At 70.1% G+C, this 230,686-nt stretch carries 200 protein-coding genes and 7 pseudogenes (1 of these 207 cut by a window edge); 128 read left to right on the top strand and 79 right to left on the bottom strand.

Annotated elements, in window-relative coordinates:
* The 3 genes from B0675_RS26715 to B0675_RS26705 form a co-directional block, all read right to left on the bottom strand.
* A protein-coding gene (locus B0675_RS26715; protein WP_081222174.1) for a hypothetical protein crosses the window boundary here: on the bottom strand, nt 1–283 show its 5' portion. It extends 194 nt beyond the left edge of the window; the window shows 283 of its 477 coding nt (coding positions 1–283); it begins with the start codon at nt 281–283; the stop codon falls past the left edge of the window.
* A 225-nt stretch (nt 284–508) separates the two neighbouring features.
* The gene (locus tag B0675_RS26710; RefSeq protein ID WP_081222173.1) at nt 509–949 is read right to left on the bottom strand and encodes a hypothetical protein; all 441 of its coding nucleotides are present in this window, start codon (nt 947–949) and stop codon (nt 509–511) included.
* Nucleotides 950–1,393: 444 nt separating this feature from the next.
* Entirely contained in the window at nt 1,394–1,831 is a 438-nt protein-coding gene (locus B0675_RS26705) for a VOC family protein (RefSeq protein ID WP_241540006.1), read from the bottom strand.
* 405 nt (nt 1,832–2,236) lie between these two features.
* Here B0675_RS26705 and B0675_RS26700 point away from each other — a divergent pair, with 405 nt between their 5' ends.
* Nucleotides 2,237–2,734 carry a hypothetical protein gene (locus B0675_RS26700; protein ID WP_081222172.1) on the top strand — a complete coding sequence of 166 codons (498 nt, stop codon included), beginning with the start codon at nt 2,237–2,239 and terminating at the stop codon, nt 2,732–2,734.
* A gap of 284 nt (nt 2,735–3,018) precedes the next feature.
* On the opposite strand, the gene B0675_RS26695 is transcribed toward B0675_RS26700, so the two are convergent.
* The gene (locus B0675_RS26695; RefSeq protein ID WP_081222171.1) at nt 3,019–3,306 is read right to left on the bottom strand and encodes a helix-turn-helix domain-containing protein; all 288 of its coding nucleotides are present in this window, start codon (nt 3,304–3,306) and stop codon (nt 3,019–3,021) included.
* 144 nt (nt 3,307–3,450) lie between these two features.
* Here B0675_RS26695 and B0675_RS26690 point away from each other — a divergent pair, with 144 nt between their 5' ends.
* The 4 genes from B0675_RS26690 (at nt 3,451) to B0675_RS26675 (ending at nt 6,900) form a co-directional block, all read left to right on the top strand.
* Complete coding sequence (locus tag B0675_RS26690) at nt 3,451–3,954, top strand: ATP-binding protein (RefSeq protein ID WP_241540005.1); 504 nt, start codon at nt 3,451–3,453, stop codon at nt 3,952–3,954.
* Nucleotides 3,955–4,830: 876 nt separating this feature from the next.
* The gene (locus tag B0675_RS26685; protein WP_081222169.1) at nt 4,831–5,166 is read left to right on the top strand and encodes a MerR family transcriptional regulator; all 336 of its coding nucleotides are present in this window, start codon (nt 4,831–4,833) and stop codon (nt 5,164–5,166) included.
* Between the two features lie 218 nt (nt 5,167–5,384).
* Entirely contained in the window at nt 5,385–5,912 is a 528-nt protein-coding gene (locus B0675_RS26680) for a MarR family transcriptional regulator (protein ID WP_081222168.1), read from the top strand.
* A 508-nt stretch (nt 5,913–6,420) separates the two neighbouring features.
* Nucleotides 6,421–6,900, top strand: coding sequence for a lamin tail domain-containing protein (locus tag B0675_RS26675; RefSeq protein ID WP_241540096.1), 480 nt, complete (start codon nt 6,421–6,423; stop codon nt 6,898–6,900).
* Here the strand turns inward: B0675_RS26675 and B0675_RS26670 are convergent.
* The 3 genes from B0675_RS26670 to B0675_RS26660 all read right to left on the bottom strand — a co-directional run bounded on the left by B0675_RS26670 (nt 6,862) and on the right by B0675_RS26660 (nt 10,039).
* Nucleotides 6,862–7,371, bottom strand: a complete 510-nt coding sequence (locus B0675_RS26670; RefSeq protein ID WP_241540004.1) for a GAF and ANTAR domain-containing protein — start codon at nt 7,369–7,371, stop codon at nt 6,862–6,864. The two genes, B0675_RS26675 and B0675_RS26670, sit on opposite strands and share 39 nt — an antisense overlap.
* Before the next feature lie 866 nt (nt 7,372–8,237).
* Complete coding sequence (locus B0675_RS26665; RefSeq protein WP_081222167.1) at nt 8,238–9,089, bottom strand: IS5 family transposase; 852 nt, start codon at nt 9,087–9,089, stop codon at nt 8,238–8,240.
* 476 nt (nt 9,090–9,565) lie between these two features.
* Complete coding sequence (locus B0675_RS26660) at nt 9,566–10,039, bottom strand: hemerythrin domain-containing protein (RefSeq protein ID WP_081222166.1); 474 nt, start codon at nt 10,037–10,039, stop codon at nt 9,566–9,568.
* A gap of 239 nt (nt 10,040–10,278) precedes the next feature.
* On the opposite strand from B0675_RS26660, the gene B0675_RS26655 reads away from it, so the two are divergent.
* Together B0675_RS26655 and B0675_RS26650 are read left to right on the top strand one after the other, a co-directional pair.
* On the top strand, nt 10,279–10,548 hold the full coding sequence (locus tag B0675_RS26655) for a GlsB/YeaQ/YmgE family stress response membrane protein (protein WP_081222165.1): 270 nt from the start codon (nt 10,279–10,281) through the stop codon (nt 10,546–10,548).
* A gap of 269 nt (nt 10,549–10,817) precedes the next feature.
* Nucleotides 10,818–11,459, top strand: coding sequence for a hypothetical protein (locus B0675_RS26650; RefSeq protein WP_206602740.1), 642 nt, complete (start codon nt 10,818–10,820; stop codon nt 11,457–11,459).
* 248 nt (nt 11,460–11,707) lie between these two features.
* Here the strand turns inward: B0675_RS26650 and B0675_RS26645 are convergent, their stop codons facing one another.
* Nucleotides 11,708–11,959, bottom strand: coding sequence for a hypothetical protein (locus tag B0675_RS26645; protein WP_347110931.1), 252 nt, complete (start codon nt 11,957–11,959; stop codon nt 11,708–11,710).
* Here B0675_RS26645 and B0675_RS42600 point away from each other — a divergent pair.
* Both B0675_RS42600 and B0675_RS26640 read left to right on the top strand, forming a co-directional pair.
* The gene (locus tag B0675_RS42600) at nt 11,843–12,091 is read left to right on the top strand and encodes a hypothetical protein (protein ID WP_347110988.1); all 249 of its coding nucleotides are present in this window, start codon (nt 11,843–11,845) and stop codon (nt 12,089–12,091) included. The two genes, B0675_RS26645 and B0675_RS42600, sit on opposite strands and share 117 nt — an antisense overlap.
* Before the next feature lie 422 nt (nt 12,092–12,513).
* Complete coding sequence (locus B0675_RS26640) at nt 12,514–12,822, top strand: hypothetical protein (protein ID WP_081222163.1); 309 nt, start codon at nt 12,514–12,516, stop codon at nt 12,820–12,822.
* Between the two features lie 63 nt (nt 12,823–12,885).
* Here B0675_RS26640 and B0675_RS26635 read toward each other — a convergent pair whose 3' ends face one another.
* Nucleotides 12,886–13,353 (bottom strand): ATP-binding protein, encoded by a 468-nt coding sequence (locus B0675_RS26635; protein ID WP_081222162.1) that lies wholly within the window; start codon nt 13,351–13,353, stop codon nt 12,886–12,888.
* A 170-nt stretch (nt 13,354–13,523) separates the two neighbouring features.
* Between B0675_RS26635 and B0675_RS26630 the strand changes: the two genes are divergently transcribed.
* Both B0675_RS26630 and B0675_RS26625 read left to right on the top strand, forming a co-directional pair.
* Complete coding sequence (locus B0675_RS26630; protein WP_081222161.1) at nt 13,524–13,880, top strand: STAS domain-containing protein; 357 nt, start codon at nt 13,524–13,526, stop codon at nt 13,878–13,880.
* 497 nt (nt 13,881–14,377) lie between these two features.
* Entirely contained in the window at nt 14,378–14,572 is a 195-nt protein-coding gene (locus B0675_RS26625; protein ID WP_081222160.1) for a hypothetical protein, read from the top strand.
* 471 nt (nt 14,573–15,043) lie between these two features.
* Here the strand turns inward: B0675_RS26625 and B0675_RS26620 are convergent, their stop codons facing one another.
* Together B0675_RS26620 and B0675_RS40720 are read right to left on the bottom strand one after the other, a co-directional pair.
* On the bottom strand, nt 15,044–15,430 hold the full coding sequence (locus tag B0675_RS26620) for an STAS domain-containing protein (RefSeq protein ID WP_179165442.1): 387 nt from the start codon (nt 15,428–15,430) through the stop codon (nt 15,044–15,046).
* Between the two features lie 823 nt (nt 15,431–16,253).
* Entirely contained in the window at nt 16,254–16,751 is a 498-nt protein-coding gene (locus B0675_RS40720) for a hypothetical protein (RefSeq protein ID WP_107482846.1), read from the bottom strand.
* Between the two features lie 961 nt (nt 16,752–17,712).
* Between B0675_RS40720 and B0675_RS26610 the strand changes: the two genes are divergently transcribed.
* Entirely contained in the window at nt 17,713–19,386 is a 1,674-nt protein-coding gene (locus tag B0675_RS26610; RefSeq protein WP_081223894.1) for a SpoIIE family protein phosphatase, read from the top strand.
* A 104-nt stretch (nt 19,387–19,490) separates the two neighbouring features.
* Here B0675_RS26610 and B0675_RS26605 read toward each other — a convergent pair whose 3' ends face one another.
* Nucleotides 19,491–19,679, bottom strand: coding sequence for a hypothetical protein (locus B0675_RS26605; RefSeq protein ID WP_081222158.1), 189 nt, complete (start codon nt 19,677–19,679; stop codon nt 19,491–19,493).
* A gap of 1,018 nt (nt 19,680–20,697) precedes the next feature.
* Between B0675_RS26605 and B0675_RS42190 the strand changes: the two genes are divergently transcribed.
* The 3 genes from B0675_RS42190 (at nt 20,698) to B0675_RS26590 (ending at nt 23,454) form a co-directional block, all read left to right on the top strand.
* Nucleotides 20,698–21,447 (top strand): DUF2637 domain-containing protein, encoded by a 750-nt coding sequence (locus B0675_RS42190; RefSeq protein ID WP_241540095.1) that lies wholly within the window; start codon nt 20,698–20,700, stop codon nt 21,445–21,447.
* A 232-nt stretch (nt 21,448–21,679) separates the two neighbouring features.
* Nucleotides 21,680–22,228, top strand: a complete 549-nt coding sequence (locus B0675_RS26595; protein ID WP_081222157.1) for a hypothetical protein — start codon at nt 21,680–21,682, stop codon at nt 22,226–22,228.
* A gap of 440 nt (nt 22,229–22,668) precedes the next feature.
* Nucleotides 22,669–23,454, top strand: coding sequence for a hypothetical protein (locus tag B0675_RS26590; RefSeq protein WP_241540003.1), 786 nt, complete (start codon nt 22,669–22,671; stop codon nt 23,452–23,454).
* A gap of 131 nt (nt 23,455–23,585) precedes the next feature.
* On the opposite strand, the gene B0675_RS26585 is transcribed toward B0675_RS26590, so the two are convergent.
* The 6 genes from B0675_RS26585 to B0675_RS26565 form a co-directional block, all read right to left on the bottom strand.
* Nucleotides 23,586–23,825, bottom strand: coding sequence for an ANTAR domain-containing protein (locus tag B0675_RS26585; protein ID WP_081222156.1), 240 nt, complete (start codon nt 23,823–23,825; stop codon nt 23,586–23,588).
* A gap of 12 nt (nt 23,826–23,837) precedes the next feature.
* A complete protein-coding gene (locus tag B0675_RS42185) occupies nt 23,838–24,188 on the bottom strand; it encodes a helicase associated domain-containing protein (protein ID WP_241540002.1) in 351 nt (116 codons plus the stop codon).
* A 33-nt stretch (nt 24,189–24,221) separates the two neighbouring features.
* The gene (locus B0675_RS42180) at nt 24,222–24,872 is read right to left on the bottom strand and encodes a helicase associated domain-containing protein (protein WP_241540001.1); all 651 of its coding nucleotides are present in this window, start codon (nt 24,870–24,872) and stop codon (nt 24,222–24,224) included.
* A gap of 24 nt (nt 24,873–24,896) precedes the next feature.
* Nucleotides 24,897–25,409, bottom strand: coding sequence for a hypothetical protein (locus B0675_RS42175; protein ID WP_081222155.1), 513 nt, complete (start codon nt 25,407–25,409; stop codon nt 24,897–24,899).
* A 182-nt stretch (nt 25,410–25,591) separates the two neighbouring features.
* Complete coding sequence (locus tag B0675_RS26570; RefSeq protein WP_081222154.1) at nt 25,592–25,963, bottom strand: hypothetical protein; 372 nt, start codon at nt 25,961–25,963, stop codon at nt 25,592–25,594.
* 568 nt (nt 25,964–26,531) lie between these two features.
* The gene (locus tag B0675_RS26565) at nt 26,532–26,726 is read right to left on the bottom strand and encodes a hypothetical protein (protein ID WP_241540000.1); all 195 of its coding nucleotides are present in this window, start codon (nt 26,724–26,726) and stop codon (nt 26,532–26,534) included.
* 483 nt (nt 26,727–27,209) lie between these two features.
* Here B0675_RS26565 and B0675_RS41510 point away from each other — a divergent pair, with 483 nt between their 5' ends.
* Nucleotides 27,210–27,350: a hypothetical protein gene (locus B0675_RS41510; protein WP_179165441.1), complete on the top strand. Its 141-nt coding sequence runs from the start codon at nt 27,210–27,212 to the stop codon at nt 27,348–27,350.
* A 359-nt stretch (nt 27,351–27,709) separates the two neighbouring features.
* On the opposite strand, the gene B0675_RS26560 is transcribed toward B0675_RS41510, so the two are convergent.
* Nucleotides 27,710–29,968 carry a catalase gene (locus B0675_RS26560; protein WP_179165440.1) on the bottom strand — a complete coding sequence of 753 codons (2,259 nt, stop codon included), beginning with the start codon at nt 29,966–29,968 and terminating at the stop codon, nt 27,710–27,712.
* A gap of 446 nt (nt 29,969–30,414) precedes the next feature.
* Here B0675_RS26560 and B0675_RS26555 point away from each other — a divergent pair, with 446 nt between their 5' ends.
* From B0675_RS26555 to B0675_RS26540, 4 genes are all read left to right on the top strand, one after another.
* Nucleotides 30,415–31,101 carry a HemK2/MTQ2 family protein methyltransferase gene (locus tag B0675_RS26555; protein ID WP_081222152.1) on the top strand — a complete coding sequence of 229 codons (687 nt, stop codon included), beginning with the start codon at nt 30,415–30,417 and terminating at the stop codon, nt 31,099–31,101.
* A 67-nt stretch (nt 31,102–31,168) separates the two neighbouring features.
* Complete coding sequence (locus B0675_RS26550) at nt 31,169–31,417, top strand: CDGSH iron-sulfur domain-containing protein (protein WP_081223891.1); 249 nt, start codon at nt 31,169–31,171, stop codon at nt 31,415–31,417.
* A gap of 83 nt (nt 31,418–31,500) precedes the next feature.
* Nucleotides 31,501–32,448 (top strand): iron-containing redox enzyme family protein, encoded by a 948-nt coding sequence (locus tag B0675_RS26545; protein ID WP_241540093.1) that lies wholly within the window; start codon nt 31,501–31,503, stop codon nt 32,446–32,448.
* A gap of 267 nt (nt 32,449–32,715) precedes the next feature.
* Nucleotides 32,716–33,120: a hypothetical protein gene (locus tag B0675_RS26540; RefSeq protein ID WP_081222151.1), complete on the top strand. Its 405-nt coding sequence runs from the start codon at nt 32,716–32,718 to the stop codon at nt 33,118–33,120.
* Between the two features lie 40 nt (nt 33,121–33,160).
* On the opposite strand, the pseudogene B0675_RS42170 reads toward B0675_RS26540, so the two are convergent.
* A pseudogene (locus B0675_RS42170) lies at nt 33,161–33,310 on the bottom strand (IS5/IS1182 family transposase); the annotation flags it as partial.
* A 1-nt stretch (nt 33,311) separates the two neighbouring features.
* On the opposite strand from B0675_RS42170, the pseudogene B0675_RS26535 reads away from it, so the two are divergent.
* The 18 genes and pseudogenes from B0675_RS26535 to B0675_RS26445 form a co-directional block, all read left to right on the top strand.
* Nucleotides 33,312–33,626, top strand: a pseudogene (locus tag B0675_RS26535) (transposase); the annotation flags it as partial.
* A 541-nt stretch (nt 33,627–34,167) separates the two neighbouring features.
* Entirely contained in the window at nt 34,168–34,992 is an 825-nt protein-coding gene (locus tag B0675_RS26530) for an IS5 family transposase (protein WP_081222150.1), read from the top strand.
* Nucleotides 34,993–35,345: 353 nt separating this feature from the next.
* A complete protein-coding gene (ctaD, locus tag B0675_RS26525; protein ID WP_081222149.1) occupies nt 35,346–37,052 on the top strand; it encodes a cytochrome c oxidase subunit I in 1,707 nt (568 codons plus the stop codon).
* Between the two features lie 13 nt (nt 37,053–37,065).
* A complete protein-coding gene (locus tag B0675_RS26520; protein WP_179165439.1) occupies nt 37,066–37,410 on the top strand; it encodes a cytochrome C oxidase subunit I in 345 nt (114 codons plus the stop codon).
* Nucleotides 37,411–37,939: 529 nt separating this feature from the next.
* Nucleotides 37,940–38,758 (top strand): SigB/SigF/SigG family RNA polymerase sigma factor, encoded by an 819-nt coding sequence (locus tag B0675_RS26515; RefSeq protein ID WP_107482923.1) that lies wholly within the window; start codon nt 37,940–37,942, stop codon nt 38,756–38,758.
* Nucleotides 38,759–38,837: 79 nt separating this feature from the next.
* On the top strand, nt 38,838–39,221 hold the full coding sequence (locus tag B0675_RS26510) for a DUF5133 domain-containing protein (RefSeq protein ID WP_081222147.1): 384 nt from the start codon (nt 38,838–38,840) through the stop codon (nt 39,219–39,221).
* A gap of 11 nt (nt 39,222–39,232) precedes the next feature.
* Nucleotides 39,233–39,496: a hypothetical protein gene (locus B0675_RS26505; protein ID WP_081222146.1), complete on the top strand. Its 264-nt coding sequence runs from the start codon at nt 39,233–39,235 to the stop codon at nt 39,494–39,496.
* 107 nt (nt 39,497–39,603) lie between these two features.
* Nucleotides 39,604–39,888 carry an ANTAR domain-containing protein gene (locus B0675_RS26500; protein WP_143661114.1) on the top strand — a complete coding sequence of 95 codons (285 nt, stop codon included), beginning with the start codon at nt 39,604–39,606 and terminating at the stop codon, nt 39,886–39,888.
* Between the two features lie 40 nt (nt 39,889–39,928).
* On the top strand, nt 39,929–40,465 hold the full coding sequence (locus tag B0675_RS26495) for an isochorismatase family cysteine hydrolase (protein ID WP_081222144.1): 537 nt from the start codon (nt 39,929–39,931) through the stop codon (nt 40,463–40,465).
* A gap of 452 nt (nt 40,466–40,917) precedes the next feature.
* Nucleotides 40,918–41,145: a DUF2945 domain-containing protein gene (locus B0675_RS26485; RefSeq protein ID WP_081222142.1), complete on the top strand. Its 228-nt coding sequence runs from the start codon at nt 40,918–40,920 to the stop codon at nt 41,143–41,145.
* Entirely contained in the window at nt 41,145–41,480 is a 336-nt protein-coding gene (locus B0675_RS26480; RefSeq protein ID WP_081222141.1) for a DUF3140 domain-containing protein, read from the top strand. The genes B0675_RS26485 and B0675_RS26480 overlap by 1 nt, the downstream gene beginning before the upstream one ends.
* Nucleotides 41,481–41,841: 361 nt before the next feature.
* Nucleotides 41,842–42,751, top strand: a pseudogene (locus B0675_RS26475) (SDR family oxidoreductase).
* Between the two features lie 85 nt (nt 42,752–42,836).
* Nucleotides 42,837–43,301, top strand: a complete 465-nt coding sequence (locus B0675_RS26470) for an SRPBCC family protein (protein ID WP_081222140.1) — start codon at nt 42,837–42,839, stop codon at nt 43,299–43,301.
* A 49-nt stretch (nt 43,302–43,350) separates the two neighbouring features.
* Nucleotides 43,351–44,973, top strand: coding sequence for an NAD(P)/FAD-dependent oxidoreductase (locus B0675_RS26465; protein ID WP_081222139.1), 1,623 nt, complete (start codon nt 43,351–43,353; stop codon nt 44,971–44,973).
* 362 nt (nt 44,974–45,335) lie between these two features.
* Nucleotides 45,336–46,214: an SDR family oxidoreductase gene (locus tag B0675_RS26460; protein WP_241539998.1), complete on the top strand. Its 879-nt coding sequence runs from the start codon at nt 45,336–45,338 to the stop codon at nt 46,212–46,214.
* A gap of 111 nt (nt 46,215–46,325) precedes the next feature.
* The gene (locus B0675_RS26455; RefSeq protein WP_081222138.1) at nt 46,326–47,510 is read left to right on the top strand and encodes a zinc-dependent alcohol dehydrogenase; all 1,185 of its coding nucleotides are present in this window, start codon (nt 46,326–46,328) and stop codon (nt 47,508–47,510) included.
* Between the two features lie 790 nt (nt 47,511–48,300).
* The gene (locus B0675_RS26450; protein ID WP_241539997.1) at nt 48,301–49,443 is read left to right on the top strand and encodes a Vms1/Ankzf1 family peptidyl-tRNA hydrolase; all 1,143 of its coding nucleotides are present in this window, start codon (nt 48,301–48,303) and stop codon (nt 49,441–49,443) included.
* A 500-nt stretch (nt 49,444–49,943) separates the two neighbouring features.
* A pseudogene (locus tag B0675_RS26445) lies at nt 49,944–50,335 on the top strand (YsnF/AvaK domain-containing protein); the annotation flags it as partial.
* Between the two features lie 82 nt (nt 50,336–50,417).
* On the opposite strand, the gene B0675_RS26440 reads toward B0675_RS26445, so the two are convergent.
* The 4 genes from B0675_RS26440 to B0675_RS26425 form a co-directional block, all read right to left on the bottom strand.
* Nucleotides 50,418–50,867 (bottom strand): DUF3618 domain-containing protein, encoded by a 450-nt coding sequence (locus B0675_RS26440; protein ID WP_081222136.1) that lies wholly within the window; start codon nt 50,865–50,867, stop codon nt 50,418–50,420.
* The gene (locus B0675_RS26435; RefSeq protein ID WP_081222135.1) at nt 50,864–51,235 is read right to left on the bottom strand and encodes a phage holin family protein; all 372 of its coding nucleotides are present in this window, start codon (nt 51,233–51,235) and stop codon (nt 50,864–50,866) included. Before B0675_RS26435 ends, B0675_RS26440 begins: the two co-directional genes overlap by 4 nt.
* 155 nt (nt 51,236–51,390) lie before the next feature.
* Nucleotides 51,391–51,858 carry a phosphatase PAP2 family protein gene (locus tag B0675_RS26430; protein ID WP_347110004.1) on the bottom strand — a complete coding sequence of 156 codons (468 nt, stop codon included), beginning with the start codon at nt 51,856–51,858 and terminating at the stop codon, nt 51,391–51,393.
* Nucleotides 51,859–52,017: 159 nt separating this feature from the next.
* Nucleotides 52,018–53,073 carry a YihY/virulence factor BrkB family protein gene (locus B0675_RS26425; RefSeq protein ID WP_081222133.1) on the bottom strand — a complete coding sequence of 352 codons (1,056 nt, stop codon included), beginning with the start codon at nt 53,071–53,073 and terminating at the stop codon, nt 52,018–52,020.
* 338 nt (nt 53,074–53,411) lie between these two features.
* On the opposite strand from B0675_RS26425, the gene B0675_RS42160 reads away from it, so the two are divergent.
* The 3 genes from B0675_RS42160 to B0675_RS26415 all read left to right on the top strand — a co-directional run bounded on the left by B0675_RS42160 (nt 53,412) and on the right by B0675_RS26415 (nt 55,093).
* Nucleotides 53,412–53,897: a hypothetical protein gene (locus B0675_RS42160; RefSeq protein WP_241539996.1), complete on the top strand. Its 486-nt coding sequence runs from the start codon at nt 53,412–53,414 to the stop codon at nt 53,895–53,897.
* A 421-nt stretch (nt 53,898–54,318) separates the two neighbouring features.
* A complete protein-coding gene (locus tag B0675_RS41505) occupies nt 54,319–54,495 on the top strand; it encodes a hypothetical protein (RefSeq protein ID WP_179165437.1) in 177 nt (58 codons plus the stop codon).
* Nucleotides 54,496–54,673: 178 nt separating this feature from the next.
* Nucleotides 54,674–55,093 carry a DUF6234 family protein gene (locus tag B0675_RS26415; RefSeq protein WP_081222132.1) on the top strand — a complete coding sequence of 140 codons (420 nt, stop codon included), beginning with the start codon at nt 54,674–54,676 and terminating at the stop codon, nt 55,091–55,093.
* A gap of 18 nt (nt 55,094–55,111) precedes the next feature.
* On the opposite strand, the gene B0675_RS42595 is transcribed toward B0675_RS26415, so the two are convergent.
* From B0675_RS42595 to B0675_RS42150, 4 genes are all read right to left on the bottom strand, one after another.
* Nucleotides 55,112–55,600, bottom strand: coding sequence for an ANTAR domain-containing protein (locus B0675_RS42595; protein WP_347110000.1), 489 nt, complete (start codon nt 55,598–55,600; stop codon nt 55,112–55,114).
* A gap of 769 nt (nt 55,601–56,369) precedes the next feature.
* Complete coding sequence (locus B0675_RS26405) at nt 56,370–56,645, bottom strand: hypothetical protein (protein WP_081222130.1); 276 nt, start codon at nt 56,643–56,645, stop codon at nt 56,370–56,372.
* A 520-nt stretch (nt 56,646–57,165) separates the two neighbouring features.
* Nucleotides 57,166–57,996, bottom strand: coding sequence for a pentapeptide repeat-containing protein (locus tag B0675_RS26400; RefSeq protein ID WP_241539995.1), 831 nt, complete (start codon nt 57,994–57,996; stop codon nt 57,166–57,168).
* Nucleotides 57,997–58,007: 11 nt separating this feature from the next.
* Nucleotides 58,008–58,205, bottom strand: coding sequence for a hypothetical protein (locus tag B0675_RS42150; RefSeq protein WP_241539994.1), 198 nt, complete (start codon nt 58,203–58,205; stop codon nt 58,008–58,010).
* A 409-nt stretch (nt 58,206–58,614) separates the two neighbouring features.
* Here B0675_RS42150 and B0675_RS26395 point away from each other — a divergent pair, with 409 nt between their 5' ends.
* From B0675_RS26395 to B0675_RS41495, 5 genes are all read left to right on the top strand, one after another.
* Nucleotides 58,615–59,304: a DUF6082 family protein gene (locus tag B0675_RS26395; RefSeq protein ID WP_143661112.1), complete on the top strand. Its 690-nt coding sequence runs from the start codon at nt 58,615–58,617 to the stop codon at nt 59,302–59,304.
* 106 nt (nt 59,305–59,410) lie between these two features.
* Complete coding sequence (locus tag B0675_RS41500) at nt 59,411–59,581, top strand: hypothetical protein (RefSeq protein WP_179165436.1); 171 nt, start codon at nt 59,411–59,413, stop codon at nt 59,579–59,581.
* Nucleotides 59,582–59,857: 276 nt separating this feature from the next.
* Nucleotides 59,858–60,301 (top strand): large conductance mechanosensitive channel protein MscL, encoded by a 444-nt coding sequence (gene mscL, locus B0675_RS26390; protein ID WP_081222128.1) that lies wholly within the window; start codon nt 59,858–59,860, stop codon nt 60,299–60,301.
* A gap of 1,762 nt (nt 60,302–62,063) precedes the next feature.
* Nucleotides 62,064–62,408: an ANTAR domain-containing protein gene (locus B0675_RS26380; RefSeq protein ID WP_081222126.1), complete on the top strand. Its 345-nt coding sequence runs from the start codon at nt 62,064–62,066 to the stop codon at nt 62,406–62,408.
* A 102-nt stretch (nt 62,409–62,510) separates the two neighbouring features.
* Nucleotides 62,511–62,654, top strand: coding sequence for a hypothetical protein (locus B0675_RS41495; RefSeq protein WP_179165435.1), 144 nt, complete (start codon nt 62,511–62,513; stop codon nt 62,652–62,654).
* Between the two features lie 17 nt (nt 62,655–62,671).
* Here B0675_RS41495 and B0675_RS26375 read toward each other — a convergent pair whose 3' ends face one another.
* Both B0675_RS26375 and B0675_RS26370 read right to left on the bottom strand, forming a co-directional pair.
* Complete coding sequence (locus B0675_RS26375; RefSeq protein WP_081222125.1) at nt 62,672–63,505, bottom strand: RNA polymerase sigma factor SigF; 834 nt, start codon at nt 63,503–63,505, stop codon at nt 62,672–62,674.
* Between the two features lie 229 nt (nt 63,506–63,734).
* The gene (locus B0675_RS26370) at nt 63,735–63,896 is read right to left on the bottom strand and encodes a hydrophobic protein (protein ID WP_081222124.1); all 162 of its coding nucleotides are present in this window, start codon (nt 63,894–63,896) and stop codon (nt 63,735–63,737) included.
* 238 nt (nt 63,897–64,134) lie between these two features.
* On the opposite strand from B0675_RS26370, the gene B0675_RS26365 reads away from it, so the two are divergent.
* Nucleotides 64,135–64,362 carry a hypothetical protein gene (locus B0675_RS26365; protein WP_143661111.1) on the top strand — a complete coding sequence of 76 codons (228 nt, stop codon included), beginning with the start codon at nt 64,135–64,137 and terminating at the stop codon, nt 64,360–64,362.
* A gap of 126 nt (nt 64,363–64,488) precedes the next feature.
* Here B0675_RS26365 and B0675_RS26360 read toward each other — a convergent pair whose 3' ends face one another.
* Nucleotides 64,489–65,250 (bottom strand): ZIP family zinc transporter, encoded by a 762-nt coding sequence (locus B0675_RS26360; RefSeq protein WP_081222122.1) that lies wholly within the window; start codon nt 65,248–65,250, stop codon nt 64,489–64,491.
* A gap of 190 nt (nt 65,251–65,440) precedes the next feature.
* On the opposite strand from B0675_RS26360, the gene B0675_RS26355 reads away from it, so the two are divergent.
* A complete protein-coding gene (locus B0675_RS26355) occupies nt 65,441–66,328 on the top strand; it encodes a PRC and DUF2382 domain-containing protein (protein ID WP_081222121.1) in 888 nt (295 codons plus the stop codon).
* A 90-nt stretch (nt 66,329–66,418) separates the two neighbouring features.
* Here the strand turns inward: B0675_RS26355 and B0675_RS26350 are convergent, their stop codons facing one another.
* Nucleotides 66,419–66,850, bottom strand: coding sequence for a hypothetical protein (locus B0675_RS26350; protein WP_081222120.1), 432 nt, complete (start codon nt 66,848–66,850; stop codon nt 66,419–66,421).
* Nucleotides 66,847–67,290: a phage holin family protein gene (locus B0675_RS42145; RefSeq protein WP_277625256.1), complete on the bottom strand. Its 444-nt coding sequence runs from the start codon at nt 67,288–67,290 to the stop codon at nt 66,847–66,849. Before B0675_RS42145 ends, B0675_RS26350 begins: the two co-directional genes overlap by 4 nt.
* A 955-nt stretch (nt 67,291–68,245) precedes the next feature.
* On the opposite strand from B0675_RS42145, the gene B0675_RS26335 reads away from it, so the two are divergent.
* On the top strand, nt 68,246–69,004 hold the full coding sequence (locus B0675_RS26335) for a SigB/SigF/SigG family RNA polymerase sigma factor (RefSeq protein WP_241540091.1): 759 nt from the start codon (nt 68,246–68,248) through the stop codon (nt 69,002–69,004).
* A gap of 340 nt (nt 69,005–69,344) precedes the next feature.
* Nucleotides 69,345–69,791, top strand: a complete 447-nt coding sequence (locus B0675_RS26330) for a hypothetical protein (RefSeq protein ID WP_081222116.1) — start codon at nt 69,345–69,347, stop codon at nt 69,789–69,791.
* A 632-nt stretch (nt 69,792–70,423) separates the two neighbouring features.
* On the opposite strand, the gene B0675_RS26325 is transcribed toward B0675_RS26330, so the two are convergent.
* Entirely contained in the window at nt 70,424–70,897 is a 474-nt protein-coding gene (locus B0675_RS26325) for a hemerythrin domain-containing protein (RefSeq protein ID WP_081223887.1), read from the bottom strand.
* 239 nt (nt 70,898–71,136) lie between these two features.
* On the opposite strand from B0675_RS26325, the gene B0675_RS26320 reads away from it, so the two are divergent.
* From B0675_RS26320 to B0675_RS26305, 4 genes and pseudogenes are all read left to right on the top strand, one after another.
* The gene (locus tag B0675_RS26320) at nt 71,137–71,406 is read left to right on the top strand and encodes a GlsB/YeaQ/YmgE family stress response membrane protein (protein WP_081222115.1); all 270 of its coding nucleotides are present in this window, start codon (nt 71,137–71,139) and stop codon (nt 71,404–71,406) included.
* Nucleotides 71,407–71,669: 263 nt separating this feature from the next.
* Nucleotides 71,670–72,311 (top strand): hypothetical protein, encoded by a 642-nt coding sequence (locus B0675_RS26315; protein ID WP_206602740.1) that lies wholly within the window; start codon nt 71,670–71,672, stop codon nt 72,309–72,311.
* 202 nt (nt 72,312–72,513) lie between these two features.
* Nucleotides 72,514–72,840, top strand: coding sequence for a plasmid stabilization protein (locus B0675_RS26310; protein ID WP_081222113.1), 327 nt, complete (start codon nt 72,514–72,516; stop codon nt 72,838–72,840).
* A 132-nt stretch (nt 72,841–72,972) separates the two neighbouring features.
* Nucleotides 72,973–73,570 (top strand): annotated as a pseudogene (locus tag B0675_RS26305) (NAD(P)H-dependent oxidoreductase).
* On the opposite strand, the gene B0675_RS42135 reads toward B0675_RS26305, so the two are convergent.
* Nucleotides 73,555–73,809 carry a hypothetical protein gene (locus tag B0675_RS42135; protein ID WP_081222112.1) on the bottom strand — a complete coding sequence of 85 codons (255 nt, stop codon included), beginning with the start codon at nt 73,807–73,809 and terminating at the stop codon, nt 73,555–73,557. The pseudogene B0675_RS26305 and the gene B0675_RS42135 overlap by 16 nt on opposite strands.
* Before the next feature lie 100 nt (nt 73,810–73,909).
* Between B0675_RS42135 and B0675_RS26295 the strand changes: the two genes are divergently transcribed.
* The 4 genes from B0675_RS26295 to B0675_RS26280 are packed head-to-tail and all read left to right on the top strand — an operon-like array spanning nt 73,910 to nt 75,775.
* A complete protein-coding gene (locus B0675_RS26295) occupies nt 73,910–74,764 on the top strand; it encodes an STAS domain-containing protein (RefSeq protein WP_081222111.1) in 855 nt (284 codons plus the stop codon).
* Complete coding sequence (locus B0675_RS26290) at nt 74,761–75,171, top strand: STAS domain-containing protein (RefSeq protein ID WP_081222110.1); 411 nt, start codon at nt 74,761–74,763, stop codon at nt 75,169–75,171. The genes B0675_RS26295 and B0675_RS26290 overlap by 4 nt, the downstream gene beginning before the upstream one ends.
* Nucleotides 75,168–75,581 carry an anti-sigma regulatory factor gene (locus B0675_RS26285; protein ID WP_081222109.1) on the top strand — a complete coding sequence of 138 codons (414 nt, stop codon included), beginning with the start codon at nt 75,168–75,170 and terminating at the stop codon, nt 75,579–75,581. The genes B0675_RS26290 and B0675_RS26285 overlap by 4 nt, the downstream gene beginning before the upstream one ends.
* Nucleotides 75,569–75,775, top strand: coding sequence for an anti-sigma regulatory factor (locus B0675_RS26280; protein WP_143661110.1), 207 nt, complete (start codon nt 75,569–75,571; stop codon nt 75,773–75,775). The genes B0675_RS26285 and B0675_RS26280 overlap by 13 nt, the downstream gene beginning before the upstream one ends.
* 468 nt (nt 75,776–76,243) lie before the next feature.
* On the opposite strand, the gene B0675_RS42130 is transcribed toward B0675_RS26280, so the two are convergent.
* Nucleotides 76,244–76,366: a hypothetical protein gene (locus B0675_RS42130; protein ID WP_241540090.1), complete on the bottom strand. Its 123-nt coding sequence runs from the start codon at nt 76,364–76,366 to the stop codon at nt 76,244–76,246.
* 563 nt (nt 76,367–76,929) lie between these two features.
* On the opposite strand from B0675_RS42130, the gene B0675_RS26270 reads away from it, so the two are divergent.
* Nucleotides 76,930–77,277: a hypothetical protein gene (locus tag B0675_RS26270; protein WP_081222107.1), complete on the top strand. Its 348-nt coding sequence runs from the start codon at nt 76,930–76,932 to the stop codon at nt 77,275–77,277.
* Nucleotides 77,278–77,290: 13 nt separating this feature from the next.
* Here B0675_RS26270 and B0675_RS26265 read toward each other — a convergent pair whose 3' ends face one another.
* Entirely contained in the window at nt 77,291–77,770 is a 480-nt protein-coding gene (locus tag B0675_RS26265) for an ATP-binding protein (protein ID WP_081222106.1), read from the bottom strand.
* Between the two features lie 180 nt (nt 77,771–77,950).
* Here B0675_RS26265 and B0675_RS26260 point away from each other — a divergent pair, with 180 nt between their 5' ends.
* Nucleotides 77,951–78,310 (top strand): STAS domain-containing protein, encoded by a 360-nt coding sequence (locus tag B0675_RS26260; RefSeq protein ID WP_081222105.1) that lies wholly within the window; start codon nt 77,951–77,953, stop codon nt 78,308–78,310.
* A 360-nt stretch (nt 78,311–78,670) separates the two neighbouring features.
* On the opposite strand, the gene B0675_RS26255 is transcribed toward B0675_RS26260, so the two are convergent.
* Both B0675_RS26255 and B0675_RS26250 read right to left on the bottom strand, forming a co-directional pair.
* Nucleotides 78,671–79,204 carry a hypothetical protein gene (locus B0675_RS26255; RefSeq protein ID WP_081223886.1) on the bottom strand — a complete coding sequence of 178 codons (534 nt, stop codon included), beginning with the start codon at nt 79,202–79,204 and terminating at the stop codon, nt 78,671–78,673.
* Nucleotides 79,205–79,477: 273 nt separating this feature from the next.
* Nucleotides 79,478–80,005 (bottom strand): hypothetical protein, encoded by a 528-nt coding sequence (locus B0675_RS26250; RefSeq protein ID WP_143661109.1) that lies wholly within the window; start codon nt 80,003–80,005, stop codon nt 79,478–79,480.
* 473 nt (nt 80,006–80,478) lie between these two features.
* On the opposite strand from B0675_RS26250, the gene B0675_RS26245 reads away from it, so the two are divergent.
* Nucleotides 80,479–80,937, top strand: coding sequence for a hypothetical protein (locus B0675_RS26245; protein WP_081222103.1), 459 nt, complete (start codon nt 80,479–80,481; stop codon nt 80,935–80,937).
* Between the two features lie 394 nt (nt 80,938–81,331).
* Here the strand turns inward: B0675_RS26245 and B0675_RS26240 are convergent, their stop codons facing one another.
* From B0675_RS26240 to B0675_RS26225, 4 genes are all read right to left on the bottom strand, one after another.
* Nucleotides 81,332–81,931, bottom strand: a complete 600-nt coding sequence (locus B0675_RS26240) for a hypothetical protein (protein ID WP_081222102.1) — start codon at nt 81,929–81,931, stop codon at nt 81,332–81,334.
* Between the two features lie 911 nt (nt 81,932–82,842).
* Entirely contained in the window at nt 82,843–83,151 is a 309-nt protein-coding gene (locus tag B0675_RS41055; protein WP_143661108.1) for a hypothetical protein, read from the bottom strand.
* A gap of 135 nt (nt 83,152–83,286) precedes the next feature.
* The gene (locus tag B0675_RS26230) at nt 83,287–84,012 is read right to left on the bottom strand and encodes a ScbR family autoregulator-binding transcription factor (RefSeq protein ID WP_081222100.1); all 726 of its coding nucleotides are present in this window, start codon (nt 84,010–84,012) and stop codon (nt 83,287–83,289) included.
* Between the two features lie 1,575 nt (nt 84,013–85,587).
* A complete protein-coding gene (locus B0675_RS26225; RefSeq protein WP_081222099.1) occupies nt 85,588–86,571 on the bottom strand; it encodes a ScbA/BarX family gamma-butyrolactone biosynthesis protein in 984 nt (327 codons plus the stop codon).
* A gap of 512 nt (nt 86,572–87,083) precedes the next feature.
* Here B0675_RS26225 and B0675_RS42460 point away from each other — a divergent pair.
* Nucleotides 87,084–88,007 carry a TetR/AcrR family transcriptional regulator gene (locus B0675_RS42460; RefSeq protein ID WP_277625255.1) on the top strand — a complete coding sequence of 308 codons (924 nt, stop codon included), beginning with the start codon at nt 87,084–87,086 and terminating at the stop codon, nt 88,005–88,007.
* A gap of 885 nt (nt 88,008–88,892) precedes the next feature.
* Here B0675_RS42460 and B0675_RS26210 read toward each other — a convergent pair.
* From B0675_RS26210 to B0675_RS26200, 3 genes are all read right to left on the bottom strand, one after another.
* Complete coding sequence (locus B0675_RS26210; protein ID WP_081222097.1) at nt 88,893–89,513, bottom strand: ScbR family autoregulator-binding transcription factor; 621 nt, start codon at nt 89,511–89,513, stop codon at nt 88,893–88,895.
* A 787-nt stretch (nt 89,514–90,300) separates the two neighbouring features.
* The gene (locus B0675_RS26205; protein ID WP_081222096.1) at nt 90,301–90,549 is read right to left on the bottom strand and encodes a type II toxin-antitoxin system RelE/ParE family toxin; all 249 of its coding nucleotides are present in this window, start codon (nt 90,547–90,549) and stop codon (nt 90,301–90,303) included.
* Nucleotides 90,546–90,806, bottom strand: a complete 261-nt coding sequence (locus B0675_RS26200) for a type II toxin-antitoxin system Phd/YefM family antitoxin (protein ID WP_081223885.1) — start codon at nt 90,804–90,806, stop codon at nt 90,546–90,548. Before B0675_RS26200 ends, B0675_RS26205 begins: the two co-directional genes overlap by 4 nt.
* Before the next feature lie 681 nt (nt 90,807–91,487).
* On the opposite strand from B0675_RS26200, the gene B0675_RS26195 reads away from it, so the two are divergent.
* Nucleotides 91,488–92,372, top strand: a complete 885-nt coding sequence (locus B0675_RS26195) for an AfsR/SARP family transcriptional regulator (RefSeq protein WP_081222095.1) — start codon at nt 91,488–91,490, stop codon at nt 92,370–92,372.
* Nucleotides 92,373–93,168: 796 nt separating this feature from the next.
* Here B0675_RS26195 and B0675_RS40690 read toward each other — a convergent pair.
* Entirely contained in the window at nt 93,169–94,542 is a 1,374-nt protein-coding gene (locus B0675_RS40690; protein ID WP_107482843.1) for a BTAD domain-containing putative transcriptional regulator, read from the bottom strand.
* A gap of 452 nt (nt 94,543–94,994) precedes the next feature.
* Complete coding sequence (locus tag B0675_RS42125) at nt 94,995–96,119, bottom strand: alpha/beta fold hydrolase (protein ID WP_241539993.1); 1,125 nt, start codon at nt 96,117–96,119, stop codon at nt 94,995–94,997.
* 760 nt (nt 96,120–96,879) lie between these two features.
* On the opposite strand from B0675_RS42125, the gene B0675_RS26175 reads away from it, so the two are divergent.
* Nucleotides 96,880–97,701: an AfsR/SARP family transcriptional regulator gene (locus B0675_RS26175; protein ID WP_081222094.1), complete on the top strand. Its 822-nt coding sequence runs from the start codon at nt 96,880–96,882 to the stop codon at nt 97,699–97,701.
* Between the two features lie 330 nt (nt 97,702–98,031).
* Nucleotides 98,032–98,913: a TIGR03621 family F420-dependent LLM class oxidoreductase gene (locus B0675_RS26170; protein ID WP_081222093.1), complete on the top strand. Its 882-nt coding sequence runs from the start codon at nt 98,032–98,034 to the stop codon at nt 98,911–98,913.
* A gap of 167 nt (nt 98,914–99,080) precedes the next feature.
* Here the strand turns inward: B0675_RS26170 and B0675_RS26165 are convergent, their stop codons facing one another.
* A complete protein-coding gene (locus B0675_RS26165) occupies nt 99,081–100,433 on the bottom strand; it encodes an SRPBCC family protein (RefSeq protein ID WP_179165434.1) in 1,353 nt (450 codons plus the stop codon).
* A gap of 172 nt (nt 100,434–100,605) precedes the next feature.
* Between B0675_RS26165 and B0675_RS26160 the strand changes: the two genes are divergently transcribed.
* The 9 genes from B0675_RS26160 (at nt 100,606) to ddaH (ending at nt 111,074) form a co-directional block, all read left to right on the top strand.
* On the top strand, nt 100,606–101,127 hold the full coding sequence (locus tag B0675_RS26160) for a nuclear transport factor 2 family protein (RefSeq protein ID WP_081222091.1): 522 nt from the start codon (nt 100,606–100,608) through the stop codon (nt 101,125–101,127).
* 542 nt (nt 101,128–101,669) lie between these two features.
* A complete protein-coding gene (locus tag B0675_RS26155; RefSeq protein ID WP_081222090.1) occupies nt 101,670–103,754 on the top strand; it encodes a condensation domain-containing protein in 2,085 nt (694 codons plus the stop codon).
* Nucleotides 103,755–103,923: 169 nt separating this feature from the next.
* Nucleotides 103,924–104,274 carry a hypothetical protein gene (locus B0675_RS26150; RefSeq protein WP_081222089.1) on the top strand — a complete coding sequence of 117 codons (351 nt, stop codon included), beginning with the start codon at nt 103,924–103,926 and terminating at the stop codon, nt 104,272–104,274.
* A gap of 131 nt (nt 104,275–104,405) precedes the next feature.
* A complete protein-coding gene (locus B0675_RS26145; RefSeq protein WP_081222088.1) occupies nt 104,406–104,996 on the top strand; it encodes a Uma2 family endonuclease in 591 nt (196 codons plus the stop codon).
* A complete protein-coding gene (locus B0675_RS26140) occupies nt 104,983–105,213 on the top strand; it encodes a helix-turn-helix transcriptional regulator (protein WP_206602738.1) in 231 nt (76 codons plus the stop codon). The genes B0675_RS26145 and B0675_RS26140 overlap by 14 nt, the downstream gene beginning before the upstream one ends.
* Before the next feature lie 599 nt (nt 105,214–105,812).
* The gene (locus B0675_RS41490) at nt 105,813–106,562 is read left to right on the top strand and encodes an acyl carrier protein (RefSeq protein WP_081222086.1); all 750 of its coding nucleotides are present in this window, start codon (nt 105,813–105,815) and stop codon (nt 106,560–106,562) included.
* A 12-nt stretch (nt 106,563–106,574) separates the two neighbouring features.
* Nucleotides 106,575–108,950, top strand: a complete 2,376-nt coding sequence (locus B0675_RS42455) for a polyketide synthase (RefSeq protein WP_143661106.1) — start codon at nt 106,575–106,577, stop codon at nt 108,948–108,950.
* Nucleotides 108,950–109,795 (top strand): 4'-phosphopantetheinyl transferase superfamily protein, encoded by an 846-nt coding sequence (locus tag B0675_RS26120; RefSeq protein WP_081222083.1) that lies wholly within the window; start codon nt 108,950–108,952, stop codon nt 109,793–109,795. Before B0675_RS42455 ends, B0675_RS26120 begins: the two co-directional genes overlap by 1 nt.
* Before the next feature lie 430 nt (nt 109,796–110,225).
* Entirely contained in the window at nt 110,226–111,074 is an 849-nt protein-coding gene (ddaH, locus tag B0675_RS26115; protein ID WP_081222082.1) for a dimethylargininase, read from the top strand.
* Nucleotides 111,075–111,682: 608 nt separating this feature from the next.
* On the opposite strand, the gene B0675_RS26110 is transcribed toward ddaH, so the two are convergent.
* The 6 genes from B0675_RS26110 to B0675_RS26085 form a co-directional block, all read right to left on the bottom strand.
* Nucleotides 111,683–112,060 carry a toxin Doc gene (locus B0675_RS26110; RefSeq protein ID WP_081222081.1) on the bottom strand — a complete coding sequence of 126 codons (378 nt, stop codon included), beginning with the start codon at nt 112,058–112,060 and terminating at the stop codon, nt 111,683–111,685.
* 4 nt (nt 112,061–112,064) lie between these two features.
* Nucleotides 112,065–112,316 carry a hypothetical protein gene (locus tag B0675_RS26105; protein ID WP_081222080.1) on the bottom strand — a complete coding sequence of 84 codons (252 nt, stop codon included), beginning with the start codon at nt 112,314–112,316 and terminating at the stop codon, nt 112,065–112,067.
* Nucleotides 112,317–112,814: 498 nt separating this feature from the next.
* On the bottom strand, nt 112,815–113,474 hold the full coding sequence (locus B0675_RS26100; protein WP_241539992.1) for a Uma2 family endonuclease: 660 nt from the start codon (nt 113,472–113,474) through the stop codon (nt 112,815–112,817).
* 187 nt (nt 113,475–113,661) lie between these two features.
* Nucleotides 113,662–114,429 carry a hypothetical protein gene (locus B0675_RS26095; RefSeq protein ID WP_143661105.1) on the bottom strand — a complete coding sequence of 256 codons (768 nt, stop codon included), beginning with the start codon at nt 114,427–114,429 and terminating at the stop codon, nt 113,662–113,664.
* Between the two features lie 107 nt (nt 114,430–114,536).
* Nucleotides 114,537–115,415 carry an acetylglutamate kinase gene (argB, locus tag B0675_RS26090; RefSeq protein WP_081223882.1) on the bottom strand — a complete coding sequence of 293 codons (879 nt, stop codon included), beginning with the start codon at nt 115,413–115,415 and terminating at the stop codon, nt 114,537–114,539.
* A 705-nt stretch (nt 115,416–116,120) separates the two neighbouring features.
* Nucleotides 116,121–117,473, bottom strand: a complete 1,353-nt coding sequence (locus B0675_RS26085; protein WP_081222078.1) for a lysine N(6)-hydroxylase/L-ornithine N(5)-oxygenase family protein — start codon at nt 117,471–117,473, stop codon at nt 116,121–116,123.
* Nucleotides 117,474–117,816: 343 nt separating this feature from the next.
* Here B0675_RS26085 and B0675_RS26080 point away from each other — a divergent pair, with 343 nt between their 5' ends.
* Nucleotides 117,817–118,461, top strand: a complete 645-nt coding sequence (locus tag B0675_RS26080; RefSeq protein WP_081222077.1) for an FMN-binding negative transcriptional regulator — start codon at nt 117,817–117,819, stop codon at nt 118,459–118,461.
* 42 nt (nt 118,462–118,503) lie between these two features.
* On the opposite strand, the gene B0675_RS41485 is transcribed toward B0675_RS26080, so the two are convergent.
* The 3 genes from B0675_RS41485 to B0675_RS26065 all read right to left on the bottom strand — a co-directional run bounded on the left by B0675_RS41485 (nt 118,504) and on the right by B0675_RS26065 (nt 121,738).
* Complete coding sequence (locus B0675_RS41485; protein WP_241539991.1) at nt 118,504–119,439, bottom strand: LmbU family transcriptional regulator; 936 nt, start codon at nt 119,437–119,439, stop codon at nt 118,504–118,506.
* 233 nt (nt 119,440–119,672) lie between these two features.
* Entirely contained in the window at nt 119,673–120,854 is a 1,182-nt protein-coding gene (locus B0675_RS26070; protein WP_081222076.1) for a serine hydrolase domain-containing protein, read from the bottom strand.
* Nucleotides 120,855–120,991: 137 nt separating this feature from the next.
* Nucleotides 120,992–121,738, bottom strand: coding sequence for a thioesterase domain-containing protein (locus B0675_RS26065; RefSeq protein WP_081222075.1), 747 nt, complete (start codon nt 121,736–121,738; stop codon nt 120,992–120,994).
* Nucleotides 121,739–122,513: 775 nt separating this feature from the next.
* On the opposite strand from B0675_RS26065, the gene B0675_RS41480 reads away from it, so the two are divergent.
* The gene (locus B0675_RS41480; RefSeq protein ID WP_179165433.1) at nt 122,514–122,678 is read left to right on the top strand and encodes a hypothetical protein; all 165 of its coding nucleotides are present in this window, start codon (nt 122,514–122,516) and stop codon (nt 122,676–122,678) included.
* A gap of 417 nt (nt 122,679–123,095) precedes the next feature.
* Here the strand turns inward: B0675_RS41480 and B0675_RS26055 are convergent, their stop codons facing one another.
* The 5 genes from B0675_RS26055 to B0675_RS26035 all read right to left on the bottom strand — a co-directional run bounded on the left by B0675_RS26055 (nt 123,096) and on the right by B0675_RS26035 (nt 126,305).
* Nucleotides 123,096–123,503 carry a hypothetical protein gene (locus B0675_RS26055; protein WP_143661104.1) on the bottom strand — a complete coding sequence of 136 codons (408 nt, stop codon included), beginning with the start codon at nt 123,501–123,503 and terminating at the stop codon, nt 123,096–123,098.
* Nucleotides 123,494–123,958 carry a hypothetical protein gene (locus B0675_RS26050; RefSeq protein WP_081223881.1) on the bottom strand — a complete coding sequence of 155 codons (465 nt, stop codon included), beginning with the start codon at nt 123,956–123,958 and terminating at the stop codon, nt 123,494–123,496. The genes B0675_RS26055 and B0675_RS26050 overlap by 10 nt, the downstream gene beginning before the upstream one ends.
* 86 nt (nt 123,959–124,044) lie before the next feature.
* Nucleotides 124,045–124,884, bottom strand: a complete 840-nt coding sequence (locus B0675_RS26045) for a Scr1 family TA system antitoxin-like transcriptional regulator (protein WP_081222072.1) — start codon at nt 124,882–124,884, stop codon at nt 124,045–124,047.
* A complete protein-coding gene (locus B0675_RS26040) occupies nt 124,881–125,624 on the bottom strand; it encodes a DUF6879 family protein (RefSeq protein WP_081222071.1) in 744 nt (247 codons plus the stop codon). Before B0675_RS26040 ends, B0675_RS26045 begins: the two co-directional genes overlap by 4 nt.
* 258 nt (nt 125,625–125,882) lie before the next feature.
* Nucleotides 125,883–126,305, bottom strand: coding sequence for a hypothetical protein (locus B0675_RS26035; RefSeq protein ID WP_179165432.1), 423 nt, complete (start codon nt 126,303–126,305; stop codon nt 125,883–125,885).
* A gap of 483 nt (nt 126,306–126,788) precedes the next feature.
* On the opposite strand from B0675_RS26035, the gene B0675_RS26030 reads away from it, so the two are divergent.
* From B0675_RS26030 to B0675_RS25985, 10 genes are all read left to right on the top strand, one after another.
* Entirely contained in the window at nt 126,789–127,004 is a 216-nt protein-coding gene (locus tag B0675_RS26030) for an MbtH family protein (protein WP_081222070.1), read from the top strand.
* Nucleotides 127,005–127,331: 327 nt separating this feature from the next.
* Nucleotides 127,332–127,943, top strand: a complete 612-nt coding sequence (locus B0675_RS26025) for an LmbU family transcriptional regulator (RefSeq protein ID WP_241539990.1) — start codon at nt 127,332–127,334, stop codon at nt 127,941–127,943.
* 94 nt (nt 127,944–128,037) lie between these two features.
* Complete coding sequence (locus B0675_RS26020) at nt 128,038–129,624, top strand: amino acid adenylation domain-containing protein (protein WP_081222069.1); 1,587 nt, start codon at nt 128,038–128,040, stop codon at nt 129,622–129,624.
* 38 nt (nt 129,625–129,662) lie between these two features.
* Nucleotides 129,663–129,893 (top strand): acyl carrier protein, encoded by a 231-nt coding sequence (locus tag B0675_RS26015; protein WP_241539989.1) that lies wholly within the window; start codon nt 129,663–129,665, stop codon nt 129,891–129,893.
* Between the two features lie 291 nt (nt 129,894–130,184).
* Nucleotides 130,185–131,372 carry an NAD(P)/FAD-dependent oxidoreductase gene (locus tag B0675_RS26010; RefSeq protein WP_081222067.1) on the top strand — a complete coding sequence of 396 codons (1,188 nt, stop codon included), beginning with the start codon at nt 130,185–130,187 and terminating at the stop codon, nt 131,370–131,372.
* A gap of 45 nt (nt 131,373–131,417) precedes the next feature.
* Nucleotides 131,418–139,229: a non-ribosomal peptide synthetase gene (locus B0675_RS26005; RefSeq protein WP_081222066.1), complete on the top strand. Its 7,812-nt coding sequence runs from the start codon at nt 131,418–131,420 to the stop codon at nt 139,227–139,229.
* 3 nt (nt 139,230–139,232) lie between these two features.
* Nucleotides 139,233–146,972, top strand: coding sequence for a non-ribosomal peptide synthetase (locus B0675_RS26000; protein WP_081222065.1), 7,740 nt, complete (start codon nt 139,233–139,235; stop codon nt 146,970–146,972).
* 11 nt (nt 146,973–146,983) lie between these two features.
* Nucleotides 146,984–150,874, top strand: coding sequence for a non-ribosomal peptide synthetase (locus B0675_RS25995; RefSeq protein ID WP_081222064.1), 3,891 nt, complete (start codon nt 146,984–146,986; stop codon nt 150,872–150,874).
* 70 nt (nt 150,875–150,944) lie between these two features.
* Nucleotides 150,945–151,676: an alpha/beta fold hydrolase gene (locus B0675_RS25990; RefSeq protein WP_081222063.1), complete on the top strand. Its 732-nt coding sequence runs from the start codon at nt 150,945–150,947 to the stop codon at nt 151,674–151,676.
* A 145-nt stretch (nt 151,677–151,821) separates the two neighbouring features.
* Nucleotides 151,822–152,397: a Uma2 family endonuclease gene (locus tag B0675_RS25985; protein ID WP_081223879.1), complete on the top strand. Its 576-nt coding sequence runs from the start codon at nt 151,822–151,824 to the stop codon at nt 152,395–152,397.
* Nucleotides 152,398–152,478: 81 nt separating this feature from the next.
* Here B0675_RS25985 and B0675_RS25980 read toward each other — a convergent pair whose 3' ends face one another.
* The 4 genes and pseudogenes from B0675_RS25980 to B0675_RS25970 all read right to left on the bottom strand — a co-directional run bounded on the left by B0675_RS25980 (nt 152,479) and on the right by B0675_RS25970 (nt 155,235).
* Nucleotides 152,479–152,859: a hypothetical protein gene (locus B0675_RS25980; RefSeq protein WP_179165431.1), complete on the bottom strand. Its 381-nt coding sequence runs from the start codon at nt 152,857–152,859 to the stop codon at nt 152,479–152,481.
* On the bottom strand, nt 152,856–153,113 hold the full coding sequence (locus B0675_RS25975; protein WP_081223878.1) for a hypothetical protein: 258 nt from the start codon (nt 153,111–153,113) through the stop codon (nt 152,856–152,858). Before B0675_RS25975 ends, B0675_RS25980 begins: the two co-directional genes overlap by 4 nt.
* 201 nt (nt 153,114–153,314) lie before the next feature.
* Nucleotides 153,315–153,470: pseudogene (locus tag B0675_RS42590) on the bottom strand (hypothetical protein); the annotation flags it as partial.
* Nucleotides 153,471–153,720: 250 nt separating this feature from the next.
* Nucleotides 153,721–155,235 (bottom strand): FAD-dependent monooxygenase, encoded by a 1,515-nt coding sequence (locus B0675_RS25970; protein ID WP_241539987.1) that lies wholly within the window; start codon nt 155,233–155,235, stop codon nt 153,721–153,723.
* 439 nt (nt 155,236–155,674) lie between these two features.
* Between B0675_RS25970 and B0675_RS25965 the strand changes: the two genes are divergently transcribed.
* The 11 genes from B0675_RS25965 (at nt 155,675) to B0675_RS25915 (ending at nt 183,604) form a co-directional block, all read left to right on the top strand.
* Nucleotides 155,675–155,989: a phosphopantetheine-binding protein gene (locus tag B0675_RS25965; RefSeq protein ID WP_081222061.1), complete on the top strand. Its 315-nt coding sequence runs from the start codon at nt 155,675–155,677 to the stop codon at nt 155,987–155,989.
* Nucleotides 155,986–157,236, top strand: coding sequence for a cytochrome P450 (locus tag B0675_RS25960; RefSeq protein ID WP_081222060.1), 1,251 nt, complete (start codon nt 155,986–155,988; stop codon nt 157,234–157,236). Before B0675_RS25965 ends, B0675_RS25960 begins: the two co-directional genes overlap by 4 nt.
* On the top strand, nt 157,233–157,982 hold the full coding sequence (locus B0675_RS25955; RefSeq protein WP_081222059.1) for a thioesterase domain-containing protein: 750 nt from the start codon (nt 157,233–157,235) through the stop codon (nt 157,980–157,982). Before B0675_RS25960 ends, B0675_RS25955 begins: the two co-directional genes overlap by 4 nt.
* 50 nt (nt 157,983–158,032) lie before the next feature.
* A complete protein-coding gene (locus B0675_RS25950) occupies nt 158,033–161,194 on the top strand; it encodes a type I polyketide synthase (RefSeq protein ID WP_081222058.1) in 3,162 nt (1,053 codons plus the stop codon).
* A 39-nt stretch (nt 161,195–161,233) separates the two neighbouring features.
* Complete coding sequence (locus tag B0675_RS25945) at nt 161,234–166,999, top strand: type I polyketide synthase (RefSeq protein WP_143661103.1); 5,766 nt, start codon at nt 161,234–161,236, stop codon at nt 166,997–166,999.
* A gap of 9 nt (nt 167,000–167,008) precedes the next feature.
* A complete protein-coding gene (locus B0675_RS25940) occupies nt 167,009–173,647 on the top strand; it encodes a type I polyketide synthase (protein ID WP_081222056.1) in 6,639 nt (2,212 codons plus the stop codon).
* A gap of 5 nt (nt 173,648–173,652) precedes the next feature.
* A complete protein-coding gene (locus B0675_RS25935; protein ID WP_206602736.1) occupies nt 173,653–176,844 on the top strand; it encodes a type I polyketide synthase in 3,192 nt (1,063 codons plus the stop codon).
* A gap of 183 nt (nt 176,845–177,027) precedes the next feature.
* Complete coding sequence (locus tag B0675_RS25930; protein ID WP_081222054.1) at nt 177,028–180,261, top strand: AMP-binding protein; 3,234 nt, start codon at nt 177,028–177,030, stop codon at nt 180,259–180,261.
* 91 nt (nt 180,262–180,352) lie between these two features.
* Nucleotides 180,353–181,705, top strand: a complete 1,353-nt coding sequence (ccrA, locus tag B0675_RS25925) for a crotonyl-CoA carboxylase/reductase (RefSeq protein ID WP_081222053.1) — start codon at nt 180,353–180,355, stop codon at nt 181,703–181,705.
* Between the two features lies 1 nt (nt 181,706).
* Nucleotides 181,707–182,696, top strand: coding sequence for a ketoacyl-ACP synthase III (locus tag B0675_RS25920; RefSeq protein ID WP_081222052.1), 990 nt, complete (start codon nt 181,707–181,709; stop codon nt 182,694–182,696).
* Nucleotides 182,693–183,604: a 3-hydroxybutyryl-CoA dehydrogenase gene (locus B0675_RS25915; RefSeq protein WP_081222051.1), complete on the top strand. Its 912-nt coding sequence runs from the start codon at nt 182,693–182,695 to the stop codon at nt 183,602–183,604. Before B0675_RS25920 ends, B0675_RS25915 begins: the two co-directional genes overlap by 4 nt.
* Nucleotides 183,605–183,661: 57 nt before the next feature.
* Here the strand turns inward: B0675_RS25915 and B0675_RS25910 are convergent, their stop codons facing one another.
* The 3 genes from B0675_RS25910 to B0675_RS25900 all read right to left on the bottom strand — a co-directional run bounded on the left by B0675_RS25910 (nt 183,662) and on the right by B0675_RS25900 (nt 186,160).
* Complete coding sequence (locus B0675_RS25910) at nt 183,662–184,438, bottom strand: MerR family transcriptional regulator (RefSeq protein WP_081223876.1); 777 nt, start codon at nt 184,436–184,438, stop codon at nt 183,662–183,664.
* Nucleotides 184,439–184,442: 4 nt separating this feature from the next.
* A complete protein-coding gene (locus B0675_RS42450) occupies nt 184,443–185,243 on the bottom strand; it encodes an alpha/beta hydrolase (protein ID WP_179165430.1) in 801 nt (266 codons plus the stop codon).
* Nucleotides 185,244–185,401: 158 nt separating this feature from the next.
* Nucleotides 185,402–186,160: an alpha/beta fold hydrolase gene (locus tag B0675_RS25900; RefSeq protein ID WP_081222049.1), complete on the bottom strand. Its 759-nt coding sequence runs from the start codon at nt 186,158–186,160 to the stop codon at nt 185,402–185,404.
* Between the two features lie 579 nt (nt 186,161–186,739).
* On the opposite strand from B0675_RS25900, the gene B0675_RS25895 reads away from it, so the two are divergent.
* The 4 genes from B0675_RS25895 to B0675_RS25880 all read left to right on the top strand — a co-directional run bounded on the left by B0675_RS25895 (nt 186,740) and on the right by B0675_RS25880 (nt 192,547).
* Nucleotides 186,740–188,329, top strand: a complete 1,590-nt coding sequence (locus B0675_RS25895) for an acyl-CoA carboxylase subunit beta (protein ID WP_081222048.1) — start codon at nt 186,740–186,742, stop codon at nt 188,327–188,329.
* A gap of 195 nt (nt 188,330–188,524) precedes the next feature.
* The gene (locus B0675_RS25890) at nt 188,525–190,426 is read left to right on the top strand and encodes a 2-oxoacid:acceptor oxidoreductase subunit alpha (RefSeq protein ID WP_081222047.1); all 1,902 of its coding nucleotides are present in this window, start codon (nt 188,525–188,527) and stop codon (nt 190,424–190,426) included.
* On the top strand, nt 190,416–191,468 hold the full coding sequence (locus B0675_RS25885) for a 2-oxoacid:ferredoxin oxidoreductase subunit beta (protein ID WP_081222046.1): 1,053 nt from the start codon (nt 190,416–190,418) through the stop codon (nt 191,466–191,468). The genes B0675_RS25890 and B0675_RS25885 overlap by 11 nt, the downstream gene beginning before the upstream one ends.
* Nucleotides 191,469–191,764: 296 nt before the next feature.
* Nucleotides 191,765–192,547: a methylmalonyl-CoA mutase family protein gene (locus B0675_RS25880; RefSeq protein ID WP_241539985.1), complete on the top strand. Its 783-nt coding sequence runs from the start codon at nt 191,765–191,767 to the stop codon at nt 192,545–192,547.
* A 63-nt stretch (nt 192,548–192,610) separates the two neighbouring features.
* On the opposite strand, the gene B0675_RS25875 is transcribed toward B0675_RS25880, so the two are convergent.
* Nucleotides 192,611–193,285, bottom strand: coding sequence for a DUF4097 family beta strand repeat-containing protein (locus B0675_RS25875; RefSeq protein ID WP_081222044.1), 675 nt, complete (start codon nt 193,283–193,285; stop codon nt 192,611–192,613).
* Nucleotides 193,286–193,535: 250 nt separating this feature from the next.
* Here B0675_RS25875 and B0675_RS25870 point away from each other — a divergent pair, with 250 nt between their 5' ends.
* Both B0675_RS25870 and B0675_RS25865 read left to right on the top strand, forming a co-directional pair.
* Nucleotides 193,536–194,267: a helix-turn-helix domain-containing protein gene (locus B0675_RS25870; RefSeq protein WP_081222043.1), complete on the top strand. Its 732-nt coding sequence runs from the start codon at nt 193,536–193,538 to the stop codon at nt 194,265–194,267.
* A 147-nt stretch (nt 194,268–194,414) separates the two neighbouring features.
* Entirely contained in the window at nt 194,415–195,914 is a 1,500-nt protein-coding gene (locus tag B0675_RS25865) for an MFS transporter (RefSeq protein ID WP_241539984.1), read from the top strand.
* On the opposite strand, the gene B0675_RS25860 is transcribed toward B0675_RS25865, so the two are convergent.
* Complete coding sequence (locus B0675_RS25860) at nt 195,911–196,696, bottom strand: MBL fold metallo-hydrolase (protein WP_081222041.1); 786 nt, start codon at nt 196,694–196,696, stop codon at nt 195,911–195,913. The genes B0675_RS25865 and B0675_RS25860 overlap by 4 nt on opposite strands.
* Nucleotides 196,697–197,378: 682 nt before the next feature.
* On the opposite strand from B0675_RS25860, the gene B0675_RS25855 reads away from it, so the two are divergent.
* From B0675_RS25855 to B0675_RS25830, 6 genes are all read left to right on the top strand, one after another.
* Nucleotides 197,379–199,634: an MMPL family transporter gene (locus B0675_RS25855; protein WP_081222040.1), complete on the top strand. Its 2,256-nt coding sequence runs from the start codon at nt 197,379–197,381 to the stop codon at nt 199,632–199,634.
* Nucleotides 199,635–199,967: 333 nt separating this feature from the next.
* The gene (locus B0675_RS25850; RefSeq protein ID WP_081222039.1) at nt 199,968–200,639 is read left to right on the top strand and encodes a DUF4097 family beta strand repeat-containing protein; all 672 of its coding nucleotides are present in this window, start codon (nt 199,968–199,970) and stop codon (nt 200,637–200,639) included.
* 55 nt (nt 200,640–200,694) lie between these two features.
* Nucleotides 200,695–201,666, top strand: coding sequence for an ATP-binding cassette domain-containing protein (locus B0675_RS25845; protein WP_081222038.1), 972 nt, complete (start codon nt 200,695–200,697; stop codon nt 201,664–201,666).
* Entirely contained in the window at nt 201,663–202,439 is a 777-nt protein-coding gene (locus B0675_RS25840; RefSeq protein ID WP_081222037.1) for an ABC transporter permease, read from the top strand. The genes B0675_RS25845 and B0675_RS25840 overlap by 4 nt, the downstream gene beginning before the upstream one ends.
* A 357-nt stretch (nt 202,440–202,796) precedes the next feature.
* A complete protein-coding gene (locus B0675_RS25835) occupies nt 202,797–203,330 on the top strand; it encodes a hypothetical protein (RefSeq protein ID WP_081222036.1) in 534 nt (177 codons plus the stop codon).
* A gap of 561 nt (nt 203,331–203,891) precedes the next feature.
* A complete protein-coding gene (locus tag B0675_RS25830) occupies nt 203,892–204,833 on the top strand; it encodes a helix-turn-helix transcriptional regulator (protein WP_347110924.1) in 942 nt (313 codons plus the stop codon).
* Between the two features lie 926 nt (nt 204,834–205,759).
* On the opposite strand, the gene B0675_RS25825 is transcribed toward B0675_RS25830, so the two are convergent.
* Together B0675_RS25825 and B0675_RS25820 are read right to left on the bottom strand one after the other, a co-directional pair.
* Nucleotides 205,760–205,963: a DUF397 domain-containing protein gene (locus B0675_RS25825; protein ID WP_081222035.1), complete on the bottom strand. Its 204-nt coding sequence runs from the start codon at nt 205,961–205,963 to the stop codon at nt 205,760–205,762.
* Nucleotides 205,964–206,499: 536 nt separating this feature from the next.
* Nucleotides 206,500–207,486, bottom strand: coding sequence for a helix-turn-helix domain-containing protein (locus B0675_RS25820; RefSeq protein WP_081222034.1), 987 nt, complete (start codon nt 207,484–207,486; stop codon nt 206,500–206,502).
* Nucleotides 207,487–207,659: 173 nt separating this feature from the next.
* On the opposite strand from B0675_RS25820, the gene B0675_RS25815 reads away from it, so the two are divergent.
* From B0675_RS25815 to B0675_RS25780, 9 genes and pseudogenes are all read left to right on the top strand, one after another.
* Nucleotides 207,660–208,604, top strand: a complete 945-nt coding sequence (locus B0675_RS25815) for a LysR family transcriptional regulator (protein ID WP_081222033.1) — start codon at nt 207,660–207,662, stop codon at nt 208,602–208,604.
* Between the two features lie 242 nt (nt 208,605–208,846).
* Nucleotides 208,847–209,419 carry a transcriptional regulator gene (locus B0675_RS25810; protein ID WP_081222032.1) on the top strand — a complete coding sequence of 191 codons (573 nt, stop codon included), beginning with the start codon at nt 208,847–208,849 and terminating at the stop codon, nt 209,417–209,419.
* Nucleotides 209,420–209,536: 117 nt separating this feature from the next.
* The gene (locus B0675_RS25805) at nt 209,537–210,016 is read left to right on the top strand and encodes a hypothetical protein (RefSeq protein ID WP_081222031.1); all 480 of its coding nucleotides are present in this window, start codon (nt 209,537–209,539) and stop codon (nt 210,014–210,016) included.
* Nucleotides 210,017–210,196: 180 nt separating this feature from the next.
* Nucleotides 210,197–210,757 carry a GNAT family N-acetyltransferase gene (locus B0675_RS25800; protein ID WP_081222030.1) on the top strand — a complete coding sequence of 187 codons (561 nt, stop codon included), beginning with the start codon at nt 210,197–210,199 and terminating at the stop codon, nt 210,755–210,757.
* Nucleotides 210,758–210,902: 145 nt separating this feature from the next.
* Nucleotides 210,903–211,856, top strand: coding sequence for an RNA polymerase subunit sigma-70 (locus B0675_RS25795; RefSeq protein WP_081222029.1), 954 nt, complete (start codon nt 210,903–210,905; stop codon nt 211,854–211,856).
* A 172-nt stretch (nt 211,857–212,028) separates the two neighbouring features.
* Complete coding sequence (locus B0675_RS25790) at nt 212,029–212,445, top strand: SgcJ/EcaC family oxidoreductase (RefSeq protein WP_081222028.1); 417 nt, start codon at nt 212,029–212,031, stop codon at nt 212,443–212,445.
* A 198-nt stretch (nt 212,446–212,643) separates the two neighbouring features.
* Nucleotides 212,644–212,922, top strand: coding sequence for a hypothetical protein (locus B0675_RS41045; protein WP_143661102.1), 279 nt, complete (start codon nt 212,644–212,646; stop codon nt 212,920–212,922).
* Nucleotides 212,892–213,226: pseudogene (locus B0675_RS42100) on the top strand (hypothetical protein); the annotation flags it as partial. The gene B0675_RS41045 and the pseudogene B0675_RS42100, both read left to right, overlap by 31 nt.
* 134 nt (nt 213,227–213,360) lie before the next feature.
* A complete protein-coding gene (locus B0675_RS25780; protein ID WP_081222026.1) occupies nt 213,361–213,537 on the top strand; it encodes a CsbD family protein in 177 nt (58 codons plus the stop codon).
* A 719-nt stretch (nt 213,538–214,256) separates the two neighbouring features.
* On the opposite strand, the gene B0675_RS25775 is transcribed toward B0675_RS25780, so the two are convergent.
* From B0675_RS25775 to B0675_RS25765, 3 genes are all read right to left on the bottom strand, one after another.
* On the bottom strand, nt 214,257–214,478 hold the full coding sequence (locus B0675_RS25775) for a DUF5133 domain-containing protein (protein ID WP_081222025.1): 222 nt from the start codon (nt 214,476–214,478) through the stop codon (nt 214,257–214,259).
* Nucleotides 214,479–214,567: 89 nt separating this feature from the next.
* The gene (locus B0675_RS25770; protein WP_081222024.1) at nt 214,568–215,419 is read right to left on the bottom strand and encodes a SigB/SigF/SigG family RNA polymerase sigma factor; all 852 of its coding nucleotides are present in this window, start codon (nt 215,417–215,419) and stop codon (nt 214,568–214,570) included.
* Between the two features lie 835 nt (nt 215,420–216,254).
* Nucleotides 216,255–216,977 (bottom strand): hypothetical protein, encoded by a 723-nt coding sequence (locus B0675_RS25765; RefSeq protein WP_239155823.1) that lies wholly within the window; start codon nt 216,975–216,977, stop codon nt 216,255–216,257.
* 962 nt (nt 216,978–217,939) lie between these two features.
* Between B0675_RS25765 and B0675_RS25760 the strand changes: the two genes are divergently transcribed.
* Complete coding sequence (locus B0675_RS25760; protein ID WP_081222022.1) at nt 217,940–221,164, top strand: RHS repeat-associated core domain-containing protein; 3,225 nt, start codon at nt 217,940–217,942, stop codon at nt 221,162–221,164.
* Between the two features lie 117 nt (nt 221,165–221,281).
* Nucleotides 221,282–221,443: a hypothetical protein gene (locus tag B0675_RS25755; protein ID WP_241539982.1), complete on the top strand. Its 162-nt coding sequence runs from the start codon at nt 221,282–221,284 to the stop codon at nt 221,441–221,443.
* A gap of 494 nt (nt 221,444–221,937) precedes the next feature.
* Here B0675_RS25755 and B0675_RS25750 read toward each other — a convergent pair whose 3' ends face one another.
* Complete coding sequence (locus tag B0675_RS25750) at nt 221,938–222,459, bottom strand: SMI1/KNR4 family protein (RefSeq protein WP_081222020.1); 522 nt, start codon at nt 222,457–222,459, stop codon at nt 221,938–221,940.
* A 589-nt stretch (nt 222,460–223,048) separates the two neighbouring features.
* On the opposite strand from B0675_RS25750, the gene B0675_RS42445 reads away from it, so the two are divergent.
* The 7 genes from B0675_RS42445 to B0675_RS25720 all read left to right on the top strand — a co-directional run bounded on the left by B0675_RS42445 (nt 223,049) and on the right by B0675_RS25720 (nt 228,337).
* A complete protein-coding gene (locus tag B0675_RS42445) occupies nt 223,049–223,174 on the top strand; it encodes a hypothetical protein (protein WP_277625254.1) in 126 nt (41 codons plus the stop codon).
* 104 nt (nt 223,175–223,278) lie between these two features.
* On the top strand, nt 223,279–223,437 hold the full coding sequence (locus B0675_RS41475; protein WP_179165426.1) for a hypothetical protein: 159 nt from the start codon (nt 223,279–223,281) through the stop codon (nt 223,435–223,437).
* A 54-nt stretch (nt 223,438–223,491) separates the two neighbouring features.
* Nucleotides 223,492–224,001 carry a DUF742 domain-containing protein gene (locus B0675_RS25740; RefSeq protein ID WP_179165429.1) on the top strand — a complete coding sequence of 170 codons (510 nt, stop codon included), beginning with the start codon at nt 223,492–223,494 and terminating at the stop codon, nt 223,999–224,001.
* A gap of 110 nt (nt 224,002–224,111) precedes the next feature.
* On the top strand, nt 224,112–224,627 hold the full coding sequence (locus B0675_RS25735; protein ID WP_143661101.1) for a hypothetical protein: 516 nt from the start codon (nt 224,112–224,114) through the stop codon (nt 224,625–224,627).
* Between the two features lie 199 nt (nt 224,628–224,826).
* Entirely contained in the window at nt 224,827–225,066 is a 240-nt protein-coding gene (locus B0675_RS25730; protein ID WP_081222017.1) for a hypothetical protein, read from the top strand.
* 213 nt (nt 225,067–225,279) lie between these two features.
* On the top strand, nt 225,280–225,594 hold the full coding sequence (locus B0675_RS42095) for a Uma2 family endonuclease (RefSeq protein WP_241539981.1): 315 nt from the start codon (nt 225,280–225,282) through the stop codon (nt 225,592–225,594).
* Between the two features lie 1,519 nt (nt 225,595–227,113).
* A complete protein-coding gene (locus tag B0675_RS25720) occupies nt 227,114–228,337 on the top strand; it encodes a HAMP domain-containing sensor histidine kinase (RefSeq protein WP_241540088.1) in 1,224 nt (407 codons plus the stop codon).
* A gap of 77 nt (nt 228,338–228,414) precedes the next feature.
* Here B0675_RS25720 and B0675_RS25715 read toward each other — a convergent pair whose 3' ends face one another.
* On the bottom strand, nt 228,415–228,777 hold the full coding sequence (locus B0675_RS25715) for a hypothetical protein (protein WP_081222016.1): 363 nt from the start codon (nt 228,775–228,777) through the stop codon (nt 228,415–228,417).
* A 975-nt stretch (nt 228,778–229,752) separates the two neighbouring features.
* Between B0675_RS25715 and B0675_RS25710 the strand changes: the two genes are divergently transcribed.
* The coding region (locus B0675_RS25710; RefSeq protein ID WP_143661100.1) for a hypothetical protein at nt 229,753–230,686 on the top strand (934 nt) is incomplete at its 3' end.

Here is a 230,686-nt window from a genome sequence, read left to right as displayed (position 1 = left end):
AGCTGCGTGTGCCGGTGGACGCCGTTTTCTGGAGGGCGCGCGTGAAGTTCAGGAGCTCGATCGTGCCGATCATGGCCCAGGCGATGAGGGGTACTGCTGCGCGGAAGCGGTCGACGAGCCCGAAGGGGTCTGCCTCTTGGCGCCTGGCGGTGTCGTGATGCACGACGTCTCCGTAGATCCACGCCATGGCCAGCCGGTGGCGATCCAGGTTGTGGTCTTCTCCGGTCGCCGTGTTGCTGACCATGACCCAGTAGCCGGCCTCCTCACCGGTTGTGGGCGCCACGCGTATCCGCCACTCGCGGCGCGCGGAGCGTGTCCACTCGCCGTCGTGGGGCAATGACCGGCAGAAGTAGCCGAGCCCGCCGGTACAGCTTCGCGGGCACCTCGACCACCCCGGCCGCCGGGGCGGCAAGCCGTGTGGGCTCGCGAGGCTACTGGGGGCCAGTGCACGGGCGGGCGACGCTGCTGTGGCCGGTCTACTGATCCTGCCACAGCAGCGGGACGGCGATCAGGTGCAGTTGCCGTTCTCGGAGTTGTAGTAGACGTCGATCGAGCCGCTCCAGGTCAGGCACTGGCCGTCATCGGGGACGTCCTTGTAGACCGGGCCCGCGTAGCTGGTGAAGGAGCCGGCCTCGCGGGCCTCGCCACTGCTGTAGGGCCAGGTGTCGAGAGTGACTTCCATGAAGACGCGGGCCCCGGGTGTAGTGCGCACGGTAACTGCACAGACTTTGCCGGCGATGCTGTTGAAGGTGACGAACGTCGTGGCGGCGACGGTGGACTGCGATGAGCGGATGGGCGTGGCGCGAATGACGTCGTATCCGGCGCCGCAGGCGCCGTTGTACTGGGTGGGTGTGGCGGCCGAGGCCGGTGCGGTGGCGGCGAGCGTGCCGCTCAGAGCCAGGGCCGCCAGCGCGGCGGCGGTTGTCACTGTCCGGCGGGTCGACTTCATGAGGTTCCCCCTGGTGTGGTGTGTGCCTAGGTGGCAGGTACGGCTGGTCGTTGCCGTGCCTGCATGAGGAGACCCGGGGCGTGCGCCGATAGTTGTGGGGCTTCTCGTCACCGTTCAGTCACCAGTGTCACAGCGGTACCTCTGCCCGCAACCTCCGGGAGCCAGGGCGCTGGGCGCAATATTTGGCGGCGGGAATCTGCGTTCCGCCGTGGCCGTCCTCTCAGCCACCGCACGCCTCGCCGGACTGGCCACCGTCGTGCCGGCCGCTGCCGCACCACCGGCCCGCACGACGGCTGCAGCTGAGGCGGGCCTCGTGGTGGCCTGCTCCGGCCCCCTCACCCAGACCTACAGCCCCGGGCTGCTCATCACGCCCCGCGTGACCACCTACAAGGGCAAGATCAACTACAACACGTGCACAGGCGACCCTGACCTGACGTCCGGCACCTACACGGAGCAACTCACATACTCGGCCTCCTGCTCCGCCAACGGCGGCAAGAGCGAAGCGACCATCAAGTGGAACGGAAACAACGGCTCCTCCCGCCTGTAGCCGTCTACCGCGGCATGGTCGACGGCGGCTTGGAGGTCGTGCACTTCAAAGGCGACATTGCGTAGGCCGAGCTCGTTGGCCGGCGCGGCAGGGGAGCCCGGGAGGTGGTCCGGCCGGGTGAAGCTTGAGAGCTCCAGCGTCGTGCCTCCGCCGGGCGGCCGCAGCATGACGATCTCCGTTCGGGCGCCCGTCTTCCCGATCACCGTGTCCAGGAACTCGCCTTCGACTGCCATCTTCCCATCGGCCTCCAGGCCGAGGTCGACAAAGAACGCCGACACTGTGTCGAGGTCGGCGACGGTGATGCCGACGTGGTCGAAGCGCCTGATGAACGTCATCGGATCCCTTCACGGCTTCTTACAGAGACGCTGAGAAGGTAGCGCTCTTGGTTCCGTGTGGCACGGTTCGTCGGCGAAGGGAGCGAGCTGCGCGGGTCGTTCGGTGATCGGAGTGCTTGAGGTCGTCCACGGTCCAGGCGGTGACGGTGTCGATCGTCAGGGGGCCGCGGCCAAGACGCGCAAGCGCACGTGCCCGGCATGGCGTTTGGCGACGGCCACCTCGGCATCGGCGAAGACCCGCTAGTGGGCCGGCGAGCCCTCATCTCACACTGTCTGACAGTTCAAGAGATCAGGCTGGGTAACGTTGCCAGGCACTCCCGCCCGGTGGCAATCCCGCTCCGTTAGCGTGCGAGTTGCGACAGCCAGATGGAAGCGGCGCTGTCGCGGTGAGCATCGTGGAGGTACGTGCTGAACGCCGGTGAGCTCATGAAGGCAGAGCTGGACAGGTACGACTGGGCGGCGTTTCGATGCGCGTGCGCACAGAGCGCAGCTCACTTGCCCGGCGATTTCCTGCTGCTGGCGGCCGCCAAGAAGAGGGAAGACGCGTGGGCTGTCGGCCTCGAAAACCACCTCATGATCCAGTCGTTCCCGCAGGAGCCGGCGGTCCCTGCTGTGCCGGTACTGATGGCGGCCCTCACTCAAGACCTGTCTGTGGGCGCGAGGACCGAGATACTCGACCTACTGCTGAGACTTATCTACAACGACGACGAGGACGTCTCGGAAGCGTGCCAGCAGGCTGCCCAGAAGGGACTATGGCTCTTCTACGCCGAGATCGCAGCCGCACGAGGACCTGACACGGTTGCGTACGCCTGCGACATCTTGAAGCTCCTCGAGCCCGATCAGACTCGCCTGGCGGACTACCGGGCTTCCGGTCATTTCGACGTCCGCTCTTTTTCGTATTGAGGCGGGGCGGGCCGGCCATGTACCGGTGGTCCGCCCCGCTTCGGTGTCCGTGGCCGCGGTGGGGAGGGGCTTGGCAGCGGCGGTGCCATCAGCACGGGAGCAGTTGTCAGCTGGTGGTGAGCATGCCTTCGCGGAGTTTGGCGAGGGTGCGGTTGAGGAGTCGGGAGATGCACCGGCTGCTCTCCACAGAGACCGCCGCACTGAGATGGTTGCGGTGCGCAATGAGTTCGCCGCCTCACCCCCGGTTGAGGCGGGTCACCCTAGGCAAGGGTTGAACCGGTGGCTCAGGCGCTGGCGTGGCTGCGGCTGGTGGTGAGGACTTCCAGCAGGTCGGCGAGGGGGATTTGGTGTTCTGCGGGGTGGTGGAGGGTGTAGTGGGTGCGTCGTCCGTCGCGTTCGCGGTGCAGGTAGCCGGCTTGGTCGAGGTCGTTGACGATGTTCTGTGCGGTGCGTTCGGTGATGTCGCATGCTGCGGCGACATCGCGCAGGCGGGAGGCGGGTTCGCGTGCGATGGCGGCCAGGACGCGGGCGTGGTTGGTGAAGAAGTCCCACCGTCCGACCTGCTCGTTCAACGCTGCTCCATCGCTCGGCCATCTTTCGGCGACAGATACCCGCAACGGTTTTCCGGAAACGGGACGGCTCGCTGAGGGTGCGGTGATGTTTCTGGGGTAGCCGGGACTGGCTCTGCTCGGCGCTTCGGAAGTGAGGCGTATCCCTTGGATACCGCTGCCCAGAATCAGGGACCAGAGCCGCACGGCTCGTGGCCGATCTCGATGTCGGCCGTATTCGAGGACGGTGCGACGATCGCCGAGGCCCGGGATGCGGCCCGGGACTTCCTGACCATGGTCAGAGACCGGCACGCGGTGCCGGTATCGGATCAGGCGATCGGCATGGCGCTCCTGGTGGTGAGTGAGCTGGTCACCAACGCCCGCAAATACGCGCCGGGGCCTTGCCGGCTGGAGCTGCACGTCAGTGATGGCACCGTGGAGATCGGGGCCGGGGACGACAGCGCGACGCAGCCCTCCATCCAGTCGACCGACCCGGACCGGGTCGGCCAGCACGGTCTGGAACTCGTCATGGCCGTCTCCCAGAGCTTCTGTGTCCACCAGGAGCCGGGAGGCAAACGGATCACCGCCGTCCTCCCCCTCACCGATGCCCCCAGCAATGACCCGCAGCCCGGCCTCGGCAAGCGAGCAGCCGACCATCCTCCAGCCGGATGACCGGATCGTGAATCCGGTGTGCTGCCCCCAATCGCTCCGCACGGCGGGTCACCAGCAAGCGGTGCGGCCGTCCAGAGCTGGTGCGCTCCCGGGATGTGTCCGCGGAGAGTCGGGCCAGCGCTCCTGTCGCTGTGACGGCGATCGTTTACCTCTCCGCAGGGTGCTCCAAAATCTGTGATCGCTGGAGTAGACATTGCCGTGTCTGCTGGTTATGGTTTCTCTCGTAGCAAAGAAGTCAGCAGGGCCCGGCAGACATGAACTGCGGGGAGCGGTAACGGTAGTTGCACGGTGTTGGACGGCACGGTTGTGGAGTTTCGAAGCCAGGGTTGTTGCAGGTCGGCGACGGGACTGACGGCCGGGCCGGGTGGCCTGCAGTGATCAGGGGCCACCGAGCTGAAAGTGAAGTACGGGTAAGTGCAGTTCGCGGTATCCCGCAGTGAAGGTGTGTGAGTGGTACCTCGGTGAAGGCGTCGGCTGCGGGCGCGCGCACCGGGAGGTCCGGCAGTGGGGTTCTAAGCCAGAGCAGATGCAGGACGGGCGACGGGGCTGGCTGCCGGAAGTGGCGCTCTGATAGGCCACACAGCAGTACCGCAGTACCGGTTGGTTGATGGAAGAGGGATTGAACGAAGGAGTCAGGCGCCATCAGGATCGCCCGGGCGGATTGATTGAGCCCGGGTACCGCAGGACATCGATAGTGAGGTGGTCTCCGGTCGAGCAACCGCGATCCCCGCACCCGCTCACACCCCTCGTGAGCTGCTGCGGACACAGAAGGCCGGTGCAGGTTAAGGGCCGGCAGATGGTGTAGTAGTTCCTTCGGGGCCCTGGCGCGATATGCGCCAGGGCCCCTCCACGCGTCCCGAGACAGAAGAGGTGCAAGTGACAGCAGACGACTCGTTCGGCCGGCTCGACGATGACGACTACCCCGCCTACACCATGGGCAGGGCCGCCGAACTTCTCGGCACCACGCAGGGCTTCCTCCGCGCGATCGGCGAAGCCCGCCTGATCACTCCGCTGCGTTCCGCGGGCGGCCATCGCCGCTACTCCCGTTACCAGCTGCGGATCGCCGCCCGGGCCCGGGAACTCGTTGACGGCGGCACCCCGATTGAAGCCGCCTGCCGGATCGTTGTCCTGGAAGACCAGCTTGAGGAAGCACAGCGGATCAACGCCGAATACCGCCGCGCCTCCGGAACGGAAGATCCGACCGCAGCGTAAGACGGCCGTGACCGGACTTGGTCCGGGCGCGGGCATCTTGAGGCTCGTGGCACGGCTTGGGAGCGACGTTTGGAACCGTGCTGCACGAACAGCCGCGAGAGAAGACCGAACGGTGCTGACCGCGTACCCGGAGCTTTGCCGGGATTGATCGAACGCAGTGACGTGACACCGCGCGTGGTGACCCGGTTCAGGGGCCGGGTCCCGTGGATGGGACATGCATGACCGAGTGGATAGACCCCGGCCCCGGCCCGCTCTTGGCCGTCGCCCGCCAGGCCGGCCGTACGACGGAACTCCTGGACGTGTTGTGGGAGCAGGACCGCAACGCCGGCCCGCCTCCGTACATCTCGGTCTCTCAGCTGCGCGTGCTCTACCTCGTCGACCGCGAGGACGGAATCCGCATGCGAGCCCTCACCCGGCTCCTGGCCGCATCCCCACCCTCGATCTCCCGCCTCCTCGACCGCCTCCAGGCCCTGGGACTCGTCGAACGCCAGCCCTGCCACGACAGCCGCCGCGAAGTCATGCTCCGGGTAACCAGTGCCGGCCGTGAACATCTGGCCCACATCCGCGAGCGACGCGACCAGGTCCTCCTTCAGGCCCTCAACGCCATGCCCGACCACCAGCGCACCGCGCTCACCGAAGGCCTGACCGGACTCCAACAAGCAATGACCAGCCATCCCATGCTCCACCTCGTCGCCGAGGACACACCGCCATGGGGGCTCCCAACGCTGCATCCCGGCACGCCGTAGCAGGCGAGACCTGGCCTCCCCAGAAGCCTTATCCCGGGCCGGGAGGGCGTCCGAAGCCGCCGGGGCCGTCAGCACGCCCCGTGATCGGAATCGGCTTGTGCATCGTGCTGGTCAGTTGTCTGATGCGCCGGTGGCTGCGAGCACTGGGGCAAGCATTGAGTGCGGAGCGTTGAAGGCGCCGCCGGACCGGTTGTTCGCAGGTGGCGCTGTTACTCACCTACGAGTGACGGAAGTTCGCCCTGCCAAGGAGCGGGGCAGCCCGGATCCGGCCAGCGCCCAGTCCTCCCAGGGGCAGAACCTCCTGCCTACGGTTTCGCCCAATTCTTCATGACATAGATGGACATTGCAGGCGAGTGTCACAGCAGTGTTGATGCTCGGCAACGCCTGCCGAGTGTCGTTCACATCAGGTGGTCGAGGTGGGCAGGGTGTGAATGCGCGGCCGGCCGGCCGCCACCCGCACACCGCACAACCCGACCGCCGCCACGGCGTGTTGGGCTTGTGCCGCACGATGCAGGGGGAACCTGTGACCGTATCCACGACCGCTCGCCGTCTGACCGCCGCCGCCATGACCACGGCTGCCATCACTGCGGCGATCGCCGTGCCCGCCTCCGCCGCCGACCACCGCCCGCACCGCGACCGGGTGGAGATCAGCAGCGTTCAGTACGACTCCCCGGGCTGGGACAACCGCTCGAACCGTTCACTGAACAGCGAGTGGGTGGAGATCACCAACTACTCCCGCCACGGTGTGAACCTCGATGGCTGGACCCTCTCGGACGAGGACGGCCGCACCTACACCTTCGACCACTACCGCCTGGACGGCCGTGCCACCGTCCGTGTCCACACCGGGATCGGCCTGGACACGGGCCGCGATGTCTATCAGGACCGACGTAACTACGTGTGGGACAACGCCTTGACTGTGACCCTAAGAACTTCCTTTGGCATATGCAGCTCAACGCCATGGGAGATCAAGGACGGCATCCCGCAGTAGTCGCTTCCAGGCGGGCGCAGTACCCGGGGAATACCGGACGCGTAGCACTGCGCTGGACGCTTCCTTCCAAGCCACGGCGTGAGTCCCTTCGCCGAACCGCCACCGCCACCGCTGCGGCGGTGTGGCCGGCTGGCCGGTCAGGTTGGCGATGAGTTCGGTGCACACGTCGTGGAGCGGGATGCCGCGCTGCTGGGATGCCGAGCGCAGGATGGCGAAGGCTTCTTCGGCGCTCCAGCGGCGCTGGCCCATCACCATGCCCAGAGCCTGGTCGATGGCAGCGCGGGACTTGAGCGCAGAGCGCGTTTGCTGGGCGAGTTGCTCGCTGATCACCAGGCGTTCGGCCATGGCGATCGCCCTGCTCGCCTGCGATGCCAGCGAGCGCAACAGGCGGAAGTCCGTGGCGATGAAGGCGTGTGGAGGCCGGCGGTAGACGTTGAGGGCGCCGACGGTACCGTCCCCGTCGGCGGCCATGGAGTGGATGCCGCTGGCGGCCGCGTAGGGGGGTAGTCGCCCCAGCGGGTCTCGGCGAGCATGCCGTCCACGACGATTTCCTCGCTGGTGCGGGCGGCTTGCAAGCAGGGTCGTCGTCTCGCCCCTGCCGCTTCTCATCCAGCCGAGCCGCGGCACCGGCGGAGTCCACCGTCAAGGGCCAACGCTCACGCTCCAGCGTGACCCCTATACCCTGCGCACGGATCAGCTCCAGAGCGGCGTCGGCGAGAGCCTGGAGGAAACTCTCCATCGACTGGCGACGATGCCTCCGTAGTCGTACACGAAGGCGCAGTTGTCGCCGTGACCGAAGAGGAACTGTTCGCGAGCATCGTCCAGCCACTGAAGCGAGGCCAGTGCAGGTTCGACGCGGACGACGAGCTGGGGATGCAGTCGGCCTGACCTGACGTCCGTGACCGGTTACGCGTGTGGCCCGGCGGGTGGACTGCCGGGCCACACGAGGGTCCGGTCCCAGATCGCTGACCCGGGACCGGCACTTGCGGGTGGCGCCGCCCACGGGGATGAGAACGACACCACCCTTGGATATTGGCAGTCGGCGGGCACGGAGCGGGTCGGAATCGAAACCACCCTGCAGGGGGAAAGGCTTCTACCGCCCACGCCGGGGGTCACTCGGCTGCTCACGTCGCCTGGCCGAACATCGTTGGTCAGGGCAGGTTGGGAGACCGCGGCCCGGAGCCGAATGGACCCCTGAACGGGGCCGCCTTCGCAGGTCCGGGGTAGCCGGTATCAAAAGGTGGACCGCAGTTGAGGCGTGAAGCGCCGTGCGTCTGACGGTCGATCGTGATGCATAGCCGTCACGGGGTGACGCTTAGAGAGCATCTGATCAAGGTTCAGGCTGGATTGTCTGAATCACCTGTTTCGATTCGCCAGGTTGGTGCTGATTCTCCGGTGAGTTCACGGCTGGTTTTGTTAGCCATGGCCCAGTGGGCCATGGTGCGTGATCGCTGAGGGAGGGCTTCGTAGTCCCGGACGAGGCGGCGGTTCTGCATCAGCCAGCCGAAGGTGCGCTCAATCACCCAGCGCTTCTTCTGGGGTTGGAACCCTTTGACGGTGGAGCGTTTCACGACCTCGACGTCGATGCCCCTGGACGCCCCGTGCTGGATGACGCTGTTCTGGTATCCGCCGTCGGCCCAGACCTTCGTCACGCTGGGGTGCGATGTGGCGAGTTCGTCGAGGAGGCGTTTCCCTCCGGTTGAGTCGTGGACCGAGGCGGCCGTGACGATGACCGCGAGGACCAGGCCGAGCGTGTCTGTGGCGACATGACGCTTGCGCCCTTTGATCTTCTTGCCGGCATCGATGCCCTGACTGACCTCGGCGACATTTGCGGAGGTCTTCACGCTCTGCGCGTCGATGACAGCGGCCGACGGGGCCGCCGGCCGTCCCTGTGCGCGACGGGCCTTGTCACGTAACAAGTCATGCACCCGCTGGGTGGTGCCGTCCACTTCCCATTTCGCGTAGTAGTCGTAGACCGTCTTGTACGGAGGGAAGTCGTGCGGCAGGTACTCCCACGGGATGCCCGTCCGGTTGACGTAGAGGATCGCGTTCACGATCTCCCGCAGATCGTGGACCCGCGCAGCGGTTCCCGGCCCTGTGCGGGCTGCCCGCCAAGAGGCGAACACCGGCTCGATCAACCTCCAGCGGGCATCGGAGACATCACTGCGGTATGGGCGTCGTGGACTCACAAGACACGCAACGACTCACCATCACCCTGGTCACAGTGAATGCCTCAAATCGCCTGCAAAATAGATCAGTTGCACTCTTAGTCAGCTATCCGAGCGGAGCTCCGGGTAGCCCAGAGCCGTGCCCCACGAGCCCCCGGAAACGTGCCTGACTGCAGGTCCTTCGTCCGGCCGACGTCTCTGCGGTGCATCACGTGTGACGCATCTGCGCTGCACGACGCTGTAAGAAGTGCGGACATGGCCCCTCGGTCGTCGGCGGCCGGGGGACCACCCGCCATACAGTCCAGGGCCCGCCGCGGTAACACTGCGCCTGCTGAGAACGGGCACGGTTTCCGGCCCCCCCATTCGCACTCGACACGCTGAACGGCCGAAACCTGGACTGCCGGTCCGCTGCACAGTCAGCTCATCGAGCGGGGTGACCACACCCCCCAGCGGCGGTGAGTCCGGCAACCGGCGGGCAGATGATCCCGCGCCGCGCTTTACGCCTTGGCACTCGGGATGGCAAGCGGGTCGCTCGGGGCGTTCTTCTTGGCGGCTTCCATCTGATCGCCGAGTTCCGTGAGGCGGTTGCGGCCCATGGCCTTGCGGACCTCCGGGAACCACTCCTTTTCCTCTTCCTCGACATGGTGGCGGACGTTCTCGATGAGGACGGTCATCTTCGCGTCGAACCGTTCGTCGGCCGGGTCGAGGTCCTTGAGCTCGGAGAGCATCCACAGCACCACGTGGTGTTCCTCGACGCTCTCCAGGACGTGGTCCTTGGTGTCGGGGTCGGCTTCCCGGGAGGCGGGGTAGAAGATCTTCTCCTCGATGAAGGTGTGGGTGGTGAGCTCTTCGATCACCTTGTCCACGATCTTCCGCTTCTCGGCGTGAGCGTTCTCCCCGGCTTTCTCGAACTGCTTGAACAGCGTCTCCACCGTCTTGTGGTCTTCCTTGAGCAGCACGATCCCGTCCACGACAACCTCCACCTCGCCTGTCCCAGGGGCCTCTTGCCGACCCGGGACAGACTCAGTACCCCGAAAAGGCCCCTATTCAGCAGCCCTTTGACAGTCTTTGGCCCCAAGGCGTGAAGCGGCTGCGCTGCTCTCTTCCTCACGGCAGACCAGAGACGCCAGCAAGGGGTTTAGGCGCGGGGAGACGGAACATCAGGTTGTCCTGACAGAGCCTTTATCCGACCTGGTAGGAGACACACGTCATGGGCGTCATCGCCTGGATACTCATTGGTCTGCTTGCGGGCATCATCGCCAAGGCGCTCATGCCGGGCAAGGACCCGGGCGGCATCATCATCACGATGCTCATCGGTATCGCGGGAGGTCTCCTCGGCGGCTGGCTCGGCAAGGTCATCTTCGGCGTCGACTCCATCGACGGCTTCTTCGACCTCTCCACCTGGATCGCCGCCATCATTGGCTCGCTCATCCTCCTGGCCCTGTACCGGGTCATCACCGGCAACCGCCGCCACGCCTGACCCCACTCACCGGTTCCCAGCACGACGGCTTCGCCCCCCAGTTGGCGAAGCCGTCGTGCTCTTCCCGATAGCTGTCCGGTCTCGTGTCGCCATCCACCCACCCGGGATTATGAGGCACCGTCAGTCCGAGGCGGAACGCCCCGCCCCGCAGCCCAGCCAGCCGAGCCCGCAACAGGCGGCGAGAGGACCAGAACATGCCGCAGAGCCGCGCACGGTCTCGGACCCGCCATCCACGGCATGAACGGCGTGGGGAGGCCCGGCTCCCGGGAGTGATCGCAACCCTCACAGCGATCACCCTCTACCTGGCACTGCCGCAGCAACTGCTCATCGCACCCCGCTACGTCCTGCCGTCGCTGGAGATCGTGCTGCTGATCCCGCTCATCGCGATCAACCCCCGACGGCTGACCCGCCAGACCAGGATGTTCCGCATCCTGTCGCTGACGCTCGTCGCGATCATCGCCGTCAGCAACCTGGTGGCCCTCGGCATGCTGATCAACGAGTTGGTCCACGCACAGGTGAAGGACGGCCGCGGTCTGCTGGTGGCCGCTCTGCAGGTGTGGCTGACGAACATCATCGTGTTCGGTCTGGCGTTCTGGGAGCTGGACCGCGGCGGCCCCGTCTGCCGCACCCAGGCACTGCGGTCCGAACTCCCACTCGCAGACTTCCGTTTCTCCCAGGACGAGAACGACGACGCCATCGAGGAGGTCGCCGACGGCGCCAGCGGATCCTCTGACTGGGTTCCCACGCTGGTCGACTACCTCTACGTGTCCGTCACGAACTCGACCGCGTTCAGCCCCACCGACACGATGCCCCTGTCCTCCCGCGCGAAGATCATGATGAGCATCGAGAGCATCTCCGCTCTCCTCACCTCGCTCCTCGTGATCGCCCGCGCGGTGAGCATCCTGCACTGACAACTGCCCGTACTGCGCCCACAACCCCCATGGAACGTCGTCGTTCCGATGGGTGTTCTGGTGTCGCGACAGCGGCTGCCCTCGTGTGCAGTGGAAGGTGCATTCGCCTCCCGCGTGTGCCCGACGGCTTGGCGGCCGAAAGGTGCGCCCGTAGACCGTCCCTTCCTCCCACCTGGTGAGGCGGCCCGGTACTACGGAATCGGGTGGGACGCCCCAGGCCGCCTCACCACCAACGCGCCGTCTGCCCGTCAGGGCTGCAACAGCATGGGGGGCACCCCATGTCTGGCGAAGCTGAGGTGGTCAGCTGTCCGGCTGGTTCGGGATGGGAGGGGAGGGCGAGTTGGCGGTTCAGCTCGGTGTGCAGGAGCGTGCACAGTTCGCCCGTGCGTGCCCATGCGATGAGCAGTTCCGCGACGTGGCGGAGCTTGGTGTTGGTGGTTCTGGGAGATGCTCCGCAGCACGTCCCAGCCCGCGTCGGGGGTCAGTTTCCCCGCGGCCAGCAGGACGCCGATAGCCTGGTCGACGACCGCATGCGCGTGGACGGCGTGCTGCAGTTGCGCATTTTCGGCCCGCAGCTGCTCGACGCGCTGCGCCTGCATGTCTCCCGCCGACGCGACAGGGGCGGGCCTTGATCCGTGGGTGTGGACGGACACTGCTTCCTCCGCTGCACCCATAGCTGCCCCTGTCAGACACAGCTCCCTTTTCTCACCTGCTTCTCAGGATGGGCGGTAAGCCACGGAGTAGCCACGAAGGGGAGATCAAGATCACGGCAAGCAGGGGACAGGGGCGTGCGGGAAAGGCCAGCGACATCCCCATTGCTCAGGGAACAAGATTCTTTTACAGGTCCGTGATGTTGCTTGCCGGGGGGTTGGGGCACCCAGGGGGGAGGCCGGCCAGGTGGCCAACCCCTGGAGACTGACCGGCTCAGGTTTCCCCAGTTCGGCCACGTGTGCCGGGGGAACCGCCCCAACTACCGACAAGGGCGGGCCTGCCGGGCAGGGTGGCGGCAATTCGTAAGGACAGACGATTTCCGGCAGGTGGAGGCCCGACCGTCATGGTGTCGCATTCGGTGGAAAACGCTGTCCTGGTCCTTGCTCCCGAAGACGGTCTGGGAGCTGAGGCAGCGGACACGCTGGCGGCGCTGATCGCCGATCTGGTCCAGGTTCACGCGCCGATGCCCGCTGTGATCGTTATCGAAGCGGGAACCGACGAGGCGGTCATCGACGCCGTCGTGCGGGCCCACCGGAGGTGCCGTCCGACCGGCGTGCTGATGTCGGTGGCCAGCGTGAAACCCGCCGCCTCCTGCGTGCGCGGGCGGCAGCCGGAGGCAGGAATCTCGTGGTGCACGCCCGCACCGACATAGCGATCACCACCGCCTGCGCCAGCGCCGCCTAACACCAGCCGACCTCGACCACAGAGCAGCCATTTAGCCGATGGCCCTACCGGCAAGGCTGTCGTCCAGGGCGAGATGGGCCGTGACACGCTTGCCGACAGGCTCGCGCTGGACGTCGACTTTCTGGGCGATGGCCATCACGATTTCCAGACCGTGCTGTCCGATCCGACCGGGATCCGCGGTTTTGGCGACGGGGAAGTTGGGGGCGCTGTCCCACACAGAGATCTCGAGCATGGCGGCCAGGATCCGCAAGCGCAGCAGTATGGGGCCCGGCGCGTATTTGCGGGCGTTGGTGACGAGTTCACTGACCACAAGCTGTGTGAGCTCGACGGTCTGCCGGGAGATGTCCAGGAGATGATCAGTGCGAACCCGGCTCAGGAACGCGGCCGCCAGGTGCCGCGCCTCAGCGATGCTCTGTCCCTCGTCGGGGAGAGTCACGGTGGCCTCCACCGGCTCGGAGTCGCCCTGTGTGCCGGCACCTTCCCGCGCTGCGTTGCCCATAGTCCCGTCCTTGCGTCGTCCCCCGGTATCCCCTCCGTGCAGTCGTCGGACGGGTACCACAACCCCCGTACAGTACGCGGCTCCAGCCTGGCTGATTCAACCGGCAACCACGAGCGGGGCATATTCCGTAGAGTGCAGTGTTCGAATGTCGACAGACCAATGAGGGACACGTGAAAGAGCAGCCCCAGCGCGCGGAACGGCTGACTGTCAGCAGCCGCCTGATCGGCCAGGTCACCGTTCTCGCGCTGGCCGGTGAGATCGACGACGACAGCGCCGGCCGCTTCGAGGAGGCACTGACCGCCGGTCAGGGCCCGTCGCCGCAGCGGATCGTGGTGGACTTCAGCAGGGTGACGTTCATGGACTCCGCCGGCATCAACGTCCTGATTTCCGCCTTCCGCGCGATGCAGGGCACCGACGGCTGGATCCGGATCACCGCCCCGGAAGGGGCGATGCGCGTCATTCAGATCGTCGCCCTCGACACCATCATCGCCTGCTACCCCACCGTCGAGCAGGCACTTCAAGCCTGACCGGGGAGAGCGGAAAACGTTCCCGAAGAAGGCGCGTCTGGGGGAGGGCCCGAAGGGATTCCCATGACTTCGGGCCCTCTGAGCCGCTCAACGAACCACGGTGGACCACGGCACGCAGCACCCCGCTCCGCCCCGGCAGGCGAGTGACCTCGCGGCGCGCACGGCCCCTCTCCGGGCGAGCCACCGACCCGGCGGCACAGAGCCGAGGGACGATGAGGCGTCACGTCGCATCTCGCCCACACCGGTGAGGTCGGCACTCTGCCGCTGTGGTCAGCTCCGGCAGACCGGGGGGCCGTCCCGCTGGCGCAGGCGGCCACCCGGCCCCCACCGACCTGCCGTCCGGCAGCGTTCTCACCGGGGCAGAAACAGATTTGTGCTTCCTTTCACACCTTCAGGTGCCTCGCTGCCCTTCTGCCAGTTCGGGGTGGTTTCCTTCTGGTTCGCTCGCGAGGACGCCTGTATGGCGCCGAGGCCTCAACTGTAAACGGGAGCCAGACATGGCAGACGTGGCAGACGGCCGATACCGGATCGTGTTGAACGACCAGCAGTGCCTCACCCGCGACAGCAGCGACACACCGCTGCTGCTCGTGCCCGAGGGCGTCGGCCCGCAGAGCTGGGAGGTCCGCAGCACCGGAGATGGCACCTACACCATCAGCACTTCCATCGGGGACACGAAGCTGTACGTGAGCTGAGACGGCGATCCCTTCCTCAGCAAGCCGGTCCTGCTCCAGCCCGAGGCCCGCCCCTGGAGGCTCACCCCGGCGGGAAGCCCGATACCTTCACGATCGACGTCCCGAACATCGAACTGCGCCTGGGGGTTGCGAAGACCAGTCAGCCCTGGGCCGCACTGAACGTTGTGCAGGACAGCTCCCAGGCTCAGAGCTGGACGTTCAAGCCCGTCAAGTGACCCTCCGCAGCAAGCGGCGGCCGCCTCTGGCCCTTTGCCGGGACGGCCGCTTGCACATGGAAGCCGGGAGAAACACCGAGTGGGCAGCGCGCGGCCGGACATCAGGAGCGGGCCGGGCCCTCGCGCAGGTAGTGGTGGACCGGCGTGCGCCAAGGACGCCTGCAGGACGACCCCGCCCGGCATCACGCCCGTCGAGGCCTCCATGACGCGCCATCAGTAATAGGGAACCGGTGGGTCTGCCTGCCAGCCGGAGGCGTCAGGCTTCGCGGGACAGTGGTCCGTCCTGCGCGGTCCCGCCCTTCCTGTTCACGGTGTTAATGGCGTCGTGAGCGGTGGGGTGGACGGCCAGGACCGTGTCGGTGCCGGTGATCCTCAGCATCCTCGCGACAAAGGACGGCAGGTCGGCAAGGCTGAGGGTGATGTTCTCGTTCTGGGTGTGGCGCCAGATGGCGAGCAGGAGAGTGATGCCGCTGGAGTCGAAATCACGGGTGCGCGCCAGACTCAGGACCAGGTGCCGACAGTCATCGATCACAGCGTTCATGACGGCGGTATGGATGTCCCGCTCGCTGTAGAAGTCGACGACGTGGGGCAGGTCGACGACCACGGTGTCGTGGTGACGGAACCTGACACTGCACTCGTCCATGACTGCCCTCCCTCTCGCCCGTGTTCCTACGGTTCTGCTTCCCGCTGCCGTACGGATGAGCCCGGCGGATTCTACGACGGCGCTGTGAGCACCGGGCCACCGAATGACACTCCTTCGGCGCATGTGACCTTCAGGCTGCGTGTCGTTGCCCCCGGGATGATGCTGGAGAGAGTACCGAAACGAGCGAAGGGGCCGGGCACAGGACTACCACCCCCTGCATCAGCAAGACCGAGGCAGCTGTTGCAGGATCTGGAAAGCTTGATGGATCCGAGGCGAGGACCTGCGGCCCCAGGGCCTGCGCCCGGTGTGCGGGGTCTCCGCGTCACTGCGCACGGACTCGGTGTACTGTTCGCCGAAGTGCCGCACCCGCGCCTGGCGACTGCGCCGGGAAGCCGCCGCAGCGGCTGGTGACGGATCCGAACGGCCGTTGCCATAAGCCGCAAGCTCCGGGCCTGGGTCAGTGATCCGGCCCCGGGACCCGTGTGGGCCCGGCACTCCACCCCGGTGGGAAACGAGGATACGCACCGATTTTTCCTACCAGAGCCCCTACCGATCCCCCTGCCGGCACCCTCACGCGGGCCCGTGCGATCCGTGCAGGTCGGACCCCTGACCAGGCCCGACCGTCTCGACAACCCTCTCGCCTCCCCTCGTCCTGTCTGCCCCCGTTTGAACAAAAATAGGGGGGTGGAGAGTGGGGTACAGAACAGGACGGAGGAGGACGCACGAGGGCCCGGTGCCGCCTGGTGGCGCGTCGGTCTGCGGCCCTCCGCGCTCGCGCCGACGGGTGCCGGCGCCCCCGAAGGGGGGCGGTGAGGCGGGGACCTCATGACGACGCGTCCCCGGACCGAGCCTGCTCGCGCTCGAACGTCGCGACAGCCTCAGCGACGGCACGCCGCCAGCTGCGCACCACGCCGCCGTGCTCACGCGCCAGCTCAGCAGCCAGCCCACGCCGAGGACCACCCTCGCGGCGCAGCACGTCCAGCGCCACACCCACCGCCCGGTCGCGCTGGTCGCGGCCGGGACCGCCTCCACGCGTCCCCTGGCCGTCTCCCCGGCTGCGGCCCGTGCCCAAGCGTTTCGTACCGATGTCCTTCTGCCAGGCCGCCCAGAACGCCTCCACGGCCTGCTTGTCGAAGTAGACGGTTCGCCCCACCGTGCCGACCACTTCCGGATGCCGCAGATGCTTCGGCCGCCGGCCCCGCTCGGTGTACCACCGGGTGACGGTCGACTCAGCCGCTCCCGTGTACTGGACAATCCAGGCCCGCCGCACCACCCACCGGCCCTCCCACAGACGAAGCAACGGCTCCCCCGCAACCGTCATGACTGACTCCCTCCGCATCGACACCGGGGTGCAGCGCACCCATCGAACACATCACCTGAAGCCTGTCCCGTAAACGATCTCCGTGCCGGGAGTGCGATGTGCTGGATTGGTGTAAGTAGGCGGTGGGTGTCGGTGACGGCTTGTCCGGCTGGGTGGTCGTCGAAGCCGAGACGGGATCACTGCCGTTCCGGAACATGCTCCGCAGCACGTCCATGCCTGACCGCGGCAGAGGCTGGGGGAGAGGTCCCCGCCCATCCCCGTTCCGGATCCACATCCTGCCAAAGGACGCACTTCGCATCACAATGGACCGATACAGGCTGATGCGGGAACGGATGCCCATCAGCAGGGGAGGCTCCACCGTCGTCGCTCGGTTTGCGCCTGCCTGACGGTAAGAGCGGTCGAACGGTCTGACACGTGCTGCCCCCCCCCGCTTTCGGGACGGCTGCCCGTTCAAAAAGACGCAGGGGGTTCTTCCGGACTGGCTGGGGGCTGTTCGGTGTGCGGAGGAAACAAGGCGTTCTCCAAAGCGCTGAGTCCGAACAAGATGAGGAGGACCAGGATCGGGAGCAGCAGAGCAGTCACGAGCATGACGCCTCCCGGTAGATCAGAAAGCACGGGAATGCGGTACCGCAGTGCTTAGCCAGACTGACCCGAACGGGGGGACAGCGCCAGTTCGCCCCCCCCAGCGCACGTAGGCCATTCGGGTGGCAACTCACGGAATGGCGTTTCGGACGAGCCGAGCGCGCCGACCCGCCGGGAGCGTCTGGCAGCCCTCTCACGTGGGTGGTGCTCCGGCCGCCAGGAGCGATGTCGCGAGTCGGTACAGCCATCCCACGGCCCGCTGGGTGACTATCAGGCAGCGAAGTACTGCCTGTACCTTCGTGTAGGTCTGCATTCGCCGAGGAGGGTCATGGACATAACTGGCGCGGGCACTGAGGATTCACCCGTGCCCGGTCCGGAGATGTGGTGGAGCGCCCTGGGCGTAACGCTGGAGGACGTGCGGACGGCTGTCGTTGTCGTCGAGAAGGGCGGACTGATCGTCTCGGCCAACGGCGTGGCCCAGAGCGTGCTGGGCCGCAGCCTCGAGGAACTCGTCGAGCAGGACTTCCATGACCTGCTGCACCGCGACCTTCATGGGCACCCCACACCCCGCGCGCGCTGCCAACTGCGAAGCGTGATTCTCGCCGGAGGAACGGAGCACGGCGACGCGGAGTGGTTCGCCCGCGGGGACGGCACACTTGTCCAGATGTCCTGGCTCGTCGCGCCTTGCTCCCTCGGTCCGGAGAGGGCGGCCGCGCTGGTGCTGCTGTACGAATCGAAGGGGGCCCCACCGGACGACGGTGTTCATGAGGGCCTGACACCGCTGACGGAGCTGGATCGTCTGGCCCTGCTAGCAGAGACGACCACCCAGCTGACGTCCACCTTGGATATCGAGGAGGCCCTGCGCCGACTGGCGGCCCTGACGGTACCCCGGCTCGCGGACTGGGCAGTGATCGATCTCCTCACCGAACGGGACGAAGTGCGACGTGCCTTGGTGGCAGAGCAGAGGGACGGCATCCTGGTGGAACGGGAGGACCTGCAGGGGCCCATGCCCCCCGTGCCGGAGGAATCCCCGATGCCCCTGTCCCGGGCACTGCGCGGTGCCGCCTCCTCTCTTGCGGGCCCGGCCACCTATCAGGGCGTACCCGATTCCGGAATCGCCGTTGAACAGGGTCGCCTGTTCAACGAGACGGGCATGCACTCCGCTGCCATCGCGCCCATTCGAGGCCTGCGTGACGTGCTGGGAGCCCTGACTCTGGGACGCTCGAAACGTCCTGGCGCCTTCACCGCCGCGGACCTGCCGCTGTTGGAGGACATCACCCGCAGGGCTGGCCTGGCGCTGGACAACGCACGTCTTTACCAGCGCCAGCGCAAGGTCGCCGAAACTATGCAGCGCCACCTGCTGCCCCAGCTCCCCACCGTGCCCGGGGTGGACATGACGGCACGCTACGTACCCGCTCCGCACGCCTCCTCCGTCGGCGGCGACTGGTACGACGTCTTCGCCCTCACCGATACCGCGCACGCCCTGGCCATCGGCGACGTCGTTGGGCACGACCTCGACGCCGCTGCCGGCATGGCTCAGGTCCGCAATATGCTGCGCGCCTTCACATGGTCACAACCCGAGGCCAAGCCCAGCGCCGTCGTCACTCAGCTCGACAACGCCGTGAAGCACATAGCCGAGGTCCCCATGGCGACCATGATCCTTGCCACGCTCACTCGCGGCGACGACGAGCTGTGGCAACTGTGCTGGACGAACGCCGGCCACCCTCCGCCGCTGCTGGTCAGCCACGACGGTCGTGCCCGCTACCTCACCGACGCCCACGGCATCCTGCTCGGGACCGGAGTGATCCGGCCTCGCCCCGATGTCTTGACCACTCTGCCGCCTCGCACCACCCTCCTGCTCTACACCGATGGCCTGGTCGAGTCACCACACAGCTCCATCGACCACGGACTGGACCGTCTGCGCCGACATGCGGCCTCGCTCGCCCACCGCCCCCTGGACTCTTTCTGCGACCTGCTGCTGGAACAGGTCCGCCCCAACGACAACGACGACGACGTCGCCATGCTCGCGCTGCGCACACCGCCCCTGAAATAGACCGGGCGGCCATGGATAGTCAGAGGGAGTTTCGCGAGGGGCACGTCACCGGGGTTGGAGCGAGCCCGAGGAACTTTCCAGAGCGACTGCGCGCCTTCCTCGGTTTACCAGATCCACATTCCTCCGGGGACGCCGTCGGGGCCGAGGTAGTGGGCTGCTTCGGGGCCCACGCGGCTTTCGTCGTCGAGAGGGATGACGAAGCGGTCATCGCCGAAATGGAGCGCGAGGAGACGGTTGGGGTCGAGTTCGTAGCCGTCGATGGTCTTGCCGATGTAGCGGTGCAGGAGGTCCATCGATCCAGATTGGGGGAAGTGCCAAGGAAGCGTCCAGCGCAGTGCTACGCGTCCGGTATTGCCCGGGTACTGCGCCCGCCTGGAAGCGACTACTGCGGGATGCCGTCCTTGATCTCCCATGGCGTTGAGCTGCATATGCCAAAGGAAGTTCTTAGGGTCACAGTCAAGGGAGGGGCGAATAAACCACTCTCTAGCGCTGCGCGTCACCCGACTGCCAGACGCCTGTGCGCACGTTGGTTTCGTTGGTCCGGTGTGACATCACGCAAAGACTTTCCCGGAGCAGCGGGCACGCGATCGGATCAGTTTCGTTCGCTGCGCTCTACACGCCCGCCTGCTTCATCGAATGATCGCTCCACGGAACAACCGATTCCCGCGCTCGCGCACAATCCAGCGGCGTATGGACCCACATACTTCACGGATGTACTGGAAGAATTTCTCCGGCGGCTAGATCACCTTCAGGCTGATTTCAAGAGCCGTGCAGCTTCCGCTCGCGAATCAGACGTGGGTGCACCGGTTTCACATGTGTCGTATGGCACCGAGTCATACCTGACGTCAGCACCAGCCGGTCAGGGGCTAAAAGGAACTCCGATGCAGAGTAGTGGGCGAGAGCTGAATCACCGTGTATGACCGGAGCGGAGAGTTCAATCCTTATCCTGACCCGCCTTACGAGCACTTGTACACCACCGAGCCGGGGCCCCCTGCATCGCATCCCGAACAGCTGGTGAACACGCACGATCTCTTCCGCCCCACGCAACAGGCATTCTCGCCACGCGCGTCGAATGGCCCGCTGGACTCGATTGTCTTCGACCACACCCTGGCCCTCGACGACGAACTGGCGGAGGTATTGCGCACCGCTGTCGAGCAACCACCAACCATCTCGACTGCCGTGCCCAGACCCCGCACGGGATCCCACGATCACCGTAGACGACGCCTACGCCGGGTCCGCCCTCCGCAAGGATGGTCATGGCTGAAGGTCGCCAGCATCAGCCTCGCAGCACTCACGGCACTGATCGTCGCCATGGTCAGCGTATTCGGCGCCGTCGTCTCCTACGACCCTCTGCGCCATGTGGCCACTCCGACCGTCGCCGATGACCTCGCCCATTGCTGGCCGCTCTTGGTGTTCGGACCGTGGCTCGTCGCCTCGCTCTCCGTCCTACGCGCCGCTCTTCACCGGCGCCGCGCGGCACACTCCTGGGTCGTGGTCGTACTCTTCTCAGCTTTCGCGGTCGCCTTGTGCGTCAACCAGGCCGACAAGACGCTCACTGGCATGGCGGTGGTTGGCCTACCCCCCCGTTACTGCCCTGACGTGCTTTCACCAACTCGTCCGTCAGATCACCCTGACCCGCCCTCACCGAAATCCCCCCCGCCGCAAGACTCGTCGTGCGCGCCACTGAACGTGGCCGCGCCTACGTGCACCGATAGCAGTGCGGGCTGTCTCTCTTGCCCCCGGGTGAGCCCGCCTGTTCTCTTGGTCGGCCGGCGTGCCCCGGCTCGGGCATCGGTCGCGGAAGACCGAGCACGCCACTGCACGCACACACGTCGCGTAACGGCCCCACTTGGGATGAGCCGGCTGCCCTGCTCCCGCAGCCGAACACACCCGTTGCCCCGGTCCCCGGCGCGGGTGGCGGCCCCAACCGGACGGCAGCCAGCGGTCGCTACACCGTCCAGATCCTCGATCCCGCGAAGAGGCCCTATGCGCCGCCTCTCGGTAACCAGGGCACCGCCAATCCTGACGGCACCGGGGCTGAGACCGTGGACGGGCCAATAGGCCGTGCATTTACGCTCCCCGGGCCCCGGGCGGCAGTCTCAGGCCACCATCTCCGCAGCCGGGTTTCGTCGAGGCCAGGATCGGACGCAAGACGCCACCCGCCGGGACAAGGGCCACTTCAAGGCCACGTTCAAAGGCACCGAATGGTAGCGGAGCGACGAGGTGCTGGCGGCCAGGTCTGCCCGCTACCGCGAGTTCTTCCGCGTGCAGGTGAAGGACCTTCTCGATCGCCGTGGCCCACGGGGGTCAGGGCGTCCCGCTGTGGCAGAGCTACTACCCGCCGACCGGCCGGGACGGATACCCGCCGATCCTCGTGGTGTTCGACCCCGGCACCCGGCTGGGAGAGCAAGCTTTGAAGAACCGGATGAACCGGGTGCTGGATCTCACCCGGGACCACTGGTCGGGCACGTACAAGGGGTTCGGCGGATACGGCAGCGAACGGTCAGACGGCTACTACGACTACGCCGACGCCATCGCGCTCCTGTTCACCACCCTCGACCGCATCCAGGAATCTGGGCCGCTGGCCGCGGTGTGGTGGCGCTGCGGACACCGCCGCTGGGAAACCCTCACCGACGCCCTGGACAACCCCAAGGACGTCCGTGCCTGGCGCCGCCGTGACGAGGAACGCCACAAAGTCCAGCAGGCCCGGGAAGCGAGGGAGCGAGAGGAACGGGGGGCGGCTGCTGACGAGGGCTGGGGCGGGCCGCGCGTGCCCGCGCAGCCCGAACCCGTGCTCCCGCCCTATAAGACCTGCGGCGGCCCGCTCGGGGCTGGGGATTGACGATCCTTCCGCCTCGCCGCCGGACGGCCGCAACTGCGCATCAAAGCCCTCTTCGGCCGCCCCGACAAGGACACCCCACCCCGGCCCCCAGCCGGGCTGTAAAGGGAGCCTTGAACTGGCCGCAGGCAGACGGCCGTTGAGCAGCACACGCACGCACAAAGCCCCTGTGACCTGCGCAACGATGATCCAGGAGCCCCACCCACCCAGGGCGCCTTCTGCCGTGCGCAGTCGCTTTGCCACCCCCGCCGGCGGCTGCGCACGCCGCCCCTGCCGCCCGCGCGACGCGGTGTCCCCTACACCGTACGGATTAACCGGCGGCATATGCCATGCGCGCCGCGGCAGGTGCCGCTGCGGAGAGTGCTTACGTGGCGGGCGGTACGCAGGGCCCGGCTCGAGGCGCCCATCCTGCGCTTCGACCAACCGCGATGAAGGAGCAAGACGTGAAGTCTCTGTCTGGCGTGAAGCGGAAGATGGCGCTGGGGGTCACGACGCTGGCCGCGATCGCCGTCTCGGCCGTCCCGGGATCGGCGTCGTCCGCCCCCGGAACCCAAGGCGGTTCGGACCACTGGGGAGTGATCACCCGCAACACGATCGGCTCACCCGTCGCCGCCCTGAGGAACGGCCCGTTCGGTTCCTTCGGCGTCACGGGTCCGTCGGCCAGGCCGCCGTATGGAACGGGCAGCCTCGGCATCGAGGTGGCGGACAACTCCACCTCCCTCACGCCGTCCAGTGAGAAGGTCGACTTCGGCAACGAGGTCGACTTCTACGGCAACCCGGTACTGGGGCTGACCAAGATCGGCTTCCACGTCTTCCAGACCGGCGAGAACACCTCGCACGGCGGCCCCGGGAACATGCCCAACATCAGGTTCGAGATCAACCCGCGCCTCACCGCGGCACCCGCCACCACCTACTCGTCAATGGTGTGGTCGCCGCCGGCCTCCCCGGTGACGGACCGCTGGAGTCCCTACCTGGACGCCACCACCACCGGCAGGTGGTTCCTCACGGGTGCGGCGGGCACCGCGACCGGCTGCAACCAGAGCACCCCGTGCACCTTCGCCCAGCTGAAGACCGCCCTCAACGACGGCGGATCGGCTCCGACCATCTACACCGCCGCCGTAGGCAAGGGCCGCGACAACCTGTGGGCCGGCGCCATCGACGGCCTGCGGATCAACCGGAGCATCTACGACTTCGAAGCCAACGGAGTCAGGACTCTCCGCGCCAACTGAACCGGCCCAGCACCGATTGGCTGCTGCCCCTTCGCGACCACGCGCATCCAGAGCCCCGGCCGGGATCGACACCGGCCGGGCTGCTCGGCAACGGCAGCCGTGCAGGCCCGTGGGGTGCGACCCGGCGCGGCTCATTCGCCGGCCGACTCGCGCGGTGCGTGCCGCAGAAGCTGCTGATCGAGCTCGATGCGAATGTCGGAGCAAAGCTGCCCGCTGCGGGCCCAACCGACGATCAGGTCCGCCACGTGCCCGAGCTTGATACCGGTCTCCTCCGAGACGACGCACAGCACATCCCGGCCCTGCTCGGGCGTCAGATGTGCCACGGCCAGGATGACGCCGACGGCCTGGTCCACCACGGCTTGCGAACGCATCGCTTCCTCGAGCTACCAGCGCAGGCCGAGGTCATCGAGTTCGGCCCGCCGCTGCTCGCTCAGCTTTGCCGCTCTGCGGCGGGCGTTGTCGAGGAAGGCTCCGAGCTTGATCTGCTCGCCGTCGACGTCCTCGACAGCCTTCCTAGGCGCCCGCAGGTGTCCCTCACGGGCGTGGAACTGGCGGGCCGCGGCGACGTTGACCGCCCACGGGTCGCCCTGCGTCCGCCGCACCGACCTCACCGCCTCGTCTCCAGCCGGTGCCTCCACGCCGATCGATTCCAGCAGGAACCGCTGCTCCGGCATCAGCCGCTCCCAGCCGACCCGTTGCCCGGCGACCCACGCGCCCAGGTCCCCGCCCTGCACGACCAGCTCCCCAGCCCTGTCCGGGAGTTCACCTCAGGCCCGGACGTGGGCGAGAGCGAGCCGGTAGCTGCGCTGCCAACCGATCTCCCACGCTGGACACCACCCGGGATCGACATCGGCCAGAGCTTCCATACGGCTCTCAGGCAGCTCACCGGAGTAAGAGAGGCCCGTATCCCCAGCTGCACGCCGTTCGGCGTTCTCAGTCGCCTTGCGGGCTGCTGCACGGTTTTTCTTGGCCCACACCCCAAGCGGAATCGACTCCCACACCACCGAAGCGGCGGGCAAGAAATGGCCGTGCACCGCCGCGTACGAGCGGGCGACGTCCAGGCCGGCATCCCACGCGGAGGGGTGCACCGACCACACCATCCCGAGCTTCTCCAATTCCGCGACCCTCGAGGCCTCCAGTGTTCCGGCCGTGTAGTAGCGCCGCTGGTCCGCGATCCACGCCCCCAGCGGATGCGTTCCCACTGATCCCAGTCCTCCGGCGTGACGTACGTGAACGGCACCTGCACCCACGGTATCGACCATTGAACCGCGCGCGTCCGAGAAAAGAACTGCATCACACTCGGCAGTATCAACCCCTTCACCGAGAACACGAACAGACGAAAGAACACGAAACTCCGCACGCACATCTCGGCCCAATCCGGGACCGCCAAGGTAATCGGAGGCGAATTCGTCCAGCACCGCCCGGCGATGGCCGGGGGCGTGCTAGCCGTACAACCAGTCCGCCCACACCTGTCCCGCCGCCGGGTAGACGTCCGGCTCTTCCTCGGCGAGCCGGGCCGCGACCGCCGGCACCGACGCCGCCTCACCCACCCGACTGTGAAAGCTCAGCAGCCTCGGGACGCGTTCCTCCACCGCCGCGTGCATCAACCCCGTCTGCACGGCCGCCAGGCGCGCCCCACGCACCGCATCCGAACCCGTGTCCTCACTGGTCAGCGCCGCGTACAGATCCGGGTCACCAATGTCGAGGCACAGCACCTGATAGGGCGCCACACTGATGGCCTCCGACAGGGTCAGCTTGTAGGCGACCGGCCCGAACACGGGAGAGCCGTCCTCCATCGACGCCACCAACCGCGGCCGCTCACCCTCTGCCTCCCACACCCGCACCGTCGCCGTCATATACAACCGACGCTCCGCTGGCAGCTGCGCCTGGTCGTGAACGGCAGCCCACGGCTTCAGACCATCCCCACTCGTACGGTGCGCCTCGTTCACCATCATCAGGCTCCATACGGGCAGACCAGCCCCAGATGCGGTTTCGCAGGGGCTTGCACAGCGAATACTCACTGATCGCTCGTCAGGGACAACGTGCTGCGGTCAGTGGGTCGCAGCGGGAACACAAGCCGACGATGGCTGCGCGCTTCCGGAGGCCGGTCCGGGCACCAACTGGAGGGAGCCCGGGCTCAGTGCGGCGTGATCCATCGCTGGAGGGCGTCGTTGACGACGTCGTCGAGGGCGCTCAGCGCTTCCACGGCGTGCAGGTCTCCGGGCGCGGGCGCAACTCCCGCCCGGATGAGTGTGGCCTGCAGTTCCAGGCGGCGCCGGTCGTGCGCGGCCATCACGAAGGGCAGTCGTTGGCCGGGGTCTGGTGCGGGCCACGACGCCTGCTGTTCGGCGGGCCGTGCTTGGGCTGGGACCCGCCAGTCCTCGTCCCCCCAGGGTTCTCCTGTCTCTACGCCGCTCCCGGTCGTGTGCGCGTCGAATCCGCAGCGGTAGGGATCCAGCGCCAGCTCGGGCAACGTCGAGTCGGTCGGTGAGTACTGCCACTCCTGCATGCATCCTCCAGCATCCGACGCTCTGTTGATGTCCAGGAGGCGGCCCGCCCCGACACGGTTGCACCAGCAGCGCCGAACCACCCGAACACCCTCAAAAGCATCTCGTCACACCTCCCGCAGCCCCCGCACAGGGCATGTTGAGCTGGGGCGTTGCCGAGCCGGTGTGTTGCCGAGCAGTGGTGGGCCCGGTTGTCGTGTCCCGGCGCGTCGGGCGTCGTTGAGCAGGATGTCGCTCGCGTCCCCGGCCGTGAACCTGGATGCGAGAGCTGAGTACCTGATTTCCACTGCCTGGTCAGGGGGCTCAGTAACGCCCGGCCTCCCTCGCGTGCACACCCTGAGGCCGGGCTGCTCACCACGCCTGCGCACACAGGCGCCCAGCTCCCCCCTGGGGAGCGGGCGTCTGAGCGCTCGACGGGCGCCTTTTTCCGGCCGTGATCTATCGCGCTGGCTGGAAGGGGTGCATGGTGGTGATGCGGTTTTCCTGACGTCCCCGGGACGGAAGCCGCTCGGGCCCCGCCGCGTCGCCGTGGTCGGGCGCCCGCCGCTCCTCCCGGCCCCCCACGGGAGGCTATGCGGCTGTCAGCTCAGGCTGGAGCCGGTCGCCGGGCTTGACCGGCACGATCTCAATATCGCGGCACTTCTCCGCGGTCAGTCGCGTCTTGCGGTCCTTGGCGCTGGCCTTGTCGTACGAGACGCCGGCTGCGCGGGGCACGCCGTCGGGGTCGGTCCAGCGGATTCCGTAGCTGGTCATCGTAATCGCCATGAGGTGAGTATCGCCGTCGGGTCTGACACTCACCGGATGCAGGCGACGGCGGTGGGGGCCGCGCAGGTTCGCCGGCCGCGGGGGGCCTATCTTCGTCCGGCCTTGCCTGGGCATCGAGCTGCCACATCCACGTTACGGAGAGCTCTTCCGGCTCGGTTGAAGCCGGTGCTCAAGCCCCTCGTCAGAGGTCCGTCGATGCCTCCGGGCCCGGTGAAACCACCCCCCGGATCATCAACAACAGGAGGGGGAAGTCATGCCGGACCCGAAGGCCGGAGGCCCCATTGCGGAACCACGAAAAGGGTAACGGGGGGCCAGGAGCCGTGGCCGCGACGTGAACTAAGGCTCGGCGGCCTGCGGTTTCCTCAAAGGCGCATCTCCGTGCGGAGGCAGGGAGAGAAGGAGATCCAGGCACGCGATCTTGCCCCGCAACCTCGATGCCGGTGACGCTCGGACGAAGAGCTGTCTCGACTCCTTGGGGGACCTGTGGACGACCTCACTCAACGGAACAGGCTCGGCGGCCTCGGCTGCAACCTCGTGGCTGTGGTCACCATCGCCGCCGTAGTTGCGCTGGTCGTGTGGGCGTGGCAGCAACCCGGCGGGAACACACCCAGCTACTGGCACTGAACCAGTGCCGCACGGCGGTGCAGCGTTTGGCGCCAACACCGCGCAGGCGTAGGCGGCCCGACGTTCGCCGGGCACGCCCATACGCTGACGCGGGCATGCTGCTCCTCGGTGTATCTTGCTTCGCGGCTGCTCAGATGAGGACGGACGCCGCGCACCATGGCGAGCCGGACTCACCAGAGCGCGCAACCGCCATCCCTCGCCACCTTGGCGCCCGCTCGCAGAGATACGGCCGCCGTGGCCTTCCCCGCTCGTTCGAGTGTGCGCATCATCCGGTTGGGATCGAACGCCACGAGCGGCAAGCAGCAAGGGACTCATGGCCGGCCTGGGCCTGACCGTGCAGCGGGCAGCGTCAGGGCGGGTCAGGTGGAAGAGACGAAACGGTCCCAGGCGCGGTGCTTGCTCAGAAGGTCGGTGAGCTGTTCTAGGACGGCGGCGGCGGAGTCCGCGCTGACCACGCCGGGGGAGTCGGCCGCGATACCGGCAGCCACTAGCGCCTCCGTGCCGTCGCCCCAGGCCCCGAGGGCCTTTCCGTGGCGGTAGGCCTCCATCACCATGAGCAGCGGGCGCGAGTCGATGCCCACGGCCATGGCGACATCGTCGTCCACCTTGGCGTCCCGGGCTCCATAGGCGTCGGCTGCGACCGCTGGTGCGCCCGCGAGGAGTAGAGCGTCGAACTCGGTGGAGCGCGCGTTGGCAAACGTCCGCTGGACGGTGAGGGGCTCGCCTTCGGGGTCGAGGAATCCTCCGGTGGGGGCGATGATCAGGGGCACCATGCCGGCGTCCAGGACGGACTGCCGGGCTGCGCGGACGTCCGTCAGATCCTGGTCGGCTTCAGTGATGATGCCGATGATCCTGCCGTCCAGAGGCCAGGTGCCGCCGAGCTGGGAGAGCGCTGGGCTGGGCACGGGGTCGGGCTGTGTCACGGTCGGCTCGGGTGCGGGCAGACCGAGGCCGGCAGCGACCAGGGCGCAGAGTTCGGCGTCGACGTTGGCAAGGACCTTCAGCGCGCGTTCCTTGATGGCCGTTTCCCAGCACTTGCTGAGTTCGAAGGTGTAGGCGGCGACGATGTGTTCGCGTTCGGTGGGTGTCATGCTCAACCAGAACAGTCGCGGCTGGGAGAAGTGATCGTCGAAGGAGGCTGCCGCGTCCCGCACCTTTGCCGCGGCGGGCAACGGCTCAGGCACCTCGATGTAGGCGCCGTTGTCCGCGCCGGCGAGGAAGGGGCAGCCGCCGTCGAGGGAGTTGGGCCGATACGGTGCGGCCCCACGGTGGACGGCGGTCTGGTGCATGCCGTCGCGGAGCATGTCGTTCACCGGTGCGTGGGTGCGGTTGATCGGCAGCTGCCCGAAGTTCGGGCCACCGAGCCGGCTGATCTGGGTGTCGAGGTAGGAGAAGAGCCGCCCTTGGAGCAGCGGGTCGTTGGTGACGTCGATGCCCGGGACGAGGTGGCCGACGTGGAAGGCGACCTGTTCGGTCTCGGCGAAGTAGTTCGAGGGGTTGGCGTTCAGCGTGAGCAGTCCGATGGGCTGTACCGGCGCCAACTCCTCCGGAACGATCTTGGTCGGGTCCAGCAGGTCGATGCCCTCGAACATCTGCGCATCGGTATCCGGGAAGGTCTGGACGCCCAGTTCCCACTGTGGGTAGGCGCCGGCCTCGATCGCATCTGCCAGGTCCCGTCGATGGAAGTCCGGATCCACACCGGCGGTGATCTGGGCCTCCTCCCACACAAGGGAATGCACGCCCAGCTTCGGCTTCCAGTGGAACTTCACCAGCGTGGTCGCGCCGTCGGCGTTCACTAGGCGGAAGGTGTGGACGCCGAAGCCCTCCATCATCCGGTACGAACGGGGGATGCCCCGGTCGGACATGTTCCACATCGTGTGGTGGGTGGCCTCGGTGTGCAGGGTGACGAAGTCCCAGAACGTGTCGTGGGCGCTCTGGGCCTGCGGGATCTCGCGGTCCGGATGCGGCTTGCCTGCGTGGATGACGTCAGGGAACTTGATCGCGTCCTGGATGAAGAACACCGGGATGTTGTTGCCGACCAGGTCGAAGACACCCTCGCTGGTGTAAAACTTCGTCGCAAAGCCCCGGGTGTCCCGGACCGTGTCCGCCGAGCCGCGCGAGCCCAGCACGGTGGAAAACCGCACGAACACCGGCGTCTCTACATCCTTGGCGAGGAATGCGGCCTTGCTGATCCCTTCCCCAGTGCCGTACCCCTGAAAGACGCCGTGCGCTGCGGCGCCGCGGGCATGCACGACCCGCTCCGGGATCCGTTCGTGGTCGAAATGCGTGATCTTCTCGCGCAGGTGGTGGTCCTGCAGCAGCACCGGCCCGCGCGGGCCCCCCTTCAGCGAGTGATCCGTCTCGTACAGCCGCGCCCCCTGCGCGGTGGTCAGAAACTCACCGCCCTGCGCCACTTCCGCCTGCGGGACACCGGTCTTTTGACCGGTCGGGCTGTACGTGTCCGGACCTCGCTGATCGGGCTTCGGCGGCAGCGGTCCGGCCGGTTCTGTCGGCTCATCCACCGGCGGCGGAACCGGGCCCGGCGCGCCAGGGATCTCGTTACCGGGATGCGCGATCTCCTGGACTTTCTCGGCGACCTTGTCGGCCGCTGCTGCCACGGGATTCTTCTTCTTGCCCGTCACGGGTATCTCCGATCACTGAGAAAGCCAGGGACGACCTCCCGTCTTCACGACAGGAGGCGTGAGATCCGCTGAGTACCCGATTCCGGACTCTCCACGCGGCATATCCGCCACGTGCGGTGCAAGTTCATCCGACCGGTTCAACCCCTTGATCGTCACCCGCATCGCACGCCTCCCTGACCGCACTTCCCACGGCCGCCCGGCCGCCCTCAGGCACCTCTGGGCCTCCACCTTCCTGCTGTCGCCTGTATGCCGAAGGGCGGCCTGCCGAGCTGGGTGAGGTTAGCCGCGGGACGGGTACACAGCCACGTGACGTGATCATCCTTGTCTCTGTATTCCACGTGCCAACTGACCCGGATTCGCCCCCCGGAATACAGCCTGCTCATCCGACTCCGCGGCTGCGGACACAAGACCAGGAGGCTGCAGTGCCCAGTACGGCTGCGACACAGCGGGTACTTCCCTCAAAGCTGCTGGCTCTACCGGGGGTGTACAGACCCCAGGCTGATACCGCTCTGCTCGCCGACGAGCTGGAGCGCGAAAATCTCGGGACGGGGAGGGAGGTGTTGGAAATCGGAACCGGAACGGGGGCGTTGGCTTTGAGCGCCGCTGCCAGGGGCGCACGGGTCACCGCCGTGGACGTCTCCCGGCGGGCGGTGTTCGCCGCGCGTCTGAACGCCCTGCGTCATCGTCTGCCCTTGCAGGTTCTCCATGGTGATTTCGAGGCCCTCAGCCGGGGACGTCGATTCGACTTTGTCCTCGCCAACCCGCCCTATGTTCCCTCGCCGAGCCCCTACCCACCTTCCACGGGGCGGGCACGCGCCTGGGATGCGGGCCCCAACGGGCGGGCGGTGATCGATCGGATCTGTGAGAGCGCGCCGAAGCTGCTGCGGGCCGACGGTGTTCTGCTCATGGTGCACTCCGTGATGTGTGAGCCGGAGCGCACCCTGAAACGACTGGCTCAGGCTGGGCTCCCCGCGCAGGTGACAGCGGAAGCAAGGGTGCCGTGGGGGCCGGTCCTGCGTTCACGACGGGCCTGGCTGCAGAAGCAGGGGTTCAGTGAGGCGGGCGAGGAGGACGAAGGGCTGGTGGTCATTCGTGCCCGGGCAGTCTGATCCCGCCACCGGTGCGACGTCGGCGGCGCGAGCGTGCCGCGTTCGAGTCGAGCCCGACGGGCCGGTGATGATGGAAGGACCGGTGGAAGTGGTCCTAGCGGACGGTACCGTCGCCCGCTCAGAGCGGTTCATGGTCGCCGTGTGTACCTGCCGTCGCAGCCGCGCCTACCCCTGGTGCGACACGAGCCATCGACGGCGTCAAAAGCCCGACACCTCGCTGACTTCCGGCCATCAGCCCAAGAACCACGCTGATCAGCGTGACGCATCGAAGGACCGCTCGGCTCCAAAGCACCCACAGGACAGGACTCTGCCGTGACCGTGCGCGCCACCTTTACCTCCGACATCTGCGCGACCCTGGTCGAGGGCCGCGGCCCTCTGTCGACGGCAGTCGTCACCTCACTGCTCACCGGCCATCCCCCCGTCTGCGCCGATGATGCCGCAGAGGGCGCGGACCCGTGGGGGGAGGACCTCCAGCTCGCGCTTTACCTCCTGTATGAACTCCACTACCGGGGCTTCGACAGCGTCGACGACGAGCGGGAATGGGATCCGGATCTGCTGCGTCTGCGCCGGCAGATGGAGGACCGCTTCCTGCGTGCTCTGCGAGCAGATCTTTCGGACGCACCGACCAGGGTGGAGGAGGCTTTCGCCCCGCTGCTGGTCGAACCCGTGGACCTCGGCGACAGCCTCAGCCATCAGCTCGAAAAGAGCGGCGAGCTCTGGCAGTTGCGGGAGTACGCGGCCCTGCGATCCCTCTACCACCTCAAGGAAGCCGATCCGCATGCCTGGGTCATTCCTCGGCTGACCGGACGGTCCAAAGCGGCGATGGTAGCAATCGAGTACGACGAGTTCGGAGCAGGCCGAGCCGACCGCATTCACGCACGGCTCTTCGCCGATCTGATGCAAGACCTCGGCCTCGATTCGAGGTATGGCCACTACCTGCACCAAGCCCCCGCCCCGCTCCTCGCCACCGTCAACGTGATGTCGCTGTTCGGGCTACACCGGGCCCTGCGCGGGGCGCTCGTGGGTCACTTCGCCTGTGTGGAGGTCACGTCCTCCCCCGGCTCTCGACGGCTGGCAAACGCCATGCGGCGCTGTGAGGCGGGGAAGGCCGCGGTGCACTTCTACGCCGAGCATGTCGAAGCCGACGCCGTTCACGAGCAACTCGTACGCCACGACGTCATCGGGGGCCTTCTGACAGACGAGCCCGGTCTGGAAGCAGACATTGCCTTCGGATGTGCGGCCACCGTGCTGCTGGAGGACCGACTCGGCGCCTTCATCAAAGCCAAGTGGAAAGAACAACAGTCCGCCCTGCGCACACCCCTGCCGCCACGTGACGGACTGGGCTAAGGACGGGAAGCGACGTGCAGAACCGACCTCTCCGTTCGGACGTCTAAGGGTGTTGTCCAAGGTTCTGAACTGGCCATCCCTGACGTATGGCTGGGGTGTTGCGAGCCGAACGCGTGGGGGCGGGAGGCCGCGATGGCGCGAGGGACTGACCCTGAAAGAGCGTTTTGTCCTGGCGGGGGTGTTTGATATCGCCAGGCGGTTTGTAGGAGCTCCGCAGGTGCGGTGGGTGCGACGGTTAATGTCAGCGGCGGGTGCGAGGATCACGGGATGCCTCTGCCTCAGCCCGATGATCTGACCTCGCTGGTGCTGCGTACCGACTTCGGTGACGACGGCGCCTGGGATGCGGTTCGAGCCGCGCTCGACGGGTACTGCCATGCCACGTATGTCAGCGAGCTTCGCTTCGCCTGTGTGGGGGTCCGGGCACTGGTGGATGAAGAGGCTGCTGCGGATGAAGAAGCCCAGATCATCCACGTGTTCCTGGCCGACGCGGCCACGATGGGGGATACGAATCACCCGCTCCTGGCCGTGGACCTCTCGGACGAGCCCGGGCGGACGTTCAGGCTCCCTGCTCAGTGGTTCCCTGATGTCTCGGCCAACCTGAGCATCGCCAACATGGACTTTGCGGATTTCGCCGACGCTGCTGATGAATCAGGGACCTTCCGCGGTTTTTGACGAGGGCTGACTCGATACCGTTCAGGCCTGTCCGGGCGAGCTATGTGCCGCGCCAGTTCAGTGTGGCTTCTCGGGTAAGGCGACGGCTCATCAGGTCGATCATCGCGAGGTGGATCATTGCTTCGGAGCGGTGGGGATGGGTTTCGTAGTCGCGGGCCAGGCGTCGGTGGTGCATGAGCCAGCCGAAGGCCCACCCACGAGTGACCAAGGCCTGGGCCGACAGCGGCTACCGGACCAGAGTCATCGAGCACGGAGCCCGCCTGGGCATCGACGTCGAAGTCGTCCACCGCGACCCGGCCGCGAAGGGCTTCAAGGTGATCCCACGGCGCTGGGTCGTCGAGCGGACCTTCGGCTGGCTCATGCACCACCGGCGCCTCACCTGCGACTACGAGACCCACCCACACCGGTCCGAGGCGATAATCAAGCTGGCGATGGTCGACCTCATAAGCCGCCGCCTCACGAGGGAATCCACCCTGAACTGGCGCGACCCCAGTTCAGCAGTGTGATCCTTTACCGTCCTGGCCCTGCAGAGCGGTGAAACGCTGATCCAACAGATCCACGCACTCATGAATCCCCGGCCTCGGCGCGCTTGCGCGCTCACGCATCACCGCGATGGCCTGCACGTTGCAACCAGCAGCAACGAGACGGTCCACCTCCCGCCGGTCCTCAGCCGAAAGGCGTCCCCACACAGAGTCGTTCACCCCATCATTGAACAGTCTCCGGGCTGACTCTCAACATGCAGGTCAGAGGCGGCATTACCAAACGCTCATGCCAAGACAAAACACTCTTTAAGTGAGCGTTTGATTCTGATATTGAATAGTTCATACGGAATTCCAGGAAGCCATCTGAACACCCTGTGAAGAGATTTGCCAGAGAAGCGGCTTATGCGGCAATTAGCAGAGCAGTAATGCGCCGGTTTCCGCCTGAGAGCTCCCGTCTCATTTAGAAACCTACTGGTTCACGCCGAGTTAAGAATGCACGCCCCATGCACCCGGCACCCCCGCACACGCCCTGCCCAGGCCGGCCGCCGCCACATACGCAGACCCTATGCAGCCCTCACGGCCCTACCCCAGCGACCTGTCCGACGCCCGCTGGGAACTCATCCGCCCCACCCTCGAAGCCTGGCGCCAGGCCCGCAACGGCATCCGCAAACCCACCCACGACCTGCGCGCCTTGATGAACGCCATCCTCTACGTCGACCGCACCGGCATCCCCTGGCGCTACCTGCCCCACGACTTCCCACCCCACCAGAGCGTCTACGGCTACTTCGCCCACTGGGAAGCCGACGGCATCTTCGACCAGCTCACTGGCCTCCTACGCGGCAAAGTCCGCCAGACCGAAGGCCGCACCAGCGAGCCCACCGCCTGCCTCATCGACAGCCAGAGCATCAAAACCTCCGCCACCGTCCACCTGACCAGCCAAGGCATCGACCCCGCCAAGAAGATCATCGGACGCAAACGGCACATCGTCACCGACACACTCGGCCTGCTGCTGGCCGTCACCGTCACCGCCGCCAGCGTCCACGACTCCGCCGCCGGCACCCAACTCCTGACCCAAGTCCGCGAGCGCCACCCCACCGTCACCAAAGCCTGGGCCGACAACGGCTACAAGACCAAAGCCGTCGAACACGCCGCCCAGCTCGGCATCGACCTCGAAATCGTCCAACGCGACCCCACCACCCGCGGCTTCCACGTCCAACCCCGCCGCTGGGTCATCGAACGCACCCTCGGCTGGCTCATGCACCACCGCCGCCTGGCCCGCGACTACGAAACCCACCCCCACCGATCAGCCGCCATGATCCAACTCGCAGCCATCAACCTCATGACCCGCCGCCTCACCCACGAAGCCACCCACAACTGGCGCTACAGCTAAACCAAATGAAACAGACAACCGAGAATCAAACGCTCACTAAGAAGAGCACTCGGTGCCCGTGATGCAGGCCGCCGTACGTAGACGGCGCCTCTACGGGGGAGGGGCGCATCGGATCCGCCTGGCGCAGCGGGCGAGGTCCGCGGTCACAGGACGTGTCTCGGACCCTCCGCCCGTTCACACCGACAGCACGAACTGGATCCTGCATGCTGCGAATGCCTCTGCTTACTGCATTTGGTGTAAATCGTCACCCGGCTGCCTAATTGCTGTCCTGTTAGGGGGGCAACGGAAGGCCACGTCGGTGAGGATGCCCGAGCCAACTGTCACGACCGCCAGCAGCCGGGGAGAACCGCAACTTGAGTACCCTCAACGAACCGCAGGGCGTAGAGGCCGGCGAAGACTCGTACGAGAGTGAGCTGCCGGTTCGGCGCAAGCAGCCCGGCAGTGTTGTGATCAAGTGGCTCACCACCACAGACCACAAAACGATCGGCACGTTGTATCTGGTCACGTCGTTCGCGTTCTTCTGTATCGGCGGCGTCATGGCGCTGCTCATGCGCGCCGAACTCGCGCGCCCCGGCATCCAGTTGATTTCCAATGAGCAGTACAACCAGGCGTTCACTATGCACGGCACAGTCATGCTGCTGATGTTCGCGACCCCGCTGTTCGCGGGATTCACTAACTGGATCATGCCGCTGCAGATTGGCGCGCCCGACGTGGCGTTCCCGCGGCTGAACATGTTCGCCTACTGGCTCTACCTGTTCGGCTCGACGATCGCGGTCGGTGGCTTCCTCACCCCGCAGGGCGCGGCCGACTTCGGCTGGTTCGCCTACAGCCCGCTCTCCGACGCGGTCCGCTCACCCGGGGCCGGCGCCGACATGTGGATCATGGGTCTAGCCTTCTCCGGCTTCGGCACCATCCTCGGCGCGGTCAACTTCATCACCACGATCATCTGCATGCGCGCTCCCGGCATGACGATGTTCCGCATGCCTATTTTCACGTGGAACGTGCTGCTCACCGCCGTGCTGGTGCTGCTCGCGTTCCCCGTGCTCGCGGCAGCCCTGTTCGCCCTGGAGGCGGACCGAAAATTCGGGGCGCAGGTTTTCGAAGCGGCCAACGGCGGACCGCTCCTGTGGCAGCACCTCTTCTGGTTCTTCGGCCACCCCGAGGTCTACATCATCGCTCTGCCATTCTTCGGGATCGTCAGCGAGGTCATTCCGGTCTTTTCGAGAAAGCCCATTTTCGGATACATGGGGTTGGTCGGGGCGACCATCGCGATCGCCGGTCTGTCCGTGACCGTGTGGGCGCACCACATGTACGTCACCGGTGGCGTACTGCTCCCGTTCTTCTCCTTCATGACGTTCCTCATCGCCGTACCGACGGGCGTGAAGTTCTTCAACTGGATCGGAACGATGTGGAAAGGATCGCTGTCCTTCGAGACACCGATGCTCTGGTCCGTCGGCTTTCTCGTCACGTTCTTGTTCGGTGGTCTGACCGGCGTCATCCTGGCGTCGCCGCCGATGGACTTCCACGTCTCGGACTCGTACTTCGTGGTGGCGCACTTCCACTACGTTGTGTTCGGCACCGTCGTGTTCGCGATGTTCTCCGGCTTCCACTTCTGGTGGCCGAAGTTCACGGGCAAGATGCTCGACGAGCGGCTCGGTAAGATCACCTTCTGGACGCTGTTCGTGGGCTTCCACGGCACATTCCTGGTGCAGCACTGGCTGGGGGCTGAGGGCATGCCGCGTCGCTACGCGGACTACCTTGCTGTCGACGGCTTCACCGCGCTGAACACGATCTCGACGATCAGCTCGTTCCTGCTCGGCCTGTCGATCCTGCCGTTTCTCTACAACGTGTGGAAGACGGCCAAGTACGGCAAGAAGGTCGAGGTCGACGACCCGTGGGGCTACGGCCGCTCCCTGGAGTGGGCCACCTCGTGCCCGCCGCCGCGGCACAACTTCCTCACCCTGCCACGCATCCGGTCGGAGTCCCCGGCGTTCGACCTGCACCACCCCGACGTCGCCGTGATCGACGTCGCCCACAACGCAGAGGGAACCCGTCCGTAAAGAGGAGGGCCCGGTGAGTAATCAGTTCCGCCCGGAGCACGACGACGCATTGGGTAACGAAGTAGAAGGCTTCTTGCTGTGGCAGGCCACCGTGACAGAGGCGGAGCAACGTGCACGCGACTTCACCGTCGCCATGGATTGGCTGACTACATCACAGCGAGCAGACATCGAACAGCGCTACATCTCTGAGAGCTTGCAACGCGCCCGCACCGATATCGAGCGTATCGCTGCGCGCTGCCTGTCTCTGCGCGCGGAGTACGAGAACCGATACCAGAGCTTGCGCAAGCGCTGCGTTGCCTGGACGCTAACTCTCACCGTCGGAGCTATGGCAGTCTGCGAAATCCTGACTTTCCTTTAACGGTCAGGTATCAGATGTCCTCCGCTCTGCTGCAAACAGAAATGCAGTTACGGGCCATCGGGACCCCTCTCCATAACCGGCCGTCTACCGCGCATGGGCCGCTCGGGAGAAGGTACGCGCAGGCGCCACCTCAACAGTGGGCTTGGCCGCCATCAGTTTCGGATGGCTGCCGTGCGACTGCCAACAGGGCAGTCGGCCCTGTGCAGGGGGGCGGCCGCTGGGTCATCCCTGCGGTCCAAGATTTCTGGCTCGCCTCGCGAAAGCTGCCAAAGTGATTTATTGTGCAAATCGGACCTGGTGCGTGCTCTTCGATCCGTGGCGTTTGCGGGCGTGATCGCGGGGCAGGCGCGGATTAGTGCTTCGGACCGGAGGCGCACGCCGAGCGGGGACCGCCCCAGCTGCTGCGAATTCCTCAGGCGAGGCAGATCTCCGTACGGCGAACCCTGACTACCCGTTTCTGCTGTGCCCGGGCATCCGTCCCGTGCATGGCAGGTACTCACCGCCAGGAGCGACCGCTGTGCTCACTCAGATAGCTGCCGACCGTGCTCATGGGGACAACCGCTCCGGCCCCCGATCCGTCGCCGAGCGGCGCACACACGAGGAATACCCGGAGGTCGATGCGCTCTTCGCGCAGCTGGCCGATCTGGAAGACGGTCCACAACGCGAAGCGGTGCGTGATGAGCTGGTGGCCTTGTGGCTTCCCATGGCCCACCGCCTCGCGAGCCGCTTCCGTGACCGCGGCGAAGCCATGGACGACTTGCGTCAGGTGGCAGCCCTCGGCCTCGTCAAGGCTGTCGACGGCTTCGATCCTTCCCGGGGGGCGTTCGAGAGCTATGCGATCCCCACGATCACCGGCGAGATCAAGCGGCACTTCCGGGACCGAATGTGGGCCGTGCGGGTGCCCCGGCGCGTGCAGGAGGTTCGCAACAGGGTCCGCGTCGCGCGCCGTGAGCTCTCCGAACGCTCCGGCGCGCCGGAGCCGACCCCGGCCGAACTCGCCGCACATACCGGGCTGACGGAGGACGAAGTCGCCGCAGGCCTGGAGGCTCTGCAGAGCTTCAGCAGCCTCTCGCTGGATGCCGAACTGGCCGCCGGTGACGACGGATACAGCCTCGGCGACACCCTCGGCGTGACCGATTCCGCCTTCGACCTCGTCGTCGACCGTGAAGCTGCCAAGAACGCTCTGCGACGACTGCCCGAACGTGAGCGAAGTGTTCTCTACATGCGCTTCTTCGAGGACATGACGCAAACACGTATAGCCGAGGAACTCGGCATCTCCCAGATGCACGTCTCCCGGCTCATCAGCCGCAGCTGCCAGCGCGTACGCAAAGAGGTGCTGGCCCCGTGAAACCGTCGCCCTCATCCCACGCAGCGCGTCCGAGGCCGTGCAACGGCCACCACTCGAAGAGTCCGAAGGAGTCGTACCGATGCTGATGCCCCTCCCCGCCACCCTGCGCCGACTCCTCACGGAATACGAAGCCCTCCTCGCCGCGGCCGGAACGTCCCCGTCCGGCCAGCACCTGCGCAACGTCGAATACACGCTGTGCGTGTCAACCGGCACCCGCGAGATCACTCACGCTCTGCACAAGGCACACTCCTACCTCGCCGCCTGCTCGGACACGCCACCAGCTGCCGGCGGGAAGCGTAGCCCCGAACGAGCGGTGGCCGAGGCGTCCCCGGCAGCGCCCGCCCTCACGGCAACCGTCTTCCAGCACGAGATCAGTGCCCTGCAGTGCGGCATCGGTGAGCACCCCCGCCTGGGGCACGCGGCGCTGCCCGGCTCGCACACAGCGCGGCCCGTCGGACAGTGAGGAGACAGGACATGAGCGAACGTTCCGTGATCATCCATCCGCCCACCAGACCGGTCGGCCGCCAGGTGTGGGTCGACGGACGACTCGTCGGCCAAGCACGTAGCCTCGGTGAACTCACCGTGCTTTTGCACCGGGCCGGCTGGGAGGACCTGGACGAGGTCGACGTCGCCGAACTGCCCCTCATCGAATGGCACGGTGGAGGACCGGAAGTCTGGACGCCGTGGACCAGCCCCTGGCCCACAAGCTCAGCCGCAGCCAAGGCAGGCACCCAGTGAGCCCGCTCCGCCAGGAGACGAGCCGGATGCAAGAGCGGCTTCCCACGGGGCAGGATCAAACCGATGATCTCCACCCTGCGCAGTCGGGAGCCGCTACGACGCGCGCCGTGGCCACCGCACCGGCAACGGGGCGGCAAGGACCACCGAGCACCTCGCTGCAGGGCGCATCCGCCGACCCGGTGATGCATCAGGCCGTCGGCATTGTGATGGCACTTGGGCGGCTGCCCGCCTGTTCGGCGCGGGCCGTACTGACGGAAGTCTCGCAGCGCACCACCATCACGCCGCTTCGCATCGCCGAATTTCTCACCTCCTGGGCATCCTGCGGTGAACTCAACCTCGGCATCCGCATAGCTCTGGAGGAGGCCATCCGGGCGCAGCGCCGCGCTGCCTGACCGACCCCCCCAGCCGCCGACGGAGCAGCCAGGACCATCCATGGGCAAAACCGCATTGATCGTCATCGACATGATCAACACCTACGACCATCCGGACGTCGATCGTCTCCTCCCGTCGGTGGCAGAGGCGATCCCGGCGCTCAGCCGCCTCCTGGAGCGCGCCAGAACCGCCGAGGCGCCTGTCATCTACGTCAACGACAACTTCGGCCAGTGGCGATCCCACCACGGAGAGCTGCTCGATGTGGCGCTCGCCGGCCCGCACGCCGACCTCGTCAAACCACTTCGGCCCGACGACACATCCCTCTTCGTCGTCAAGGCCCGGCACTCCATCTTCTACGAGACGCCGCTGACCTATCTGCTCGCCCAGCAGGACATCGACCACGTGGTGCTGTGCGGCCAAGTCACCGAACAATGCGTCCTGTACTCGGCGCTCGACGCCCACATCCGACACCTCCAGGTCACCGTGCCTCAGGACGCCGTGGCCCACATCCACGCCGATCTCGCCGACGCCGCGCTGCGCATGATGCGCCGCAACATGAATGCAAACATCTGCGCCGCCGCAAACGTCGCCTTCTGAGCCCACCGACGGACGCACGGCCCGACAAGCCCATAAGGGAAATGACGGCCGGTGGCGCCCGCGGTGGCCAGCGGCAACCTCGTCGACTGCGGGACGCACACTGAAGCCGTCTGCCGCCACCGCCCGGGCCCTGCCGAGGGCAGGCGCCGCGACCTCGCTCCTGGCAGGCGCAGCAGATCGGCCGCGGCTGTCGGCGGTCTCGCCCTTCTCGCCGGATCGGCCTGCACCCGCTTCGGCGTCTTCGCCGCGGACATCTCCTCTGCACACGAGTCCAAAGCACGGTCGTGCCCCAGCAGCTGCATCCTGCCCCCCCCGGCGGCCCCCGGCGCCGTTGCAGCGGATGCGTGGAGGGTGCGCAGGCGTGAGGCTGAGAGACGTGATCGGCCGTGGGTCGGTGATTTGCCGGGCCGCAGAGCGGCGGGTCCTTGTGGATCCGTCGGAAGGGAAGTGTCATGTCCGCGAAGAAGAAGCTCAGCAAGGGCGACAAGGTGGCGTGGAAGAGCCACGGCGAGAAGGTGACCGGAACAGTGAAGCGGAAGGTCACCGATCGGACGGAAGCGGCGGGCCGCACCGTCGACGCCTCTGCTGACGAGCCGCAGTATGAGGTCGAGAGCGACAAGAGCGGACGTTCAGCCGTGCACAAGCCCGGCGCCCTTGACAAGAAGGGCCGCCGATCCTGATGGCCGCACACGACGACGACCGTGACGAGACCGTCGGTGCGTTCCAGAAGGCCGTCAACATGCCCCCCGCACAGCTCGAGGACTGGCTGGCCACCGACGAGTCGAAGAGCGTCGGACAGAGCGACGGCACAGAAAGCGTCGGGCACGCCTCCGGCAGGCGCATCATCAAGCTCTTGAACACGAACAAGACGGACTTGACTGACAGCGACCTGGACCACATGCGCAAGGTCGTCGGCTACGTCAAACGCCACAGTGCGCAGCGCCCCGATGGCGACGTCACCGATACCCCTTGGCGATACTCGCTTATGAACTGGGGACACGACCCGAAGAAGTGACCGCCCAAGCGTCATTTCGCCCACCATCTGCGAGAGGCGGCTTCACAGCTTCTGTGGCGGCGCTCCATGGCTGAGGGCGGCAGCAGTCGCTGTCGTCGCTCGGCGCCTTCTTCATCAGTCCTGTGCAGTCACCGGACGCGTACGCGACAGGAGCATCGCCGCCTGCCAGGCCGTGCTCGACACGCGACAACGTCGGGCCCGGTCTGTGAGAAGGCTAGGGAACTGTTCAGGCCGCTCTGGTAACCCGGCGAAAGCCGGTGAACGCATCGACGGACACCACGCCAGAGCGCCCTCCCCGCAGGGATGTGATCTTATCCAGAAAGGCGCTCTTTGGTGCGCATTGTTCAAGTCTGGCACTGCTATGAGGGTCGGGAGTGGACTGGTGAAGCGAGAGAGCCCACTTCGCGGCCGCACCGTCGTGGTGACGGGGGCGGCGAGAGGCGTCGGCGCCGCTCTCGCGCGGGAACTGGGACGGCGGGGAGCGCGACTGGCGCTCGTCGGCCACGAAAGGCCGGTCCTGGAGGCGCGAGCAGCGGAGCTGGACGTCGCCGCCGTCTGGGAGGTCGATGTCACCGACCCCGCAGGTCTGGAAAGCGTGGCCCGTGAAGTCCGTGCGTCGCTGGGCCCGCCGTCGGTGGTGATCGCCAACGCAGGTATCGCCGAAGGCGGCCCGTTCTCCTCATCGGACCCGGACTCATGGCGCCGCGTGGTCGAGGTGAACCTGGTGGGCAGTGCGAACACCGGACGCGCCTTCCTGCCCGACCTGAGGAAGACGGCGGGCTACTTCCTGCAGATTGCCTCTCTGGCCTCAATCGGTGCCGCACCGATGATGAGCGCCTACTGCGCGTCGAAAGCGGGCGCCGAGGCATTCGCGCACTCGCTGCGCGCCGAGGTCGCCCATGAGCGCATTGCCGTGGGCATCGCCTATCTGAACTGGACCGATACCGACATGATTCGCGACGCCGACGAGCATGCCGTGCTGCGGGAATTGCGGGCTCATATGCCGGGCCCCCGCGCGGCGGGTGTACGGGGCCGATGAGGTGGCTCGCCGGCTGGTCCGTGCAGTGGAGCGCCGCCGCACCGCGGTATACGTGCCGGGCTGGCTCCGGGCTGCGCAGGTGGGCAGAGCTGCGCTGCCGCCTGTTGTGATGCGCCTGTCGCGCCGGGAACTGCCGCGGCTGGCGGGCCGGCATCCGTTCCTGGCCACTGGCCTGCTCGGCGCCGGCGGTGACGCCGACCATCGCAGCAAGATCGGCAATGGCAGTGCGTGAAACATGAGGTTGCCCCGCCCGGGGTTGTGTGCGTTCAGACGGGGGACTCAACGCAGATCCTTCCCGGCTGACACAGGAGGTTGGCATGGCTGTCCGACACCGAATGATCAAGAAGAGGCCTCGTGACGTGTGGGCCGTCCTGGCCGATCCACAGCGCTACGCCGAATGGGTAGTGGGAACCGCCGAGTCTTTCCCGGTGCGCGGCAAGTGGCCCCAGGTTCACGCGGCTCTCGAATTCCAAGTCGAGGCTGGCCCGTTCACCCTCAACAACGAGACCGTGGTGCGGGCGTGCGTCGACGGGCGCGAACTGGAGCTGGAAGCCAAGGCCGGCCCCTTGGGCACCGCCAGGATCGCCATCGAGGTGCGCCCCTGGGGCGAGTACACGCTCGTGATCATCGATGAGCATCCGCTCCAGGGGGTCGGAGGCGTCCTGCACAACTTCGCCGTGGAAGCCCTGATCCAGATCCGCCACCGCACCATGCTCGCTCGCCTGGCGGACCTGTGCGAGAACACATCCACAGATCAACAGCAGCCCGATCCGTCGCGGTGATCCCGCCGCCTCACGTCACTGACAGCAACGAAGACAACAGGAGGCGGGCATGGCGGACGCTGTGGTGATCGGGGCGGGCCCCAACGGCCTCGTGGCAGCCAACTTGCTGGCCGACCAGGGCTGGAGCGTCGAGGTACTCGAGGCACAGGACGTGCCCGGCGGTGCGGTCCGGCACGACCACGGTGTGGCGCCCGACTTCACCAACGACCTCTTCAGCTCCTTCTATCCTCTGGCCGCCGCCTCCCCGGTGCTGGCACGGCTGCAGCTGGAGCGTGAGGGCCTGAGCTGGAGCCACGCACCGAGCGTGCTCGCACACCCGCTGTCCGACGGCCGCTGCGCCGTGCTGGGACGCAGCATCGAGGACACTGCCGCTTCCCTGGATGCGTTTGCGGTCGGTGACGGTGCCGCGTGGCGCGAACTCCACGCCGTCTGGGAGCGGCTGCGGCCCGACCTGCTCGACGCGTTGTTCACCCCGTTTCCGCCGGTGCGCTCAGGAGCGAAACTGGCGATGCGCCTGAGGGCGGGGGGCGGGCTTCGCCTCGCCCGCTCCCTGATGCTTCCGGTCAGGCGCTTGGGAGAGGAAGAGTTCGAAGGCGAGGGGGGCCGCCTGCTCCTCGCCGGCAATGCCCTGCACGCAGACCTCGCCCCAGAGACGGCAGGCAGCGGTGGATTCGGCTGGCTCATGTCGATGCTCGGGCAGACCTACGGGTTCCCCGTGCCCCGCGGAGGCGCCGGCGCCCTCACTGACGCCCTCGTCCGGCGGCTCGTCAGACTCGGAGGGGCTGTGCGCTGCGGGAAACGTGTCGAGGAGATCGTTGTCCGTGATGGACGGGCCGTCGCCGTGCGCACAGCCGACGGTGAAACGGTGCCGGCACGTCGGGCGGTCCTCGCGGACGTCTCGGTACCTCACCTCTACGGCCACCTCGTCTCCCCGGAGCACCTTCCCGCCCAAGTCGTAGCCGACCTGCGCAGATTTCAGTGGGACTTCGCCACGTTCAAGGTCGACTGGGCCCTGGACAGCCCGGTGCCGTGGAACTCGGCGGGGGCCGCGTCAGCCGGGACCGTCCACCTGGCGGACGGAATCGACGAACTGACACGGTTCGCCGCGCAGATCGCCATGGGCCAGGTGCCTGACCGGCCTTTCACGCTCTTCGGTCAGATGACGACCGCGGACGCGACGCGCTCACCCAAGGGAACCGAATCCGCCTGGGCATACACGCACCTTCCGCACCACGTGAAGGGAGATGCCGGGGACGCGGGCCTTACGGGATCGTGGGACACGAGCGAACAGCGCATCATGGCCGACCGTATCGAACAGGTCGTGGAACGGTTCGCTCCTGGATTCCGGTCCACCATCCGCGCCAGGCGCATCCTCGCACCACCGACCCTGCAGTCCCTGGACGCGAACCTCCACAACGGCGCGATCAACGGCGGCACCACTGCGCTGCACCAGCAGCTTGTCTTCCGGCCTGTCCCCGGGACAGGCCGGCCAGACACTCCGATCAAGAACCTCTACCTGGCATCAGCAGGCGCGCACCCCGGCGGCGGAGTCCACGGCGCTCCCGGTGCCAACGCGGCACGCGCCGCCTTGCGAGGCCGCCTCCTTTCGGGCATCACACGGGCCCAGCAAAGCGGCCTGATGCGCCGTAGCCGCACAGGTAGAGCCCCGTGACAGGCACGGCGATGAGCCGAGCGCAGTCGATCCGCACCGACGGCAGGATGCACCGGGGATGCCCCGGTAGGACATGGTCCACAGCATGTGGCGGGCGGCTTCGGTGCCCAGGGCAACTAGTCCCAGCACGTGTCAGGTGCTCTGCGCCTGGGGGATCTCGCGGTCTGGCTGGGGCTTGTCGGCGCGGACAGCGGACAGCGGCCACGTTCGCGGGGCCGGGGCGGGGGAGCTGAATGAATGAACCGGAGGAGGGAACTCCGATACCTATGGACAGAATGCTCTTACAGGGCAGACCGGCCCTATTCGGCCGTGGAGTATCTGTCCGGGTAAGCGCAGACCTTTCAGCACAGAAGGATGACACCGTGTCCGAAACTCCCCGTTCGCAGCCTCGGCAGCCCGAGCCGGATTTCCCGCAGCAGAATCAGGAGCATCCGGGATGGACGGGTCCCATGGATCCGCCGCCCGATCACGGCGAGGACTCCTACCAAGGTTCCGGACGACTCCAAAACCTCAAGGCGGTACTGACGGGAGGCGACTCGGGCATCGGGCGGGCGGTCGCGCTGGCCTTCGCCCGAGAAGGCGCTGACGTGCTGTTCACCTACCTGGCGGAAGAGGAGGACGAGGCGGCGCAGACCACGCGCCTGGTCCAGGACGCCGGCCGCACAGCGATCGCTGTCTCCTGTGACATTCGGGAGGAGGAACAGTGCCGCAGGCTGGTCGAGCGTGCGGTGGAGGAATGGGGCCGCATCGACATTCTCGTCAACAACGCCGCCTATCAGATGTCGCAGCCGGACGGCATCGCAGCGATCACCACCGAGCAGTTCGACCGCGTCGTGCGCACCAACCTGTACGGCATGTTCTGGCTATCGAAGATGACGCTTCCGCACATGCCGCGAGGTGGTTCGATCATCAACACCACCTCGGTGCAGGCGTATCAGCCCAGCCCGCACCTGTTGGACTACGCCATGACCAAGGGGGCCATCGCCACCTTCACCCAGGGGCTGGCCCAGATGGTCGCCGCGGACGGTATCCGCGTCAACGCGGTCGCGCCCGGACCGGTCTGGACACCCCTGATTCCCGCGACCATGCCGGACACGACGGAGTTCGGAAAGCAGTCCCCGCTGGGGCGCCCGGCCCAGCCCGCGGAGATGGCCCCCGCTTACGTCTTCCTCGCCTCACCCCAGGCGAGCTACATCACCGCCGAGATCGTCAACGCCACCGGCGGCCAGCCCATCGGATAGAGCAGACCAAGGCGCCGATCCAGCCCTCTGGACAAAAGCACCCCCAAGGCCCACGATCGACCGCCCCGTCGTCATCACTGCCCTACAGAACAAGCTGAAGAGGCGAACAAGATGCGTGCATTGACCTGGCAAGGCCGGCGGGACGTGCGGGTAGAGACCGTTCCCGACCCCCGCCTGGAGCAGCCCGATGACGTGATCGTGCGGATCACCTCCACCGGCATCTGCGGTTCCGACCTGCACCTGTACGAAGTTCTCGGGCCGTTCCTGGACCCGGGCGACATCCTCGGCCACGAGGCGATGGGCATCGTCGAAGAGGTCGGCCCCGACGTACACGCCGTCGCCCCCGGCGACCGGGTCGTCATCCCGTTCAACGTCTCCTGCGGTACCTGCTTCATGTGCTCCCAAGGCCTGCACTCTCAGTGCGAGACCACGCAGGTACACGCCTACGGCTCCGGCGCCGCCCTGTTCGGCTACACCAAGCTCTACGGGCAGGTACCGGGCGGGCAGGCCGAATACCTGAGGGTGCCCTTCGGTAACCACCTGCCCATCAAGGTCCCCGACGGGCCCGCCGACGACCGCTTCGTCTACCTCTCCGATGTGCTGCCCACCGCCTGGCAGGCCGTCGAATACGCGGCGATTCCACCAGGCGGCTCACTCACCGTGCTCGGACTCGGCCCGATCGGGGACATGGCCACACGCATCGCCCAGCACCGCGGCGCGGGCCTCGTCATCGGCGTGGACCTCGTCAACGAACGCCTGGACCGCGCCTCCGCTCACGGCGTGACCTGCCTGGACCTGCGCCGCCACGAGAAGGACCTCGCAGACGCGGTCCGCGAGCTGACCGGCGGCCGCGGCGCTGACGCGGTCATCGACGCCGTCGGCATGGAAGCGCACGGCAACCCCGCGACCAAGGCCGCCCAATGGGCGACCGGACTCCTCCCCGACGCGCTTGCCCAGCCGCTCATGCAGAAGGCAGGCCTGGACCGGCTCGGTGCGCTCTACGCGGCAATCGACGCCGTACGACGAGGCGGCACCGTCTCCCTGTCCGGCGTGTACGGCGGCGCCATGGACCCGATGCCCCTTCTGCGCATGTTCGACAAACAGATCCAGTTCCGGATGGGCCAGGCCAACGTCTGGCGCTGGGTGCCCGAGATCCTCCCGCTACTCACCGATGAGGACGTCCTTGGAGTGGACGGGTTCGCCACCCACCACCTTCCGCTAGAAGACGCACCGAAGGCTTACGCAGCCTTCCAGGCGAAGCAGGACGGGATGATCAAAACTCTGCTCCGCCCCTGAACCACATACGGCTCCCTAGAGGGCTCCTGTCGGTTCACAACGGGCGTGCACTTCGACGGCACCACGTACCGGGTTGCGGGCTGGCGATCGATCTCGGAACGGTTGTAGCGCTCCCCACGGACGTCGGTGACCCACGGGATCCGCACCCCGCGCTTCTTCGCCGGCTTCGGCACCCGTCCTTCCCCATGCAGCGCCCTCCACCGAAGGACGCGCTCTTCCTCGATCTTGCCCTCTCGACATGATGAAGACCGGCTCATCGGCGAAACAGGGTGAGGACCCGGTGCCGTCACGGTTCCGGGTCCTCACCGTTCGCGCATCGACCGGTGCGCGGTGCCCGCTGTACGTGGCCGGGGGCGGCAGACACGTTGGTCGGGCCGGGGCGGCCGGGAAGATGCGTGTCGGGCCGCCTGAAATCCACCGTGCGCCCGTCCCGTCGGCCTCGCACGTCGTATCGGTTCATCCGGGTGAGGCGAGCAAACCGAGCATGAGTTCACGCCTGGAGCGCTGCAGTTCGGGGGTTCGCCCGAGCCCGCTGTACCCACTTACGGGTGACAGTAGTGCGATCCGCCGAGGCGCGAAGGAGCTTGGACACGAGGCCTGGGGTGGTGGCGTGGTTGGGGGGCACGCGCACGCTGAAGACGCGGGCACCGCTCTTGCGGGCCTCGTCGGTGGCCTCTGGCGAACAGCGTTTTCGGAACCGGCGCCCCGTCGCCGTCTCGGCGTTCTGCCACCGTCCCCCAGAAAGCGCGCACGCACGAGACGCCATTTCTCACTTTAGGTGTGGTTTGTCATGGATGATGCCTCTGGTTGTGATGTCGTCTCTTCGGAGGGCTTTGTGGATCTTTCGTTCTTGCGTCCCCTGTACGCGGTGGAGGGGCCGGTCGTGTCGGTTCATCTGGACACCAGCCGCGAGGATCAGGACGCCGACAAGCGCATCGAGCTGGTGTGGAACGGCTTGCGCAAGCATCTCGAAGATGCGGGCGTCGACACCGCGACCCTGGATGCGGTGGCAGCGGCCGTCGGCGGCTCACCGGAGATCGTCGGCCCCCAGGGCGAGTCGCTCTACGCAGCGGACGGCCAACTCCTCGCCGTCCACACCCTGTCCGCGCCCCCCGCGGCCGATCGAGCCGTCGCAGGCCCCGTAGCGGACGTACTGGAAACGGTCTTGGACCGGGACCGCCAGCTCCCGTACGTGGTCGTCGCGCTCGACCGGCAGGGCGGCGACATCGACGCCTACGCGGTCGGCACGTTCGACCCGGCGCGCAGCAGAAGCTACAACGGCAGCACGCTCCACATCACGCGGGTGAAGGCCGGCGGACCTTCGAAAGCCTCCTACCACCGCAGGACCGAGAACGTGTGGGACCGCAACACCGCTGGAGTGGCAGAGGAGATCGCCCAGGCCGTCGCCTCGGTCGAGGCCAGCGTCGTGTTTGTCGGCGGTGACGACAAGGCCACAGCGGTGCTCCGCGACCAGCCCGTCCTTGCCGCGCTGGACGTCAGCATCGTCGATGTTTCCGGCGGCCGTGGCGGCGAGGACGCTCTGGCCAGTCTTCGGACATCGGTCGATGCGGCGTTGGCCGAGGCCTCCGCCCGCGCCCACGAGGAGGCGTTCGCCCGCTACACGGCGGCAGCCGGTTCCGGAGCCGGTATCTCGTCGATCCCCGCCGTGACCGAAGCCCTGGCCGAAGGCCGCGTCGAGACGCTCCTGCTCTCGGCCGACCGCTCGGGTGAGCCCGCGAAGTGGTCCTCCGCCGCAGAACCCCTGCGTGTCACCTCCGCCCCCGAGGCGCTGGGCACCTCCGGAGCAGAAGCATTTTCCATGTCCGCCGCAGCACTGCTGCTGCGGGCCGCCACTCTCTCAGACGCCGGCTTCACCGAAATCCCTGAAGGGCAAAGCGCCGCGGACGGATGCGCCGCCACCCTGCGCTACTGACGCACCCTGTCGTGCGGCCGTCACGCACCAGCCGTTCATCCGACCCTGCGGGCCGTGCTGTTCGGGCGCCGGCCGCGGGGGAAGTAGCCCGGTCCCGTCCAGGGCGCGGCCGGGACCGGGCTACGGCCGAGCACAACACCCGGGCAGCGGATGCAGAGGGGTTCAACCTCTCGCACACCGTTGCTGGCGCAGCACCAGCCGCCTTCTACTGCTCATGAGCGAATAAAGGTCTTTCCTCACGATTCATCCAGCTACTCGGGAGGTGTCTTCAAGAGGGAGCAGGCGGGTCAAGATGATCATCCGAGAGCAGACTCCCGCCGTGCTGGACCGCCCGGTCTATGAGCGGACGGCAGCAAGGCCGGCGATGCGAAGAACGTCTTATTCGACGACGTCACCGTCAAGTAAGGCCTGGGAAGGCTGGGCCAGTCCGCGCGAGGAACTGCCTGGCAACACCGCGGCTGAGACCGGGGGCCATCGGTGGCCAGAGGTCCTACATGCGGTCCGGTGACGAGGCAATGACCCGCTCGGTCGAAAAGATGCACGTCGGGGTCGAGCGGCAGGAGACCGGCCGGGCACAGCTGCGCAAGTATGTGGGCATCGAGGCCTCAGCAGACCATCCCGGTGCGCCACGAAGAAGTCCGTGTGGTGCGTGAACCCGTCACCGGCGCCGACACGGACGACGACGCGCTGTCCGGCCCGGAGATCACGGAGGCGGAGCACGAGGTCACCCTGCACGCGGAGCGGCCCGTTGTGGAGACCAGGGTCGAACCGGTCGAGCGGGTGCGCCTGGAGACCGACGAGGTCATCGAGGAGGAGACCGTCACCGGAACGGGTGCGCAAGGAGCGCATCGAGGCCGACTCGGACGACGACGAGGACGACCGACGGCTGTGAGTGATCCAGCCTGGGAGTAGAAACGGCCAGGGGCCCGAATCCGGTATGGATTCGGGCCCCAGGCTGCTGCGAGGCTTCTTGTTCAGCCCTTCCTGCGGCGCCCGGCCAGCCACAGCACGGTGACGCCCGCCGCGGCCACCAGCAGCAGGGTGCGGTGCTCGCGCGCCTGCTGCGCGTACTGGGCCGTCTTCTGCTGCAGGGATCGGGGTGCCTTCTCTTCCCACATCCGTTCGGCCTGGGCTGCCGCTGCGCGGGCTTGTCCGGCTGCCTGGGCGGCCTTCTCCTTGACGGGGTCGGGCAGCTTGTTCTGGGCCTGTACGGTGGCCTTGGCGGCCTGGGTCTTCAGCTCGCCGGCCTTGGTGACAGCCTGGTCCTTGAGCTGGCCGGCTTTCTGCTGGGCGCGGGCTTTGACGTCGGTTTTGTCCGCGAGGGCCTGAACGGTGTCGCCGAGTTCGTGGCGGGTGTGCTCGATCTGTTCACGGAGCTCGGCGGGGGTGGGGGCGGTGTTCTGGTCGGCGGGCGTATGGGTCATCGGTGTGCGCTCCTCTTGATCTCAGCCACGTCGGCCTTGACGTTCTCGATCGTGCTTTCGGGGGTGGGCGGGGAGGCCTTGGCGGCCTGCTTCTTGCCGCTGAGGGCCATCACCGCGGCGATCACGCCGAGGACGGCGGTGACGATCAGGGCTGCAGCCCAGAGCGGCAGGACGAGGTCGAGGGCCGCGATGGCGGTGGCAACCAGTGCCTGGAGCATCAGGAAGCCGGCGAGCGAGGCGCCGCCGAACAGGCCGCCGCTCTTGCCGTAGCGCTTTCCCTTTTCCTTCATCTCCGCCTGCGCGAGCTGCATCTCGCCGCGCACGAGTTCGGTCAGCTGCTGGGAGGCGCGCTGGACCAGCTCGCCCACCGGCTCATGCCCCACGCCGTTCGTGTGAGGGCCTGAGTTGGGGCTGTGCGGTTGTGTACTCGACATGCGATCACTTCCGGCGATGGTCTCTGATCAAGGGGCCGCATCAGGGCGGCTCATTTCTGGTGCGATGCGAGTACCCCCTTCGTGGCCCTTCACGGACCCGACAGGGCTGCTGTCAGCCTGGGCGGCAGCAGGCGCGGCGCCCGGCGGGTGAGCCATGCGCTCCCCAGACCGATCACGGCGCCGGCCGCGACGTCGGGGTAATGGGCTCCCGACTGGACACGCTCGAGGGCCAGGAGAGCTGCTGGTACGGAGCAGAGTGCAGCAGCCACGGGCCAGGTGGGAGCGACAGCGGCGGTGAAGGCCACGCCGGCCGCGGTATGGCCCGAGGGAAACGAGGAGGAGTCGGGCCGGTCATCGACCTCGTCGTGCTCGATCCACTCTTTGGGTGGCCGGGACCGGTCCCCCAACTGCTTGCCCACACCGTTGGAGACCAGCTGCGCCACCGCGAGCGCCGTCAGGCCCGACACCGCGCACCTACGCCCTCGCCCTGCACCGAACGCCGCCATGAGCCCGGCCGCGCCGATCCACAGTTTGCTGCTCTCGGCGGTCTCCTCCACCGCCGACAGGACTCGACCGACCAGACGAGGGGTCCGGTTTGCCGCCCACTGTGTGACCCGCCGGTCCGCCCCGCGAACATCTGTCATCACATCCATGAGCAGCGGATGTCCCCGAGCCCGCTCTCGACGCCCAGCCGCTTTTGGCACCAGAATCCGCGGTCATTCATCGCCGTCCTCCAGGCGGCGCAGGTCGTCCTCGTCCCATTTCCGGGTGTCGCGCGGCTGGGTGTAGGGCTCTGCCTGCGGCGGATAGCCGCCTGCGATGGCCCGCTGGCGCACGGCTTCCGCGTCGAACTCCAGGCCCAGGAGGATGGCCAGGTTGCTGATCCACAGCCACACCAGGAAAACGACGACGCCGGCCATCGTCCCGTACGTCTTGTTGTAGGAGGCGAAGTTGGCCACGTAGAACGCGAACCCGGCAGAGGCGATCATCCAGATCAGCAGGGCGAGGAAACTGCCTGGCGTGATCCACTTGAAGCCCTTCGTCTTCGCGTTCGGGCACGCCCAATACAGGATCGCGATCATGATCGTGACCAGCACGACCAGGACCGGCCACTTGGCGATCGACCAGGCAGTCAGAGCGCTGTCCCCGATCCCCAGAGCGGTGCCTGCCTGGCGGGCGATGCCGCCGGTGAAGACCACGATGAGCGCGCTGACGACGGCCAGCACCATCAGGACGACGGTCACCCCCACCCGCACCGGCAGAATCTTCCAGACCGGGCGGCCCTCGGGCATGTCGTAGACGGCGTTGGCGGCGCGGATGAACGCCGCGACGTAACCGGACGCGGACCAGACGGCAACGACCAGCCCGACGATGGCGACGAGGGAGCCGATGCCGGCGTTGCCCTGCAGCTGTTCCACGGCTCGGGTCAGAATGTCGCGAGCCGGCCCGGGGGCGAGTTGCTTGAGGTTGTCCAGAACCTTGTCCGTGGTCGACTTTCCGGTGATGCCCAGCAGGGAAACCAAAGCGAGCAGAGCCGGGAAGAGCGCGAGCACCCCGTAGTACGTCAGGGCTGCCGCCCGGTCGGTCAGCTCATCCTTCTTGAACTCCCGCAGGCTCCCGGACAACACTTTTCCCCATGCATGTCGGGGCAGCTCCGTCGGTGTGTCCGGGGCTCTGTCCTCCACCTCGTTCCCGGGGCCGGCTTCATCCGGCGCAGGAATGTGGTCGACACCATCTGTGTCTTTTTCTGATGAATGTCCAGAGTCGGCCATGGGCGCCGAGTACCCCTTTTCCCTCGCCTGACCAGAAGGTGCCACGGCAGCAGGCGCATTCGCCGGTCTCGCGGCGAACCGCTGATTGCGGCCCCGCCTGCTCAGCGAGGACGACGACACGGGGACGGCCGTCAAGGACCTCGTCGGCCCACTCCTGACGCTGACGGTCCTGCTCCTGGCGTTCGTCCTGGTCACCGCGAACGGCTCCTACGGCAAGGCCGAAGTCTCCTCCCGCGGCGAGGCCCGCGCCCTGGACCAGCTCGTCGAGACCGCCGAATACGCCCCCGACACTGAGCGGGCCCACATCCAGGCCCGACGCGGTCTGCTACGCCCGCGCCGTGCGCCTCCAGGAATGGCCGACCATGCCCGACGGCAACGGCTCGAGGGCGCCGAGCGTGTGGTCCACCGACTTCCGCCAGACCTTCCGCCCGCTGGAGGGCAAGCCGGTCTTCGGCATGCTGATCGCCGCCGACAACAAACGCTCCGACGAACGAGAGGAACGCCTCACCCAGGCGAGCGCGAGCATCCCCAGCGCGATCTTCTGGTTCCTGCTCGCCACGCTGTTCGTCACCGTGGTCGCGCTGGGGATCTGCCTGCCGCGCAAGAACAACCGCGGCCAGCTGATCACCCTGATCGTGATCACCGCGCTGCTGACAACGATGCTGGTCATCATCCGCGACGTCGACCGCCCCTTCGGCGGCATCATCAACGTGTCACCCACCGCGATCAGCGAGGTCGAACGCCAGGCACACCGCGACTTCGTCGCCCACCACCCGGCCGTTGGGATCCCCTGTGGCGCGAGGGGCACCCGCCGCGCCATCTGACGTCCCCCGAGGGCGACCTGCGCCCGAGACGAGGCACCGCTGTGCCCGTCATGTCTGCGCTTGGGGAGGCGGCCCGGTCATCGGAATCGGGGTGGACCTACCGGGCCGCCGTCCAGCGTGCCTCTTCGTGATCATGACCGCGATGCCGTGGCGTCATCCGGGTGGGATCTTCCGGTCAAACACTGACCCGGCTGGGAGCAGACGGCGGTCTCGGGCTCCAGCGCCGCCGCAATGGCGAGGTGATGGTGCATCCAGCGAAGCGAGGTTCCCCTCCACGACATCCAGAGCTATGATCCCCCCATCATTTGAACGCGTTCAAAAAATGGGGGGATCATGTCCGGGCGAAGCGTCAGGGAGAACACCGGGTACCGGGGCCCAGGACCCGGCTGCAACTGCTGCGTCATAGCGGGGGTGTGACGCCGTGGGTGCGGGCCTTGTACTGCTCGTCTTTCCTGTCGGGCTCTACTTCGCGCTGGCGCTGCTGCTCTGCACCAAGCTGGCCGAACGCACTACCCGGGCAGTCACCTGGATGTTCGCCACGACGCTGCTCGGCCTTCCTGGCGGCCTCATAGTCGCCTGGTGGGTGACGGGAGGATGACGCACCGGGTTCCTAGGAGTGTTGCTCGCGCCCCGGTGCACAGCACGGACACGGGCGATTGCCTGGCGCGCGGCACGTAAGTGCATCTGCCGAAACGGGCCGGGCTCAACCAACCACCCCACCAGCCCCGCCGGGGTCAACAGATCGCATCTTGCCCTCGGAACATCGAAGGTGATGGATGACCAAACAGGACCATGCTTCGCAGACCTTCCCGGACTCCTTCCCGCGACGCGACGGGTTCGCTGGCGGCTGCATAGGGCTCATCGCCTTGCTCATCGAAATCCCCATTGGCCTCCTGCTGGGACTGGCGGTGGCGCTCCGTGGGTGGGGCGACACGCAAGCGCGAACCGCGGCGCCCACAGTGGACTGGGCTCCCATCGTGTGGTGCGGCGGGTTCACGCTCGCCGTGCTGCTGATCGCCGGGCTCTCCCTGTACATGGGCCACCCGTTCGCAGGTGTGCTCCAACTCCTGCTGGCAGCCGTAGCGCTGGCCATCACGCTCGCCGTTTGGCACGACCAGCAGGCACAACAGCACCGTGCCTCGGTAACCACCGTGCAGCCGGCACGCCAAGTCTCCCCGCCCCGACGCGCCCCGTGACCGGGCGTGTGCCAGCCATCAACATTCAGTGGCACGTGGGCGGCAGGACGCGATGGCCGCCTGCGACAGGCACTCGCGGTGCCTCATCGGTCCTCCCTCCTGGCAGCAGCTGCAGGGCGGGGGGCAAACTCGCACAGTGCCAGGGGACTTCCAGGAGGGGGGCCACGAACCGGCCCTCTTTGCATCGTCCTCCCCGCCCGCCAGAATCGCGGCCCGGTTCCGCCGCCGGTAGGTCAAGTCGTGGAGAGGAGTGGGAGGGGAGTGGAGGGCGAGTTGGCGTTCCAGCTCGGTGCGGATGTCTTCGGTGAGGTTGCCGGTGCGGGCCCAGTCGACGAGTAGTTCCGCGACGTGGCGGAGTTTGATGTTCGTGTTCTGGGAGCGGGCTCGCAGGACGTTCCAGCCCTGGTCGGGAGTCAGTCTCACTACGGCGAAGAGGACGCCGATGGCCTGGTCGATGATGGCGTGGGAGTGGACCACCTGCTGGAGCTGGGCGATCTCTTCCCGCACGTGGGCCACGTGATGCTGCACGGCTTCGGACGCAGCGGGGGGTTTGGGCTTGTTCCGTTGGTGTGGACGGACACGGCTGCTACCTCCGTGGGTGCACCTTCGCGCTGTGCTCGGCCGGGATGGCTCCTGCTCTTCCCCTGCCCGGTCTCTGCACCGGCATGAGGGCGGCGGGAAGTGCCGGCAAGGTCACACGGCCCCGCTCGGGGCGGTGCCGTGACGCGCACCGGAGGACCCGAGATCCGAAACGGGCCCCCCGGTGCGCGCCTCGTCGTGCGCGCTACTCGCCTTTCACCGGGCCTGCCGCGTCGACGTAGAGACGCGGCAGGCCCATGACGGAAGGCCGAAGCGGGGCAGGCCACCCACTCTCCAGGATGGCGGAGGACGCCGTCTGCCGCACGCCCGCCCGCACGCCTTCGCCCGTCGACAGGAGCTGCCGCGCCGCCACAGCGGGCGGCTGCTCTGGGAATAGTCCGGGCAGCTTTCGAACGCCGAACGCTGCGGTCCTTGAGGGGCGTGCCAGGAAGGTTGGGAGGTGGCCTGCATTAGTCCAGCTCAGTAGCCAGCGGCCGTGTGGGCGGAGGATCAGGTTGCGCTGATGAACCGCCACGGCTTCCAGACGAGGGCCATCGTCCTCTGCACGACGACCCCAGGCCCGTCCGACGCCCCGCCTCCTCGTCTCAGTCGAGCCACGACGAGCGCCGGCCTCCGCTGACCGGCACCTACCGACCGCGCAGCCCGACGAAGCGTTCTCGGCGACTACAGGCGGCGGTCAGCGGCCCTGCAACGCCTTGGCGGCCTCGACCATGTCGCCGACCGTTCTGACATCTTTCTCCTGGCTGTCGTTGAAGCTGATGTTCAGCCTCTCGCCCACTTCGCGAAGCACCTTCCTTTTGACGGACTCGTCTGTCTGGAGGTCTTCCTCGAACCGGATGCTTTCGGTGAGTTCCACGCGTACGTCGCAGACGGTGTGGATGGCGCTGTAGACGTTGACCTTCACTTCATCGACCTCGAGGGCACTGGGGTCGAAACCGCCGGGATCGTTCATGCGGGTTCCCTTCGTCGAACTCAACGGTGGGCCGGGACCAACGGAGAGCGTGACGCACGCCCCGCGTCCCGCAATGCAGCTGATCACGGCTGGACGACAGTGCTGGCGAGCCACGCGCACCGGATGCGCCGACGGAACGTGCACGGTCGTTGCTTCGCCAATATCGCGCCCCTCCGCCCGACTGTTCGGCCTGCCCGCGGTCGACGAGGCCCGGGGAGTTGCTGCACGGGCCGCCAGTTCACACCTCGACGTTGTCAAACAATCCGGGGCCGGAGGACCACCACGCGAGCGGAGGTCACTCCCACGTGTCGATGTTCGCCACATAGGCGCAGGTCAGCCACGGCGCGAGCCCGCCACGTCGTCAGGCTTCCTCGTCACCGGCAAGTTCCGTCGGACAGGCGACAGAGGACCAGTGCCCCAGGTGTCTGGTCTACCGACTGCTTCTGTCGGGAGTCGACCGCGAGGTCGCTGCCGGTAGGGGCCGGTCAGGGTGTTGAGCGCAGTGGTGGTGCCTGCCAGGTCATCCCTGGTGGCTGGAGCAGGGGTGAGGGTTCGGGGCCGGGATCTTCGGTGTAGATAACCCGGTGGCGGTGTGGTCGAAGCCGGCGGGCCAGCGGGTGTGCTCGCTGGCCAGGGCTCCGGTCAAGCGTGTTCCGGCAAGATCGGCGCTGCGCAGGTCGGTGCCGCGCAGATCGGCCAGTCGAAGGTCGGCGCGGTGGAAGAGGGCACCTCGAGCGTCGGCCTTGCGCAGGTTCGCCTCGCGCAGGTCGCTCTCGGTGAAGTCGGCGTCGCGCAGATCGCATTCGACGAGCTTCGCGCCTCGCAGGTCGGCCAGGATGCACCGCGCTCGGCGGAGGATCGCGGTCGTGAGGTCGGCGTGCCGCAGGTTCACCGAGACCAGGGAAGCCTGAGTCAGCCTCGCGTGGTAGAGGCCCGCCGCTTCCATGCAGGCACGGTCCAAGTTGACCTCGGGGAACCACAGCCCGTCGCAGTCTGCCCGACGCAAGTCGGTGTTGCTGAGATTGACCCAGGACTGCTCACGCTGCTGGCACAGCACGCCGAGCGCGGTCAACGCCACCTGCGCATCCGCGGCCCGGGTCTCCAGGGGGGCGATGTCGTTGATGGGCACATCAGCCGCCGGTGCTTGGATGCCGGCGGGCGGCCAGGGCAGGTGGGTGCGCAGATACGCGGCCTGGATGGAGATGATCGCCTCGCGGTCGCGGGCCGACTGCTCCGCGATCCGCCACAACGCGTGCAGCCCGCCGATGCGCACATCCAGCTTGTCGCTGCCGAGCTGGTCCACGGCCCGGCTGAAGCGGTCGGTGACGTAGCCCTCCTGGGTGGCGCGCAAACCGTCCTGGCTTACACGCAGTTGACGCCACGTGGCGTACGCGCCGAGAGAACGACCAGGCCGCCGATCACCTGAAGCAACGTCGTGCGGACATCGTTGACCGCCTTCAGCCGGTCCGGCGCGGTCACGTGCGCCCCGGAAAGATCGTGGTCGACCACCACACCCGGGAGGACGACAAACACCGCGCCCAGGATGGCCAGCCCTGCCAACCCGGCCAGGAGCGCCAGAGCTGGACGATGCCTGCTGGGCCTGTCCCCCGATGGCCGCTGTCTGCGGTCCTCTTCCCCCGTCCCCATGAGCACGGGAGCCTAGGCGCCGCTCAGCAGACGATCAAGAGCGCCATTGTCTCGCCCCGTTCTGCCCCCTCTGACCCATGAATCCGAAGGGGAAGCCAACCGGCAGCCGTTTCAGGGAGGTCCTGGTCACCGCTGTGGAGTACGAGTTCGCAGAGAGCTAAGCCGACGACGGTGACTTTGTGCACGCGGGCGATGTCGAAGCATGACGGCTGCACGTAGGCTGCCACGTGGCTCGGCCTAGTCACTGGGGCAGGCTCGCCTGAGGGCGATCTACCTGATAGCTCGTCATCGGTCCGTGGCAGCACCATCGGTGGCGCGTCGGATGAGCAGAGCTCTGGGGCTGCTCGCCGCTGCGGCGGCTGTGCTCGCAGTCCTGCTGTTGTCGCCTTTGCTGCTGGAGACGGTCTCCGGCTCCAAGACGGTGGACTGGAACAGGCTGAGTCAGATCGGCGCGGCCTACGGCTTCCCATCGGCGGTCGTCTCCGCGCTCGCGCTAGCCGGCGTCGCCGGATCTCTCCTGGTACAGAACCGGCAGGCCAGGGCAGAGCAGGTCCAGGGGATCCGCAACTACTACCTCGAGCTCGTCCGCCTGGAACTCGACGGCATGGCGCTCTACCAGCCCGTCTGGGGCGACACGGACATCGCCGATCCCCACGCGCAGAAACGGCACGTCTATGCCGACCTCATGATGAACTACGCGTGGATGGGCTACGAGATCGGAACCATCCGCGAGCCTCTCCTGCGGGACATGCTGGCCGGGATGTTCACCGGAGAGGCCGGGCGGCACTACTGGAGCAGGTCCCACACCTCCTGGACCGCCAGCTCATCGGGCAGCCGTGTCGGCCGGCGCTTCCTGGCCATCGTGGGCGAGGAACATGCTCGCGCTGTCGCCGCCGGACCACCAACACCCGCGACTACGGCCCCGCGACCGTCTGCCGTACCTGGCGGAGGAACCATGCCTGAGCAGCCGACGCCACAGATGGCCCCGAGCGGAACAAGAAACCGGTCATAAAAAATAAAACTCTCATACCGGTCATCCGGCGGGGGGTTCTGCTCCGGATGCCTGGTGACACTCACGAGGCGGCAGAGCGTCGCCTTCCCTTCGAGGAGGAGTCTCGATGAGAGCACTTTCTCGCGTTCAGCGACTGATGGCCGGTGCTGCGGCGACCGGTCTGCTGGCCGGCGGTGCGGCCCTGGGCATGGCGGGTACGGCGTCGGCGTCGGCGCCCGTCACCGTGCCTGCGGCTGTGGCCGGCCAGCATGACCATGGCGACGGCTACTGGAGCTGACCCCTCCCTAACCACTGCTCTACTTCTTTCGCCCGCCGGAGGCCAGTGCCGGCGGGCGAAAGGCTGCCGCGTCGATCTTCCTGTCCGGTGTCTTCACTCTCATCGCCGGCCCAGCAGCAGTGGGCAGGGGTGGCACCACCGAACACCCCCTCCTTGACGGAGCGGGGCCAGCGGGGGGCATGGGCTAGGCAGGCCAGGGAACTAGGGGTGACGAATGTAGGACGGGCTGCGCGCTTGTGGCGCCCTCGAAGTCAGTGGCCTGCAAGGAGTGAAAAGGTGAAGGGCTTCCGCAGCTTCATTCTGCGTGGCAACGTGGTCGACCTGGCCGTGGGCATCGTCATCGGCGCAGCGTTCACCGCCGTCGTCAACGGTTTCGTCAGCGCCTTTCTGACACCGCTCGTGGGAGTGGCAACCGGGGCCACCGGCGACATGAGCCACAAGACCTTCACCGCGGGCGGCACCAAGTTCCCTTACGGGGCCTTCATCAACGCGGCAATCAGCTTTCTCCTCCTCGCCAGCGCGCTGTACTTTCTCGTGGTGCTTCCGATCAACAAGCTGCACGACCGCTTCGCCCCGAAGAACGACGTCCAGGCCCCCAAACGGGACTGCCCGGAGTGCCTCAGCCCCGTCCCCGTTCAGGCCCGCCGCTGCGCCTCCTGCACCGTCCCGCTGCCCGCAACGCCCGCACAGGCCGGGGAGACGACCCAGCGCGTCGGATGACGGATCTCCCCCCTACAGGACGGGTCTCCGGCGCCTCACCGTTCGCAGGCCGGCCGGGCGCCGGAACGGGTGACAGCCCCCTGTGCAACGACACCGGCCGCGACGGGACACCACCGCCCGCGGGCAGCGTCAGATACGGCCTTGGTCTGTGGCGCGCAAGACCAACAGCGCCCAGAACCGCACGACCGTCCCGTGCGGCGGAAACGGATAGTCACGGTCTGGCCCGCCGTATGTGCTGGTGCTTTCCAGCTGCCAGCCCAGCGCTTCCACACCCTCGATCACCGATGACAGCAGCTGCTCACCTGCTCGGTCGGGAGAGTAGGGGTTGCTGAGCGGCACACTCGCGCTGAACACCCGCCGGCCCAGGCTCCGGTGGGCGGCGGTCGTGATCGTGTCCAGCCACTCACCTGTGCTCGCCCAACTCTGCGTTGTCGCATCCCGCGATTCGTCACCACAGCTCTCGTGAGCCCTGACGGGTGGTCCGACTCTGCCAGAGCGCGGTCAGAGCCGGACCGCCTTCGACGCTACCGACGGCTGCCTGCACGTGCGTGGAGGCCCGAGCAATTCCCACTGAACACCTGCTCGGGCCCTCACGTTTCGCGCTTGGCGCGCGATGCCCGCCATCGACGTCTGCGCTTCGCCATGTCCACAGGCGTCCGAGCGGGCCAGAGGCGGTCAGGACGTCGGCCGACCGTCCTCACGTTCCATCGTGCTCCTGGCTGGCGGGCACCGCGACCGCTCGTCGTCCCGGTGAGCAGACTGAGCGCATCAGCGGGACGCAGACTCGGGGCGCTTGGGTGAACCCGTCGTTGGCGCGGTGGCGGGTCTGTGCGCTGTCCTGTGCAACGAGCTTGCCACCGGTCGCCGATGCGGATCCCAGTGTCATGGCGTGTGCCGGAAGCCATGTGGGGCCGTGTTCGGGGTGTGGGCGCAAGACGCACAAGTACGGGCCCGGCGGCCTGCCTCTGTGTACGTACTGCTTCGGGCCGCAGCAGGAGCGGTGGGGCAAGACGGTCCGGTTCAAAACCACCCGGGCCGCCTTCCCGCACGGGACCCGGCTGCAGGCGCTGGCGTGATGCTGAACGGTCTGGCCCGCCCCGAGCGGGGCGGGCCAGCCGTTGTGTTCCCGCCGTAGCCGCCCGGCGGGAACGCCCTGAACCCCACATGTCCAGGGTTTCTCCCTGCGGCCCCCTCGGCCGCACTGCCCTGAGTAACCGAACTTCTGCTGACAAAACTCGACTTCTGGCCTGGAGGCCGATTGCCGTCAGGCCATCCCCGTTCCGGCACGGTGCGGTGTCCGGCAGGCTACTGTCGCTTCAGACGGCTGCCGCGATCCCGCAGTCGTATAGGCCACCCGCTGTCCCGAGTCCCCGGCCCGGGTGGCTGCCTTGCGCAACAGATGTGGCCGCCGGCGACAACTGAGACGGCTACGACGTCGGTGTAGGACCGCCCGCCGGTGTCTGCCGTGATGGGAGTCGGCAGGCACCGCGGACGGAGTGAGACGGCCGGAAGCGGCGGGCCGTCCCCTGTTCAGGGAGACTCTTCCCTGCCGGCGACGCACACGGGGCAGTCCTCGGGCACTGTCAATGAGCGGGGGAGCCGGTCTTCTTGCGTCCGGCCCGCCCCTGCTGATGCAGCAGGCCTAGGGCGCGAACCCTTGCAGCGCGGAGGGCGTGGCGCAAAATCAGCGGCCTCACCTCGTAAAACAGGGGCATCCGGTCCTCAGGGAGTCTTTTCCCTCTGGTCGTCAAGAGGACGCCTCATGTCAGATTCCGACGAGCACGTAAACGCCGCCGACGCCGGTGGTGAGCGGGCGGTGAAGCTGGCGCGTCTGAGGGTGGAGAACGCGCAGCTTTTGCAGGCGTATGCCTCTCACGTGGTCATAGACCAGGCCGTCGGCGTGCTCATCGCCTTGCAGAGACTGTCCGCCAACGAGGGCTGGTTGATTCTGTTGGACGTCTCGCAGCACACCAACATCAAGCTGCGCCTGGTCGCTGAGACGATCGTCGGCTGGACGCAGGGCCGCCCCATACCCGAGCCTGTCTGCGGGGCGCTCGATGCGGCTCTGCGCCGGAACCGCAACGCTCTCTTCCGGCAGGCGGCGTAGGGAGATCTCTGCCGCCCGCTCAGAGGACCAACTCAACTGTAGGGCCCGTCTGTTTGCTCCTCGTCGGGGCATACGGGCTGTATACCGACAGGGGAGGATTCCATGAGCGAGAGTGCGCAGGCGGGTAGGTCGCATCCGATACCCAGGGACCGGCCGGACCAACAGGCGAGCGGGCCGGACCCGCTCGACATCGAGACGATGGTCCGCCACGCCCGCCAGGAGCAGGACGTCGTCTGCGCCGGCTGACCTCCGGGCCCGAGCGTTCACTCGGTGGTGAGCATGCCCTCGCGAAGGCGGTCCAGGGTGCGCTTAATCAGGCGGGAGATGTGCATCTGGGAGATGCCGAGGCGTTCGCCGATCTGGGCTTGGGTGAGTTCGTCGACGAACCGCATGTGCAGGATGCAGCGCTCGCGTTCGCCGAGTTCGGCGATCATCGGGGCGAGGGCCTGGAAGTCCTCGACGAGTTCCAGGGCGTGGTCCTCGGTGCCGATGAAATCGGCGAACGCAGTCTCCCCGTCGTCACTGGTGCTGATGGCCGCGTCGAGGGATGAGGAGACGTAGCCGTTGGAGGCGATGCGCGCTTCGGTGACCTGCTCCTCGCTCAGGTTCATCAGCTGAGCGAGCTCTGAGACGGTGGGGGTGCGCCCGAGCCTGGTCCGCAGTTCCTCGTTCGCTTTGGCGAGTTCGACGCGGGCTTCCTGCAGGCGCCGGGGGACGTGCACAGCCCAGCTGGTGTCGCGGAAGAAGCGCTTAATCTCGCCAACGATGTAGGGGACGGCGAAGGAGGTGAACTCGACTTCGCGACTCAGGTCGAAGCGGTCGATGGCCTTGATGAGGCCGATCGTGCCGACCTGGACGACGTCTTCCATCTCACCGGAGCCGCGGTTGCGGAACCGGGACGCGGCGAACTTGACCAGGGACACGTTCATTTCAATGAGCGTGTTGCGCGCGTACTGGTACTCGCGGGTCCCCTCTTCGAGAACGGCCAGCTGGTCCAGGAAGAGCCGCGTGAGCTCGCGGGCGTTCTTCGGTGAGACGGCAGAGGGGTCTGCTATCTCCGGCAGTGGCTGAATCGCCTGCGCCGTCGCTGCCGTCATCGTTGTCGTGGTCGCCGTCACGGCGAGCCCCTCCCAGTTGTCCGACCCCCGTCGGTGCCGGCTGAATAGACCGACCTCGCCCGTCTACCCCTGATTCGGTGCAGCATGCACTGATGGAGCCGATGAGCGCGCCAATCACCAGTTGACCGCATCTCGAAGCTGGTGCGCGGAGCAGCTCCCCCTTATCGACTGGAAGTCGGTCTTCCGAGAGAAGGCCGGCAAGGCCCGGTTACCAGCGGTACCAGCGGCCGTTGCCGTTCTTGGGCCGGGCGATGAAACCGATCAGCCACACCACCAGGACGGCGATCGCGATCCACCACAGAATCTTGAGGGCGAAGCCGGCCCCGAACAGAACCAGCACCAGGAGAAGCACGAGCAGCAGAGGAATCATCGACGTCCACCCTTTCACTTTCTATACGATGATCGTACTAATACTGTAAATGTGGTACAAGAGGTGCAAATCGTGCTGCCCTGGTGCTGTTGGCTGAACTGAGTGACGGTTCCCCTAGGTGCCAGTGCGCCCGGCATTGCGCTCGGGAGGCCGGGTATCCGCACAGCAGTCCTGTCGGCGGTTGCCGTGAGGGGGCCTTACTTGCTGACTCGCGGCCTCCGAGAGCGGGGTGCTGGTCTTGACGGTTCAGGATTCCACTGAGCCGGGAGAGCTGGCCGACCTCAGCTGTGACTTCGTCCACGTGTACGCGCCGGCCCCCGCCGTCGTGGTGCTTCCGGCGCGAGCGAGCCCGGCCGTCGTCAGCGCGCTGAGGCACGCCCACCAGATGCGCCACGACCTCGACGTGCTGCTGCCGGTCGTCACTCCGAGCGCTCCTGTCCGCCGCATCCTGCACTCGCGCCCCTGACTGCGGCGCCGAACTCGTCGTCCACGCCCACACTGACACCGCCATCGCCGCGGCGATGGTGGCGGGGAGGTAACGGCCGCCGCTCCGGCGAAGCGGGCACACCCTCCCGCCTGGGCCTGCTGTGGGTCAGGTGTGGGAGAGCGCGAAGGAGACGAGGAAGCCGCTAACGATGATCAGTCCGATGGCCAGGTGGGCGTCGTCGAACGCTTCGGGGATCATCGTGTCGGCGATCATGGAGAGGATCGCGCCTGCCGCCACGGCGGTGACGGTGGCGATCACGGCGGGGGAGAAGGAGCCGATCACGGTGTAGCCAAGGACGGCCGAGGCGGTGCTGGCCGCGGCGATCGCAGCCCATACACCGAACACGTAGCCCTTGGTGCGGCCCGCCTTCTTCATGCCCGCCGAACTGGACAGCCCTTCAGGGACGTTGCTGATGAACACCGCGGCAACCGTCACCAGGCTGACGGCGCCCCCATTGAGCAAACTGACACCGATGACCGCGGACTCCGGCAACCCGTCGAGCAGCGCCCCCAACGCCAGCGCCGTGCCTGAGCCGCCCTGCTCGCCTTCCGAGGGCTGGGACTCGGTCTGGGCTGCGCCGGAGCGTTTGCGGTGCCGGGCGCCGCGGCGGGCGAGCCAGATGTTCCCGCCGGTGTAGGCGAATGCCCCCAGCAGGGTGCCGACCACGGCAGGAGCGAGACCGGCTTGGTCGTAGGCTTCGCCGACCAGCTCGAAGGACACGGCCGAGATGAGGACGCCGGCGCCGAAGGCCATGATGCTGGCGATCACCTTCTGCGGCACCCGCAACCCGTACCCGAGCACCGCCCCGACCAGCAGTGCCGAGCCGGCCACCAGCCCCCACAGACCCGCCTGAACCGCTTCCGTCATGCCACACCCTCTACCCCCATTCGGGTGAAGATCAACAGGAGTGCGCCGTGCGAGGGAAGCACGGAACCACGCGGCGACAGCTTTCCCCGACCGTCACAGCAAGAGGAGGCCGGTTACATCCCATTTGTCTGGTTACTCGGGACCGTGAACCCGTATGCGACCGCACTCCAGGAGCAGCAGGAGGGTAAAGATGATCACCCGAGCGCAGATCCCGACCGTGCTGGACCACCCGGTCTACGACGCGGACGGCAGCAAGGTCGGCGACGCGAAGCATGTCTTCTTCGACGACGCGAGCGGCCAGCCCGAGTGGGTCACCGTCAAAACGGGCCTGTTCGGCACCAACGAGTCGTTCGTCCCCATGCGGGGCGCCCACATGGTCGAGGACCACCTCGAGGTCACCGTCTCCAAGGACCGCATCAAGGACGCCCCCAACGTCGACGTCGACAGCGGCGGCCACCTCTCGGAGGACGAAGAGCACCGCCTGTACGAGCACTACGGCATCGCCTGGGACGAGGCCTGGCAGCAGGCCAACGACCCCGATCAGGCCGGCTGGGCCAGCCCGGGCGAGGACCTCCCCGGCAACACCGAAGCCGAGGCCGCAGCCGTCGGCGGCACGACCGCGGGCAGAACTTCCGGCCGCACCGGCGACGAGACGATGAACCGTCTCGGAGACGAGGCGGTGACGCGTTCAGGCGATGAGTCGATGACGCGCTCGGAAGAAGAGATGCACGTCGGCGTGGAACGCCAGGAAGTCGGCCGCGCCCGGCTGCGCAAATACGTGGTCACCGAGGAGCAGCAGCAGACCATACCGGTGCGCCGCGAAGAGGTACGCGTGGTGCGTGAACCGGTCACCAGCGCCGACCTGGACGATGCCCTGACCGGCCCCGAGATCACCGAGGCAGAACACGAAGTGACCCTGCATGCGGAGCGGCCCGTCGTGGAGACCCGGACCGAACCCGTGGAGCGAGTGCGCCTGAGCACCGAAGAGGTGACGGAGGAAGAGACCGTCACCGGCACGGTGCGCAAGGAGCGCATCGAGACCGACTTCGAGACCGATGAGGACAACCGCCGTCCCTGACGGTGGTGCGCCGCGGCCTTGGACGCCCTGCCGGCGAACGGCGGGGGGGTCCAAGGCAGCTCGGCGCACGCGACGCGCACGCTCGCGTGATCAGCTCCTCCTACTGTGGGCGGCCACCCACAGCACCGCGGCCCCTGAAGCGGTGATGAGCACCGCCCGATTGTTTTTGGCCCGCTGTGCGTAGAGAGCCGTCTTCTGCTTCACGGAAGCGGGGGCCCTCTGCTCCCACATCTCCCGGGCTTTGACACCCGTGGACCGGGCGTACCCGGCTGCCTGGGCGGTCCTGTACTTGACCGAGTCGGGCAGCTTGTCCTGACCCTTGGCGGCCTGAGCCTTCAGCTCGGCGGCCTTGCGCAGAGCCTGGTCCTTCAACGCTGCGCCCTTTTGCCGGGCGCCGGTCTTGCCGTCGCTCTCGTGCGCGAGGTCCTGGACGCCGAGTTCGTGGCGGGTGTGCTCGATCTGTTCGCGCAGCTCGGCCGGAGAGGGGACGGGGGCACTCTGCTCGCTGGGGGAATGGGTCATCGGTGTGCGCTCCTCTTGATTTCGGCCACGTCGGCCTTGACGTTGTCGATCGTGGTTTCCGGGACGGGAGGGGAGGCCTTGCTGATCTGCTTCTTGCCGGCGAGAGCCAACACTGCGGCGATGACGCCGAGGGCGGCGGTGACGATGAGGGCCGCGGCCCAGACGGGCAGGGGGACAGCGAGGGCGGCAATCACAGTGGCGACCAGTGCCTGCAGCATGAGGAAGCCAGTCACCGACGCGCCGCCGAACAGGCCACCGCTCTTGCCGTAGCGCCTGCCCTTTTCCTTCATCTCCGCCTGCGCCAGCCGCATTTCACCGCGCACCAGCTCTGTCAGTTGCTGCGAGGCCTGCTGGACCAGCGCACCTACCGGTTCATGCCTCAGGTCATCCGTACTCGAACGCGGGCCTGAGAGCGGGTCGTTCGGCTGTGTACTCGACACGCGATCACCTCCGGCAGGGGGTCTCTGTTCGAAGGGCCGTTGCATGGGCGCCCTCCTTGGGTGAAGCGCGTGTACCCCCTTCGGGGCGGTTCACGAAGCCAGCAGGGCCGCCTTCAACAAAGGGGATAACAGGCGCGGCGCCCGGCGGGCGGGCCATGCACTGCCCAGACCGATCAGAGCGCCGGCCGCGACGTCGCTGGGGTAGTGAGCTCCCGACTGAACGCGCTCGAGGGCCAGTCGGGAGCAACAGCGGCGGTGCAAGCAAGCGACGGCGGCCGCCGTGTGACCGTAGGGAAACGAGGAGTACTCGGCACGGTCCTCGACTTCCGGGCCGGAGCGGAGGTCACCGGGCTGGCCGTGCAGGGGCCGCTGGCCCGCTCCGTGCGCGACGCGGCGGCCCTGCTCGACGTCATCGCGGGACTCATGCCCGATCCATTCCTTGTGCGCCCGGGCCCAGTCCACGAGTTGCTGCCCACCCCGTTGGACACCCCCTGCGCCACGGCGGGCGCCGCCAGCCCGGACAGAGCCGCTCGACGTCCCCCTAACCGACTGGTCCCGGACATCACCGCTGCTGCACCCAACCACAGCTTGCGCCCACAGCTGGATCATGCGCCGGCATCTCCTGTGCGAGGCCGTGCAGAAATGCGGGCGCGGGCATCCCGGGCGAAGATCGTGTCGTGTTCACACGGCACGGCGCGGAACGCGTCGCGTTTGCCGTCGAAGACGCGGGACACACGGTGTTCGTGCTTCGGACCGTAGGCGCGCGCTCCGCGGGATTCGTCCTGCTGACGGCCGCCTCAGACCCGGCGGCCAGGCGATGCTCCGCGCAGCGATCCCGGGATCCTTCCCCGGCCGGTCCTGCCCTTGGGCCGGCACGGGCTGACCACAGCACCCAGGAGCGATACGCATGGACTCTGCGACGACCATCCCCTGCGCCCCACCACCAGCCGCCAAGATGCACGAGCACGAGCGCCCCGCGGCCTCCGACGCGCTGTTCACCCATCTTGTGGGCCTGGAACCGGGCCGGGAGCGGCAAACAGTCCGTGCGGAGCTGGTGCAGGTCTGGCTGCCGATGGCACACCGGGTCGCCAGCCGCTTCCGTGACCGCGGCGAAGACATCGACGACCTGCGCCAGGTCGCCGCGCTAGGCCTGGTCAAAGCCATCGACCGCTTCGACCCCACCCAGGGCGCTTTCGAGAGCTACGCCATCCCCACGATCACGGGGGAGCTGAAACGTCACTTCCGGGACCGCACCTGGGCCGTCCACGTCCCACGCCGCATCCAGGAACTGCGCACCAAGGTCCGCACCGCCCGGCACGAACTTTACGAGCGCCCCGGCAGCCACGAGCCCACCCCCACCGACATCGCCGCCCACACCGGCCTGACGCTCGAAGACGTCACCGCGGGGCTCGCGGCGCTGGACAGCTACGCCGCCATGTCCCTGGACATGGAACTCGACCGGGCCGGCGACGGATACAGCCTCCGCGACACCCTCGGCGCCACAGATCGGGCCTTCGATACCACCGTCGACCGCGAAGCCGCCAAACAGGGGCTGCGGCGGCTCCCCGAACGTGAACGAGCCATCCTCTACCTGCGCTTCTTCGAAGACATGACGCAAAGCAGCATCGCCGAACGCTTCGGGATCTCCCAGATGCAGGTCTGCCGCCTGATCAAACACAGCTGCGCACGCGTACGCGAAGAGGCCTTGGCGTAACGGCAGCCCCCAGGGGTACAGCGAGCGGGGACCTGTCCCCGTTTTCCCGGCGCGTTGCCGCAAACGTCTGGTGCATCCCCACGATGATGGAGCGGTCACGTCGCCTGCCGTCATGGACTCGGCGCAGGAGACGCTCTGTCGCTGTGGTCAGCTCCGACAGGGCTGGGCGGCCGTCTCCCGGTGCTGGGAGACGGCCGCCGTCAGCATGTCGAGGGGCAGGCCGGCCCCAGGGATCCAGACGACCGTCGCACGTCTGATATCAGACAGGGCTGTTCAGAAGCTGCCCGGGTCGCAGGGCCCCCGCATAGGATGCCGCAGGCGTTCGATATGGGGGGGCGGTATGTCGGCGGAGGCTGTGGGTGCGTTCGTTGCGGCATTGGCTTTTGGGGTCAACGCGTGGTCGACGCTCTATCTCGCGCGTCAGACGAAGTCCGCTGCGCAGCAGACCCACGTAGCCGTCGAGCAGGCCCGGGTAAGCAACGTCGTTGCCGCAGCGTCAGCGAACGACACGGTGCTGCGGTCGCTGCGCGAGGTCCATATCCTCATGCTGGGACGGCAGGGGGCACGGGAGTTCTTCTACGGCGGCCGCCCACTGCCGCAATCCGGTAGTGAGCGTGAAAATCTTCTGACCCTCGCCGAACTCCTCGCCGATGTTTTGAGCAGCGGCGTTCACGTGCACCAGCGCGTGCCGGACAGCGAAAGCGCCGGCCCGTGGGCGGACTATTGCCGACACACCGTGGAGAACAGTCCGGTCTTGCGCCACCTGCTTCGGGAGCACCCCTCGTGATGGCCGCATCTGCTGTCCGTCCTGCCCGACCACGCCCTTGGCGGGGCGGGGACGCCTGGTGGGGTGCCCGCCCCCAGCGCAGCACCTGGCAGCAGCGCAAATGCTTGATAGCAGAGCGCTGCGCTGGGGGTGAGGCGCTTGGTAGGACCGGCCTTGCGCTTAAGGTCCGTTGCTGGCAGCGCGGTTGCCGGCATTCTGGGTCGATTCCAGCACCATTACACCCTCCGGCCCGGGTCAGTGATCCGAGCGGAGCTCCGGGTAGCCCAGAGCCGTGTCCCTCGGGTCACCAGAAACGTGCCTGACTGCAAGCCCTTCGTGAGGCCAGCGTCTCTGCGGTGCATCACGTGTGACGCATCTGCGCCGCACGACGCTGTAAGAAGTGCGGACATGGCCCCTCGGTCGTCGGCGGCCGGGGGACCACCCGCCATACCGTCCAGCGGACCCGCCGCGCCAGCCCGGCGCCTGCTGAGAACGGGCACGGTTTCCCGCCCCCCATTCGCACTCGACACTCTGAACGGCCGAAACGCGCGACTGCCGGTCCGCTGCACAGTCAGCTTACCGAGCGGGGAAACCACACCCCCAGCACTGGCGACTCCCGCAACCGGCAGCCAGATGATCCCGCGTCGCGCGCTCTACGCCTTGGCACTGGGGATGGCGAGCGGGTCGCTCGGGGCGTTCTTCTTGGCCGCTTCCATCTGATCGCCGACTTCCGAGAGGCGATTGCGGCCCATGGCCTTGCGGACCTCCGGGAACCACTCCTTTTCCTCTTCCTCGACATGGTGGCGGACGTTCTCGATGAGGACGGTCATCTTCGCGTCGAACCGTTCGTCGGCCGCGTCGAGGTCCTTGAGCTCGGAGAGCATCCACAGCACCACGTGGTGTTCCTCGACGCTCTCAAGGACGTGGTCCTTGGTGTCGGGGTCGGCTTCCCTGGAGGCGGGGTAAAAGATCTTCTCCTCGATGAAGGTGTGGGTGGTGAGCTCTTCGATCACCTTGTCCACGATCTTCCGCTTCTCGGCGTGAGCGTTCTCCCCGGCCTTCTCGAACTGCTTGAACAGCTTCTCCACCGTCTTGTGGTCTTCCTTGAGCAGCACGATCCCGTCCACGACAACCTCCACCTCGCCCGTCCCAGGGGCCTCCTGCCGACCCGGGACAGACTCAGTACCCCGAAAAGGCCCCTATTCAGCAGCCCTCTGACAGTCTTTGGCCCCAAGGCGTGAAGCGGCTGCGCTGCTCTCTTCCTCACGGCAGACCAGAGACGCCAGCAAGGGGTTTAGGCGCGGGGAGACGGAACATCAGGTTGTCCTGACAGAGCCTTTATCCGACCTGGTAGGAGACACACGTCATGGGCGTCATCGCCTGGATACTCATTGGTCTGCTTGCGGGCATCATCGCCAAGGCGCTCATGCCGGGCAAGGACCCGGGCGGCATCATCATCACGATGCTCATCGGTATCGCGGGAGGTCTCCTCGGCGGCTGGCTCGGCAAGGTCATCTTCGGCGTCGACTCCATCGACGGCTTCTTCGACCTCTCCACCTGGATCGCCGCCATTATCGGCTCGCTCATCCTGCTGGCCCTGTACCGGGTCTTCACCGGCAACCGCCGCCACGCCTGACCCCACTCACCGGTTCCCAGCACGACGGCTTCGCCCCCAGGTGGCGAAGCCGTCGTGATCTTTCCGCTAGCTGTCCGGTTTCGTGTCGCCATCCACTTACCGGGGATCATGAGGCACCGTCAGTCACCGGCGGAACGCCCCGCAGCCCAGCCAGCCGAGCCCGCAACAGGCGGCGAGAGGACCAGAGCATGTCGCAGAGCCGCGCGCGGTCTCGGGCCCGCCATCCACGGCATGAACGGCGTGGGGAGGCCCGGCTGCCGGGAGTGATCGCAACCCTCACAGCGATCACCCTCTACCTGGCATTGCCGCAGCAACTGCTCATCGCGCCCCGCTACGTCCTGCCGTCGCTGGAGATCGTGCTGCTAATCCCGCTCATCGCGATCAACCCCCGACGGCTGACCCGCCAGACCAGGATGTTCCGCATCCTGTCGCTGACGCTCGTCGCGATCATCGCCGTCAGCAACCTGGTGGCCCTCGGCATGCTGATCAACGAGTTGGTCCACGCACAGGTGAAGGACGGCCGTGGTCTGCTGGTGGCCGCTCTGCAGGTGTGGCTGACGAACATCATCGTGTTCGGTCTGGCGTTCTGGGAGCTGGACCGCGGCGGCCCCGTCTGCCGCACCCAGGCACTGCGTTCCGAACTCCCGCTGGCGGACTTCCGTTTCTCCCAGGACGAGAACGATGACGCCATCGAGGAGGTCGCCGACGGCGCCAGCGGATCCTCCGACTGGGTTCCCACGCTGGTCGACTACCTCTACGTGTCCGTCACGAACTCGACCGCCTTCAGCCCCACCGACACGATGCCCCTCTCCTCCCGCGCGAAGATCATGATGAGCATCGAGAGCATCTCCGCTCTCCTCACCTCGCTCCTCGTGATCGCCCGCGCGGTGAGCATCCTGCACTGACAACTGCCCGTACTGCGCCCACAACCCTCATGGAACGTCGTCGTTCCGATGGGTGTTCTGGTGTCGCGACAGCGGCTGCCCTCGTGTGCAGTGGAAGGTGCATTCGCCTCCCGCGTGACGACGCCTGCGACGGGAACGCGAAGTGCCGGGAGCGGATCACTTCGGTTCGCCCGCGGCCCCTCGAGACGATTGGAGCAATCTCATGCCGGCAGGTTCGAGTCCCAAGCGTGAGCGGCAGTACGAGCACATCAAGGAAGGCGCCGAAAAGCGGGGCACGCCCACGGGACGCGCCAAGGAGATCGCGGCGCGGACGGTGAACAAGGAGCGCGCCCGGTCCGGGGAGGCGAAGACCGCGAGCAAGACCTCCACCCGCGACAAGAAATCCGCCTCCCAGCGAGGCGGCGAGCGCTCCCACAGCGGCGCCCAAGGGCCCACTCGCGACCAGCTGTACGAAGAGGCCAAAAAGAAGAACGTCGAGGGCCGCTCCTCGATGAACAAGGAACAGCTGCGAAAAGCAGTCGGACGCTGACAGCCCCTGCTCACCCCCGTACGCCCAGAAGTCCCGGACCGGAAGGCCCTTAACTTCCGGTCCTTCGGGCACTCACATGCCAGGCCGGTACCACCGCCGTGCCGACGCCCCCGTCCCTGAGGAGTTCATCTCGTGCGTGCCCTGTCCCTTGTCTGCACTCTCAACGCCTCACCGACTCCATCGAGCAGCCAGCTGCTCGCCGAGCAGGTCATGGCGAAGTTCCGCGACCTGGGGGTGGAGGGCGAGCTGGTGCGGGTCGCGGACTTCGACGTCCGGCCGGGTGTCGAGGTGGACATGGGCGGCGGGGACCAGTGGCCCGAACTACGCCGCAAGGTGATGGAGGCGGACATCCTCCTCATCGCTACGCCGATCTGGCTCGGGCACGCCTCCAGCATCTGTCAGCGAGTGCTGGAGCGCCTGGATGCGGAACTGTCCGAGAGCGACGACGACGGCCGACTCCTGACCTACAACAAGGTGGCTGCCGTGGCCGTGGTCGGAAACGAGGACGGCGCCCACAAGGTGAGCGCAGACCTGTTCCAGGCACTCAACGACGTCGGCTTCTCCCTCGCACCCGGCGCGGTCACCTACTGGGTCGGCGAAGCCCAGCAGGGCACCGACTACCAGGACCTGCCGACCACCCCCGACTCGGTGACCTCCACCACGCACCCTGGCCGTCAACACCCTCCACCTGGCACGCCAGCTCGCCGACAACCCCTACCCGCCCAGCTGAACAAGGCCGCGGATCCCCGCTGCCGAACCGTTTCCTCCAAGCAAAATACGGAGAAAAGCATGAAGACCCAGAAAGAGCTCCCCGACGGCGAGCAGCACCCCAAGACCGCTGCGGGAGAGGTACTTCGTGAGGTCACGGATGCCGAAACTCGACACGTCGAAAAGCGCGACCATGACCGCGAAGCGGCAGACGCCCTGACGCCGAACAAGGATGCCCAGGACGACGTCGAGCAGCCGCACCCCTGATCCTTCGCGGGCTCCTCCTCCGGCGCGGATGCGGTCACCCGAATGGCATAAAGTTCCGTGGAGGCCGTGTGGCCTCCTGGAATAGGGGTGTTCTGTGGCTGGTCCGGGAGTTGCTGATCGTCTGGTAGGTCTGCTGACGGTTCGGGGTGAGGATCTCGGCGCTGAATGGGCGGACAGGGTCACCGGTTCGCTGGGCGGGCGGGTGAGCCGTGCCGAGGTGCAGCGGGAGCTGCAGGAGATCTACACCGCGCTGGTGGCCGCGCTCGGCGCCGGCAGTCTCGACGGCCGCGGAGAGGCGTTCGGTGAGGTGCGGGCGCTGCTGACCGAGCTGTCTCGCAACCGCGCCCATCAGGGGTTCACTCCCACCGAGACCGCGGTAAGCGTGTTCGCGCTCAAGGAGGCCTTGGAGCCGGCCCTGTCGGGTAAGAACGGCGACCTGCAGGCGTACCTGAGGTTCGCCACCCTGCTGGACACTCTGGGTCTGTTCACGATCGAGGTCTACACGCGTACCCGGGAAGAGCTGATCTCGGCGCAGGCCGAGCAGCTGCTGGAGCTGTCCACGCCCGTGGTGAAGTTGTGGGACGGGGTGATCGGTGTTCCGCTGGTCGGCACCCTGGACTCGGCACGGACCATGGTCGTCATGGAGAAGATGCTCCAGGCGCTCATCGACACGGGATCCGAGCAGGCCATCATCGACATCACCGGTGTCCCTGCGGTGGACACCGAAGTCGCCCAGCACCTGCTGAGGACCGTGGTCGCGGCCCGCCTAATGGGCGCGGAATGCACCATCTCCGGCATCCGCCCGCAGATCGCGCAGACCATCGTGGCGCTGGGCATCAACTTCGGCGACATCGTCACCAAGGCCACCCTCGCCGACGCCCTGCGGCACGCCCTGCGCCGCTCTGGTGTCACCGTTGCCTCCTCCGCGCCGCAGGCCGGTGCCCGGTGACCGAGCGCGTGCCAGTCCTGCAGATCGGACAGGTCCTGCTGGTCTCCATCCAGACTGACCTCGACGACCAGTCGGTACTGCTGCTGCAGGACGACCTGGCCGCGAAGGTCGTCGAGTCGGGCGCCGACGGGGTGGTCATCGACATCAGTGCGGTCGACATCGTGGACTCCTTCGTAGGCCGCATGCTGTCGACCATCGCCTCCATCTCGCGTCTCCTCGACGCCGACACCGTGGTGGTAGGCATGCGCCCGGCGGTGGCCATCACCCTGGTCGAACTCGGCCTCTCGCTCGGCGGCGTGCGGACGGCACTGGACCTGGACAAGGGACTGCGCGTGCTGCAGCAGACCCGTGCCGAGCGGGCTGCGGGTGATGGTGGCGTCGCACCCGACGCTGCGGCAGGCCGGTGAACAGCGCCTCCAGTGGTGCGAAGACGCTGAAGATCACATCCAACGCCGGGGTCGTGGAGGCACGCCAGCTGGTTCGTGCCCTGACCTTGGAGTGCCGTCTGTCCCTGGTCGAGCAGACGAAACTGGTCACTGCGGCGAGTGAGCTGGCCCGCAACACCCTCATCCACGGCGGAGGCGGCACCATGACCGCGGCCCTGGTGGACGAACGCGGTCGCCGCGGGGTACGTCTGGCTTTTCAGGACACTGGGCCCGGCATCCCCGACGTGGACTTGGCGCTGACCGACGGCTGGACCTCCGGGGCCGGCATGGGCCTGGGGCTGTCCGGCTCCAAGCGGCTGGTTGACGACTTCACCCTGGAGACCGTTCCAGGGCAGGGGACCACGGTGACCATCACCATGTGGAAGCGATGACGGCCACGGGCTGGGCGCCGCTGCTGGACTGTGAAGACCTGGCCTGGTTCTGCGACCAGCCGGAAGCGGCCCGCGGTACTGCCGCTGCCCTGGGCCGGCGCATCGGCCTGGGGGAGCAGCGCACCTCCGAACTCGTCCTGGCGGTGGCCGATCTCCGGCGTGACCGTCACGGCCCAGGGGTCGACCGAGGATAGCGGCGGGACGGCGGGACGGCTGCTGTTCCGCGAGAGCTGCTCGCCACGGAGACGGTAGAGCGTGCTGCCACGACGTGCCGCAACCGCCACCGGCGGCCGGTGCAGCGCCATGAGGTGATCGGGGCGAGTAGCTGTGGGCGCGCAGGGCCGGTGCCGTACCGCGCGTTTTCGCTGGCCATCCCCGCTTGCAGAGGTGGTGCCATGGGTGAGGGCCCGAACCATGCGAACACGGACCGGGCCCTCTCGCGCGAGGGCGTTGCGCGATGTCGCCCAACGTCGTCTACCACCGGCAGGCACGCTGAGCGTGGAGGGCGGCCGGGTGGTCGGGCACAGACCGCCCCTCCTCGCATCGTCCTCCTCACCCGCCAGAATCGCGACCGGGCTCCCTGCCGCTAGGTCAGCCGTCAGCCGGGGCGGGAGTGGAGGGCGAGCTGGCGGTGCAACTCGGTGTGCAGGAGCGTACAGAGCTCACCTGTGCGTGCCCAGGTGATGAGCAGTTCCGCGACGTGGCGGAGCTTGGTGTTGGTGGTTCTGGGAGATGCTCCGCAGCACGTCCCAGCCCGCGTCGGGGGTCAGTTTCCCCGCGGCCAGCAGGACTCCGATGGCCTGGTCGACGACCGCATGCGCGTGGACGGCGTGCTGCAGCTGCGCATTTTCTTCCCGGAGCTGCTCGACGCGCTACGCCTGCGCGTCTCCCGCGGCCGCGGGAGGGGCGGGCCTTGATCCGTTGGCGTGGACGGACGCTGCTTCCTCCGCTGCACCCTTGGCTGCCCCTGCCAAAACAGCTCCCTTTTCTCATCTGCTTCCCAGGATGGGCGGTATGCCACGGAGCAGCAACGAAGGAGAGATCAAGAGCACGACAGGCGGGGACAGGGGTGTGCTGGAGAGGCCAGCGACGTTCCCGCGGTCAGAGAACAAGATTCTTTTACAGTGATTCTTTTACAGGTCCGTGATGTTGCTTGCCGGGGTGTTGGGGCACCCAAGGGGGAGGCCGGCCAGGTGGCCAACCCCGGGGACTGACCGGCTCAGGTTCCCCCAGTTCGGCCACATGTGCCGGGGGAACGGCCCCGCTACCGATATGGGCGGGCCTGCCGTGCGGGGGTGCGGGTATTCGTACGGGCAGACGATTCCCGGTTCGTGGAGGCCTGACCGTCATGGTGTCGCATTCGGTGGAGAACGGTGTCCTGGTCCTTGCTCCCCAGGACGGTCTGAGGGCTGAGGCTGCGGACATGCTGGCGGCGCTGATCGCCGACCCGGTTGAGGTTCACGCGCCGATGCCCGCAGTGATCGTTGTCGGAGCGGGTACGAATCCGGCGGCGGTCGACGCCGTCGTGCGGGCTCACCGGATGTGCAGGCCGACGGGCGTTCTGCTGTCGGTGGCCGCCGCCTGTGCGTCAACCCGTCGTCTCCTGCGTGCGCGGGCGGCAGAGGGGGGCAGGAATCTGGTGGTGCACGCCCGCACTGACATAGCGATCACCACTGCCTGCGCCACTGGGGCCTGACAGTCAGCCAGCCTCAGGCGGCGCTCCCCGCAGGGGGGCTGTCAGAACCGCTGTCCAGGGCGAGGTGGGCGGTGACGCGTTTGCCGACCGGCTCGCGCTGGACGTCGACTTTGTGGGCGATGGCCATCACGATTTCCAGGCCGTGCTGTCCCATCCGGCCGGGGTCCGCGGTTTTGGCGACGGGGAAGTCGGGGGCGCTATCCCACACGGAGATCTCCAGCATCGCGGCCAGGATGCGCAGGCGCAGCAGGATGGGGCCGGGCGCGTATTTGCGGGCGTTGGTGACGAGTTCACTGACCACAAGCTGCGTGAGCTCGACGGTGCGCTGGGAGATGTCCAGCAGACGATCGGCACGTACTCGGTCAAGGAACGCGGCCGCCAGGTGCCGCGCGTCGGCGATGCTCTGTCCCTCGTCGGGCAGGGCCACCGTCGTCTCTACCGGCTCCAAGTCGTCCTGTTGTGCTTCGGCACCTTCCTGCGCGGCGTTGCCCATAGCCCGGTCCCTTTGCGTCGTTCCCCCGTCAGTACCCGTCCCGTGCAGTTGTGGGCGGGGTACCACAACCCCCGTACGGTACGCGACAACAGCCTCGCTGATTCAACGCACAACCGCTATCGGGGCATATTCCGTAGAGTGCAGTGTTCGAACGCCGACACAGCAATGAGGGACACGTGAGTGACGAGCAGGCCCAGCGCGCCGAAACGGCTGACCACCGCCAGCCGCCTAATAGGCCAGGTCACCGTCCTCGCGCTGACCGGCGCGATCGACCACGACAGCGTCGGCCATTTCGCGCAAGGCCTCGCCGCCATTCAAGGACCGGCACCGAAGCGGATCGTGGTGGACTTCACCCAGGTGACGTTCATGGACTCAACCGGCATCAACGTCCTGGTCTCCACCTACCGGGCGTTGCAGGGATCCGACGGCTGGATCCGGGTCGCCGGCGCCGCCGAAGGGGTGCTTCGCGTCATCCAGATCGTCGGTGTCGACACCGTCATCCCCTGCTACTCCGCCCTCGAACAGGCTTTGGAAGCCTGACCGGTGAGGGCACAAAACGTGCCCGCCCAAGCACGTGTGTGGGGGAGGACCCGAAGCGGATTCCCAGGAACTTCGGGCCCCCTGACCCGCTCAACGAACCACTACCGCCAACGACACGCAGTGCCCCCTCCAGCTCTGGCGCACGAGTGAATCACCGCGCGGACGGCGCCTTTACGGCGAGTCGCCGACCCGTCGACACAGAGCGGCGCGACGATGAGTCGTCACGTCGCATCTCGCCTCCACATTGGTGAGGTCGGCTCTCTGCCGCTGTGGTCAGCTTCGGCAGAACCGGGTGGCCGTTCCGCTGGCGCCAACGGCCACCCGGCACCCCACCCACCTGCTTTACCCGCAGCATCGGGTTCACCGGGGCAGGAACGATTCGACCGTCACCATGCCGTCTTCGTTCATGCGGGCGTGCTCGGCGAGCTGCGCCAGGACCTGCTCCGGGCTGGCGCCGGCACGGGCGGCCATGGCCCGCAGGCGCCGGCTGACATCGGCGGCCAGCCACAACTCCGCCCGCAGCTCATCCTGCCCATCCCGCTGCTGGGCCAGCCATCCCTCATGACGGCTCAGAGCCTCCCGCAGGCGCTGCTCACGCTCCCCGGCCCACCGGGTCCCCCGCTGATCCTGAGCCGGCTCATACGTCGCGTGCCCTTCCGACTCCAGCAGCGCGGCGACCCGCCGCCACTCCACCAGCCGCGCCTCCCATACCCGTCCCAGCTCCGCCGGATCACCCCCCAGCTCACCCCAACTGCCCGCAGGCGTGGCGGCCTGCTGGCGGGTTTCCCGCACTCGCACCACGGCCTCCGCCACCTTCTCGCCCACCTGCCTCGCGGTCAGACCCCGGCCCTGACGCCGCACGGTGTCGCGTGCCTGGTCCTCGCTGCTCCACATCCCGATCCCCTCCATCCTCAGCACATCAGCCAGCTCCGGTCGCCATCCGTCCAGCTCGACCTGCGGCTCCGGTTGCGCAAAGCACAGTCTGTGACCAGATTGGCGCGCTCCTTGTCACCAGCAGCACGCGAGGCACGGCGAGTGTCGCCGGTGGTCCACCGAACGCTTGGGGCTGCACAGCAAGCTTTCACAGCCCACCCCGCCCGTGTGCCTGAGCGTCAACGTGACGGTCGCCAGCCATGCTTGTGCTGAGCTACCCGGGGGCCCGTGGGATCAAGCGGTTACATCCGCGTCGGGAGCGTACGGTTCGGTCTCCACCCAGGCAGGTGGTCCTCCAAGTTGCCAGTCAAGCGGCGCTTGGGAGCCGTCCAACGAGACGCGGGCCGCGTTCACGAAGCGCAACTGGCCTGCGGCAAGAGCCTCCTGCGCCTTGCGCAGTTCTTCTCGTGTCTTCGGGGAACGGGCCACCAATTCCGCGAAACGGCCGACAGCGCTGGTCAACTCCGCAGCCGCTGCCGCCACCTCACGGGTGGCAACGAGGCTGAGCGCGACCAGCGCCGCGTTCCACGGTGCCCAGTCGAGCCGGTGAGGCCGGTCCGCGAGAAACGCCGTATGGAGTTCGATCTCGACTGCGACGAACTCCCGCAGGAACGTCGCGTAGGTGGCCGTCCGGTTGTCCCTTACCCACTGCTCGTTCTGGCCTCGGCGCCCGACGACGCCACCTGCGAAGACACCCACGACCGTGGCGGCAACACCGCCCGCAGTCGAGATCACTATCTCCCACGGAACCGTCAAGACCATCCTCCCGTAACCTCTATGCGGCAGCCGATCACCGGCCGCGAGGGAGATAACCAGCCGGCCCCGCCCGAGGACGGACGGCACTGCCCCCAATGCTGCTCATCGACTGGGCCCGCACCGGCAACCTCGCCGGGGACGGGTGGGAGTGGACCGCCTGCTGAAGCTGGACGTTCTCTTCCCGCAGCTCCGGCGGCAGGTGTTGTTCGGGCGCCGGCCGCGGCGGTCCCGTCCAGAGCGCGGTCGGGACCGGGCTACGGCCGAGAACCCTAACCCGAGCAGCGGAGGTTGGCCGCTCTGCAGGGACCCATCGCCCTCGGCGTCGATCGCGTGCGTCAGCAGCGTCATGGTGCCGAAGACCTCACACCGCAGTCCTACGGACGTTCGCAACCCGCGCAGGAGCGTGTGGCCTGCGCGGCGCACTGATCCGAAGCGGTGATCGGGCGTGACCATCGGCGAGGATTAGATGTTGTCCGCGCATGAAGATCTCGACGATGACGGCGAAGGAAGACGCGGCGGCCCGGGCGCGGGGCGCCGCCCCTTTGGGAGTTGGGCTGGCCCTGGTATCCCTCCTGGCTTCCGGGGCCGTGCCAGCGGCGGCCCACAGTCAACCGGCTTCTGCGATGGCCGGGCGTGTGACCCTGACGAATGCCGACAACGGCAGGACCGTGTCGGTGCAGACCGGTGACGACATCGAGGTCAGGCTCACCGGCTACCGGGAGAACGGGCTCACCTACTCCTGGGGGATGCCGGTGAGCGACTCAGCCGTGATCCAGCGGACGGCAGGCGCAGCGTCCCCCCGAGGCGACGTCACTGCGCGCTTCCACGTTGACGAGACCGGTACGGCCAGTATCAGCGCGCCGAACCAGTGCCGCCCCAGCGGAGGCGTTATCTGCCCAGTGGTAGGGCCGTGGACGGTGCGGGTGGAGGCGAACTGACCGCCTTGAGCGCATCCGCGATCTCGGGATGCGGTGACGAACCCGAAAGTCGCTCCCTTCCGGGAGCACATCGCGAGGGCCTGCGAGAGGACCCTGCAGGTCCTGCATGCTAAGCCGTCCGCTCGGATGAGGCATCGTCGGGGGAGTCCTGAGCAGTGGTCAGCCGCCGGGAATGCGCTAGGTGGTGGCCGTGTTGTAGAGGGCGAGGACGTGGAGGCGACAGTGTTGCCGGGTCTCACCTATAGCCCATGAAGAAGATCGTTCGGCTGAAGCCTCATGGAGCCTTTCGCCGCGTAGGCGACCGCCTTTCACGGCCACAGCACGTCAGCGGCCCCCGACCGGACGCCGGTCGGGGGCCGCTTGACGCGTCATGTCTCGCGCTGCCTGGCCGGCCTCAGTAGGTGGAGAGTGGCGGGATGCTGATCGACAGGCCTCTGTCGCGGAGATTCGCTTGCCACTGGGCCTCGATCTGTGGGCGCAGTTGCCGTACCTCGCTCCAGCCTTCGATGGAGTCCGGCAGCGCGCTGCCGCGGGACCAGGCGCCCATCAGCATCCGTGTTTCGCTTCTCGACAAGAACGCGATTTCTGGCAGGGAGTATCCCGGCACAGCGCCGGCTACGGCGATGTCGATGAGATGGCTGATCTCCGCGACGCGGTGGCGTAGTTCGTCGTCCAGCAGGAACGACTGCTCGAATCCCAAGACAGCATATATTTTGGTGGCGCTCTGCACGGTGTCGTCGTGCGCTTGATCGACCAGCATGATCGGGTGTTCCAGGTAGGCGCGCAGAATGTTCTCCACCGCGCGGCGCTCGCGGTCTTCCCGGGTCTTCCTGCCTTCGTCCTCAATAGCGTGCCGTCGTGCCGTTTCGGCATCCTCCAGGGCTTCCTGTCGGGCCCGCTGAGCTTGGTGCCGGGCGCCGATTCTGCCGATGGTGTCGCCGCTGAGGCCTACTAACCCGCCAGCGATAACACTGACAACCGTTCCCCACTCCATGCGTGCCCCCACGTTGTCGCACTGTCCCACGGCTGTGTCAGTCGTCGTTTCGTCGTCCGACTGGCCCGGCCCTTCAGCTCAGCGCGCGCGATACGGCGGATCCGACCGTCTCAACCAGCAACGCTGCGCGTCAGGAGCGTACTGGGATGGGGACTTGGCCAGCCAACAGCTGTACATGGCTCTTCACCTCATCTGCCGGCGGCCCCAGCGTCGGATCGTTGGAGGCGGGCGAGTTTCACCCGTCGTGGTGGGCGGGGGCCGTCGGGCCAGTCCCGCCGGGCGGTCACGGGCGCGCACCTCCAGCTGCCGTTCTGGCGTACCCACAGGGCGGGCGGGTCGGTGAGCGGCCAGGCCCGTCGGCGCCTGGCCGTCGCGCTCCTGCCAGGGCCGTGCTTCGACCGGATCGTCGAGAGCCGTCACGGTCGCAGCCCTGCGTCGGAGTAGCTGCGGCGGCGCATGCGGGTGGCGTTGTACCAGTACCAAGACTGGACTCGCGGACGGTGCGGTGGATGCCGCGCCAATGGCGACTGCTGTCATGCGAGTGGGCCCAGGCATTTTTCGGACCGGAACGATCACGCGTGTTCCCCCTTGTGTCGGCTCGTTCTGCAGGCCGCGGTCGGTGAACTCCTCGGCTGCGGCTGGGCGATACGAACGATGACGGTGGGAAAGCGTGGGGTGCCAGCATTTCGAGCACTCTCGAAATGTGTCTCAACGCTGGTTTTGCCCCGTGGGGGCGTATTGGTGAGTCGACGTCGAGTATGCGCAGGCCGAGTGCAGTGTGGGCGCCGACGGCCGGGATCGCGTTTCTTTTCTCGTCGATCTGTTGATGGGCGAGGACCTGACGCTGGCTGTCGGCTTCGGGTCGACGCCCTCCCGCCAGGGTCGTGCCTCCACTGGTTCCTCGAGGTCCGTCATGGTGGGATCCCCGTGCCGGGGTGGATGCGTTGGCGCATGCGTGTGGCGTCGCGCCAGGAGCAGTCGGAGGGCGACTGGTCGGGGTACGGCCACAGCAACAGGTTGGAGGCCAGCCGCTCGGCGCCTTCGTAGCTGGTGCGTGCGATGCCCGTGTACGAGTGGTCGATCACGACCAGGTTGACGCGGATCACCTCGCGCGGCGAGTACCGGCGGGCCCGGGCCGTCCTGTCCGGCGCTGGGATGGCCTGGGGTGCGGGGCTGGTTGCGGAGTTGCGGGTGTTCGGGGCCGCTTGACTGTCCGCCACCGGTGCCGGCTTCAGCTTCGGATGGGGGCGTCGGTCGGGTTGGGGTCGGGCGGGGTGGGGCTGTTTTGTGTGTCTGGGCGGTGGTGTCGCCGGCGGGCCTTGGGGGTGGTCGGGGTGGTGTGCTGCGGGGGCGGGTTAGTTGGCGGTTTGGGGTTCGCTGATGTTGTTGCTGTTTCTGTTGATGCTTTCGCCGTCGGTGCCGGGTTCGTTGGTGTTGTTGAGGTTGTTTTGGATTTCGGTGTAGGTGTCTTTGCCGCGTTGGGGGGTGAGGTTGAGGGTGGTGAGGATGGGTGGGTGGATGATGTTGGGGAGGGTGTGGGTGAGGAGGGTGGTGGTGCGGTGGTCGAGGTCGGTGTAGTTGGTGATGGCTTGGGACATGGCTTGGATGCCGGCGTAGGCGCCGACGAGGAGGTCGGCGGTGTCGGTGGGGTTGATGTGGGGGAGGAGTTCTCCTTGTTGTTTGGCTTGGGTGAGGAGGGTGGTCATGCCGTGGCTCCATTCTTGGAAGCTGGTGCCGCGGTCGAGTTCGGTTGCTTGTTGGTCCATGGCGAGGCGGACGCCGGCGCGGACCATGGGGTCTTTTTGGAGTCGGTAGGTCTGGAGGAGGACGGTGTCGACGACTTCCTGGGTTTTGCAGGTGCGGGGTGGGACGGTGCCCATGTGGCGGCCTTGGGCGGCCATGACGCCGTAGGCGAGGTCTTCTTTGGATTGGAAGTGGAAGTAGAGGGCGCCTTTGGTGACGCCGGCGGTGGTGAGGATGTCGGTGATGGTGGCGGCTTGGTAGCCGCGTTCTTCGAAGACGGAGGCTGCGGCGACGAGGATGGTGTGTCGGGTGCGGATGGCGCGGTCTTGTTTGGCCATGGGGTGTCGCCTCCGGGGTTGTGGTGCCTGGGGAGGCGCCCTTAAAAGAAACCGTCAGGTTTGTATCTTAGCGGTTTCGGTGGGGGGTGTCGTGGGGTCGCGGGGGTGTGATCGGGGTGGTGAGGGGGTGGGGGGTGGGGCCGGTTGGTGTGTGTGCTGTGTGTTTTGGTGGGTGTGGGTGGCTATGTAGGGGTTTATTCATAAAGTTCGATGGCGGGGGGCGTCTGTGCTCTAGGTGTGGCCGGTGGGGGTCGTGTGGCGGTGGGTTGGTGTGACGGGGTTACTCCGTTTTGAACACCGTTGCCGGAAAGGAAAGTTCAGTCCTGTCTCAGGGCTTTGGCGCTTGCAAGGTCTGGGCGGGGTGGACCCACTCCGCCCACTCGCCGTCTGCCGTCTGCCTCTGTCGTCTGCACGGCAGCCCACGGTGTGCGTGGCGGCGCAAGGCGGTAATACGGGTGGTGGGTTGCGGGGTGGGCGGCGGTTTCGTGTCCGTCCCGGTCTGCTGGGCCCGGCGCCCTCTTGTGCGGCTCTGGTGCGTGCGCGTCCGTCCGGTCGCCCTTCGCGGCGGGGGGGTGTGGCTTTCCCCGTGTGCTGGGCGTCTTCTTCTTATCCGCGCTCGTTCCTGGAGTTGCGGTCTCCGGCCCGGTCCTGGCCCGGTCCCTCGGGTCTGACGCCCGCGCGTTGGCTTCGCACCTGGGGGCCCCGTTTCATATCCGGCTTGGCCGCCGTCCTGGTCTTGTGTGGCGCCCGGTGGCTTGCTCCCGGGTTTTGCCCCTGCCTGCGGCTTCGCGTCTCCGGGCCTGCCTTTGCCGTCGTCTTCGGGCGGGGCCTGGTCGCCGGCCTCGTTTGGTGTCCCGGCCTCGCTTGGTGTCCCGGGCCGCCGTCTGCCGGTCCGGTGCCCGCACTCGGCCCCGGCCTTCGCCCCCGTGCCCGGCCCCGGCCCAGTGCCCGGCCCCGGCCCAGTGCCCGGCCCCGGCCCAGTGCCCGGCCCCGGCTGCCGTGCCCGGGCCCCCGCCCGCGGGCTCTGCTCCCGGCTCCCTCGGTCTTGCTTCGGCGTTGAACTGCCGTTCCTGTCCCGGCTCGTGTCCGGACAGGCGCCCGCCTTTGGCCTCGCGCCCGTGCTGGTCCCCGGCCCCGGCCCTGTGTTCGTGGCGGCTGCGGTTCTGTGGTCTTGCGCGGGGTGTGGTTTCTGGGGGGCGGGCTCGTGGTCTTCGGGGTGGGGCGGGCCGGCGGTGTTGTGCCGGGTGTTCGGGGTGGCTTGGTCTGCTGGGTCGCCCCGCCCTGCCTGCCCCCGTGCCGCTTCGCCTCGCCCGGTTCCGCTTCGCCTCGCCCCGTTCTGCCACGTTTCGGTTCGCCTCGCCCCGTGCCGCTTCGCCCGGTTTGGCTTCGCCCGGTTTCGTTCTTCCTCGTTCCGCTCCGCTGTGCCTTGTTCCGGGCTACGGGCTGTGGAGGCCGGGCTCCGGGCTGGGTGCGGGCGCGGGTGCCGGAGTGCCCGGAGTGGCGGGGTGTGGGGTGCTGGGGCGTGAGCGGGTGCCAGGTGCCGGGTGCCGGGTGTTGGGGCTTGGGGGTTGGGGGTTAGGGGAGGGGGGTGGTGGTGAGGGTGGTGTGGAACATTTCTTTGCCGTTCTGGGTGGCGGTGATGTCGACGTGGTGGTGGTGGGGGGTGGTGGTGGGCAGGGGGCGGGCGTGGATGTGGCAGGGGGTGTCGAGTTCGACGTAGTGGTCGTAGGTGCTGTGGATTTCGGTGGGGATGAGGGGGGTGGTGGTGCCGGTGGTGGCGATGGCTGCCTGGCGGGCGGCTTCGGCGAGGAGCATGCCGGGGGCGTGGTCGACGGGGTGGTCGAAGAGGACGGGGTGGCGGGTGTCGACGCGTAGTTGCCAGGTGTTGGGGGTGGTGGTGGGGGACAGGACGACGTCGGTGGGGGAGAGGCGTCCCACGTTCTGCGGGGGCAGGGGGGCGGTGAGGGGGGTGTGGAGGTGGCCGTGGTTGCCGCGCAGGCGGCGGTAGGCCTGGGGGGTGATGCAGGTGTAGGTGAAGCTGCCGGTGGCGGCGATGTGGCCGGCGCGGCGGATGACGGCTTCGTAGCGGGCGGCGCTGTGGGTGGTGCCGCGGGTGCGTACGTCGTGGAAGGTGACGTCGATGTCGAGGTCCGCGGGGGTCGCGCCGACGTGCAGGTGGGCGGGGTCGACCTGCAGGTGGAAGGTGCGCATGACGAACTGGTGGCCGATGGGGACGCCGAACTCGGCGTGGGGGAGGAGGAATCCGACCTGCCTGATCGTTTCTGCGGCGAGCAGGGGGTCGTGGTGGGTTCCCCCGATGGGGGTGTAGAAGCTGTGGCTGCGGGGCCACTGGGCGGTGACCTGGAAGCGGTTGTCGCTGAGGCGGGTGCGGCCGGTGAGCAGGACCTCGGCGAGGGCGGCCCGGTGGACGAACTCCTTGGGCACCGTGCAGGTCAGCCGTTGCGGGGCGGGTGCGGCCGCCCGGGTGTCGGCCGGCGGCCGGCCGGTGGTTATGCGGTGCGAGGTGCCTGTTGCGGGGTGGAACGTGTTCGTGGACATGTCTGATCCCCCTGGGTGGCAACGAGATGATGCGCCGGACCGGACCGGGCGCCTCAGATGCCTCAACATACAGACCAACCGGTTTAGTTTCTAGCGTTGAAGGTGCACTGCCGGCTGGCGTGAAATGGAGCGTGTCCTTCCGGCCGGTGGGGCCGGAACGGGTGCTGGGCGCGGGCTCCACGCTAGCGCGGGCGGGGCGGCGGGCGCGTGTTCCTTTCCGGTCTCATGGGCTGCTGCCTGCTGGCCGGCGTGTTCGCGGCGGCCAGCAGGCACCACCCCATGAGCGGCCGGGGCGGGCGGTGCGTGATGACGGGCGGCGCCGTCCGGGCGGCGGGCGGGCCGGCCTTGGGCGGGGGTGTTTGCCCGGTTGGTGCCCCGGCTGGTCGGGGCGGGGGGTGGAGGGGGTCTGTAGGGGGTTGCCGGGCGGCCTCGAGCGGTTCTCGAGGACGAGGCCCGATGATCTTTGGGCCGCGTGTGTGCGCGGCCCCTCCCAGTACATCGACGGAGCCGTGATGACCCGACAGGAACGCGCCGTGCGCACCCGCGAGGCACTCATCGAGGCGGCCGCGGACCTCTTCGACCGGGACGGCCAGGAGGTCACGTCACTGGCGGCCGTCACCGCGAAGGCCCAGGTCAGCGCCGGCGCCCTCTACTTCCACTTCGCCACCAAGGCCGACCTCGCGGACGCCGTCACCCGCACCGCCCTGTCACGGCTGCGGCAGATCACCGGCGCACCCGCACCCGCACCCGCACCCGCCCCCGCCGACCCGAACGGACACACGAACGGCAGCGGCAGCGGCGCAGGTAGCGGGAGCGGAGACGGGAACGGGGGCAGTGGCGGGTGGGGTGGGGATGGGCTCACGCGGGCGGCGCGTGGCGGGCGGGGTGAACGCGCCGCCGGCGCACCCCCGGCCCGCGGCCCGGCCGCCGCCGCGGGTGGGGTCCGGGGGGATCGGGTGGGGGACGTGCAGCAGCTCATCGACACCACCCACGCCCTCGTCCGCGGCCTCGCCGACGATGTGGTGCTGCGCGCGGGATTCGCCCTGGACCGTGCGGGCGCCCAGCGCCCGGCACCTGAACGCCCCGTGGGGGAAGGGCCTTCCGGGCGCGTGGCCGGCGCCGGCGGTACGGCGGGCGAAGGCCCGGGCCGGTGGCCGGAAGTGGGCGGGAGCCTGCGGGGGGTGTGGAGCGGCTGGGTGCACGAGACGCTGGCCGCGGCCGGGACACGGGGCGCCCTGATGCCGGGGGTGTCGCCGGCAGACGCGGCGGCCGTCGTGGTCGCGGCGACGGTCGGCTTCGAGGTGCTGGGCGCGCAGGATCCGCTGTGGCTGGCACCGCACCGGCTGACCCGCTTGTGGACACTGCTCCTGCCCGCCCTCGTCCCGCCCCCGGCCCGCGAAGCCCTGCACCCGGGCGGCTCGCCGGCAGCGCACTGACCCCCACCCCGGGCGCACGCTCGGGGGATCGGCGGTGACACCGATGACACCGGTGACACCGGTGTCACCGGTGGCGCGCGCCCGCCCCGCCCCCGCCCCTGCCCACCCCGGGACGGGCGGGAATGCGGGCACGCGCCGGCAACTCCCGCCCCCGAGGGCCCGGTTGCGCGGTCACCACGCTGCCCCCGCGCGGGCGGTGGTGACCGTGGGCCGTTCCGGACGAGCAGTGGCGGCGGTGGGCTGCCCCCGTCCCCCTGGGCCCCGTCCCCCTGGGCCCCGTCCCCCGGGCCGGGCCGCCGGTGTGGCAGCGGCCCGGACTCTGCCCCCGGGCGGAGCCGGACCGTCATGGCGCGCGCCGACCGTTGCTGTACCGGGGCAGCTCGGTCGCGGTGACGCCGACCGCCCCGAGACTGAACGGACAGCGCAGCGGTAGGGGCAGCGGTGGCGGCGGTCCGGGCCCCCGGCGGGGCCGGGCGGTGATGGTGCGCGCCGACAGCCCCTTTTCCGCGGGGGCGGCCGGGTGACGGTGCGCTGCTCCGCCCCCGTGATGGCTGGGGCGGTGGCGGGGTGCCGTCCTGGCTCCTGCCTCACCCCTCGCCTTGCCCCAGGTGGGTGGGCAGGGGACACGCCGCCCGGGGACGTCTGCCGCGGTGGTGCGTGTGCGGCTGCCGCGCGAAGGAACGCGGGCGAAGGCGACCGGAGCGGCGTTCGGATCCTGCCCCGCCGCCCGCCGCCCGCCGCCCGCCGCCCGCCGCCCGCCGCCCGCCGCCCGCCGCCCGCCGCCCGCCGCCCGCCGCCCGCCGCCCGCCGCCCGCCGCCCGCCGCCCGTGGGGCGTTGGGGCGTTGGGGCGCGGTCGTATCCGGGCTGTGCCGGGTGGTGGGGTGTCAGGCGGTGCGTGTGTGTGGGTCGTTGTGGAGTGTGGCCAGTGCTTCGGGCCGGGTGAGGCAGGGCAGGAGGAAGTGCCAGAACCGGGTCAGTGCGGCGGGGGAGAGCCACCCGGGGTCGCTGCCGGCCATGGCTTCGATGCCGGTGGTCGCGGCGGTGACCGCGACCGCGACATCGTGCGCCCGTACGTGCTCGGCGAGCAGTCCCTGTGTTTCGGCCTCGGCCAGTTGCCGGCCGACCCAGGTGTGCCATTCGGCGCGCAGGTCCGTTCCCGTGCGGTGCCTGGTCTGGCAGCTGAGATGGAAACCCGCTCGCGCCACGACGTCGGCCTGCAGCACCCCGGCCAGCGCGTGCGAGGCGGCGGTGAGGCGCTGCAGGGGGTTCATGCCCGGCAGTTGCGCCGCCCGGGCCGCGCGGCGCAGCGTGGCGGCCGCGGTGGACTCGACGGTGGCGGCCACCGCGGCCTTGTTGGGGAAGTGGAAGTGCAGGGCGCCCGCGCTCACCCCGGCACGGGAGCTGATCTCCGCGAGCTTCGCCTGGACGTAGCCGCGGCTCTCGAACGTCTCGGCCGCGGAGCGGATGAGCGCGTCACGGGTGCGGACGGCACGTTGCTGCTTCATGCGGGGGACTCCTCGGAGAAGGCTGCTGCACAGTGCAGGTAACTATAAAACCAGCGTGGCGGTTTCTTTGCTGGAAGGGAAGAGGACGGCCGGTTCGCACCGGACCGCCCCCGCAGGGGCCACATCCCCCAATGTGCTGCCCGGCCATGATCCCAGACCTCCCGGCAGCCCGAGCCGGCGCGGGTGACCCGGCCTCGCAAGAGAGGTCCGCCGGCCGGGGGGCCGGCCCGGGCGGCCTCCCCTTTTCCCGTCGGAGCACGGACACCGTCCGGCATCCGGCCGCCCCTGCGCGACCGGTCCCGCCGGGGCCGCACCCCCTTGTCCGCGTCCCCGGGCCGGCTGTGGCGTCATCTCCACCGCACCGAGGCCCCGTTAAGAACGCGTCAAGACCAACTCCGCTGTTTCGCGACCGAGTTACGGCAAAAGCGCGCTATGTTCTTTGCAGCCCCCGCCTTCCCTCGCGATCGTGCCCGGGCCGACGGCGGGGATGGCAGTCGTCGCGCCGCCCGCGGCGAAGGCCCTGGCTGTGGCCCCTGCTTGCTGCCGGTCGGTTCCGAGACCGTTGCAGTGGCCGTGTCCCGGCGCTGCTGCGTCTGTGGGGCTGCGAGTTGCGAGTGCCGTCCCGGTGGCGGTGGATCACGGGGTCAGGCGCACGCCGTCCATGTGAGGGGGAGGCCGGCACCCGGTGCGGGTGCCGGCCCGGCCCGCGGGCTGACGGGCGGGTGCGGACGGTGCTGCGGGGCGGTGAGGTGGGGCGCCGCTCGCGGCGGGGGCTACCTGTTGTGGTTCATGCCTGGGTGCGGCCCAGGTGGAGGACGATGACGCGGACCGTTTCGTCGTCCACCTCGTACAGGGCCCGGTAGGGCCCGATGCGCAGGCGGCGATAGGCCCCGAAGGCCGAACTGTTTCCGGGACGCGGTTCCTGGGCCAAGGCGTCAAGGGCGTCGAAGACGGTCTTGAGTCCGACGGGATCCTCTTTGAGGAACCGGGCGGCGGCGTTCAGTGCAGCCGGTTCGAGCTCGATGCGATAGCTCACGCGGTCGTGTCCTCGCCCAGAAGTTCCTCACGGGCCTGGGCCAGGGAGAGGCGGCCGCTCTGGTCGCCCCGGGCTGTGCGCAGTTCGTACTGCAGCACGGCCAGTGAGTCCTCGTAGTCCTCCAGGAGCTGAGGGGAGACGACAAGCGCTGCGATGTGTCCGTGGTCGGTCAGGGCGATGGTCTCCCGGTTGTGCGCGGCGCGGCGGACGAGGTCGCCGAGCTGGGAACGGGCGGCACTGATCGCAATCTCAGTCATGACCACAAGGTATCACTAGATTAATAAAGAGTCATGTAGTGACGGTGCAGGCTCCGGCTCCGCTCGTGAGCCTCCACCGTCCTCGCGGCGTGCATGGTCGAACGCGCCGCCCAGCAGGCTTCACCGGTGACTCTCGTCCGCGCCGTCGGCCTCGCCATGCGCAGGCGGGCGTGCAGTGGACGGATGGCTGTGACGGCGTGCGGCCATCCGTCCGGACTGCCGGGTGCGCCAGCGCCTTTCGTGGCCGGTGCGAAGCGGCATCCCGCGGTGCTGGCGGTGCCGCCGGTGCTGCGTGCGGGGGAGGGCGGACTGCCCGGGTGGTGGGGTGGATTGGCGCGTTCCGGTCGGCCGGGGGCTGGTGCGGTGGGGTGTGGGGGGCGAGGTCGAGACCTACCCCCTAACAGACCGTGTTGGCTGTTTATTGGGGGACCGGAGATCCGGGCTTCCCTTGAGAACTGCCATACGGAGGCGGGGTTTTCGTCACTTACGTCAGTAATCGTGCTGATGGTGAGGGGGTTTGTGGCGCTTGGGGGTCGATTCCCTGCGGCTTTAGGGGTGCTCGAGGAATGGATGGGAGGGTAAAGAAACAGCATGGCCGGTCTGGTATTGACAAACCGGAGTGCTGGTTTTTTACTGGGGTTGCCTGGAGATGCAGGCCACACACGAGCAGGGGGATACGGCGTGGATATCGATGTTCTGGGTCCGTTGGGTGTGCGGGTGAACGGGGTCGCGGTGATGCCGACGGCGCCCAAGCCGCGCAAAGTGCTCGCGTTGCTGGCCTTGCATGTGGACCGGGTGCTGCCGGTCGGCCTGTTGATCGAGGAGTTGTGGGGCCAGCGGCCGCCACGTTCGGCGCGGACCACGCTGCAGACCTACATTCTGCAGTTGCGGGAACTGATCGGAGCGGCTCTCCAGGCGGGCGCGGCCCGTTCCGCGGAACTCGAGCCCGCCTCGCCGGACAGGGTGTCGGTGTCGGCGAAGGATGTGCTGGTGACGGCGCCGGGCGGCTATCTGCTGCGGGGTGGCGGCGGTTCGAGCGACGTGCAGAAGTTCGAGCGACTGGCGGGGATGGGCTATCGGGCCATGGACGCGGAGGACTTCGCGGGCGCGGCCCGGCTGCTGCGTGAGGCACTGTCCCTGTGGAGCGGATCGGCGCTCGCGGACGTGCAGACCGGCGCACAGCTGGAGATGGAGGTGCGCCGCCTGGAGGAGACCCGGCTGTGCGCCCTGTACCAGCGCATCGAGGCGGACCTGCGGCTGGGCCGCCACCGTGAACTGCTGGGCGAGCTGACGGTGCTGGTGAGCCGCTATCGCACGCATGAGAACCTGCACGGCCAGTTCATGCTGGCCCTGCACCGTTCCGGGCGCCGCGGCGAGGCCTTGAGCGTGTATCAGCGGCTGCGCCAGGCACTGGTCCGCGATCTGGGCCTGGAGCCCTCCGCGGGACTGCGCCGGCTGCAGCGGGCCATCCTGGAGACCTCCGAGGCACCCGCCCCCGCCGCCCGCGTCCTGCGGCCCGAAGCCCTGGCCGGCGCCTCCCGCGACCGCCTCGTACGCGTCGACTGACAACCCCGCCGCCCCGACCGTTTCTCCGCCCGTGCACCGGCACCGGCCATCCGGCTCACCCGCCCCCACCCCTTCCCACCACTGCCTACAGCCCTCGCCCCGCCCCCTCCCCAGGCGCCGCAGACCGGCCCCGGACAGGCGGGGCGCCGCGCTGCACCCAGCCGCCCAGCCGCCCTGCCCCAGACCAACAGCCCGCACAGGTCGGCAGGTTCAGCAGACCCGGCAGACCGGCGGCCCCCCGCGGACCGGCAGGCGCTGACCACTGACTAACGGACCGGCAGGCGCTGACCGCTGACCGCTGACCGTTGACTTGCGGACCGGTAGGTCTGGGGGACCAGCAGCCTCCGCGGACCTCCAGCCCCCCGCGGGCCTGTAGACCAGCACGTTCCGCAGGTCCCCGACCGGCAAGTCCCCGACCGGCAGGTCCCGGGGGGACCGGCGGACTCCGTTGCCCGTCTGTTCCGGCCTCGGCCCTCAGGCGTGTGCAGGGCGCAGGTCCGTCGGGGCCTGCCAGTGTCCCGCCGCCTGTCAGATGTCTGCCCCGTCCTGCGCTCGCGGCGCGGCGGCTCCGCCCGTCCAGGGCCGGGGCCGGGGCCGGGGCTGGGGCTGGGGCTGGGGCTGGGGTGAGCCCAACATGCTCCCGCCGGGATTTCCCCTGACCCGCCGGGATTCCCCCGACGGTCCGTCGCGCGTCGGCGCCCGGCGCCCGGTGCGCCGCGTGGTGCCGCAGCCGGTCATGGGCGCGCGCCGTCTGTCCGACCGGCGGGTCGCGGCCGGGTGGTGACCGGCCGTCGGGCTAGCGGACGGCCTGCTCCCGCTGGATCCTGCGCAGCAAGTCCTCCTGATCGCGCGCGAGTTCCTCGATCCGGGCCCGCAGGTGCGCCAACTCGCCCGCCAGATCGGCAGAACCCGCCACACCGGCCGGATCCGCGAACCCTGCCGAACCTCCTAGGTCCGTCGGACCCACGGAGCCCGTCGGACCCGCGGAGCCCGTCAGGTCCGAGCAAACCGCCCCCGCATCCGGCAACAGCCCGGCTCCGCCAGGAGAACCCACCGGAACGCCTACCGAAGCCCCCGGACCCGGAACGCCTACCGAAGCCCCCGGACCCGTCAGGCCCGCGGAGGGTGCGCAAGCCGCAGGACCCGTCAGGCCCGCGGAGGTTGCGCAAGCCGCGGGACTCGTCAGGCCCGCCGAAGCCACCGGACCCGTCAGAGGTGTCAGAGGTGTCAGAGGTGTCAGGGGTGTCAGTGCCGGTGGATCCGCGGTGCAGGCCGGTGTCGGGGGCGTCATCAGGTCCGTACGGTCTCCCCTGGATCCGGCCGGGTCCGGAAGCTGGGGAGGGCCTGAGGGGTGTGATCGGGGGGTGGGGGAGGGGTGTTGGTGCAGGGACGGGGGCGGGGTCTGGTGCGGGGGTGGGGTCAGGGTGGGGCTGTGGTTGAGGATCGCTTCCAGGCGGGCGCGCAGAGCCGGGCCGGGCTCGATGCCCAGGGTGGTGATCAGGTGGCGGCGCGCGCGTTCGTAGACGCCCAGCGCCTCCGCCTGCCGGCCGCCCCGGTACAGGGCGAGCATGAGCAGGTCGTAGAACCGTTCGCGCAGTGGGTGATCCGCGCTCAGGCGTTCCAGGCCGGCGGTGATGCCGGTGGAGCGCCCGCACTGCAGGCTCGCCTCGTAGAGGGCCTCCAGAGCGGTCAGGCGCTGTTCCTCGAGACGGTCGGCCTCCGCCGTGCACAGCGGTCCGTGGCGGCTGTCCTGCAGGGCCGGGCCCCGCCACAGTGACAGGGCGCGCTGCAGGAGCTGCGCCGCCTGGCCGGGGTCGTGGGGCAGCGCGGCGCGGCCCTGGCCGGACAGGCGGGTGAAGCGGGCCACGTCGGTCGAGGCAGGGCCGGGGGCCAGCAGGTAGCCGGTGGGCAGGGTACTGATCCACTCGTGTCCCGGCGCGGGCAGCAGTCGGCGCAGCCGGGCGACGTGGGCCTGCAGGGCGTTGGAGGCGTTCGCCGGCGGCGCGCTGCCCCACAACTCCTCCACCAGGCGGTCCACGGACAGCAGTTGCCCCGCGTGCAGGACCAGCGTGGCCAGCAGCGCCCGCTGTTTGGGACCGCTGGGCGCGATGACCCCTCCCGCCGTGTCGCACACGGTGACCGGGCCCAGCAGCCGGAACTCGCTCACCATCACCCGCCCGGCGCCCGCCACACACCGGCCGCCCCCACCGCCCGCACTGTCGACCGGATCGGGTCCGCCACACCCGTGACCGGCCCCCTGCCCGCCGGCCCGCACACCCGCCGGGACACCGTGCCCCCGCGCCGGGATGTTGTGACCGGGCCCGGCCGGGGCGTCCACCGCCCCACCGTCCCCGGCCCGGACGCCCGGCATGTCCCTGTCCCTGGCCGGGATGCCCGCCGCGGTACTGCGCCCGGCCGGGATCCCCGGCGTCGCGCTGCGCCCGGCCCGGACGCCGGCAGGGCTGCCGTGCGCGTGCGCGTGAGCGGCCAGGGTCCCTGGGGGGCTGTGGCGGTCTGTTTCCGCGTGGTCGCCTGGCGGGGCGCCGCGCACCGGCGGGGGACCCGTCGGGTCACCGTGCACGGGCGGGGTGTCCAGGGTGGTGCCGTGGCCGGCGGGGGTGTTCATGAGGTCACCGCGCAGGGGGACGGGGCGTGGGAGTGCAGCAGGGCGCGCCGTACGTCCTCCTGGATGTGCCGGGTGACCTCGGCCAGGCGGTCCTGGAAGTAGAAGTGGCCGCCCTCGAACAGGCGTATCCCCAGGAAGGGGTCGCAGGTCTGCGCCCAGCCGCCGAGCAGATGGGGCGGGGCGATGTGGTCGTGACGGCCGCCGAACACCGACAGCGGCACCGGCAGCGGGGCGGCGGCAGGCCCAGGGCGCCAGGTCTCATTGATCCGCAGATCCGCGCGGATGACCGGCGCGAACAGTTCCCACAACTGCGGATGATCCAGCACCGCGGGCGGCGTGCCGCCCATCGCCGCCACCTCGCGGCGCAGTTCCGCATCCGACAGCAGATGCCGCCCCCCACCCGCCGGGCCCACGGCATCCCGCACACCCGCCACACCCGCCATGCTCTGCGCGCCCGCGGCGCCCTGCACGGTGCCCGTGCCCGCGGCGCCCTGCGCGTCCCGCAGCGGCTCCGCGCCCGCCCCCAACACCGTCCCCGCCGCATACGCCGCTCCCATCGCGTACGCCGTCCCCGCCCCGTACGTCGTGACGGCCGTGCCGGTGGCGGTTGTCGTGCGTGCCGCATCAGGCGCATCGGCCGCGGCGAGGGCAGCGGGCGTGTACGGCGGGTGTGCCGTGCCCGCTGTCCCGGTGCCGGTGCCGGTGGCGTTGGCGTTGGGGTTCGGCGGGTTGGCCGTTCGGTGGGGACGGGGGTTCGGGTGGGGGAGGGCGGGGAGGGGGTCGCGGGCGGAGAGGCCGAGCCACCGGGGCGGGGTGCGGCCCTCGTCGACCAGTCGGCGGGTCAGCTCGTAGGCGACGACCGCGCCCAGACTGTGTCCGAAGAACGCGAAAGGCCCGGTCAGCGTGTCGCCCAGGGTGCGCAGGTGGTGGTCGACGAGGGCGTCCGTGTCGTGCAGTGCGGGGCGTTCGTCCCGGGGGCCGCGGCCCGGCGCGTCGGGGAGGTGGACCTGCCAGCCGGCCGGGAAACGGGCCGGCCAGTCGCGGTAGGCCAGATGCGAGCCACCGGCGTGGTGGAACACGAACAGCCGCAGCTGCGGCTGCGGCTTCTGCGTCCTGTGCATGGCCACTCCATCGACGAGTCACTCCCCAACGGCCCGGCCCGGCCCGATGGCCGCAGCCGCCCCCCGGCGCCCGCCGGCCGTGCCCTGTCGCGGCGGGCCGGGAATGCGGACGATAGCCGCACCCCGCCCACGGCGGGCGCCACCACCAGCGGCTTTCGAACCGGCCTGCACGCCTTCTCAAGTCCCCCGACCCGCGCGCACCCTGCCCCGACCCAGGCGGGGCCGGCCATCGACCCGTCGGGGCCTGGCCCTTGACCGCCGGCGCCTGACCCCTGATCCACCCGCGGCCGGCCCCTGGCCCGCCCACCGTCCACCCGCACGGCTCCACCCGGGCTCAGCCGGCACGACTCCGCCCGCCGCCCCACCCGCACGGCTCCGCCCGCAGTCCGGCCGCCCGGGTCTCCCGCGTGCCGGTCGGCGCTCTGCCGCCGCCCGCCCGACGGGTCCGCCCGTGCCCGTCCACGGCGCACGCCTCCGGCGTGTCCGTGGCCTGCCGGATACAGGTCCGCACTCGGTCCGCACTCGGTCCGCACTCGGTCCGCACTCGGCCTGCGTTCGGCCTGCGCTCGGTCCTTAGTCCCTGCGGTGTGGGGGGTGCGGTAGCGGGTCGCGGGATGTGTAGAGGGCTGCTTGAGGGCGGGTCCAGCAATCCGGGCGGCGGCCGAAAACGGGTCTAGCGTGCCGAAGGCCAAGGCCGCCCCCTGCGACTACGACGGGGTGCCGGCACGGCCGCCACTCGATGGAGTACGGGGAGGAAACCGTGGAGATCCAGGTTCTGGGGCCCTTGAGCGCCACCGTCAACGGTGTCTCGATCGTGCCCACCGCGAGCAAGCCGCGCCAGCTCCTTGCCCTGTTCGCGTTCTATCCCGGCCGGATCGTGCCGGTGGCCACCCTCATGGAAGAGCTGTGGGGCACCGACATGCCGCAGAGCGCCATGACCACCCTGCAGACCTACGTCCTGCAGCTGCGCCGCCACCTGGGCACCGCCATGGGACCCGACGCCCCCGGCAACGCCAAGGAGGTCCTGGCCACCCGGCACGGCGGGTACGTCCTGCAGATCCCCGCCGACGCCGTCGACCTGCACCGCTACGAGCAGCTCGTCGCCGGCGGACAGCGCGCGTTCGAACAGGGCGAGGACGGCCAGGCCGCCGCCCTCCTGCGGGACGCCCTGGACATGTGGGACGGGCCCGCCCTGGTCGACGTGCGCGCCGGATCCATCCTCTCCATCGAGATCATGCGGCTCAAGGAGTCCCGCCTGGTCACCGTCGAGCGGCGCATCGACGCCGACCTGCGCCTGGGCCGGCACGGCGAACTCATCGCCGAACTCACCGACCTGATCGCCCGTCACCCCCAGCACGAGGGCCTGCACTCCCAGGCGATGGTCGCCCTCTACCGCTCCGGACGCCAGGCCACCGCCCTGGACGTGTACCGCAGACTGCGCAAACAGCTCATCGACGAACTCGGTGTGGAACCCTCACCGCAACTGCAGCGCCTGCACCAGATGATGCTCACCGTCGACCCCGCCCTGGACGTGACCGCAGGCGAGCGCCGCACCTCCACTTTCGACCTCTACGCCGCCTGACACCCCCGGCCGCCACCAGCACCAACACCAACACCAGCACCAGCACCAACACCAGCACCGGCACCGGCACCGGCACCGGCACCGGCACCGGCACCGGCACCGGCATCAGCGGCGCGGGACTCGCCTCCACGGCCGCTGTGATCAGGCCAAAGCAGCCTCCCGGAAGGCCCGTTGACGACACCGGCGCTGGGGTAGGGTCACCGCGGCGGCGCACCCGGCACAGCACATGCCACCCGCCGCCGGACACACAAAAGTCTGCGGCCGGCAGCCACACAGGCAGGTCGGCGCCAGGCACACACAGGCGGAACAACACAGTTGAGGGGGGCGGACATGACCAGGCCGTTTCGTTTCGGCGTGAACATGTTGAAGCCGGCAGGGGGCGTGCAGTGGCGGGACCGGTGCCGGCGCGCCGAACTGCTCGGCTACGACGTCATCCTGGTCCCCGACCATCTGGGCATGGTCTCCCCGTTCCCGGCTATGACGGCCGCGGCACACGCCACCGAACGCCCCCGGATCGGCACCTTCGTCCTGAACGCCGGCTTCTGGAACCCCGCGCTGCTGGCCCGGGACGTGGCCACCACCGACGCCCTGACCGGCGGCCGGCTCGAGATCGGCCTCGGCGCCGGCTACGCGCAGGCCGAACACGAACGCGCCCGCCTCGCGTTCCTTTCACCCGGGGGCCGCATCGACGCCCTGCGGCACACCGTCCGCGAACTCGACCGGCTGCTGAGCGATCCCGCACACACCCCGCCCGCCGTCCAGCAGCCCCGCCCCCCGCTGCTCATCGGCGGCAACGGCGACCGGCTGCTGCGCCTGATGGCCGAGCACGCCGACATCGCCGCCTTCACCGCGACCGCCGGCTACGCCAAGGGCATCCTCAACGCCCTGACCCCCGCCCAGCTCGACGAACGCGTCGCCGCCTACGAACACTTCGCCGCCCACCGCACCACTCCCGCCGAACGGAACGTGTTGATCCACCACGTCGAGGTCACCGACGACCGGCGGGCTGCCGCGGACCGGCTCCCCAAGATCCACCCCGAGGTGTCGCAGGACGACCGCCTGACCCTGCCGGTGATGCTCTTCGGCACCGTCAAACAGATCGCCGAGCAACTGCGCGAACAACGCGAACGCTTCGGCCTGTCCTACATCGTGGTCCTCGACAACGCCATGGACACCTTCGCCCCCGTGATCGAAGAACTCACCGGCACCTGACCCACCACCCGGGACCGACCGAAACCGGCCCCCCCCGGGACGGCCACGCACCCGCCACCCGGTACGGCCGCTGCACCCGCCGCCCGGGACGGTCACGCACCCGCCAACCGTGACGGCGCCTGGCACCGGCCGCACGCGAGCCGAAAGCCTCGGCAGGCCCGTCCCCGCTACCGCCGTGGCAGTGCCTGCACCGCCGACTCGGCCTGCCGGGCGGCCTGTTCGAGGATCACGCGAGAAGCCTGTCCGATGGCATCCCGCACCCGCTCGCCCATCCCGCCGTCCTCATCCGCGCCGCGCATCCCGCCGTCCTCCTGCACCGACCCATGCCCCTGCCCCGCAGGTCCGCGCACGGTCCGCCCCCGGCCATCCTCCGGCGCCGGCCCTGCCTTCGAGCTGGGCCCAGCAGGCGAGTCCGCGCTGCGCCGCTGTCCCCGGCCGGTCTCCGACCCTCTGCCGGTCGCCGCCTCCCGGCCGGTCTCCGGCCTCAGGCCTGACCCCGATCCCAGACCTGGCCCCGGTAGCGGTTCCGGCCCCGCCTCCTGACGCCCGCTCAACTCCTCCATCCCGGCGAGGACATGCGTCGCACTGCGGCCGGGCGGCGCATACGCACTCTCCCAGGGCGGCGCCGTGGTGGTGCCGGACGGCTCTGTGCTCTCCTGGCCGTCGATCGCGTATGCGCCGTCCGGCGGGGTGGCGTGTTCGTCGAGGAGCACCGTGTGTTCGGCGATCACACGCACCCCGTGTTCGTCGGGCAGGACCGACCACTCCCCGGTATGCGCGGCGACGGGCGCCCAGGGCGTGGTCGTCTTGTGGACGATGCGCCCGGCGTGCGGGAAACACAGCCGCAGCGAACGCGTGGCGCGCACCGTGCTGTCCGGCAGCCGCAGACGGTAGTCGACGCACTGGATCCCGGGCGAGACCTCGCTCAGCTCGACGTGCCGCACGTGCGGTACGCGGCCGGCCCAGTCGCCGGCCCGGTAGAGGAAGTCGTAGACGACCTCGCCCGGCCCCTCGATGCGCAACGACTCCTGGAACCTCAGCACCCGTTGCCGCGAGGCGCCGCGGCCCTCCGCGATCCTGCGCACACTGCGCAGCGCGCTGCGGGCGTTGTCCCCGGCGGCCAGAGCGGCCCGGGCCGCCTGCGCCCCGTGGGAACCGGCGGCGACGGTGAACTCGTGCACCACGCTCACCACACACCCGTGCCCGCCCGCCGCCTGCGAGACGCTCCACTGCCCGGCCATCGACGCGATCGGCGCCTCGCCGCTCAACCGCCAGAACTCGATGCGCAGCTCGCCCGGGTGGGCCACCCGCGCCCACAGCGAGCAGCGCACACGGCCGCCCGCGTGCTCCCACACCCGCAGCCGCTCCCGGTTCCCCTCGGCGTCCATGCGCTCCACATGCACGACACCCGCGCTGTACAGCGGCCTGCGCACGGCGTCCGCGAGCAGGGCGTAGACCACCTCGGCCGGCGCGGCCACCTCCGCCGAATGCCGCAGGCGCCGCACACGCTCACCAGACATCAAAGACACCTCCACCCTCATGTCCCGCTCTTCACACCCGAGAAGCAGGGAGCGCTCGCCACCACCCCCTGGTGACTCCCACCGTCGGCTCCCTCACTCGAGGAGTATTCGAAGGATGCTCGAGCCGCGCCTCAAAGACTGTCCAGGACCGGACAGAAGGAGGCCGAGGACCATGACCGTCGAACTGATGGCGACCGCCGAACACGCCCCGCACAGGGAAGAGTTCGCCGCCCTGTACGCACAGGTGCAGCAGTTCTACGCGCACCAGATGCGCATCCTCGACGCCGACGCCGACGCCGACGCCGACGCCGACGCCGACGCCGACGCCGACGCCGACGCCGACGGCGGCGTCGAAGAAGGCTGGGCGGCCACCTTCACCGAGGACGCCGTTGTCGAACTCCCTCTGCTGCCCGCCCCGTTACGGGCCCGCGCCGGCCTCTCCCATTACGCCCGCGCCGCGGCGGATCGCCGGCGACGGGCCGGTAGCCGCCTGCACCACTGGGTCGGCATGCTCGACGTCCGGCCCCGGCCCGACGGCACCCTGCACACCCGCTGCTCCGCCCTCACCCATGCCACACCCCCCGGCGCGAGCTCCAAGGTGCTGTACGTGTGCGTCATGGAGGACGTGCTGGTCCGCGCTCACGGCACGTGGCGCACCGCCCACCGCCGGATCACCCGCGACGACCTTGCCTGACCCCACCCCTGCCCCGCCCCACCTTGCACCCCGCCCCGCTCCACCCCGCCCAGCGCCCCGGCCCGTCCCACCCTTGCCCCGTGATCTGCCCCCGCCCCCGTCCGGCCCGCGCCCGGTCTGGCGGGCAGCGCATCGCCGCGCCGCACCTCGGCCGGCGCCGCAGCGACCGCCATCCCCACCCGCGCCATCCCCACCCGTGCCACCCCCATCCGCGCCGCCCCGGCCCCGCGCGCCAGCCCCACGCACCGGCACCCGCGCCCCACACCCACGGGCCCCAGTACCAAGCCGGCCTCACGCCCAGCCCGCACGCCCTGGCACCCCGGCACCCGGGCTCCACGGCCCCGCCCCCGGTGCCGGTGCCGGGCCCCAACACCCGTCCGCTTTCCCTCCCCCCGGGTGGGCCGGGCGCATCGTGCGCGGGGCGGGTCGAGTGGGGTGTCAGGGCGGTGTCAGAGGTTTGTCGGGGGGCTGCCGCATGCTTGGGCAGCGCCTCGTGAGGAGAGGGGGAGGGGGCTTCATCGGCGCGTGCCTCCCAACTGCCGATGACCACGAACCGTTTCGCCCGGCTGCCGCAGCGCGAGCCGATCACCGTCGTCGTGGACCTGGGACCCGGCGCCGCCCCTGTCCTTCAACTGTGCGGCCCCCTGCCCGCCACCCGCATCGAGGCCGCCCTCGACACCATCACCGCCCGCCACCCCGACGCCCGCGCCTGGAAGACCGACCTGGACCGGCCCGGACCGGGCCGGCACACCGTGCGGTTCTCCACCACGGACGGCCCCGATCCGGCCGACTTCCCCCTCGGCGCACTGGCCGACCTCCTCACCCGCGCCGGCCGCGGCGCCTTCACCACCCGCCACCAGGACGCGACCCTGCTGCAACGCGAACTCCTGGCCGCCGCCGACGCCCACCCCGGACCCGGCCGCCAGGTCGAACAGGCCTCCTTCGACTGGCACGGCCCCCTGGACGTCGTGCGCTTCACCACCGCCTGGCACTCCGTGTTCGCCCGCGAATCAGTGCTGCGCACCGCCTTCGACGACCAGAGCGAAGACGCCCTGATCGTCCACGACCGGCCCGACCCGCAGGTCGTCCACCTGACGCACGACAGCGCCGAATGGCACACCCTCGTCGCCTCCGACCGGCGCCGCGGCATCGACCCCCGCCGCCCCGCCCCGCTGCGCGTCACCCTCCTGGGAGGCGAGAGCGCCGAGGCCGCCGACCTCGCCCGCACCGGCCCCGCCCGCGTCCTGCTCACCTACCACCACGCCCTGCTCGACAGCTGGTCGGTACGCCTGCTGGTCCGCGAGTTCTACCGCGCCTACCTCGCCGGCGGCGAACTGCCCGGCGGACAGCGCCGCCCCGACATGAGCGACTACACCGCCTGGCTCGCCACCCAGGACACCACCGCGGCGAAGGACTTCTTCACCCACACCGACGCCGGCGCGGACGCCACCGACGCGGTGCGCGTGCCACCGCTGTTCACCGACACCGCCCACCGCACCGAGGGCCGCTCCCGGCTGCGCCTGACCCAGGAGGAGACCGCCCGCCTCGCCGACTGGGCCGCCCGCTGGGGCGGCGGCGAGTCCACCGCCCTGCAGGCCGTGTGGTCCCTGCTCCTCTACCGTGCCGGCCGCGCCGAGGGCCCCTGCCACGTCCGCTTCGCCACCACCACCGCCGGCCGCGGCATCCTCTTCGAGGGCATCGAACGCACCCCCGGCGCCCTGGCCGGCCCCCTGCCGCAGTCCGTCCTGGTCGACCCGCACGCCACCGTGGCGCAGCTGATGACCCACCTGCGCGACCACTGCCTGGACCAGGCCGCCTACGAATGGGTGACCGCCGGCCAGATCCACGCCTGGACACGCCGCCCCGCCCCGCCCGCCGACACCCTGCTCACCTTCGAGACCCTGCCGCACGCCCTGAGCGAACTGGACGCCGAACTCGCCGCCCACGGCATCGAGGTGGAGCCGCCCCAGACCCTCGGCGCCCACACCGCCTACCCGCTGACCCTCACCGCCCACCACGACAGCGGCGACCGCCTCGTCCTGACCGCCTCCTACGACCAGGCCCGCTTCTGCGAGATCACCGAACTCCTCGCCCACGCCGCCCTGCTGCTGCGCGAGCTCCCCCGCGGCGCCGGCCCGGGCACCACCCTCGGCGACGTCCTGGCCCTCCTCACCCACCTGGGCACCGACCCCGCCCCCGGCCCGGTCCCCGCCACGCAGCAGGAGAGCCCACCCCCGCCCGCCGTGCTGCGCCCGCCCGCCCACCCCCGCGCCGCCACCCTCGCCCTGCTCCAGGCACCCGGCAGGACCCGGGCCTTCTACGACCGGATCGCCCGCGCCTACCCCGGCCCCGAGAACCTCCTCCTGCTCGCCCCCCTGCCCGCCGGCGGCGCCCACGCCGTCACGGCCGCCCGCGCCGCCTACGACGCACTCGCCCCCCACCTGCGCCCCGGCACCGGCCGCCCGGTCCTGGCCGCCTTCTGCGGAGACGGCGTCGCCGCCTGCACCCTCGCCCGCCTCGCCGCCGCCGACGGACACCGGCCCCGCGCCGTCGTCCTCGACACCACCACCACCGACCCCGACGACCTCGCCCACCGCCTCGCCGCAGCCGCCCGCCCCCACCCCTGACCACCCCCCACCGGACGCCACCCCCGGCCCGCACCCCACAACACCGCACCCCATCGGGCCGCCGTACTCCACCGCACCACCGCACCGCCGCACTTCACCGCGCACCGCACACCGCACGGCACCGGGCAGTCGGCCCGGCCGAGAGCAGCCGGACGCCGAGGAGGCAGCCATGCCGCACCCCACCCCCACCGCAACCCCCACCGCCGCTGCTCCCGCCCCGGCCCCTGCCCCTGCCCCGGTCCCGGCCTCGCGTGCACGCAGGGACGAGACCGCCTCCCAGGCCTGGGCCGAGGCACTGGCGACGGCCTGCACGCACCCCGACCACGCCCGCCGCCCCCGCGGTGAACTGATGGCCGCCGCCTTGCAGGCACACCGCACACTGACCCGCGCACCGGGCCCCGGCGTGCCGCTGACCGCACTGGGCCCGCACGGCGACCCGCGCGCTCTGGCCGCCTTCGTCGCGGTCTACGCCGCCCAGCAGCACCCGCGCGAGACCCGCACCCCGGGCAATGCCGTCTGAAGCCGGCGCTTCGCGACAGCCCGCTGCACCCCCTTCTTCTGAGGACCAGGGGGCGGCTCCTGCACCATCAGTGTCGGGCCTTTCCATGACCAACGGACTTGCCGACGTTCCGCCGGTGAAATATTTCGTGCATGGACTATCAGCGGATGCGTGAGTACGCCGACCAGCTGCTCGCCGCGTCCCGAAGCGAACCCTGGAAGCTTGAGATCAGCGGCGAGCAGATTGTCATAATGACGAGCTCCGTCGGCCGACACCTGGGCCTTGCGCGGTCCCTGCGCGTGCAGTTGGAGGCCCAGCTTCCCGGGACGAACCCGGGGTATCTCGCCGACGGCGACACCGACCTGGAGGACGTTTCGCTGGGTGTGAGGCGGGTCCCCGATCTGATGGTGTTCCACGAGGACCTTCTCGAGCGAGACGAACCGGCCCGGCCGGGCGACGTTCTCATGGTCTGCGAGGTCGTCTCGCGGGCGAACCCGGAGAACGATTACGAGGGAAAGCTCCGCGACTACCCGGCCATGGGGATCCCGCACTATCTGATCGTCGACCCTCGTACAGGGACTGTCCACGCCCACACCGAGCCCTACGCCGCCCCTGAAGGCCCCAGCTATGCCACGCACAGGCAATACCCGTTCGGCAAAAGCGTCGAGATCGGCCCGTGGCACATCGACACCAGCCGGTTCACCCGCTACGGCGACAGCGGGAGCGGCCGTGACTCTCGCTGAACTGCGCCGGTCCCAGGGGCTGACTCAGGTCCAGGTGGCGGACCTGATGAAGATCCAGCAGTCGAACGTCTCCCGGATCGAACGGACCCCGGTCCATCAACTGGAACTGGCCACCATTCAGCGCTACCTCGGGGCCGTCAACGCCGACCTGCGCCTGATCGCCGATTTCGGCGGGAACAGGGTCGAGCTCGATATCGAGGCGCCCGCACCCGGCTGACGCGCGCGATCGTTCCGCCGGCGTGCACCGCCCGTCCCCGTCGTCCGCCGACCGGGGCGGGCGCCTCCGTGTGCGCGGGACCGCGCGGGATGTGCACGGGGCCGTGGCCGGTATGACGCGGGCTCAGGCAGACCCGGCCCGTGCCCTGTTCACCCCGCCGGGCCCGCGACCGGGCTTTCCTCCGGGCCACCCCCTGCACCCCAATACAGACCGCCATGCCTGTTTACCACCCCTCCCGTAAGGGGCGATCTGACACCCGGGGAGTTACGTCGGGACCGGTCGTCCGCCGCGAGACATAAACAGGGCGCGCGGTCTGCTGGTTTTTGAACGAGAACTGCCCCAATTGAATCCTATTTGGGGTGACTTGAAGACGGACCTGCGAGGGTGGATCTCTCAAGGTGGTCTCAAGGTGAGCCCTGGAACTCTTCCAAAACAGCGGGTATGGTTTGGTCTTGAGGAAGCCCGACGGCACTACCGGTTCGCCCCTTCATCCGGAGCCGGTGTGGCCGGCCGTCCCGGCCGGGCGGGCGTCCGCGGAGGGGACGTACCGCTGCTGTTCCCGCCTTCGGCCTGCAGGACGGAACCCTTGGAGCCAAGTCATGCACGATGAAAGCCAGTTCCCCCGCCCGGCTGCCTCCGATGGGGCGCACGAGCAGCTGCTCGGCTCACTCGTCGTGGTCCTCGCCGACGTCCTGCGGATCACGCCGGAGCGGATCGACCCGGAGGAGACCTTCCGGCTGCTGGGCCTCGGCTCGCTGCTGTCCGTCCAGTTCGTCGCCGCGCTCAACGGCCACTACGGCACCGACGTGCGCGCCGACGTCCTGCTCGACCACCCCACGCCCGCCGCTCTGGCCCGTCACCTGGCGCGCACCGTGCTCCCGCACGCCGCGGCCGCCGCGGGCGGACATCCCGCGCCCGCCCGCCCCCTGGCGTCCACCGCCCTGCCGGCACAGACGCACGACGACGCGGTCGGGCCGGTGCTGGAGACGCTGCGCGAGGAACTCGCCCGCATCCTGTGCTGCGACCCCTGGGACATCCACACCGAGGCCGCCTTCACCCTGCTCGGCGTCGACTCCGTCATCGCCTCGGAGTTCGTCGCCGCCGTCAACCGGATCTACGGGCTGCAGGAACCCGCCGGCACCCTCTACGACCACCCCGACCTCGTCAGCCTCGCGGTGCACATCGTCGCCGCCGCCCCGCCGCACCAGGTCCCCGAGATCCTGCCCGCCCTGCTGGGCGTGACGGTGCCGGGAGCCGCCCCGCTGGGCATCGGTGCCCTGCTGGACGCGGTGCGCGCCGGATGGCTGTCCATCGACGACGCGCTGGGCCAGCTCTCGCACCGGGACTGAAGAAGCCGACCCATGGACGTCACAGCGGATCTCATGGACGAACGCGAAGTCCTCACCCGCTTCAAGGCGGGACGTCTGGAACGGGCACAGGCCGTCCGCATCCTCACGGCCCTGATGTCCACCACCGCCCCCCGGCACCCGGGCCCGCAGCAGCCGTTGCCCGCCCGCGGTGCCAACCGGCCCGCCGGAGGCGGGACCGGCAGCACGCAGTCCCCGCCGGCCGGCCTCGCACGCAACGCGGCACCGGCGGGGGAGGCGGCGCCGGGGCAGGCGCGGTCGGCGACGCCTGCCCCGGTCAACCACCCGGCCCCGGCCGCACCGGCCCGGCCCGCGCACGCGCGGACCGCACCCGCGCCCGCCCCCACCACACCGTCCGCCCCGGCGGCCCGAACCACCACCTCCGCCCCGCCGGCACAGGACCCCTCCACCCCGATGACGCGGGACACCTGCGACCCGGTGGGCCGGCCGGCGGGAGACGCCCGCAGCCGGGAAACAGGTGCCGTCGGCGCCGACGGACCCGAAACGGACCTGGACCGGTACGCCGTGGTGGGGATCGCCGGACGCTACCCCGGCGCGCCCGACCTGCACCTGCACTGGCACAACCTGCGCGAGGGGCGGGACACCTCCTGTGCCGGGCCGCTGGACCGGCCCGGCGGATCCCTGCTCGAACCCGGCCTGCGCGGCCACTTCCTGGCCGGGGCAGCCGAGTTCGACGCCGAGTTCTTCCAACTGGACCCCGCCGAAGCCGCCCTGATGGACCCCCAGGCACGCCTGTTCCAGGAGATCGTCTGGGAGGCCCTGGAGGACGCCGGCTGCACCGGCTCCCGCCTGGACGCTCTGACCGGACCCGACGGCAGCCCCCGCGCCGTGGGCGTATTCGCCGGCGTGAGCTCCGCCGACTACGCCCTGCTCGCCGCCCAGGACTGGAGCCGTGGCCGGCCGATGCCCGCCGCCGGCCACGGCGACCTCGCCGCCGGCCTCGCCGCCCGCCTGCGCCTCAGCGGCCCCGCTCACGCCGTCGACAGCGCCGCCACCTCCGCACTCACCGCCGTGCACCTTGCCGTCGGCGCCCTGCGGCGCGGAGAATGCGCCGCCGCCGTCGCCGGCGGCGTCGAACTGCTGCTGCACCCCTCGCGCGCCCGCGACACGGCCGGCGAGGGAGCCGGCGCCCTCGTCCTCAAGCCCCTCGCCCGGGCCCTCGCCGACGGCGACCACATCCACGCCGTACTCAGCGACACCACCGGCCCACGCCCCCACCACCCCGCACCCTCCCGGCAGTCCGGCCCGCCCGCCCCCGGCCCCGGCGTCCGCGAGAACGCGGCGACGACCGCGCGCCGCATCGGCGACGCCGGCGCGGCCACCGGGATCGCGGCCCTGACCTCCGCCGTCCTCCAGCTGCGCACCGCCACCCTCGCACCCGCACCGGGCCGCCCCGCCGCCAAGGCCTGGCCCCGCCCGCGCACCCCGCACGGACAGGAACTGCCGCGCACCGCCCTCGTCGAACTCGCCCCCGCCCACGGCCCCCGCGTCACAGCCCTCCTCGAGGAGTTCCCGCCCCCGCAGACCGGCCCCACCACCCCCCGGCCGACACCCGCACCGGCACCCGTACCGGCACCGGCACCGGTGCAGGTGCCGGGGTCCGGTCCGGAACAGGCGGCGGGTGAGGAACTCGTGCTGCTGTCCGCGCCCACCCCGGCCCACCTCGCGGCGCTGGCCGCCCGCCTCGCCGACTGGATCGCCCCCGCCACCACCCGACCCGCCGAACCGATCGCCCCGGCCGGCACGCGACCCGCCGACCGCACCACCCCACCCACCACCCCGGACACCACCCCCGACGGGGGCACGCCCGCCACCCCGGCATCCGCCCCCGGCCCGAAGCCGGCCCCCGCACCCGCCGTGGGCCCGCCGCCCTCGCTCGGAGCGCTGGCCCGGACCCTGCGCACGGGCCGTGCCGCACTGCCCTGCCGACTCGCCCTGACCGTCCGCGACCTGCCCCAACTCCACACGGCACTGACCCGGTTCGCGGCCCGACCGCACGGCACGCACAGCACGCAGGATGGGCAGAGCACGCAGGGTGAGGGGATCGTCAGCGCCGACCTGCGCTCGGCCCCGCACGACCCCTACGCCCTCGCCGGCGTGCCCGAGACCGGCGACTACCTGGCCGCGCTGTGGCACGCCGGGCGGCTGGAGCAGCTGAGGCGGCTGTGGCTGTCGGGCCTGCCCGTCGACTGGGCCGCCCTGGAGCGGCGCGCCGGCGCCGGCGCCATGGTGGTGCCCCTGCCCCCGTCGCCTCTCCTGCGCCGTCCGCTGTGGCTGGGCGACACCCACCCCACCGCCGCCCCGGCGGACGAGGCCGGTCGGGCCGGCGTGGCGGGGGAGCCGAGCTGATGCAGCCCACCGTCCTGCACCGCGGCCATCCGGCCGGACCCGGGGAACCCGACCGGGCCCCGCCGGTCAAACTCTGGTTCTGCACCAACGAGGAACTCGCCGCCGAGTTCGCCCAAATCCTGGCAGGGGCCTGGCTGGACGCACCCGAACGCGAACTCGCCGAACGCTTCCTGTTCGAACGCGACCGTCACCAGTACCTCATCGCGCACGTCCTGGTGCGCCGCGTGCTGGCCCTGGAGACGGGCGTGCCCGAGTCGGAGGCGGTGATCTGGCGTTCGCCCCGCGGCCGCCCCTTCTTCCGCAAACCCCCCGAGGGGCTGCTGCGCGGCGGCCGCAAACTCGACTTCAACCTCTCCCACACCCACGGGCACAACCTGCTCGGCATGGTGCGCCGCCACCGCATCGGTGTGGACGTCGAACGTCTGGACCGCGGCGACCGCGGCCTGAGCGCCGTCGTCGACACCTTCGCGCCCACCGAACAGCAGTGGGTGGCCAAGGCGCCCCCCGGCCGGCCCCAGGACCGCCGGGTGCTGCGCCTGTGGACGCTCAAGGAGGCCTACTCCAAGGCCCGCGGCCTGGGCCTTGGCCTGCCCTTCGACTCGTTCGCCTTCGAACTGGCCGAGGACAACGGCGTCCTGGGCTTCACACCTCCCCACGACGACAGCGAAGGCGCCCCGCGCTGGCGGTTTCTGGAACTGGAACCGGCCCCCGACGTGCTGGCCGCCGTCGCGGTGATCGTCGACCCCACCTCGCCCGCCGTGCTCCAGCTCCACCACGGCTTCCCCTGGAGCCGCAGCGTGCCCCAGCTGATCGCCCTGCCCGACCCGGCACCGATCCTGCCCTGACACCCGACCCGCCCCACCGGTCCCGCCCCGCCCGCACACCACCGGCCCATGCCGGCACCGCGGGTACGGGCCGGCACCGCGCGGCATCGCGGGCACGGGGAAGCCGCCGTGGGGGAACGCTTGAACACCGATCGAGCACAGCGCCCCCGCCGGCCCCACCCCGCTAGCCTGGACAAGGACATCAACCACCCCTGCGAAAAGGGGAGTTGACGACGTCCGCCGGCCGTGTCCGGCGGCGTCCCCGGCCGGCCGGGGCGCCGGATGCGCCGCGCGGCCCCCGGCCCGAGCCCCCGGTCACCCCGGGAACCGGTCGGGCCCCGCACCCGCCTCGCACGAAGGCCCGCCACCGGGCCACGCCGGGCCGGCGCCGCACACCCCGCGACGCCGCGCCCGCACCCCTGCTCCCACGAAGAACACAGGAGGACCCGTCATGCCGTCGACCGGCACCGCAGTCCAGGAACAGACACCCCGCACCCCGCGCACCGCGACCCCGCACCGTCTGCTCATGTGCCGCCCGCAGTACTTCGACGTGACCTACAGCATCAACCCGTGGATGAACCCCGACAAGCCGACCGACACCGCCACCGCCCTGCTCCAGTGGGAGCAACTGCGCGAGCTGTACGTGTCCCTGGGACACACCGTCGAGGTCGTCGAGCCCGTCGAGGGCCTCCCGGACATGGTGTTCGCCGCCAACGGCGCCACCGTGGTGGACGGCAAGGTCCTCGGCGCCCGCTTCCGTCACCGCGAGCGCACCGCGGAAGGCCCCGCCTACCTCGACTGGTTCGCCCGCAACGGCTACCGCGAACTCTTGTGGCCCGAGCACATCAACGAGGGCGAGGGCGACTACCTGCGTGTGGGACGCCGGATGCTGGCCGGCACCGGCTTTCGCACCGACGCCCGCTCCCACGCCGAGGCCCAGGAGTTCTTCGGCCTCCCCGTGACCGGCCTGACCCTGGTCGACCCCGCCTTCTACCACCTGGACACCGCGCTCGCGGTGCTCTCCGCGGACGAGATCATGTACTACCCGCAGGCCTTCAGCCCCGGCAGCCGAGCCGTGCTCAGGGAGATGTTCCCCGATGCCGTCCTCGCCGACGCCCAGGACGCCGCCGTCTTCGGCCTCAACGCCTTCAGCGACGGCCTCAACGTCCTGCTGCCCCAGGCGGCCACCGGCCTCATCGGCCGGCTCAAGGAACGCGGCTTCAACCCGATCGGCGTCAGCCTCGGCGAGCTCCTCAAAGCCGGCGGCAGCGTCAAGTGCTGCACCCTCGACCTCTCCTGACAGCCCGGCGAACAAGGCCGCCGGGCCAGAGGGCACATCACCGGCCCGGCGGTCGGCTCACCCCACTCGGGTAGGTGAAGGTGAGCCGACCGGCTGTCTCGATGTTTCATCGGTTCAGCGAGAGCTCCCGCGCGAGCCGTCTGGGCTTGGAGACTGAGCGCATTCGCCAGACGTGCGCCCCACAGGCCGCAGCTGCCCAGGGCTGGCGCCGGTGTGCGGGGTGGTGTGCTCAGGTGCCGGGCGACCGCTGGTAGGGATTGCTGAGAGCCATCGGCGTCTGTGCAGCATCAAGGGCATCCCGGGGGAATTGCGGGCCGGCCGCGTAGGAGCGGGCGCGCGTGCGGCCGACGGCTTGCAGGAGGCGTGCCCGATAACGGCTTCGACCATCCTGAGAGGCCGTCCTCGTGCCCACGCCTGCTGACCACCTCGCACTGGCGCACGCCGAGGAAGACAGTCTTGCTCTGCAAGGGTCTCGCACGGTGTCGGCATCGCCTGTCTCCTCAGCCGAGACGATGCCCCCAGTGAGTCTCATGGCTGGTGCGGGCAAGCAAGCCGCACTCGCGAGCTGACGCCCGGGACGGCCTCCGCCGTGGATGGTGCGGGCGCTGTCAGATGCGCCAGGAACGGATCCGGTCGGCGGCGCCGAAGACGCTGTCCTTGCCTGCCAAGAGGTCCTTGCACATTTCGACCAGCTCGCCGTACGGAACGTCGAGGCCCTCGTCGCTGGCATGCATGTAGGCGATGACGGTGGCACACGCGAACCGGACGTTGAGGGACGGCAAGGGTCTGAGCAGGAGCAGGGTGTGCAGGAGCGCCGCGGCACGCCAGGAAGCATCCGGGTCGACGCCCAGGCGGGGCGGATCGACGCGATGGCGCGCGACGGCCGCGACCAGGGCTGAGAAGTCACTGATGTGAGGCTGGTCGGGAAGGGCCGTCTCGTGCTGCTGCAGGAGCCAGCGCACGTCGATGTGCAAGGAAGGCGCCATTGCTTCAGGCTGCCCTACCCGTCTTGCTCGCCATCGGACCGTCGTCGATGCCGGCCGCTTCGATAGCTTCGGCCAGCGAGGGGTCCGCGAAGGCGCGCTGGAACTCAGTCGCTGCCTTCTTCAGGCTCCGCTGATGGGCGATCGCGTCGGTCGTCGAGGACTTCACGAAGGCTTTCAGCGTCATGCCCTGCTCGCGGGCCGCGTCCCGGAGGTCATCGAGCTCTGCTTCAGAGAAGTCCACGTTGAGTGCTGCCATGCGGTCACAGTACCGCCAAGGTACCCAGGGCTCAATCATTGCAGGTCAGAGCGAACATGCCGGGTACCTACATCGCGTAGAACGCTATCAGTAGCAGCATCAGCCGTGGGCGAAGTTGGACAGAGAACCCTCGCGCACGGCACAACGAAGATTGTGGCGGGTGAATCCTGAGGGAACGGGCCGGCGGCACCCCCGGCACAGTCCACGCGCTGATGGTCTTGGCCGTTGTGCCGCGCCTGCCTGAGTCATCCCACGCGGGATCGGTTCGGCCTCGTCGTCCAACTCGGCCCGGATGGCGCTGACGCCCTCGATCAGCCTCGAGAAGTTCGTGTCGCCCGGGCCGGCGCGCACGCATTCCATGACACGAGCGACCCATTCCACCCGCGGGGGAGGCCCACGGTGCCGTCGAGCTGCCTGTTCGGGGCGAACTCCGAGAAGATGAAGGGGAGGAAGCCAGCGGTCCTCAGGGCATCCGGCGCGGTGTATGCGGGGCAGACCTTAGGAAGAGCCGTAACGCGGGAGCACGCTGGTGTCGATCGGCGACGGTAGCGGAGCAGGCAGCTCGATGTCCTCTCCATAAATACCGTCGAGTCGGCCGTGGTACTCGCCGTCTTTCGGATGTGTGTGCAGCACCCAGCGAGCGGTACGAGGATCCAGGACGAGGAGCACGCTGGCCCCGGCGCGGGCGTACCAGCCGTTCTTGTCGGAGATTTCTTTCGCCTTCTCCGACTGCGAGATCACCTCGACCACCAGGGCAGCGTCACCGGGGTCGGCAAGCCAGGAGTCGTCTTCGTCCCACTCGACGGGCAGTACTGCCAGGTCCGGGGTGGCGTAGTCGTCGGGGTCCTCCGGCATGGCAACCGATGACATTTCGTACGGGGCCAGGTTCGCTGGTAGAAGGGGTTCGATCTGGACCCGTACGCGGCGGATAGTACCCGCGTGCTTGCCGCGCGGCGTGGGGGGCATCACGAGACTGCCTCCGATGATCTCCACTCGCAGTCCAGTTGCGCTCTCGATCTGCGAGGCGACCTCGCGCAGGTTTCCGGGGCGGGGGCGAAGTGCTGCGGGAAGGGTGATTGTGCCCACCTCCTCATCGGTGGCCGATCGCTCACCACGGTAGCGGGCAGGCTGGATCCATGCAGGCGACGGGCCGTCCACACCGGGGGACGTGCTGGGCCGTCGATGTTGGAGGGTGGACCGTGAAGGCTCTGCTGAAGACCCGTCGCTCGAAGGCAGTGCCTGGGACAGCGCAGGTGCACAGGCACTTCCTCAAAAACCCGTTCACCTTACCGAGCCCGCAGGCGACGTCCGGCAAGAGCGACTGGCCGGCCCTGAAGAGAGCTGTCTAGGGCAGGCCGGTCAACGCGGAGAACACGTCGTCGAGTTCGTGCGAGTGCACCGTCAGCGACTCGGCCGTGAGCGCCGCCGCGTCCAGCACCTCGAGCACCGCCCGCAGCATCTCGGTGCCCGCCTCGCCGGGGATCTGCAGGGTCAGCGTCGCAGGATCGCTGACAGCGCCCCCGCCCGGCCCCGCGCCGAAGGCGGCCCCCGCACGATCGAGCGCCACCACGTCCGCGAACCGCAGCCGCACCACCCCCGCCGGCGCCCCACCCCCGACGCGCCCGCTCACCCTGCCCGCCCCGCGCTCCGCGGGCACGAGACGCAGCCCGGCGGAAGAAGAAGCAGCCGCCGTTCCGGACACCTGGGCAAGCGGCCCACTCCCACTGGCGTACACGCTACTGCCGTACGGCCTGCCGTCGTACCCGTCCTCACCGTCGACCTCGTACACCCCGACGTCGTACCCGTACACGTCGGCGTCGTCCACATCGTAGGAGTCGGCTTCGATGAGGGCCCTCAGCAGGATCCCGCGGGCCTCGGGGGACAGGGAGAGGGCCAGGCGGCGCGCCAGTTCGCGGGCCTGGCCGCCGGCGCTCTCGGCGGCGACGGCCAGTTCGGCGGCCCGCCGCGGCGTGAGATCCGCCCCGGCCACCAGACGCACGTCATGGCCCTGCCGCGGCAGGTCGGCAGGGCGGGGTGCGGGTGCGGGGGAGGGCAGGGCGTGCAGGTGAGTGCCGGCCGGGCCGGGAGCCCAGGGGGTGTCGGTCACGGGCACGGCCCTCGCCTTCGCTCGCGTGGTGCCGTCCGCGCCGCCGACGGGCCCACTGGCCCGGGCGACCCGCCCGCACCGCTGCTGTTGGTGTGGCTCACGTGGTCGGTGGTTCACGGACGGGGCTCACTCTCGTGCGGGTCCGCCACGATGAGCGTGCCCGCCCGGTGTCCGGCGAACATCTGCAGGAGCACCGCGTGCGGGACCCGTCCGTCGATCACCCGGGCCGCGCCCACCCCGCCGCGCACGGCGTCCAGACAGCCGGTCATCTTGGGCACCATGCCCTCGCTCAGTTCGGGCAGGAGCTTCTCCAGCTCGCCGGCCGTCAGCTGCTCGATGACCTCGTCGCTGTGCGGCCAGCCCGCGTACAGGCCCGCGACGTCCGTCAGCATGACGAGCGCGTGCGCCCGAAGCGCCCGCGCCAGGGCGGCGGCGACGGTGTCGGCGTTGACGTTGTGGACCAGGCCGTCCTCGGTGCTGCGGGCCAGCGGTGAGACGACCGGGATCCGGCCGTTGGCCAACAGGCCCTCGATGACCCCGGTGTTCACCCCCGTGATGTCACCGACCCTGCCGATGTCCACCGGTTCCCCCTCGATCCACGGCACGTGCCGCACCGAGGTGAGGGTGTCGCCGTCCTCGCCGGTCATGCCGACGGCCAGCGGCCCGAACCGGTTGATCAGACCGACCAGTTCGCGCTGCACCTGACCGGCGAGGACCATCCGCACCACCTCCATCGCGGGCGGTGAGGTGACCCGCAGCCCGGCCCTGAACTCGCGCTGCAGGCCGCGCCGCGCGAGCTCGGCGTCGATCTGGGGGCCTCCGCCGTGCACCACCACGGGCCGCAGGCCGGCGTAGCGCAGGAAGACGACGTCGCGGGCGAAGGCCGCCGTGAGGCCGGCGTCGACCATGGCATGGCCGCCGAGTTTGATGACGATCGTGCGGCCCTGGTGGCGGGCCAGCCACGGCAGGGCCTCCCCGACCGCCGAGGCCATCGCCTGGGCGGGATGCACGCTGACGGTCACGAGAACCTCGCACGCCGAGGGGTGGGGCCGCCGGCGGGGCGGTTGGCACGCATAGGCACGACTCCTTCGGTAAAGGGCCCCGGGCCGCGGGGGCGGGCTCCGCAGACCGGTGGACATGCGCTTGAAGACGGCACGAAAGGACTTGGCCGTGCGGCGCCCCGTTGGGAAGGTGAACACCTAAAGGCCCCGCCCGCCGAACGCGCCGCCATCATCGCGCCGCACACGGACCGGCGGAAGCCGATTCCCGCCGGCACCCGCACACGGGCGGCTTCTTCGCTCTTTTCCGCATGCCGCCGCCCAGGGCACTCACGTCCTGCCGACAGGACAGCATCCGGTATCAGCCGCGAGCATAGGCGGAATAGTTCCCACAGCATCCCTCTTTCGGTCCGGTGAACCGGAGCAACGGATCGCTCGAATATCCCTCGCGGGGCGCTCGCGTTCCGCTTGAATTCCGCTCGCCGTTCCCTCGGGAAACGGTCCGAGCGCGGGCGTTCCGGGGAGCCCGCGGACGCCGTGCACGGAGAAACCGCCGTACCCGAACACCGCAAGCCGAACACCGCGAGCCGAACACCGTGGGCGGCCGCTCGCGGCCTGCTCGCGTTCCGCTCTGGGTCCCCGGTGCCGACGGGGCGGCACCGGGGGACCGGGCGGCACCCGCCCGGGGGAGGGCGCGGATCAGACGGCGGAGGGTTCGGCCTGCACCGGGCAGCCCTGCTCCAACTCCCGCTCGGTGCGCCCCAGTACGATCGAGTCGGCGATCTCACCGCTGCGCACGGCGATGTTCGACAGCAGCGCCGACGACAGGCCGTGACTGTGCTCGGTGCCGCCCTGCAGATAGATACCGCAGGTCAGATCCGACGCGGGCACCAGGCGGTAGTCGCGCTCCACCCGGTGGCGGCCGGCCGCGTCCCGCTGGAAGTGCCGGTCGAAGTCGCCGAGCAGCCGGGCCGGGTCCAGGCCGTCGTAGCCGGTGGCGAACACCAGCGCGTCGACGGCCAGTTCCTCCGTCGAGTCGTCCAGCAGCGACCGCAGCAGCACCCGCGTCTCGTTCCCGGCCCGCTTGACCTCCGCGACCCGGGTCAGGTTGCGGAAGTGCAGCCGCCGGCTGCCGCGCACCTGCTCGTCGTACAGCCGCTGGTAGAGGGACTGGATGACGTCGGCGTCGACCACCGAGTAGTTGGTGTTGCGGTGGTAGCGCCAGAACGCGTCCTGGGCCCGCTCGTTGCCGAAGTAGTACTCGTCGACCGCGCCGGGGTCGAAGACCTGGTTGGCGAAGGGGGTGTCGTCGGCGACGGAGTAGCCGTAGGAGGGGATGACCGCGCTGACCTGGGCGTCCGGCAGCGCGTCGTGGAGGAACCGGGTGATCTCGGCCGCGCTCTGCCCGGCGCCGACCACCGCCACGCTCTTGAGGCCGGCCGGGTCCTGTTCGTTGAAGCGGCCCAGGAACTGCGAGCTGTGCCACACCCGTTCGTCCGCGCTCACCCCCTCCGGCAGCCGCGGCACCAGGCCCGTGGAGATGGCCACGTTGCGGGCGGTCACCCGGCTGAGGGTGCCGTCACCCGCGCGGACCTCGACCTCGACGAGGTCGGGACGGGCCACCCCGCCCTCGGTGCCTGGCCGGATCGCGGTGACCTCGGCGCCGTAGGTGACCCGGTCGCCCAGGCTCGCGGCCGCCCACTCCAGGTACTGGTGGAACTCCTGGCGGGTCGGGAAGAAGTCCTGGTTGTTCACGAACTGCACCAGCCGGTTCGCGGCGTGCAGATACGAGATGAAACTGAACCGGGACATCGGATTCCTGAAGGTCGCCAGGTCCTTGAGGAAGGAGATCTGCATGGTCGTCGACGGCAGCAGCATGTTCCGGTGCCAGCCGAACGAAGGCTGCCGCTCGAAGAAATGGGACGTGACCGGATGCTCCGGAGCGCTCGCCCCGTGCTCCTCCAAGGCGATCGCGAGCGACAGGTTGGACGGGCCGAACCCGATACCGACCACGTCGTAGATCTCCTGGCTGCGCCTGCCCGTTATGCCCATAGAAAACTCTCCCGCTTGCGTCTGGAAAACTCGGCCGGTGGCCCGAGAGACCGTTCTGCAGTGTTGCTGTGGAGAGCCTCTCAAAGGCAACTTGAAGATGGCATGAAGACCGTTCGAGAAGTTCTCGAAGTGCCCGGCATCCGGAAAGCGTTGTCCTGCCGGCGGGACGGCGATATGGTCGGCGCACATTTCCAGAACTCCGCGCGGCACCGCCGACGGCGAGATGCCCGGAGCAATACCGGACCCGCGTGCGATCCGATCCGCGATCGGCCACGCCCCGAACCGAAACCGCTCGTCGATCCACCGTCATGCTCCGAGCCATTTTCCGAAAGGGTGAATCCGCATGTTCGTGCCCAGCTCCTACCGTGAACCGGACAGTTCGTGGATGGTGGACCTGATCCGCGCCAATCCCCTGGCCCTCGCGGCCGCCAACGGCCGCCCCGAGGACGGCCCGTTCGCCACCCACCTGCCGGTCATCTTCGACCCCGACACCTCGGGGGAGTGGACGGGCGAACTGCCCGGCGCCACCCTCCTGGGACACATGAACCGGGCGAACCCCCACTGGGCGGCACTGGAGTCGGGCAGCGTCCTGCTGCTGACGTTCACCGGCCCGCACTCCTACGTCTCACCCACCGTCTACGAGGTGACCCCGGCCGCCCCGACGTGGAACTTCACCGCCGTCCACGTGCGGGGCGTGGTGGAGAAGATCGACTCGGTGCAGGAGACCCTGGGCGTCGTGGAGTCCACCGTCCGCGCCTTCGAGGGACGGTTCGGCGACGGCTGGGACATGACCGCCTCCCTCGGCTACTTCCGCAAGATCGCGCCTGCCGTGGGAGCGTTCCGCTTCACCGTGACCGGGGCCGAGGGCATGTTCAAGCTCAGCCAGGAGCAGCCCGGCGAAGTCCGCGAGCGGGTCCGGGAGTCGTTCGGGCAGAGCGCCTGCACCTACAAGCGCGAGACGGCCGGCCTGATGAGCCGGCTTCCCTGAACGACACCAGGCGGGGGGGGGCGGGGGCCGCGGCGCCGGATGTCAGGCGCTGACGGCCACCGCCCGCACCCGCACCGCCCTGCCGCCACCGGCCGCACCGTCCCGGCCCTCACCCCTGCCCACAGCCGGCGCCCCACCCCGCGCCGCAGCCGGTGAGACGGCTGCCGCGCCGCGTGCCGCGACACCCCGGACCCCGGACACCGCCTCCCGGCCCCCCACAGGCCCGCCCTGCCCTTCCGACGCGTCCTGCGGGTCCTGGGCGTGCTGCGGGTCCTGCGGGTGCTCTGCGTGGTCGACGGGTGCGTCCGGGTCCCGCAGCGCGGTCGCGGCCGCGCTGTCCAGTGTCGCCGTCACCCACTGCTCGAAATCGACACCCAGCTGCTCCGCCGCCCGGTGCCACCACTGCAGACGGCTGCCGGGCAGATCCAGACGCTGAGCGGCCTCCTCCGCCTGCGCCACGGCCGGCTGCTGCTGCTCGCTGCGGCGCGCGGCACGCAGCGCACTGCGCAGCTGCTTGGTCGTCCACCGCTGCCGCTCGGCCCGCTCCAGCCACCGCTCCTGCTCCTCGGCCGGCATCGACGCCAGCTCGGCATGGTGCTGGAAACTCAGGCCGGCCCGGCGCCGGGCGAGCGGAAAACGCCGCGACACCCAGGCGTAGTTGCGCAGCGTCTGGTAGGAGAGCCCCACCGCGCGTATCCCGCGCTGGTAGCGGTCGGTGTAGTGGTCCTTGCCGTAGACCAGCCAGTCGCCCAGCCACCACGACGAGGAGTCGAGGACATCGGCGAGCTGACGCCCGGCCCGCTCCCACTCGTCGTACGCCATCAGCTCCGGCATCTGCAGACCCACCCGGGTCGTCAGCACCTGACCCCGGCGCGCCCCGGCCGCCACCGTGCGCGGCTGCTGCGGCGCGCCCTGCGTGAGAGCGGTGGCCGGGCCGCCGTGCGACCCCGCGGTCCGAACGGCCTGACGTTCCATCATGCCTCCAGTGAGAGAAGGGGGTTGTGGCACACGACCGGCGAGGACTCTTCCAGCGCGGGCTGGAGCGGAACCGGAGCCGAACTCGAACTACCGCACGGCGAACACCTCTACGACGTTGCCCCGCCCCGCCCCGTCCCTCAGGGGACGCGGGGGAGAGGGGGAGAGGGGCATCGCACCGCCGCCGGGACCGGCCGGCGGGGCGACAGGGCGTCACCCACGGCCGGCGGGGCCGGTCAGTGCGCGGCGGACGGCGCCGGGCAGAACTCGGCGTCCAGGACGGGCAGGACCGTTTCCGCACCCCAGTTGCTGTTGTAGTTGAACGTCAGCTGGTGGCTGCCGTCCTCGGTCAGGGCGGACAGCGACAGCCACCCCACCGCGCCGCCGTCGTGGTACCAGAGGGTGATGCCGCAGCCCAGCGTGAGCCGCTCGATGCCCAGCCCGTAGGACGAGATGGGGAAGTCGGGGTTGTCGACGGTCGTCTTGAGTTCCTTCAGCTGCTGCGCCGGCAACAGCTTTCCGCGCAGCAGGGCCCCGAAGAAGCGGTTCAGGTCCGCGGCGCTGGAGATGATGTCGCCGTTGCCCCAGTTCTGCGAGCCGTTGACCGCGGTCACGTCGTCGACCCGGTCCGGCTGCGCGGCGAACAGCCGGGAGTAGCCGCGGCTGCTGGGCCGGGGCAGGCCGGTGCGCTCGCCGGGATTCGACGTCGCCGTGAGCCGCAGCGGCTCGATGATCCGCCGGCGTACCTCGTCCTCGTAGGAGCGGCCGGAGACCTTCTCCACCACGAGGGCGGCCAGGACGTCGTTGGTGTTGGAGAACCAGTGCCGCACACCCGGTCCGAACGCCGGCGGGTGCGCGAGGGCCACCTTCACCCGCATCAGGGGCGTCAGCGTGTCGTAGCGGTGGCGCAGATACCCCTCGCCCGCCAGATACGTCTGCCCGTACGCCGGGTCCGAGACGTAGTCGAACAGGCCGCTGGTGTGGTTGAGGAGCTGACGCACGGTGATCGCACGGCCGTCGTTGCCGTTGCCGCTGACCAGGCCCGGCAGGTAGCGGTCCACGCTGTCGTCCAGGCGCAGCTTCTTCTCCGCCTCCATCTGGAGCAGGACCGTCGCGACGAAGGTGTCGGTGATGTTCCCGGTGCGGAACCGGTCGTCGGTGCCGCGCGCGGCGCCCGTGGCCAGGTCGCCCACGCCCGCGGCCGTCTTCCACACCCCGCCGGCGTCGCGCGCCGCGGCGGTGACACCGGGGACACCGGCCGCGACGGCCGCCTCGAGCGCCCGCCGGGTCGCCTGGTGGGCGGCCGGGGCGGGGGCGGTGTCGTGCGCCGCCCGGGCCGGGGCGGTGAACACGCCCGCCGTCAGCGCGAGCGCCGCCACACCGACCGCACCGGCCCGGGATCTCTTGCCTGTCCTCATGTTCTGGCTCCTGACATTCATCTGTCGGTACGTGTCTGCCGCAGGGGTCCGTGCGACGTACGACGTGCGGGTACGGGTCCCTGCGCGGTGCGGGGCACGTGCCGTGCCCGCCGGGGGTGGGGTGGGGTGGGATGGGGTCAGCGGGGGCGGGCCGTGGTCGCGGCGTCGAGCGCGGCGGTCGCGTCCCGCCGGATCTGGCGCAGCAGCGGCGAGGGATCGCCGGCGAAGTAGAAGTGGCCGCCGTCGAAGACCCGCAGGCCCAGGAAGGGCTCGAAGTGGCGGGCCCAGCCGGTCATCGAGGCGGGCGGGACGGAGCGGTCCGCGCCGCCCGCGTAGGCGGACAACGCCACCGGCAGTACGGCGGCGTCCGGGGCGGGCCGCCAGGTCTCCACCAGCCGCAGGTCGGCGCGGATGACCGGCTCGAACAGGGCCCACAGATCAGGGTCCTCGAAGACATCACCGGGTGTGCCGCCGAGCAGCTTCAGACGCTCCCGCAGGTCGGCGTCGGACAACTGGTGGTAGCGCTGCCCCTGCCCTCCCGGCTGCGGTGCCGTCCGTGCCGAGAGCCCCGCCCACACCGGCAGCGGCAGGCCCCGCGCGAGAGCCCGCCGGGTGATCTCGTACGTCAGCAGGGCGCCCATGCTGTGCCCGAACAGGGCGTAGGGGCCGTCCAGTTCCGCCTCGATACCGTCCAGCAGATGGTCCGCGAGGCGGCCGGCATCGGTGATCTGCGCCCTGTCCAGGAGCAGCCCGTGGCCCGGGGCGTCGAGCAGCCGCACATCCCACGACGGGGGCAGAGCGGCGGGCCAGGTGCGGTAGAGCAGGTGCGAGCCGCCCGCATGGTGCAGGACGAACAGGCGCAGGGCAGGTCGTGTGCTGTTCATCGCTCTCCCTCGGATCGGGCCGCGTTCCGGGGACCATAGAACGGCTCCCGCCCGTCGTGTTCCGGCCACCGCGCGCCCTGTGCCGCGGCTGTGGCGGCTCTCGAGCGGCCCTCAGGCACAACACCGCGCCACCCGACCCCGGACCGCCCGCCTCCACCGCACACCAGCTCCTCGGCCCTTGGCCCTCGGCCGCCGCGGCGCCGACGGGCAGCCCCACCCCGCACCGGCACCCCGACATCCCCGCACCGGCCGCCCCGCCCCCGGTGCGCCGCAACCCGGCCGCCCGGCCACCGGCCCCGTACTTCGGCCGGCCTCGCCGTCCCCGCGAGCCGTGCGGCCGCCCCTCTTTCCGCCACCCACACCCACACCGCATCCGTGTCCGCAGACGGCCGGCTCCGGCACAGACCGGGCAGGAACCGCCCCGGGTCTCGACCAGGACTCGACCGGCCCTGTGCGAACCCTCGCTAGATTGACGGACGTTGGCACCAGCGACGCGGCCGGCCAGGCCCGTACGACACCTGCGGATCCGCCCACAAGGCCAGGGGTCCCCACCACCGCTCGAACCGGAGCGGACGCCACACGGGCCTGGCTGCCGTACGCTCCCGCCCAGCTCCAGTACCGCGAGGCAGACGATCTCGCATCCGTACGTCATGGACCGGCTGCACCGTCCCGGTCCCGGGCAGCTCCCGAGGGAACGCGAGCGCCCTTCGACGCCGTGGTGTCCGATCGGCCAATCTGCGCCCAGGACAGCGAAGTCCGGCGAAGGGACGAACCGGTGAACGACGACTGGCAAGAACTCGACCAGCCACTGCGCCACGCCCACACCCACAGCTACGTCGGCGGCACGGCACAGGCGGGCGCCCCGCCGCTGCGGCTCGCCGGCGCGGACGACGAGGCGGCGGTCTCCACCGAACCGCACATAGTCCGCGGCATCGACTGAGCCGAGCCACCCGATTTATGGACCTGATGCGCGAAAGAGACAGGAGGCCTGTCCCTCTGGCGTTTCGAGCTCATCGAAAAGTAGCTGCTCAGAAGTGCACGCTGCGTAAGGCTCGGTGCATGGATGCGTATCCCATCACCGAGCCCGGAACAAGCTCGGAGCCATCGCCCGGCAGGTCGGCGCCGAGCACAGGCAGGTCGCCATCACCCACCGTGGGCAGATCGTGGCCGTGTTGATCAGTCCGGCCGAGTTGGAGGAGCTCGAGGGTTTGGTTGCGGTCCTCTTCCTGGCGGCTTGATGGCCTGGAGCCCGCCCGACCTGGGGTACGCGGGGGAAGAGCAAGGGCGGGCGGGCGTTGTCCCCCGCTGCCGGTGCACTGCCGAGCGCACCAGCAGCGGGAACAGGAGGGCGGACAGATCAGATCCGCCGGCCGACCGCGAGGGTGTCGTTCCCGGCGAGCCGTGCGATGGCCCGCAGGATGATCGAGAGACGCCGCTCGCCGAGGTCGGAGACCGTGGACAGCGGAGTGTTCCCGATGCCCACCATCGACAGGACCAGGCCGAGGAACGCCCGCTCCTCGGCGTCCAGGCCGAGCGTGTAGACGCGGCCCATCAGCCCCTCCCAGCCGACCGTGGCCACCTCTGGGAGGTCAAGGAGTCCGAGGGCTCCGAGCACGCTGCGGTGGGCGAGGATCGTCTCCTCGTCGACGAGGGCCTGCGCCGCGGCCAGCTCCCGCTCTGTCGTCGCCGACTCGATCAGGCGCGCACCGCGCAGTTCAAGGAGCGCGGTTTCTGTGGTCTCGGTCGAGGTGGTCGTCATCTGCATGCCTCCGAGGGGAGTCGGGGCCCGCCGCCGGGACTGAGCGCAGCGCCGAGCAGTACGGGGCCGGTCAGCCGGCCCGAGCCGTCCGGCCGTTCGATCCACACCCGGCCGCGTACCGGGTACAGGACTGGTGGGCAGCGCAGGATCCATCCGCGCGACCGGACGGTGAGTGTGGGGATGTCGTCGAGTTCGTCGGTGAGGGTGGGCGGGAGCAGCCACCAGGCGATGCCCTGGTGGCAGTCGGCCAGCACCGGGCCCCGCCGCTGCGCCGGGATCGCCTTGATCGCGTCCATGGTCCGGGGGAGCGTCGTCTCGCCCGCGGTCCAATGGCCGCTGGTGGGGAAGTCGCCGAGTTCGTCGGCGTCCCACGCGGCGCGTATCTCGGCGGGGGTGTCGGCGCAGGAGAGGAGCCAGTCCTGTCCCGCCTGCCCTACGTACGGGGCAGAGTGCAAGGTCATGACCAGCACGGTAGGGAGCCGTGCGAATCAGCGTCCGATCCGATTCGCGAATATTCGCCCGCCCGGCTCGGCGATTCGCGGTGATGCTACGGGCGGTCCGTGAACTGCGCCCGTGCCCGCGCGACCAAGCGCAGCGCGTGCGTCCCGTACACCGCGGACTGGTCGAGGGTGTCCCACACCCGGCGGTAGAGGGCGAGGCTGTCCGCATCGGTCAGCCACAGCTCGGCGTGCCACTCCTCGACGATGGCCGTGCGGTCGTCGTACAGCCAGAAACCGTTGGCCGGCGGGACGCCGACCTGCGCGCCGAAGGGGACGATGCCGAGGCGCACGGTGTCCAGGCCGATCACGCTCGTCAGGCGGTCAAGCTGCGCGGCGATGACGCCCGGAGGGGCGACCCCCGCGTGCAGCGCGGCCTCCCACAGCAGGACGTGGAACGTACGGCCGGACTGGTAGAGGAGGCTCTGCCGCTGGACTCTGGCGCGCACCGCGTCCTCGACGTCCCGGGGCGACTGGTGGAGCTCGGCGTACCGAGTGAATACGGTGCGCGCGTAGTCCGGGGTCTGAAGCATGCCGACGACCATCGCGCCCTGCCACGCACGCAGCTCCGTAGACCGCTCGTACTCGACGGTGAGGACGTCCTGCACCGGCCGGTGCCCGGCCCGCAGTTGGCGCCGCCACGACCGCGTCTGTGTCTCCAGGCCCTGGAGTCGGGCCGTGAGTTCCGAGGCTGTCTCCGGGTCACCTACGGCTTCGGCCCACGCGGTGACGTCGTCCGCGGTCGCGGTCTGCCGTCCGGTCTCCAGCTTCGAGACCTTGGCCTGCGGCCAGTCCAGCAGGCCTGCGAGATCCCGCTGGGTGCGGTCGCCGCGGAGTTCGCGGAGCCGGTGGCCGAGCGCCTCGCGGGCTTGCTGGAAGTCCGTGCTCACATGGGCAAGTTACCCGGAGCCTGGTCGTACGGCACGGCGTGATGCCAGGCAGCTTCGCGGGCCTGCGCGTATCGGAGGACCTGCACCGGATCGGTGATCAGCTCGACGCCGGTCATGTTGTCGGCGTCGTCGTGGTGGAGCAGCGCGACCACCCGCGCGTCGAACAGCCAGAAGTCCTCATGGGGGAGGCCCAGTTCCTCGGCGCGGCTGCGGGCCATGACGCGGATGTCCTCGCCCACCGCGGCGTTCCGGGCCGCGTTGTCGAGGAGGTACCGCTGGCCCACGGTCGGCGGCTCGTCGAGGATCCGCACCCGCTCAAACCGCTTCCCGAGTGCGGACTGCTCGCGGCGGCCGGCGCACCAGGGGTCGTCGAGGTCCCAGTCGACGCGGCCCTCGGCGAGGAACTGGGCGTAGGTGTCGGTCTCCTCGTCGGAGGCGTAGCGGCGGCGGGTCTCCAACCTCCACGCGGAGTACTTCAGCTTGGCGAACATGCCGCCGAAGTCCTCGAAGCTGATGAACTGGGGCACGTGCACGGGCTCCTTCGGGCCGAAGTTGGCGAGCAACTCGCGCGGCACGGTCACGGCCGCCTCTCCGTCCGCGAGGTCGAGCTGCGCGAGTTCGGACGCGGCGGTCACGGGATCGCCCTGGACGACGTACGTGTCGGTACCGGGCTCGCTGTACAGGGTGGGGCATCCGTCGTTGCCGGAGTTCGTGCCGACTTTCCATAGCTTGCGGGTCATGAGGTCCCCTCACGTAGACGGTGGTCCGCACGGTAGCTGGCCACGCGACGGAGCCAACAGGGCGTCGAATCTCGCGCTCCGTGCCACAGGAGCGACGTCGTGTGGAGCAGTCAGCACCTCGGTTGCCCCCGTTGGGAACGAAGTCCGGATCCTGTGGTTGCGATGTTCACCGACGACTCTGAGGTCCGCCGGCAGCTCGATGAACACGGCAAGTTGGACGAGGTCACGCCCGCCCCCCTCACGGCATAGAGATTGCGGTTAGGGGGCTTCTGACCTGCACACTCGTTTCGGTCGGCCCTCAGCTTCATATGCCTCCGGTTTGCGGGCCGCGAGCCGGTGCAGCACCTCCACCGCGCGGACGCGCACCTCATCGCCGAGGACCGCGGCCGTGTCGGCGAGCGGGTCGGCGGGCTGGAACATCGGCTCCTCCGCGGCGGCCCCGCCCTCGTACAGTCCCATCGCCCGCGTCACGACCGGCGTCACCTCGTCGATGCCCTTGTCGGGGTCACGCGCCACGTAGTGCGCACGGACCACCTCGAACGGCTTCGCGGAGAATCCCACGGTCATGGCCGTGCCGAGGTCCTCGCCCGGGATCAGGGTCGTCGCGGTCACGCCGGCCTTGCGCTTCCCCGAGCCGAGGAGACTGTCGTTCGCCACGTAGTCGCCGACCGCGAACGCCACCCGGTGCCCCGCCCGCACGCCCCGGCCCGGGTAGGGAACACACCCGGGGCACCGGCCCCGGAACCCCCCGGGACGCCCATGGCCGCCCTGCCGAACTCCCCACGGCCCAAGTCGTCCCGGTCCCGGCGTCAAGCCGCTCTGAACCCGGCCTCCAGCCGCGCTCCGGCCACCCGTCCCCGAGTGTGGGCGGCCGCGCATCGTGGCACAGGAACCCGGCCCGGTACAGAGGATCCCGGCCGGGTGCGGGCCCTTTCCCGGGCGGGGCGGGCGGCGTGGCGGCGGCCCTTGTCGTGCCGGTGGCCCGCTCCATACGGTCGTGGCAACGCCGGGGTCGCACCGACGCCGGGTGTCCTGTCGACCGGACGCCCGGGTGTCCCGTCGACCGGACAACACCGGCCGGTGAAGCCGCCCGGTGCGCTCTCGCACCCGGCCCGGCGACAGCCCATCCCGAGTCACCTTCATGACGGTTAAGGACGGTGCCAGTTGAGCACGAACCCCTTCGATGACGAGGACGGCCGCTTCCACGTTGTGGTCAACGACGAGGAGCAGCACTCCCTGTGGCCGGCGTTCGCCGAGGTGCCCGCCGGCTGGCGTGTGGTCTTCGGCGAGGCGGCCCGCGCCGAGTGCCTGGAGTACGTCGAGTCGAACTGGACCGACCTGCGCCCGCGGAGCCTGCGCGAAGCCATGGCCGCGGACTGAACACTGCACCCACCGAACCGGGCTGACGTTACGTCAGATCGCGGGGCCCGGCCGACGGGCCCCGCGATGCCCCCGGGGGCGCCGGTGCGCGCCTGCCGCGTCCCGGCCCACGCGAGTGGCGGAGCGAGCCGACCCGGACCGACGGCGGCGACCGGCACCCGGCACGGCCGGGCAACCGGTCGACGACCGGGCGAAAACTGCGAGTTGGGAGATGAAGTTGTGACGGGCGCTGCGAGAACTGCGAGCAGGTACAAGCCGAGGCCGCACACCACGGGAGAGCCGGCCCAGCGCGATGTGGTCCTGTCCTTCGTGGGGACGCACGCCACGGTGCAGAAGTCGGGAATGGTCTTCCCGCAGAACCTCTCCGAACGGTCCTGGGAACAGATCGGGGCCAACCTGCGGGAGCTGGTGAACTCCTCGGCCTGGTGGCTCGCCGACTGGCTGATCTACGGAGAGGCCACCTACGGGTGGCGGCGCTACAAGGAGGCCGTGGAGCGGACCGGGCTCGACTACCAGACCCTGCGCAACTACGCCTGGGTGGCCCGCCGTTTCGAACACGACCGACGGCGCGACAGCCTCAGCTTCGCCCACCACGCCGAGGTGACCCGGCTCTCCCCGCCCGAGCAGGACTACTGGCTGCGCAAGGCGGAACAGCAGAAGTGGTCGCGCAACGAACTGCGCCGCGCGGTGCGCGCCAGCCTCGCCGTGCAGAGCGGAGAGCACACCGAGCTGTCCGACAGCGCCGGCGACGGCGGGCAGGACGCCACCACCGGGTCGCCGCGGACGGCCGGGCAGGTCGGGAGCAAGGTCACCACACTGACCATCGAGCTGTCCGCCGGCCAGCTGGAGTACTGCTCCAAGGCCGCCGCCGCCCACGGACTGCCCGTCGACAAGTGGGTGGCCCGGATGCTGGCGAGCGCCGAACGCCAGAGCGCCTGAGAGCGCACCGCCCCGGCGTGCCCGGGGTGAACCCCCTGCCCAGGTGCCGCGGGCGCACCGCCCGACCGGACACCGCACACATCGGAGTCAGTTGATGATCCTTCAGGGAAAGCGGGTGGCCCTGCCGCCCTCGCCCGTCGTCCACCGGCGGTTCGAGGAGCACGCCAGGACCACCCCCGACGCCCTCGCCGTCGTGTGGTCCGGCCGGCAGGTGACGTACGCGGAACTCGACGCCCGGGCCAACCGGTTCGCGCACTTCCTCACCGCACACGGCCACGGCCGCGGCGCGAAGGTCGGCATCTGCCTCGACTACTCGATCGACATGATCGTCGCCATCCTCGGCACCCTGAAGGCCGGCGCGGCCTACATACCCTTCGACCCCGCCTACCCCGCGGCCCGCCTGCACCTGCTGCTCGGCCAGGTACCCGACCTCGCCCTGATCGTGGCCTCCCCGGCCACGGCCGCCATGGTCGAGCCCGCGGGCGCCGAGGTCATCGACCTCGAACAGCTCGCCGGCCACCTCGCGACCCTCCCGGCGACCGGCCCCGACGTCCACGTCACCGGCGACGACCTCTGCTACGCGGTGTTCACCTCCGGCTCGACCGGCACCCCCAAGCTGGCCGCCGTCCGCCACGAGGGCTGGTTCAACCTGATGAACTGGCTCCAGCTCGAATACGGCCTGCACCGCGGCTCCCACAACCTGGTCGTCTCCGCCTTCGGCTTCGACCTCTCCCAGCGCGCCCTGATGACCCCCCTGTTCTGCGGCGCCACCCAGCACCTGATGGCCAGCCGCAACTTCGACGCCATGCTCGCCCACCGCATGCTCACCCAGTACGACATCCGCGTCGTGCACTGCGCCTCCAGCACCCTGTACCTGCTGGTCGACTGGGAGAACGCGCGCGGCGGCGACGCACTCGCCCGCCTCGACTACGTCCTGTTCGGCGGGGAACCCCTCAAGAGCGAACGCCTCACCCGCTTCGCACGCCGCCCCGGCACCACCTGCACCCTGCTGCACCAGTACGGCGTCGCCGAGTGCACCGATGTCGCCACCTCCTACGACCTGGCCCACTACCGGCCCGGCGAGCACGACATCGCCCCGGTCGGCCGGCCCGCCCACAACACCGCCATCCACCTCCTGGACGCCGAACTGCGCGAGGTCCCGGCAGGCCAGTACGGCGAGATCTGCATCTCCGGAGCCGGCGTCGGCGCGGGCTACCTGGGCGGCAGCGGCCCCGAGAACGCCAAGTTCACGACCGTCGACGTCGAGGGGACACCGCTGCGCCTGTACCGCACCGGGGACCGCGGCCTCATCGACGACCGCGGCCAACTCGTCGTCGCCGGACGGATGGACGCCCAGGTCAAGGTACGGGGCATGCGCATCGACCCCACCGACGTCGAACGCGCCCTGGGCCGGCTGACCGGCGTCCGCGAGGCGGCCGTGGTGGTCACCTACAACGACGGCGGCGAAGCCGAACTGAACGCGTTCGTCGTCCCCTTGGGCAACGACCTCGCCGAGGACGACCTGCGCACCCGCCTGCTGTGGACCCTGCCGCGGAACATGGTGCCGTCCCGGTTCACGAACATCTGGCGCCTTCCGCTGAGCCCGCACGGAAAAGTGGACCGCGCCGCCCTGGCGGACGTCTGCCGCACCCCGTACGCCGGCAGCAACTCCCAGGCATGAAAAGGCCCTTGGCCGTGACGACAACCGAGAGGAATGCGATGACCGCCGACCGCGTCCGCGCCATCTGGTGCCGGGAACTCAAGCGCGACGACATCACGCCGGACGACGATTTCTTCGCCCTGGGCGGCCAGTCCCTGATCATGGTCAGCATTCAGGGCGCATTCATCGAGGAACTGGGCGCCGAGGTCCCCATGGACCAGATGTTCCTCAACCCGACCGTGGCGTCGATCGCCGCCTACATCGACTCCCAGGCCGCCCTCGCCCCGTAACCAGCACCCCCTCACCCGCCCCGGCGGACGCGGGGGCCGTCCCGCCGGCGGGACACCCGGGGCATGCCCGCACCCTTTCGACCCCCCTTGCGGCCACGCCCTTTCACGGCCCGCAGGACCTCTTCATCCCGCCCGCACGGGCCGGATAGCCTCCAATGCGTCCACGGCCACCGCCCCCCGTTTCTTTCTCTTTTTCGCGGCCGGCCGCAGCGAACAGCGCACCCCTTTCACCCCGGCACCGTTCGGCCGCGGCCGAACCGTGCCCAAAAACAATCCGGTAAGAGAGGCGCCATGTACGACGTGATAGTCATAGGTGCCCGTTGTGCGGGTTCGCCGACGGCCATGCTTTTCGCACAGCAGGGCTATCGCGTCCTGCTCCTGGAGAAAGCGCGCTTCCCCCAGGACACCCTCTCCTCGCACTACATCCACCAGCAGGGCATCGCCCTGCTCAACCGGTGGGGCCTGCTCGACAGGATCCGCGACTCGGGCGCCCAGCCGATCACCCACCAGCGCTACGAAGGCCCCGGCGTACGCATCGAGGGCTTCTCCCTGCCCATCGACGGCCTGCGCACCACCTACGCGCCCCGCCGCTACGTCCTCGACCCGATCCTCGCCGACGGCGCCGTCGCGGCCGGCGTGGACTTCCAGCAAGGCTGCGCGGTCAACGACCTGCTCTTCGACGGCGACCGCGTCACCGGCGTGCGCTACACCACCCCCGCCGGCACCGTCACCACCGAACAGGCCCGCCTGGTCGTCGGCGCGGACGGCATGCGCTCCCTGGTCGCCCGCAAGACCGGCGCCCCCAACGTCATCGAACACCCGCGGATGACCTGCACCTACTACAGCTACTGGTCAGGCGTCCCCTCCGACTTCGAACTCTACGAGCGCACCGGCCGCTGGATCGGCGTCCTGCCCACCAACGACGACCTCACCCTGCTCATGGCGTACTTCCCGCAGGAGGACTTCGGCCAGGTCCGCAAAGCCGTCGAACCCGCCTACCTCGACGCCTTCCGCACCACCGCCCCCGAACTGTACGAACGGATGCAGGCCGGCCAGCGCGTCGAGCAGCTCTACGGCACCGGCCACCAGGACAACTACTTCCGCAAGGCCTACGGCCCCGGCTGGGTCCTGGTCGGCGACGCCGTCAACCACAAGGACTCCATCACCGCCCGCGGCATCACCGAAGCCTTCGTCCAGGCCCAGACCCTCACCGACGCCATCGGCCAGAACCTCCACGAGGACACCGCCCTCAAACCGGCCCTGCGCCGCTACGAGAACAGCCTGGGCGACGAGGCCCTCAACCACTACCAGGGCGCCCTGAACGTCGCCGAACTCAAGCCCGAGGGCCGCACCGACATGCTGCGCAAACTGGTCGGCCACCAGCAGCACATCGACCGCTACTTCTCGACCCTGTCGGGCGCGTGCTCCATCGACGACTTCTACAACGACGAACTGCTGACCCTGCTCGACCAGAGCTGACCACCCCACGACCCGCTCCCTGGTAACGCCGAATTTGGAGACAAGATGATCCCGTTGTCGTTCGCGCAGCGCCGGCTGTGGTTCGTGGACCGCTTCGAAGGCTCCTCGCCGACCTACAACGGCGCGTTCGCCCTGCGGCTGACCGGCGAACTGGACGTCGACGCACTGCGGGCGGCGCTCCACGACGTCGTCGACCGGCACGAGGTGCTGCGCACGGTCATCGTCGAGGACGACGACGGCGTCCCGCACCAGCAGGTCCTGGCCCAGGGATACGAACAGGTCACCCTGCCCCTGAGCGAGGTCACCCCCCGCACACGGGACGCGGCCGTCGACCGGGCGGCCAAGCAGACCTTCGACCTGGCCACCGACGTCCCCATCCGGGCCGTCCTGCTGCGCTGCGCACCCCGCGACCACACCCTGGTCCTGGTCGTCCACCACATCGCCCTGGACGGCGAATCGCTGGGCCCCCTGCTGCGCGACCTCACCACCGCCTACACCGCCCGCCGCGACCACCACGCCCCGCAGTGGCAGCCACTGCCGGTGCAGTACGCCGACTACACCCTGTGGCAGCAGGACGTCCTGGGCCAGGAGTCCGACCCCGACAGCCTCGCCGCCCGCCAACTCGACTACTGGCGCCAGGCGCTGGCCGACCTCGCCCAGCCGCTGGCCCTGCCCACCGACCACCCCCGCCCCCGGACGGTCAGCTCACGCGGCGACCTCGTCGAGTTCCCCCTCGAACCCGGCCTGCTGCGCGCCGTGGAGAAACTCGCCGCCGAGCAGGACATCACCGTCTCCATGGTCATGCAGTCCGCACTCGCCGTCCTCCTGCACCACCTCGGCTGCGGCGACGACATCCCCCTCGGTGCACCGATCGCCGGCCGCACCGACGAGGACCTGCGCGACCTCGTCGGCTTCTTCGTCAACACCTGGGTGCTGCGCGTCGACCTCTCCGGCAACCCCACCTTCCTCCAGCTGCTGCACCGCGTCCGCGAACGGGCACTGGCCGCCTACGACAACCAGGACATGCCCTTCGAACGGCTCGTGGAGCGCCTCAACCCCGACCGCTCCACCGCCTACCACCCCTTCTTCCAGGTGATGCTCGCCTGGCAGGAGCCGCTGGGCGAACTCCACTTCGCCGGCCTGGACGTCACCTCGCAGACCCTGGAGACCGGCACCGCCAAGTTCGACCTGTTCTTCAACATGATCCCGGACAGCTCCGGCGGCGCCGGAGTGCGCCTGGAGTACGCCACCGACCTCTTCGAGAAGGACACCGTCCGCGCCCTCGCCGCCCGCTTCGTACGCGTCCTCGCACGACTGACCGCCGACACCGGACGCGGCGTCAGCAGCATCGACGTCCTCGACGACAGCGAACGCGACCAGCTCCTGACCTTCACCACCCCCGCCGACGCACCGCACGGCACCGGACAGACGGTCCCCGACCTCTTCGAGGCCCAGGTACGGCGCACCCCCGACGCCCCGGCGCTCGTGTGCGAGGGCCGCACCCTGACCTACCGCGGGCTCGACGAACGCGCCACCCGCATCGCCCGCGAGCTCACCCGCCGCGGCGCCGGCCCCGAGGACCTCGTCCTGCTCGCCCTGCCCCGCACCGAGGACCTCGTCGCCGGCCTCCTCGGCATCCTCAAGTCCGGCGCCGGCTACGTACCGATGGACCCGCAGTACCTCAGCGCCCGCGCCCGAACCATCCTCGACGAAGCAGCCCCGCGCTTCGCCGTCACCGACACCGCCACCTGGCAGGACATGCCGCCCAACACCGTCGAGGCCTTCCACCTCGACGACCCCGCCCTGTGGAGCTCCCCCGACACGGCGCGGGAACGGGCCGTCCACGGCACGGCGCCGGCCCCCGGCAACCTCGCCTACGTCATGTACACCTCCGGCTCCACCGGCACGCCCAAGGGCGCCGCGATCACCCACCGGGGCGTCGTCGACGGCATCCGCGCCCTGGCCCGCACCGTCGGCGCCGGACCCGGCCGGCGCATCCTCGCCGGCACCTCCGTCAACTTCGACGTGTCCGTCTTCGAACTCCTCAGCGCCCTGAGCACCGGCGGCACCGCCGAACTCGTACCCAACGCGCTGGCGCTGGCCGAACGCGACCACTGGGACGGCCACATCATCAGCGCCGTCCCCTCCGTCCTGGGCGAACTCGTCGGCCACCTCGACAAGAGCCCCGACGTGGACACCGTCGTCCTCGCCGGCGACGTCCTGCCCGCCCGCCTGGTCCGCCAGGTCCGCCAGGCACTGCCCGGCGTGAACATCGTCAACTCCTACGGGCAGAGCGAGAGCTTCTACGCCACCACGTTCACCCTCACCGCCACCGAGGACCTCCCCGACGCCGACGTCACCCCCATCGGCGGCCCGCTGCCCGCCATGCGCGCCTACGTCCTGGGCCCCGGCCTCGCCCCCGTACCGCACGGAGTCATCGGCGAGCTGTACGTCGCCGGGAGCTGCCTGGGCCGCGGCTACCACGGCCGGCCCGCCCTGACCGCCGACCGCTATGTCGCCGACCCCTACGGGCCCGCCGGCGAACGCATGTACCGCACCGGCGACCTGGCCCGCTGGAACACCGACGGCCGCCTGGAGTGCGTGGGCCGCGGCGACGGCCAGGTCAAGGTGCGCGGCTTCCGCATCGAGACCGCCGAGGTCGAAGCCGCCATCACCCAGCACCCCGGCATCAGCGAGGCCGTCGTCATCAGCCGCACCGTGCCCTCCGGGGCCCGCCAACTCGTCGCCTACGTGGTGCACACCGGCGAAGGCGCCGTCGGCGACGACGGCGCCGGCGGCATCGGCGACGTCGACGTGCAGTCCGGCGCCTCGGCCGCCGAACTGCGCAAGTTCGTCGCCGCCCGCCTGCCCGACTACATGGTGCCCTCCGCGTTCGTCGCGCTGGGCCGCCTGCCGCTGGGACCGACCGGCAAACTCGACCGCGCCGCACTGCCCGAACCCGAGTTCCAGGGCGAGACCTACCGCCGGCCGCGCACCGAGGCCGAAACCGTCATCGCCGCCGCCTACGCCGACGTCCTGGGCGTCGAACGCGTCGGCATCGACGACGACTTCTTCGCCGTCGGCGGCGACAGCCTGCGCTCCATCCAGGTGGTGGCCCGCGCCCGCGCCCGCGGCCTGAACCTGACCACCCGCGAGATCTTCGAGTGCCGCACCGCGGCCCGCCTCGCCGAAGCGGCCTGCGCCCGCCGCGAGCAGGCCCCCGTCCTGGCCGAACTCGACGGCGGCGGCGTCGGGGAGCTCCCGCTGCCCCCGGTCGCCCGGCACGTCTTCGAACACGGCGGCGGCACCGACCGCTTCGCCATGGCGATGGCCCTGGACCTGCCCGCGACCATCGACGCGGACACCCTGGCCGCCACCCTGGACGCCGTCCTTAACCGCCACGACCTGCTGCGCGCCCGCCTGGTGACCGACACCGGCGCCGGCGAACCCGCCCTGCTCGTGCCGCCGCCCGGCAGCGTCCGCGCCCACGACCTGATCCACCGCGTCGACTGCGACGGCCGCTGGGAGGAGCCCGCCCTCCTCGAGGCGGCCCAGCAGGAACTGCACGACGCCGTCGGCCGCCTGAACCCGCGGGCCGGCACCATGGCCGACTTCGTGTGGTTCGCCCCCACCACCGGCGCCACCGGCCGTCTCCTGGTCGTCCTGCACCACCTGGTCGTCGACGGCGTCTCCTGGCGCATCCTCATGTCCGACCTCGCCGAGGCCTGGCAGCAGGTCCGCTCCGGCAGCACCCCCGACCTGCCCGCCGTGGGCACCTCCGCCCGCCGCTGGGCCGCCGCCCTCCAGGACGAGGCCCTCTCACCGCGGCGCGAAGCCGAACTCGACTACTGGCGCGACCTGCTCGAAGCACCCAACCCCCCGCTGGGCAGCCGCCCCTTCGACCCGGCCCGCGACGTCATGTCCACCCTGGACACCGTCCGCATCGACCTGCCCGCCGACGTCACCGAAGCCGTCCTGAGCACCCTGCCCGCCGCGTTCAACTCCACCGGCACCGACGTCCTGCTCGCCGCCCTCGCCCTGGCCGTCGGCCACTGGAACGGCACCGGCCACCCCACCCTGGTCCGCATGGAGGGCCACGGCCGCGAGGACCACGTCGTGCCCGGCGCCGACCTGTCCCGCACCATCGGCTGGTTCACCAGCATGTACCCCGCCCGCATCGACGTGTCCGGCCTCGACGTCACCGACGCACTGACCGGCGGACCCGCCGCCGGACAGGCGATCAAACGGGTCAAGGAACAACTGCGCACCGTCCCCGACAAGGGCCTGGGCTACGGCCTGCTGCGCCACCTCAACCCGGAGACCGCCGACCAGCTCGCCGAACACCCCGCCCCGCAGATCGGGTTCAACTACCTCGGCCGGATCTCCGCCTCCGACGTGCCCGAACACCTGCGCGCCGACGGCTGGGGGCCCGCCTCCTGGTCCGCCGACCTGATCCCGCAGCCCGACCCGGACCTGCCCGCCCTGTCCGCCCTGGAAGTCAACTCCCTGGTCACCGACACCCTCCAGGGAACCCGGCTGCAGGCCGCGTTCATGTTCCCCACCGGACTCCTCACCCGCGAGCGGACCACCGACCTCGCGAACCTGTGGGTACGGGTGCTGCACGGCATGGCCGCACACGCACAGCGCCCCGACGCCGGCGGACTGACCCCCTCCGACGCCCCCCTCGTGACGGTCCGCCAGGACGAGATCGAGGCCTGGGAGCAGACCTACGGCCCGCTCAGCGAAGTGTGGCCGCAGGCCCCGGGACAGTCCGGCATCCAGTACCAGGCGGCCCTCGCCGACGGCTCCTTCGACGTCTACCACATGCAGTTCGTGCTGCACCTGAGCGGACACGTCGACCCGGCCCGCATGCGGGCCGCCGGCCAGGCCCTCCTGGACCGCCACCCCAACCTGCGCTCCGCGTTCCTGGCCACCGACAACGGCGAGCCCGTCCAGGTCGTCGCCGACCACGTCACCCTGCCCTGGCACCACCACGACCTGAGCGGACAGGACCCCGCCGCACAGGACACCGCTCTGGACCAGGCACTGGCCGCCGACCGCGCCGACCAGCTCGACCCCACCCGGCCCCCGCTGATCCGCCTCGCCCTGCTCACCTGCGGACCCCAGCAGGCGAAACTCATCGTCACCGCGCACCACACCCTCTTCGACGGCTGGTCCTCACCGATGGTGATCACCGACCTGGTCCGCCTGTACTCCAGCACCGAGGACCTCCCCGCGGCCCGCAGCTACGGCGACTACCTGGCCTGGCTGTCCGCACAGGACCTGCAGGCCTCCGCCGCCCGCTGGAAGCAGGAGCTGGAGGGCTTCGACCAGCCGACCCTGGTCGCCCCCAACGCCGCCCTCAAGGGCACGTCCTCGGCACTGGGCCGCGTCGAGGTACCCCTGTCGATCGACAAGGGACGCGAACTGGCCCGCCGCGCCGCCCAGCTCGGCGTCACCCTCAACACCCTCCTGCAGGGCGCGTGGGCGATCCTGCTCTCCCAGCTGACCGGACAGCAGGACGTGGTGTTCGGCGCCGCCGTCAACGGCCGCCCCGCCGACCTGCCCGGCTCCGACGAGATGGTCGGCCTGTTCATCAACACCCTGCCCACCCGGGTCCGCTGCCTGCCCGAGCGCAGCATGGGCGAGGCCATCACCGACCTCCAGGACCGCCAGACCGCCCTGCTGGACCACCACCACTACGGGCTCGCCGACATCCAGCGCGACATCGCCCTGCCCGCCCTGTTCGACACCCTCATCGTCTTCGAGAACTACCCCATCGACCGTGAGGGCATCGTCGACGCGAACACCTCCGCGGGCTTCACCATCGACAGGATCCGCCCGTTCGCCGGCTCCCACTACCCGCTCACCCTCAACTCCGCCGACCCCTACCTGCGGCTCTCCCTGGACTACCAGAACAACCTCTACGACCGGCCCGCGGCCGAGGAGATCGCCGCCCGCCTCGTCCGCGTCCTGGACCAGCTCCTGGCCGACCCGCACACCCGCCTCGGCGCCGTCGACGTCCTGGCCGAGACCGAACGCGACTGGCTGCTCGAAACGGTCAACGACACCGCCGAACCCACCCTGGACACCGGCCTGGTGGACACCCTGGCCCGGCACGCGCAGGCCACCCCCGACGCACTCGCCGTCACCGCCGAGGACCGGTCGCTGACCTACCGCGAACTCGACGAGGACACCAACCGCCTCGCCCACTGGCTCACCGGCCGCGGAGTGGGACCCGAATCCCTCGTCGCCGTCCGCCTGCCCCGCACCGCCGACCTCGTCATCGCCCTGCTGGCCGTCCTGAAGACCGGCGCCACCTACGTGCCCGTCGACCCCGACCACCCGGCCTCACGCATCGCCCACATCCTCGACGACTCCCGCCCCGCCCTCGTCCTGGACGCCGACACCCTCACCGCGGCCGCCGGCGACCTCACCGCCCAGCCGGCGACCCCCCTCGGCACCGTCGTCCCCCCCGACCAGGCGGCCTACGTCATCTACACCTCCGGCTCGACCGGAAAACCCAAGGGCGTCACCGTCACCCACCGCGGACTCGCGAACTTCCTGGCCACCATGGCCCGCCGCTTCCCCCTCACCGCCGCCGACCGGCTCCTCGCCGTGACCACCGTCTCCTTCGACATCGCCGGCCTCGAGCTGTACCTCCCGCTCCTGTGCGGCGCGGGAATCGTCCTCGCCGACAAGGACACGATCGCCCAGCCCGCAGCCGTCCTGAAGACGATGCGCGAGCACCACGTCACCGTCGTCCAGGCCACCCCCGCCTTCTGGCAGATCCTCCTCATGGAGGAACCCGACGCCGCCCGCGGCCTGCGCATCCTGGTCGGCGGCGAAGCCCTGCCGCCCCAACTCGCCCGCACCCTGGCCGCCCAGGCCGCCGACGTCGCCAACGTCTACGGCCCCACCGAGACCACGATCTGGTCGACCAGCACCCACATCGGCCCCGACACCGGCGTCCCGCCGATCGGAACCCCCATCGGCAACACCCGCCTCTACGTCCTGACCGCACGCCTGGACGCCGCCCCGCGCGGCGTGCAGGGCGAGCTGTACATCGCCGGCGACGGCCTGGCCCGCGGCTACCAGGGCCGGCCCGACCTGACCGCCTCCCGCTTCGTGGCCTGCCCCTTCGGCGCGCCCGGCGAGCGCATGTACCGCACCGGCGACCTGGTCCGCTGGGGCGAGGACGGCCGCCTGCAGTACATCGGCCGCACCGACTTCCAGGTCAAGATCCGCGGCTTCCGCATCGAACTCGGCGAGATCGAGCACGTCCTGGCCGAACACCCCGCCCTCGCCCAGGCCGTCGCCATCGTCCGCGAGGACCGCGAGGGCGACCAGCGCCTCGTCGCCTACGCCGTGCCCGCCGGCAAGACCGACCCCGCCGCCCTGGACGTCCCGGCCCTGATGGCCCTGCTGCGCGAACGCCTGCCCGAGTACATGGTCCCCGCCGCGATCGTGCCGCTCGCCGCCCTGCCCACCTCACCGAGCGGAAAACTCGACCGCGCCGCCCTGCCCGCCCCCGACCACGGCGAAGCGGCGAGCGGACGGGCACCCGCCAACGAACGCGAGGAAACCCTGTGCCGGCTCTTCGCCGACCTGCTGGGCCGTGAACGGATCGGCGTCGACGACGACTTCTTCGCCAGCGGCGGACACTCCCTGCTCGCCACCCGCCTCAGCGGCCGCATCCGCAAGGAATTCGGCATCGACTCCAAGGTCACGATGGTCTTCCGCAACCCGACCGTCGCCCAACTGGCCCTGCGCATCGAGGAGCTGACCGCCCCCGACCAGAACCGCCCCCGCCGCGCGAACCGCCCCCAGCTGCGCCAGATGACTGTGCAGGAGTAGCCGATGATCCCGCTGTCGTTCGCCCAACGCCGGCTGTGGTTCCTCCACCGCCTGGAGGGCCCCTCCGCGACCTACAACATCCCCTTCGCGCTCCGCCTGGAGGGCCCCCTCGACACCACCGCACTGGCCGCCGCCGTCACCGACGTCGCCACCCGCCACGAAACCCTGCGCACCCTGATCGTGGAGGACGCCGACGGCACACCGGGCCAGCGGATCCTGCCCCCCGCCGAAGCCGTCCTGCCCTTCACCGTCACCGACACCACCCCCGGCGAACTGGACGCCGCCCTGGACACGGTCCTGCGCCGCGGCTTCCACCTGGAGTCGCAACTCCCGCTGCGCACCACCGTCTTCCGGCTCGCCCCGCAGGAACACGTCGTCGCGTTCGTCTTCCACCACATCGCCGTCGACGGCGCCTCCATGGCCCCCTTCCTCACCGACCTGGTCACCGCCTACACCGCCCGCCGCCAGGGCCGGCCCCCCAACTGGACGCCGCTGCCCGTCCAGTACAAGGACTACACCCTGTGGCAGCGCCAGCTCCTGGGCGACGAGGACGACCCCGAGTCGGTCGCCGCCGCACAGATCGACTACTGGCGCACCGAACTCGACGGCGTGCCGCAGCCGGTCCAGCTCCCGCTGGACCGGCCCCGCCCCACCATGCCCGGCCACCACGGCGGCCACGTCTCCTTCATCCTGGAACCCGAACTCCTCACCGGCATCGGGAAACTGGCCGCCGACCACGGCGCCACCGCCCCCATGGCCGCCCAGGCCGCCCTCGCCCTGCTCCTGCACAAACTCGGCGGCGGCCACGACGTGACCATCGGCAGCCCCATCGAGGGCCGCGCCGACGAACAGCTCGACGACCTCATCGGCTTCTTCGTCAACACCTGGGTCCTGCGCGCCGACCTCGCCACCGCCCCCACCTTCGCCGACCTCCTCGAACAGGTACGGGAGAAGGCGCTCGCCGCCTACGACAACCAGGACCTGCCCTTCGAACGCCTGGTGGAACTCCTCGGCCAGGACCGCGCCACCTCCTACCAGCCGCTGTTCCAGACCATGCTGGCCTGGCAGTTCGTGTGGCCGCAGATCCACCTGCCGGGCCTGAACGCCACCCCGCTCGCCGCCGACACCCGCTCCGCGAAGTTCGACCTGTTCTTCAACGTCGTCCCCGACGCCGACGGCGGCGCCTACGGACGCCTGGAGTACGCCGAGGAACTCTTCGACCAGAGCACGGCCGCCGCCATCGCCGACCGCTTCGTACGCGTCCTGCGCCACGTGGTCGCCGACCCCGGCGCCCCCCTCACCGCCCTCGACGTGCGCACCGACGCCGAACGCGAGGACCAGGCCCGCCGCAACGACACCGCCACCCCCCACGCCGCTACGACGCTGCCCGAACTCCTCGCCGCGCAGCGCGCCCGCACCCCCGACGCCCCCGCCGTCATCCACGCCGCCACCACCCTGACCTACCGGCAGCTCGACGAGCGCGCCGCACGCCTCGCCGCCCACCTGCGCGCCCACGGGGCCGGCCCCGACGTGCTGGTCGCCGTCGCCCTGCCCCGCACCGCGGACCTCGTCGTCGCCCTCCTGGCCGTCCTCAAGGCCGGCGCCGCCTACCTGCCCGTCGACCCCCAGCACCCGGCCGCCCGCACCCGCCTCCTGCTCACCACCGCCAGGCCCGCCCTGCTGCTCACCGACCGCGCCACCGCCCCCCAGGCGGGCCTCGACGCGGACACGGCGCCCGTCCTGCACCTCGACGACCTCGACCTCACGGGCCCCGCCCCCGCCCTGCCCGCGGTGCGGGTTCGGCCGGACGACCTGGCTTACGTGATGTTCACCTCCGGCTCGACCGGCACCCCCAAGGGCGTCGCCGTCACCCACGCCGGCGTCGTCAACGGCATAACGGACCTGCGCCGCACCGTCCACGCCGGACCGGGGGAGAGGATGCTCGCCGCGACCTCGGTCAACTTCGACGTCTCCGTGTTCGAGATCTTCACCGCCCTCACCACCGGAGCGAGCGTCGAGATCGTCCGCGACGTCCTCGAACTCGCCGAACGCGACGCCTGGTCGGGCACCACCATCAGCGCCGTACCCGCCGTGTTCTCCGCCCTCCTGGACCACATCACCCACCACCCCGGCAGCCTCCGCCTCACCGTGGACACCCTCGTCCTCGCCGGCGAAGCCCTCACGGCCGACCTGGTGGACAAGGCCCGCACCGTGCTGCCCGGCGTACGGATCGTCAACGCCTACGGGCAGACCGAAAGCTTCTACGCCACCACCCACACCCTGCCCCAGGAGAGCGCCCCCACCGGGGCGCTGCCCATCGGCAGGCCCCTGGCCAACCTGCGCACCCACGTCCTGGGCCCCGACCTCACCCCCGTCCCGCCCGGCGTGATCGGCGAACTCCACGTCGCCGGAATCCTCGCCCGCGGCTACCACGACAACCCGGCCGCGACCGCCCAGCGCTTCCTGCCCGACCCCTTCGGCGCGCCCGGCGAGCGCATGTACCGCACCGGCGACCTGGCCCGCTGGGACGCGGACGGCCACCTCGTCTACGCGGGACGCGCCGACACCCAGGTCAAGATCAACGGCATCCGGATCGAACCCACCGAGATCGAGACCGTCCTGACCCGCCACCCCGCCGTCGGCCAGGCCGTCGTCACCGTCCACCAGGACCCCGCCGCAGGAACCCGCCTGGTCGCCCACCTGGCGCCCCCGGCCGCCGCCGAGGAGGCCGCCGCACCGGCCGTCATCGACGAGAGCGACGTGCGGCGCTTCGCCGCCCGCCACCTGCCCGACTACATGGTGCCCGCCGCCCTCGTCACCCTGGAACGCCTCCCGCTGACCGCGAGCGGCAAACTCGACCGGGCCGCGCTGCCCGCCCCGGTGTTCACCAGCGCCGGACACCGCCCGCCGCGCACGGCGACCGAACAGACCCTGGCCGAGGTGTACGCCGACGTCCTGGCCGCCTCCCGGGTCGGCATCGACGACGACTTTTTCACCAGCGGCGGCGACAGCATCCGCTCCATCCAGGTCGTCGCCCGGGCCACGGCACGCGGCGTGCGGATCAGCACCCGCGACATCTTCGAGCACCGCACCATCGCCCGGCTCGCCGAACTGATCGAGGCCCGCGGCGCCGAGCAGCGGCCGGTCCTGGCCGAACTGCCCGGCGCCGGCGTCGGCTGGGCCCCGCTGACCCCGACCGCCGCCCACGTCCTGGCCCTCGGCGCGGGCACCGGCCGGTTCTCCATGTCCGCCCTGCTGACCCTGCCCGACGGCATCACCCCCGCACAGCTCACCGCCACCCTGCAAACCCTGCTGGACCGCCACGACGTGCTGCGCTCCCGCCTCGTCCGCCTCCAGCCCGGCCTGCGCATGGAGCCCCCCGGCGCCGTCGACGCCGCCACCCTGCTCCACCGCAGGCCCTACGACCCCACAACCGTGCAGGCCGAACTCGACGCCGCCGCCGCCCGCCTGGACCCCGACACCGGCGTGATGGCCCAGTTCGTCCACCTCACCGACGACACCGGACCCGGCCGGCTTCTCCTCGTCCTGCACCACCTCGTCGTCGACGGCGTGTCCTGGCGGATCCTGCTGCCCGACCTGGCCGACGCCTGGCAGCACGTCCGCGACAACCTCGAACCCCCACCCGCCCCCGCCTCCACCTCCCTGCGCCGCTGGGCCCACGCCCTGGCCGAGACGGCCAACACCCCCCAGCGGGAAGCGGAACTGCCCCACTGGCAGCAGATCCTCCGCGAGGGCGAACCACCCCTGGGAAGCCGCCGCACCGACCCCGCCCAGGACACCGCCGCCACCACCGACACCGTCCGCGTCCGCATCCCCGCCGACATCACCCACACCTTGCTGACCACCCTGCCCGCCCTGTACCGCGGCGGCGCCGACGACGCCCTGCTCACCGGCCTCGCCCTCGCCCTCGCCCGCTGGCGCGCCCGCCACGACACCCCCGCACCCGCGACACTGGTCCGCCTGGAGGGCCACGGCCGCGAGGAACACCTCGTCCCCGGCGCCGACCTGACCGCCACCATCGGCTGGTTCACCGCCATGTACCCGGTCCGCCTGGACCTCGCGGGCCTCGACCTCGCGGACGCCTTCGCCGGCGGCCCCGCCGCCGGAGCAGCACTCAAGGCCGTCAAGGAACACCTGCGCACGGTCCCCGACAACGGCCTGGGCCACGGCCTGCTGCGCCACCTCAACCCCCGCACCGCCCCCGTACTGGCCGCCCTGCCCCAGCCGCAGATCGGCTTCAACTACCTGGGCCGCGCCTCCGCCGCCGACCTGCCCGAACACCTGCGGAGCGCCGGCTTCACCCCCGACACCGGCCACCAGGACCTGATCGCCGCCGACGACCCGGACATGCCCGTCCTGTCCGCCCTGGAGATCAACACGGTCGCCGCACCCACCGACGAAGGCGACGAACTGAGCGCCTACTTCGGCTTCGCCACCGGCGTCCTGACCCGCCCGCAGGTCACCGAACTCGCCGACCTGTGGGTGAAGGCCCTGACCGCCCTGGCCCACCACACCACCACCGACGGCGCCGGCGGCCTCACCCCCAGCGACGTGCCCCTGGCCGAGGTGAACCAGACGGAGATCGACGGCTGGGAGCAGCGCTTTGGCCCGCTCACCCAGGTGTGGCCGGTGACCCCGGCCCAGTCCGGAATGCTCTTCCACACCCTGCTCGCCGGCACCTCCGCCTTCGACGCCTACCGCATGCAGCTCGTGTTCCACCTCGACGGAGACGCGGACCCCGAGCGGATGCGCCGCGCCGGACATGCCCTGCTGGAGCGCCACCCCGGGCTGCGCGCCGCGTTCGTCGAGCGCGCCGACGGCGAAGCGGTCCAGGTCATCCCGACGACGGCGCCGCTGCCCTGGCGGCACCTCGACCTCACCGCCCGCCCGGACGAGGAGCGCACCGCGGCGTTCGAACGGTTCCTCGAGGAGGACCGTGCCGCCCCCTTCGACCTCACCGAACCACCCCTGCTGCGCCTGGCGCTGGTCACCCTGGAGCCGGGCCGCGCCGAACTGGTGCTGACCGCCCACCACGCCCTGTTCGACGGGTGGTCCACCCCACTGCTGCTGCAGGACCTCCTGTTCCTGTACGCCTCCGGCGGCGATGGCTCCGTCCTGCCCCCGGCCCGTGACTTCGGCGACTTCCTGTCCTGGCGCGCCCGCCAGGACCCGCAGGAGTCCGCGCGGGCGTGGGCCGGTGAACTCGACGGCCTCGCCGAGCCCACCCTGCTGGCGCCCGGCGCCGAGCAGGCCGGCGACGAAGGCCTCGACGAGGTCGACGTCACCCTCCCGCCGGAGCTGGCCCGCAGCCTTCCCCGGGCCGCGGCCGCCATGGGGGTCACCGCCAACACCCTTCTCCAGGGCGCCTGGGCGCTGCTGATCGGCCAGCTCACCGGCCGTCAGGACGTCGTGTTCGGCGCCACCGTCTCCGGCCGACCCGCCGCTGTCACCGGCGTCGAATCGATGGTCGGCATGTTCATCAACACCCTCCCGGTGCGCGTCACGCACGCCCCCGGCGACACAATCGCCGGGCTCCTGAGCCGGCTGCAGCAACGCCAGGCGGCGCTCACCGACCACCACCATCACGGGCTCACCGAGATCCAGCAGCCCACCGGCCTGCCCGCCCTCTTCGACACCCTGGTCGTCTTCGAGTCCTACCCCGTCGACGAGGACGGCCTGAACGCGGCCGGCGCCGCCAGCGGCGGCCTCACCGTCACGGGCCTGCGCCACGCCACCGGCACCAACTACCCGCTGACCCTGACGGCCCTGGTCGAACCCCAGCTGAAGCTCACCCTGCAGTACGCGCGCGCCGTCTTCGGCCGGGCCACCGTCGAGACGTACGCGGCCCGCCTGGTCCGCGTCCTTGCCCGCCTCGCGGACAGCCCCCACCTGCCCGCCTCCCGCCTGGACACCCTGTCCGACGGCGAACGCGAGCGCCTCCTCGAAGCGTTCAACGACACCGCCGCCCCCACCCCCGACACCACCATCGGCGCCCTGATCGAACAGCAGAGCGCCCGCACCCCCGACGCGAGCGCACTCATCGCGGGCCAGACCACGCTCACCTACCGGGAACTGAACCGGCGGTCCGACGCGCTGGCGCACGAACTCGCCGCCCGCGGCGGGGGAGCGGAGTCCCTGATCGCCCTCTCGCTGCCCCGCACCGCGGACCTGGTCATCGCCCTCCTCGCAGTCCTGAAAGCGGGCTGCGCCTATCTGCCGCTCGACCCCAAATACCCCGGCCACCGCCTCGCCGCGATCCTCACCGACGCCCGGCCCGCCCTTCTCCTCACCGACACCCCCACCTCCGCCCTGCTGCCCGACCACGAGGCCACCACCGTCCTGATCGACACCCTCGATCCGGCCGCCCACCCCGCCGCACCACCTCAACAGGCCGTGCACCCCGACCAGTTGGCGTACGTGATGTACACCTCCGGCTCCACCGGCCGGCCCAAGGGCGTCGCCATCACCCACGCGGGCGTCGTCAATGGCGTACTGCACCTCGCCGACCGGCTGGACCTCGGACCGGGCAAGCGGCTCCTGGCGGGCGCATCCGTCAACTTCGACGTCTCCGCGTTCGAGATCTTCACCACCCTCGCCACCGGCGGCACCGTCGAACTGGTCCGCGACGTCCTGGTCCTGGGCGAACGCGAACGATGGAGCGGCAGCGTCATCTCCACCGTGCCCTCCGCGTTCGCCGAACTCCTCGACCGGATCACCGGCCGCACCGAGGTCGAGAGCGTCGTCTTCGCCGGCGAGGCACTGCCCGCAGCCCTCGCCGACCGCACCCGCCAGGCCTTCCCCGGCGTCCGCGTCGTCAACGCCTACGGGCAGAGCGAGACGTTCTACGCCACCACCCACACCACCGCCCCCCAGGACGGCGGGCCCGGCAGCGTTCCGCTGGGCGCCCCGCTGGACAACATGCGCGCCTACGTCCTGGGCCCCGGCCTGATCCCGGTACCACCCGGCGCAGCCGGCGAACTGTACGTCGGCGGGGCCATCGGCCGCGGCTACCACGACCGCCCCACCCTGACCGCCGCCCGCTTCGTCCCCGACCCCCACGGTGCGCCCGGCGCCCGCATGTACCGCACCGGCGACCTGGCCCGCTTCACCGCGGAAGGCCTGCTGGAGTACGCGGGCCGCTCCGACGCCCAGGTCAAGGTCCGCGGCTTCCGCGTCGAACCCGGCGAGGTCGAGGCCGTCCTGACCGCCCACCCGCACCTGGCGCAGGCCGCCGTCATCACCCACGGCACCGGCACCGCCACCCGCCTGGTCGGCTACGCCGTACCCGAGCAGGAGACCTCGGCCCAGGAGATCCGCCGGCACGCCGCCGAGCACCTGCCCGAGTACATGGTGCCCTCCGCCGTCGTCCTGCTGGAGCGGCTGCCACTGATGCCCAACGGCAAACTCGACCGCGCAGCCCTGCCCGAACCCGAGTACACCGCCGCCCCCTACCGCGCCCCGCGCACCCCCCGCGAGGAAACCCTGGCCGCCCTGTTCGCCGAGATCCTCGGCCGCGACCGGGTCGGCATCGACGACGGCTTCTTCGAACTGGGCGGGCACTCCCTGCTCGCCACCCGCCTCATCAGCCGCGCCCGCGCCGAGGCGGGCATCGAGATCCCCATCCGCACGATCTTCGACCTGCCCACGGTGGCCGAACTCGCCGCCTGGTCCCAGGAGTCGGCCGCCCCCCGCCGCCCCAGCCTGCGCCAGATGTTCGCCTAGGAGTGGAACTGATGATCCCGCTGTCATACGCCCAACGCCGCATGTGGCTCCTGCACCAACTGGAGGGCGGAGCGGCCACCTACAACATTTCGGCGGCGTTCCGGCTCACCGGCCCCCTCGACGAGGACGCCCTGACCGCCGCCCTGCGCGACGTGGCCCAACGGCACGAGATCCTGCGCACCCGCTACGCCGTCGACGAGAGCGGAGAGCCCTTCTCCCACATCCTCGACGCGGCCGACACCGACCGGCAGGTCCGCCTGCGCGAGGTAACGGCCGACGAGGTGCCCGCGGTCATCGACGCCGCCGTCGCGCACCGCTTCGACCTGACCGCCGAACTGCCCTGGCGCGCCGACGTCCTGCGCTGCTCACCGACCGAGCACGTCCTGGTCCTGGTCATCCACCACATCGCCTCCGACGGCAGCTCCAGCGCCCCGATGATGCGCGACCTGTTCGCCGCCTACACCGCCCGCGCCGACGGCCGTGCACCCGCCTTCGAGCCGCTGCCCGTGCAGTACAAGGACTACGCGCTGTGGCAGCGCGAGGTCCTGGGCGACCCCAGTGACGCGGGCAGCCTCGCCGCCGCCCAGGTCGAGTACTGGCGCAAGGAACTCGCCGGCGTCCCGCAGCCGCTGAACCTCCCGCTGGACCGGCCCCGGCCCGCCGAGGCCGGCTCACACGGCGACACCGTCCCCCTGCACGTCGACGCCGTCACCACGGGCGTACTGCAGAACCTCGCCAAGCAACGCGGCACCAGCATGTCGATGCTCCTGCAGGCAGCACTCGCCGTCCTGCTCGGCAAGCTCGGCGGCGGCGACGACATCACCATCGGCTCCCCGATCGCCGGCCGCACCGACGAAGCCCTCGCCGACCTGATCGGCTGCTTCGTCAACACCCAGGTCCTGCGCGCCGACCTGGCCGACAACCCCGCCTTCACCAGCCTGCTGGCCCAGGTACGCGACAAGGCGCTGGCCGCCTACGAGCACCAGGACGTGCCCTTCGACGCGATCGTCGAGGCCATCAACCCCGAACGCTCCGCCGCCTACCAGCCGCTCTTCCAGGTGATCTTCTCCTGGCAGAGCTACGAGAAGCCCTCCTTCGAACTCGACGGCCTCGAGGTCCGCTTCGAACAGGCCATCCCCGAGACCGCCATGGTCGACCTGACCTTCTTCCTCACCACGGACGAGACCGGCGCACTGCGCGGCGACCTGCAGTACGCCACCGACCTCTTCGACCGCGAGACCGCCCAGGAGATCTCCGCCCGCCTCACCCGCGTCCTGACACAGTTCGCCGCCGACCCGACGCTGCGCGTCAGCGACATCGACGTCCTCAGCCCCGAAGAGCACCAGCGCCTCACCGACGCCACCACCGCGGGCGAGACCATCGAGGACGTCACCCTGGTCGAGCTGTTCGAACGCCAGGCGGCCCAGCACGCGGACTCCGTCGCGGTGCTCTGTGAGGGCACCGCCCTCACCTACGGTCAGGCCAACGCCCGCGCCAACCGCCTCGCCCGCCACCTCGTGGCCCAGGGCGTGGGCCCCGAGTCCCTGGTCGGCATCTGCCTGGAACGCTCCGAGAACCTCGTCGTCGCGATCCTCGCCGTCCTCAAGGCCGGCGGCGCCTACCTGCCCATCGACCCCGACTCCCCGGCCGACCGCATCGCCTACCTGATCCAGGACGCCGACCCCGTCCTCCTCCTCACCACCAGCACCACCCACGCCGCCCGCGACCTCGCCCCCCACCTGCCGCGCCTGCACCTCGACGAGCCCGGCACCCCCGCCGGGACCGCCGACGCCGGCGACCTCACCGACGCCGAACGCCGCAGCCCGCTGCGCCCCGACCACCCCGCGTACGTGATCTACACCTCCGGGTCGACCGGCCGTCCCAAGGGCGTCCTGATCCCGCACCGCAACGTCGTCGGACTCTTCACCGCCGCCCAGGACTTCGCCTTCGGCGCCGACGACGTGTGGACCCTCTTCCACTCCTACGCCTTCGACTTCTCCGTGTGGGAACTGTGGGGCCCGCTGCTGCACGGCGGCCGCCTGGTCGTCGTCCCCTACGACGTCTCCCGCTCCCCGGAGGACTTCCTGCAGCTCCTGGCCCGCGAACAGGTCACCGTCCTCAACCAGACCCCCTCCGCCTTCTACCAGCTCATCCAGGCCGACGCCCAGCAGCCGTGCCGCGAACTGGCCCTGCGCTACGTGGTGTTCGGCGGCGAGGCCCTGGACCTGAACCGGCTTGGCGACTGGTACGAACGCCGCGGCGGCGACACCCCCGTCCTGGTGAACATGTACGGCATCACCGAGACCACCGTGCACGTCACCCGCATCGACCTCGACGAGCACGCCGCCGCCCGCTACCGCGCCAGCGTCATCGGCCCGGCGATCCCCGGCCTCGCCGCCCACGTCCTGGACACCAATCTCAAGCCGGTACCCGCCGGCGTGACCGGCGAACTGTACGTCGGCGGCTACGGACTGGCCCGCGGCTACCACGGCCGCCCCGGCCTGACCGCCTCCCGCTTCGTCGCCTGCCCCTTCGGCACGCCCGGCGAGCGCATGTACCGCAGCGGCGACCTCGTCCGCCTCAGCCGGCACGGACAGCTGGAGTACGTCGGCCGCGCCGACTCCCAGGTGAAGATCCGCGGCTTCCGCATCGAGCTCGGCGAGATCGAACACGCCCTGGCGAGCCACCCCGCCGTCGCCGAGGCGGCCGTCCTGGTCCGCGAGAACGGCGACGGCGACAAACGACTGATCGGCTACGTCGTCCCCGAACCCGGCGCCGCACCGGACACCGCCGCGCTCACCGCCCACCTGCGCGAACGCCTGCCCGACTACATGGTGCCCGCCACCCTGATCACCCTGGAGCACATCCCGCTCACCTCCAACGGCAAACTCGACCGGCGCGCCCTGCCCGCCGAGGACACGGCCGCCGCCGCGACCGGCGGCGGACCGCGCAACTCCTACGAGGAACGGCTGTGCGCCCTGTTCGGCGAGCTGCTGGGCGTGGAGCAGGTCGGGGTCGACGACGGGTTCTTCGCGCTCGGCGGCCACTCGCTGCTGGCCACCCGCCTCAGCGTCCGCGTCCGCGGCGAGTTCGGCATCGACATCCCCATCAGGACGATCATCAAGTACCCCACGGTCGCCGAACTGGCCGCGCTGATGCTCGCCGGCGGTGTCCCCGCCGACGACGCCGACTCCTTCGCGGTCGTACTGCCCCTGAACAGCGACCCCGGCACCGGGAAGAAGCCGGTGTGGTTCTTCCACGGCGGCGGCGGCCTGGGCTGGGCCTACTACAGCTTCGTCACGCACCTGCAGGACCGGCCCGCCTACGCCCTGCAGTCCCGCGGCTCCGACGGCGTGGACACCCTCGCCTCTAGTGCGAAGGAGATGATCGACGACTACGTCACCCAGATCCTGCGCACCCAGCCCGAGGGCCCCTACAACCTCATCGGCTGGTCCTACGGCGGCACCGTCGTCCAGGCCGTCGCCGACGCCCTGGACCGGCTCGGACACCAGGTCGCCCTGGTGGCGATCCTGGACGCGCAGCCCGGCGGCCACGGATTCCGCGAGGTCCACGCCGGCAAGGACTCCGCCGACTACCGGGCCGAGCTTGAGGACGACTTCAGCCAGTACATCCGCCTGGGCGGCCGGCAGGGCTTCCTGGACACCATGGCGAAGGTCCTCGCCAACAACGCCGCCCTGATGATGGACTTCGAATCGCCCGCCTACCGCGGCGACGTGCTGTATTTCAACGCGGCCCAGGAGGACACCTCCTACGCCCACCTGTGGCGGCCCTACGTCCTGGGCGCCTTGGACGTGCACACCATGAACGCCTCGCACCACGAGATGCACATGCCGGCGCCGGTCGCCGAGTTCTTCGAGATCGCCCGCGACCGGCTGGCATGACCGGCCGGCCGCCCGGTGCCCGGCACCGGACCGACACACGATCACACCGAACGGATGGGGGTGGGCCGCGATGAGCGGACCCCGGACACCGCAGGAAGACCCGGAGCAGGCCACGCTGCTGTGCGTGCCGTTCGCGGGAGCAGGACCCTCGTTCTTCCACCCCTGGCGGGAACTGTCCGCCGGCCGGTGGCGCGTCACCTCGGTCGAACTGCCCGGTAGGGAACGGCGGATCCTGGACACGCCGTACCGCAACGTCGTCGAGGCGGCCAAGGGCTCCATCGACGACATCGTCGCCGACCTCGGCGAGGGCACCTCCACCGTGCTGTTCGGACACAGCCTCGGCGCCGTCCTCGCCTACGAACTCGCCCACCTGCTCCCCACCCGGGGCGTGCACGTCGAGCGCCTGGTCGTCAGCGGCTCACCGGGCCCCTGGACCCAGCGCGAACGCCGCGCGACGGGCCTGCCCGACGAGGAGTTCCTCGCCCGCGTCGAGGAGTTCGCGGGTTTTCGGCACGAGGCCCTGGACCACCCGGAGATGCGGGAGCTGATCCTGCCGGTCCTGCAGGCCGACTGCGAGATGCACGAGAACTACGTCCCCTCCACCGACACCCCGCTCGCGGTGCCGGTCTGCTCCCTGCGCGGCGCCTGGGACGGGCTGGTCACCGCGGCCGAGGCCCGCCAGTGGCAGGACGCCACCACCGCCGGCTTCACCTACGCGGAGTTCCCCGGCGACCACATGTACCTCGTCGACCACGGCCGGGAAATCCTGGACACCATCGCGGCCCGGACCGAGGGCGATTGAAGGATCTGAACGAACGAAGCCGGTGCGCAGCGCTCCTGGACAGCAGTTTGTTGAGGATCGCAGCGCCGAAGTCGTGGAGAGCCGGGCCGGATGGAGGGGCCTGCAGGCCGCAGCGGCCCCGTCGGGCGGAACGTACCGTGACAGCGTGAGTGATCAGGATGGCTACCTTCAGCTGCGCGAGTTCCGTGAAACCTTCGACAGGCCTGAGTCGTTGGCGTGGCCGGAGATCAGTCACGGCCAGCTCGTGATGGCCGTGGGGCCCGTGAAACGCCACCAACTGGTCGCGCACCATCTACGCACCCAACTGGAACCCCAGCTCGGGGCGGAGCTTCTCCTCATGGTCGGGACCGACCTGGAGGACGCGGGGCTCGGGGTGCTGCGGGTCCCCGACCTCGTCGTGGTCGACGAGGAAGAAGCCACGGCCCAGGGCGACGCCATCGATCCTCGCCGCACGCACCTGGTGATCGAGATCGTCTCGCCCTCGAATCCGGGCAACGACTACGAGGCCAAACTGCGGGACTATCCGGCCATGGGCGTGCCGCACTACCTGATCGTCGATCCCCGCGACGGCATCGCAGTCCACCACTGGGCGCCCACTCGCCGTATCGGCGTGCCCGCATACGAGAACAGACAGCACTACGCCTACGGGGACGTCGTCAGCGTGGGTGACTGGACGATCGACACTGTGCTTCTGCCGCGCTACGGCGCGGACGTCCGATGATGATGCGGTGCTGGCATGGACGGTGGGCCGGCCAGGGCCACCGACCCGCACGCGCCGCGTAGAACTGCCAGTTTCCTATGCTCAGGGGTTCAGATCGAGAGTTCGGACGGGCTGTCCCTTCCACGTTTCGGGCGCGGTGGTGGCGACCACGGCACCCTCGGGTCGGTCGGGACTGGGCTGGGCCGCATGAAGGGTGTGGGCAGTCGCCCAGGTGGTCTCCTGTGCAACTGCAAGAGCAGCGGGCAGGTCGAGGTCCAGAAACGTGATGCCGGGCAGTGCAGCGATGTGCTCGGCCGTTCCCGGCCGGGCACGGTCGGCCTCAATGAGCGCGCATGTGGTGGCGTAGAGGAACCAGTGGGGTTCGGCGTGAGCGCGGTGAATCAGCCGGGAGGCCAGGATGTTGCCGCGTCCGGCGGCCACCATGGCGGTGTCGTCGAGGAGGACGTGGATTGGACTGGTCACGCGGCGTCCCCGTGCGCCAGGCGTCGGTCCAGTTCCGCGTCGAGTGCGTCCTGTTCGCTTTGAGTGGGACCGTAGCCACTCCACTCCTGCAGGACTGCTCGGGCTTTCTCTGCTCTTTCGGACCGTTCCTCGGGGGTCAGGAGTGTCTCGGCCAGGCGGGCAAGGTAGGTACGCAAAGACACACCCTCGGCCGCTGCGATCTCGGCGAGCCGATCGCGCGCTTCGGCGGGAATGCGGATGTTGGCATCGGTCATGGTCGGACTCCCTTCACTCACCACGACAGGATACGGGTACGTACCCGTATTCTGTCGAATGTCGAAGTGACGGCCGCGGGCCGGTGGTGAGCGCCCTGCACAGGGCGAGGGAGCGGGGATCTCGCCGGCGGCGGGCACGAACCAGTGGTCGTCCTCGCTGACCGCCTCGACGACGTCGACGCGGTCGGCCCAGGCGGCGGCCGCCGTCACTCCGATTCCTGCGCCCAGGTCGAGCAGCATGGGCCGGCCCGCGTGCAGCAGTTCGCTGACCCCGGTGATGCCGTTCGCCGCTCTGAGGTCGGCGTCGGGGACCCGGCGGCCCGACAGCAGGTGCCGGTTGACGTCGTCGAAGACCATCAGCGAGCCCGAACACCTCGCGCAGCGGTGCCGGCTGCCATGCCTTCATGATGACTGCCGACGTAGTGCGGGGAGAGACGACAGTCTGGCGAAGACGCCCCATGCCGTGACGCTGGCCAATGCAGCTCTCGTTGACCTGCACAGTCAAGAGCGTGCCCGGGCCTCACCAATGGCCACAATCACCACTCGGGGCCTGATCAAAGTGCGGTGAAATGCGGCTGACGTCGGTCCGGGGCATTTCGATTCGTTCTCAGCCGGGCAGGCCGGGCCCGAACCAGGTGGTGAGCGCCCTGCGCAGGGCGGCGAGGTCGGGGCCGCCTGCGGTGGCGGCCCAGGCGACATGGCCGTCGGGGCGGATCAGCAGGGCGGCGGGAGCGGGGATCTCACCGGCGGCGGGCACGAACCAGTGGTCGTCCTCGCTGACCGCCTCGACGACGTCGACCCGGTCGGCCCAGGCAGCGGCCGCCGCCGTCACCTGCGCCCCCGCGCCCAGATCGAGCAGCACGGGCCGGCCCGCGTGCAGCAGTTCGCTGACCCCGGTGATGCCGCCCGCCGTCTTGAGGTCAGCGTCGGGAACCCGGCGGCCCGACAGCAGGTGCCCGTCGTCGGCCGGGTAGCGGATGTCCAGGGCGGTGAGCATGTGCCGCAGATGCCGGTTGACGTCGTCGAAGACCATCAGCTGGCCGAACACCTCGCGCAGCGCGTCCGACTGGGGGCCGGGGCGGGCCAGCGCCGACTGCGCCCGGGTGTTGTTCAGCACCCGCTCCGCGACCGGATGACGCTCGGCGTGGTAGCTGTCCAGCAGGCTCTGCGGAGCCCGGCCGCGCACCACCGAGGCCAGCTTCCACCCCAGGTTGACCGCGTCCTGCACGCCCATGTTCAGGCCCTGGCCGCCGGCGGGGAAGTGGATGTGCGCGGCGTCCCCGGCGAGCAGTACCCGGCCCTGGCGGTAGCGGTCGGCCTGGCGGGCGGCGTCGTTGAACCGGGAGATCCAGCGCGGGCTGTGCATGCCGTAGTCGGTGCCGGCGAGGCGTACCAGCGAGTCGCGCAGCTGCTCGAAGGTGGGCGCCTCGTCGCGGTCGGCGACCCGGTCGTACTCGGAGGTGATCACCCGGTACCAGCCGGGCTCGAAGGCGATCGCCGAGAAGTCGCCGCCCGCGCAGCGCCGGATCCACACGTAGTCCTCGGGCAGGCCGGGCAGTTCGACATCGCCGATCAGCGCCGTCATCGTCGCCTCGGTGCCGGGGAAGCCGATGCCGGCCAGTTTGCGCACCGTGCTGCGTCCGCCGTCGCAGCCCACCAGGTAGCGGGCGCGCAGCGTCCGCTGTCCGGGGCCTGCCGCACCCACCTGGACGCTCACGCCGTTCTTGTCCTGGTGGATCCCGGCGACCTCGGCGGAGCGCAGCACCCGCACGCCGAGTTCGCCCGCCCACTCCTCCAGCAGCCGCTCGATGGTGGACTGCAGGATCATCAGCGGATAGGGGTGACGGGACTCCGACTCCTCGAAGTCCAGGTAGAGGCCGGAGAAGTGGCCCACCGGCTGCAGTTCACCGGCCGCCAGGAACCGGTCCAGGACGCCGCGCTGGTCCAGCACCTCCAGGGTCCGCGAGTGGATCCCGCCGGCCCGTGACTCGCCGGTACGCTCCGCGAGCCGTTCGAGGACCATCACGTCGACGCCCGCCAGCCGCAGCTCGCAGGCGAGCATCAGGCCTGTCGGCCCGGCACCCGCGATCACCACCTCGGCGTCCATGCCGGTGTCCCTCACGTCGTTCCCCCTTCGATTCCGCCGGGCCTTCGACGTCGGTTGCGTCGCCTTCACGTTCACGCCCCCGCCCTGGGCCGGTCAACGCGGTCCCGAGCCCGCACGCGGCACGGCAGCGGGCACTTGTGCCGTCCCGCCGGCGGGACACCCCGCCCCGCGGCATCCCGCGCGGGGCGGGGGCCGGGGGCGGTGCGCGGCGGGCAGCGTGCAGGCCGGCCCGTCCACCCTCAACCCCACCGGCCGGCCCCCACCGGTGCGGTGCCGGACCCGGTGTGGGCGGGAGCGGCGGCGGGTGACACTCCAGTCGGCCATGCGGCGAACGTGTCTCGCCGGCGGGACAGCACACCCGACCCCGGTGGCCGCGCGGACGGTGACGGCCGACAGGTGAAGGCCGCACCGGACGCGAGCGGGCACTTTCGATCGGCGGAGGAAGGAACCGGCCATGGAATCGGCGCCGCAGGTGATCCACCCGCGAGGTGGACAGGACGAGACCGCACCACGCCAGGACGCGCCCTCCGGCGGCCCGGTGCCGCTGGTGGACGAACTCGCCGCACTGTGGGGGGAACTCCTCAACTGCCCCGAGGTGGGGCGGGACGACGACTTCTTCGCCCTCGGCGGCAACTCACTGACCGGCATCAAGATCATCGAACGGGTGGCGCAGGACTACGGCGTCCAGCTGTCCGTACGCGACTTCTACCTGGCCCAGACCCCGGCCCGCGTCGCCGAACTGATCGAGCGGGAAAGGGCCCGGACATGAGACTGACGCCGGGTCCCGCGCGCGACATCGACCTCGCTGCCGTCGACCTGTTCGACCTGGACCTCTACACGTCCGGCGACCCGCACCCCGTCTGGGACCTGATGCGCGCCAAGGCGCCCCTGCACCACCAGGTGCTGCCCGACGGACGGGAGTTCTGGTCGGTCACCCGCTACGAGGACGTGTGTCGCGTCCTGGGCGACCACCGCGAGTTCACCTCCGAACGCGGCACCGTCCCCACCCACCTCGGGCAGGACGACGTCGCCGCCGGCGTGCTGATGACCTCCACCGACCCGCCCCGGCACACCGAGGTCCGCAGGCCGCTGGGCTCCAAGCTCACCGCCCGCGCCGTCCGCTCCTGGGAGGACTCCATCCGCCGGACGGTGGTGCGCTTCCTCGAACCGGCCCTGGACGGCGAGGTGTTCGACCTCGCCGAGCGCGCCCTGCTCCTCCCGGCGATCGTCACCGGACCGCTGCTGGGCATCCCGGACAAGGACTGGGCCGAACTCGTCCAGCTGACCGCCATGGTCACCGCCCCCTCGGACCCGCACTTCCAACTGGGCAGCGAGGCCGCCACCCTGGCCATCGCCCACCACGAACTCGTCACCTACGTCACCGAGTGGGTCAGACGCCGCCGGGCCTCCGGCGACCAGGACGACAGCCTGCTCCACCACCTGATGAGCGTCCGCCCGGGCGGCGCACCGCTGAGCGACGAGGAGATCGCCCTCGACGGCTACAGCATCCTGCTGGGCGCCAACGTGACGACCCCGCACACCGTCTCGGGCACCGTGCAGGCCCTCATCGAGCGGCCCGAACAGTTCGACAAGGCCCAGGCGGACCCGACGCTGATCCCCAACCTCGTCGAGGAAGGGCTGCGCTGGACCTCGGCCGCCTGCAACTTCATGCGCTACGCCGTCACCGACGTCCCCGTCGCGGGCGGCGTCATCCCCGCCGGCGCCGCGGTCGTCGCCTGGATCGGGTCGGCCAACCGGGACGCCTCCCAGTTCCCCGACCCGCACACCTTCGACATCACCCGCCCCAACGCCAAACGCCAGGTCGCCTTCGGCTTCGGCCCGCACTTCTGCATCGGCGCACCGCTGGCCCGCCTGACCCTGCGCGTCTTCTTCGAGGAACTCCTCGGCCGGTTCGCCTCCCTCGACCTCGCCGGCGAACCGGAGCACCTGCGCTCCTACTTCATCGCCGGCATGACCCACCTGCCCATCGCCGCCCAGAAACGGCCCACCCCATGACCGCCGCCCCCGCCACCGCCCCCTCACCGTGGTTCGTGCGGCCCCCCGCACCCCCCGTACCCGGCGGGCCGGCCGGCCGCCTGTTCTGCCTGCCCTTCTCCGGCTCCGGGGCCTCCGCCTTCAGCGCCTGGCCGGCCACCGTCGGCGACGCCGAGGTCTGCCCCGTGCAGTTCCCCGGCCGCGAGAACCGCCTGGCCCACCCCCACTACGGCACCTACGAGCAGCTCGCCGCCTCCCTCGTCGACGCCCTCACCCCCCTGCTGGACACCCCGTTCGCGTTCTTCGGACACTGCGCGGGCGCCCTGCCCGCCTACGAGACCGTCCTGCTGCTGGCCGAACTCGGCCTGCCCACCCCGCAGTGCCTGTTCGTGTCGGGCCAGCCCGCCCCCCACGAGGCCGCCCGCGACCGGATGCTCTCCCTGACCGACGACGAACTGCGCACCGAACTGGAGACGTTCCTGCGCGGCCGGGGCATCGAACCCCGCCCCGACATGATCGACATGGGCATGTTCGTCCTGCTGCGCGACCACGCCGCCGCAGGCGCCTACCGGCGCACCGAACCCGCCCGCGTCGACTGCCCCGTCGTCGTCCTGCACTGGAGCCAGGACGACGACGTCACCCTCGAAGACCTCCAGGGCTGGCGCAGTTACGCCGACTCGGTCGAGATCCGGGTCGTCGAGGGCGGCCACTACGACTTCATGGACGCGCCGGCCGAGCTGCTCACCGAGCTCGCCCGCCGGCGATGAGCGCGGCGGCCCGGCGCGACCGCGCGCCGGGGAAACCGGAAGGGAACCCTATGCGTGGCACAGCCACCTCCATCGCCGTCATCGGGATGTCGTGCCGCTTCCCCGGCGTCGACGGCCTGGACGCCTTCTGGCGCCTGCTGACCGAGGGCGAGTCGACCCTGGGGACGTTCCCCGCGCGGCGGTCGGCCGACGCCCGCCCGTTCCCTGCCGGCCACCCGGACGCCGACACCCTCACCACGGGCTCGTTCTTCGACGCCGTCGACGGCTTCGACACCGACTTCTTCACCACCGGCGCGGCCGAGGCAGCCGCCATGGACCCCGCCCAGCGCCTGGGACTCGAACTGGCCTGGGAGGCCGTCGAGGACGCCCGCATCCCCGCCCACACGCTCGCCGGACGCGACATCGACGTCGTCGTGGGCAGCGCACCCTCCGGCTACGAACTGCTGCGCACCCTCTCCGGCGCCGACCGCGACGACCACTACGCCGCGCTCGGCTCCAGCGGCGCTCTGATCGCCAACCGGATCTCCGGCCTGTTCGACGTGCGCGGCATGAGCGTGTGCGCGGACTCCGGCCAGTCCTCCTCCCTGGTGTCGCTGGCCCTGGCGTGCGACCGGATCGCCGCCGGCGCCGTCGACATGGCGATCGCCGGCGGTGTGCACCTGATCGTCGACCCGCAGGCGGGGCTCGGCCTGGCGAACCTGGGCGCCCTGTCACCCGAGGGACGCTGCTTCACCTTCGACGAACGGGCCGGCGGCTTCGCCCGCGGCGAGGGCGGCGCGTTCGTCGTCCTCAAACGCCTCGACCTGGCCGTCGCCGACGGCGACCCCGTCCACGCCGTGGTCCGCGGCTGGGGCGTGAGCAGCGGCGGAGCCTCGACCCGGATGCCCGACCCCAGCCCCGAAGGGCAGGCCGCCGCCATCCGCGCCGCCCTGCGGCGCGCGGACATCCCCTTCGACAGCGTGGACTACGTCGAGGCCCACGGCACCGGCACCCGGCTCGGCGACCCGGCCGAGATCGCCGGCCTGCGCGCGGTCTCCGAACACGACGGCCGCAGCCGCCCCCTGGTCGTCGGCTCGGTGAAGACCAACGTCGGACACCTGGAGCCGGCCGCGGGCATCACCGGCCTGGTCAAGACGGCACTGTGCGTGGAGCGCGGCCACCTGGTGGCCAGCCTCAACTTCCGCACCCCCAACCCCGCCATCCCCGATTTCCACGACGACTTCGAGGTCCTTACGGCCCCCCGGCCCTGGCCCGGCACACCCGGCCGGCCGCGCCGCGCCGGCGTGTCCGCGTTCGGCATGGGCGGCACCAACGCCCACGTCATCCTCGAACAGGCCCCCACCCCGGACCCCACACCCCAACTCCCCACCCGTCAGGGCGACATGAGCCAGGCGGGCGGCATGGGGACCCTCCCGTGGGTACTGTCCGCCCGCACGCCGCAGGCCCTCGCCGAACAGGCGGCCCGCCTGCGCGACCACGTGGCCGCCGACCCCTCGCTCGGCGCCGCCGACGTGGGCCACTCGCTGCTCGCCACCCGGGCACGGTTCGAGCACCGCGCCGTGGTCCTGGGCGAGAGCCGCCAGGAAGCACTGGAGGGCCTGGCCCTGCTCGCCGCCGGCGCCGGCGCGGCCCGCACGGTCCGCGGCACGGCGAGCGGCGCGAGCGGCCCGGTCGTCTTCGTCTTCCCCGGCCAGGGATCCCAGTGGCCCGCCATGGGCGGACAGCTCTACACGCAGTCGCCGGTCTTCGCCCGCTCGATCGACGCCTGCGCCAAGGCTCTCGAGCCGTTCGTGGACTGGTCGCTGGTGGACGTCGTGACCGGCGCGCCGTCGGCCGCCCCGCTGGAGCGGGTGGACGTCGTCCAGCCGGCCCTGTTCGCGATGATGGTGTCGCTGGCCGAACTGTGGCGCTCCCTCGGCGTGGTCCCCGACGCCGTGATCGGGCACTCCCAGGGCGAGATCGCCGCGGCCTGCGTCTCGGGCGCCCTCACGCTGGACGACGCGGCGCGCGTCGTCGCCCTGCGCAGCCAGGCGCTGAAGGCACTGGCCGGACTCGGCGGGATGAGCGCGGTCGCCGCCCCCCGGGCCTGGGTCCAGGAACGGCTGGAACGCTGGCCCGGCCGGCTGTCGACGGCCGCCGTCAACGGTCCCGCGTCCGTGGTGATCTCCGGGGACGACGAGGCACTCGACCAGTTCGCCGCCGAGGCCGCCGCCGACGGGGTCCGGGTGCGACGGGTCAAGGTCGACTACGCCTCCCACTCCCACCACGTCGAACGCATCCGGGAACGCCTCCTCGCCGACACCGCGGGCATCGCACCGCGGGAGGCGGCGGTCACCTTCCACTCCACGGTCACCGCGACCGCCCTGGACACCCGCACCCTGGACGGCTCCTACTGGTACGACAACCTGCGCTCGCAGGTCCGCTTCGCCGACGTCGTCGACACCCTGATGCGCGAACGAGGCGCGGTGTTCGTCGAGGTCAGCCCGCACCCCGTGCTCCAGGTGGCGATGGAGGAGGCCGCGGACACGCTGGTGGCCCCGCCGCTGCTGGCGAGCACCCTGCACCGCCGCGACGGCAGCGCCGCGACGGTGCTGGCCTCCCTGGCCGAACTCCACGTGCGGGGTGTGCCGGTGAACTGGACGCCCGCGTTCGCCGGACACCGCCCGCGCACCGTCCCGCTGCCCTCCTACCCCTTCCAGCGCCGCCGGTACTGGCTGACCGCCCCCGACGGCGCGGACGGCCCCGGCGTCCCGGCGGCCGCCGCACCCGCCCCGGGCAGCAGGACCGCGGACCTCACCTCGCAGGCGGCGGTACTGGCCCTGGTGTGCGCCGAGACGGCGGCCCAGTTGAGCGTGAAGGACGCGGGCATCACGGGCGCCGACATCGCGGCCCGCCCCGAGGACACCTTCAAGGCGCTGGGCTTCGACTCCGCGATGGCGGTGGGCCTGCGCGGCCGGCTCGCCGCGGCGGCGGGCCTGCGCCTGCCGGCCACCGTCGCGTTCACCTACCCCACCGCCCACGCCCTCGCCCGCCACCTCTTCACCCTGCTGCAGCCGCAGACGCCCGCCGCCCCGCGGCCGGACACGCAGCCGCCGGCGGCCGAGGAGGCGCGGCAAGCCCCGGACGTGCCGGACGCGCCGGACGTGCCGGGCGGGCCGCGCAGCGGCAGTGACGACGATCTGTACGCGCTGATCGAGCGCGGATACGTGTAGCAACACCGTTCGTATTGGCAACTGTTGGGGGAGGCCCTGGTGGAGGATGTCGACAAGCTCCGGTCCTACTTGCGACGCGCCGTCGGCGACGCGCAGGAGCTGCGTGAGCGGGTGCGCGAGCTGGAGGAATCCGCACGCGAGCCCATCGCGGTCGTGGGCGTGGGGTGTCGCTTCCCGGGCGGGGTGACCTCGCCCGAAGGGCTGTGGGACGTCGTGTCCGAGGGTGTGGACGCGATGGGCGACTTCCCCCGCGACCGCGGCTGGGACCTGGACGCGCTGTACGACCCGGACCCCGAGGCGCACGGCAGGACGTACACCCGCACCGGCGGATTCCTGGACGGCCTCGCGGAGTTCGACGCGCCGTTCTTCGGGATCAGCCCGCGCGAGGCGCTGGCGATGGACCCCCAGCAGCGCCTCATGCTGGAGACCTCCTGGGAGGCGCTGGAGCGGGCGGGCATCGACCCGGCCGGCCTGCGCGGCTCGCCGACCGGCGTGTTCACCGGCCTGTACGCCGTCGACTACGGCCCGCGGATGGGCGGCGGGGCGGCCGGCGAGGTGGAGGGCTTCGCGATCGCCGGCACCTACACCAGCGTCGCCTCGGGCCGGGTGGCCTACGTCCTGGGGCTGGAGGGCCCGGCCCTGTCCACCGACACCGCCTGCTCGTCCTCGCTCGTCGCCGTCCACCAGGCCGTGCGGTCCCTGCGGTCGGGGGAGTGCACCCTGGCCCTGGCGGGCGGGGTCTCCACGCTGCCCACGCCGGGCCTGTTCGTGGAACTCGCCCGTCAGCGGGGCCTGTCCGAGGACGGCCGGTGCAAGGCGTTCGCGGACGCCGCCGACGGCACCGGCTTCTCCGAGGGCGCGGGCGTCCTGGTCCTGGAGAAACTCTCCGACGCCGTGCGCAACGGCCGCCGCATCTGGGCGGTGATCCGCGGCTCCGCGATCAACCAGGACGGCGCCTCCAACGGACTGACCGCGCCCAGCGAACTGGCGCAGCGGCGCGTCATCCGCGCCGCCCTGGCCGACGCCGGCCTGCCCGCCGCCGCGGTGGACGCGGTGGAGGCGCACGGCACCGGCACCCGGCTGGGCGACCCGATGGAGGCCGAGGCCCTGCTCGCCACCTACGGCCAGGACCGGGAGGCGGACCGCCCGCTGTGGCTGGGCTCGCTGAAGTCGAACATCGGCCACACCCAGGCGGCCGCCGGGGTGGGCGGCATCATCAAAATGATCATGGCGATGCGGCACGGAGTGCTGCCCCGCACCCTGCACGTCGACCGCCCCTCCACCCACGTCGACTGGACGGCAGGAGCGGTACAGCTCCTCACCGAGGCCCGCGACTGGACCGGCACACCCGAACGGCCCCGCCGGGCCGGGGTGTCCAGCTTCGGCATCAGCGGCACCAACGCCCACCTCATCCTCGAACAGCCCCCGCACGACACCGGACAACCCCATGACAACCACAGCCACCATGACGGCCACGGCGCGGGCGCGGGTGCGGCCGGGCAGGCCCCCGACGCCGTACCGGCCGCCGGCACGCCCGCCTCCCCGCCCGCCACCGCCGGGCCGGCCACCGCGGCCCCGGGCGGTGTGCTGCCGTGGGTGCTGTCGGCGAAGTCCCCGGAGGCCCTGCGCGGCCAGGCCCGGCTGCTGCACGAACGCCTCGCCGCCGCCCCCGGTCTGCCGCTCGACGCCCTCGGACACGCCCTGGTGAGCACCCGCTCCCTCTTCGACCACCGCCAGGTGGTGATCGGCACCGGCCGCCAGGACCTCCTGGCCGCCCTGGCCGCCGTCGCCGCCGGCGAGGACAACAGCCCCGCCGCCCTGGTGTCGGGCGTCGCGAAACCGGCCGGCCGCACCGTCTTCGTGCTGCCCGGACAGGGCGCCCAGTGGGTCGCGATGGGCCGGGAACTGTGGGAGACCTCCCCGGTCTTCGCCCAGGCGCTGCGCGCCTGCGCCACAGCCCTGGAGCCGTATGTCGACTGGCCGCTGATCGACACCGTGTGCGGCGGCCCGGACGCCGCCGACCTGGACGACATCGACGTCGTCCAGCCGGCCCTGTTCGCCGTGATGGTCGCACTGGCCCAGCTGTGGCGCTCGCTGGGTGTGACACCCGACGCGGTCATCGGCCACTCCCAGGGCGAGATCGCCGCCGCCCACATCGCCGGCGCCCTGACCCTGGACGACGCCGCCAGGATCGTCGCCCTGCGCTCCCGGCTGCTGGCCACCGCCGCCGGACAGGGCAGCATGGCCGCGATCCTGCTGCCCGAACAGCGGGTGGGGGAGCTGCTGGAGCGGTGGGCGGACCGGGTCGGGATCGCCGCGGTCAACGGCCCGGGCTCCACGACCGTCTCCGGCGAGAGCACCGCGGTACGCGAACTGGTCGCCGCCTGCGAGGCCCAGGGCGCCCGCGCCCGCCTGGTCAAGTCCAGCGTTCCCGGCCATTCCCGGCTCATGGACCAGTTCCACGACGCGCTCATCGAGGGCCTGGGCCGCATCACACCCCACCCGACCACGGTGCCGATCTACTCCACGGTGACCGGCGACCTGATCGACCCCGCCGCCCTGGACAGCGCCTACTGGTTCCGCAACCTGCGCGAACCCGTCCGCTTCCACGCCGCCATGCGGCGCCTGGCCGCCGAACAGCCCACCGGCACCGTCATCGAGCTCAGCCCGCACCCGCTGCTCACGATGAACGTCCAGGAGATCCTCGACACCACCCCCGGCGCCACCGGCTTCGCGGTCGGCTCACTGCGCCGCGGCGAGGGCGGACTCGCCCGCCTGTACCGGTCGGCCGCCGAAGCCTTCGTCGCCGGCACCCCGGTGGCCTGGCAGGCCGCCTTCCCCGGCCAGGACGGCCCGCCGCCCGACCTGCCCACCTACGCCTTCCAGCGCCGCCGCTACTGGCTGGACACCCCCGGCGAGTCCACCGCCCTGTCCACCTCCGACCACCCCCTGCTCGACGCCGTCGTCGACCTGCCCGCAGGCGCCGACGCCACCGGCGGCGGCGTGGCGGCCCGCGGACGCCTGTCGCTGGAACGCCACCCCTGGCTCGCCGAGCACACCGTCCACGGCGCCGCCCTGGTCCCCGCGGCCGTGCTGGCCGAACTCGCGGCATGGGCGGCGGACAAGGCCGGCTGCCCCGCCGTCGGTGAACTCACCCTGGAGACACCCCTGGTGCTCTCCCGCACCACCGAACGCGACCTGCGCGTGGTCATCGACGCGGACCGCGTCCTGAGCGTGCACTCCCGCGCCGACGGCGAGACCCACTGGACCCGCAACGCGGTGGGCACCGCCATCACCGACACCCCCGCCGGCCCCGACACCTCCGACAGCCCCGCCGCTCCCGACGCCTCCGGCATCTCGGCCGGCCCCGCCGTCCCGGCCGGCCCTGTGCCGGAGAGCCTGGCCGTGTGGCCGCCCGCAGGCGCCGACCCCGTCCCCTTCGAGGACGAGTACACCCGCCTCGCCGCCCTCGGCATCCACCACGGACCCCTGCTGCGTGCCCTGACCAAGGTGTGGCGCCGGGGCGAGACCCTGTTCGCCGAGGTCGAACCGGCCCCCGACGGCACCGGCCGGACCGGTTTCCGGATCGACCCCGCCCTGCTCCACGCGGCACTCCTGCCCGTCGGCCTGGGCGAGTTCGTCGACACCGCCCGCCCCGAGGGCTGGCTGCCGCTGCGCCTGACGGGCCTGCGCGTCAGTGCCGCCCGCCCCGGCCCGCTGCGCGTGCGCCTGGCCCCCGCGGGGCCGGACACGCTGTCGGTGAGCATCGCGGACCGGCACGGAACACCCGTCGCCTCCATCGCCGCCCTGACCCTGGCCCCCGCGGACGCGGGACAGCTGACCGCGCTGGGCTTCGACACCCGCGACGCCCTCTTCGCGATCGACTGGACGCCCCTGCCCGTCCCGGCCACCACCGCCCCCTACGCGGTCCTCGCCGCCCCGGGCAGCCCGCCCGCCGCCCCTCCCGCACCGGGCGACACCGTGTTCGCCTCGCCGGCCCGACTCGCCGCCTCCGGACGGGAGATCCCCCCGCTCGTCATCACCGCCCTCGACCACCCGGAGACCCGCACCGGCAGCGACGCGGAGGTTCCGGCCGCCACCGAGCGGGCCCTGCACCGCGTCCTGGGCCTGGCCAAGGACTGGCTCGCCGACGACCGGTTCTCCGCCTCCCGCCTGGTCCTGGTGACCCGCGGCGCGTTCGGCGACGGCCCCGGCGCCCCCGCCGACCCGGTGGCCGCCGCGGTCTGGGGATTCCTGCGCACCGCGCAGACCGAGAACCCGGGCCGCTTCACCCTCGTCGACACCGACGACCTGCCCGCCTCGCACGCCCTGGTCCCGGCGGCCGCCGCCACCGCGGAGGCCCAGCTCAAGATCCGCGCCGGCGCCGTGACCACCCCGCAGCTGGCCCACCTGCCCGACCCCGCCACCGCCGGCGACACCCGCACCGGCGAACAGGACACACCCGCGCTCGGATCGGGCACCGTACTGATCACCGGCGGCACCAGCGGCCTGGGCGCGCTGCTGGCCCACCACCTCGTACAACGGCACGGCGTGCGACGCCTGCTGCTCACCAGCAGGCGCGGACCGGACGCCCCCGGCGCGGCACAACTGCACCAGGAACTGACCGCCGCGGGCGCCCAGGTGGAGATCGTCGCCTGCGACGTCACCCACCGCGCCGCGGTCGCCGGCCTGATCGCCGCACGCCCGGCCGGCCACCCGCTGTCCGCGGTGATCCACTGCGCCGGTCTCCTCGACGACGGCGTCGTCGAGGCCCTCACCGAGGACCGCGTGGACGCGGTCCTGGCACCCAAGACGCACGGCGCCTGGAACCTGCACGAGCTGACCCGGCACCTGGACCTGTCCGCGTTCGTCCTGTTCTCCTCCGTCGCCGGCGTGCTGGGCACCGCCGGACAGGCCAACTACGCGGCCGCCAACGCCTTCCTCGACGCCCTCGCCGACGCCCGCACCGCCGCCGGACTGCCCGCCACCGCACTGTGCTGGGGCTTTTGGTCCCAGCGCAGCGAGATGAGCGCCGACCTCGCCGACGCGGACATCGTCCGCCTGCAACGCCAGGGCATCCAGCCCATGTCGACGGACCAGGGACTCGCCCTCTTCGACGCGGCACTGCACGCCCACCGCCCGGTCCTGGTGCCCACCCGCCTGCACCGCCCCGCCCCCGGCACACCCGCCGTCCCGGTCTCCCCGCTGCTGCGCGCCCTGACCGGCACACCGGCGACGACGGACGGCCCCGCCGGCCCCGAGCCGGCCGGCGCCACGCTCGCCGAGCAGCTCGCCGGCCTCTCGCCCGCCGACGCGCAGACCCTGCTCCTGGACACCGTCCGGGCACAGACCGCGGCCGTCCTGGGCCACCCGGACACCACACGGATCGGCCCGGCCGCCACGTTCCGCACCCTGGGGATCGACTCGCTCACCGCGCTGGAACTGCGCAACAAACTCTCCGCGGTCACCGGCCTGAAGCTGCCCGCCACGCTCGTGTTCGACCATCCCACCCCGGGCGCCCTCGCCCAGTTCCTCACCGGGAGCATCACCCCCGGACCCGCCCAGGAGCCCGAGTCGGCGGCCGGTCATCTGGCCCAGGAGATCGAGGAACTCGGCGCCCGGCTGGAGGACGCGTTCCTCCTCCTCGCACACAAGGACCAGACCACCATTTCCACTCTGCTCGGCGAGCTCCAGGGCCGAGTCCGTTCACTGGCGGGCGCCGGATCACCGGTCGGCATCGCCGACCAGATCAGTTCGGCCTCGGCGGGAGACCTTCTCGCGCTGCTGGACAAAGAGCTCGGCTAGGGGAGAGCGATGACCAACGACAGCAACGCCGACGTCCTCGACTACCTCAAGCGGACATCGATCGAACTGATCGAGACCCGCACACGCCTGAAGGAGGTGACGGAGGCGGCCGCCGAACCCATCGCGGTGGTCGGCGTCGCCTGCCGCTATCCCGGCGGCGCCACCTCCCCGGAGGCCCTGTGGGACCTGGTGCGCGAGGGCGCGGACGTGGTGTCCGCCTTCCCCGAGGACCGCAACTGGGACCTCGATCACCTCGCCGACCCGGACCCGGGCCGGGCCGGCACCTCCTCCACCCGCTCGGGCGGATTCCTCTACGACGCCGGGGACTTCGACGCCGACTTCTTCGAGATCAACCCGCGCGAGGCACTCGCCGCCGACCCGCAGCACCGGCTCCTGCTGGAGACCTCCTGGGAATCCCTGGAACGCGCCGGCATCGACCCGCACACCCTGCACGGCAGCAGCACCGGCGTGTTCGCCGGCCTCGCCTACTTCGGATACGGCAACCACTTCGACACCCCCGAGAGCATCGCGGGCTACGCCCAGACCGGCTCCCTGCTGAGCGTCGCCTCGGGCCGGATCTCCTACGCGCTGGGCCTTCAGGGCCCCGCCCTCTCCACGGACACCGCCTGCTCCTCCTCCCTGGTGGCGGTGCACCAGGCGGTGCGGTCGCTGCGCAACGACGAATGCGGCCTCGCGCTGGCCGGCGGCGTCACCGTCATGGCGATGCCGCAGGTGTTCCGGGAGATGTCCCGCCAGCGGGGCCTGTCCGAGGACGGCCGCTGCAAGGCGTTCGCGGACGCCGCCGACGGCACCGGCTTCGCCGAGGGCGTCGGCATGCTCGTCCTGGAGCGGCTCTCCGACGCCCGCCGCAACGGCCGCCGCATCTGGGCGGTGATCCGCGGCTCCGCGATCAACCAGGACGGAGCCTCCAACGGACTGACCGCACCGAGCGGCCCGGCCCAGCAGCGCGTCATCCGCGCCGCCCTGGCCGACGCCCGGCTCAAGGCGGGCGACGTGGACGCGGTGGAGGCCCACGGCACCGGCACCACACTCGGCGACCCCATCGAGGCCCAGGCGGTCCTGGCCACCTACGGCCAGGACCGGGAGGCGGACCGCCCGCTGTGGCTGGGCTCGCTGAAGTCGAACATCGGCCACACCCAGGCGGCCGCCGGGGTGGGCGGCATCATCAAAATGATCATGGCGATGCGGCACGGAGTGCTGCCCCGCACCCTGCACGTCGACCGCCCCTCCACCCACGTCGACTGGACGGCAGGAGCGGTACAGCTCCTCACCGAGGCCCGCGACTGGACCGGCACACCCGAACGGCCCCGCCGGGCCGGGGTGTCCAGCTTCGGCGCGAGCGGCACCAACGCCCACCTCATCCTCGAACAGGCCCCCCAGGAACAGCCCCCACCCCCCGCACAGGACACGCCCTCCGACAGCACCGGGACGACGCCCGGCCCCGACGCCCGGCAGCCCTCCTTCACGGCCGAGGTGACGGCATGGCCGGTGTCGGCCCGCTCGGAGCAGGCACTGCGCGCCCAGGCCGGCAGACTGCGCGACTTCGCCGCCGCAGGCAGCCCGCCCCCCGACCTCGCCGACGTCGGCTGGTCACTGGCGGCGAGCCGCGCACGCTTCGAGCACCGCGCGGTCGTCCTGGGCCGCACCCGCGACGAACTCCTCGACGCCCTCACAGCGCTGAACCGGGGCGAGGAGTCCGCCGCCGTGGTACGCGGCGTCGCCGGTGAACCCGGCGGCACCGCCTTCATGTTCCCCGGCCAGGGATCCCCCTGGGCCGGCGCGGCACGGCAGCTGTACGACACCTTCCCCGTCTTCGCCCGCAGCCTCGACGAGGTCTGCGCACACTTCGACGCCCACCTCCCCATCGACCTGAGGTCCGTCCTGCTCGCCGAGGAACCCGCCGGCCGCGAACGGACCGACATCGCACAGCCGGCCCTGTTCGCCCTGCAGGTCAGCCTCTACCGGCTCCTGACCGCCCACCTCCCGGCCCCGGACCGCCTGATCGGCCACTCGGTCGGTGAGATCGCCGCCGCGCACGTGTCCGGCGCCCTCACCCTGGACGACGCCGCCCGCCTGGTCGCCGCCCGCGGACGGATCATGCAGACGGTGACCGAACACGGCGCCATGCTCGCCGTCCGCGCCGCGGAAGCCCACCTGACCCCCCTCCTCGCCCCCTACGGGCGGACCGGCATCGCGGCGGTCAACGGCCCGGAGTCGGTGGTGGTCTCGGGCCTGCGCGAGGAGGTCCACGCCCTGCGCGACCAGCTCGTCGCCGCCGGCACCTCGGCGAAACTCCTCCCCGTCGACCACGCCTTCCACTCCCCGCTCATGGACCCCGTCCTCGCCGAGTTCGGGCAGGCCGTCACGGGACTGGCCGCCGGCGCGACGGCGATCCCCGTCGTCTCGACACGGCTGGGCCGCGAGGCCACCGGCGAGGAACTGGCCTCCGTCGCCCACTGGGTGGACCACGTCCGCGCACCCGTCCGCTTCCACGACGCCGTCGAGTGCGCCCGCGCGGCCGGCACACGCGTCTTCGTCGAGGTGGGCCCGGGAGCCACCCTCACCGGCATGACCCAGGAGGCCTTCGCCCACCAGGGCGTCGACGACGCGCTGGTACTGTCCGCGGCCCGCCGCGACCGCGGCGGACCCCAGGCCCTGATCACCCTCCTCGCCCGTCTGCACGTGCACGGCCACCCGGTCGACCTCGGCGCGCTGTCCGGCCCCCGCCGCACCCTCGACCTGCCCACCTACGCCTTCCAGCGCCGGCGCTACTGGCTGGACTTCCAGGCCGCCGGCACCCAGGGCCCCGGCATCGCCTCCGCGGGCCTGACCGCCCCCGGACACCCCCTGCTGGGCGCCGTCCTGGACCACCCCACAACCGGCGAGAGCGTCTTCAGCGACCTGTGGTCCCTGCGCACCCACCCCTGGCTGGCCGACCACAGCGTCTTCGGCGCGGCCGTCGTCCCCGCGACCGCCTACCTCGACCTGGCCCTGTCCGTCGGCGACCGCCTCGGCTGCCCCGCCGTCGAGGAACTCTCCCTGGAAGTACCGCTGATCCTGCCCGACCCGGGCGGGATCCGGATACGGCTGGTCGCCGGGGCCCCGGACGAGAGCGGCCGCCGCTCCCTGGACGTGTACGCGCGCCCGGACGGCGCCGACACCGACCCGGCGGCCGGCGGCTGGACCCGCCACGCGATGGGAACCCTGGCCCCGCCCACCACCGTCGCGGCCCAGGACGCGGGCCTGCCGGCCGTGTGGCCGCCGCCCGGCGCCACCGCCCTGCCCATCGAGGGCCTCTACGACTCCCTGGCCGACGCGGGCTTCGACTACGGCCCCACCTTCCGCGGACTGCGCGAGGTGTGGCGCCGCGGCACGGACCTCTTCGCGCTGGCCACCCTGCCCGTCTCCGGCGACACCTCGGCCGGCGACGGCTTCGCCCTGCACCCGGCCCTGTTCGACTCCGTCCTGCACGCGGTCGTCGCCGGCGGCGTCATCGAAGTGACCGGCGACCAGGGCTGGATGCCCTTCTCCTGGTCCGGCGCCGACCTCACCGCGACCTGCGGGCCGACCGTCAAGGTCCGCCTCTCCCCGGCCGGCGAAGGCGCCGTCGCGGTGACCGTCGCCGACGAACACGGCCGCACCCTCGCCCGCATCCGCGCCCTCACGTTCCGCCCGGCGAGCCCCGAACAGGTCCACGCCGCCCACGGCACCCGCCATCAGCCGCTCTACGAACTGCAGTGGCACCCCGCCCCGCCCGGAGCCGGGGAACCGGCCCGCCCCGCCGACCCGGCCACCGGGAGCCGGTACGCCGTCATCGGCACCCCCGACGGCCTGGCCGGCCACCTCACCGCGGCCGACGGGCGCAGCACCGCGCACACCGGCCTGGACGACGTCCTCACCGGCCCGCCCCCCGCACACATCGTGCTGTGCCCGGACGACGCCGTCTCCCTCGGCGCCGATCCGCTCACCGCCCTGCGCGACACGGCCGGGCACACCCTGAGCCAGATCCAGCGCTTCCTCGCCGAGGAGACCCTCGCCGCCTCCACCCTGGTCATCTGCACCCGCCTGGCCCAGGACACCGGCACCGGGGAGCCCGTCACCTCCCTGACCGGCGCGTCCGTATGGGGCCTGATCCGCTCCGCCCAGACCGAACACCCCGGCCGGTTCCGCCTGCTGGACATCGACGACGACCCGGCCTCCCTGGCCCGCATCCCGGACGCCCTCACCCTCGGCGAGGACCAGCTCGCCCTGCGCGCCGGCACCCTCCTGCTGCCACGCCTGGCGCAGGCCGCGCCCGCCGCCCACCGCATCGACCCCCCGGCCCCCGGCCCGCACCGCCTGGGCATCCCCACCAGGGGCACACTGGAGAACCTGACCTGGGTGCCCTGCCCCGAGGTGGAGGCACCCCTTGAGAGCGGACAGGTCCGCATCGCCGTCCAGGCCGCCGGCCTCAACTTCCGCGACGTCACCATCGCGCTCGGCCTGGTGGACCGCACCGCCCTGGACGCGGGCCTGGGCAGCGAAGGCGCCGGCATCGTCCTGGACGTCGCCGACGACGTGACCCGCCTGGCACCCGGCGACCGCGTCACCGGCATCTTCCCCGGCGCCTTCGGCCGCGTCGCCGTCGCCGACCACCGCCTGCTCACCCCCATCCCCGACGCGTGGAGCTACGCCGAAGCGGCCTCCGTGCCCTCCACCTTCCTGACCGCCTACTACGCCCTCTTCCACGTCAACCGCCTCCAGAAGGGGCAGCGGATCCTCATCCACGCCGCGGCCGGCGGCGTCGGCATGGCCGCCGTCCAGCTCGCCCGGCACGTCGGCGCCGAGATCTACGCGACCGCGGGCCGGGCCAAGTGGCCCGCCCTGCGCGCCCTGGGCCTGGACGACGAACACCTCGCCTCCTCCCGCGACCTCGACTTCGCACCGAAGTTCCTCACCTCCACCGCCGGCCGCGGCGTGGACGTCGTCCTGAACTCCCTGGCCCACGCCTTCGTCGACGCCTCCCTGCGACTCCTGCCGCACGGCGGCCACTTCACCGAGATGGGCAAGACCGACATCCGCGACCCGCAGCAGATCGCGGCCGACCACCCCCACGTCCGCTACCAGGCCTTCGACCTCTACGAGGCCGGCCCCGACGCACTCCAGGACATGTTCCGCTGCGTCATGGACCTGTTCACCGACGGCCACATCCACCTGAACCCGGTCGCGGTCCGTGACGTCCGCGACGCCCGGGCGGCGTTCCGCGAGATGAGCCAGGGCCGCCACACCGGCAAACTGGTCCTGGACGTCGGCGGCACCCTCGGCGGCGGCACCGTCCTGATCACCGGCGGCACCGGGGGAGTGGGCTCCCTGATGGCCCGCCACCTGGTGGCCGAACACGGGGTACGCAGCCTCGTCCTGGCCGGCCGCCGCGGCCCCGCCGCGCACGGAGCAGCCGCCCTGGTCGCCGACCTCGAAGAGGCAGGCGCCGACGTCCACGTCGCCGCCGTCGACATCACCGACCGCACCGCGCTGGCCGCCCTGCTGGACGGCCTGCCCGGCGGCCGTCCCCTGACCGCGGTCGTCCACGCCGCCGGCGTCCTGGCCGACGCCACCGTCGAGTCCCTGACCCCCGACCACCTGGACCGCGCCCTGGACGCCAAGGCCGGCGGCGCACTGAACCTGCACGAACTGACCCAGGACCGCCCCCTGTCGGCGTTCATCCACTTCTCCGCCCTGGCCGGCACCCTGGGCACCGCCGGCCAGGCCAACTACGCCGCCGCCAACGCCTTCCTGGACGCCCTGGCCGCACAGCGCCACGCCGCGGGCCTGCCCACCACCTCACTGTGCTGGGGCTGGTGGGAACAGAGCAGCGCCATGACCGAGGACCTTCAGGGCGCCGACCTCGCCCGGCTGCGCCGCATGGGCATCGCCCCGATGCCCACCGCCGAGGCACTGGCCCTGTTCGACGCCGCCCGCGCGAGCGGCAGACCCGTCCTCGTCCCGGCCCGCGTCGACCTCGCGGCCCTGCGACGGCGGAGCCCGGACGAACTGCCGCTCCTGCTGCGCGAGCTGGCCACCGCCGGCCGCCCCCGCGCCGAGGCGGGCACACCCCGGCAGGCGGGCGAGGCCGCCCTGACCGGCCGGCTGACCACCCTGCCCGAGGACCAGGCCCACGCCGCGGCCGCCGACTGGATCCGCGACCAGGTCGCCATCGTCCTGGGACACCCCTCCGGCGCCGCCGTCGACGCCGACCAGGCCTTCACCCAGCTCGGCTTCGACTCCCTGACCGCCGTCGAACTGTGCAACCGGCTCGCCGCCACGACCGGACTGCGCCTGCCCTCCACCCTCGTCTTCAGCTACCCCACCCCCCGCGAACTGGGCCGCCACCTCGTCGGCCTGCTCCGCCCCGAACCCGACCCGCAGGCCGACGCCGACGCCGACGAGCGGATCCGGCAGATCCTGCACACCCTCACACCCGACCGCCTGCGCGAGGCAGGCCTCCTCGACCAGATCCTGGCCTGCGCCGACCCCCTCACCCCCGACCCCGGCCCCCACCCGGCGGACCCGGACCCGGACATGGGCGCGGACGAACTGTCGGACCTGGACCTGGAAGCACTGGTCGACCTGGCCCTGGACGAGAGATGACGGACATGACCACCAACCCCGCAGAGCGCACAGCGGACGGCGCCGACCGGGTCCAGCGGGCCCTGCGCACCCTGCTGGAGGAACGCGACCGGCTCCGGCAGGAGAACGACGCCCTCAAGGCCGGCCACGGCGAGCCCATCGCCGTCGTCGCCATGGCCTGCCGCTACCCCGGAGACGTGTCGAGCCCCGAGGACCTGTGGGAGGTGATCCGCGAGGGCCGCGACGTCGTCGGCGCGTTCCCCACCGACCGCGGCTGGCGCGACGTCTACGACCCCGACCCCGACACCGTCGGCACCTCCTACGTCCGCCACGGCGGCTTCCTGTCCGACGTCGCCGGATTCGACGCGGACTTCTTCGGCATCAGCCCCCGCGAGGCCCTCGCCACCGACCCGCAGCAGCGCCTGCTCCTGGAGACCTCCTGGGAGGCCTTCGAGCGGGCCGGCATCGTCCCCGCCACCGTGCGCGGCACCGACGTCGGCGTGTTCACCGGCGTCAGCTCCTCCGAGTACGGCTCCCGCTTCCTGGAAGGGCAGAAGAACGGCCTGGAGGGCTACGTCCTGCACGGCAGCACCCTCAGCGTCGCCTCCGGCCGCGTCGCCTACGAGATGGGCCTGACCGGACCGGCCCTGTCGGTGGACACCGCCTGCTCCTCCTCCCTGGTCGCCCTGCACCTGGCGGCACAGTCCCTGCGGGCGGGGGAGTGCTCCCTGGCGCTGGCGGGCGGCGCCCTGGTGATGTCGACGACCGAACTGTTCGTGGAGTTCTCCCGCCAGAAGGGCCTCGCCCCCGACGGCCGCTGCAAGTCCTTCGCCGCCGGCGCGGACGGCACCGGCTGGGCCGAGGGCGTGGGCGTGCTCCTGCTGGAGAAACTGTCCGACGCCCGCCGCAACGGCCACCCCGTCCTCGCCGTCGTCGCCGGCTCCGCCGTCAACCAGGACGGCGCCAGCAACGGCCTGACCGCCCCCAACGGCCGCGCCCAGGAGAACGTCATCCGCAAGGCGCTGGCGAACGCCCGGGTCAGCGCCCGCGAGGTCGACCTGGTCGAGGCGCACGGCACCGGAACCGTCCTCGGCGACCCCATCGAGGCGGGCGCCCTGCTGGCCGCCTACGGCCAGGACCGCGAACCGGGCCGGCCCCTGTGGCTGGGATCGCTGAAGTCGAACATGGGCCACGCCCAGGCCGCCGCCGGCGTCGCCTCCGTCATCAAGGCCGTCCAGGCCATCCGCCACCGCCACCTGCCCCGCACCCTGCACGTGGACGCCCCCTCCCCGCACGTGGACTGGGCCGCGGCCGGCGTCGAACTGCTCACCCGGGGACGCCGCTGGGACAAGCCCCAGGGCCCGCGGCGCGCCGGGGTGTCGTCGTTCGGCGTGAGCGGCACCAACGTGCACGTGATCCTGGAAGAAGCCCCCGAGCACAGCGAACCGGCCCCGCACAGCGAGCCGGCCCCGCAGCCGGGCCGCGGCGCACGGGCCGACGAGCAGAGCGGGCCCGCCCCTGCCGCGGGCGTCGTGGGCGGTCTGGTGCCCTGGGTGGTGTCCGCCAAGAGCGCGGCGGCCCTCGAACAGCAGGCGGCCAGACTGCGCGACGCCACCGCCGCCGACACCGGGGTGGACCTCGCCGCCGTCGGCTGGTCGCTGCTGTCCAGCCGCTCACGCTTCGAGCACCGCGCGGTCGTCCTGGGCCGCACCCGCGCCGAACTCCTCGACGGACTCACCTCCCTGAGCCGGGGCCAGGACAGCCCCGGCGTGGTCCGCGGCCGCGCGGGCACCGTCGGCGGGACCGTCTTCGTCTTCCCCGGACAGGGCTCGCAGTGGGTGGGCATGGGACGCCGGCTCTACGACACCTTCCCCGCCTTCGCCCGCGCTCTCGACGCGTGCGCCGAGGCCCTCGCCGAGTGGACCGACTGGTCCCTGCTGGACGTGCTGCGCGCCGCCGACGGCGCACCGGGACTGGACCGGGTGGACGTCCTGCAGCCGGCCCTGTTCTCCGTCATGGTGTCGCTGGCCGCCCTGTGGCGGTCCTGGGGCGTGGAACCGGCCGCGGTGATCGGCCACAGCCAGGGCGAGATAGCCGCCGCCCACGTGTGCGGCGCACTGTCCCTGCGCGACGCCACGAAGATCGTGGCCTTGCGCAGCAAGGCACTGGTGGACCTGATCGGACACGGCGCGATGGCCTCGGTCGCCGCACCGGAACAGACCGTCCAGGAGAGGATCGCGCCCTGGAGCGGCCAGGTGAGCGTCGCCGTCGTCAACGGGCCCCGCTCCGTGGTGGTGTCCGGGGAGCCGGAGGCCCTGGACGAGTTCATCGAGAAGATGAACGCCGAAGGTACCCAGGCCCGCAGGATCTCCGTCGACTACGCCTCCCACTCCCACCACGTGACCCGCGTCCGCGAGCAGGTGCTGGGCCCGCTCACCGACCTGACCCCGAAGACATCGACGGTGCCCTTCTGCTCCACCCTGTACGGCGAGGTCATCGACACCGCCCGGCTGAACGCCGGCTACTGGTACGACAACCTCCGCGAAAAGGTCCAATTCGCCACATCGGTACGGAAGGTGGCCGACGACGGATTCCGCGTGTTCATCGAGATGAGCCCGCACCCCGTCCTGACCGTCCCGGTGCAGGAGAGCGTCGAGGACCTCGACGACGCACTCGTCCTGTCCTCGATCCGCCGCAACCGCGACGAGGTCGCCTCCGTCGTCGCCAACCTCGCCCAACTCCACGTCCAGGGCGGCCCGGTGGACCTCAGCCCGCTCTTCGGGACCCGCCACCGGGTCGACCTGCCCACCTACGCCTTCCAGCACCGGCGGTACTGGCTCGACTCCACCCGCACCACAAGCGCCGCCGAGACCGCCGCCCCCGAGGACACCACCTCCGCACCGCCCGCCGGCGAGCCGCCCGTACCCCTGCCGCAACGGCTCGCCGCCCTCCCCGAGCAGGAGGCGGGCGCCGTCCTGCTGGACCACGTCCTGGAGAAGGTCGCCGTCGTCCTCGGACACGCCTCCGGCCAACTCGTCGACCCCGACCAGGAGTTCAAGGAACTCGGCTTCGACTCCCTGCTCTCGGCGGAACTCAGCAAACGCCTGACCGCCTCCACCGGACTCAAACTGCGGGCGAACATGGTGCTGCGCCACCCCTCGCCCCGCCGCGTCACCGGCCACGTCCTGTCCCTGCTGGCCACCCGCGAACCAAGCTGAACCACCCCCGCCGGGCGCCCCGCGCCCGGCGGGAGCGTCCCGCCGGCGGGACACCGCAAGCACCACCGCGGCCCCCTCCCACCGGCCACCGGGGTGCATTGAACGGCAGTGTCACTTCCCCGACAGTGGGGGTGATCTGCGAAATCCTCCGATTCGGGCCTGTTTGCTGAGGGGTTGATCTGTATGCCTTCGTTCGGCGCGTCGTCTGCGCACCAGGGGCTGTGGCGGGCACAGGAAATGGCTTCCGACACGCCGAACCACGCGCTGACCATGTGGGACGTGGCCGGCGACCTGGACACGGCGGTCATGGAGTCCGCGTTCCTGCACGTGATGGGCGAGGCGGAGGTGCTGCGCGTCACCTTCACCGACACGGCGGGGGACGGGCTGCGCCTGGTGCCCCGCGACCTGGGCGACTGGCGGCCCTTCCTCCTCGACCTCGCCACCGAGCCGGACCCCGAACAGGCGGCCCGCGAGGCGCTCGCCGACCTGGTGCGCGAGCCCTTCGACCTGGAACGGGACCTGCTGTTCCGGCTCGGCGTGGTGAAACTCGCCGCCGACCGCTCCCTCCTGGTGATCGCCTACCACCACCTCATATCCGACGGCTTCGGCGCCGGCGGCCTCCTCTCCCGCCGCCTCGCCGAGGCCTACACGGCCCTCGCCCGCGGAGAGAACGTCCCGCCGCTCGAACACGAGTGGGACACCGCCTCCTTCACCGCCGAGTCCGACCGCTACCTCGCCTCCCCGCAGTTCACCGAGGACACCGCGTTCTGGCGCGACTACCTGAACGACGCACCGCCACCCGCCCGCCTCCCGCGCATCGCCCTGTCCGACACCACCCGCGCCGCGCTCGCCGAACCGCTCAGCAGCGCCGACCGCTGGTCACAGGTGGCCGGCGCCATCGGCATGGCCAGCCGCACCCTGACCGTCCCGCGCGCCGAAGCGGCCACCTGGACCCAGACCGCGCAGTCCATGGGCGTATGGATGTCCACGATGCTGACCGCCGCCGCCGCGGTGTTCGTCCGGCACCGCTGCGACCGCCCCGACTTCCTCCTCTCCCTGGCCGTCGGCAACCGCGTCGGCGTCGCCAGCAGAACACCCGGCCTCGCCGTCAACGTGGTCCCGGTCCGCGCCAAGGTGCCGCTGAACGCGACGTTCACCGAGATCGCCGACACGCTCGTCGACGAGACGTACGAGATCTTCGACCACGCCGCCTGCCACTACTCCGACATCCAGCGCGCCGCCGGCACCCCCCTGAGCGACCGCGGCAGCTTCGGCGTCGTCCTGAACGTCGTCGAGTTCGTGCAGCAGCTCCACTTCGGCGACAGCCCGGCCCGCTACTTCGGCGCGACGACCGGCACCTTCGACGAACTGTCCATCGGCGTCTACACCGACGGCAGCGCCGACAGCGACCTGTTCATCCGCCTCGACGCCCCCGAACGCCTCTACACCCGCCCCGAACTGCGCTTCATCGGCGAGGAACTCATCGCCCACGTCCGCGCCCTGGTCGCCGCCGGCGACCAGAGCGTCGGCTCCCTGGACGTGACCGCCGACGCCGTGGGAGAGCGGACGCCCACCGCGGCCCGCCGGCAGGAGCAGCCCCGCCTCCCGGCCGCGCAGGAGACGGTCACCCACCTGTTCGCCCGGCAGGCCGAACGCACCCCCGACGCCACCGCCCTCACCGACGGAGACACGACCCTCACCTACCGCGAACTGGACGCCCGCTCGAGCCTGCTGGCCACCGCCCTGCGCGCCCGCACGGTGGCGGCCGAGACAGTCGTGGCGGTCGCCCTGCCCCGATCGGCGGACCTGGCCATCGCCCTGCTCGCGGTAGCGAAGACCGGCGCCGCCTGGCTGCCCCTGGACCCCGCCCTCGCGGCCGGTGACCTCACCACGCAGGCCGCCCGCTCCTTCGCGCGCGTCCTGCTCACCGACCCGGCGACCGCCGCCATCCTCCCCGCCGTCGCGGACCTGTCCGTGATCGTCCTCGACGACCCCGCCCCGGCCGCCGCCGACGACCACGCGGCCGCGCACCACCCGGTCCCCGCCCACCCACAGGCCCTGTTCGCCGTCGCGGACACCCCACTCGACGGCGGCGCCGACGCACCCGTCGCCCTCACCCACCGCAACCTGGCCCGCTTCGCTGCCGACCCCCTCTGGCACCGGACCGGCGAGCACACCGTGCTGTGGCACGGCCCGCACACCGTCGAGGCCCTCGCCCTCGAACTGTGGACACCGCTCCTCAACGGCGCCCGGGTGGTCGTGACACCCCCCGGGGAACGGGAGGACGACACCCTGGCCCGGATCGGGGGCACCGACACCATCACCACCCTGTGGCTGCCCGCCGCCCGCCTCACCGCGATCGCCGCCCGCCGCCCCGAGCTCCTCGCCCCGCTGCGCCAGGTGGTCACCGGCGGCGACCGCGTGCCCGCCGCCGCCCTGCGCCGCATCCGCGAGGCCTGCCCCCACCTGAACGTCGTCACCGGCCACGGCAGCGCCGAAAGCACCGTGTTCGCCGCCCGCCACCCGGTGAGCGCGGACCAGCCGCTGCCCCCCGCGGGCACGATCGGCCACAGCCACGACACCGCCCTGCACCTGCTGGGCCCGGGCCTCGCACCGGTCCCCGCCGGCGTCACCGGAGAGCTGTACGTGGCCGGCCCCGGCGTGACCCGCGGCTACCTCGGCCACCCCGCCGCCACCGCCACCCGCTTCGTCCCCTGCCCCGCCGGCCCGCCCGGCAGCCTCATGTACCGCACCGGGGACCGCGCACGCCGCGACGAGGACGGCCGCCTCACCCACGTCGGCGGCCCCGGCACCCGGGCCGAACTGCGCGGCACCGGCGTCGAACCCGCCGAGACCGAGGAGGCCCTGGCCGAGCACCCCGCCCTCGCCCAGTGCGCCGTCACCGTCCGCCCCGACAGCGCAGGCCGGCCCCGGCTCCTGGCCTACGTCGTCCCCGCGAACGGCGCGAGCGTCCCGGACGACGAACTGCGCCGCTTCACCGCCGCCCGGCTGCCCGAACCCCAGGTCCCCGCCCTGTTCACCGTCCTCGACCGGCTGCCGCTGACCCCCGGCGGACGCATCGACCGCACCGCACTGCCCGAGCCGACGCCGGCCACCGACCACGACACCCACAAGGCCCCCCGCAACGACACCGAGAAGATCCTGGCCGCGGCCTTCGCCGACGTCCTCGAACTGGACCGGGTCGGCATCGACGAGGACTTCTTCGACCTCGGCGGCAACTCGCTGCGCGCCATCCGCCTCGTCGGCCTGATCCGCGCCGAACTCAACCAGGAAGTCTCCATCCGCCGCCTGTTCGCCGCCCGCACCGTCATGGGCCTGTCCGACATGTGGCAGGACCTCGCCCGCTCCAGCAGGCCCAGCCTGCGCAGGAGGACCAGCAACGGCTCCGTCCTGTGAGCACGCCCACCGCGCCGCGGACCCGACGCGCCCACCCCCGTGCCGCAGGGCACCCCCGCCCCCGTGACCACAGCGGACCAGAAAGGCGATCATGGACGCTCTGACCCAGGCCCTGCTGGACGGGGCAGGACCGGACGACCTCGCACGACACGACCTGCCCGCCACCTACCAGGCAACCCACCTGCTGGCCGCCGACGCCGGCATGTTCGACGGCGTCGAGGACAAGGACGTCCGCAAGTCCCTGCACGTCGGACCCGTCCCGATGCCCGACATCGCCCCCGACGAGGTCGTCGTCGCCGTCATGGCCAGCTCCATCAACTACAACACCGTCTGGTCGGCGACCTTCGAACCCGTCCCCACCTTCTCCTTCCTCAAGCGCCACGCCCGCGAGGGCGCCCACGCCGCCCGCCACGACCTGCCCCACCACGTCGTCGGCTCCGACGCCGCCGGCATCGTCGTCAAGACCGGTGCGGGCGTACGGCACTGGAAGACCGGCGACCACGTCGTCGCCTCCTGCGTCCAGGTCGACGAACAGGAACCCGCCACCCACGCCGACGCCATGCTCGGCACCCGCCAGCGGATCTGGGGATACGAGACCAACTTCGGCGGCCTCGCCCACTACACCGTCGTCCGCGCCAGCCAGCTCCTGCCCAAGCCGGCCCACCTGACCTGGGAGGAGTCCGCGAGCGTCCTGCTGACCGCCGCCACCTCCTACCGGATGCTCGTCGGCGACAACGGCGCCCGCATCAAACAGGGCGACATCGTCCTCATCTGGGGCGCCACCGGCGGACTCGGCGCGTTCGCCGTCCAGATGGTCAAGAACGCGGGCGGCATCGCCGTCGGCGTCGTCAGCTCCGAAGCGAAGGCCACCGCACTGCGCCGCCTGGGCTGCGACATCGTGATCGACCGCAACGAGATCGGCATGGGCGGCGACGACGCCCCCACCCCCGAACGGACCATCGAACTGGGCAAGCGCCTGGGCCGCGAGATCCGCCGCCAGGCCGGCGAGGACCCGCACGTCGTCTTCGACTACGTCGGCCGCGCCACCTTCGGCATCTCGGTATTCGTCGTCCGCAAGGGCGGCACCGTCGTCACCTGCGGATCCAGCACCGGATACGACCACCACTTCGACAACCGCTACCTGTGGATGAACCTCAAACGGATCATCGGCAGCCACGCCGCCAACCTCCAGGAACAGGCCGAATGCAACCGCCTGTTCCGCCTGGGACACCTCTCCCCGGTCCTGTCGGCGGTGTTCCCCCTCACCGACGTGGGCGAGGCCGCCCGCCTGGTCCAGCTCAACCGCCACACCGGAAAGGTCGGCGTCCTGTGCCTGGCCCCCCGGGAAGGACTCGGCGTCACCGACCCCGCCCTGCGCGAGAGGATCGGCGCCGCCCGCCTCAACCCCCTGCGCACCGCCCCCGCACCCGCCGAGGGGACCTGACGTGGGCATCGGCATCCTCTCCACCGGCTCCTACCTGCCCAAGCACGAGGTCACCAACGACGAGATCGCCGAACGCGTCGGCGTCACCCCCCAGTGGATCGAGGCCAAGACCCAGATCCGCTCCCGCCGCTACGCCGCCCCCCACGAGGCGACCTCCGACCTCGCCACCCTCGCGGCCGAACGCGCCCTGGACCAGGCAGGCCTGAGCGCCGGTCAGATCGACTACGTCATCGTGTCGACCTCCACCGGCGACTTCCCCCAGCCCCCCACCTCCTACCTCGTCCAAAGCGCGCTGGGCGCCTGGAACGCGGCCTGCTTCGACGTCAACGTCGTGTGCAGCGGCTTCGTCTACGCCCTCGCCCTCGCCCACAGCCTCATCGCCCAACACCCCACGGCCCGCGCCCTGGTGATCGGCGCCGACGTGTACTCCCGCATCCTGGACTTCACCGACCGCAGGACCGCGATCCTCTTCGCCGACGGCGCCGGAGCCGCCGTCGTCGGCGCCGTCCCCGAGCCGTACGGCATCATCGCCAGCGACCTGTCCAGCCGCGGCGACGCCCACCACCTCATCCGCGTCGAAGCGGGCGGCAGCCGCAACCCCGCCTCCGCGCAGACCCTCGCCGACGGCGGCCACCACTTCAGGATGGACGGCCGCGGCGTACGCGACTTCGTCGCCGAACACGTCCCGCCCGCCCTGACCGCCCTCACCGACCGGGCCGGCGTCGACATCGCCGCCGTCGACCACTTCGTCCCCCACCAGGCCAACGGCGTCATGCTCACCGACCTCGTCGAACGCACCGGCCTGGCCGGCGCACAGACCCACCGCACCCTGATCCGCTACGGCAACGTCGGCAGCGCCTCCGTGCCCGTCGCCCTCGACGACGCGAACCGCAGCGGAGCCCTCGCCCCCGGACACCTGGTGCTCCTCGCCGGGTTCGGCGGCGGCATGTCGATCGGAGCATCACTTCTGACCTGGGGGAGGAACCTATGACCACCACAGCCACGCCGCACACCGACATCACCACCGGCAGCCGTGCACACACCGGTATCGACCGGGTCGGTGTCGTCGGCAGCGGCATCATGGGCACCGGCATCGCCGAACTCTGCGCCAAAGCAGGCCTGGACGTGCGGGTCGTGGTGTTCTCCGAAACCTCCCTGGACACCGCACCCCGGCGGCTCACCGCCTCCCTCGACCGCGCCGTCACCAAGGGCAAACTCACCCCAGCCGACCGCGAAGCGGCCCTGGCCCGCGTCTCGTTCACCCGCGACCTGGGCCAACTCGCCGACCGGCACCTGGTGATCGAGGCCGTCAAAGAGGACGAGCCCCTCAAACAGGACCTGTTCGCCACCCTCGACAAGATCGTCGAGGACCCCGACGCGATCCTGGCATCCAACACCTCCTCCATCCCGATCGTCCGCCTCGCCGCCGCCACCCGCCGCCCCGCCCAGGTTTTGGGCCTGCACTTCTTCAACCCCGTCCCCGTGCTCCCGCTCGTCGAAGTCATCGACTCCGTCCTCACCGACCGGGCGGTCGGCACCCGCGCCGAGACCTTCGTCCGCGACGTCCTGGGCAAGACACCCATCACCTCCCCGGACCGGGCCGGCTTCCTCGTCAACGCCCTCCTCTTCCCCTACCTGCTCAGCGCCGTCCGCATGCTCGAATCCGGCCTCGCCGACGCCGACACCATCGACCAGGGCATGACCCAGGGCTGCTCCCACCCCATGGGACCGCTGCGCCTGGCCGACCTCATCGGCCTGGACACCACCGTCTCCATCGCCCGCGCCATGTACGAGGAGTACAAGGAACCCCTCTACGCCCCGCCGCCCCTGCTGCTGCGCATGGTCGAGGGCGGCCTGCTGGGAAAGAAGTCCGGCCGCGGCTTCCACACCTACCCGTGACCCGCCCCGCCCGCACGGACCCGGCGGGCGGCCACACGCCGAGCCGCCCGGGGGCGCTCACTGCTGCGGAACCTCCACCCCGGCCGCCCGCAGGTTCGCCTCCAGCAGCTCGGTCAGCCGCACCGCCGCGGGCGCCTGGTCCTCACGGTGATGGTTGATCAGCCCGTACCGGGCGGCGGCGTCGGGCCTGGCCCGGAACGCCGCCGGCATCGACAGCTCCTCGCGATGGGCCAGCACCTTGGCGGCCAGCGCGGCCGCCAGCTCGTCGAGCCGCGGATCGTCCGCATCCCACGCCTCGGCGTCCTGACAGCGCCGCACCAGCTCGACGTACTGCGGATCGGCCAGCTGGTGCTCCAGATGCTGCAGGAAACTCTCGAACACCTCCGGCACCAGAGCCCGCGCCAGGACCAGCGCCTCCTGCTGGATCGCCACGTACGCGGCACCGACCCCCAGTTCCGCGAGCCGGTCCAGTACCGCGCAGGCCCGCTCGGGCAGCAGCAGCCGGTCCCCTGAGGCCAGCCGGTGCAGCACCGCCCGCCGCGCGATCAGCTCCTCGATCCGCTCGGTGAGCCGGCGCTCGACATCCTCCAGCGCCGCCGCGAATCCCTCCGGGTCCCCGTCGAGAAGCCCGGCGATCTCGGCGAGCGGCACCCCCGCGCCGGCCAGCGTCCGCACCTGCACCAGCCGCAGCATCTGCGCCGACCCGTACCGCCGATAGCCCGAACCGTCCCGCCCGGGTTCCTCCACCAGACCGAGCCGGTGGTAGTGGCGCACCGCCTTGACCGTGACACCGGCGAACGCCGCAGCCTGCCCGATCGTGAGCCCGTACACCATGAGGTCAGCGCGCCCCGCCGTCGAGGGCGGCCGCCGTCTCACGGACCGCCGCGGCCACCGCCCGGAAGTCCTTGCGCAGGATGTGGGAGTGGTTGCTCGCGACCTTCGCGCTCACCCGGATGTCCCGGTTGCGGGCGAGCACCGGGTCCAGCGAGGCCCGCATCTCCTCCATCTCCTCCTCCTGGCCGCCCAGGCTCGCGCCGGTGGCGAGGACGAAACGCACCGGGCACGCCACCCGGTCCAGGACCGGTCCGATGGCCGCGGTGATCTCGTTGGCCTCGATGTTGACGTCGGCGTGCCGGTCGGCGCTCATCCGCGCGGCCAGCCCGAAGGGCCGCACCAGCGGCAGCAGCAGCCGCATCCGGCGGAACAGGTGCCGGATCCGCGCCCGCCCCGCCTCACCGGTCAGACCGTAGGGGACCGCTCCGTCCACGCACACCACGCCGAGCGCGCGGCCGGGGTTGCGCTCGGCCCAGTGCACGGCGAGTGAGGCGCCGTAGGACCAGCCCACCAGCAGCGGCCGGTCGACGCCCCTCGCGCCGAGGACGGCGTCGATGTCGCGCAGGGCGGCCTCGAAGGAGTAGTCCGCCGACCGGCGCGAGCGGCCGCGGGCCCGCCCGTCGAACGTGATGTGCCGCCAGCCGGCGCCGAGTTCGGCGATGACGGGCCGCCAGGGCCGCCGGTCGGCGTAGGCGCCGTTGAGATAGACGACGGCCCGGCCGGGGCCGCCCGTGTCGGTGACGGCCAGCGCCGTGTCGTCGACGGGGACCATGCCGGACCAGGAAGCTGTGGGGGAAGTGGTCATGGGTTCAGCGTTCACCCTGACCCCGGGTCAGGGTCAACCAGCCACATCGAGCCACGGCCCGGCCCGGACACGAGCGCGGGCACCGTCACGGCCCGGGGCGCGGAGCGCGGGCACGGACCCGTCCCACGGCCCGCCGGCGTGCCCGGCCCGGAAACGGGTCAGCGGGCGCCCGTCCCGGCGAGCAGCCCCTCCGTCACGGTCGCGGCGATCCCGGCGAGGTGGTCGGCCAGATAGAAGTGACCCCCGGAGAACACCTTCAGCGCGAAGTCGCCCCCGGTGTGCTCCCGCCACGTCACGGCCTCCTCGACACTCACCATCGGGTCGCTGTCCCCGACCAGCACCGATATCGGGGCCGCGAGCGGCTCACCCTCGTGCCACCGATAGGTGCCAAGGGCCCGGTAGTCGGCCCGCAGCCCCGGCAGCACCATCTCCATGACCTCGGCGTTGTCGAGCATCGCCTGATCGGTACCGCCCAGCCGGCGCACCTCGGCCAGCACATCGGCGTCGTCGAAGAACTGGTAGTGCTCACTGCTCCGCGGGCCCGGCGCGCCCCGCCCGGACAGGAACAGCCGCTGCGCGGACGGCAGGTCACGCGCGGCGAGCAGCCGGGCCGTCTCGAACGCGACGAGCGCGCCCATGCTGTGACCGAACAGGGCGTACGGCCGCGAGGGATCCTTCTCCAGCTCCTCGGCCAGGTGCCCGGCCACCGCCTCGACGAGCGCGGCGATCGAGGTGAACGGCGCCTCGCGGTAGCGGTCCTGGCGCCCCGGATACTGCACGGACACCACATCGAGGTCAGCGGGCAGCGTCCGCGCCAGCGGCAGATACGCCGTCGCCGAACCCCCGGCGTGCGGGAAGCACACGAGCCGCGGCCCGTCGCCCGGGGCGGTGAAGCGTCGGAACCAGGTGGTGTCCACTGTCGGTGTCTCCTTCGTCTGGAGCCGGCCGGTCGTCCCGGCCGGAAGAACGGGCCCTCGACCGCCCGGCCCGGCACGGCGGATCGAACCCTGCCCGAGCAGGTCGGGCTCCGTACGCCCGAAGTCGCCCCGCAGCCGCGCACCCCGCCCCTCCCGGGCGGGCACGCCCCGCGGCAGGGCCCGTACGCGTCGCGGCGGGCCGCGGTGGACCGGCCCGCCGGCACCCTCGGGGGGGGGTGGGAGCGCCGGCGGGCGGTCCGAGCTCCTCACGTCTCACGCCAGGGCCGCATCGGAGCTCACGATCCCGAGCATGCCGACCCGCCCTCGACGACCGCTCGCAGCCCGGTGGAGAAACACCACAGCCCCCAACGCCCGCCACCACCGCCGAAGAACGGGCGAGACAGACCTGTTCACCGTCGAGACACCCCCTGACCTTCACGAAGGAGGACGGCAGGGACAGGCCCCCGGCGGCGAAGGACGGCCCGGCCCCGCGCCGCATCGTCCACCACTCCAACCACCCTCGAGCGCCCCGGCGCACGCTGGTCGGCGGCTCACCACGACGGCCGGAGGGGGACACCCATGCCCGCGGAGCCCATCACCGCCCCGCACGACGCACCGGGACAGCGGCGCGGCACACTCGCCGAACTCGAGGCACTCCGGCAGACCCTGCGCGACGGACCCGGTCCACGGGCCACCGCAGCCCAGCACGCCAAGGGCAAACTCACCGCCCGCGAACGCCTCGCGCTCCTCTTCGACGACGGCCGCTTCACCGAGATCGAAGGACTGCGCCGGCACCGCGCGAGCGGCTTCGGCCTGGAGGACCACCGCCCCCACACCGACGGCGTCGTCACCGGCTGGGGCCGCGTGTACGGGCGCACCGTCTTCGCCTACGCCCACGACTTCCGCATCTTCGCCGGCTCCCTCGGCGAGGCCCACGCCGAGAAGATCCACAAGATCATGGACATGGCCGCCACCGCGGGCGCCCCCATCGTGGGCCTGTGCGACGGCGCCGGAGCCCGCATCCAGGAAGGCGTCACCGCGCTCGCCGGATACGGCGGCATCTTCCAGCGCAACGTCCGCAACTCCGGGATCATCCCGCAGATCAGCGTCATCATGGGCCCCTGCGCCGGCGGAGCCGCCTACTCCCCGGCCCTGACCGACTTCGTGTTCATGGTGCGCGGCACCGCCCAGATGTTCATCACCGGCCCCGACGTCGTCGAAGCCGTCACCGGCGAACAGGTCAGCCACGAGGAACTGGGCGGCGCCGACGCCCACGCCACCCGCTCCGGCGTCGCCTCCTTCACCTACGACGACGAGGACGACTGCCTCACCGACGTCCGCTACCTGCTCTGCCTGCTGCCCGCCAACAACCGCGAACACCCGCCGGCCGAACCCTGCACCGACGACCCCGCCCGCCGCACCCCCGCCTTGCGCGACCTGGTGCCCCACGACACCACCCGCGCCTACGACATGCGCCACGTCATCGCCGAGGTCGTCGACGACGGCGACTTCTTCGAGGTCCACGAACGCTGGGCCCCCAACGTGCTGTGCGCACTGGCCCGCCTGGACGGCCACACGGTCGGCATCGTCGCCAACCAGCCCGCCCACCTCGCCGGCGCCCTCGACATCGAAGGCAGCGAGAAAGCAGCCCGCTTCGTGCAGCTGTGCGACTCCTTCAACATCCCCCTCGTCACCCTCGTCGACGTCCCCGGCTTCCTGCCCGGCGTCGGCCAGGAACACGACGGGATCATCCGCCACGGCGCGAAACTTCTCTACGCCTACTGCAACGCCACCGTCCCCCGCATCCAGCTCGTCCTGCGCAAGGCCTACGGCGGCGCCTACATCGTCATGGACTCCCGCTCCATCGGCTCCGACCTCTCCCTGGCCTGGCCCGGCAACGAGATCGCCGTCATGGGAGCGGAAGCCGCGGCCGGCGTCATCTTCCGCCGCGACATCGCCGCCGCCGACGACCCCGAGGCCACCCGCACCCAGCACATCAAGGAATACCGGGACCAGCTCATGCACCCCTACTACGCCGCGGAACGAGGCCTGGTCGACGACGTCATCGACCCCGCCGAGACCCGCATCCGCCTGATCGACGCCCTCGCCGTCCTGCGCACCAAACACGTCCCCCAGCCCTCCCGCAAACACGGCAACCAGCCCCAGTAGCCGAGCGGTCCAGCCGCCCCCTGCGCCCGCCGGGACAGCCCCGGGGCGGGGCGGAGCAGCCGCTGGACGACGGCCCGAGCGCCCCTCCACCGGCGGTGCCTAGCCTCGACGCAGACGTAGGACCCTGCACCGCACCGCCTGTCCGCCGACGTGCCCGCACCCGCCGGACCAGCACCGACAGGAGCCGACCCACGTATGTCCGTGCACACCACCGCCCCCGCCACGACAGGGGTGTACGACAAGGAAGTCCGGCGCCTGGACCGGGTCGTCATCCGCTTCGCCGGCGACTCGGGTGACGGGATGCAGCTCACCGGTGACCGTTTCACTTCGGAGACGGCCTCGTTCGGCAACGACCTCTCGACGCTGCCGAACTTCCCGGCCGAGATCCGGGCCCCCGCAGGAACCCTGCCGGGCGTTTCTTCTTTTCAACTGCACTTCGCCGACCACGACATCCTCACCCCGGGTGACGCGCCGAATGTGCTGGTGGCGATGAATCCGGCCGCGTTGAAGGCGAACATGGCGGATGTGCCACGGGGTGCGGAGATCATCGTGAACACGGACGAGTTCACGAAGCGGGCGATGCAGAAGGTCGGGTATGCGACCAGTCCGCTGGAGGACGGTTCGCTCGATGGGTACAGCGTGCATCCGGTGCCGTTGACGACGATGACGGTGGAGGCGCTGAAGGAGTTCGACCTCTCGCGCAAGGAGGCCGAGCGGAGCAAGAACATGTTCGCGCTGGGGTTGTTGTCGTGGATGTACAACCGGCCGACGGAGGGTACGGAGAAGTTCCTGGCGGCGAAGTTCGCGAAGAAGCCTGAGATCGCAGCGGCGAACCTGGCGGCGTTCAGGGCGGGTTGGAATTTCGGGGAGACGACGGAGGATTTCGCGGTCTCCTACGAGGTGGCTCCGGCGGCGCAGACGTTCCCGACGGGTACGTACCGCAACATCTCGGGGAATCTGGCGCTGTCGTACGGTCTGATCGCGGCGTCCCGGCAGGCGGATCTGCCGTTGTATCTGGGTTCGTATCCGATCACTCCGGCTTCGGACATCCTGCATGAGTTGAGCCGGCACAAGAATTTCGGGGTGCGCACGTTCCAGGCGGAGGACGAGATCGCGGGGATCGGGGCCGCGTTGGGGGCCGCCTTCGGTGGTTCGCTGGCGGTGACGACGACGTCGGGGCCGGGTGTGGCGCTGAAGTCGGAGACGATCGGGCTGGCCGTCTCGCTCGAACTGCCGTTGCTGGTCATCGACATCCAGCGGGGTGGGCCGTCCACGGGTCTGCCGACCAAGACGGAGCAGGCCGACCTGTTGCAGGCGATGTACGGCCGCAACGGCGAGGCCCCGGTCCCGATCGTCGCGCCCATGACGCCGGCGGACTGCTTCGACGCGGCCATCGAGGCGGCCCGGATCGCCGTCACCTACCGCACCCCGGTCTTCCTCCTCTCCGACGGCTACCTCGCCAACGGCAGCGAACCCTGGCGCGTCCCGGAGAGCGATGAACTCCCCGACCTGCGCGTCCAGTTCGCCCAGCACCCCAACCACGCCCTGGACGACGGCACCGAGGTCTTCTGGCCGTACAAGCGTGACCCGCAGACGCTGGCCCGTCCCTGGGCGGTCCCGGGGACGCCGGGGCTCGAGCACCGGATCGGCGGGATCGAGAAGCAGGACGGCAGCGGGAACATCTCCTACGATCCCGCCAACCACGAGTTCATGGTCCGCACCCGGCAGGCCAAGATCGACGGGATCGACGTCCCCGACCTCGACGTCGACGACCCCGCCGGCGAAGCGAACACGCTCGTTTTGGGCTGGGGTTCCACCTACGGGCCCATCACCGCCGCCGTGCGCAGGTTCCGCGCCGCCGGCGAACACATCGCGCAGGCCCACCTGCGCCACCTCAACCCCTTCCCCCGCAATCTCGGCGACGTCCTTCGCTCCTACGACCGTGTCGTGATCCCGGAGATGAACCTCGGCCAGCTCGCCACCCTGATCCGGGCCACGTACCTGGTCGACGCCCACTCCCACACACAGGTCAACGGCATGCCGTTCAAGGCCGAACAGCTCGCCACCGCCCTCAAGGAGGCCATCGATGCCCGCTGAGGCCCTGACCCTCATCCCCAGGCCCGAAGTACCGCTGACCGCACGGGACTTCAAGTCCGATCAGGAGGTGCGCTGGTGCCCGGGCTGTGGTGACTACGCGATCCTGGCGGCGGTGCAGGGGTTCATGCCGGAGCTGGGGCTGGCGAAGGAGAACATCGTCTTCGTCTCCGGGATCGGCTGCTCCTCGCGGTTCCCGTACTACATGAACACCTACGGGATGCACTCGATCCACGGGCGTGCCCCCGCGATCGCCACCGGACTCGCCTCCTCGCGCCGGGATCTGTCCGTGTGGGTGGTCACCGGGGACGGCGACGCGCTGTCCATCGGCGGCAACCACCTCATCCATGCCCTGCGCCGCAACGTGAACCTGAAGATCCTGCTGTTCAACAACCGGATCTACGGCCTGACCAAGGGGCAGTACTCGCCGACCTCCGAGGTCGGGAAGATCACCAAGTCGACGCCGATGGGCTCGCTCGACGCGCCGTTCAACCCGGTGTCCCTGGCGATCGGCGCGGAGGCCTCGTTCGTGGCCCGTACGGTCGACTCCGACCGCAAGCACCTCACCGACGTCCTGCGCCAGGCCGCCGCCCACCCGGGCACCGCGCTGGTGGAGATCTACCAGAACTGCAACATCTTCAACGACGGCGCCTTCGAGGTCCTCAAGGACAAGCAACAGGCCGAGGAAGCCGTCATCCGCCTCGAACACGGCCGGCCCATCACCTTCGGCACCGACCAGTCCAAGGGCGTCGTCCGCGACCCCGTCACCGGAGACCTGGTCGTGGTCCCGGTGACGGACGAGACCCGGCACCGGATCCTGGTCCACGACGCCCACACCGCGTCCCCGACCACAGCGTTCGCCCTGTCCCGCCTCGCCGACCCCGACACCCTGCACCACACCCCCATCGGGGTCTTCCGCAGCGTCGAACGTCCCGTCTACGACACGCAGATGACCGACCAGCTGGACGCGGCCATCGAGCAGAACGGCAAGGGAGACCTCGCGGCACTGCTCGCCGGCGGCGACACCTGGACCGTCGTCGGCTGAACCCCGGCCCCCGCCGCGCGGCGGGCACCGAGAAACGGGACTGCATGGAGCACACCGCAACAGGCGCGCCACGACCGCACGCCGGCCCGGTGCACGGCCCGCCGGTTCGCGAGCCCGGGAACCCGGACCGGCGGAAGCGGAAGGGGGAGCGGAGCGGCCAAGGTCCGGGGGAGGCGGGCACGTGGCTCCGGGAGGCGGACCAGTCGCTCCGGGAGCCGTCCGCCCACCCCTCGACCCGCGTCGCCCACCCGGACCCGCGCACCGACCGTCCGCCCACGCCGGGGCCGTGCACCGCATTGGTCGCCGGCACTGCGGCCGAGGCCAACGCCCGCTACCGGCGGCAGATCGCGGCCGGCACGACGGAGCTGTCCGTGGTGTTCGACGTGCCGACCCGGACCGGGCACGACTCCGACGCGCCGGCGGCGAGCGCTGAGGTCGGCCGGGCGGGGGTGGCGATCGACTCGATCGACGACATGCGGGTGCTGTTCGCCGGGATCCCGCTCGACGAGGTCGTCACCTCGATGCGCTGCGGCGCCTGCGCCGCGCCGCTGCTCCTGCTGTACCAACTGGTCGCCGAGGAGCAGGGGGTGGCGGCCGGCCGGCTGTCCGGCACCGTCATCGTCCAGGACGGCGGGGCGGGGGAGTGCACCCCGCAGGGTGCCCGTGTCTTCCCGCCGGGGCCGTCAGCGCGGCTGGCCGCGGACCTCGTCCGGTACTGCCGTACCGAGCTTCCGCAGTGGGCCACCGACGCCCGCCAGGTGGTCCGGGAGACCGGCCCCGGCGCGTACGTCGTGCCCCTGACCGGCTCCGTCACCTTCGACGCGGAGAGGCCCGAGGGGCCGGCGCCCGCCGACCCCGCTGCCGCGGTGCGGCAGGGCGAACGCATCGCCAAACTCCGTGCCTGGCGCGAACAACGGGACGTGGACGCCGCACTCACCAGGCTGAAGAAGGCGGCGGCGGGCGACGGCGACGTCCTGCGCCCGATGAGGGAAGCCCTGCGCGCCCGCGCCACCGTCGGCGAGGTGTGCGACGCACTGCGCGAGGTGTGGGGCATCCGTCTCCCGGCGGATGCCCGTTGACTGCCGTGCGGCGGATGAGGGCCGGGGGATCTGCGGCGGGTGCCCGCCGAGGGCCCCTGCCGTTCAGTTGCTGCGGGCGGTGATGTCGCCGTAGCCGGTGGTGGCGTGGATGGCCAGGCCTGCGGCGGAGCCCTCGGAGTTGTTCAGGGCGTTGTCGACGCGGCCGTATCCGGTGCCGGCGTCCAGGGTGGCGGAGACGCCGTGGGCGGCGCCGACGCTGATGTGGCCGGCCTCGGTGCGCAGGGTGACGGTGCCGTGCACGGCTTCGGTGATGGTCAGGTCGCCCTTCTGGGTGCTGATCTCGGCGGAGCCGCCGAGCCGGCGCACGGTGATGTCACCGGCGGCGAGGGTCAGGCGGGCGCTCGCGGTCTCGTCGAGGGTGATGGTGCCCTGGGCGGATTCGGCGGTGACGTCGCCGAGGCGTCCGGTGCCGCTGATCTCGGCGGCGGCGGTCCTCGCCTCGACGCGGGAGCCGGCGGGGAGCTGGACGGTGACCTCGACGGCCCCGGAACCGGCGCCCAGGAGGCGGCTGTTGGCCTCCGGGGTCTCGATGCGCAGGACGCCGTCGGCGTAGGCGACGGTGACCTGCTCGGCCGCCTTCACGTCGGCGCCCCTGGAGGCGTCGGCGGGCACGACCTCGACGCCGGTGTCGGCGCCGTCCGCGGCGACCAGGCGGACCCGGCCGGCGGGGATGGCGAGAACGGCGGAGATCGGGGCGGGGGAGTCGAACTTCTGCATCGTGCTCTCCTTCTCCTGCATCGCGCGCCCCAGCGGCCCGCGGTTTCTGATGACAGAAAAGCTACGTTGCATTCACTGATCGAGCAACAGTGGCGTTGCGCAACAGGCGCATAACTGCAGTTGGGAGAACGGAAATTGTTGCAATGGTTCAACATCTAACGCAACACTCCGGACTTCTGTTGTTGCAATGAATTGGATGTGAACGCTATAGTCCCGACAACACGCGCCATGCACGACGAAGGAGACCGCGATGCCGGGAGGCAGGCTCACCCAGCAGGAACGCCAGCAGATCGCGCTGGGACTGGCCGACGGCCTCGCCTACGCCGAGATCGCCCGACGCCTGGACCGCCCGACCTCCACCATCACGCGCGAGGTGATGCGCAACGGCGGCCCCACCTCCTACCGCGCCGACCTCGCCCACCGGGCCACTGAACACCGCGCCCACCGCCGCAAGCAGGCCACCCCCCGGGACGCGAGGACACCCCAGCCGCAAGGCCGCCACGAACAGGCCGTACGCGAGTACGAAGAGGTGCTCACCACCGTCTTCATGGCCTCGGGCGCGCCCACGATGATGGCCCGCGTGATGGCCTGCCTCACCCTCACCGACTCCGGCAGCCTCACCGCCGCCGAACTCGTCCAGCGCCTCCAGGTCAGCCCGGCGTCCATCTCCAAGGCCATCGCGTTCCTGGAGAGCCAGGGCCTGGTCCGCAGGGAGCGCGACGAACGCCGCCGCGAGCGCTACGTCGTCGACGACGACGTCTGGTACCAGTCCATGATGGCCAGCGCCCGCTCCACCGCCCAGATCGTGGAGACCGCACGCCAGGGCGTCGGCGTCCTGGGCCACGGCACCCCGGCCGGCAACCGCCTGGAGAACATCGCCCGCTTCCTCGACTACGTCTCCGAGAGCCTCGCCCGCGCCGCGGAACAGGCCCGCGAGGTCCTCTACACCAAGCCCGAGACGACACCGGACGAAACCGACTGAGCCGCGATCCGGCCGCGGGACCCGCCCGCTCCGCCGGTCCCACCCGCGTCCGGCGGGAAGGCTTCCGCCGGAACGCCGGTGGAGCCCTGGCCCAGGACGTACCGGAATCCCTTGTCCCGTATGGAGATTGAGGTGAGGATCCCGGCTGTGACCGATGCCGACGCCGTCAGAGCCGGGTTCCCGAGGTCCGGCGGCTCCGCCCCGCCCACCGGCCCCGGACCCCGCGCCGCCACCCTCGTCCCGGAGGCGGGCCCCCCGCCCAACCCCCTTGCGGGCAAGGGAACATGCACGCCTTTGGACGCGTCCGGCGCGGCGTCCGGCCGGCCCGGCCCGTCCGGGCGGAGCCCGGCACGGCCGGCCCGCCCCGCGCACCGCGACACGAACGTGCTGCGCTGGCTGACCGCCTACTTCGCGTCCATCGTCGGCGACAGCGTCTACTTCCTCGCGCTGGGCTGGGCGGCCGCGCAGTTCGCCGGGCCGGCACAGGTCGGCATGGTGCTGGCGGTGGGTGCCGTCCCCAGGGCGCTGCTGATGCTGCTGGGCGGTGTGGTGGCCGACCGGTTCGATCCGCGCAAGGTCGTCATCGGTTCCGACGCCCTGCGGGCCGCGGTGATCCTCGCGCTCGCCGCGGTGCTGTGGCTCAGCACACCCAGGATCTTGCTGCTGGTGGTGGTGGCGCTGGTCTTCGGGGTGGTGGACGCCCTGTTCATGCCGGCGGTGGGCGCGCTGCCCCCGCGGCTCACCGCCCCCGACGAGGTCGTCCGCCTGGTCGGCATGCGGCAGTTGGCGATCCGGATCGGCAAGGCGGTGGGCCCGCCCCTGGCCGGGTTCGCCCTCGCCCACCACGGCGAGGCCGCCTTCGCGACGGCCGGGGTGCTGTTCGCGTTCTCCCTCCTCCTCCTGGCCGGTGTGCGCATCGCGCCCCTGCCGGCGGAGCCGGGCGCGGCCGGACCCGGCACCCCCTGGCAGGACCTGGCCGACGGACTGCGCTACATCCGCCGCCACCGCCTGGTGGGACCGCTCGTGCTCGCCACCGCGCTGAGCGAGATCGGGTTCATGGCGCCGCTCCAGGTGGGAGTGTTCCTCCTGGCGGGGGAGCGGGGCTTCGGGGCTTCCTCGATCGGCTGGATCCTCGGCGCGTTCGCGGTCGGGGCCGGACTGGGAGCCGTGGGCCTGTCCCTCATGGGACGGATCCGGCGCGCCGGAACGGTCCAGGCCGGCACGCTCGTCGTCGCCTCCGCGGCGATCGGCGCCATCGGTCTGCTGCCGACGGTGGCCGGCGCGGCGACGGTCGCCGGCTTCGCGGGACTGGTGGGCGGCGTGTGCGGAGGCCTGTCCATCGCCCTGATCCAGCACAACACGGCCGCCGCCTACCAGGGCCGCGTGGCCGGCGTCCTGGCCCTGTCCCACGTCGGCCTCGCCCCGCTCGTCTTCCCCCTGTTCGGACTCGCGGCCGGCGCGGTCGGAGTGACCCCGATGTTCCTCATCGGCGCGGGCATCAGCGCGAGCGCCGCCGTCGTCGGCCTCCTCTCCGGCGACGTACGCCGGGCCCAGCTGACCGTGCGGCAGCCCCCGAAGCCAGGGCCCCGCACACCGGAGCCCGCCCCGCCGCCCGCCACCGACCCCCCAGCCGGCCGGCCCCGCTAGACGCGCGCGAGGGCCTGCTCGAACAGCACGGGGTCGTGGGCGTTGACGATGAGCAGATCGGGCTCCCCGCGCTCGTACAGCTCGGCGAGCCGCGCATGGTTGTCGCGCACCTGCTTGATGTCGTACGCGATGAAGGACTCCATGCCGCTGAGCGTGCGCGGGACGGGGGAGCGCCGGTCCAGGACGCCCAGATGGTAGAAGGCGTCCCCGGCGTGCAGCAGCCATCCGCTGTCCGACTCCACGGCGACGGCGGCGTGCCCCCGGCTGTGCCCGGGCAGAGCGATCAGTACGATCCCGGGCGCGATCGCGTCGAGTTCACGCGCCGCCGCGAAGCCGCGCCACCGCTCACCGTCGGGACGGTGCTCGACGAGCTTCACGCCGTGCTCCCACTGCGGCCGCCGGTAGCGGATCCGCTCCCGCCAGGTGGGGGAGTGGACGGAGCCCCTCGCCTCGTCGGCGGTGAGGTGGACCTGCGCGTCGGGGAAGTCGGCCAGCCCCCCGATGTGGTCGGAGTCGAAATGCGTCAGCACGATGTGGCGGACGTCCTCGCGGCGGAACCCGAGCCTCTCGACCTGCCGTACGGCCGTCTCCTCGACGTCGAACACGGGCCGCACGAAACGCCGGGAGGGCCCGACCCGGCGCCCGGGATCGGCGATGTCGTCGAGCCCGTACCCGGAGTCGACGAGGACCAGACCGCCGGCGGTCTCCAGGAGCAGCACATGACACACCAGGCGCGCGCCGGGCGGATGCATGGTGCCGCAGTTCAGGTGATGAACTTTCACAAACGCAGTCCTTGTCGTGTGGGGAGGCGGGCAGCCCCGGCCCTTCCTCCCGTCGGAGCGTCCCGGCGCGGCGGCCCGGAGCCGAGCGGGCCATGATCGGAAGGCTAACCGCCTCCCGTACAGCCATAGTTGAGCGATGGACGAGGGAACCTGGACCGCGCGCGTGCGCCCTTCGGGCGGCAGGACGCCGCCGGCCTGATCAACACCTCGCCTACCCGCCCGGCGTGGACGCACGCCGGGCACCGCGTCGGACGCCCGGATCCGGACGTCCTTCGTGCGGCGCTGCCGCCGCCACCGGCGCCGCCGAACGGGCGCGCCCGAGGCCTCCGATCAGGCGTGCCCCTCACCGCCGAACGGGCCTGCCCGGGGCTCCCGTTGGGGGCGAGCGGGACTCGACCAGGCTTCGAGCGCGCTCCGGCAGACTGTCCCGGTGCCCCAGGTGTGCGCCTCAGGCGTGTGCCGGGCGCGGCCGGGGGAGGGGTGGCGCACCGCGGGGGTGCGGGGGTGTGCGGGGGCCCGTGTTCCGCCGTGCCGCGAGGCCCGCTCGAGAGCCGCCGGAGGCGCGCTCGAGGGCCGTCCCGGGAGTGGCGGAGAATCACCGTCGACGTAAGTAAACCGCCACTGCGGTTTGTTAACCTGCGCGGGTCTTGGTGCCATCCGATCCCGACGGGAGCCCCCCACCATGGCGACGTTGCTCTACAGACTGGGCCGATTCGCGTTCCGCAGGCGAGGCCTGACGGTACTGCTGTGGCTGCTGGTTCTCTTCGGTGCGGGATTCGCGGCCTCCTCGGCCCCCGCGCCTCCCGCCGACACCTTCTCCATGCCGGGCACCGAGTCGCAGAAGGCCTTCGACCTGCTGGAGGAGAAGTTCCCGGCCGCAGGCGCCGAAGGTGCAAGCGCCCGGGTCGTGGTCCGCGCCCAGAAGGGGGAGCGGATCACCGAGACCGCCACCAAGAAGTCGGTCGCCGACCTCGTCGGCGACCTCGGCGACAACCCGGGCGTCACCCGGGTCACCGACCCGTTCACCACCGGCGCGGTCAGCAAGGACGGCACCACCGCCTACGCGGTCGCCACCTACAAGGCGAGCGGCACCGAACTCACCGACGCCCAGCACGACGCGCTGGACAAGAGCCTGCGTACGGGCCGGAGCGCGGGCCTGACCGTGGAGGCCGGCGGCGACGCGGTGAAGGTCGACACCGCCATGAGCGGCGTCGGCGAGAAGATCGGCGTCCTGATCTCCGCCCTCGTCCTGCTGCTCACCTTCGGCTCCCTGATCGCCGCCGGCATGCCGCTGCTGACCGCCGTCGTCGGCGTCGGCATCGGCATCAGCGCCATCACCGCCCTGGGCAGCACACTCGGCCTGTCCGCGACCACCTCCAACCTGGCGATGATGCTGGGCCTGGCGGTCGGCATCGACTACGCGCTGTTCGTCGTCTCCCGCTACCGCTCGGAGAAACTGGAGGGCCACGACCGCCAGGAGGCCGCCGGACGGGCGGTCGGCACCGCGGGCTCCGCCGTCGTCTTCGCCGGCCTCACCGTCATCGTCGCGCTCGCCGGCCTGAGCGTGGTGAACATCCCGGTCCTGACCAAGATGGGCCTGGCCGCCGCCGGCACCGTCGCCGTGGCCGTCCTCATCGCCACCACCCTGGTCCCCGCCCTGCTCGCCTTCGCCCCGATCCGCGTCCTGCGCCGCCGCGACCGCGCCGCGTTCCGCAGCAAGCCCCTCTCACCCCGAAAGCAGCGCAAGGCGGCCAAGCAGGCGGCCAAGCAGGCCCGGCGCCACCCCAACCTCGGCGCACGCTGGGCCGGTTACGTCCTGCGCCACCCGGTCGCCGTCCTGCTGGTCGGCGTCGTCGGCCTGGGCGCGCTGGCCGTGCCCGCCGCGAACTTGCGCCTGGGTCTGCCCGGCGAGGGCACGATGGCCACCGACACCACCCAGCGCAAGGCCTACGACATGCTCTCGGCGTCCTTCGGCGACGGCTTCAACGGCCCGCTCACCGTGACCGTCGAAGCCCCGAAGGCCGCCGCCGTGGCCAAGCGGGTCGCCCAGCGCTTCGCCGCACAGGACGGCGTCGCCTCCGTCGCCCCGCCGACCGTCAACCCGGCGGGCGACACCGCCCTCTTCAACGTCATCCCCGCCAGCGGCCCGGGCAAGGCCGCGACCGAGGACCTGGTCCGCTCCCTGCGCGACAGCGCCGGCGGCCTGGAGAAGGGCACCGGCTCCGAGATCCTGATCACCGGTCAGACGGCCCTGATCATCGACTTCTCCCACACCCTGGACAAGGCGCTGCTGCCCTACCTCGCCCTCGTCGTGGGCCTGGCCTTCCTGCTCCTGATGGTGGTCTTCCGCTCGCTCCTGGTCCCGTTCAAGGCGGCCCTGGGGTTCCTGCTGTCGGTCGGCGCGGCGCTCGGCGCGGTCGTCGCGGTCTTCCAGCAGGGCCACCTCGCCGGCCTGTTCGGCATCGACCAGCCCGGTCCCATCGTGAGCACCATGCCCATCCTCATGATCGGCGTGGTCTTCGGACTCGCCATGGACTACGAGGTGTTCCTCGTCAGCCGCATGCGCGAGGCCTACACCCACGGCGCCACTCCCGCCGAGGCCGTCGTCACCGGCTTCCGCTTCGGCGGCCGCGTCGTCTCGGCCGCCGCCGTCATCATGATCAGCGTCTTCTCCGGTTTCATCGCCGAGGACAACGACCTCGTCAAGATGATGGGCTTCGCGCTGGCCTCCGCCGTGCTCTTCGACGCCTTCGTCGTCCGCATGGCCATCGTCCCGGCCCTGTTCGCCCTGCTGGGCACCAAGGCCTGGTGGCTGCCGAAGTGGCTCGACAGGCTCCTGCCCAACCTGGACGTCGAGGGCGCGGAACTGCGCCACGGCCCCGCCGGCCCGCCCCGGTCGTCCCGCAGTCCCAAGCGCGAGCGCGAACTCATCCGCTGAGCCACGGCCCTCGGGCCCCGGACCGGCAGGAGCGCGCGACCGGACAACGCCACGACGCCACCGGCCACCGGCCGGTGGCGTCGTGGCCGCTGCCGGCACCACCGGCCGGTGGCCGTCCACGGATAGCGTTCACCCTCAATCATTGCAACAAGCTTCGGGCTGAGACGTTGCGTTATGCGCGAGACGATTGCAACAACTTTCGCGCATTTACCAGCAGTTATCGTCGGCTTGCGCAACAACAGTGTTGCCAGAACCATGAATGCAACGTAGCGTTTCTGTCATCGGAAAGCGCGGGCGCCGTAGGGGCGCGCGGTGCAGGACAAGGAGAGCACGATGCAGAAGTTCGACACGCCCGCCCCCGTCTCGGCCGTCATCGACATTCCTGCGGGCCGGATCGAGGTCATCGCCGCCGACCGGGGGGACGCCACGGTGGAGGTCCTGCCGGCGGACGCGGCCAAGAGCCGGGACGTGAAGGCGGCGGAGCAGGTCACGGTCGTCCACGCCGACGGCGTCCTGCGCATCGAGGCCGCACCGGCCAAGAACCGCATCCTCGGCACCGGTTCCGGATCGGTCGAGATCACCGTCCACCTCCCCGTCGGCTCCCGCGTCGAGGCCAAGACCGCCGCCGCCGACTTCCGCGGCGTGGGCCGCCTCGGCGACGTCACCTTCGAAGGCGCCCAGGGCACCCTCAAACTCGACGAGACCGCAGGCGCCCACCTGACCCTCATGGCAGGCGACATCACCGTGGGCCGCCTCGGCGGACCCGCCGACATCAGCACCCAAAAAGGCGACCTCACCGTCACCGAGGCCACCGGCGGCACCGTCACCCTGCGCACCGAATCCGGCGACATCACCATCGGCGCCACCCCCGGCGTCTCCGCCACCCTCGACGCCGGCACCACCCACGGCCGCATCAGCAACGCCCTGAAGAACACCGGCCACGCCCCCGCCCTCACCATCCGCGCCACCACCGCCCAGGGCGACATCACCGCCACCAGCAACTGACCCCCCACGCCCCCACGACACCATCACCACCCGCAGCCTCAAAGGAGTCCCCCTCATGACCAACCTGGCCATCGCGGCGCACGGGTTGCGCAAGTCCTACGGTGACAAGGTCGTACTCGACGCCGTCGACCTGACCGTTCCGGAAGGCACCGTCTTCTCCCTGCTGGGTCCCAACGGTGCCGGCAAGACGACGGCGGTGAAGATCCTCTCGACGCTCATCAGCCCCGACGAGGGTTCCGGGCAGATCCGGGTGGGCGGCCACGACCTGGCATCCGACGCGCAGGCCGCGCGCGGTGTCATCGGGGTGACAGGGCAGTTCTCGGCGGTGGACGGGCTGATCACGGGCGAGGAGAACATGCTCCTCATGGCCGACCTGCACCACCTGCCGAAGGCGCAGGGCCGGCGGGTCGCGGCCGAACTCCTGGAGCGCTTCGACCTGGTGGAGGCCGCGAGGAAGCCGGCGTCGACCTACTCAGGCGGTATGAAGCGCCGTCTGGACATCGCGATGACGCTGGTCGGCGGCCCGCGGATCATCTTCCTCGACGAGCCGACCACCGGTCTGGACCCGCGCTCGCGGCACAACATGTGGCAGATCATCCGGGAGCTCGTCACCGGCGGGACCACGGTCTTCCTCACCACGCAGTACCTGGAGGAGGCCGACGAACTCGCCGACCGCATCGCCGTCCTGAACGACGGGAAGATCGCCGCCGAGGGCACGGCCGAGGAACTCAAGCGCCTCATCCCCGGCGGACACATCCGCCTGCGCTTCACCGACCCCACCGCCTACCAGAGAGCCGCCCTCGCCCTCACCGACAGCGCCCGCGACGATGAAGCCCTCGCCCTCCAGTTCCCCAGCGACGGCAGCCAGCGCGAACTGCGCACCATCCTCGACCGCCTCGACACCGCCGGCATCGAAGCCGACGAACTCACCGTCCACACACCCGACCTGGACGACGTCTTCTTCGCCCTCACCGGCAACACCACCCTCCCCGCCCAGCCCGCCCCGTCCAAGGAGACCGTCCGATGAGCTCCCTCTCCCTCGCCGTGCGCGACTCCTCCACCATGCTGCGCCGCAACCTCCTGCACGCCCGCCGCTACCCCTCCCTCACCCTCAACCTGCTGCTCACCCCCGTGATGCTGCTCCTGCTGTTCGTCTACATCTTCGGCAACACCATGAGCGGAGGGGCGGGCCGCTCCGCCTACATCGCCTACATCGTCCCCGGCATCCTGCTCATGACGATCGGCTCCACCGTCGTCGGCACCGCCGTCTCGGTCGCCACCGACATGAACGAGGGCATCATCGCCCGCTTCCGCACCATGGCCATCCACCGCGGCTCCGTCCTGTTCGGCCACGTCGTCGGAAGCGTCCTGCAAGCCATCCTCAGCGTCGTCCTCGTCGGCGCCGTGGGCGTGGCCATGGGCTTCCGCTCCACCGACGCAGGCGTACTGGAATGGCTCGCCGCCCTCGGTCTCCTCGCCTTCTTCGCCCTCGCCTTCACCTGGATCGCCGTCGGCATGGGCCTCGGCAGCCCCAACGCCGAAGCGGCCAGCAACAACGCCATGCCGCTGATCCTGCTGCCGCTGATCTCCAGCGCCTTCGTCCCGCTGGACTCGATGCCGGGCTGGTTCCAGCCGATCGCCCACTACCAGCCCTTCACTCCCGCCATCGAGACCCTGCGCGGCCTCCTGCTGGGCACACAGATCGGCAACAACTGGTGGATCGCCCTGCTCTGGTGCGCGGTCCTGAGCGTGCTCGGCTGGCGCTGGTCGCAGTCCCAGTACAACGCCGATCCCAAGTAGCCGGGCAGGCACCGCGAATCGGTTCCACCCCAGGGCGGCGCACCCCGACACCCGTCGGAGTGCGCCGCCCTGCCCATGCTGGGGCCGCCCGGACAGCCCGCGGGGCGCCGGATCCCCGGCGTAGCGTTCACAACCACTCCATTGCAATGAGTCTAGAGTGGCGACGTTGCGTTACGGCTAGAACCATTGCAACGAAAATACGGCAACAAGCTGCTGCAACGCGCGTCATGGGCAATAAGTGCGTTGCCAAAACAATGAATGCAACGTAGCGTTTGTGTCATCAGAAACAATGAACCGTCGGGCTTCGCAGGCCGGCGAACGCACGTTCCGCAGGCCAACGGCGAAGGGAGCCGGACCATGAAGACACCACACGACCGGCAGCAGGCGGCCGCACCCGGCGCCGTCACCGCCTTCGCCCGCTTCACCCTCCTCGGCGGCACCGTAGGACTCGCCTCCAGCCTCACCGTGGCCGCCCTCGCCACCCAGATCCCCTGGGGCCTGGCCAACGCCCTCGTCACCGCCCTGTCCACCCTCCTGGCCACCGACCTGCACGCCCGCTTCTCCTTCGGAGCCGGCACCCGCGCGACCGGACGCCAGCACCTGCAGTCCGCCGGCTCCGCGGCCGCAGCCTTCGCCCTCACCTGCACGGCCACGTTCGTCCTGCACCAACTGACAGCCACCCCCGGCGCGATGCTCGAGCAGAGCGTCTACCTCACCGCCTCGGCACTCGCCGGCCTCGCCCGCTTCACGGTCCTGCGCCTGGTCGTCTTCGCCCGCGGCAGCCGCTTCCGGGTGGCAGCGGACCGCACTGCCCGCCCCGTACAGGCGAGGGTGGCCGACAGTGACACCATGTCGCCTGCTGGTCCGACGTTGCTCTGCCGCGCCGCCTGACCGCCTCGGCCGGAATTCGAATCTGCTTCATCGCGTATCCGAGTTGATCCTCGGCTCGGTTCCCGAGCCGAGTCCCGGCAGCCCGGACCGGCGTCCTGCGCTTCGCGGGCGTCCTGCACGGCAGACCGCGTCCGAAAAGCCCCCACCGACACGCTGGTCCGCCAGAGGGGCGCGCCGCGCGCCTGCTCGTGTCGGGCGGGCCACTGCGGAGCGACATGTAGCTGCCCGGCCGGTCGCATCCCGCCTGCCTCGCGGGCGGGAGACTTGACGACATTCCGGACGAGGATCCGTCCCCGGCCATGCTCCGGGAAATCTAGTAGCACACGCAGTGCCGCACGGGTAAGTCCCGTTCTCGTTATCTGCGTCGTCGAAACAAGGACGTCCCCGGCATCGTCCCCAGAGGGGACCTGCAGACACTCGGATCCTCTGTGTGAAGTCACTCAACTGCGGTGGGTCTGGAGCTACTCGTGCGACAGAGGGGACGGCGGTGTCGCGCATTGAAGCTTGCATAAAGACGGCTTACTTTGTGCGCTCTTCAGGTCGGCTGATTCTCACTCAGTGATGCGACAATCAGCCGTATCGCAGATTGGGGGACAAATGACGATGCCGAGCAGAGGAAGCCCCGCGATACAGCGGCTGCGATTGCGCTCCATGTTGCGGGAGTACAGGACAGCCACCGGCCTGACGCAGCGGCAGGTGGCAGAGCGCATGGAGTGGTCTCCCAGCAAACTGCTGAGGATCGAGGCCGGCGAGGTGGGCATCTCTGTCAACGATCTGCGACCGCTGCTGGGACTGTACGGAGTAACGGACGCGGCGACCGTTGAAGGGCTGTTGAACCTGGCTCGTGGCAGCCGGAAGATGCCGTTCACCGAGTATCGAGACATCTACGACAAGGACTTTCTGGGCTTCTTGGCCATGGAGTCCTCGGCGTTCGTCACCCGAAGCTTCCAGCCACTGGTTATGCCCGGTCTCCTGCAGACCGAGGAGTACGCCATGGCGATCATCCGCGCCTATACGCCGCCGCAGTTCTCCGAGCAGCAGCACCAGCGCATGCTTGAAGCGCGCATGCTGCGACAGGAGGCACTCGACAGGGAGCATGCAGAGGCCTACTTCATCCTGGACGAGTCGGTGATACGCCGTCAGGTGGGTGGTCCTGGCGTGATGCGGGCGCAGCTGAGACGGTTGGCCGAGTTGGCGGCCCATCCCCGGCGCAGCATCATGATCTTCCCTTTCAGCAGTGGTGCACATGCCGCCTCTCAGGGGCCCTTCACGCTGTTCGAGTTCGAGGAGGACATGCGGCCGTTCGTCTACCTCGAGAATCTCAGGGGAACGGCCACGGTGAGTACGGCGACCGAGGACTTCGTCTCCTACCTGGAGTTGTTCTGGGGCCTGGAGGAGCGAGCGATCAAAGGAGACCAGGTACCTCGGATCCTGCTGCAGGTTGCCGAGCACCTGGAAACCGAGCCGCACGACTTTCGGATTGCACAGCGCGAGGATGAATGACCTGCATCACTTGCGGCCACCCTGCAACCGTGCGCACTCCGGTGTGGCCATCGGGGCATTCCCGGGCAGGGGAGCTGCCTATGTGCTGCTCCGCGCCACCTCGGCAGGCGCGGAGCAGCCGCAGGGCGCATTGAGGCACGATGGGGCGCACTGGCGCAAGGGTGGCGACATGGCTGTGGCTCCGCACAGGCGAAGCCACAGTCGGGGCCGGCCCGCTGCAACGGGACGCGCCCCATGCTGATCGCCCGGGCCAACCGGACACCAGCGTATGGGCCACAGTCGCGCATCCAGACCGAGTTTGCAACGCCGCTGGTAGGGCGGCGCGGAGCATCCTGGAGGCAACCGTTCTTAGGTAGGTGTGCTCTGCGCGGCCGCCAGATAAACCATCAATCTGCTAGCTAGCGTGTGGCCGGATTGCAAACGGGGCGACGTCAAAACGGAGACATCGGGAATGCACCTCGGAAGGTAACTCGCTCTTCGGAGATTCGATGCGTCGTACCCCTGAAGAGTGATCACGTACAGGGCAGGGAATTTTCTCTGCAGACGGCCGTCCGTCTGCAAGCGGAGCGGCAGTTGGCATCTCAAGTCCCGGGCCATCTGGAGTCAACCGTGTCCAACATCGAACCCTCGCGGCCTCGGCCCAGCGAGGGCCCCACTCACATTCCCGCCCTGCCGCGTGTCAATGCCGTAGTTGCCGTGATCGTGGCGGTCGCCTCGTTGAGTGCGGCCAGCGTCATCCTGATCCTGGTACCAGGCGACTCCGGTAAGGCAGCCGCCGCCGGAATCGCTACCGCCGGTCTGGCCCTTGCGGGCCGGCTGGGCGCCCCCAATCGCTGAACTCAGCAGGCGTCATGGCTGCTTGCCGGCCCTGTCTCCAAGCGGCTGATCCGCCCCTGCGTGCGAACGGCCATCGAGGCCGGAACCTGTCACCCGCATGCAGGGGCGATCGGTGCAGCTTCGGCTGCCTCAACGAAACCGCCCCACGCGGTCACGCTGAAGGTCAAGAGGCCTTCCGTAGTGTCCTTGGAATCCCGCACGAGTACGTCGCGCCCCGTGCAGGCAACCTCCACACACTGGTTCCCTGCCGCATCGCTGAACGATGACCTGCGCCACGACCACGAGCCGTTCATCTACGCGCCTATCTCAATGGCCCGCTGGTGCGGGACTCAAAGTAACAATGGACATACCAAAAGCGCGATTTGTCTGCTTTTGGGTAGCCCATGGTACAGGTGCGCCAGACCGTCAAATACCGCGGCTGGACCAGGGATCCGGGCATCAACCTGACGGCAGCGACATACTGACGCATCCCGCCGTTGCAAGCCTCACAGGCGCGTCAGCGTAGCGCTCCTCTTCTCACGTCCGCCGCCTCTTGGGCGAGAATTCCACTCCTTCTTCATAGGGGCTGGGAGGATCCGCCGCTCTGGAGTCGTGGCGGCCTGAAGCGGTGTCACCCGAAAGATGCGACCGGCAACCGGCCGCGTCTGCCCGTCCCGGCTCCTGGTGCACGGCGAGCTCGCAGCCGGTGCTGGTCGACGGCGCAATGCCCTCGCGTCAGGCCAGTCTGGGCAGGCAAGGAGCGACCGGCCCGCAAAGCGTCGCCCCCTGCCACGCAGGACAGCCGGACCGCCGCACTGCCGCGGCCGATCCGGCCCCCACAGGCGACCCCTCACACCCCGTCCAGGACCCGCAGCCCGAGCGGCGTGACGGCGTGGACCACGTACTTCCCGCACCGGCGGCTACTGACCAGACCCCCGTCACGCAACGCACTCATCTGATACGTGAGACTCGACTGCGCGATCCCCACGACACGGGCGATGTCCGTCGACGTACATCCCCCGCACCTGTCACGGCCGGCGAGAACCTGGAGGATCGCGGCACGCGTCCGCCCGAGCAGCCGTGAGGCACCCCTCCCGCCGTCCCGCGCCAGATGCCAGGCCGGCTTGGCCACCGGATACACCAGAGTGGGCGTCAGGTCCGGATCGGCCAGCGCGGTCGGACGCCGCCAGCAGAAGAACGAGGGAACGAGCAGCAGCCCCCGGCCCCCCAGAAACACGTCGCGGCTCACCGGATAGTCCACCTCGAGAACCGGATCCCGCCATCGCGCATACGGAGCCAGACTCTCCAGAAGCCCCTGCACCCCACCCGCGAGCAGCGCCCCCGAACGCAGATCGACGTCGACCCCCACCTGCCCCCGCATACGCGGCAGATGAGGCCTCAGCACAACATCGAAGTACGTACCAAGCGCCCGCACGACTCTCTTCAGATCGACGGAGTCCGCCCGCGGACTCCCGCCCCGCCCGCGCAGCCCGGCCTGCCCCGCGTTCAGCCGCCCCACCTGCTCCGCCACCACCCGCGCCGACGTCGCCCCGACCGCGTCCAGCCCCGCCGCCAGATCCCCGGAGGCGTCGGGGGTGAGGAGGTCGGGAATGTAACCGTGGCTGGGCACCAGACCGCGCAACGGCGACAACGCCACCCGCAGCCTCTCGTCGCGGCGGATCCTCTCCCGCGTCTCCTCCCGCCACCCGCCGAACTCCGCGCGCCCGTCACCCGTCTTTAATCGGCAGATGCTGCACACGATCTCCCACAGGGGATCCGGGCCCCGTGACACCCGCACGTTCCTCAGGTCGTCGTCGGTGAAATGCAGACGGAGCATGACGCCCTCCCCAGATCGTCCCAACCGGCAGGGGAGGTGCTCGCCGTACGACAGAGGCCACCGCGCTCAACCGCACGGCAGAACAGACCCCTTGATCCATTCTGGTCGAGCACCGGACATCGGGGCGGCCGAGAACCGAAGGGAACACTCAGCGATTCGATAACCTGCCCTCTATGGTCGCCGGGGGCACGCGTCGCCGAGACGCCCGAGAACCGAGCCTGCACCAGTTACGGCTGTTCCTCGTACTGGCGGAAGAACTCCACTTCGGACGGGCGGCCGCCCGCATGTTCATCTCCCAGCCCGCCCTCAGCCAGCAGATGCGCGCCCTGGAACAGCGCCTCGACCTCTCCCTGCTGGAACGCCGCACCGGCACCCTCACCCTCACCCCGGCAGGACACGCACTGACCGAACAGGCCACAGAGGTACTCGCCGCGATGGCGAAACTGCTCCAGGTCTGCGACGCACACGCCGGCACCGTCCGCGGCAGACTGCGCATCGGCTCCCTCGGCGCGGAAGCGGCCATGCCCCACGCAAGAACCGTCCTCGACCGCCTGCGCAACCGCCACCCCCACCTCGAGGTCGAAGTCCTCAACCTGAGCTTCATCGAGCAGTTCGACGCCCTCGCTGACGGCACCGTCGACGCCGCCTTCCTGCGCGCACCCCTGCCCGCCAGCTTCCAGAGCATCGAACTCGCCACGGAACCACGCGTGATCTGCCTCCCGGCGGACGACCCGCTGGCCCACGAAAGCTCACTCACCCTCGCCCAGATCGCGGACCGCGCCGTGGTGGACATGCCCCCCGAAGTACCACGTCAGTGGTGGGACCACCTCACCATCAACCCACGCCCCGACGGAACCAGCGTGCGCTACGGCCCCGTGGTCCGCGACACCGAAGCCATGGTGCTCGCGGTCCTCCAGAAACGAGCCATCACGTTCTTACCGGCGGCCGCCCGCCGCCTCTACCCGCGCCCCGGACTCACCTACGTGGATTCCCCCGAGCTCGGCAACTCCGTCTCACTCCTCGCATGGCTCCCGGCCAACCGCGACACACCCGCCGTACACGCCCTGCGCACCGCGGCCCACCCCGACCCCGCCGGACCGGGGGAGCGGCGCGCCTAGCCGGCCGCGGAGACCGCCCCCGCCCACACCTCGGCGGACCACCACACACTCCGGACCTTCGCGAAGGCTGTCGGCGGCCGTGACCCCACGGCACCGCCAATTCGCCCTTCACTCGTTGGGCATAAACTCTCGCGAGACATGAACCGACAAAATCGATGCAGATATTCAGTCCGAATGGGCCTTACTCTCGGGCAAATCCGCTAGAATAGGGGAGGTTCGTCGATCAGTCAGGAGTGAGCAGGGTGCCGGAAAGGAACATCGATTTCGGTCAATTCGGTGCTCGTGGCATCAAGGGCTTCGAAGCCGTCGCCCGGCAACTCGACAAGCTCGCCGGCCACATCGCCACCCCGATCACGGCACAGCGGGGCCTGCTGGCCCGCCTGCACTACCTGACCCGCACCGACCACGCCCGCGCGGCCGCCCGCGCAGCAGGCCTCACGGTCACCGACCGCACCCTCAAAGCATGGCTCGGCGGAAAGCGCCTCCCGTCCAGGAAGAATCTGGAACGCATCGAGACCGCCTACCGGACGGTGCGCCGGCGGAACGTCGCCCGCTATCTCCTGGGCCGCCTCAACCGCGAGGGCCGCGGCACACGAGTCGAACTGCACCCGCTGAACCAGTCCCAGGTCGACCGCCCGCGCCAACGGATCGTGGAATACCGCAGCCTGAACATCCGTCACTGGGACGCCGTCGTCCGAGCCTGGGCCGACGGCGACGACCAGGCCCTGGACGAAGCCTGGATCGACCAGATCGTGGACCTCGGCTCCCAATGGGGACAGTACGAGTACGTGACCACCGTCGGCTTCGCGGCCTGAGGGCGTCCGAAGCTGCTTCGACGAGGCCGAGGCCAAGGCCAAGTATCGAGCTGTTGCAGGGAAGGCAATCACCGCGATGATGCCCGGTGCGGGAAAACTGGCGAAGCGGGATCTCTGGTGAACGAGATCGAAGAAGCCGTCTGTTGGAGCGGCCCGGCCGTCATCATTTTGTTCACACTCGGGGTATCCGAATCGTGGCTTCCAGAGAACGCGTTCACGGTTGCGGCGATGAGACCGGACCACGTGAAACGGTATCCGCTCGGCCCGGATCCCGAAGGCCGACGAGGAATTGTCCAGTCATACGACCTCGCGTTCGACGACATCGACCGCGACTTCGTCCCCTACTTGCGAGAGTGCCTGCAAAAGGCCTCAACGGAAGCCGAGGGCATCGCGTGGCTGGGCTTCGAAGGATCCTTCCACTACGACAACCTCTTCACCGATGAAGTCGCGGACAAGATCTACGGCTACTGCATCCCGGGTGGCGCTCCCGCAGCCATCTGGGACGACGAGACCTTGAAGAGTGACCGATGGAAGCACGAGATCGCCGAAGTGCGCGCTGTCCTGGAACGCGATCTCCCCATGCCCCACAGGGACTGATCGACACAAGCCACGACCCCACCCCCACCGGAGGCAACCGTCACGGAGACCGGGTGACTTCTGGCTCCGCGGCCCCACCACCCATACGACGCGCCCGGCGCCCCCCGGACACGTACACGCCCCCGGCCGCCCGGACAAACCGATGGCCGGGGGCGAACGCGACGCGGCAGGATGCCCCGCATGACACTGCCCACCCCCGAACTGCGCACCGCCCGCCTGCGACTGCGGCCGTTCACCGACGCCGACACGGCGCCGCTCTACGCGCTCCACAGCAACGCCCACGTGCTGCGCTACTGGGACTCCCCGCCGTGGACCGAACCGGCCCGCGCCCAGCGCTTCATCGCAACATGCCGGACGATCGAGGAGGAAGGCACGGGAGCGCGGTTGGCCGTCGACCGCCTCTCCGACGGCGTATTCATCGGCTGGTGCGGCCTGACCAACGTCAACCCGGACTTCCGCAGCGCATCCCTGGGCTACGTCTTCGACACCGCCGCATGGGGCCACGGCTACGCCACGGAGACCGCACACGCCGTCCTGCGCTGGGCGTTCGACACCCTGGACCTGAACCGCGTCCAGGCCGAGACCGACACCCGCAACCTGGCGTCCGCCCGGGTCCTGGAGAAGCTCGGCTTCGTCCGCGAAGGCACCCTCCGCGAGGACTGCGTCGTCAACGGCGACGTCTCCGACTCCTGGGTCTTCGGCCTCCTCCACCGCGAGTGGCACCCGACAGCCGGCCACTAGGACCCGAAAGCAGGCCGACACCCGCCTCCGACACACCAGGACACCCCGTCCTCGCCTCCGCCGGCAAACGCCACCAAACCCCCGGAGAGCCCTGCGGTAGGGTCCCGGCACACGGACGAGGGACTGGCCGCGGGGGAGCGTCACGGTGGTGGATTTCGACCGTCAGATCGAACCGTTCCGACAGGAGCTGCTCGCTCACTGCTACCGCATCCTCGGCTCGGTCCACGACGCCGAGGACCTGGTGCAGGAGACCTATCTGCGAGCCTGGCGGGCCCGGGACGCCTACGACCCGTCCCGCGCCGCCTTGCGGACCTGGCTCCACCGGATCGCGACCAACGCATGCCTGACAGCCCTGGAAACCCGGCGCCGCCGCCCCCTGCCCGCCGGAACAGTGACCGAACGCCTGCCCACGGACCCGCTGGTCCACGGAGGCGAAGCCACCTGGCTGCAGCCGATCCCCGACTCACTGCTGCACCTGGGAAGCCCCACCGGCGCGGCCGTCGACCCCAGCAGCGTACGGCTGGCCTTCGTCGCCGCCCTGCAACACCTCTCAGCACGCCAGCGCGCCGCGCTGATCCTGCGCGACGTCCTCGCGTTCTCCGCCGTCGAAGCAGCGGACGTCCTCGACACGTCGGTCGCCTCCGTCAACAGCGCCCTGCAACGCGCACGCGCTCGCCTGAACGAGGCGGGCCTCATCGAGGAGCAGATCGCGGAACCCTCCCGGGCAGAACAACAAGCCCTCGTCGACCGCTACATGAAAGCGTTCCAGGACGCCGACGTCGAAGGTCTCAAGAAACTGCTGAGCGACGACGTCATCATGGAGATGCCGCCGATGCTCAACTGGTTCACCGGACGCGAGAAGTACGGGCAGTTCATGGACTGGGTCTTCGCCGAGGCAGGCGCCGACTGGCACCTGACCCACGTCGCGGCGAACGGCCAACCCGGCATGGCCGCCTACCGCCTCGGCGACAGCGGCGCCTTCGAACTCCACACACTCCAGGTGTTCACCGTCACCGCCTCCGGGATCAGCAGAAACACCGTCTTCCAGGACGCCGAGATCTTCGCAGCCTTCCGTCTGGCCCCCCGCATCGAAGCCTGACCACACCAGAGCGACCGCTTCCGCGAGAGCGCGCCCCGCACTCTCCGAAAAATGTTCGGGATACGCGATGAGCCGGGACTCCGGCGCCGGTATGTACCTGCGGAGCCGCACCGGCTCCCGGTGAGCCGCAGCCCACGGCGACCCGCACGCTACGACCGAGCAAGGAGCAGCCATGACCACGAACCGGACGCACACCGCGGACGAGACCGCCATCCTCAAGGTCCTCGAGAACGTCTACGCCGCGTGGGACACCTATGACGCGGACGCGTTCGTCGCCGACTACACCGAGGACGCGAGCGTGATCCTGCCGGGGTCCTACCGCTCCTCCCGCGAGGAGATCCGGCAGAGCATGCAGGCCGGCTTCACCAGCTACCTCAAGGGCTCCACCACGAGCAACAAGGTGCTCGACATCCGCTTCCTCACCAAGGATGCCGCCGCCGTCATCAGCGAGACGAGCATCCTCTTCCCCGGCGAGACACACGTGCCGGCCGACCGCGGCGCGATCGCCATGTGGATCCTGACCCGGCAGGAAACGGGATGGCAGGTGGCCGCCTACCAGAACTCGCCGAAGGCGGCGGCCACGAGCTGACACCACCGGGTCGCCCGCCCACGGTCCTGGAGTCGAAAGGCCTGCGCGAGCACCGGGCCGGCCCGTCCCGGAACCCGGGACGGGCCGCCCGCCGCAGCGCCTGAACTTCCGCCCGCGCGAACCTCCCGGAACCCCACGAGGTTGGATGGCTCCATGGTGCGACGCAAGCGCGTGACGAAGAGAGGGCCAGCCTTCGGCATGCCCAGCAGCATCGTCCTGCTGGCGACGCCGGACGGATGGCGCCACAGCGTTCTCACCGAGGAAGGCGGGCTGCTCTGCGGACGCCTGGCCGACGTGGCGGCCAACGCCCACCCAGCCCAGGCACAGGCCGCCGCTGCCGCCATGGTGGCGGGACTGGCACACGACGTCCACGGAGCTGACATCGATGTGACCTGGGATCCGCCCAGGGAACCCGGGTCCTGCGCAGCCCGGATCACCGTCGTCACGTCACCAACTACTCCCGACGCCACGGCGTGAACCTCGACGGCTGGACCCTCACGCACGAGGACGGCCGCACCTGCACCTTCGACCACCACCGCCTGGACGGCCGCGCCACCGTGCGCTCGACACCGGCACCGGCCTGGACACGCGCCACGACGTCCACCAGGACCGCCGCACCGCCGTGCGGGACGACCACTCCGACACCGCGGCCCTGCGCAACGACCACGGCCGCCTCATCGACGAAGCCACCGATGCTCCGGCAGCCCCCAGTGCGGGCCGGGCCGCCTGCACTTCACGGCGGCCCGCTGCCCAGGGCCGCACGCCGCGCCCGCACATCTGAGTGATGGCTCCCCGACCCTCTCCACGCTGTTTCCGCCGCGCGGCCCTGCTCGACTGCCGCTGTCTGGTTTGAGGATGTGGTGAGCGGTGACCCGGTGGGTGTACCGATTGTCGAGCGAGACTGGGTGAGTGGTTGTGGCTGCTGACGAGAAGGCTCAGGCCAAGGGCGAGCAGGCCGCGGGCAAGGTCAAGAAGACGGTCGGCGGCGCGGTGGGCAACGAGTCCCTCAAGGCCAAGGGCAAGGCCGAGGAGTCGCAGGGCGACCTGCGCGCGGCCAAGGAGAAGGCCAAGGACGCGATCAAGCCGAAGTAGGCCCCGCCAGACATCTCCCGTACTCCAGATCCCGGCAGCTCACCCCCCGGTTGCCGGGATCTGTGCTGTCTGCACGCCCCCGACGAACGGAAGCGACAACCGATGACCGAGCCCGCGGCATTCGACTCCCGCCCCCACACACCCGGCCGCGTCGCACCGGCGATTCCCCGTGATCTGCCGCACCAGCAGGCCGTAGAGGACGACGACCCCGACTGGCCCGCATCGAGCCCGCGCGATGGGAAGCCCGCTCAGAGCTGACCGCACCACTGCACGTGACCGAGGTGCGCGCCGGCGGGTCGCGACGGTCGCGGGAAACTCGACGTCGCGCGAAGGCGGAGCGGGCCGGGGTATCGCCTGAGGGGATCAACAGAAGCGGCGCGTGCACTCGGCCACCCTTCGCACACACAGCCCAACTATGTTCCTGATCCCGGCAAGGAGCCGGGGTGCGGTTCGGTCGCTGCACGCTCCGCACTGCCCTCCCGCGTGAAGAGGCGGGCGGCACACGGTGGGTGGTGCGCGCCTGCCCGTACGGGGTCGTGCACGCACCGTCCACCACGACCAGCCCGACAGCAGGGCGTGATCCGTCCGGGGCTGCGGCCTCGCGCGGTCACGGCCATGCCGCTCGACCGCCTCCTGCCGAGACCAGCCGCATGCGAAGACCTCATCTGCTCCTGCTACGGGCGCCGGAAGCCTGCAGTCCCTTCTGCTGGGAGGCCGGTTCAGGCGGCGGGCGCGAACGTGCGGGTGATGTGGGTGTTGAGGTAGGCGCGGGCTGTACTGAGGGCGTCCTCGACGCTGCGGGTCCCGGTGGACACGCACAGGGTGTACGCGAGGTCAGCCAGGCGCTGACCGTGCCGCTCATCGCCCGGCGCCGGCTCGGCGGCGAGCTTCTCGTAGTCCGTGACGAGCGCGCTGAGGGTGGCGGGCAGAGGCATCAACATGGACTGTGCTCCTTCAAGGAAGAGAACCTGCAGGGGGCCGACGCCGTTGTCGACAAGATGGTGCGGGACTGCGTCTCGCGTGTGTGATCTCACGAGCGCAGGGCTTCGTCGCGTACGCGCCGGCAGCTGCGCGCGATGAGGCGGGAGACGTGCATCTGGGAGATCCCGAGCTGTTCGCCGATGCTGCTCTGGGACTGGTCCTCGAAGAAGCGGAGGTAGAGGATCTGGCGCTCGCGTTCCGGCAGCCGGCGCAGGGCGCCCTTCACCGACTCGCGGTCGACGACCGCGTCGAACGCGCCCTCGGTCGCGGACAGCGTGTTGACCAGACTCAGGGAGTCCGAGTCGTCGCCGGGGGAGAGCTGGGCGTCCAGCGACAGGGATGTGTAGCTGTCGAGCGCCTCGATGCCGTCCTTGACCTCGTCCAGGGTGAGGTCGGCGTGGGCCGCGATGTCGGCGGGCGTGGGTTCCGCGCCACCGGGACGCTGCAGGAGCTCGCGTCGTGCGAGGCGGACCTTGTTGCGCAGGTCCTGGACGCGCCGGGGGACGCGGACGGCCCACATACGGTCCCTGAAGTGCCGTTTGATCTCACCCGTGATGGTGGGGATGGCGTAGCCCTCGAACAGGATGCCGCGGGCGGGGTCGAAGCCGTCGACGGCCTTGACCAGCCCGAGGGCCGCGACCTGCTGCAAGTCCCGCAGCGATTCACCACGGTCGCGGAACTTGCTCGCGAGCCGGTGCGCCATGGGCAGCCACAGCACCACCAGTTCATCTCGCACCCGGTCCCGCTCGGCTCCGGACTCCAGATCGGCGAGACGGGTGAACAGACCTTCCGAGGCCTGGCTCTCCTCGCTGCGTTCCCGCTCGCGGTCTCGGCCCGGATGCGTACTGCGCCGGCCGGCGGTGGCTGCTGAGGGCAGGGTGGTGAGGGCGATCTCGGGCATAGGGGTGCGCTTTCGTGGAGGTCGGAGGTGTGTCCAGACGACGTGACGAGTCGTCCTGCGCCTCCGGTCCGAAGCGCTACAGCCCGGCTGCCCCCGCATTAAGCCGACAAACGGCACACCTTCTTCCGGTGACGTGACCACCCTTTCGTCCGCCGCGGCAGACACGCGCGGATGCCGCCGCTGATATTCGGGCAGGCCCGCGGACTCGTTGTGGTGTGAAGGATGTCCTGAGTGGTAGACGGGATCTACCGGTCGTTTTCCGTTCGGAAGACAGCGGACGCCGCCGGGCCCCGGCACCGTGTCGCTAGCTCAATCATCGGGCCGGGGGAGTGGGGGTGCCCCTGAAACACGCAGGGGCACCCCCACTCGCTGGCACCCGCGATCCGCATCCACCGACGCGACCCGAGGCACAGCCGCCCACAGTAGAGACGAGCACTGACAACGCTCCTGAACCCTCGCGCGGGGGCATCGGCCTCGCGCGGCGTGCGTCGGCGTTGGCGGCGACCCCCTCTTCCCGTGCCCCGCAGGAATGACGCGCTTGGACGCCTGCTCTCCGGTCGACGTTCAGCGACCCGGGCATGAGCCGGTGGCGTACACCGCGGTGAGGATGAGGCGGGGTGGGAGATCACCGGCCGCAGTCCCCACACCCACACTCACACCGCCAGGAGCCTGTCCCTCACCGGCCTGGACCAGATCTTCACCATGCACCCGGACGCTTCGGCCTTCCGCCCACAGCCTGCTGAGCTGCTCGCTACCTTCGGATGCCGGGAGGCAGCCGCCGCTGAACAGACCGGTGCGGGGCACCCTCAGGAACCCCGCACCGGCCGTGCTCCGGTTACTTGGCGGCGAGCTGCTTGAGGTCGACGGTGTCGCCGGCCGGCGGCTGCTCGGGCTCGACGGGCTTCCCGTAGTCGCTGAAGGTCGTCGACTCGGGCGCGGAGCCACCGGTGGTGGTCACCTTCAGGAGGTAGGGCTTCCCCTTGGAGGCCACGTACATCGTCAGGGTCTTGCCGCCCGACTTCTTGGTCAGCTTCACCGCCGGGGTGCCGTCCACCGACGCAGTGCCGTCCTTGGACATGCCCTTGCGCTCGGACTTGTCCTCGTCCAGGGCGGCCAGCAGGCCCTGCTTGTCGCACAGCCCGCTCAACTGGTCGTCCCCGGCAGGCATCTTCACCCACTTGTCCGCCACCTTGGACACCAACTTGTCCGAGCCGGCCTGCTGCTTGAGGCTCTTCTGCCAGTACTTCTCGTCGCCCTTGAGATAGAGCGTCGCACTTTTGTGCCGCACCTGCGCCCTCGCGCCCTGCTGCTCGACCGTGCCCTCGCAGTTCTTCTCGCTGTCGACCGCGATGTCGAGCGCCAGCGACTCTCCGCCCTCCTGCCGGGCGCTGCCCTTGAGATGCATCGAGTCGGCCTGCCGCGTCGCCTTGACCGCCTGAGCGGCCACCTCGTCGGCGGACTTCCCCTTGAACGCGTCGTCGTCCCCACCGCCACCGCCACAGGCGGTCAGGCCCACCGCGCACACGCCCATCGCTGCCACGGCCGCAAGTCGTCCCATGCCCCGCATCACGCCTACTTCCCGAGAACCGTGTCACGGCCCCAGCCGGCGCCCGATCCTGATGATCGCGGCGTGAAGCACCCGTCTGCCCCACCGGACACCCACAACACGCGGTACCTCACATTCCGGATATGCGCAGGGTGCCTCTGGGCCAGACGTGCATCTCAAAGCCTGCCGATCACCCGGCCAGAGGCCGGCAGTCGAGCGGCTGTCATCCCTGACGCCGCAATCGGCCACGCCTCAACGGCCGTTCGTCCAGTTCACGACGAGCCGCTGCGCCCCACGGGACGTGACCAGCCTGGTCCGGAAGTGGCCGCTCGTCCTCGCACCGCAGCAGTGACGACTGCTCGTCAGGTGGCACGGCCCCCGCCGGTTCGTGCATCGCCTCGGGGAGTCCAAGGCTCGGCTGAGCGGTGAACTCCACGTCGCGTCCTGCCATGTACCCCGTCGGACGCCCTGCGACGGCAACGACCTGGTCCTCACGGCAAGGCGAGCCGGCACCTGCTCGCCGTGTTCTTGAGGAGTGGACGATTGCTGCAAGGCAACATTTCGGCCGCATGTGATGGGTGAAATAGCAGGAAGAATCCTTCGTCTTCCTGGCGGGTCCGGGGAGCTTCCGCTCGCAGGGGCCTGACCGGCGATAAAGGGAGGGGCTGATTCCTGCCCGCATCGAGGAGGACTTTACGGGAAGCGCCCGAATTCTTGTGCGGTTCCTGTGACAGGTTGTGGGTCGCCCGTGACCGCTGGGGTCACCGTGGCTCATCTTCCTGTGGGGGGAAGTCGTGCATGCACGTGCCTTCGGCGCGCCCTTTTGGCGTGCCCGCAAGAGAGCAACACACCTCGCCGCCGCGGCGGTTGTCACAACGAGTGCACTCGCGCTGTCACTCCTGCCTGCCGCCGGTGCGGCCGCGGACGACGCCAAGCCGGTCTCGGCCTGGGGCAAGCACGCACCCCGGTTCACCATGCCGGAGGTCAAGGTCGGCTCCACGAAGCCGGTAGCGACCCGACCGGAGCGGCAGCCCTCGAAAGGGCTGGCAGCCTGGCGCAAGGCCCAGAAGGAACACGCCACCAAGCCGACCCGGTCCGGCACCGCACCCCTCGCCGCCGCGCAGGACGCCGGCATCTTGAGCATGGTGCCGGAGGGACAGGGGGACGTGCCCTGGCACCGCATCACCGACTTCGCGATCACGGACGCACTCACCGCACGGATCGACTACTCGACCGGCAACCTGATGCTGACCGGCACCGACTTCGACGTCGCCGGCGTCGGGCAGCGCCTCACACTCGCGCGCACCTACAACTCCCTGGACGCCCCGTGGGGGAAGGTCTCGCAGCGGTGGTGGCAGCAGTACGAGCGCTACCTCTCCCTCGGCAGCAGCGAGGTGATCTTCTACGACTCCAGCGGCGCCACGGTCCGGTTCACCAAGAACAGCGACGGCTCCTTCACCACACCGAAGGGATACTCGCAGGAGCTGAAGAAGAACAGCGACGGCACGTACACCCTGACGAACTGGAAGTCCGGCTCGAAGGACACCTACGACGCGAACGGGACCCTGACGAAGGCCACCGACCGCAACAAGGGCTCGATCACCGTCACCCAGCACGACGAGAGCGGCGAGCACAAGGGCTTCAAGCTGACCGAGACCCGCTCGGGCCGGTGGGTGGATCTCCTCAAGACGAACGCCTCGCAGTGGCAGGCCAAGGACCACACCGGCCGCACGGCCGTCTTCGACCTCGATCCGTCCGGGAACCTCTGGAAGACCACGGACACCGAAGGCAAGACGACCGTCTTCGGCTACGACTCCTCCGGCCGCATCTCGAAGATCACCACGCCCGAAGGTCGGGTCACGGTCTTCACCTACGACGACGCCAACCGGGTCACCTCCATGCTGCGGGCCACGGGACTGAATGGCTCCGGGCACACCGGTCCGACCTGGACGTACAGCTACGACACGACCTCACCGGCCGACGCGGGCACGACGAAGGTGACCGACCCCGAGACCCACGCCACCAGCTACAAGCACAACTCCGACGGTGAAGTCTCCGACGTCACGGACGCCAAGGGCCACAAGCGGTCCACGAAGTTCGACGCGAACCACAACATCGACAGCGCCACCGATGCGATGGGGTCGGGCAGCACACCGGGCAACGCGACCGACTACGGCTTCAGCACCCGCAACAACCTCGACACCGTGACCCTGCCCACCGGCGGCACGACCACGAATCACTGGCAGACCATCGCGGGCGGTGACGTCCCCAAGGACTCCACCAACCCGGACGGAGAGAAGACGGACTTCGGCTACGACACGGTCGGCAACACCACGTCCGTGGCCCAGACGGGTACGGGCGGTGGCAGCGTCACGTACACGTACAACAAGTCGACCCCGACCTGCGGCGGCTTCGAGGGCCAGCGCTGCAAGCAGCAGACGAAGATGTCGTCGACGAAGACGGTCACCACCGACTTCCACTACGACGCCAAGGGCAACCTGGACACGGTCACCCCGCCCGCCCCGCTGGCCAAGACCACCTACACCTCCGACGATCTCGGCCGCACGAAGACCGTCACCGACGCCCGCGGCGTGACCGTCTCCTACACCTACGACAACCGCGACCGCATCCGCATCGTCGACACGACCAACAAGGCGCGCGTCGAGTACTGGTACGACGGCGACGGCAACCTCCGCCAGCGCACGGACAGCACCGGCACGATCTCCTACGAGTTCGACCCCCTCCAGCGTGAGACGGTCCGCCACCTCCAGGACGGCTCGCAGACACTGCTGGCCTACACACCGGCGGGCAACGTCGACTACTACACGGACCCCTCCGGCACGATCGACTACACCTGGAACGAGGTCAACAAGCTCCACCAGCTCAAGGACCAGCAGGGCAAGATCACGAGCTACGACTACAACAACAACGACGTCCGCACCACCACCACCTACCCCGGCGGCACGGTGCAGAAGGTCGAACCGGACAAGTCCAACCGGCCCACGAGCATCAAGGTGACCTCCGACCAGGGCACGCTGGTCGACCTCGCCTACACCTACGGCTACGGCACCAACGCGGCCACGGACGGCAGCAAGATCCGCACCTCCACCGACAACGTCTCCGGACTGAAGCGCACCTACAGCTACGACAGCGCAGGACGCTTCTCCTACGCCAAAGAGGAGAAAAACGGCACGATCGCCGACTCCTGGCAGTACTGCTACGACCTAGCCGGCAACCTCACCTCCCAGGGAACAGACCCGGGCTGCCCGCGCGGCACCACCTACACGATCAACGACGCCCAGCAGATGACCGGCAAGTCCACCTCGACCGGCACCTGGTCCTACGACCAGATCGGCAACGAGACCGCCGCCGACTCCACCCCGGACTACACCCGCACCGGCGAGACCTGGACCGACCACTCGCAGATGTCCGCGATCACAGTCAACGGCAAGACCTACGCGGGCAAGTACGGTTCGACCGACCAGAGCGAGCGGCTCCAGCTCGGTGACACGGTCTTCCACAACGGGCCGCTCGGCCTGTCCGCGAAGACCACCGCCGGCGCGGACATGGGATTCAACCGGGAACCCGGGGGCACGCTGAATTCCATGACCACCGGGGGCAAGACGTACTTCTACCTCACCGACGCGCTCGGCTCGGTCGTCGCCCTGGCCGACATCGACGGCAACAAGGTCGACTCCTACACCTACAGCCCCCGCGGCGTCCGCATCCTCGCCCAGTCCACCGAACCGGTCGCCCAGCCCTACCGCTTCGCCGGCAACTACCAGGACCCCACCGGCCTCTACCACCTCCAGGCCCGCTACTACGACGCCAACATCGGCCGCTTCACCCAGCCCGACCCCTCCGGCCAGGAGCAAAACCCCTACCTCTACGCCGAAGGCGACCCCGTCAACCGCATCGACCCCACCGGCACGATCAGCCTCACCGGGGTCGCGGACGCACTCGGGCCGATCGGCGACGGCTTCGTGGGCGGCGTACATCTCTTCCAGGGCGACACGAAGGGGCTCTGGAGTGACGTAGCCGGAGTGGTCGCCGGCGGGTTGGCCGGAACAGCATGTGGCCTCGCTGTTGCGGCATCGGCACCCGCAACCCTCGGCGGATCTCTCGGAGCGACCGCCGGTTGTTACGCCATTTCATGGAGCGTCGGTCAGATCGCGTCAGGCGCTGTAAGTGGTGGCTAGGTAATGGAAAGGCGGCTGCCGGGCGCGTAACGCGCCCGGCAGCCGCACTCAGAGACTGGAGATGCAATGCCAAACGTGGGTTGGTCCGTTGGTCAGCGCGCTGCGGTGAAGCGATGGATGATGTTCGTCTACCTGTTTGCTGTCGCAGGGCTCATCCTCTCTATCCTGCTGATCGCCATGGGAAACAGTGGCGGTTGGATTCTGCTGACGCTGACAGCCTGCATTACCGGTGCGGTCTACATGTTTGTGGGAAACATCCGGAAACGTCAGCCCCGCTGATACCCACGAGTCCTGCTTCGGCACGCTGGCTCTCGTCTGCGGTGCACTTCTTCTGGCCATCTCTTCCGGCGGCCCGGCAGGAGAACTCGGACGGCTGCTCATCGCAGGGGTGCCCTCTGTCTATCTGCGGGGCTGATCAGCAACAAGAAGGGGGGAGTTGGTGGGTGACCGAGCGACGGACGTAATGTACGTGGCGTGCTGTCAGGTTCCACTTGGCGCCGATGTCCTTCCGCAGTGCTGGTGCCGGAGCCAGACGTACTGCCCGTAGCCAGATAGCCGCGTTGGGCGCACTGGGCGCTGGCTCTGGAGCCGCGATAGGTTCCGCAATCGGCGGAGGAAGCCCTGCCGATCGAAAGGACGCCTTTGAAAATGGAGCATTCGGTGGCGCCCTCGGTGCGAGCGGGCTGAAGTTCGGCCTCAGCCGATTTCTTCCATAAGAGATCATGACGGGTCGCTGTCGCCTCTATTTGCGACAGCGGCCCGTCACCCCGCCCTCAATCCCAACCGAGGCCTTCGCCGTGCACGACCGGCGTCTCGCCGAAGAACGGCGTGCCCGCCTCCACGGCGTCGACCAGAGCCACCAGGAACGCGGTGAGCGAGGGCCAAAGCTGTGCCTCCCCGCCTGTCTCCTTGAAGAAGTAACCGACGCTGCCCCGGCCCGGGCCCGGCCCGGTGTCAACGAAGAGGCAGCTCGCTCCGTCGTGGTTCGCCGCCCACGGGACCCAGTCCAAACGCCACCAGTCGGCCTCCACATCCGGCCCGTCTACCAAAGACACCAGACGCGCGCGCAGCGCCAAGGCTTCGTCCCTGCCGAGGAGACCGCAGCCGGACACCAGGAAACGCCCTGCCTCGGTGGGGAGCGCGCCGTCACAATGCGCGTACAACTCGCTCAGTTCCGGCGGGAGATCCTCTCTGGCAACAGCCGGCCGCACAGCGGCCAGACTCTCCGGGGCCATCACTGCCAGCCACTCCGTCAGCCGCGTCCACGCCTCCCCAAACGAGTCCTTCTTCGTCATGCTCACTCCTCCATAAAATCCGGCCTTGACGCTGGCCGGACGCCTCGTCTCACCGGGTGGAGGCAACCTCACGCATGATGGCCCTCGTGCCGATGTGTTCCCAGCGGAGCAGCTCACGACGTGCTCGTCGTCCCGGGAGTGTTGGAGACTTCCCGCCGCGTGCCGGGGCGGCAATGTACCGAGGAACGCAGCGATGGTGAGACAACCGAATGAGAGAGCATGCGGTAGCCACGTCAGCTTTGACCAGGGCATACAGGTTGGGCTTGCGGCCCGAGGCGATGGCCGGTCGACGCGGCCGCGGAGCAGGCACTGATCGGCAGCCCGACCGACGCGGTACGCGTGGTGGCCAAACTGCTCACCGACGTCCTGGCGCTGCCCGCGGACCGCACGACCGGCTATCAGCTGCTGGGAGAGTCTCTGGTGATGTCAGCCGCTCCCGGCAACCGCCACCAGCGGGTCAGCATTCGGCTGCACGTCGTCCTCGACTCAGCCGGCGGTCTTCGAAGTCAACGTCGTCTTGCCTTCCGGCCTGGTCGTGCCTGACCTGGCGGATACCGACACGGGAGCTACCGCCGCGGACACGGTCAGCGTGGACGCGGTGGAGCTCGTCTGGCCCGGCAACAAGACCATGCACCGCAAGGGCAAGCCGCTGCCAGACGCGGAGGCCGCGATCCCGTACTTGTGGCGTTGGAGTTCGAGCCCGCACAGCGCCTGATCGTCAGCGAACTCCGCGGCGACCGCTACGTTGAAACGGGCACTGTCGTCGCAGGTACCACCACCAGGCCACCCGACCCAGTCCCTCTTCGCCAAGGAGAGCCCATGACCGCATCCGCTGTGCCCTCCGCACCACCACCCGCACCACGGCGCCCCCGCCGCGTCCTGCGAATGGTCCTGGGCCACCTGGTACGAGGCCTCGCCTATGGCACCGGCACCGCCGTCACCGGCGTACTCGCCTACTGGATCCAACAGCACCTGTAGCCCACCGCCCGCCATGCCGCGAACACGTCACGCCCCCGCTCACGAGGGATGCCCATGCCGTCCGCAACGACCCGCCCCGCCTCGGCTTCCAGCCGTCGGCGCCACAGCGACACTGCCCGTCCTCCCCGTCGCCTCGCCGAACACCATGGCGTACACCGGCGCGCTACCTCCGCCCTCGCCCGCCCGCTCTACCAGGTCGAATTCGAGGCACTGATCCTCACCAGCAGCAAGGACGAAGCCGCGCCGGGCCAGATGTCCGTAATCCACCAGGACATCCGTCGCCTGTGCCGCACTGCCCGATCGTTAGCCGAGGTTTCCGCGCTCCTGGAACTCCCGCTCGGCTCAGCCCGTCTCCTTGTCACCGTGCTGGCCGAGCGGGGCCTGGTCCACATCGTGCGTCCTGAGACCGACTCAGAAGGCGCCGCCCGCGTCGGCCTGGTCGCAGATGTACTTGCTGGGCTGCAGCGTCTGGGCGAAGTACCTCCCTCGAACCAGCGTCCAGCCGGCGAGGAGGACGTCAAGGCTGGGGGAGCATCGTCGGTGGTTCCTCGCTCTCTCGTCTGAAAGGCACGTGCGGATTCGCATCTGAAGGCCCTGCTCCGGACGCGGTGTCGGTCGGTGTGCTGACGGGCAAGGAGAGGGCAGCGCGGGGTCTGTCGGGGGCTGGGGGAGTGGTGGAAATTGCGGCGTTGATCGTGTCGGCGGTGGCTCTACTGGTATCTGGGGTGGTGTCGTTGCGGCAGATCCGCCTGACCGAGCACGCCAACACCCTGCCGGTACTCGTGGATATGTTCCGTGAGCACCGCAGCGACCGTCTGGCGGAGGCTCGGCAGGTCGTGCATGAAAAGCTGCCGGGCTACGACCTGTCCCTGGGACTGGCTGGTCTGCCTGACAACGAGCGCTTCTTGGTACGTGAACTGGCCTGGTTCTACGACAACCTCGGTGCGCTCGTCGCCCACGGTGTGGTGGACATCGAGCCCGTGTCGGGGTACCTGGGCGGCTCGGTGATCACGGTCTGGGAAAGCCTGCAACCGCTGGTCCAGGCAGAGCGAAGCAAGCGAGCGAACAATGCGCTGCCCGATCCCAACCGGTGGCAGCAGTACTTCGAGAACCTCTACCACCTGGTCCGTGCGACACCCGCGGCTGACGCGCGACGGCGAACGCAGCTGTGGCTGCTACCTGGTAGCTGAGAGCGCGCGGGCCAAGACGCTGCGGCAGCGCACCAATCGCCTCATGAGCTAGGCAGCTCGCTGTGTGTGTGGGGGGAAGGACAAGTACGTGACAAACACCGGCTAAGCACGTCAACCACGCGGCTCACGTTCCCCTCATCCAAGTGATCAGCGGGCCATTCGCCCTCACCCGAAGATCTTCCGCCGTGACACTCGCGGCGTGAGCGACTCCGAACCCCGCCCCACCGTCAGCCGGCCGACGACCGCGTCGGCGCGCGTCCGCTTCCCCGCGGAGCGCTGGATCCTCGCCCCGCGTACGACGTGGCAGGCCCGGCGGATCGCCGCCGACTTCGGACCCGGGATGGAGGCGGGCACCGCTTGGACGATGGCGCGTCTGCAGCGCCATCCTGACGAGTACCCGTACATCGTCAGCCGTCTGGACGGTGAGCAGACCTCCTGACCCGCGACAGCCGCCCCCGGACTGGGCCACCCTGGAGACCTCGGGTGGAGCGAAGGAGGCGGAGCGGGTGAGCGTTGCGACCGATCACAGCGGGCCCTGGACGCTTGCCGACGTCCTGGCGCTGCCCGAGGACCGCACGACGCGCTATGAGCTGCTGGGAGAGTCTCTGGTGATGTCGCCTGCACCGGGAGTCCGTCACCAGCGGGCGTCGTTTTGGCTGCACGTCACCCCGACGCCGCCGCTCGCGAGGTCGGCGCCTCGGTGGAGGTCCTGGAGGCCATCAACGTTGTCCTGCCCTCCGGTCTGGTCGTGCCCGACCTGGTGGTCACCGACGCCGGCGCCACTGCCGAGGGCACGGTCAGCGTGGACGCGGACGCGGTGCAGCTCGTGGTGGAGCTCGTCTCGCCGGACAACCGCACGATGGACCGCAAGGTCAAGCCCCTTCTCTACGCGGAGGCCGTGATCCCGCACTTCTGGCGCCTGGAGTTCGAACCCGCCCCGCGCCTGATCGTCAGCGAACTCCGATGAGGCCGCTACGTGGAGACGGTCACGGCCCTCGCCGGTACCACCACCCACATCGCCACGCTGTTCCCGGTGGACATTGACCCAGCCGGCCTCGCCCGCCAGTAGCAGTCGATCATTTGGATGCTCGTTCGCCGCGAAAACCTTGCCCGAGCAGAGTGTCGTGCGCCCCCCGACTGCTCGGTGGAATTTCGTGCAGACGGTCTCGTTCGTCGGCGTCGCAGACCAGATCAACCCGACAGGTTTTGTGCCTGCTGCTCGACGAGTGAATGCGTGACGCTTGTGGCGTTCTTGATGAAGGTAGCCAGTACTGCATCCTGAAGAGCGATCGTCCCCCAGAGCCAGCCCAAAAATATTGCAGTGAGAGCTGTTCCAAATCCTGCGAGGACAGCCAACCTGATGGCCTGCGTACGTTCGCCGCTGCCCCCGCTGCCCCCGCTGGTTCGCTGGTGCGACCCTGGCCCGGGCCGGTTCTGTCTCGGCCCCTGTACGTTCACGCGCACGGCGTGCATCGTGGTCAGGCGGTGTTCTGGTGATGTAGTCGGCACGTGCCCAACCTAACGGCTGCGGTCAACGACACCGCATGCCCCGTAGCCGGCGCTCAGCCTCACCGGCCCGAAGCCTGCCGTCTGGTCGCCGGCCTCGCCAGCACCACTACACAGGTTCACGTTCTCGGTGGATACCGACCCGGTCGGCCCAGCCCGCCAGAAACGGTCATGGGGCTCCAAATCCACTACCGGACGGAGGTGCGGCGCGAGGGTTTCGGGGCCGCATGGTGGGTGTCGCGCGTCGGGCGGCGGCCCTCCGCGCTCGCACCGGGCGATGCCGACGCCCCCGAAGCGGGGCGGTGAGAGGAACCGGGCGACAGGAGCCCGATGTGAAGCGTGCCGTTATGCAAATACGATTAATGAGCCGTCTGGGTTGGCCTGCCATCCCGAGCGCCAGCCGTCGGCGCGCCAGCGTCACGAGCGCGCTGCTCGCTCTCCCGCACCGTGCAGGCCTCGGCTACGGCACGCTGCCACCTCCCGCCACGCTCCGTGCTCGAACGTCAGCTCGGCAGCCAATCCCCGCCGGGGACCGGACGCGCGCAGCGCCTCCAGAGGCACGGGCTAGATAGTCGAGCGCTGGACAGGGCGGCTGCCCCCACGCGCGGGGATGGTCCCGAGTCATGAGCGACGAACGGCTTTACGTTCAACGCGCCGGGATGGTCCCCAGATACCCTTGCTCGCCGCGATGTTGCAGGACTTGGGAGACCCGCGGGGCGCGCCTCCGTCGACCGCTGCATGATGAAGCCGTGTAGGCCCTTACCAGCAGCTTATGCACTCGGCGTGCACGATGGGACAACTCATAGTGGACGAAGGGGAATGCGCCGACGTGGTTGCGGTCAGGTACATCAGCCGAGCTTGGCTCGCACCGAGAGGGAGTGACGCTCTAAGCGTCTCAAGCGGGGAGCGACACGATGGCTGACGATGAGGTAAGGGCGGGGCGGCTGAAGACGCCTCCGATGCCCGCCATCCCGCCGCCCATGCCGGAAGGGAGCCCGTCGGGCTGGAGGAGCCCCGACTCCCCGAAGCTCCCCTCCACGATGCGGCCGACGATCCGTATGCGACTGACGTTGCTGTACGGCGGTATGTTCCTCATCGCGGGTGTTCTGCTCCTGACGATTATTTACATGCTGGCTGCTGAAGCACTGCGGAACACTGGTAGCGGGTTGCGGATCACTGATGGGTATGGCCTGCGGTTCTCCAGCGACGTCTGCCCGGCAGTCGAACAGGCGCAGACCTTCGGCCAGTTCAACAGCATCGTGGAATCCTGCCTGGACACGCAGCGGAACGCTGCGCTTACCGCGCTGCTTCACCGGTCGCTGGTGGCCCTGCTGGGCCTCGCGGTCATCGCGTTCGCCTTCGGCTATGCAATGGCTGGACGCGTCTTGTCTCCGCTCGGGCAGATCACCCGCACCGCGCGCCGTGTCGCCGGCACCGACCTGTCCCGCAGGATCGAACTGGACGGCCCCGACGACGAACTGAAGGAACTGGCCGACACCTTCGACGAGATGCTGGAGCGCCTGGAGCGCGCCTTCACCGCGCAGCAGCGATTCGTGGGTAACGCCTCGCACGAGCTCCGCACGCCACTCGCGATCAACCGGACGCTGCTGGAGGTCCACCTCTCGGATCCCGGGGCTCCCGTGGAGCTGCAGCAGCTGGGCAAGACGCTGCTGGCGACGAACGAGCGAAGCGAGCAGCTGGTCGAGGGCCTGCTGCTGCTCGCCCGCAGCGACAACCAGATCATCGAGCGCAAGCCTGTGGACTTGGCCGAGGTCGCCTCGCAGGCGATCGACCAGGCCCGCGCCGAGGCCGACGGCAAAGGGGTGGAGATCCGCGGCGACTGCGAGGAAGCAGTCGTTCAGGGCAACGGCGTTCTGCTGGAGCGCATCGCCCTGAATCTGGTGCAGAACGCGATCCGGTACAACGTGCCGGGCGACGGCTGGGTCCAGGTGGACAGCGGGATGCAGCATGGCCAGGCATTCCTGGTTGTCGCCAACACGGGCCCGGTGGTTCCCGCGTACGAGATCGACAACCTCTTCGAGCCGTTCAGGCGACTTCGCACCGAGCGCACCGGCAGCGACAAGGGTGTTGGCCTCGGACTGTCCATTACACGGTCTGTTGCACGGGCTCACGGCGGGACCGTGGTGGCAACTCCCCGGCCCGACGGCGGCTTGGAAGTCCGCTGCACCCTGCCGGTCCGGTAGGGGAGCAAACCCGAGGCGCATAGCCGAAGGGCCGCCCCAGACGAGGTCTGGGGCGGCCCTTCGGCTATGCGCCTGGATCAGAAGCAGGAAACCAAGCCGGATACCGGGGCCACGTTGGGCGCGTAGATCCAGCCCGTCGTCTGAGTGCCATCCACGCGACCGTAGATCCACCGGTTGCCGTAGTCGTTGTAGGTGTCACACCAGTACCAGAACTTCGTCCCCTCAGCGAAGGTTCCATACGATCCGCAGGACTCGTACGGCTTCGGCCTGATGGCCGCATTCCATCGGAGGTTGCCGCCACCGGACGTCTTGTTGCCGACGAGGAATGACTGATCACACACGCCCGCCGCGCTCGCGTCGGCGGCACTCAAGCCAACCAGCGTGGTCCCGAGCAAGGTGGTCGTCGCGAACAGTGAAGCAACGCGCTTCGAGAGCTTCATGAGGTCCCCTTAGAGAACGGAAAGTGAACGGCGTGCGTCGCTCGGTCACATTTCCATAGTGCATGTGTTCGAAAAGCGTCTGATCGTCAGCTGTTACAGAGTTGATACACATGATCACGGAGGATGAACTGCGCTTCTTTGGCTGGAAGTTGATGCAAGAAGATCTCGGTACCCATGGGGTCATTGGGGTGTGTGAGCTTGTTGCCTCCCACCGGTGCAGCGGAGTGACTGAATCCTGACCATCCTTCAAGTCGTCGCAACCTGGATCGTGCTGTCCGATTCGTGCCGGGCGACACTGGGTTAGATCGGCCGCTGTTAGCGCATACGTCAGCAGAGAAGGGTTGAGCGCGAACTGTTGGAGACTGCGGCCGCCCACACGGGCGGACCTGACGCCGACTCACCAACGGGTCAGAGGGCGTCGCGGCCAACGGGCTGCCAGCCGTCGACGGCTGCGCACGCCGTGGGAGAACTGTGCGAGGCCCCTCGCCAGCCTCACCGCGGGCCGTGACGCGGTCCTGAACGCCTGATCCATTGCATGCCGTCAGAGGTTTCTACACGCGTGGCGGGCAACCGGTACGACGAATATTCGTACATGGCCATGCATCGAGATAGAGGGGAGCCCCCTTCCTCGTAGTGGGATTCGCGCTCGCACATGACTGGTGCCGCGGTCGCGGTGCCGGCTGTGCTGGGGGGGTGGAACTCCATTGCCGTTTACGGATGTTGGGGTGGCCGGACGTCGTCGGAGTGGCGATTCGGTGCGCGGCGGTGGGAACTATGGGCGCCCTCTCGCCGGGCGTCCTCTGCCGGTCGAAGGTGATGTTGGTCTCCCCAGGATTTCCTCAAGTCCTAGTGACACAGGTTCTTCACATGTGATCAACTCCGGGTTCCAGCAGGTCAGAGCGCTGGAACCCATCTGCTTGCACCACAGAAAGGGACTCCATGAGAGTCCGGATATCCCGCCGTGCGCACGCGGCCGTGATCGCCGCCGCCCTTGCCGCGGGAAGCCTTGCCGTTCCCCTCGCTGCCGCTCCGTCGTCGGCGGCTGACGGCGACTGCGTCACCTCGGTCCGGACGTACGTCTGGGAGCCCTACAAGGTCAGCAACATCGCCGCTCCGCGGGTGTTGCACAAGTACATGGACTGGGCGCCCAAGAGCGGCACCGCCGACTCGATGATCGACACGCTGGCCACTGCGAACGTGAAGGGCACCAGCAAGGTCTTCACCGGCGGCGGCAACGGCATCATTTACGAAGCCACCCTGAACGGCCAGGTCAACGCTTTCAAGGACAACACGGCCACTGGCGGATCGCTGCTGACCCCGGTCAAGACGTACAGCTTGAACTGGTCCCAGGCCGCGCGAATCGTCACCAACGGCACGTACATCCTGGTCCTGGCCAGCGACGGCACGATGGACGTCTATGAGCAGTCCGCTCCGGCTTCCGGGAACGGCACGCTGACCAAGGTCGGCTCCACCACGTCGGGGGACACCAGGGAGATGGCCGACGCCGACGATGTCTGGATGGCCGGCAACGGCCTGTCCTGGCTGAAGAGCGGCACGATCAAGAAAGCCTCCCTCCTGGTCCTCAGCGGCAAGCCGAAGGTTCTCTACCCCTCCGAGGTCGCGACCGGCGTGAATGCCAGCCAGGCCTGGAGCCCTGGGGCCGGCGTCGTCAACACCCAGACCACAACCAGCGACCCCGACACCACCGGCCAGATCGGCAAATACGCCACCGGCCCCTGGACGCAGCTCGACGGCGAAGTACGCAGCGGCATCGTCGGCGACGTCATGGCCGACGCAGGACCCTGCCTGGCTGACCCGGCAGACGACCTGCAGCCCTACTTCGCCACCCCGCCCGACGAAACCGGCGGCGGGGAGGCGGTCGACGCGCCCGAAGACCCGGCCCAGACTC

The organism is Streptomyces sp. M41(2017) (assembly GCF_002078175.1).
Taxonomy (GTDB): Bacteria; Actinomycetota; Actinomycetes; order Streptomycetales; family Streptomycetaceae; genus Streptomyces.
The sequence above is the reverse complement of the archived record's forward strand: the minus strand, read 5'-3'. Positions and strand labels throughout refer to the sequence as shown.

Bases quoted from the DNA above. Each gene is read 5' to 3' on its own strand.
- B0675_RS26710 (WP_081222173.1), bottom strand. From the start codon at position 949: ATGAAGTCGACCCGCCGGACAGTGACAACCGCCGCCGCGCTGGCGGCC.
- B0675_RS26705 (WP_241540006.1), bottom strand. From the start codon at position 1,831: ATGACGTTCATCAGGCGCTTCGACCACGTCGGCATCACCGTCGCCGAC.
- B0675_RS26680 (WP_081222168.1), top strand. From the start codon at position 5,385: ATGACCGAGTGGATAGACCCCGGCCCCGGCCCGCTCTTGGCCGTCGCC.
- B0675_RS26675 (WP_241540096.1), top strand. From the start codon at position 6,421: ATGCAGGGGGAACCTGTGACCGTATCCACGACCGCTCGCCGTCTGACC.
- B0675_RS26670 (WP_241540004.1), bottom strand. From the start codon at position 7,371: ATGGCCGCCGACGGGGACGGTACCGTCGGCGCCCTCAACGTCTACCGC.
- B0675_RS26655 (WP_081222165.1), top strand. From the start codon at position 10,279: ATGGGCGTCATCGCCTGGATACTCATTGGTCTGCTTGCGGGCATCATC.
- B0675_RS26640 (WP_081222163.1), top strand. From the start codon at position 12,514: ATGGTGTCGCATTCGGTGGAAAACGCTGTCCTGGTCCTTGCTCCCGAA.
- B0675_RS26635 (WP_081222162.1), bottom strand. From the start codon at position 13,353: ATGGGCAACGCAGCGCGGGAAGGTGCCGGCACACAGGGCGACTCCGAG.
- B0675_RS26625 (WP_081222160.1), top strand. From the start codon at position 14,378: ATGGCAGACGTGGCAGACGGCCGATACCGGATCGTGTTGAACGACCAG.
- B0675_RS26620 (WP_179165442.1), bottom strand. From the start codon at position 15,430: ATGGACGAGTGCAGTGTCAGGTTCCGTCACCACGACACCGTGGTCGTC.
- B0675_RS40720 (WP_107482846.1), bottom strand. From the start codon at position 16,751: ATGACGGTTGCGGGGGAGCCGTTGCTTCGTCTGTGGGAGGGCCGGTGG.
- B0675_RS26610 (WP_081223894.1), top strand. From the start codon at position 17,713: ATGTGGTGGAGCGCCCTGGGCGTAACGCTGGAGGACGTGCGGACGGCT.
- B0675_RS26605 (WP_081222158.1), bottom strand. From the start codon at position 19,679: ATGGACCTCCTGCACCGCTACATCGGCAAGACCATCGACGGCTACGAA.
- B0675_RS42190 (WP_241540095.1), top strand. From the start codon at position 20,698: ATGGTCAGCGTATTCGGCGCCGTCGTCTCCTACGACCCTCTGCGCCAT.
- B0675_RS26585 (WP_081222156.1), bottom strand. From the start codon at position 23,825: ATGCGTTCGCAAGCCGTGGTGGACCAGGCCGTCGGCGTCATCCTGGCC.
- B0675_RS42175 (WP_081222155.1), bottom strand. From the start codon at position 25,409: ATGATGGTGAACGAGGCGCACCGTACGAGTGGGGATGGTCTGAAGCCG.
- B0675_RS26570 (WP_081222154.1), bottom strand. From the start codon at position 25,963: ATGCAGGAGTGGCAGTACTCACCGACCGACTCGACGTTGCCCGAGCTG.
- B0675_RS26565 (WP_241540000.1), bottom strand. From the start codon at position 26,726: ATGGCGATTACGATGACCAGCTACGGAATCCGCTGGACCGACCCCGAC.
- B0675_RS26550 (WP_081223891.1), top strand. From the start codon at position 31,169: ATGATGGAAGGACCGGTGGAAGTGGTCCTAGCGGACGGTACCGTCGCC.
- B0675_RS26540 (WP_081222151.1), top strand. From the start codon at position 32,716: ATGCCTCTGCCTCAGCCCGATGATCTGACCTCGCTGGTGCTGCGTACC.
- B0675_RS26530 (WP_081222150.1), top strand. From the start codon at position 34,168: ATGCAGCCCTCACGGCCCTACCCCAGCGACCTGTCCGACGCCCGCTGG.
- B0675_RS26510 (WP_081222147.1), top strand. From the start codon at position 38,838: ATGCTGATGCCCCTCCCCGCCACCCTGCGCCGACTCCTCACGGAATAC.
- B0675_RS26505 (WP_081222146.1), top strand. From the start codon at position 39,233: ATGAGCGAACGTTCCGTGATCATCCATCCGCCCACCAGACCGGTCGGC.
- B0675_RS26495 (WP_081222144.1), top strand. From the start codon at position 39,929: ATGGGCAAAACCGCATTGATCGTCATCGACATGATCAACACCTACGAC.
- B0675_RS26485 (WP_081222142.1), top strand. From the start codon at position 40,918: ATGTCCGCGAAGAAGAAGCTCAGCAAGGGCGACAAGGTGGCGTGGAAG.
- B0675_RS26480 (WP_081222141.1), top strand. From the start codon at position 41,145: ATGGCCGCACACGACGACGACCGTGACGAGACCGTCGGTGCGTTCCAG.
- B0675_RS26470 (WP_081222140.1), top strand. From the start codon at position 42,837: ATGGCTGTCCGACACCGAATGATCAAGAAGAGGCCTCGTGACGTGTGG.
- B0675_RS26465 (WP_081222139.1), top strand. From the start codon at position 43,351: ATGGCGGACGCTGTGGTGATCGGGGCGGGCCCCAACGGCCTCGTGGCA.
- B0675_RS26455 (WP_081222138.1), top strand. From the start codon at position 46,326: ATGCGTGCATTGACCTGGCAAGGCCGGCGGGACGTGCGGGTAGAGACC.
- B0675_RS26450 (WP_241539997.1), top strand. From the start codon at position 48,301: ATGGATGATGCCTCTGGTTGTGATGTCGTCTCTTCGGAGGGCTTTGTG.
- B0675_RS26440 (WP_081222136.1), bottom strand. From the start codon at position 50,867: ATGACCCATACGCCCGCCGACCAGAACACCGCCCCCACCCCCGCCGAG.
- B0675_RS26425 (WP_081222133.1), bottom strand. From the start codon at position 53,073: ATGGCCGACTCTGGACATTCATCAGAAAAAGACACAGATGGTGTCGAC.
- B0675_RS26415 (WP_081222132.1), top strand. From the start codon at position 54,674: ATGACCAAACAGGACCATGCTTCGCAGACCTTCCCGGACTCCTTCCCG.
- B0675_RS26405 (WP_081222130.1), bottom strand. From the start codon at position 56,645: ATGAACGATCCCGGCGGTTTCGACCCCAGTGCCCTCGAGGTCGATGAA.
- B0675_RS26395 (WP_143661112.1), top strand. From the start codon at position 58,615: ATGAGCAGAGCTCTGGGGCTGCTCGCCGCTGCGGCGGCTGTGCTCGCA.
- B0675_RS41500 (WP_179165436.1), top strand. From the start codon at position 59,411: ATGAGAGCACTTTCTCGCGTTCAGCGACTGATGGCCGGTGCTGCGGCG.
- B0675_RS26380 (WP_081222126.1), top strand. From the start codon at position 62,064: ATGTCAGATTCCGACGAGCACGTAAACGCCGCCGACGCCGGTGGTGAG.
- B0675_RS41495 (WP_179165435.1), top strand. From the start codon at position 62,511: ATGAGCGAGAGTGCGCAGGCGGGTAGGTCGCATCCGATACCCAGGGAC.
- B0675_RS26375 (WP_081222125.1), bottom strand. From the start codon at position 63,505: ATGACGGCAGCGACGGCGCAGGCGATTCAGCCACTGCCGGAGATAGCA.
- B0675_RS26370 (WP_081222124.1), bottom strand. From the start codon at position 63,896: ATGATTCCTCTGCTGCTCGTGCTTCTCCTGGTGCTGGTTCTGTTCGGG.
- B0675_RS26360 (WP_081222122.1), bottom strand. From the start codon at position 65,250: ATGACGGAAGCGGTTCAGGCGGGTCTGTGGGGGCTGGTGGCCGGCTCG.
- B0675_RS26355 (WP_081222121.1), top strand. From the start codon at position 65,441: ATGATCACCCGAGCGCAGATCCCGACCGTGCTGGACCACCCGGTCTAC.
- B0675_RS26350 (WP_081222120.1), bottom strand. From the start codon at position 66,850: ATGACCCATTCCCCCAGCGAGCAGAGTGCCCCCGTCCCCTCTCCGGCC.
- B0675_RS26335 (WP_241540091.1), top strand. From the start codon at position 68,246: ATGCACGAGCACGAGCGCCCCGCGGCCTCCGACGCGCTGTTCACCCAT.
- B0675_RS26330 (WP_081222116.1), top strand. From the start codon at position 69,345: ATGTCGGCGGAGGCTGTGGGTGCGTTCGTTGCGGCATTGGCTTTTGGG.
- B0675_RS26320 (WP_081222115.1), top strand. From the start codon at position 71,137: ATGGGCGTCATCGCCTGGATACTCATTGGTCTGCTTGCGGGCATCATC.
- B0675_RS26310 (WP_081222113.1), top strand. From the start codon at position 72,514: ATGCCGGCAGGTTCGAGTCCCAAGCGTGAGCGGCAGTACGAGCACATC.
- B0675_RS26270 (WP_081222107.1), top strand. From the start codon at position 76,930: ATGGTGTCGCATTCGGTGGAGAACGGTGTCCTGGTCCTTGCTCCCCAG.
- B0675_RS26265 (WP_081222106.1), bottom strand. From the start codon at position 77,770: ATGGGCAACGCCGCGCAGGAAGGTGCCGAAGCACAACAGGACGACTTG.
- B0675_RS26255 (WP_081223886.1), bottom strand. From the start codon at position 79,204: ATGTGGAGCAGCGAGGACCAGGCACGCGACACCGTGCGGCGTCAGGGC.
- B0675_RS26250 (WP_143661109.1), bottom strand. From the start codon at position 80,005: ATGGTCTTGACGGTTCCGTGGGAGATAGTGATCTCGACTGCGGGCGGT.
- B0675_RS26245 (WP_081222103.1), top strand. From the start codon at position 80,479: ATGAAGATCTCGACGATGACGGCGAAGGAAGACGCGGCGGCCCGGGCG.
- B0675_RS26240 (WP_081222102.1), bottom strand. From the start codon at position 81,931: ATGGAGTGGGGAACGGTTGTCAGTGTTATCGCTGGCGGGTTAGTAGGC.
- B0675_RS26230 (WP_081222100.1), bottom strand. From the start codon at position 84,012: ATGGCCAAACAAGACCGCGCCATCCGCACCCGACACACCATCCTCGTC.
- B0675_RS26225 (WP_081222099.1), bottom strand. From the start codon at position 86,571: ATGTCCACGAACACGTTCCACCCCGCAACAGGCACCTCGCACCGCATA.
- B0675_RS42460 (WP_277625255.1), top strand. From the start codon at position 87,084: ATGACCCGACAGGAACGCGCCGTGCGCACCCGCGAGGCACTCATCGAG.
- B0675_RS26210 (WP_081222097.1), bottom strand. From the start codon at position 89,513: ATGAAGCAGCAACGTGCCGTCCGCACCCGTGACGCGCTCATCCGCTCC.
- B0675_RS26200 (WP_081223885.1), bottom strand. From the start codon at position 90,806: ATGACTGAGATTGCGATCAGTGCCGCCCGTTCCCAGCTCGGCGACCTC.
- B0675_RS40690 (WP_107482843.1), bottom strand. From the start codon at position 94,542: ATGGTGAGCGAGTTCCGGCTGCTGGGCCCGGTCACCGTGTGCGACACG.
- B0675_RS42125 (WP_241539993.1), bottom strand. From the start codon at position 96,119: ATGCACAGGACGCAGAAGCCGCAGCCGCAGCTGCGGCTGTTCGTGTTC.
- B0675_RS26170 (WP_081222093.1), top strand. From the start codon at position 98,032: ATGACCAGGCCGTTTCGTTTCGGCGTGAACATGTTGAAGCCGGCAGGG.
- B0675_RS26165 (WP_179165434.1), bottom strand. From the start codon at position 100,433: ATGTCTGGTGAGCGTGTGCGGCGCCTGCGGCATTCGGCGGAGGTGGCC.
- B0675_RS26160 (WP_081222091.1), top strand. From the start codon at position 100,606: ATGACCGTCGAACTGATGGCGACCGCCGAACACGCCCCGCACAGGGAA.
- B0675_RS26155 (WP_081222090.1), top strand. From the start codon at position 101,670: ATGACCACGAACCGTTTCGCCCGGCTGCCGCAGCGCGAGCCGATCACC.
- B0675_RS26150 (WP_081222089.1), top strand. From the start codon at position 103,924: ATGCCGCACCCCACCCCCACCGCAACCCCCACCGCCGCTGCTCCCGCC.
- B0675_RS26145 (WP_081222088.1), top strand. From the start codon at position 104,406: ATGGACTATCAGCGGATGCGTGAGTACGCCGACCAGCTGCTCGCCGCG.
- B0675_RS41490 (WP_081222086.1), top strand. From the start codon at position 105,813: ATGCACGATGAAAGCCAGTTCCCCCGCCCGGCTGCCTCCGATGGGGCG.
- B0675_RS42455 (WP_143661106.1), top strand. From the start codon at position 106,575: ATGGACGTCACAGCGGATCTCATGGACGAACGCGAAGTCCTCACCCGC.
- B0675_RS26120 (WP_081222083.1), top strand. From the start codon at position 108,950: ATGCAGCCCACCGTCCTGCACCGCGGCCATCCGGCCGGACCCGGGGAA.
- ddaH (WP_081222082.1), top strand. From the start codon at position 110,226: ATGCCGTCGACCGGCACCGCAGTCCAGGAACAGACACCCCGCACCCCG.
- B0675_RS26110 (WP_081222081.1), bottom strand. From the start codon at position 112,060: ATGGCGCCTTCCTTGCACATCGACGTGCGCTGGCTCCTGCAGCAGCAC.
- B0675_RS26105 (WP_081222080.1), bottom strand. From the start codon at position 112,316: ATGGCAGCACTCAACGTGGACTTCTCTGAAGCAGAGCTCGATGACCTC.
- argB (WP_081223882.1), bottom strand. From the start codon at position 115,415: ATGGCCTCGGCGGTCGGGGAGGCCCTGCCGTGGCTGGCCCGCCACCAG.
- B0675_RS26085 (WP_081222078.1), bottom strand. From the start codon at position 117,473: ATGGGCATAACGGGCAGGCGCAGCCAGGAGATCTACGACGTGGTCGGT.
- B0675_RS26080 (WP_081222077.1), top strand. From the start codon at position 117,817: ATGTTCGTGCCCAGCTCCTACCGTGAACCGGACAGTTCGTGGATGGTG.
- B0675_RS41485 (WP_241539991.1), bottom strand. From the start codon at position 119,439: ATGATGGAACGTCAGGCCGTTCGGACCGCGGGGTCGCACGGCGGCCCG.
- B0675_RS26070 (WP_081222076.1), bottom strand. From the start codon at position 120,854: ATGAGGACAGGCAAGAGATCCCGGGCCGGTGCGGTCGGTGTGGCGGCG.
- B0675_RS26065 (WP_081222075.1), bottom strand. From the start codon at position 121,738: ATGAACAGCACACGACCTGCCCTGCGCCTGTTCGTCCTGCACCATGCG.
- B0675_RS26055 (WP_143661104.1), bottom strand. From the start codon at position 123,503: ATGCAGATGACGACCACCTCGACCGAGACCACAGAAACCGCGCTCCTT.
- B0675_RS26050 (WP_081223881.1), bottom strand. From the start codon at position 123,958: ATGACCTTGCACTCTGCCCCGTACGTAGGGCAGGCGGGACAGGACTGG.
- B0675_RS26040 (WP_081222071.1), bottom strand. From the start codon at position 125,624: ATGACCCGCAAGCTATGGAAAGTCGGCACGAACTCCGGCAACGACGGA.
- B0675_RS26020 (WP_081222069.1), top strand. From the start codon at position 128,038: ATGATCCTTCAGGGAAAGCGGGTGGCCCTGCCGCCCTCGCCCGTCGTC.
- B0675_RS26015 (WP_241539989.1), top strand. From the start codon at position 129,663: ATGACCGCCGACCGCGTCCGCGCCATCTGGTGCCGGGAACTCAAGCGC.
- B0675_RS26010 (WP_081222067.1), top strand. From the start codon at position 130,185: ATGTACGACGTGATAGTCATAGGTGCCCGTTGTGCGGGTTCGCCGACG.
- B0675_RS26005 (WP_081222066.1), top strand. From the start codon at position 131,418: ATGATCCCGTTGTCGTTCGCGCAGCGCCGGCTGTGGTTCGTGGACCGC.
- B0675_RS26000 (WP_081222065.1), top strand. From the start codon at position 139,233: ATGATCCCGCTGTCGTTCGCCCAACGCCGGCTGTGGTTCCTCCACCGC.
- B0675_RS25995 (WP_081222064.1), top strand. From the start codon at position 146,984: ATGATCCCGCTGTCATACGCCCAACGCCGCATGTGGCTCCTGCACCAA.
- B0675_RS25990 (WP_081222063.1), top strand. From the start codon at position 150,945: ATGAGCGGACCCCGGACACCGCAGGAAGACCCGGAGCAGGCCACGCTG.
- B0675_RS25975 (WP_081223878.1), bottom strand. From the start codon at position 153,113: ATGACCGATGCCAACATCCGCATTCCCGCCGAAGCGCGCGATCGGCTC.
- B0675_RS25965 (WP_081222061.1), top strand. From the start codon at position 155,675: ATGGAATCGGCGCCGCAGGTGATCCACCCGCGAGGTGGACAGGACGAG.
- B0675_RS25960 (WP_081222060.1), top strand. From the start codon at position 155,986: ATGAGACTGACGCCGGGTCCCGCGCGCGACATCGACCTCGCTGCCGTC.
- B0675_RS25955 (WP_081222059.1), top strand. From the start codon at position 157,233: ATGACCGCCGCCCCCGCCACCGCCCCCTCACCGTGGTTCGTGCGGCCC.
- B0675_RS25950 (WP_081222058.1), top strand. From the start codon at position 158,033: ATGCGTGGCACAGCCACCTCCATCGCCGTCATCGGGATGTCGTGCCGC.
- B0675_RS25940 (WP_081222056.1), top strand. From the start codon at position 167,009: ATGACCAACGACAGCAACGCCGACGTCCTCGACTACCTCAAGCGGACA.
- B0675_RS25935 (WP_206602736.1), top strand. From the start codon at position 173,653: ATGACCACCAACCCCGCAGAGCGCACAGCGGACGGCGCCGACCGGGTC.
- B0675_RS25930 (WP_081222054.1), top strand. From the start codon at position 177,028: ATGCCTTCGTTCGGCGCGTCGTCTGCGCACCAGGGGCTGTGGCGGGCA.
- ccrA (WP_081222053.1), top strand. From the start codon at position 180,353: ATGGACGCTCTGACCCAGGCCCTGCTGGACGGGGCAGGACCGGACGAC.
- B0675_RS25915 (WP_081222051.1), top strand. From the start codon at position 182,693: ATGACCACCACAGCCACGCCGCACACCGACATCACCACCGGCAGCCGT.
- B0675_RS25910 (WP_081223876.1), bottom strand. From the start codon at position 184,438: ATGGTGTACGGGCTCACGATCGGGCAGGCTGCGGCGTTCGCCGGTGTC.
- B0675_RS42450 (WP_179165430.1), bottom strand. From the start codon at position 185,243: ATGACCACTTCCCCCACAGCTTCCTGGTCCGGCATGGTCCCCGTCGAC.
- B0675_RS25895 (WP_081222048.1), top strand. From the start codon at position 186,740: ATGCCCGCGGAGCCCATCACCGCCCCGCACGACGCACCGGGACAGCGG.
- B0675_RS25890 (WP_081222047.1), top strand. From the start codon at position 188,525: ATGTCCGTGCACACCACCGCCCCCGCCACGACAGGGGTGTACGACAAG.
- B0675_RS25885 (WP_081222046.1), top strand. From the start codon at position 190,416: ATGCCCGCTGAGGCCCTGACCCTCATCCCCAGGCCCGAAGTACCGCTG.
- B0675_RS25875 (WP_081222044.1), bottom strand. From the start codon at position 193,285: ATGCAGAAGTTCGACTCCCCCGCCCCGATCTCCGCCGTTCTCGCCATC.
- B0675_RS25870 (WP_081222043.1), top strand. From the start codon at position 193,536: ATGCCGGGAGGCAGGCTCACCCAGCAGGAACGCCAGCAGATCGCGCTG.
- B0675_RS25855 (WP_081222040.1), top strand. From the start codon at position 197,379: ATGGCGACGTTGCTCTACAGACTGGGCCGATTCGCGTTCCGCAGGCGA.
- B0675_RS25850 (WP_081222039.1), top strand. From the start codon at position 199,968: ATGCAGAAGTTCGACACGCCCGCCCCCGTCTCGGCCGTCATCGACATT.
- B0675_RS25845 (WP_081222038.1), top strand. From the start codon at position 200,695: ATGACCAACCTGGCCATCGCGGCGCACGGGTTGCGCAAGTCCTACGGT.
- B0675_RS25840 (WP_081222037.1), top strand. From the start codon at position 201,663: ATGAGCTCCCTCTCCCTCGCCGTGCGCGACTCCTCCACCATGCTGCGC.
- B0675_RS25835 (WP_081222036.1), top strand. From the start codon at position 202,797: ATGAAGACACCACACGACCGGCAGCAGGCGGCCGCACCCGGCGCCGTC.
- B0675_RS25830 (WP_347110924.1), top strand. From the start codon at position 203,892: ATGCGACAATCAGCCGTATCGCAGATTGGGGGACAAATGACGATGCCG.
- B0675_RS25825 (WP_081222035.1), bottom strand. From the start codon at position 205,963: ATGAACGGCTCGTGGTCGTGGCGCAGGTCATCGTTCAGCGATGCGGCA.
- B0675_RS25820 (WP_081222034.1), bottom strand. From the start codon at position 207,486: ATGCTCCGTCTGCATTTCACCGACGACGACCTGAGGAACGTGCGGGTG.
- B0675_RS25815 (WP_081222033.1), top strand. From the start codon at position 207,660: ATGGTCGCCGGGGGCACGCGTCGCCGAGACGCCCGAGAACCGAGCCTG.
- B0675_RS25800 (WP_081222030.1), top strand. From the start codon at position 210,197: ATGACACTGCCCACCCCCGAACTGCGCACCGCCCGCCTGCGACTGCGG.
- B0675_RS25790 (WP_081222028.1), top strand. From the start codon at position 212,029: ATGACCACGAACCGGACGCACACCGCGGACGAGACCGCCATCCTCAAG.
- B0675_RS41045 (WP_143661102.1), top strand. From the start codon at position 212,644: ATGCCCAGCAGCATCGTCCTGCTGGCGACGCCGGACGGATGGCGCCAC.
- B0675_RS25775 (WP_081222025.1), bottom strand. From the start codon at position 214,478: ATGTTGATGCCTCTGCCCGCCACCCTCAGCGCGCTCGTCACGGACTAC.
- B0675_RS25770 (WP_081222024.1), bottom strand. From the start codon at position 215,419: ATGCCCGAGATCGCCCTCACCACCCTGCCCTCAGCAGCCACCGCCGGC.
- B0675_RS25765 (WP_239155823.1), bottom strand. From the start codon at position 216,977: ATGGGACGACTTGCGGCCGTGGCAGCGATGGGCGTGTGCGCGGTGGGC.
- B0675_RS25760 (WP_081222022.1), top strand. From the start codon at position 217,940: ATGCCGGAGGTCAAGGTCGGCTCCACGAAGCCGGTAGCGACCCGACCG.
- B0675_RS25755 (WP_241539982.1), top strand. From the start codon at position 221,282: ATGATGTTCGTCTACCTGTTTGCTGTCGCAGGGCTCATCCTCTCTATC.
- B0675_RS25750 (WP_081222020.1), bottom strand. From the start codon at position 222,459: ATGACGAAGAAGGACTCGTTTGGGGAGGCGTGGACGCGGCTGACGGAG.
- B0675_RS41475 (WP_179165426.1), top strand. From the start codon at position 223,279: ATGACCGCATCCGCTGTGCCCTCCGCACCACCACCCGCACCACGGCGC.
- B0675_RS25740 (WP_179165429.1), top strand. From the start codon at position 223,492: ATGCCGTCCGCAACGACCCGCCCCGCCTCGGCTTCCAGCCGTCGGCGC.
- B0675_RS25720 (WP_241540088.1), top strand. From the start codon at position 227,114: ATGCCGGAAGGGAGCCCGTCGGGCTGGAGGAGCCCCGACTCCCCGAAG.
- B0675_RS25715 (WP_081222016.1), bottom strand. From the start codon at position 228,777: ATGAAGCTCTCGAAGCGCGTTGCTTCACTGTTCGCGACGACCACCTTG.